The sequence below is a fragment of the Flavobacterium coralii genome (assembly GCF_019891545.1).
Lineage (GTDB): Bacteria > Bacteroidota > Bacteroidia > Flavobacteriales > Flavobacteriaceae > Flavobacterium > Flavobacterium coralii.
This window is the reverse complement of the sequence record NZ_JAHDIU010000002.1, coordinates 288,358-506,270: the sequence shown is the minus strand read 5'-3', so window position 1 is coordinate 506,270 and position 217,913 is coordinate 288,358. Positions and strand designations below refer to the sequence as shown.

The 217,913-nt window shown below is 39.9% G+C and carries 212 protein-coding genes and 2 tRNA genes (1 of these 214 running past the window's edge); 101 read left to right on the top strand and 113 right to left on the bottom strand.

Translation table 11 applies throughout. From position 1 onward, the window contains the following. Positions 1–166 precede the first annotated feature (166 nt). Complete coding sequence (locus tag KJK34_RS05120; RefSeq protein WP_223052778.1) at positions 167–1,681, bottom strand: T9SS type A sorting domain-containing protein; 1,515 nt, start codon at positions 1,679–1,681, stop codon at positions 167–169. 258 nt (positions 1,682–1,939) lie between these two features. Between KJK34_RS05120 and guaB the strand changes: the two genes are divergently transcribed. Further along, on the top strand, positions 1,940–3,412 hold the full coding sequence (guaB, locus tag KJK34_RS05115; RefSeq protein WP_223052777.1) for an IMP dehydrogenase: 1,473 nt from the start codon (positions 1,940–1,942) through the stop codon (positions 3,410–3,412). Between the two features lie 79 nt (positions 3,413–3,491). On the opposite strand, the gene KJK34_RS05110 is transcribed toward guaB, so the two are convergent. The 7 genes from KJK34_RS05110 to KJK34_RS05080 form a co-directional block, all read right to left on the bottom strand. After that, complete coding sequence (locus KJK34_RS05110) at positions 3,492–4,034, bottom strand: hypothetical protein (protein WP_223052776.1); 543 nt, start codon at positions 4,032–4,034, stop codon at positions 3,492–3,494. A 36-nt stretch (positions 4,035–4,070) separates the two neighbouring features. Then, positions 4,071–5,984 carry a monovalent cation:proton antiporter-2 (CPA2) family protein gene (locus tag KJK34_RS05105; protein WP_223052775.1) on the bottom strand — a complete coding sequence of 638 codons (1,914 nt, stop codon included), beginning with the start codon at positions 5,982–5,984 and terminating at the stop codon, positions 4,071–4,073. Between the two features lie 4 nt (positions 5,985–5,988). Further along, the gene (locus tag KJK34_RS05100; protein ID WP_223052774.1) at positions 5,989–6,591 is read right to left on the bottom strand and encodes an NAD(P)H-dependent oxidoreductase; all 603 of its coding nucleotides are present in this window, start codon (positions 6,589–6,591) and stop codon (positions 5,989–5,991) included. Between the two features lie 24 nt (positions 6,592–6,615). Continuing rightward, positions 6,616–7,968, bottom strand: a complete 1,353-nt coding sequence (gene purB, locus KJK34_RS05095; protein ID WP_223052773.1) for an adenylosuccinate lyase — start codon at positions 7,966–7,968, stop codon at positions 6,616–6,618. A 151-nt stretch (positions 7,969–8,119) separates the two neighbouring features. Then, a complete protein-coding gene (locus KJK34_RS05090; RefSeq protein ID WP_223052772.1) occupies positions 8,120–8,623 on the bottom strand; it encodes an outer membrane protein in 504 nt (167 codons plus the stop codon). Positions 8,624–8,721: 98 nt separating this feature from the next. Beyond that, the gene (locus tag KJK34_RS05085) at positions 8,722–9,525 is read right to left on the bottom strand and encodes a hypothetical protein (RefSeq protein WP_223052771.1); all 804 of its coding nucleotides are present in this window, start codon (positions 9,523–9,525) and stop codon (positions 8,722–8,724) included. 36 nt (positions 9,526–9,561) lie between these two features. Further along, positions 9,562–10,407: a UDP-2,3-diacylglucosamine diphosphatase gene (locus tag KJK34_RS05080; protein WP_223052770.1), complete on the bottom strand. Its 846-nt coding sequence runs from the start codon at positions 10,405–10,407 to the stop codon at positions 9,562–9,564. Between the two features lie 134 nt (positions 10,408–10,541). On the opposite strand from KJK34_RS05080, the gene aroC reads away from it, so the two are divergent. Together aroC and KJK34_RS05070 are read left to right on the top strand one after the other, a co-directional pair. After that, on the top strand, positions 10,542–11,609 hold the full coding sequence (gene aroC / locus KJK34_RS05075; RefSeq protein ID WP_223052769.1) for a chorismate synthase: 1,068 nt from the start codon (positions 10,542–10,544) through the stop codon (positions 11,607–11,609). Between the two features lie 178 nt (positions 11,610–11,787). Next, positions 11,788–13,296 (top strand): T9SS-dependent choice-of-anchor J family protein, encoded by a 1,509-nt coding sequence (locus KJK34_RS05070; protein WP_223052768.1) that lies wholly within the window; start codon positions 11,788–11,790, stop codon positions 13,294–13,296. Between the two features lie 71 nt (positions 13,297–13,367). Here KJK34_RS05070 and KJK34_RS05065 read toward each other — a convergent pair whose 3' ends face one another. After that, complete coding sequence (locus KJK34_RS05065) at positions 13,368–13,856, bottom strand: hypothetical protein (protein ID WP_223052767.1); 489 nt, start codon at positions 13,854–13,856, stop codon at positions 13,368–13,370. A gap of 213 nt (positions 13,857–14,069) precedes the next feature. On the opposite strand from KJK34_RS05065, the gene KJK34_RS05060 reads away from it, so the two are divergent. Genes KJK34_RS05060 through KJK34_RS05050 form a run of 3 tightly spaced genes read left to right on the top strand, consistent with a single transcriptional unit; the run spans position 14,070 to position 19,130 of the window. After that, positions 14,070–15,920: a DNA topoisomerase IV subunit B gene (locus KJK34_RS05060; RefSeq protein ID WP_223052766.1), complete on the top strand. Its 1,851-nt coding sequence runs from the start codon at positions 14,070–14,072 to the stop codon at positions 15,918–15,920. Next, entirely contained in the window at positions 15,907–16,494 is a 588-nt protein-coding gene (locus tag KJK34_RS05055) for a hypothetical protein (protein WP_223052765.1), read from the top strand. The genes KJK34_RS05060 and KJK34_RS05055 overlap by 14 nt, the downstream gene beginning before the upstream one ends. Positions 16,495–16,496: 2 nt before the next feature. After that, the gene (locus KJK34_RS05050) at positions 16,497–19,130 is read left to right on the top strand and encodes a DNA gyrase/topoisomerase IV subunit A (RefSeq protein WP_223052764.1); all 2,634 of its coding nucleotides are present in this window, start codon (positions 16,497–16,499) and stop codon (positions 19,128–19,130) included. A gap of 100 nt (positions 19,131–19,230) precedes the next feature. On the opposite strand, the gene KJK34_RS05045 is transcribed toward KJK34_RS05050, so the two are convergent. From KJK34_RS05045 to KJK34_RS04990, 12 genes are all read right to left on the bottom strand, one after another. Further along, positions 19,231–20,907, bottom strand: a complete 1,677-nt coding sequence (locus KJK34_RS05045; RefSeq protein ID WP_223052763.1) for a DUF4397 domain-containing protein — start codon at positions 20,905–20,907, stop codon at positions 19,231–19,233. Between the two features lie 245 nt (positions 20,908–21,152). Further along, positions 21,153–21,929 (bottom strand): TerC family protein, encoded by a 777-nt coding sequence (locus KJK34_RS05040; protein WP_223052762.1) that lies wholly within the window; start codon positions 21,927–21,929, stop codon positions 21,153–21,155. Between the two features lie 5 nt (positions 21,930–21,934). Beyond that, a complete protein-coding gene (locus tag KJK34_RS05035; protein ID WP_223052761.1) occupies positions 21,935–22,306 on the bottom strand; it encodes a DNA topoisomerase IV in 372 nt (123 codons plus the stop codon). After that, positions 22,303–22,890, bottom strand: a complete 588-nt coding sequence (locus KJK34_RS05030) for a DUF1572 family protein (RefSeq protein WP_223052760.1) — start codon at positions 22,888–22,890, stop codon at positions 22,303–22,305. The genes KJK34_RS05035 and KJK34_RS05030 overlap by 4 nt, the downstream gene beginning before the upstream one ends. A 5-nt stretch (positions 22,891–22,895) precedes the next feature. Continuing rightward, the gene (locus tag KJK34_RS05025) at positions 22,896–23,111 is read right to left on the bottom strand and encodes a DUF6095 family protein (RefSeq protein WP_223052759.1); all 216 of its coding nucleotides are present in this window, start codon (positions 23,109–23,111) and stop codon (positions 22,896–22,898) included. Next, positions 23,098–23,913 carry an N-acetylmuramic acid 6-phosphate etherase gene (gene murQ / locus KJK34_RS05020; RefSeq protein WP_223052758.1) on the bottom strand — a complete coding sequence of 272 codons (816 nt, stop codon included), beginning with the start codon at positions 23,911–23,913 and terminating at the stop codon, positions 23,098–23,100. Before murQ ends, KJK34_RS05025 begins: the two co-directional genes overlap by 14 nt. 22 nt (positions 23,914–23,935) lie before the next feature. Beyond that, on the bottom strand, positions 23,936–24,661 hold the full coding sequence (locus KJK34_RS05015; protein WP_223052757.1) for a ZIP family metal transporter: 726 nt from the start codon (positions 24,659–24,661) through the stop codon (positions 23,936–23,938). A gap of 1 nt (position 24,662) precedes the next feature. Continuing rightward, positions 24,663–25,394 carry a class I SAM-dependent methyltransferase gene (locus KJK34_RS05010; protein WP_223052756.1) on the bottom strand — a complete coding sequence of 244 codons (732 nt, stop codon included), beginning with the start codon at positions 25,392–25,394 and terminating at the stop codon, positions 24,663–24,665. An 86-nt stretch (positions 25,395–25,480) separates the two neighbouring features. Continuing rightward, positions 25,481–26,941: a Na+/H+ antiporter NhaC gene (gene nhaC, locus KJK34_RS05005; RefSeq protein WP_223052755.1), complete on the bottom strand. Its 1,461-nt coding sequence runs from the start codon at positions 26,939–26,941 to the stop codon at positions 25,481–25,483. Positions 26,942–27,012: 71 nt separating this feature from the next. Further along, complete coding sequence (locus tag KJK34_RS05000; RefSeq protein WP_223052796.1) at positions 27,013–27,777, bottom strand: TIGR02757 family protein; 765 nt, start codon at positions 27,775–27,777, stop codon at positions 27,013–27,015. A gap of 42 nt (positions 27,778–27,819) precedes the next feature. Further along, a complete protein-coding gene (locus KJK34_RS04995; RefSeq protein WP_223052754.1) occupies positions 27,820–29,460 on the bottom strand; it encodes an LIC_10190 family membrane protein in 1,641 nt (546 codons plus the stop codon). Further along, a complete protein-coding gene (locus KJK34_RS04990) occupies positions 29,460–30,125 on the bottom strand; it encodes an ABC transporter ATP-binding protein (protein WP_223052753.1) in 666 nt (221 codons plus the stop codon). The genes KJK34_RS04995 and KJK34_RS04990 overlap by 1 nt, the downstream gene beginning before the upstream one ends. A 250-nt stretch (positions 30,126–30,375) precedes the next feature. On the opposite strand from KJK34_RS04990, the gene msrA reads away from it, so the two are divergent. Next, positions 30,376–30,924: a peptide-methionine (S)-S-oxide reductase MsrA gene (msrA, locus tag KJK34_RS04985; protein ID WP_236937593.1), complete on the top strand. Its 549-nt coding sequence runs from the start codon at positions 30,376–30,378 to the stop codon at positions 30,922–30,924. A 26-nt stretch (positions 30,925–30,950) separates the two neighbouring features. On the opposite strand, the gene KJK34_RS04980 is transcribed toward msrA, so the two are convergent. The 7 genes from KJK34_RS04980 to crcB all read right to left on the bottom strand — a co-directional run bounded on the left by KJK34_RS04980 (position 30,951) and on the right by crcB (position 33,564). Next, positions 30,951–31,256 (bottom strand): DUF6787 family protein, encoded by a 306-nt coding sequence (locus KJK34_RS04980; protein ID WP_223052751.1) that lies wholly within the window; start codon positions 31,254–31,256, stop codon positions 30,951–30,953. Positions 31,257–31,288: 32 nt separating this feature from the next. Continuing rightward, positions 31,289–31,720: a DUF6146 family protein gene (locus KJK34_RS04975; RefSeq protein WP_223052750.1), complete on the bottom strand. Its 432-nt coding sequence runs from the start codon at positions 31,718–31,720 to the stop codon at positions 31,289–31,291. Between the two features lie 87 nt (positions 31,721–31,807). Next, positions 31,808–32,131: a hypothetical protein gene (locus tag KJK34_RS04970; protein ID WP_223052749.1), complete on the bottom strand. Its 324-nt coding sequence runs from the start codon at positions 32,129–32,131 to the stop codon at positions 31,808–31,810. Between the two features lie 39 nt (positions 32,132–32,170). Next, positions 32,171–32,407, bottom strand: coding sequence for a hypothetical protein (locus KJK34_RS04965; protein ID WP_223052748.1), 237 nt, complete (start codon positions 32,405–32,407; stop codon positions 32,171–32,173). Positions 32,408–32,430: 23 nt separating this feature from the next. Then, the gene (locus KJK34_RS04960) at positions 32,431–32,703 is read right to left on the bottom strand and encodes a hypothetical protein (RefSeq protein ID WP_223052747.1); all 273 of its coding nucleotides are present in this window, start codon (positions 32,701–32,703) and stop codon (positions 32,431–32,433) included. 196 nt (positions 32,704–32,899) lie between these two features. Beyond that, positions 32,900–33,043, bottom strand: a complete 144-nt coding sequence (locus tag KJK34_RS04955; protein ID WP_223052746.1) for a hypothetical protein — start codon at positions 33,041–33,043, stop codon at positions 32,900–32,902. A gap of 149 nt (positions 33,044–33,192) precedes the next feature. Further along, positions 33,193–33,564 (bottom strand): fluoride efflux transporter CrcB, encoded by a 372-nt coding sequence (gene crcB / locus KJK34_RS04950; protein WP_223052745.1) that lies wholly within the window; start codon positions 33,562–33,564, stop codon positions 33,193–33,195. A 149-nt stretch (positions 33,565–33,713) separates the two neighbouring features. Here crcB and fabG point away from each other — a divergent pair, with 149 nt between their 5' ends. The 3 genes from fabG (at position 33,714) to KJK34_RS04935 (ending at position 37,015) form a co-directional block, all read left to right on the top strand. Then, positions 33,714–34,460 carry a 3-oxoacyl-[acyl-carrier-protein] reductase gene (fabG, locus tag KJK34_RS04945; RefSeq protein ID WP_223052744.1) on the top strand — a complete coding sequence of 249 codons (747 nt, stop codon included), beginning with the start codon at positions 33,714–33,716 and terminating at the stop codon, positions 34,458–34,460. A gap of 32 nt (positions 34,461–34,492) precedes the next feature. Further along, the gene (locus tag KJK34_RS04940; RefSeq protein WP_223052743.1) at positions 34,493–36,520 is read left to right on the top strand and encodes a hypothetical protein; all 2,028 of its coding nucleotides are present in this window, start codon (positions 34,493–34,495) and stop codon (positions 36,518–36,520) included. A 75-nt stretch (positions 36,521–36,595) separates the two neighbouring features. Next, a complete protein-coding gene (locus KJK34_RS04935) occupies positions 36,596–37,015 on the top strand; it encodes an META domain-containing protein (RefSeq protein WP_223052742.1) in 420 nt (139 codons plus the stop codon). A 27-nt stretch (positions 37,016–37,042) separates the two neighbouring features. On the opposite strand, the gene KJK34_RS04930 is transcribed toward KJK34_RS04935, so the two are convergent. After that, positions 37,043–37,444, bottom strand: coding sequence for a glyoxalase (locus tag KJK34_RS04930; RefSeq protein ID WP_223052741.1), 402 nt, complete (start codon positions 37,442–37,444; stop codon positions 37,043–37,045). A gap of 74 nt (positions 37,445–37,518) precedes the next feature. Then, positions 37,519–38,763, bottom strand: a complete 1,245-nt coding sequence (locus KJK34_RS04925) for an OmpA family protein (RefSeq protein ID WP_223052740.1) — start codon at positions 38,761–38,763, stop codon at positions 37,519–37,521. A 109-nt stretch (positions 38,764–38,872) separates the two neighbouring features. On the opposite strand from KJK34_RS04925, the gene KJK34_RS04920 reads away from it, so the two are divergent. Beyond that, positions 38,873–40,225: an NAD-dependent succinate-semialdehyde dehydrogenase gene (locus KJK34_RS04920; RefSeq protein ID WP_223052739.1), complete on the top strand. Its 1,353-nt coding sequence runs from the start codon at positions 38,873–38,875 to the stop codon at positions 40,223–40,225. Between the two features lie 32 nt (positions 40,226–40,257). On the opposite strand, the gene KJK34_RS04915 is transcribed toward KJK34_RS04920, so the two are convergent. The 6 genes from KJK34_RS04915 to KJK34_RS04890 all read right to left on the bottom strand — a co-directional run bounded on the left by KJK34_RS04915 (position 40,258) and on the right by KJK34_RS04890 (position 51,367). Then, complete coding sequence (locus tag KJK34_RS04915) at positions 40,258–42,660, bottom strand: alpha-ketoacid dehydrogenase subunit alpha/beta (RefSeq protein ID WP_223052738.1); 2,403 nt, start codon at positions 42,658–42,660, stop codon at positions 40,258–40,260. Positions 42,661–42,842: 182 nt separating this feature from the next. Then, the gene (locus KJK34_RS04910) at positions 42,843–45,680 is read right to left on the bottom strand and encodes a gluzincin family metallopeptidase (RefSeq protein ID WP_236937586.1); all 2,838 of its coding nucleotides are present in this window, start codon (positions 45,678–45,680) and stop codon (positions 42,843–42,845) included. A 125-nt stretch (positions 45,681–45,805) separates the two neighbouring features. Then, positions 45,806–46,531 carry an LOG family protein gene (locus KJK34_RS04905; RefSeq protein WP_223052737.1) on the bottom strand — a complete coding sequence of 242 codons (726 nt, stop codon included), beginning with the start codon at positions 46,529–46,531 and terminating at the stop codon, positions 45,806–45,808. Positions 46,532–46,565: 34 nt separating this feature from the next. After that, positions 46,566–49,397, bottom strand: a complete 2,832-nt coding sequence (gene uvrA / locus KJK34_RS04900; protein ID WP_223052736.1) for an excinuclease ABC subunit UvrA — start codon at positions 49,395–49,397, stop codon at positions 46,566–46,568. 357 nt (positions 49,398–49,754) lie between these two features. Then, positions 49,755–50,663, bottom strand: coding sequence for a hypothetical protein (locus KJK34_RS04895; RefSeq protein WP_223052735.1), 909 nt, complete (start codon positions 50,661–50,663; stop codon positions 49,755–49,757). A 41-nt stretch (positions 50,664–50,704) separates the two neighbouring features. Next, positions 50,705–51,367 (bottom strand): spermidine synthase, encoded by a 663-nt coding sequence (locus KJK34_RS04890; protein ID WP_223052734.1) that lies wholly within the window; start codon positions 51,365–51,367, stop codon positions 50,705–50,707. 147 nt (positions 51,368–51,514) lie between these two features. Here KJK34_RS04890 and KJK34_RS04885 point away from each other — a divergent pair, with 147 nt between their 5' ends. Further along, complete coding sequence (locus KJK34_RS04885; protein ID WP_317196867.1) at positions 51,515–51,988, top strand: 1-acyl-sn-glycerol-3-phosphate acyltransferase; 474 nt, start codon at positions 51,515–51,517, stop codon at positions 51,986–51,988. Between the two features lie 196 nt (positions 51,989–52,184). On the opposite strand, the gene KJK34_RS04880 is transcribed toward KJK34_RS04885, so the two are convergent. Beyond that, positions 52,185–52,610, bottom strand: coding sequence for a helix-turn-helix domain-containing protein (locus tag KJK34_RS04880; protein WP_223052732.1), 426 nt, complete (start codon positions 52,608–52,610; stop codon positions 52,185–52,187). Between the two features lie 271 nt (positions 52,611–52,881). Here KJK34_RS04880 and KJK34_RS04875 point away from each other — a divergent pair, with 271 nt between their 5' ends. From KJK34_RS04875 to KJK34_RS04860, 4 genes are all read left to right on the top strand, one after another. Then, complete coding sequence (locus KJK34_RS04875; protein WP_223052731.1) at positions 52,882–54,051, top strand: M14 family metallopeptidase; 1,170 nt, start codon at positions 52,882–52,884, stop codon at positions 54,049–54,051. Between the two features lie 51 nt (positions 54,052–54,102). Further along, positions 54,103–54,582 (top strand): Lrp/AsnC family transcriptional regulator, encoded by a 480-nt coding sequence (locus KJK34_RS04870; protein WP_223052730.1) that lies wholly within the window; start codon positions 54,103–54,105, stop codon positions 54,580–54,582. 76 nt (positions 54,583–54,658) lie between these two features. Further along, positions 54,659–57,238, top strand: a complete 2,580-nt coding sequence (locus tag KJK34_RS04865; RefSeq protein WP_223052729.1) for a phosphoenolpyruvate carboxylase — start codon at positions 54,659–54,661, stop codon at positions 57,236–57,238. Between the two features lie 6 nt (positions 57,239–57,244). Further along, complete coding sequence (locus KJK34_RS04860) at positions 57,245–57,763, top strand: DinB family protein (RefSeq protein WP_223052728.1); 519 nt, start codon at positions 57,245–57,247, stop codon at positions 57,761–57,763. Positions 57,764–57,815: 52 nt separating this feature from the next. Here KJK34_RS04860 and KJK34_RS04855 read toward each other — a convergent pair whose 3' ends face one another. The 3 genes from KJK34_RS04855 to recG all read right to left on the bottom strand — a co-directional run bounded on the left by KJK34_RS04855 (position 57,816) and on the right by recG (position 61,729). Further along, entirely contained in the window at positions 57,816–58,526 is a 711-nt protein-coding gene (locus KJK34_RS04855) for a hypothetical protein (RefSeq protein ID WP_223052727.1), read from the bottom strand. A 96-nt stretch (positions 58,527–58,622) separates the two neighbouring features. Beyond that, positions 58,623–59,534 (bottom strand): mechanosensitive ion channel family protein, encoded by a 912-nt coding sequence (locus KJK34_RS04850; protein ID WP_223052726.1) that lies wholly within the window; start codon positions 59,532–59,534, stop codon positions 58,623–58,625. A gap of 92 nt (positions 59,535–59,626) precedes the next feature. Next, the gene (recG, locus tag KJK34_RS04845) at positions 59,627–61,729 is read right to left on the bottom strand and encodes an ATP-dependent DNA helicase RecG (RefSeq protein ID WP_223052725.1); all 2,103 of its coding nucleotides are present in this window, start codon (positions 61,727–61,729) and stop codon (positions 59,627–59,629) included. 165 nt (positions 61,730–61,894) lie between these two features. Here recG and KJK34_RS04840 point away from each other — a divergent pair, with 165 nt between their 5' ends. Next, positions 61,895–64,012 carry a M1 family metallopeptidase gene (locus tag KJK34_RS04840; RefSeq protein ID WP_223052724.1) on the top strand — a complete coding sequence of 706 codons (2,118 nt, stop codon included), beginning with the start codon at positions 61,895–61,897 and terminating at the stop codon, positions 64,010–64,012. Here KJK34_RS04840 and KJK34_RS04835 read toward each other — a convergent pair whose 3' ends face one another. The 3 genes from KJK34_RS04835 to KJK34_RS04825 form a co-directional block, all read right to left on the bottom strand. Continuing rightward, positions 64,013–64,618 (bottom strand): hypothetical protein, encoded by a 606-nt coding sequence (locus tag KJK34_RS04835; protein WP_223052723.1) that lies wholly within the window; start codon positions 64,616–64,618, stop codon positions 64,013–64,015. A 57-nt stretch (positions 64,619–64,675) separates the two neighbouring features. Continuing rightward, positions 64,676–65,290, bottom strand: a complete 615-nt coding sequence (locus KJK34_RS04830) for a hypothetical protein (RefSeq protein ID WP_223052722.1) — start codon at positions 65,288–65,290, stop codon at positions 64,676–64,678. Positions 65,291–65,390: 100 nt separating this feature from the next. Beyond that, positions 65,391–65,918: a DUF7935 family protein gene (locus KJK34_RS04825; protein WP_223052721.1), complete on the bottom strand. Its 528-nt coding sequence runs from the start codon at positions 65,916–65,918 to the stop codon at positions 65,391–65,393. Positions 65,919–66,051: 133 nt separating this feature from the next. On the opposite strand from KJK34_RS04825, the gene KJK34_RS04820 reads away from it, so the two are divergent. Beyond that, on the top strand, positions 66,052–66,462 hold the full coding sequence (locus KJK34_RS04820; RefSeq protein ID WP_223052720.1) for a ribosomal maturation YjgA family protein: 411 nt from the start codon (positions 66,052–66,054) through the stop codon (positions 66,460–66,462). A 46-nt stretch (positions 66,463–66,508) separates the two neighbouring features. Then, the gene (locus KJK34_RS04815) at positions 66,509–68,842 is read left to right on the top strand and encodes a UvrD-helicase domain-containing protein (RefSeq protein ID WP_223052794.1); all 2,334 of its coding nucleotides are present in this window, start codon (positions 66,509–66,511) and stop codon (positions 68,840–68,842) included. Positions 68,843–69,156: 314 nt separating this feature from the next. Here the strand turns inward: KJK34_RS04815 and KJK34_RS04810 are convergent, their stop codons facing one another. Then, positions 69,157–69,498 (bottom strand): YciI family protein, encoded by a 342-nt coding sequence (locus KJK34_RS04810; protein ID WP_223052719.1) that lies wholly within the window; start codon positions 69,496–69,498, stop codon positions 69,157–69,159. 94 nt (positions 69,499–69,592) lie between these two features. Here KJK34_RS04810 and KJK34_RS04805 point away from each other — a divergent pair, with 94 nt between their 5' ends. Continuing rightward, positions 69,593–69,982, top strand: coding sequence for a winged helix-turn-helix transcriptional regulator (locus KJK34_RS04805; protein ID WP_223052718.1), 390 nt, complete (start codon positions 69,593–69,595; stop codon positions 69,980–69,982). 176 nt (positions 69,983–70,158) lie between these two features. On the opposite strand, the gene KJK34_RS04800 is transcribed toward KJK34_RS04805, so the two are convergent. From KJK34_RS04800 to KJK34_RS04790, 3 genes are all read right to left on the bottom strand, one after another. Then, positions 70,159–70,743, bottom strand: coding sequence for a hypothetical protein (locus KJK34_RS04800; protein WP_223052717.1), 585 nt, complete (start codon positions 70,741–70,743; stop codon positions 70,159–70,161). Between the two features lie 115 nt (positions 70,744–70,858). After that, positions 70,859–71,371 carry a PRC-barrel domain-containing protein gene (locus KJK34_RS04795; RefSeq protein ID WP_223052716.1) on the bottom strand — a complete coding sequence of 171 codons (513 nt, stop codon included), beginning with the start codon at positions 71,369–71,371 and terminating at the stop codon, positions 70,859–70,861. Between the two features lie 16 nt (positions 71,372–71,387). Continuing rightward, positions 71,388–71,999 carry a hypothetical protein gene (locus KJK34_RS04790; RefSeq protein WP_223052715.1) on the bottom strand — a complete coding sequence of 204 codons (612 nt, stop codon included), beginning with the start codon at positions 71,997–71,999 and terminating at the stop codon, positions 71,388–71,390. 178 nt (positions 72,000–72,177) lie between these two features. Between KJK34_RS04790 and KJK34_RS04785 the strand changes: the two genes are divergently transcribed. After that, positions 72,178–72,798, top strand: coding sequence for an L-threonylcarbamoyladenylate synthase (locus tag KJK34_RS04785; RefSeq protein ID WP_223052714.1), 621 nt, complete (start codon positions 72,178–72,180; stop codon positions 72,796–72,798). On the opposite strand, the gene KJK34_RS04780 is transcribed toward KJK34_RS04785, so the two are convergent. After that, the gene (locus tag KJK34_RS04780; RefSeq protein ID WP_223052713.1) at positions 72,799–73,197 is read right to left on the bottom strand and encodes a winged helix-turn-helix transcriptional regulator; all 399 of its coding nucleotides are present in this window, start codon (positions 73,195–73,197) and stop codon (positions 72,799–72,801) included. Between the two features lie 114 nt (positions 73,198–73,311). Between KJK34_RS04780 and KJK34_RS04775 the strand changes: the two genes are divergently transcribed. Beyond that, positions 73,312–74,139: an SDR family oxidoreductase gene (locus KJK34_RS04775; RefSeq protein WP_223052712.1), complete on the top strand. Its 828-nt coding sequence runs from the start codon at positions 73,312–73,314 to the stop codon at positions 74,137–74,139. Positions 74,140–74,188: 49 nt separating this feature from the next. Here KJK34_RS04775 and KJK34_RS04770 read toward each other — a convergent pair whose 3' ends face one another. Both KJK34_RS04770 and KJK34_RS04765 read right to left on the bottom strand, forming a co-directional pair. Then, positions 74,189–74,602, bottom strand: coding sequence for a thiol-disulfide oxidoreductase DCC family protein (locus KJK34_RS04770; RefSeq protein WP_223052711.1), 414 nt, complete (start codon positions 74,600–74,602; stop codon positions 74,189–74,191). A 3-nt stretch (positions 74,603–74,605) separates the two neighbouring features. Further along, positions 74,606–76,774 carry an endonuclease MutS2 gene (locus KJK34_RS04765; RefSeq protein ID WP_223052710.1) on the bottom strand — a complete coding sequence of 723 codons (2,169 nt, stop codon included), beginning with the start codon at positions 76,772–76,774 and terminating at the stop codon, positions 74,606–74,608. A gap of 132 nt (positions 76,775–76,906) precedes the next feature. Between KJK34_RS04765 and KJK34_RS04760 the strand changes: the two genes are divergently transcribed. Then, complete coding sequence (locus KJK34_RS04760) at positions 76,907–77,572, top strand: uracil-DNA glycosylase (RefSeq protein WP_223052709.1); 666 nt, start codon at positions 76,907–76,909, stop codon at positions 77,570–77,572. A gap of 117 nt (positions 77,573–77,689) precedes the next feature. Here KJK34_RS04760 and KJK34_RS04755 read toward each other — a convergent pair whose 3' ends face one another. The 5 genes from KJK34_RS04755 to KJK34_RS04735 all read right to left on the bottom strand — a co-directional run bounded on the left by KJK34_RS04755 (position 77,690) and on the right by KJK34_RS04735 (position 81,782). Next, the gene (locus tag KJK34_RS04755) at positions 77,690–78,622 is read right to left on the bottom strand and encodes a transglutaminase domain-containing protein (protein WP_223052708.1); all 933 of its coding nucleotides are present in this window, start codon (positions 78,620–78,622) and stop codon (positions 77,690–77,692) included. Between the two features lie 28 nt (positions 78,623–78,650). After that, the gene (locus KJK34_RS04750) at positions 78,651–79,496 is read right to left on the bottom strand and encodes a substrate-binding domain-containing protein (RefSeq protein WP_223052707.1); all 846 of its coding nucleotides are present in this window, start codon (positions 79,494–79,496) and stop codon (positions 78,651–78,653) included. A gap of 6 nt (positions 79,497–79,502) precedes the next feature. After that, positions 79,503–80,375, bottom strand: coding sequence for a nucleoside phosphorylase (locus tag KJK34_RS04745; protein WP_223052706.1), 873 nt, complete (start codon positions 80,373–80,375; stop codon positions 79,503–79,505). Between the two features lie 27 nt (positions 80,376–80,402). Further along, positions 80,403–80,756 carry a translation initiation factor gene (locus tag KJK34_RS04740; RefSeq protein ID WP_223052705.1) on the bottom strand — a complete coding sequence of 118 codons (354 nt, stop codon included), beginning with the start codon at positions 80,754–80,756 and terminating at the stop codon, positions 80,403–80,405. 75 nt (positions 80,757–80,831) lie between these two features. Then, complete coding sequence (locus KJK34_RS04735; protein WP_223052704.1) at positions 80,832–81,782, bottom strand: isopenicillin N synthase family dioxygenase; 951 nt, start codon at positions 81,780–81,782, stop codon at positions 80,832–80,834. 212 nt (positions 81,783–81,994) lie between these two features. Here KJK34_RS04735 and KJK34_RS04730 point away from each other — a divergent pair, with 212 nt between their 5' ends. Next, positions 81,995–84,859, top strand: a complete 2,865-nt coding sequence (locus KJK34_RS04730) for a BspA family leucine-rich repeat surface protein (RefSeq protein ID WP_223052703.1) — start codon at positions 81,995–81,997, stop codon at positions 84,857–84,859. Positions 84,860–84,933: 74 nt separating this feature from the next. On the opposite strand, the gene KJK34_RS04725 is transcribed toward KJK34_RS04730, so the two are convergent. Continuing rightward, positions 84,934–85,533, bottom strand: coding sequence for a 3'-5' exonuclease (locus KJK34_RS04725; RefSeq protein ID WP_223052702.1), 600 nt, complete (start codon positions 85,531–85,533; stop codon positions 84,934–84,936). Between the two features lies 1 nt (position 85,534). Beyond that, positions 85,535–87,454 carry a DUF294 nucleotidyltransferase-like domain-containing protein gene (locus KJK34_RS04720; RefSeq protein WP_223052701.1) on the bottom strand — a complete coding sequence of 640 codons (1,920 nt, stop codon included), beginning with the start codon at positions 87,452–87,454 and terminating at the stop codon, positions 85,535–85,537. 147 nt (positions 87,455–87,601) lie between these two features. On the opposite strand from KJK34_RS04720, the gene KJK34_RS04715 reads away from it, so the two are divergent. From KJK34_RS04715 to KJK34_RS04625, 19 genes are all read left to right on the top strand, one after another. Further along, complete coding sequence (locus KJK34_RS04715; RefSeq protein WP_223052700.1) at positions 87,602–88,111, top strand: DUF2911 domain-containing protein; 510 nt, start codon at positions 87,602–87,604, stop codon at positions 88,109–88,111. Between the two features lie 79 nt (positions 88,112–88,190). After that, complete coding sequence (locus KJK34_RS04710) at positions 88,191–89,465, top strand: protein rep (protein ID WP_223052699.1); 1,275 nt, start codon at positions 88,191–88,193, stop codon at positions 89,463–89,465. Beyond that, complete coding sequence (locus KJK34_RS04705; RefSeq protein WP_223052698.1) at positions 89,449–89,802, top strand: hypothetical protein; 354 nt, start codon at positions 89,449–89,451, stop codon at positions 89,800–89,802. The genes KJK34_RS04710 and KJK34_RS04705 overlap by 17 nt, the downstream gene beginning before the upstream one ends. Positions 89,803–90,018: 216 nt before the next feature. Next, complete coding sequence (locus tag KJK34_RS04700; protein WP_223052697.1) at positions 90,019–90,315, top strand: hypothetical protein; 297 nt, start codon at positions 90,019–90,021, stop codon at positions 90,313–90,315. Between the two features lie 157 nt (positions 90,316–90,472). Further along, positions 90,473–90,610 carry a helix-turn-helix transcriptional regulator gene (locus KJK34_RS04695; RefSeq protein ID WP_223052696.1) on the top strand — a complete coding sequence of 46 codons (138 nt, stop codon included), beginning with the start codon at positions 90,473–90,475 and terminating at the stop codon, positions 90,608–90,610. A 285-nt stretch (positions 90,611–90,895) separates the two neighbouring features. After that, on the top strand, positions 90,896–91,453 hold the full coding sequence (locus KJK34_RS04690) for a hypothetical protein (RefSeq protein WP_223052695.1): 558 nt from the start codon (positions 90,896–90,898) through the stop codon (positions 91,451–91,453). 1 nt (position 91,454) lies between these two features. Next, a complete protein-coding gene (locus KJK34_RS04685) occupies positions 91,455–92,117 on the top strand; it encodes a hypothetical protein (RefSeq protein ID WP_223052694.1) in 663 nt (220 codons plus the stop codon). A gap of 98 nt (positions 92,118–92,215) precedes the next feature. Further along, a complete protein-coding gene (locus tag KJK34_RS04680; protein WP_223052693.1) occupies positions 92,216–92,755 on the top strand; it encodes a hypothetical protein in 540 nt (179 codons plus the stop codon). 1 nt (position 92,756) lies between these two features. Further along, positions 92,757–92,930 carry a hypothetical protein gene (locus KJK34_RS04675; RefSeq protein ID WP_223052692.1) on the top strand — a complete coding sequence of 58 codons (174 nt, stop codon included), beginning with the start codon at positions 92,757–92,759 and terminating at the stop codon, positions 92,928–92,930. Next, positions 92,893–93,078: a hypothetical protein gene (locus tag KJK34_RS04670; protein WP_223052691.1), complete on the top strand. Its 186-nt coding sequence runs from the start codon at positions 92,893–92,895 to the stop codon at positions 93,076–93,078. The genes KJK34_RS04675 and KJK34_RS04670 overlap by 38 nt, the downstream gene beginning before the upstream one ends. Then, entirely contained in the window at positions 93,050–93,688 is a 639-nt protein-coding gene (locus KJK34_RS04665) for a hypothetical protein (protein WP_223052690.1), read from the top strand. Before KJK34_RS04670 ends, KJK34_RS04665 begins: the two co-directional genes overlap by 29 nt. Positions 93,689–93,839: 151 nt before the next feature. Continuing rightward, positions 93,840–94,358: a hypothetical protein gene (locus KJK34_RS04660; RefSeq protein ID WP_223052689.1), complete on the top strand. Its 519-nt coding sequence runs from the start codon at positions 93,840–93,842 to the stop codon at positions 94,356–94,358. Positions 94,359–94,793: 435 nt separating this feature from the next. Then, positions 94,794–95,033, top strand: coding sequence for a hypothetical protein (locus KJK34_RS04655; protein WP_223052688.1), 240 nt, complete (start codon positions 94,794–94,796; stop codon positions 95,031–95,033). Between the two features lie 282 nt (positions 95,034–95,315). Then, on the top strand, positions 95,316–95,744 hold the full coding sequence (locus KJK34_RS04650; RefSeq protein WP_223052687.1) for an RrF2 family transcriptional regulator: 429 nt from the start codon (positions 95,316–95,318) through the stop codon (positions 95,742–95,744). Between the two features lie 185 nt (positions 95,745–95,929). Then, positions 95,930–96,565 carry a DUF2490 domain-containing protein gene (locus KJK34_RS04645; protein WP_223052686.1) on the top strand — a complete coding sequence of 212 codons (636 nt, stop codon included), beginning with the start codon at positions 95,930–95,932 and terminating at the stop codon, positions 96,563–96,565. A 3-nt stretch (positions 96,566–96,568) separates the two neighbouring features. After that, entirely contained in the window at positions 96,569–97,588 is a 1,020-nt protein-coding gene (locus KJK34_RS04640) for an inorganic phosphate transporter (RefSeq protein WP_236937584.1), read from the top strand. Positions 97,589–97,675: 87 nt separating this feature from the next. Further along, positions 97,676–98,266 carry a GDP-mannose pyrophosphatase NudK gene (gene nudK, locus KJK34_RS04635; RefSeq protein WP_223052685.1) on the top strand — a complete coding sequence of 197 codons (591 nt, stop codon included), beginning with the start codon at positions 97,676–97,678 and terminating at the stop codon, positions 98,264–98,266. A 66-nt stretch (positions 98,267–98,332) separates the two neighbouring features. Continuing rightward, positions 98,333–100,633, top strand: coding sequence for an acyl-CoA dehydrogenase family protein (locus KJK34_RS04630; RefSeq protein ID WP_223052684.1), 2,301 nt, complete (start codon positions 98,333–98,335; stop codon positions 100,631–100,633). 67 nt (positions 100,634–100,700) lie between these two features. Continuing rightward, the gene (locus KJK34_RS04625; protein WP_223052683.1) at positions 100,701–101,918 is read left to right on the top strand and encodes a DUF763 domain-containing protein; all 1,218 of its coding nucleotides are present in this window, start codon (positions 100,701–100,703) and stop codon (positions 101,916–101,918) included. Here KJK34_RS04625 and KJK34_RS04620 read toward each other — a convergent pair. Next, positions 101,904–103,451: a DEAD/DEAH box helicase gene (locus tag KJK34_RS04620; RefSeq protein WP_223052682.1), complete on the bottom strand. Its 1,548-nt coding sequence runs from the start codon at positions 103,449–103,451 to the stop codon at positions 101,904–101,906. The genes KJK34_RS04625 and KJK34_RS04620 overlap by 15 nt on opposite strands. A 166-nt stretch (positions 103,452–103,617) precedes the next feature. Here KJK34_RS04620 and nfi point away from each other — a divergent pair, with 166 nt between their 5' ends. Then, on the top strand, positions 103,618–104,331 hold the full coding sequence (gene nfi, locus KJK34_RS04615) for a deoxyribonuclease V (RefSeq protein WP_223052681.1): 714 nt from the start codon (positions 103,618–103,620) through the stop codon (positions 104,329–104,331). 7 nt (positions 104,332–104,338) lie between these two features. Here nfi and KJK34_RS04610 read toward each other — a convergent pair whose 3' ends face one another. Further along, positions 104,339–104,851 (bottom strand): DUF6155 family protein, encoded by a 513-nt coding sequence (locus KJK34_RS04610; protein ID WP_223052680.1) that lies wholly within the window; start codon positions 104,849–104,851, stop codon positions 104,339–104,341. A gap of 132 nt (positions 104,852–104,983) precedes the next feature. Here KJK34_RS04610 and KJK34_RS04605 point away from each other — a divergent pair, with 132 nt between their 5' ends. The 3 genes from KJK34_RS04605 (at position 104,984) to KJK34_RS04595 (ending at position 107,004) form a co-directional block, all read left to right on the top strand. Then, positions 104,984–105,355, top strand: coding sequence for a hypothetical protein (locus KJK34_RS04605; RefSeq protein ID WP_223052679.1), 372 nt, complete (start codon positions 104,984–104,986; stop codon positions 105,353–105,355). A 104-nt stretch (positions 105,356–105,459) separates the two neighbouring features. Continuing rightward, positions 105,460–105,744 carry a DUF3817 domain-containing protein gene (locus KJK34_RS04600; RefSeq protein ID WP_223052678.1) on the top strand — a complete coding sequence of 95 codons (285 nt, stop codon included), beginning with the start codon at positions 105,460–105,462 and terminating at the stop codon, positions 105,742–105,744. Positions 105,745–105,747: 3 nt separating this feature from the next. After that, positions 105,748–107,004, top strand: coding sequence for a mechanosensitive ion channel family protein (locus tag KJK34_RS04595; RefSeq protein WP_223052677.1), 1,257 nt, complete (start codon positions 105,748–105,750; stop codon positions 107,002–107,004). Here the strand turns inward: KJK34_RS04595 and KJK34_RS04590 are convergent. The 14 genes from KJK34_RS04590 to KJK34_RS04525 all read right to left on the bottom strand — a co-directional run bounded on the left by KJK34_RS04590 (position 107,001) and on the right by KJK34_RS04525 (position 125,935). After that, positions 107,001–107,393, bottom strand: coding sequence for an acyl-CoA thioesterase (locus tag KJK34_RS04590; protein WP_223052676.1), 393 nt, complete (start codon positions 107,391–107,393; stop codon positions 107,001–107,003). The genes KJK34_RS04595 and KJK34_RS04590 overlap by 4 nt on opposite strands. Before the next feature lie 155 nt (positions 107,394–107,548). Continuing rightward, positions 107,549–109,525, bottom strand: a complete 1,977-nt coding sequence (locus KJK34_RS04585; protein ID WP_223052675.1) for an alpha-ketoacid dehydrogenase subunit alpha/beta — start codon at positions 109,523–109,525, stop codon at positions 107,549–107,551. Between the two features lie 132 nt (positions 109,526–109,657). Further along, positions 109,658–111,292 carry a BspA family leucine-rich repeat surface protein gene (locus KJK34_RS04580; protein ID WP_223052674.1) on the bottom strand — a complete coding sequence of 545 codons (1,635 nt, stop codon included), beginning with the start codon at positions 111,290–111,292 and terminating at the stop codon, positions 109,658–109,660. An 83-nt stretch (positions 111,293–111,375) separates the two neighbouring features. Beyond that, the gene (locus KJK34_RS04575; RefSeq protein WP_223052673.1) at positions 111,376–111,834 is read right to left on the bottom strand and encodes a DinB family protein; all 459 of its coding nucleotides are present in this window, start codon (positions 111,832–111,834) and stop codon (positions 111,376–111,378) included. 3 nt (positions 111,835–111,837) lie between these two features. Beyond that, positions 111,838–114,576, bottom strand: a complete 2,739-nt coding sequence (locus KJK34_RS04570) for a PAS domain-containing sensor histidine kinase (protein WP_223052672.1) — start codon at positions 114,574–114,576, stop codon at positions 111,838–111,840. Between the two features lie 163 nt (positions 114,577–114,739). Continuing rightward, a complete protein-coding gene (gene acs / locus KJK34_RS04565; RefSeq protein ID WP_223052671.1) occupies positions 114,740–116,647 on the bottom strand; it encodes an acetate--CoA ligase in 1,908 nt (635 codons plus the stop codon). Between the two features lie 91 nt (positions 116,648–116,738). Next, positions 116,739–118,637, bottom strand: a complete 1,899-nt coding sequence (locus KJK34_RS04560; RefSeq protein WP_223052670.1) for an acetate--CoA ligase — start codon at positions 118,635–118,637, stop codon at positions 116,739–116,741. 34 nt (positions 118,638–118,671) lie between these two features. After that, positions 118,672–119,034 (bottom strand): response regulator transcription factor, encoded by a 363-nt coding sequence (locus KJK34_RS04555; RefSeq protein ID WP_223052669.1) that lies wholly within the window; start codon positions 119,032–119,034, stop codon positions 118,672–118,674. Positions 119,035–119,042: 8 nt separating this feature from the next. After that, complete coding sequence (locus KJK34_RS04550) at positions 119,043–121,730, bottom strand: ATP-binding protein (RefSeq protein WP_223052668.1); 2,688 nt, start codon at positions 121,728–121,730, stop codon at positions 119,043–119,045. Further along, on the bottom strand, positions 121,723–121,917 hold the full coding sequence (locus tag KJK34_RS04545) for a hypothetical protein (RefSeq protein ID WP_223052667.1): 195 nt from the start codon (positions 121,915–121,917) through the stop codon (positions 121,723–121,725). The genes KJK34_RS04550 and KJK34_RS04545 overlap by 8 nt, the downstream gene beginning before the upstream one ends. A 54-nt stretch (positions 121,918–121,971) precedes the next feature. Beyond that, positions 121,972–123,729 (bottom strand): sodium:solute symporter family protein, encoded by a 1,758-nt coding sequence (locus KJK34_RS04540; RefSeq protein ID WP_223052666.1) that lies wholly within the window; start codon positions 123,727–123,729, stop codon positions 121,972–121,974. 27 nt (positions 123,730–123,756) lie between these two features. Beyond that, a complete protein-coding gene (locus tag KJK34_RS04535; protein ID WP_223052665.1) occupies positions 123,757–124,014 on the bottom strand; it encodes a DUF4212 domain-containing protein in 258 nt (85 codons plus the stop codon). A gap of 19 nt (positions 124,015–124,033) precedes the next feature. Continuing rightward, complete coding sequence (locus KJK34_RS04530; protein WP_223052664.1) at positions 124,034–125,410, bottom strand: porin; 1,377 nt, start codon at positions 125,408–125,410, stop codon at positions 124,034–124,036. Positions 125,411–125,515: 105 nt separating this feature from the next. Next, positions 125,516–125,935: an IS1/IS1595 family N-terminal zinc-binding domain-containing protein gene (locus KJK34_RS04525; RefSeq protein WP_223052663.1), complete on the bottom strand. Its 420-nt coding sequence runs from the start codon at positions 125,933–125,935 to the stop codon at positions 125,516–125,518. 269 nt (positions 125,936–126,204) lie between these two features. Here KJK34_RS04525 and KJK34_RS04520 point away from each other — a divergent pair, with 269 nt between their 5' ends. The 11 genes from KJK34_RS04520 (at position 126,205) to KJK34_RS04470 (ending at position 137,489) form a co-directional block, all read left to right on the top strand. Then, the gene (locus KJK34_RS04520) at positions 126,205–126,813 is read left to right on the top strand and encodes a flavin reductase family protein (RefSeq protein ID WP_223052662.1); all 609 of its coding nucleotides are present in this window, start codon (positions 126,205–126,207) and stop codon (positions 126,811–126,813) included. Next, positions 126,813–129,125: an oxidoreductase gene (locus KJK34_RS04515; RefSeq protein ID WP_223052661.1), complete on the top strand. Its 2,313-nt coding sequence runs from the start codon at positions 126,813–126,815 to the stop codon at positions 129,123–129,125. Before KJK34_RS04520 ends, KJK34_RS04515 begins: the two co-directional genes overlap by 1 nt. Positions 129,126–129,131: 6 nt before the next feature. Beyond that, the gene (locus KJK34_RS04510) at positions 129,132–130,043 is read left to right on the top strand and encodes a tetratricopeptide repeat protein (RefSeq protein ID WP_223052660.1); all 912 of its coding nucleotides are present in this window, start codon (positions 129,132–129,134) and stop codon (positions 130,041–130,043) included. 17 nt (positions 130,044–130,060) lie between these two features. Beyond that, on the top strand, positions 130,061–131,677 hold the full coding sequence (locus KJK34_RS04505) for an AMP-binding protein (RefSeq protein ID WP_223052659.1): 1,617 nt from the start codon (positions 130,061–130,063) through the stop codon (positions 131,675–131,677). Continuing rightward, positions 131,677–132,099, top strand: a complete 423-nt coding sequence (locus KJK34_RS04500; protein WP_223052658.1) for an acyl-CoA thioesterase — start codon at positions 131,677–131,679, stop codon at positions 132,097–132,099. The genes KJK34_RS04505 and KJK34_RS04500 overlap by 1 nt, the downstream gene beginning before the upstream one ends. Before the next feature lie 101 nt (positions 132,100–132,200). After that, positions 132,201–133,184, top strand: coding sequence for a carbon-nitrogen hydrolase family protein (locus tag KJK34_RS04495; protein WP_223052657.1), 984 nt, complete (start codon positions 132,201–132,203; stop codon positions 133,182–133,184). Positions 133,185–133,212: 28 nt separating this feature from the next. Then, a complete protein-coding gene (locus KJK34_RS04490) occupies positions 133,213–133,629 on the top strand; it encodes a hypothetical protein (protein ID WP_223052656.1) in 417 nt (138 codons plus the stop codon). Beyond that, positions 133,610–134,707, top strand: a complete 1,098-nt coding sequence (locus KJK34_RS04485; protein ID WP_223052655.1) for a cupin domain-containing protein — start codon at positions 133,610–133,612, stop codon at positions 134,705–134,707. The genes KJK34_RS04490 and KJK34_RS04485 overlap by 20 nt, the downstream gene beginning before the upstream one ends. Positions 134,708–134,749: 42 nt before the next feature. Then, on the top strand, positions 134,750–135,658 hold the full coding sequence (locus tag KJK34_RS04480) for a leucine-rich repeat domain-containing protein (protein ID WP_223052654.1): 909 nt from the start codon (positions 134,750–134,752) through the stop codon (positions 135,656–135,658). Positions 135,659–135,713: 55 nt separating this feature from the next. Next, positions 135,714–136,634 carry a fumarylacetoacetate hydrolase family protein gene (locus KJK34_RS04475; protein ID WP_223052653.1) on the top strand — a complete coding sequence of 307 codons (921 nt, stop codon included), beginning with the start codon at positions 135,714–135,716 and terminating at the stop codon, positions 136,632–136,634. Between the two features lie 105 nt (positions 136,635–136,739). Further along, positions 136,740–137,489: a maleate cis-trans isomerase family protein gene (locus tag KJK34_RS04470; protein WP_317196863.1), complete on the top strand. Its 750-nt coding sequence runs from the start codon at positions 136,740–136,742 to the stop codon at positions 137,487–137,489. Here KJK34_RS04470 and KJK34_RS04465 read toward each other — a convergent pair. The 4 genes from KJK34_RS04465 to KJK34_RS04450 all read right to left on the bottom strand — a co-directional run bounded on the left by KJK34_RS04465 (position 137,439) and on the right by KJK34_RS04450 (position 140,655). Beyond that, positions 137,439–138,101, bottom strand: coding sequence for a zinc-dependent metalloprotease family protein (locus tag KJK34_RS04465; protein WP_223052652.1), 663 nt, complete (start codon positions 138,099–138,101; stop codon positions 137,439–137,441). The two genes, KJK34_RS04470 and KJK34_RS04465, sit on opposite strands and share 51 nt — an antisense overlap. A 19-nt stretch (positions 138,102–138,120) precedes the next feature. Next, positions 138,121–139,077 (bottom strand): transglutaminase domain-containing protein, encoded by a 957-nt coding sequence (locus KJK34_RS04460; RefSeq protein WP_223052651.1) that lies wholly within the window; start codon positions 139,075–139,077, stop codon positions 138,121–138,123. A gap of 365 nt (positions 139,078–139,442) precedes the next feature. Continuing rightward, positions 139,443–140,132, bottom strand: coding sequence for a TIGR02117 family protein (locus KJK34_RS04455; RefSeq protein WP_223052650.1), 690 nt, complete (start codon positions 140,130–140,132; stop codon positions 139,443–139,445). Next, the gene (locus KJK34_RS04450) at positions 140,113–140,655 is read right to left on the bottom strand and encodes an NADPH-dependent FMN reductase (RefSeq protein ID WP_223052649.1); all 543 of its coding nucleotides are present in this window, start codon (positions 140,653–140,655) and stop codon (positions 140,113–140,115) included. The genes KJK34_RS04455 and KJK34_RS04450 overlap by 20 nt, the downstream gene beginning before the upstream one ends. A 54-nt stretch (positions 140,656–140,709) precedes the next feature. Here KJK34_RS04450 and KJK34_RS04445 point away from each other — a divergent pair, with 54 nt between their 5' ends. Then, positions 140,710–141,276, top strand: coding sequence for a hypothetical protein (locus KJK34_RS04445; RefSeq protein ID WP_223052648.1), 567 nt, complete (start codon positions 140,710–140,712; stop codon positions 141,274–141,276). Between the two features lie 76 nt (positions 141,277–141,352). Here KJK34_RS04445 and KJK34_RS04440 read toward each other — a convergent pair whose 3' ends face one another. Beyond that, positions 141,353–141,988 carry a hypothetical protein gene (locus KJK34_RS04440; RefSeq protein WP_223052647.1) on the bottom strand — a complete coding sequence of 212 codons (636 nt, stop codon included), beginning with the start codon at positions 141,986–141,988 and terminating at the stop codon, positions 141,353–141,355. Between the two features lie 114 nt (positions 141,989–142,102). Then, complete coding sequence (ychF, locus tag KJK34_RS04435; RefSeq protein ID WP_223052646.1) at positions 142,103–143,197, bottom strand: redox-regulated ATPase YchF; 1,095 nt, start codon at positions 143,195–143,197, stop codon at positions 142,103–142,105. 166 nt (positions 143,198–143,363) lie between these two features. Between ychF and KJK34_RS04430 the strand changes: the two genes are divergently transcribed. Continuing rightward, positions 143,364–143,897 (top strand): hypothetical protein, encoded by a 534-nt coding sequence (locus tag KJK34_RS04430; protein WP_223052645.1) that lies wholly within the window; start codon positions 143,364–143,366, stop codon positions 143,895–143,897. A gap of 77 nt (positions 143,898–143,974) precedes the next feature. On the opposite strand, the gene KJK34_RS04425 is transcribed toward KJK34_RS04430, so the two are convergent. Further along, entirely contained in the window at positions 143,975–144,325 is a 351-nt protein-coding gene (locus tag KJK34_RS04425; RefSeq protein WP_223052644.1) for a 4Fe-4S dicluster domain-containing protein, read from the bottom strand. Between the two features lie 64 nt (positions 144,326–144,389). Here KJK34_RS04425 and KJK34_RS04420 point away from each other — a divergent pair, with 64 nt between their 5' ends. The 15 genes from KJK34_RS04420 (at position 144,390) to KJK34_RS04350 (ending at position 157,417) form a co-directional block, all read left to right on the top strand. Beyond that, entirely contained in the window at positions 144,390–145,448 is a 1,059-nt protein-coding gene (locus tag KJK34_RS04420) for an acyl-CoA reductase (RefSeq protein WP_223052643.1), read from the top strand. 82 nt (positions 145,449–145,530) lie between these two features. Next, positions 145,531–146,601: a 3-phosphoserine/phosphohydroxythreonine transaminase gene (gene serC, locus KJK34_RS04415; RefSeq protein WP_223052642.1), complete on the top strand. Its 1,071-nt coding sequence runs from the start codon at positions 145,531–145,533 to the stop codon at positions 146,599–146,601. 59 nt (positions 146,602–146,660) lie between these two features. Continuing rightward, positions 146,661–147,623, top strand: coding sequence for a D-2-hydroxyacid dehydrogenase (locus KJK34_RS04410; RefSeq protein ID WP_223052641.1), 963 nt, complete (start codon positions 146,661–146,663; stop codon positions 147,621–147,623). Positions 147,624–147,735: 112 nt separating this feature from the next. After that, complete coding sequence (xth, locus tag KJK34_RS04405) at positions 147,736–148,509, top strand: exodeoxyribonuclease III (protein WP_223052640.1); 774 nt, start codon at positions 147,736–147,738, stop codon at positions 148,507–148,509. Between the two features lie 154 nt (positions 148,510–148,663). Then, positions 148,664–149,302: a peroxiredoxin gene (locus KJK34_RS04400; protein WP_223052639.1), complete on the top strand. Its 639-nt coding sequence runs from the start codon at positions 148,664–148,666 to the stop codon at positions 149,300–149,302. Between the two features lie 19 nt (positions 149,303–149,321). Then, the gene (locus KJK34_RS04395) at positions 149,322–149,636 is read left to right on the top strand and encodes a thioredoxin family protein (RefSeq protein ID WP_223052638.1); all 315 of its coding nucleotides are present in this window, start codon (positions 149,322–149,324) and stop codon (positions 149,634–149,636) included. Next, positions 149,617–149,877, top strand: a complete 261-nt coding sequence (locus KJK34_RS04390) for a DUF6952 family protein (protein ID WP_223052637.1) — start codon at positions 149,617–149,619, stop codon at positions 149,875–149,877. The genes KJK34_RS04395 and KJK34_RS04390 overlap by 20 nt, the downstream gene beginning before the upstream one ends. A 162-nt stretch (positions 149,878–150,039) precedes the next feature. Continuing rightward, positions 150,040–150,537, top strand: coding sequence for a thiol peroxidase (gene tpx, locus KJK34_RS04385; RefSeq protein ID WP_223052636.1), 498 nt, complete (start codon positions 150,040–150,042; stop codon positions 150,535–150,537). A 4-nt stretch (positions 150,538–150,541) separates the two neighbouring features. Further along, positions 150,542–150,916: a diacylglycerol kinase family protein gene (locus tag KJK34_RS04380; protein WP_223052791.1), complete on the top strand. Its 375-nt coding sequence runs from the start codon at positions 150,542–150,544 to the stop codon at positions 150,914–150,916. A gap of 46 nt (positions 150,917–150,962) precedes the next feature. Beyond that, positions 150,963–153,452 (top strand): DNA translocase FtsK, encoded by a 2,490-nt coding sequence (locus KJK34_RS04375; protein WP_223052635.1) that lies wholly within the window; start codon positions 150,963–150,965, stop codon positions 153,450–153,452. Then, positions 153,442–154,107, top strand: coding sequence for an outer membrane lipoprotein periplasmic chaperone LolA1 (gene lolA1 / locus KJK34_RS04370; protein WP_317196862.1), 666 nt, complete (start codon positions 153,442–153,444; stop codon positions 154,105–154,107). The genes KJK34_RS04375 and lolA1 overlap by 11 nt, the downstream gene beginning before the upstream one ends. A gap of 7 nt (positions 154,108–154,114) precedes the next feature. Further along, complete coding sequence (locus KJK34_RS04365; RefSeq protein ID WP_223052633.1) at positions 154,115–155,608, top strand: LptF/LptG family permease; 1,494 nt, start codon at positions 154,115–154,117, stop codon at positions 155,606–155,608. Between the two features lie 4 nt (positions 155,609–155,612). Then, positions 155,613–156,764 (top strand): 3,4-dihydroxy-2-butanone-4-phosphate synthase, encoded by a 1,152-nt coding sequence (gene ribB, locus KJK34_RS04360; protein WP_223052632.1) that lies wholly within the window; start codon positions 155,613–155,615, stop codon positions 156,762–156,764. Between the two features lie 142 nt (positions 156,765–156,906). Further along, positions 156,907–156,991: transfer RNA gene (locus KJK34_RS04355), tRNA-Ser, on the top strand. A 264-nt stretch (positions 156,992–157,255) separates the two neighbouring features. After that, positions 157,256–157,417: a hypothetical protein gene (locus KJK34_RS04350; protein WP_223052631.1), complete on the top strand. Its 162-nt coding sequence runs from the start codon at positions 157,256–157,258 to the stop codon at positions 157,415–157,417. Positions 157,418–157,449: 32 nt separating this feature from the next. Here the strand turns inward: KJK34_RS04350 and KJK34_RS04345 are convergent. From KJK34_RS04345 to KJK34_RS04335, 3 genes are all read right to left on the bottom strand, one after another. Further along, positions 157,450–157,524, bottom strand: a tRNA-Val gene (locus KJK34_RS04345). A 95-nt stretch (positions 157,525–157,619) separates the two neighbouring features. Then, entirely contained in the window at positions 157,620–157,994 is a 375-nt protein-coding gene (locus KJK34_RS04340) for a DUF4258 domain-containing protein (protein WP_223052630.1), read from the bottom strand. Between the two features lie 8 nt (positions 157,995–158,002). Next, positions 158,003–159,172, bottom strand: coding sequence for a proline dehydrogenase family protein (locus KJK34_RS04335; RefSeq protein ID WP_223052629.1), 1,170 nt, complete (start codon positions 159,170–159,172; stop codon positions 158,003–158,005). A gap of 91 nt (positions 159,173–159,263) precedes the next feature. On the opposite strand from KJK34_RS04335, the gene aroB reads away from it, so the two are divergent. The 5 genes from aroB to KJK34_RS04310 are packed head-to-tail and all read left to right on the top strand — an operon-like array spanning position 159,264 to position 163,337. Further along, positions 159,264–160,331 (top strand): 3-dehydroquinate synthase, encoded by a 1,068-nt coding sequence (gene aroB / locus KJK34_RS04330; RefSeq protein ID WP_223052628.1) that lies wholly within the window; start codon positions 159,264–159,266, stop codon positions 160,329–160,331. 57 nt (positions 160,332–160,388) lie between these two features. Beyond that, positions 160,389–160,565 carry a hypothetical protein gene (locus tag KJK34_RS04325; protein ID WP_223052627.1) on the top strand — a complete coding sequence of 59 codons (177 nt, stop codon included), beginning with the start codon at positions 160,389–160,391 and terminating at the stop codon, positions 160,563–160,565. Positions 160,566–160,623: 58 nt separating this feature from the next. Then, positions 160,624–162,024, top strand: a complete 1,401-nt coding sequence (locus tag KJK34_RS04320; protein WP_223052626.1) for a type III PLP-dependent enzyme domain-containing protein — start codon at positions 160,624–160,626, stop codon at positions 162,022–162,024. Positions 162,025–162,048: 24 nt separating this feature from the next. Continuing rightward, on the top strand, positions 162,049–163,020 hold the full coding sequence (locus KJK34_RS04315; protein ID WP_223052625.1) for a deoxyhypusine synthase family protein: 972 nt from the start codon (positions 162,049–162,051) through the stop codon (positions 163,018–163,020). Between the two features lie 5 nt (positions 163,021–163,025). Next, positions 163,026–163,337, top strand: a complete 312-nt coding sequence (locus tag KJK34_RS04310; protein WP_223052624.1) for a hypothetical protein — start codon at positions 163,026–163,028, stop codon at positions 163,335–163,337. 62 nt (positions 163,338–163,399) lie between these two features. On the opposite strand, the gene KJK34_RS04305 is transcribed toward KJK34_RS04310, so the two are convergent. The 9 genes from KJK34_RS04305 to KJK34_RS04265 form a co-directional block, all read right to left on the bottom strand. Continuing rightward, a complete protein-coding gene (locus KJK34_RS04305) occupies positions 163,400–164,332 on the bottom strand; it encodes a cation diffusion facilitator family transporter (RefSeq protein ID WP_223052623.1) in 933 nt (310 codons plus the stop codon). 69 nt (positions 164,333–164,401) lie between these two features. Further along, positions 164,402–164,839 (bottom strand): hypothetical protein, encoded by a 438-nt coding sequence (locus KJK34_RS04300; RefSeq protein ID WP_223052622.1) that lies wholly within the window; start codon positions 164,837–164,839, stop codon positions 164,402–164,404. A gap of 11 nt (positions 164,840–164,850) precedes the next feature. Beyond that, on the bottom strand, positions 164,851–165,045 hold the full coding sequence (locus tag KJK34_RS04295) for a hypothetical protein (protein ID WP_223052621.1): 195 nt from the start codon (positions 165,043–165,045) through the stop codon (positions 164,851–164,853). Between the two features lie 230 nt (positions 165,046–165,275). After that, positions 165,276–166,316: an o-succinylbenzoate synthase gene (locus tag KJK34_RS04290; protein WP_223052620.1), complete on the bottom strand. Its 1,041-nt coding sequence runs from the start codon at positions 166,314–166,316 to the stop codon at positions 165,276–165,278. Positions 166,317–166,320: 4 nt separating this feature from the next. After that, a complete protein-coding gene (locus tag KJK34_RS04285; protein WP_223052619.1) occupies positions 166,321–166,998 on the bottom strand; it encodes a metal-dependent hydrolase in 678 nt (225 codons plus the stop codon). 24 nt (positions 166,999–167,022) lie between these two features. Continuing rightward, positions 167,023–167,922, bottom strand: coding sequence for a 1,4-dihydroxy-2-naphthoate octaprenyltransferase (menA, locus tag KJK34_RS04280; protein WP_223052618.1), 900 nt, complete (start codon positions 167,920–167,922; stop codon positions 167,023–167,025). Positions 167,923–167,950: 28 nt separating this feature from the next. After that, on the bottom strand, positions 167,951–169,453 hold the full coding sequence (locus KJK34_RS04275) for a PH domain-containing protein (protein ID WP_223052617.1): 1,503 nt from the start codon (positions 169,451–169,453) through the stop codon (positions 167,951–167,953). Next, positions 169,443–169,973, bottom strand: coding sequence for a PH domain-containing protein (locus tag KJK34_RS04270; protein ID WP_223052616.1), 531 nt, complete (start codon positions 169,971–169,973; stop codon positions 169,443–169,445). The genes KJK34_RS04275 and KJK34_RS04270 overlap by 11 nt, the downstream gene beginning before the upstream one ends. Before the next feature lie 19 nt (positions 169,974–169,992). Next, positions 169,993–170,835, bottom strand: a complete 843-nt coding sequence (locus KJK34_RS04265; protein ID WP_223052615.1) for a 1,4-dihydroxy-2-naphthoyl-CoA synthase — start codon at positions 170,833–170,835, stop codon at positions 169,993–169,995. A gap of 215 nt (positions 170,836–171,050) precedes the next feature. Between KJK34_RS04265 and KJK34_RS04260 the strand changes: the two genes are divergently transcribed. Then, positions 171,051–172,247 carry a serine hydrolase domain-containing protein gene (locus KJK34_RS04260; protein ID WP_223052614.1) on the top strand — a complete coding sequence of 399 codons (1,197 nt, stop codon included), beginning with the start codon at positions 171,051–171,053 and terminating at the stop codon, positions 172,245–172,247. Position 172,248: 1 nt separating this feature from the next. On the opposite strand, the gene KJK34_RS04255 is transcribed toward KJK34_RS04260, so the two are convergent. From KJK34_RS04255 to KJK34_RS04240, 4 genes are read right to left on the bottom strand one after another with little or no spacing between them, the layout of a single operon-like run. Further along, complete coding sequence (locus KJK34_RS04255) at positions 172,249–172,470, bottom strand: hypothetical protein (protein WP_223052613.1); 222 nt, start codon at positions 172,468–172,470, stop codon at positions 172,249–172,251. A gap of 12 nt (positions 172,471–172,482) precedes the next feature. Beyond that, the gene (locus tag KJK34_RS04250) at positions 172,483–173,313 is read right to left on the bottom strand and encodes a CvfB family protein (protein WP_223052612.1); all 831 of its coding nucleotides are present in this window, start codon (positions 173,311–173,313) and stop codon (positions 172,483–172,485) included. 23 nt (positions 173,314–173,336) lie between these two features. After that, entirely contained in the window at positions 173,337–174,995 is a 1,659-nt protein-coding gene (gene menD / locus KJK34_RS04245) for a 2-succinyl-5-enolpyruvyl-6-hydroxy-3-cyclohexene-1-carboxylic-acid synthase (RefSeq protein WP_223052611.1), read from the bottom strand. Positions 174,996–175,020: 25 nt separating this feature from the next. After that, positions 175,021–175,617 carry a glutathione peroxidase gene (locus tag KJK34_RS04240; protein WP_223052610.1) on the bottom strand — a complete coding sequence of 199 codons (597 nt, stop codon included), beginning with the start codon at positions 175,615–175,617 and terminating at the stop codon, positions 175,021–175,023. 78 nt (positions 175,618–175,695) lie between these two features. On the opposite strand from KJK34_RS04240, the gene KJK34_RS04235 reads away from it, so the two are divergent. Next, positions 175,696–176,010, top strand: a complete 315-nt coding sequence (locus tag KJK34_RS04235) for a potassium channel family protein (RefSeq protein WP_223052609.1) — start codon at positions 175,696–175,698, stop codon at positions 176,008–176,010. A gap of 30 nt (positions 176,011–176,040) precedes the next feature. Here the strand turns inward: KJK34_RS04235 and KJK34_RS04230 are convergent, their stop codons facing one another. Continuing rightward, the gene (locus tag KJK34_RS04230) at positions 176,041–179,145 is read right to left on the bottom strand and encodes a cytochrome c biogenesis protein (RefSeq protein WP_223052608.1); all 3,105 of its coding nucleotides are present in this window, start codon (positions 179,143–179,145) and stop codon (positions 176,041–176,043) included. Positions 179,146–179,387: 242 nt separating this feature from the next. Here KJK34_RS04230 and KJK34_RS04225 point away from each other — a divergent pair, with 242 nt between their 5' ends. The 9 genes from KJK34_RS04225 to KJK34_RS04185 all read left to right on the top strand — a co-directional run bounded on the left by KJK34_RS04225 (position 179,388) and on the right by KJK34_RS04185 (position 189,709). Next, positions 179,388–179,990: a hypothetical protein gene (locus KJK34_RS04225; protein WP_223052607.1), complete on the top strand. Its 603-nt coding sequence runs from the start codon at positions 179,388–179,390 to the stop codon at positions 179,988–179,990. 1 nt (position 179,991) lies between these two features. Next, complete coding sequence (locus KJK34_RS04220) at positions 179,992–181,926, top strand: M1 family metallopeptidase (protein WP_223052606.1); 1,935 nt, start codon at positions 179,992–179,994, stop codon at positions 181,924–181,926. Positions 181,927–181,985: 59 nt separating this feature from the next. Continuing rightward, the gene (locus KJK34_RS04215; protein ID WP_223052605.1) at positions 181,986–182,750 is read left to right on the top strand and encodes a Rossmann-like and DUF2520 domain-containing protein; all 765 of its coding nucleotides are present in this window, start codon (positions 181,986–181,988) and stop codon (positions 182,748–182,750) included. Next, a complete protein-coding gene (locus tag KJK34_RS04210; RefSeq protein WP_223052604.1) occupies positions 182,734–183,261 on the top strand; it encodes a KdsC family phosphatase in 528 nt (175 codons plus the stop codon). Before KJK34_RS04215 ends, KJK34_RS04210 begins: the two co-directional genes overlap by 17 nt. 32 nt (positions 183,262–183,293) lie before the next feature. Continuing rightward, positions 183,294–184,172, top strand: coding sequence for a UbiA prenyltransferase family protein (locus KJK34_RS04205; RefSeq protein WP_223052603.1), 879 nt, complete (start codon positions 183,294–183,296; stop codon positions 184,170–184,172). Between the two features lie 12 nt (positions 184,173–184,184). Further along, positions 184,185–184,775 carry a Maf-like protein gene (locus KJK34_RS04200; RefSeq protein WP_223052602.1) on the top strand — a complete coding sequence of 197 codons (591 nt, stop codon included), beginning with the start codon at positions 184,185–184,187 and terminating at the stop codon, positions 184,773–184,775. A 2-nt stretch (positions 184,776–184,777) separates the two neighbouring features. Further along, positions 184,778–185,320 (top strand): mechanosensitive ion channel domain-containing protein, encoded by a 543-nt coding sequence (locus KJK34_RS04195; protein WP_223052601.1) that lies wholly within the window; start codon positions 184,778–184,780, stop codon positions 185,318–185,320. A gap of 20 nt (positions 185,321–185,340) precedes the next feature. After that, positions 185,341–187,839, top strand: a complete 2,499-nt coding sequence (locus KJK34_RS04190; RefSeq protein WP_223052600.1) for a PIG-L family deacetylase — start codon at positions 185,341–185,343, stop codon at positions 187,837–187,839. Positions 187,840–187,999: 160 nt separating this feature from the next. Then, complete coding sequence (locus KJK34_RS04185) at positions 188,000–189,709, top strand: sodium:solute symporter family protein (protein WP_223052599.1); 1,710 nt, start codon at positions 188,000–188,002, stop codon at positions 189,707–189,709. A gap of 52 nt (positions 189,710–189,761) precedes the next feature. Here KJK34_RS04185 and KJK34_RS04180 read toward each other — a convergent pair whose 3' ends face one another. Next, positions 189,762–190,616 (bottom strand): DUF2911 domain-containing protein, encoded by an 855-nt coding sequence (locus tag KJK34_RS04180; protein WP_223052598.1) that lies wholly within the window; start codon positions 190,614–190,616, stop codon positions 189,762–189,764. A gap of 148 nt (positions 190,617–190,764) precedes the next feature. On the opposite strand from KJK34_RS04180, the gene KJK34_RS04175 reads away from it, so the two are divergent. Both KJK34_RS04175 and KJK34_RS04170 read left to right on the top strand, forming a co-directional pair. Next, a complete protein-coding gene (locus KJK34_RS04175) occupies positions 190,765–191,226 on the top strand; it encodes an SRPBCC family protein (RefSeq protein WP_223052597.1) in 462 nt (153 codons plus the stop codon). Between the two features lie 8 nt (positions 191,227–191,234). Beyond that, the gene (locus KJK34_RS04170; protein WP_223052596.1) at positions 191,235–192,518 is read left to right on the top strand and encodes a cryptochrome/photolyase family protein; all 1,284 of its coding nucleotides are present in this window, start codon (positions 191,235–191,237) and stop codon (positions 192,516–192,518) included. On the opposite strand, the gene KJK34_RS04165 is transcribed toward KJK34_RS04170, so the two are convergent. The 3 genes from KJK34_RS04165 to KJK34_RS04155 form a co-directional block, all read right to left on the bottom strand. Then, positions 192,515–193,168, bottom strand: a complete 654-nt coding sequence (locus KJK34_RS04165) for an HAD family hydrolase (protein WP_223052595.1) — start codon at positions 193,166–193,168, stop codon at positions 192,515–192,517. The two genes, KJK34_RS04170 and KJK34_RS04165, sit on opposite strands and share 4 nt — an antisense overlap. Next, complete coding sequence (locus KJK34_RS04160) at positions 193,165–193,824, bottom strand: HAD family hydrolase (protein ID WP_223052594.1); 660 nt, start codon at positions 193,822–193,824, stop codon at positions 193,165–193,167. The genes KJK34_RS04165 and KJK34_RS04160 overlap by 4 nt, the downstream gene beginning before the upstream one ends. A 69-nt stretch (positions 193,825–193,893) precedes the next feature. After that, a complete protein-coding gene (locus KJK34_RS04155) occupies positions 193,894–194,211 on the bottom strand; it encodes a four-helix bundle copper-binding protein (RefSeq protein WP_223052593.1) in 318 nt (105 codons plus the stop codon). 158 nt (positions 194,212–194,369) lie between these two features. Here KJK34_RS04155 and KJK34_RS04150 point away from each other — a divergent pair, with 158 nt between their 5' ends. The 3 genes from KJK34_RS04150 to KJK34_RS04140 are packed head-to-tail and all read left to right on the top strand — an operon-like array spanning position 194,370 to position 195,804. Continuing rightward, entirely contained in the window at positions 194,370–194,912 is a 543-nt protein-coding gene (locus KJK34_RS04150) for an RNA polymerase sigma factor (protein ID WP_223052592.1), read from the top strand. Between the two features lie 30 nt (positions 194,913–194,942). Then, positions 194,943–195,356 carry a hypothetical protein gene (locus tag KJK34_RS04145; protein ID WP_223052591.1) on the top strand — a complete coding sequence of 138 codons (414 nt, stop codon included), beginning with the start codon at positions 194,943–194,945 and terminating at the stop codon, positions 195,354–195,356. A gap of 4 nt (positions 195,357–195,360) precedes the next feature. Beyond that, entirely contained in the window at positions 195,361–195,804 is a 444-nt protein-coding gene (locus tag KJK34_RS04140; RefSeq protein ID WP_223052590.1) for a sensor of ECF-type sigma factor, read from the top strand. 40 nt (positions 195,805–195,844) lie between these two features. Here KJK34_RS04140 and KJK34_RS04135 read toward each other — a convergent pair whose 3' ends face one another. The 8 genes from KJK34_RS04135 to pyrR form a co-directional block, all read right to left on the bottom strand. Next, positions 195,845–196,735, bottom strand: coding sequence for a Ppx/GppA phosphatase family protein (locus KJK34_RS04135; RefSeq protein ID WP_223052589.1), 891 nt, complete (start codon positions 196,733–196,735; stop codon positions 195,845–195,847). A 39-nt stretch (positions 196,736–196,774) separates the two neighbouring features. Further along, positions 196,775–198,880 carry a polyphosphate kinase 1 gene (gene ppk1, locus KJK34_RS04130; protein ID WP_223052588.1) on the bottom strand — a complete coding sequence of 702 codons (2,106 nt, stop codon included), beginning with the start codon at positions 198,878–198,880 and terminating at the stop codon, positions 196,775–196,777. Beyond that, on the bottom strand, positions 198,846–199,367 hold the full coding sequence (locus tag KJK34_RS04125) for a SixA phosphatase family protein (protein ID WP_223052587.1): 522 nt from the start codon (positions 199,365–199,367) through the stop codon (positions 198,846–198,848). Before KJK34_RS04125 ends, ppk1 begins: the two co-directional genes overlap by 35 nt. 94 nt (positions 199,368–199,461) lie before the next feature. Beyond that, on the bottom strand, positions 199,462–200,106 hold the full coding sequence (gene pdxH, locus KJK34_RS04120) for a pyridoxamine 5'-phosphate oxidase (protein WP_223052586.1): 645 nt from the start codon (positions 200,104–200,106) through the stop codon (positions 199,462–199,464). A gap of 24 nt (positions 200,107–200,130) precedes the next feature. Beyond that, positions 200,131–201,036 carry a ribonuclease Z gene (locus tag KJK34_RS04115; RefSeq protein WP_223052585.1) on the bottom strand — a complete coding sequence of 302 codons (906 nt, stop codon included), beginning with the start codon at positions 201,034–201,036 and terminating at the stop codon, positions 200,131–200,133. 36 nt (positions 201,037–201,072) lie between these two features. Further along, a complete protein-coding gene (locus KJK34_RS04110) occupies positions 201,073–201,405 on the bottom strand; it encodes a ribonuclease Z (RefSeq protein ID WP_223052584.1) in 333 nt (110 codons plus the stop codon). Positions 201,406–201,482: 77 nt separating this feature from the next. Next, positions 201,483–202,409 (bottom strand): aspartate carbamoyltransferase catalytic subunit, encoded by a 927-nt coding sequence (locus KJK34_RS04105; protein WP_223052583.1) that lies wholly within the window; start codon positions 202,407–202,409, stop codon positions 201,483–201,485. A gap of 25 nt (positions 202,410–202,434) precedes the next feature. Continuing rightward, positions 202,435–202,968 (bottom strand): bifunctional pyr operon transcriptional regulator/uracil phosphoribosyltransferase PyrR, encoded by a 534-nt coding sequence (gene pyrR / locus KJK34_RS04100; RefSeq protein WP_223052582.1) that lies wholly within the window; start codon positions 202,966–202,968, stop codon positions 202,435–202,437. 181 nt (positions 202,969–203,149) lie between these two features. On the opposite strand from pyrR, the gene KJK34_RS04095 reads away from it, so the two are divergent. Next, positions 203,150–203,317, top strand: coding sequence for a hypothetical protein (locus tag KJK34_RS04095; RefSeq protein ID WP_223052581.1), 168 nt, complete (start codon positions 203,150–203,152; stop codon positions 203,315–203,317). A gap of 73 nt (positions 203,318–203,390) precedes the next feature. Here KJK34_RS04095 and dnaK read toward each other — a convergent pair whose 3' ends face one another. Continuing rightward, complete coding sequence (gene dnaK, locus KJK34_RS04090; RefSeq protein ID WP_223052580.1) at positions 203,391–205,301, bottom strand: molecular chaperone DnaK; 1,911 nt, start codon at positions 205,299–205,301, stop codon at positions 203,391–203,393. Positions 205,302–205,510: 209 nt separating this feature from the next. Here dnaK and KJK34_RS04085 point away from each other — a divergent pair, with 209 nt between their 5' ends. Next, complete coding sequence (locus KJK34_RS04085) at positions 205,511–207,424, top strand: sensor histidine kinase (RefSeq protein ID WP_223052579.1); 1,914 nt, start codon at positions 205,511–205,513, stop codon at positions 207,422–207,424. Next, positions 207,411–207,809: a response regulator gene (locus KJK34_RS04080; protein WP_223052578.1), complete on the top strand. Its 399-nt coding sequence runs from the start codon at positions 207,411–207,413 to the stop codon at positions 207,807–207,809. The genes KJK34_RS04085 and KJK34_RS04080 overlap by 14 nt, the downstream gene beginning before the upstream one ends. A 3-nt stretch (positions 207,810–207,812) precedes the next feature. Here the strand turns inward: KJK34_RS04080 and KJK34_RS04075 are convergent, their stop codons facing one another. After that, on the bottom strand, positions 207,813–210,311 hold the full coding sequence (locus KJK34_RS04075) for a M14 family zinc carboxypeptidase (RefSeq protein WP_223052577.1): 2,499 nt from the start codon (positions 210,309–210,311) through the stop codon (positions 207,813–207,815). Between the two features lie 152 nt (positions 210,312–210,463). On the opposite strand from KJK34_RS04075, the gene pheT reads away from it, so the two are divergent. Beyond that, positions 210,464–212,887 (top strand): phenylalanine--tRNA ligase subunit beta, encoded by a 2,424-nt coding sequence (pheT, locus tag KJK34_RS04070; protein WP_223052576.1) that lies wholly within the window; start codon positions 210,464–210,466, stop codon positions 212,885–212,887. 69 nt (positions 212,888–212,956) lie between these two features. Here pheT and KJK34_RS04065 read toward each other — a convergent pair whose 3' ends face one another. Beyond that, a complete protein-coding gene (locus KJK34_RS04065; RefSeq protein ID WP_223052575.1) occupies positions 212,957–214,240 on the bottom strand; it encodes a tetratricopeptide repeat protein in 1,284 nt (427 codons plus the stop codon). Positions 214,241–214,257: 17 nt separating this feature from the next. Further along, positions 214,258–216,813 carry a DNA gyrase subunit A gene (gene gyrA, locus KJK34_RS04060; RefSeq protein ID WP_223052574.1) on the bottom strand — a complete coding sequence of 852 codons (2,556 nt, stop codon included), beginning with the start codon at positions 216,811–216,813 and terminating at the stop codon, positions 214,258–214,260. Between the two features lie 271 nt (positions 216,814–217,084). On the opposite strand from gyrA, the gene KJK34_RS04055 reads away from it, so the two are divergent. Beyond that, positions 217,085–217,913, top strand: the 5' portion of a protein-coding gene (locus KJK34_RS04055; protein ID WP_223052573.1) for an ATP-dependent Clp protease ATP-binding subunit. The gene runs 1,718 nt beyond the window's last position; the window shows 829 of its 2,547 coding nt (coding positions 1–829); the start codon lies at positions 217,085–217,087; its stop codon lies off the right edge, out of view.

The following is a 217,913-nucleotide window of genomic DNA, read 5'->3' as shown; positions in this document are numbered from 1 at the left end:
CCTAATGACAGGGCTCTTTTAGCTTCTTCAAAAATATAGCCTTTTTTTATAGCGAAAATAGTTTGGAAAAAATCCAAAGTATGATAAACATCAACATCCAAAATTATAAAATGAAAAAGGGGCTACCCTTTTGAGACAGCCCCTTTTTTATTACGAGTATTAAGCATTACTCTTTAATAAACTTTAAATTAGTGTCACTATCAGCATTATTCAGTTTTATGAAGTAAACACCATTTTCTAAATTTTGAATATCAATACTGTTAATATCTTCAGTTAATTGTCCCGTTGTAATGGTCCTGCCGTTCGTATCCGCAATCGTATATTTAGTTATACCTGTATTTGCTAAAGCAATATTTATTTTATCATTAGCAGGGTTAGGATATAAAGAGATACGCTCTTTTTCGGTTACTATTTCAGAAGATAGTGGCAAGCTTGGGTTATAACGTGCTAAGGCAATATTGCTGCCTGAAAGGCCTGCTAAAACTATTTTCCCATCAGCCTGCAGCTTCATATCTAGTGCTGCACTAACCGGCTCATTAAAATTGGTTGTTATAAAACCTCCATTTCCAAAACTGGTGTCAGCATCAAGGTTAGACAGTAACCTCCCCACCAGGAATGATATATGTCCGTTTGTATCATTCCTAAGATATCCTGCAACGATAAGTTTACCTGTAGCATCTTTGGCTAAAGCAAAGGTAGTTGCAGTAGTTGTAGACCCAAAATTAAAGTGATTGGTTTGTAAACCACTACCATCGGCATTAATGTAGCCTGTATAAACCTCTGTTTGAGGAGATGTCCAGATATCTCCTGTAAAATAAAAGCTGTCATCATTATTTAAAACTACCGAATACATACTGCCTCCCCATAAATGATTGTATCCATCAGAAGAAAAACTGGTGTCCATAGTACCATTTTCATTTAATCTTCCTAAATAAAACCAATCTGAAGACCATCCTGCAACCGTAATCTTGCCATTTGGCTTAATTGCTAAATCCTCAACAAAAAATAAATAATTCTGGATGGTCTGGCTATTAGGAAGAGAGGTGTATTTTCCGTCATTTGCAAATGAAGTGTCAAGCATTCCGTCTGGAGTATAACGTGCAAGAATTGCTCTTGAACTGTTGCTTGCAGAATATGAAGTACCACCGGCTACAATTTTTCCGGTAAGTGCATGGATTTTTACAACCCAATATTCATCTTGTCTTGTACTTTGGCCGTTTGTGGAATAATTAGTAAATACTTTGCCGTCTGTGCCAAATGCTGAGTCAATGGTACCGTTGGTGTTCAGGCGCATTACAAATGCATCTTTGTTAGAGCCGCTGTCGCTGTACCCGCCAAGTACCAGTTTTCCATCACTTTGAATATCAATAGCCATTGCCTTGTCGTCACTGCCCAGTTGCATATCAAAGGTTGCAATACCATTAGTACCAAAAGTAGTATCCAGTGTACCATCAGTATTATAACGCAGACAGGCAACATCATTTCCGTAAACTGCGCTGTATGTGTAACCAGCTATTACAATTTTTCCGTCTGGCTGTATAATAAGTGCATTTGCCCTTTCATCACTGTTTATCGGGGTAATTACCTTACCTCCATTACCAAAGGTAGGATCTAAAGCACCTGTTTGTGCATAATTGAAAGTAGCAGCCAATAAAGCTGAAAATAGTAAAGTTTTTCTCATAGTAATTTTATCTTCTGATTAATCGACCGCGAAAATAGAATAATTTTTAAAAATTAATTATCTTTTTTATGAAATACGAAAAATATTAAACTATATGGTTTTATAATTCCAGAACTAGTAAGTCATATTATAATATCTTCAGGCAAAAAAATCACTTAACTTTATGATAAGAAAATTCACATTAACTAACAACCAATAACAATTAACTAAACAAAATAATTCACTATATTTGCATGCAATTTAACTACAAATTGCAAGATGAAAGCACACACAACTAAAATCATCGGCGAAGGTTTAACTTACGATGATGTTCTGCTGGTTCCCAACTACTCTGAGGTACTGCCTCGCGAAGTAAGCATAAAAACACGATTTACCCGAAACATTACGTTAAACGTACCTATAGTATCTGCCGCTATGGATACCGTTACCGAAAGTGCTATGGCTATAGCTATGGCCCGCGAAGGCGGTATAGGTGTACTGCACAAGAACATGACTATTGAGCAGCAGGCTACAGAGGTAAGAAAAGTAAAGCGCGCCGAGTCGGGAATGATAATAGACCCGGTTACCCTGCCGCTTACCGCTACTGTGGGTGATGCTAAAAATGCCATGCGCGAGTATGGTATTGGCGGTATTCCTGTGGTAGATGATAACGGAGTGCTTAAAGGCATTGTTACCAACCGCGACTTAAGGTTTGAAAAAGAAAATGCACGCGCCATAACAGAGGTTATGACTTCTGAAAACCTGGTAACGGCAGGCGAGGGCACAACACTTGAAACAGCAGAAATTATATTACAGGAAAATAAAATTGAAAAGTTGCCTGTAGTTAATGGTGATAATAAGCTGATAGGATTAATTACCTTTAGGGATATAACCAAGCTTACCCAAAAGCCGATGGCTAATAAAGACAGGTTTGGGCGTTTGCGCGTTGCAGCTGCCGTAGGTGTTACTGCCGATGCAGTTAAACGTGCCGAAGCACTTGTTAATGCCGGTGTAGATGCCATAATTATAGATACTGCACATGGCCATACAAAAGGTGTTGTAACTGTCCTTAAAGATGTTAAGGCACAATTTCCCGACTTAGATGTTGTAGTGGGTAATATTGCAACCCCGGAAGCTGCATTGTACCTTGCCGAAAACGGTGCAGATGCTGTTAAGGTAGGTATAGGCCCCGGCTCTATATGCACAACAAGGGTTGTGGCAGGTGTAGGTTTCCCTCAGTTTTCGGCGGTGTTAGAGGTCGCTGCGGCGTTAAAAGGTTCAGGTGTACCTGTAATTGCAGACGGTGGAATCCGTTATACAGGTGATATACCTAAAGCTTTGGCAGCGGGCGCCGACTGTGTTATGCTTGGCTCATTACTGGCAGGTACTAAAGAATCTCCCGGCGAGACCATCATATTTGAAGGCAGGAAGTTTAAGTCATACAGGGGGATGGGCTCTGTTGAAGCTATGAAAGAAGGCTCTAAAGACCGTTATTTCCAGGATGTGGAAGACGATGTTAAAAAGCTGGTACCGGAAGGTATTGTGGGGCGTGTGCCATATAAAGGCGAACTGTTTGAAAGTATGTTGCAGTTTATTGGCGGCTTACGTGCAGGTATGGGCTACTGTGGCGCGAAAGATATACCGACATTACAGGAAAACGGCAGGTTTGTGCGTATAACCTCAAGCGGTATATCCGAAAGCCATCCTCACAATGTAACCATCACAAAAGAATCTCCTAATTATTCCAGATAAGTAAGTAAAGCAAAAAGGCAATAACAAAAAAACCGAAAGTTTATTTTCGGTTTTTTTGCTTCTATTCTTTTAAAACGCTTTAAGCCTCTGCGTTAAAATATACTTCATAATATTTATTAGTAGTTAAATTCAGCTTAAAAGAAAATAGGCAGGAACCGCCACCATGCCCCTGATCTAGCGTTTTTTTAAAATCATAATGTTTAGCAATTTCATCACAGACCATCGCTACGTAAACTTCTTTTTCTCCTTTAGTATTAGTTACAACAAGATAACGCCTGATATATTTTTCTTTTTTTAAAATAAAATCTTCTTTAATATATTTCTCTTCCGGATACATTTTTGCAATTTCTTCATATCGCTTCATCTGTAAAGGGTGTCGCTTTTCTATTATTTTATCTATTGCTAATTCGATTTTTTTGAGGTCTACATTGTTAAGATTAGCATTGGTAGCATGTTCGAAAATAGACTTGCATTCAGGATTGTCATCTTCATATTTTATAATTGCAACTCGTGAGGTATCTATCAATATGGGAGTATTATTTAAAACAGCATTTTCTTTTTTCGTGCAACTGGTTAATAAAATTATAAAACAAAAAATACAGATATTAAGCTTCATTTTCATTAGTATGTTTTTTTCAGTAACAACATGGTGATAATCTCATTCCTCCTCAGGAATAGGCTTTGATAGAGTAACTTCAGCTATGTGTTCGCGTTTAATATCTTCACTTTCCCAGGCATGATCATTAGCGCCGAGCTGTGCATAGAGGTCACCTTTAATAAGTTGCTCCTGCATTTCAATTTCTTCTAATGATGTTATCAGGAATGCCTTTTTATCGTGCCGCTTGTGTGCCAGCCTGAAGGTGGCCTGCTCATCATATTTGATAAAACGCTGTCCCTGGCGTGTAGCGGTATAGCGCCTGTGCCCAAGCTCTACCAGTGCATCTACGCCTAAATGTACCGCACTGTAAAGGTTCTCCCTATAAAAGTCAGTTAACCCGATATCCACCATTTCAAAAGCATCAGTACGGTTTCGTGCACGCGCCAGTATTTTAAGGTGAGGAAAGTGCTTTTTAATTTTTTCTATAACGCTAAGGTTAACCTGCGGGTTATCAATGGCTGCTATAAAAATTTTAGCGCTTTCACAGCCTGCGGCTGTGAGAAGTTCTAAACGGGTTGCATCTCCGTAATATACTTTAAAACCCATTTTACGCAGCGAATCTACCCGTTCAGAGTTCATATCAAGTACTGTTGCCGGTATGCCGTTAGCCTTGAGTAATCGGCCTATGGTACTGCCAAAATTCCCGAACCCGGCAATGATAACATCATTCTTTTCATCTTCATCAATAGTGTCATAATCTTTTTTGCTCTGCCTTTCCTTCACTCCAAAGTAAGGATCTATCCATCTTTCGTTAATAAGCAGCAAGAATGGCGTACCCACCATACTCAGTGCTATAATAGCCATCATTTGGTTAGATAGTTCAGTAGGCATGAGGTTTAGCTGGTTGGCAAAACCTAATATAACGAAGCCAAATTCTCCTGCCTGGCTAAGCGCAAAGGCAAACAGCAGGTTTTGGTCGGAACTCTTTTTATAAAGCCTGCCGATTCCTGCCAGCACAAAGAATTTAATAATATTAAAAATAGTAGTAAAAACTATGATGAAAGCCGGATCGGCAAAAATAAGTGTAAAGTTAATTGAGGCTCCCACACCAATAAAGAACAGTCCGAGCAGTAAGCCTTTAAAGGGTTCTATGTCGCCTTCAAGCTCATGCCTGAATTCGCTGTTTGCCAATACTACGCCTGCCATAAAAGCACCAAGTGCGGGGCTGAGGCCAACAAGCTGCATTAAATAGGATACTGCCATAACAAGTAATAGGGCAGAAGCCGTAAAAAGTTCCTGTAGCCTTGTTTTAGCAACTATATGAAGTAAGGGGACAATTATGTATCGCCCTGCAAAATAAACGGCTGCAATAGCGCCAAATACTATGGCAGCCTGCAGCCACGGAGAAAAACCGTTTATTAAAGAATGGCCCACATTTTCATTCTGCACATTACCGCCTGCCAGGAATGGCAAGAGCGCCAATATCGGTATAACCGCAATATCCTGAAACAGTAATACGGCAAAGGACGACCTGCCCATAGAGGTCTTAGTAAGGTTCTTTTCTTTAAGCGTCTGCATTACTATGGCAGTAGAGGAAAGCGTAAGCGCCATAGATATTACTAAAGTAGTTTCCCACTGCCAGCGCAATACAAGTGAACAGGCAAGGAAGAGTATAAGCGTTGTAGCAACCACTTGTAACAAGCCCATGCCAAATATAAATTTGCGCATGCGCCAAAACTTGTAAGGATCAAGCTCAAGCCCGATAAGGAAAAGCATCATTACCACCCCAAATTCTGCAAAGTGCATAATGTCTTCACCCTCCTGCCCGATAAGCCCAAGCATATAAGGGCCAATTATTATACCGGCAAATAAGTATCCTAAAATAGAGCTTAACCCCAGCTTTTTTGCAATAGGAACACATATTACAGCCGCTGAAAGGTATATTATCGCCTCAAAGAAAAAGCCGTTTTCCATATCGTTAGCTTATTTTAGTTTGGAACCAGTCGTTAAAATAAGGGTATTTAGAAATTTCAGAAAGGTTTACACCTTTATTTTCCAGATATTCAAGTACTGCGCGGTATTCACTGCCGCACTTTTCATAACCTGCCATATCCATAGAGTGGGTGCCGTGCACAACATAAGGCGGTATGTAGGTCATGTTGCATACCTTGGCTGTCTGGTTAAAAGGCTCCAGCAACTGCATAATGGTAAAACGATCTCGCCCGGTAGGGCTGTAGTTTTCGCGCCTGCCCCCGGTTGTAATTACCTGCATAAGTATTTTATCTTTCAGTGCTTTGCCTTCTCGCCCGTATGCCCAGCCATGTTCCAGTACAATATCTATCCACTGTTTTAAGAGTGGCGGGCAACTGTACCAGTACATTGGATGCTGCCATATAATTATATCGTGCAGCAGCAAAAGCTCCTGCTCGCGCTTCATATCTATGTCAAATTCCGGGTACTGCTGGTAAAGATCATGGAATGTTATATTTGGCGAACCCGGAATGTGCCTTACCAGTGCAGCATGTGCATTCGATTTTTCGAACAGCGGGTGCGCGAAAATGATAAGTATCTTGTTTGGCATAAATACATTTTACTGCTTTTAAAGTTATGGATTTATTCCCAAATAATTAGCAGGAGTAATCTGTAATAATTCATTTTTAACTTCATCAGAAACATTAAGGCTGTTGATGAAGCTGTGTATGGCATTTTTATCTATAACATGGTTGGTGCGTGTTAGGTCTTTAAGCGCCTCATACGGGTTAGGGTAGTTTTCACGGCGTAAAATAGTTTGTATAGCTTCAGCAACAACAGCCCAGTTTTTCTCTAGGTCTTCCTCAAACTTATCAGCGTTAAGCAGCAGCTTGTTAAGCCCTTTAAGGGTAGCTTCAAAAGCGATAAGGGTATGCCCTATTGGTACGCCTATATTGCGCAGAACCGTGCTATCGGTAAGGTCACGTTGCAGTCTTGATATTGGAAGTTTGGCTGATAGATGCTCAAAAACAGCGTTGGCTATGCCCAGGTTGCCTTCAGAGTTTTCAAAATCTATAGGATTTACTTTGTGCGGCATGGCAGATGAGCCTATTTCTCCCGCCTTTATTTTCTGCTTAAAATAATCCATGGATACATATGTCCATATATCTCGGTCAAGGTCTATCAGTATGGTATTTATGCGCTTTAAAGCATCAAAAAAAGCAGCAAAATGGTCGTAATGTTCTATTTGTGTGGTAGGGAAGGAGTGCCTTAACCCAAGAGTGCCTTCTACAAAGTTAAGCCCGAACTGCTTCCAGTCGTTTTTTGGATAGGCAACAAAGTGTGCATTAAAATTACCGGTTGCCCCGCCAAACTTTGCAGCAAACGGAATGTTGTATAGAAGACGTAACTGTTCTTCGAGCCTTTCGGTAAATACTCCAATCTCTTTACCAAGGCGGGTAGGCGATGCAGGCTGCCCGTGTGTGCGTGCCAGCATTGGCACATTAGCCCATTCAACGCTTAGTTCTTTAAGTTTGGATATTACATTTATAAGTGACGGCATGTAAACATTCTCAAACGCATCTTTCGCTGATAGTGGTATTGCCGTATTGTTTATGTCCTGGCTTGTCAGCCCAAAGTGTATGAATTCTTTATAATCCTGAAGCCCTAAATTATCAAATGCTTTTTTAATGAAATATTCAACCGCCTTTACATCGTGATTGGTAGTGTTCTCTATTTCTTTTATCTGTAACGCATCCTCTGTTGTAAAATTCCTGTAAATATTACGCAGGTTATCAAAAAGTTTTTTATCAACCCGTTCCAGTTGCGGTAACGGCAACTCGCAGAGTGCTATAAAATATTCTATTTCTACCAGTACGCGGTAACGGATTAGAGCTTCTTCAGAGAAATAAGGCGATAATGATATAGTTTTACTCCTGTACCTTCCGTCTATGGGAGATATAGCATTAAGTTCTGATAAAATTTGCATTTGTTGTGTGTTTAAAATAGGTATATCCGCAAAGATAATCTATTGGATATAACTAATACAAATTATGGATTGGCTAATTGAATATTTACATATAAAAAGCCTGCCCTCTATTAGGGCAGGCTTGTAGTGGTTATACTTTATATGTACTTACTTAAAACTTATACCTGATACCAAGTGCGATATCCGGACCAAAATCATCATCCCTGAAATCGTCGCCAAAATAAACCTCCGGCCTGAAGTCAAGTGATAACTGCAATGGTATATCAAAATTATACTCTATACCAATATTACCAGCCAGGAATACAAAAGTACCGCTGTCATCATCATCATCAAATCCCGGTGGCACATCATCATCATCAAATTCCCATGTACCAAGACCACCACCTACACCGGCATACCAGTTAAATCCGCCTTCAATATTCCAAACCCACTGGTATAGACCTGTAAGCTTAACGGCATCATAACGTTCTGAATCACGCCATCCTAAGTCAAGTTCAAGCCTGTTTCCTGAGCTAAGGTAGCGCTGGTAAGATACTTCACCGCCAAAGCCGTCATTATCACCTAAACGTAGACCTAATGCATTTCTTTCTTCCTGTGCCTGTGCTGTAAAGGCTACACCCAGTAGCATAACAGCAGCTAAAAGTAGTTTCTTCATAATTATTACTTTGGGTTATTGTTATGAAGCAAAATTATAGCACAGGTATTTGTAAGAAAATATAGTGTTAAATTCTTAACACTTATAATTTTGTTAAATTATTCAGCTACATAAACATCAAGTATTTCTTCCTGATGTACAGCAGCAGATGATGGTAAAGGTAAATCTATAGGTAGTTGAGATACATTTGAAAGCGTATATTCAAAATCTGTCACCACGTGTACAACGCCAACACCTTCGGCATAATATTGTGTAGAAACAATAATATCCTGTTCCGGCATTATATTGACAGGAAAACTGGTGCCCGAAAATCCAACATTTGCAGTAACTTCCATCCTAAGCTTTATTTCTACCGGCTTAACGTTGTTGTACTGGACGCCGCCTGCTGTGTAGCTTGCCAGGTTTTCTTTTGCAGTGCTGGTTAGGGTGTAGTCAAATTCAAGTGTTGTATTCTCGTCATATACTTGAGATAATACGTCTGATACCGAACCAAGTGTTTGGTTATTAGCAGCATTTTCCCTGAATATTGTAAGGTCTGTAACATCTAAAGAGAAAGGCAGTTCTTCAGAAAAGTTAACAGCAGCACTTCCGCTTAGCACCAGCCTGTCTTCAACCTTTCTTACACCATTGTTTGCAAGTGCGCTTGAATAGAAGCCCCACGGCATATTAAGTGTTTTAAATTTTTTGTAGGTGTTGCCGTTAATAACAGTATCATTAGCCACATATAAAGAGTCTCTGCCGGAGCCGCCAGCAGCATCGCTCTCCACATCATATACCCAGTAGTTGCCTGCATTTAGCGGAAGAAAATCTGTAGTGGAAATTACATTATCATTTCCGGAATCGTCACTTGAGCACGAAAGCATAAACAGGCTGAAGCCCAATAATAATAGTTTGTTTTTCATTTTTAAAATCAGTTAAGTTAGTTGGTGCTAATATAACTAATTTTTAAGAGGTTTCAGTTTTTTATCAAATATCAGTGATGCTATTAATCTGTTACCCAGCTCGGTCTCCATTTCAAAATATTCTTCTTCCTTAACCTTTATCTCATTTGCATACTGGTACAGCTTCCATCTTTTTTTGTTATATTCAAGAGCCGTAAGGTTTTCAATCCAGTCGCCACTATTCAGGTAAATAACACTACCTTTTTTATTTTCCTTCTTCTCTATCTTGGGCTCGTGTATATGGCCGCATACAACAAAATCATATTGGTTTTCTATAGCAAGCTCTGCAGCAGTTTCTTCAAAGTCAGAAATAAATTTCAGAGCTTTTTTTACACCCGATTTTATCTTTTTTGATAGTGAATACTGTTCACGCCCCATTTTAACCAAAACCCAGTTTATAAACCTGTTAAGTAATATAAGGTAATCGTAACCAATACCGCCCAGTTTGGCTACCCATTTTGCATGGTTAACAGAACTGTCAAAAACATCGCCATGAAAAAACCATGCTTTTTTTCCATCAAGCTCTAACACAACCTTATCAACCAGGCAAAAATTGCCCATGCTGGTATCGCTGAATTTACGCAACATTTCATCGTGGTTACCGGTTATGTAATAAACCTTGGTGCCTTTAGATGCCATGTCTATTATTTTCTTTACCACTTTAAGGTGTGACTTGGGAAAGTATGATTTCCTGAATTGCCATATATCTATAATATCACCGTTAAGTATCAGTGTCTTTGGCTTAATTGTAGAAAGGTAATTAAGCAGTTCTTTGGCGTGGCAGCCATACGTTCCTAAATGAACATCAGAGAGAACAACAAGGTCAACTATCCTTTTTTTCATGGGGTGTTTTATGCAAAATACACCTATGTGTTTTAATTACAGCTTATGGTAAGGTTATAAAATAGTTGTTTTTAAAAATAAAGCAGGTACTGTTTTAATCAGGAAAAAGTAAATTTGTAAAAACTTACAACATAATGGCAGGAAATACTTTTGGTACTATATTTAAGCTGACAACTTTCGGCGAATCTCACGGCGCAGCAATTGGTGGTATTATTGACGGTTGCCCGGCAGGGATTACTCTTGATATGGATGTTGTACAGAAAGAAATGGACAGGCGACGCCCGGGGCAGTCTGCAATCGTTACGCAGCGAAAGGAAACGGATAGGGTAGAGTTTTTGTCAGGAATATTTGAGGGAGTAACAACAGGTACACCCATTGGTTTTATGATAAAAAACGAAGACCATAAAAGTAAAGACTACTCTCATATAAAAGATATATACAGGCCGTCTCACGCCGATTACACCTACCAGCAAAAATATGGTATAAGAGATTACAGGGGTGGGGGCAGAAGCTCTGCACGCGAAACTGCCTGCCGCGTTGCGGCAGGGGCAATTGCCAGGAAGCTGATACCCGATATAAAGATTAATGCTTTTGTATCATCCGTTGGAGAAATATTTATAGACAAGCCCTATCAGGCACTTGATTTCAGCCTTATAGATACCAATGATGTGCGCTGCCCTGATACGGAAACTGCTGCTAAAATGGAAAATTATATTAAAGAGGTAAGGAAAGAAGGCGACACTATTGGCGGAACGATAACCTGTGTATTACAAAATGTACCTGCCGGCCTGGGTGAACCAGTGTTTGATAAGCTGCATGCCGAATTAGGTAAAGCTATGTTGTCTATAAATGCCGTTAAAGGTTTTGAATATGGCAGTGGTTTTTGTGGCGCCCGAATGAAAGGGAGTGAGCATAATGACATATTTAATACCGACGGAACTACTAAGACCAATCTTTCCGGTGGTATACAGGGTGGCATAAGTAACGGAATGGACATATATTTCAGGGTCGCTTTTAAGCCTGTGGCAACACTTATGCAAAGCCAGGAATCTATAGATATACATAATAATGTAACAGAAGTAAAAGGTAAGGGGAGGCACGATGCCTGCGTAGTACCAAGGGCAGTACCTATTGTAGAAGCCATGGCAGCTTTAGTGCTGGCAGACTTTTACCTGATTAGCAAAACCAGCAAAATATTTTAATTGTAAGACTTGATATACAATTAAGTACAGCATTACTTTAAATACTTATTTAATTAGTTAATTCAGAAAGTCGTAAAAAATATTTAATTAAAGCTTGTTTTTTTATTGATATTAACATAATAAAAATTGTATCAGATTTTTTTTTTACTACTTTTGGAAAAAATTAAAAACTATTACCATGAAAAAACAATTACTATTAGGGGCACTACTAGTAGGCTCCTTTTTAACTGCAAATGCACAAAACAATTGTGGCGGTGCAGTTGCGGTGACACCGGGTACTTACACGGTTGGAACAATTGACGGTACTTACCAGGCGGGATGCTGGCAAGCAGCAGCTGCAACTCCGGCAGGAGAATGGTATTCATTTACAGCGACTGAAAACGCGCTTGTAAGGGTTAATACTAACATTGCTGCAAATACAAACCCAAACCTTGATACAAGGGTTTCTGTATTTACAGGAACTTGCAGTAACTTAACCTGCTACGCAATTAATGACGATGTTGATGCGGCTAATGAAGAATACCTTTCTGATCTTGAATTCCCTGCAGCAGCCGGTGTAACATATTATATTATGTTTGATAACCGTTGGTCAGCTTTAGGTTTCGATTTCGAACTTTCAGTTACACCTACATCATGTTTTACTCCTGCTGGTTTCCAATATGTTGAAGCGCCTACAACTACAACTGTTTCAATAAGCTGGACAGCTCCTGCAGTTGGTGCTCCTGAAGGCTACCAATTTGAGTACGGCCCGCTTGATTATGAGCAGGGTAACGGTGCTATCAATACTATTGATGTAATGGATGGCACAGAAGTTAACCTAACTGATTTAACTGCAAGTACAGATTACTCATTTTACATCCGTTCTTTTTGCGGCGGTACAGATTACAGTGAGTGGATAGGCCCTATCTCTTTCAGTACTGAATTTACTGCTGCTGATCTTGCTTATACTTATGGTTTCGAAACTCCAAGCCTTGGCGGATGGTCTATCCTAAATGCAGCTACAGGTTCTACCTGGGAAACAATGCCTGCAGCAGGAACTGCTTTTACCCCTCAGGAAGGTGAATTAGCTATGAGCGCAGGTGCTTTCGGTGCAATTTCTGATGCATGGCTTTTCTCTAGGCCTCTTAACCTTACAGGTGGTGAGGTAGTAACTGTTACATATTATGTAAGAGAGCGTGCTGGTGCAGGTAACGGTGGTGTAAACAACCTTAGGGTAACTGTAGGTGATGATAATACTGTAGCTGCTCAAACTACAACTATTAAGCCTTTAGCTGAAATTGTAAACAACGAATGGATACAAGAAACAGCTACATTTACAGCTCCTTCAACAGGTGTTTACTATATAGGTTTCAACTATACAGCTCCTGCTCAGGCACAAGCTAACTTCGGATGGGTAACTCTTGATAACGTACAAGTATCTTCAGTTGCCGGTGTAGAAGAAAATGCTGTCTCTCAACTTGCTGTATTCCCGAACCCTGCTACAAACGTAATCAACATTGCAAACGCTTCTTCAAGCCTTGTAAATGGTGTATCAGTAGTAGATATCAATGGCCGTACAGTTAAAACTGTTAAGTTTGATGGTGTTGCTGAAGCTCAGATAAATGTATCTGACCTTGCTTCTGGAATGTACATCATGAACATCTCTACAGAAAAAGGTACAGTAACTAAGAAAGTTGTTAAAAACTAATTAGTAACTTACACTATATTAAAAAAGCTGCCTCTTATGAGGCAGCTTTTTGTTTTTAATAAATTTTTCAGTTAGTTACAGTCAACCTTCTCCAATACCTGTTCAGATGTTTTGCTTTCATCTTCATACCTCCATATTCCCTCTTTATCCTGCTGCATAGCGCCATAGGTTATTTTTGCAGAATTGTCCTCCACAGTAAAATGAAGCTCTTCTGTATAATCCATGCCTTCAGCCATAGTTTCTGCTATAGCAGTGCCTTTGCCATCTTTCAAGACACCCCTGAACGTACTGCGTTTTGTATCTTTTTCATAAGGCAGCCAGCTTAAAATGCCATACACGCTGTCGCCTTTCTTCTCATACTCAAAAACGATACTGTCTGCAACAACCCTGTCTTTATTGTATTCAGGCGAATAAGGAGAAACCTGTAAAAAACAATGTTTTTCGGTTACATTCTCTGATGTCACAGAATTATTCGAACTATCACTTATAGTTTCATTTTGTTCTTTGTCTTTACAGGCTACCAGTGATAGTGCCGAAAGACAGATGATTATTTTTTTCATGGTTTTAGGTTTTTCATAAATTTAAAGAATATACAGCAAGCGTAAAAAGTTTTTACATAATAATAACGGATTGGAAGGAGGTACTAATTATCACATTTGTACATTATTTGATGTATAATTGTCGAATCTGACAACTCATCGTAAAAGTTTCTAGAATTAGGCTTTCATTTTTTTGCCATATATAGTACATTAGCACAAAATCCCTTTTTTTATATGCTGGAGCAGAATCAGTACACTGAAGATAACATCCGTTCACTCGACTGGAAGGAGCACATCCGTATGCGTCCCGGTATGTATATCGGAAAGCTTGGTGACGGTTCATCGCCTGATGACGGTATTTATATCCTTTTAAAAGAAGTGCTTGATAACTCTATAGATGAGTTTGTTATGGGCACGGGTAAAACCATAGAAGTTACAGTTCGTGATAAAACGGTTACCGTTCGCGACTACGGCCGTGGCATTCCGTTAGGAAAGGTGGTAGATGTAGTTTCTAAAATGAATACCGGTGGTAAGTATGACTCTCGCGCATTTAAAAAATCGGTTGGTTTAAATGGTGTGGGTACCAAGGCAGTTAATGCGCTTTCTACTTATTTCAGGGTAGAGTCCGTAAGGAACAACCAGCAAAAGGCGGCTGAATTTTCTGCCGGAGAGCTTACACTGGAAGAAGACATAATAGAAACTACGAAGCGAAAAGGGACAAAAGTCTCCTTTATTGCTGATGATACTATTTTTAAGAATTACAAATACCGCAATGAGTATATAGTAATGATGCTCAAAAATTATTGTTACCTGAACACGGGGCTGACAATAATTTATAACGGTGAAAAATACCAGTCAGAAGAAGGGCTTAAAGATCTTTTGAGCGAAAATATTAATGAAGACGACAGGATATACCCGATAATACATCTTAAAGATGAAGATATCGAGATAGCCATGACGCATAGCAAAACCCAATACAGCGAAGAGTATTATTCGTTTGTAAACGGGCAAAACACTACGCAGGGCGGTACGCACCTTGCAGCCTTTCGCGAGGCTTTGGTAAGAACCATAAAAGAATTTTACAATAAAAATTTTGAGGCGGCAGATATTCGTAAGTCAATCGTTAGTGCCATCAGCGTTAAGGTTGAGGAACCTGTATTCGAATCGCAGACCAAAACAAAGCTTGGCTCTACCGATATGGGGCCGAACCTGCCAACGGTGCGTACTTTTGTAAATGATTTTATAAAGACAAAACTCGACAATTTTTTACACCGTAACCCGGAAACAGCTGACGCTTTGCTAAAAAAGATATTGCAGGCAGAGCGCGAGCGTAAAGAACTTTCGGGCATACGCAAGCTGGCACGCGACAGGGCTAAAAAAGCCAGCCTGCATAATAAAAAACTGCGTGACTGCCGTGTACACCTTACCGATGCCAAAAACCCGCGAAGCCTTGAAAGCACACTTTTTATTACAGAGGGTGATTCGGCTTCAGGCTCCATAACAAAGTCGAGGGATGTAAACACACAGGCGGTTTTCAGCCTTCGCGGTAAGCCGCTTAACTCTTATGGCATGAGCAAGAAAATTGTTTATGAGAATGAAGAGTTTAACCTGTTACAGGCAGCACTTAATATTGAAGAGGAAATGGAAAACCTGCGCTATAACAATATTGTTATAGCTACCGATGCCGATGTTGACGGTATGCACATACGCCTCCTGCTAATAACGTTCTTCCTGCAGTTTTTCCCGGAGCTGATAAAAGAGCGGCATTTATACATATTACAAACCCCACTTTTCAGGGTACGGAATAAAAAAGAAACCATTTATTGTTACAGCGAAGAAGAACGCAAAGCAGCAATTGAAAAACTAAAAGGTAAACCTGAGATAACGCGATTTAAGGGATTGGGTGAAATATCGCCGGATGAGTTTAAGCATTTTATAGGACAGGATATACGCCTTGACCCGGTAATGCTGGATAGTGCTACCTCCATACAAAATATGCTCGAGTTTTACATGGGCAAGAACACACCCGACAGGCAGGATTTTATTATCAATAACCTAAAAGTAGAGCTTGATGTGGTGGATTAGATTATTTTTATTTTCCGGATTGCTATTGTCTGTTCATAGTTGTCAAAAGAAATTAAATACTTCTAAGAAAGATAACGCAATTACAGTTGATACTATTAGTAATGTATTGGAGGTTGAGTCGGAGCAAAATTATGTGTCTACTTTTTCTTTACCTGATGTAGAAAAAATTGAGATAATTTCTTATCCGGACAGGCAGTGGTGGGATACAATAGCAACGTCACGTTCAGGCTACGTGACGGTATCTGAATCTGTGGTTGATGGTAAGCTAATGGTAAAAGCTTCGGGTATTAAAGATAGGGTAGTGCTGGATGAGGATAGTAAAATATTATTATACAAAACATTAGATAGCCATAACTGTCCTGAAATTTTGGGTGAAACACTGTGTTTCAATCCACGGCATAATATACTTTTTTACAATTCAAAAGGTAAGATTATCTCGTACATAGAGATTTGTTTTCAATGTTCAAAGATTAGAGTTTCAGAAAGCTTAGAAAATAAAGTTTGTGAAAATAGAGTTGATGAGCTAAAAACATTTTTTAAAGAGGTAGGTGTAAAATATTTTGGAGTAGATTAAAAATGAGCGAAGATAATTTTGAACCCATAGAAGGAGAGCAATACGAAGGTGATGCTCCGGAGCAGCAGGAAACCATAACCAAGGTTACCGGTATGTATAAAGACTGGTTTCTGGATTATGCTTCTTATGTTATCCTTGAGCGTGCCGTACCCGCCATAGAAGACGGTTTTAAGCCGGTACAGCGCCGTATTATGCACTCTCTTAAAGAGCTTGACGACGGCCGGTATAATAAAGTGGCCAACGTTGTGGGGCATACTATGCAGTACCACCCGCACGGCGATGCCAGTATTGGCGATGCAATGGTACAGATAGGCCAGAAAGACCTGCTTATAGACACACAGGGTAACTGGGGAAACATCCTTACAGGTGATGGCGCTGCGGCGCCCCGTTATATAGAAGCACGCCTTTCTAAATTTGCGCTTGAGGTGCTTTACAGCCCTAAAGTCACCACATGGCAGCTATCATATGACGGGCGGAAGAATGAGCCTGTAAACCTGCCTGTAAAGTTCCCGTTACTGTTAGCACAGGGAGCAGAGGGCATCGCTGTTGGTTTATCTACTAAAGTGCTTCCTCATAATTTTAATGAGCTGATTGATGCTTCAATTAAAGTACTTAAAAATAAGCCTTTTACCATTTACCCTGACTTTCCTACAGGGGGAGTAGCTGACATATCAAACTATAACGACGGTATGCGCGGCGGGCGTGTGCGTGTGCGTGCCAAAGTATCACAATTGGATAAAAGCACACTTGTAATTACACAAATACCTTTTTCAACTAATACTTCAAGTCTTATAGACAGTATACTGAAAGCCAACGAAAAAGGAAAGATAAAAGTCAAAAAAATTGAAGATAATACGGCTGCTGATGTTGAGATATTAATACACCTGCCGCCGGGAGTTTCACCTGATAAGACGATAGATGCACTCTTTGCTTTTACAGCCTGCGAAACCTCTTTAGCGCCTCTTGGATGCGTAATTGACGGGCATAAGCCTTATTTTGTGGGCGTAAGTGAAATGCTGCGTATCTCAACCAGGCGTACTGTTGACCTGCTGAAGCGTGAACTTGAAATTCAGCTTGATGAATTTGAAGAGCAATGGCATTTCCTGTCATTAGAGCGTATTTTTATTGAGAACAGGATTTACCGCCTTATTGAAGAGGAGGAAACCTGGGAAGGTGTTATACGTGCCATAGATGAAGGCCTGAAGCCTTTTACCACACATCTTAAGCGTGCTGTTACCGAAGAGGATATAGTACGCCTGACAGAAATAAGAATTAAGAGGATTTCTAAATTTGATATTGACAAGGCTCAGGAAAAAATTGAAGCCCTTGAAGGCGAAATAGAGCAGGTAAAATATAACCTTGAGCATATTATAGATTTTGCCATAAAGTACTTCCAGAATCTTAAAGAGAAGTATGGCAAAGGCAGGGAGCGCAAAACAGAATTAAGGAGCTTTGATAATATAGAAGCTACAAAAGTGGTATTACGCAATACCAAACTGTATATGAACAGGGAGGAAGGTTTTATTGGTACCGGCCTTAAAAAAGATGAATATGTAGCCGATTGCAGTGATATTGATGATGTTATCGTTTTCCTGCGCGATGGTAACATGATGGTAACCAAAGTGGATGTAAAAACCTTTGTGGGTAAAGACATAATTCACGCCGCCGTGTTTGATAAGAATGATAAGCGCACGATTTATAACATGATATACCGCGATGGCAAGTCGGGGCCAAGCTATGTTAAACGCTTTAATGTATCTGGTGTAACCCGCGATAAGCTATATGACCTTACACAAGGCACAAAGGGTTCTCAGGTATTGTATTTTTCGGCTAACCCGAATGGAGAGGCAGAGGTTGTAAACATATTGCTACGACAGGTAGGCAGCATTAAAAAGCTGAAGCTTGACCTTGATTTTGCCACTATAAGTATAAAAGGGCGTGCCTCGCGGGGTAATACTGTTACCAAATATCCTATAAAGCGTATAGAGCTTAAGGAAAAAGGCATATCAACATTAAAGCCACGCCGCATTTGGTTCGACGATACTGTACAGCGCTTGAATGTTGACGGCAGGGGAGAACTGCTTGGTGAATTCCGTCCTAACGACAGGCTTTTAATTATTAATCAGTCGGGCAAAGTAAAAACTATTGTACCGGAAATTACAACTCATTTTGATGAAGGCATGATAATGCTTGAAAAATGGGTACCTAAAAAGCCTGTATCTGCTATTTATTTTGATGGTGAAAAAGAGCGCTACTATGTAAAACGCTTCCTTATAGAAAATGAAAATAAGGAGGAAGTTTTCATAACTGAGCATGAGAAATCGCAACTGGAAATTGTTTCTACCGATTACAGGCCCGTTGCAGAGATAGTCTTCTCCAAAGTAAAAGGAGTTCAAAAAGAAAATCTTGTGGTAGATCTTGAAAACTTTATTGCTGTTAAGGGTATTAAAGCGCTTGGTAACCAGCTTACCGCTGATAAGGTAAAACAGATTAACCTGTTAGAGCCGCTACCTTATGAAGCTCCGGAAGAAGAAGTGCCTGAAGAAATGGAAGTTAAAGATGAAACTGACCTGACGGATGAAAACACTACCATAACACTTGATGAAGACGGACAGATTACCCTTTCTTTAGATTAGATTATCATTATACAGTGAATAGAAAAAGGCAGCCATCGGCTGCCTTTCTGACTGTTTTACATTACGGTAAAACAGTACAAACCCACACATTACAAAACTATTACTTTTTAACAGCAACTTTATGTTGAGAGATTGCTCCGCTAACATTCAATTGTAGGATATATACACCTTCCTGAAGTGATGATACATCTATAGTGTTACCGTTTGACTGCGGTACTACCTGCCTTCCTGAAAGGTCGAACATATTGTATTGTACATCCTGTGCGGCAGCGCTAACATTAATAACTGATGCAGCAGGGTTAGGATATAATGTAATATTGTTATTTTTAAACTGCTCTGAGCTTAAAGCTGCAGGCAGCTCTACAAGTTCTCCGCCATTTGCTGATGCAACCCATAATCCAAAAGCAGGCCCGTCACTATTTGACGCCGGGTTAAGGAAACCACTTGCAAGTACAGTTATTGCAGCACCATCTAACGATAGCGTTGAAAGAGGTGCCTGGTAAGCCGCAACCACAGTATTTCCATCAGATGTAGTTACGTTTAGTGTATAATCGTCTGTGGCAAGTTCAAGGTAACCGTCAAAATCACCATACATTATATCATCTACAATTGTTCCTGCGCCAACTGCCACTACATCTACAGTAGGAGCATCGGTAGCACCGTGAAATACAAGTACATCAGTATTTCCCATTTCCATAGCCATTTCTCTCGCCATCGGGTAAACATACAGGTCAAAAGGCTGGTTTGGCTCATAACCTGTGGTGCTTACTATACCATTAGCTATAACAACGTATGTTTCACCAGATGTAAGTGTTGTAGTAAGGTTGTAAATGCTTTCGCTTGCAGATGTACTTGTAGCGGGAGCAATGTCAATTGAAATTTCTTCATCTGCAGGAGCATCTATAAACGGTGTCGCAGTCCTGAAAGCAAAATCATTCTGAAGTAATTCACCATTTAAATAAACATCAACCAGTTGTGCTGCAATATCTGCAGAGTTATGAATGATCTGAACTCGTGCCGTAGCATTTGCCAATGGCAGTGGTATTAGCGCGCCGCCTTCAGCTGTGGCAACCCATACACCAAAGGCAGGGCCATCACTATTCATTGAAGGGTCTAAAAACCCGCTGGCAAGTACTGTTATGGCCGAACCCTCAAGTCCTAAAGTTTCAAGCGGAGCCTGATATGAAGCTACCACAGTAGCACCTGTCTCATCTGTTATGTCAATGATGTAATCATCCGTTAAAAGCTCAAGGTAATCATCTCCGAATGAAGGGAAAGAAATGTTATTTACTACTGTACCTGCGGGTACGCTTGTTTCAACCACATCTACAGTAGGCGCATCGGGAGAACCATGGCTTACAAGCATATCTACAGCAGTAGGTGATGTGGCAACTTCTCTTGCTCCTGCAAATACAGACAGCTCAAAAGGTTGTAGCGGAGAATAGCCTGTAGTACTTACCAAGCCGTTGGCTACAATAATATACGTTTCATTTTCTGCAAGTGAAGTTGTAAGGGTATAAATACCATCAGCAGCTGATGTACTGTTACCCGGTGCAACAACAATTGTTAGTGGTGTGTTTGCCGGAGCGTCAATAAACGGTGTAGCAGTCCTGAAAGCAAAATCATCTTCCAGCATGTTACCATTAAGGTATACATCAACTTCGGCTGCTGCAGCATCGGGAGAGTTATGAATAACCTGCACCCTTGCTGTTTGCGCTGTTAGAGACATAGCGGATATGCCTAAGATTGTTGTGAATAAGAGTGTAATTTTTTTCATCGCATTATTGTTTTTTGTTGTTTAACATATATCAAAATTACTTAAACAAAAATCTAAAAATAATACTGTTAAAGAAATTATAAGAAAAAATTAACTCGTGTTTAATTATTGTAAGTATTTAACATTGTGAGTATTAATGGTGTTTATATACGCATTATGCAATTTTCACATATAACCACAGAATAAAAAGTTAAACAAAAAAGGCTATCGATAAGATAGCCTTTTTTGTTTATTGGAATGATGCTTTAAGCACCCTGTTTCTTCCTCATTTTCATATTGATGAATTCTACAGCTAATGAAAATGCGATGGCAAAGTAGAGATATCCTTTAGGAATAGCCCCGACATGCTGCCCGCCAAGCTGTGCGTGCGACAGGTGCATGCTCTCTGTAATAAGCATAAAGCCTATCAGAATAAGGAACGCAAGCCCAAGAATTTGTATGGACGGGTTAGCGTTTACAAAATTACCTACCGGTACGGCAAACAGCATCATAACCCCAACAGATATAACAACAGCCGTAATCATTATATAAAGAGCTCCCTCAAGCCCGTTTGTCATACCAACGGCAGTTAATATAGAATCTACAGAGAAAATAAGGTCTATAAGCAATATCTGCATAATAACATTAGAGAAAGATTTGCGAGCAGCGCTGCCAAGATCTTTTTCTTCTTCACCTTTATGATCTACCTTATGGTTAATTTCTTTTGTGCTTTTATAAATCAGGAATAGTCCCCCCAGGAATAGTATTACAGCCTGCCCTGTAAAATCAGCACTGAACCAGCCCCAGTTTATACTAAATAGCGCCGCCTTCATTGCAATAAGCAATGATATACCAAAAAGCAGACCTATACGCATAAACATTGCAAGGAATAAACCTATTCTTGTGGCTTTCTTTCTGTCTTCAACAGGAAGCTTACCTGTAACAATAGAAATGAAGATAATGTTGTCTATCCCCAGTACGATTTCGAGGAATGTTAGTGTTAAGAGGGAGATCCAGGTGTCCGGGTTCGATAAGAATTCCATATAAATTAATTTAGTTTGGTAACGGTTCCTTTTTGTTTGTTTGTATTGCCCACAACAGAAAATTCGAATGTGTAAGAATCTTTTTCTGTAGTAAGTATCTTCATGTGTATGGCTTTTTCTTCCTGCATATTTTTAGGCTTCATTTTCTGTAATATATACTCGCAGTCATTAACCCACCTTACACGTGCAGTATCTGTTTTACCTTCAAAGGTTTCTATTTCAAGCGAATCAGTACGTTCAAAATATGTAACTTTTTTTTCGCCATCAATTTCATATTCAAACTTAAACTTACCAGTTTTAAAATCGTTGCAGTTACGCTCTTTATTGTAACAGGATATCAAACATAAAACAGGAAAAATTAATAATAGCTTTTTCATACACCGCGTTTTCTTAGTTTGTTTAGTGCTTCATCTATAAAATTACGCTGCTGCTTTTCTGCAGCAAACTTTTCGGCATTATATACAGCCGACTTATTTTTAGGTATGGAAAGGCTTTCCCAGTCAGCATTCTTCAGTTGCTTTGCAGCATAAACAATCTGGCCTATGTGATAGGGGTAATGTGCAAGTTGCCTGTTAATGGCTTCTGTAACTGTATGCCCCTCATTACGGATATAAATAATCGAAGTTAAATTGTCCGGGGTAACCTCTTCCAACGCATTAAAAAGGCATGCCCAGCCCGCTTCCCAGCGCAACATTAGTTCTTTCTTATTTGCAGGAGGATTCTCGAATTCCGTATCGCGGTTACGCCATTCTTTCTCACCGTCGGTATTTAAGAAATCTGTCCAGCGTGAAAGCATATTGCCATATAGATGATTTATAATAACCGCTATGCTGTTATTTTCATTTGCCAATTCAGTGAATAGCTGGCTTTCTTCAAGCTGGTCTATGGCTTTTTCAGCTATGGTTTTGTAATACCAGAACTGTTTTTTTATACTTTCTATGTAAGCCGATGCTATATCCATAACTATTAGTCGAGGCTTTTCATTATAGTTTTAAGTCCTAAAGCCATAAGCATTATTGCCAGGAAACAAAATATTACCCCAAGCCCGAATACAGGTATAAACAGCGGGTGGTTTTTATTCATGCAGGCATTATAGATAACTACAGGCCCCAAAAAAAACTGTGGTACAGCCCAGGCCATATAACCTATGCCTTTCATTAGTAATTTTCTATCTGTTGCCATAACTTTCTATCGCCTTCCTTACGTTTTTATGTTTTTCCAGTAGCGCGGCAGCTTCCCCTTCGGTTATATTCAGTTCGTCCATTATCATTTTTGTACCGCGCTCTACCAGTTTATGGTTGCTTAGCTGCATATCAACCATTTTATTACCCTTAACACGCCCAAGCTGTATCATGGTAGCGGTAGATATCATGTTAAGTACCAATTTTTGTGCTGTTCCTGCCTTCATGCGCGAACTGCCGGTAACAAACTCAGGGCCGGTAACCACCTCTACAGGATATTGTGCAGTTTGTGCTAAGGGGCTGCCTGTGTTACAGGTAATACAGCCTGTAACTACACCATTTTTGTTACACATTGCGAGCCCGCCAATTACATAAGGTGTAGTACCCGAAGCGGCTATCCCGATAACAATATCTTTATTATGTATAGCATACTCCTCTAAATCTTTCCATGCCTGTTCGCGGTCATCTTCTGCAAACTCAACTGCTTTGCGTATGGCAGTATCGCCACCTGCAATTAACCCCACAACAAGGTCAAACGGTACGCCAAAGGTAGGAGGGCATTCCGATGCATCAACAATACCGAGCCTTCCGCTTGTTCCTGCACCTATATAGAAAAGCCTTCCGCCTTTTTTCATCCTTTCGACAACCTGGTTTGTAAGGGCTTCAATCTGAGGCAGCGCTTTCTCTACCGCAAGCGGAACAGTTTTGTCTTCGGCGTTGATACCCTTAAGCAATTCTGCAACCGGCATCTGCTCCAGGTTATCATAATTTGAGCTTTGTTCTGTTGTGCGTGTAAAGGACATACAAATGTTTATTTCATCAAAATTATAGAAAATATGCCATAATAATACCTAATATTATCACAAGGAGCTTTGCCATATTGAATTTATGCCCCTCGCTGCTTTCAAATATAATGGTAGATGAGATGTGGAATAATATACCCACAACAACGGCGGAAATTTCTGTGTAGTAATGGCTGATGAATTCAAGGTTACCCGAAACAAGTGTGCCAAGCGGTGTCATTACCGCAAAAGCAAGCATAAACAGGAAAATAGCTGTTTTGCTCAACCCTGAATTGATAAAGAAGGCGGTTAAAATTATAGCAATAGGGAAGTGGTGTATGGCAATTCCCCATGCAAGGTCATGATGGTGTGTAACCGGCATCCCCTCTAAAAGCGCATGGGTGCAAAGGCTTATAAATAACAGCCAGGGCATACTGCTACTATGATTGTGGTCGTGCCCGCTGCCGTGCACATGGCCATGCTCAGCTCCTTTGGAAAAATACTCGAGTATTATCTGGAAAATAATACCTCCCATTATAAAAATCCCAATAGGGCTGTTGTGGTTGTGCCCATGTTCATGCCCGTGGCCGTCATGCGCGTGTGCTACACCTTCATATACTTCAGGAAGTAAATGCATAACCGTGAGCGACAGAAGGAAAGAGCCACTGAACGCAAGTAACAGTTTAAGGTTTTTGCGGTTTGTAGGCTTTAATATAAGTGCAGCAAGATAACCCAGTATAACCGAGAGTAAAGGCAGGCTGTATATCATGTTACTTAAAAATCATTATTAAACGTTCTGATTCGTTTTTGTAGAACTTGCGCAGCTTATAATCGCCAAAAACATCCAGCAGGTAAATGCCTGCCTCTTCCATCATGGCTTCAAAATCTTCAAGTGTGAGGGCTTTTACTTTCTCTTTAAAGCAGAATTGTTTGCCTTTATCTTCAAAAGCAATTTCTTTTATTATATGATTGTCCTCAACATATCGTTTTATGTTGAATGCTATGCCGTCAACAGTTTTTACCTCTTCAGGAACGAGGTTGTCAATCACATGATGTACATTCATAAAGTCGATTACCGCCAAGCCATATTCATTAAGGCTTTTGCATATTGCCTTTAATGTAGTTAGGTTATCTTCATCATTTTCAAAATAACCGAAGCTGGTAAAAAGGTTAAAAATGGCGTCAAACTTTTCATCGAGCGGCTCCCGCATATCATGAACCTTAAAATGTAGCTTTTCGTTACTGAATTTAGAAGCTTCTTTTATGCTGTTTTCTGAAAGGTCGGCCCCTGTAACATCATACCCCAGCTGGTTAAGATAGATTGAATGCCTGCCTTTACCGCACGCTAAATCGAGTATTTTGGCATCTTCAGGCAGGTTAAGGTAATTGGTAAGGTTATCCATAAACAACCGTGCTTCAGTATAGTCACGGTCTTTATATAATATGTGGTAATAAGGCGTGTCGAACCACGAGGCAAACCAGTTACAGTTTTCGTTGTGCATGGAAATTATTTGTAGCTGCAAATTTATTAATTAATATTAAAGCGATGCTTAATATTTTTATAATAGATTGTATTTACAGGGCATGTTTATACTTTAAACAGCCTTCTTATCTTAATATTGAATGCAGCAAAAAGAAGCGTCATAAACGGGCTTATTATATTAAAGAACGCATACGGCAGGTATTCTAGTGTTGCTACCCCAAGCACACCCGACTGGTAAGCGCCGCAGGTATTCCATGGTATGAGGACAGATGTTACTGTACCGGCATCTTCTAACGTACGGCTAAGGTTTTCAGGTGCTAGCCCTTTATCCTTGTAGGCTTCAGAAAACATTTTACCCGGAACCACTATGGCAAGATACTGGTCAGACGCCGTTACATTCAGTATAACGCAGCTTGTAACGGTACTGGCAAACAGCCCGAAGATACCTTTGGCAACCTTCAGCAGTGCGTTGCTAATAGTTTTTAGGGCGCCTATAGCTTCCATTACACCGCCAAAAACCATTGCACATATTATCAGCCATATTGTGCCCATCATTTTTTGCATGCCTCCTGATGTAAAAAGCCCTTTCAGGGTTTCGTTAGTTGTTTCTATAGTGGTTTCTACCGTTATGGCATTCATTACACCTTTATAGGCAGATTCAAATGTAAGTACTTCGCTTCCACCTAATTTAGCAACAAGCTCCGGCTGGAAAAAGATGGCAAAAAAGCCACCCAAAAGCGTACCCAATAACAAGGCAATAAGAGGTTCTGTTTTTTTTACGATAAGCCCTATTACTACAAGCGGCACTATAAACAGCCAGCCGTTAATGGTAAAACTCTCCGTGATGGCACTAAGTGTACCCGGTGTATCGGCAGGGCCTGATGTTTCCTGTGTAAGCCCCAGTATTACGAACAAAATTAATGTTAAGGCATAGGTTGGCACTGTTGTAAATGCCATGTAGCGTATGTGTGTAAACAAATCTGTGCCTGCCATTGCAGGCGCAAGATTGGTAGTATCTGACAAAGGCGACATCTTATCGCCAAAATAAGCCCCTGAAATTACAGCTCCGGCCACCATACCCAGATTCATCCCCATAGCGTCACCTATACCTATAAGCGCAATACCTACGGTTGCAGAAGTTGTCCATGAGCTGCCCGTGGCAATAGATATTACTGAGCATATAAGCACACATGCCGGAAGGAAGAAATCAGGGTTAAGTATCTGCAAACCATAATATATCATTGCCGGGATAATACCGCTGATGAGCCATGTGCCCGAAAGTGCCCCCACAAGTAATAAAATTAATATAGCCCCTGCTGTAGATTTTATGTTCTTGCTTACCTTTTCCATCATTTTAGAATAAGGTATTTTATGCGCAAACCCAACTATTGCGGCTATAGCGCCGCCTATAAGTAGAACAAACTGATTAGAGCCGCCCAGTGCATTGTCACCAAAAACCCGTACATTATAGTATAAAATAATGATAAGGGCTATAACGGGTATAAGTGCGGCAGCAAGGCCTATTTCTTTCTTCTTATTAGGAGTAGTTACAGGAGTATTTTCCATTTAGTGTTGCAGAGGTTAAAGCCTGCAATTTAAGAAAATTATGTTAATGCGCTAAAACAGGGCAGCGAGCATTAAAACTTTTCAAAAACCCCAAGCCCGAAAAGTGCAAAATCATACTTAACAGGGTCGGCAGCATCCATAAGCCTTAATTGTGTATCAAGTTCTGATAATGCCTTTGCATCGTTTTGTTTGCGGGTGAGTATCCCTAGCTTTCGGGCCACGTTACCCGAATGTACATCAAGCGGGCAGGAAAGGGCAGAGGCAGGTATGCTTTTCCAGATACCGAAATCAACGCCTGTTTTATCCTGGCGCACCATCCAGCGCAAATACATATTAATTCGCTTTGCTGCTGAACCGGAGAGTGGGTCCGATACGTGCTTTTGTGTGCGGCTTTGGTGTTCTACTTCAAAGAAAACCTTTTTAAACTCACTAATACTTTTTTGCAGACTGTTGTCATTTAAGTTTTTCCTGAAAACAGCTTCAAGTCCGCCATGATTAGTGTATATATTGCGAAGTGCGGCTATAAATGTGCATAAGTCAGCACCATTAAACGTTCGGTGCACAAAACCATTAAGCGATTCTAAGTGGTGGCTGCTGTGCCCCATAACAAAATCGTATGGGCTGTTACCCATCAAATCCATCATCCTGCGGGCGTTGCTGATAATCATCTTGCGGTTGCCCCACGCAATAGTTGCAGCTAAAAAGCCTGCTATTTCTATATCTTCTTTTTGGGTAAAGCTATGCGGAATTTGTATCGGGTCAGAGTCTATAAAATCAGGCTTGTTGTATAGTAACACCTTTTCATCAAGAAAAGCTTTAAGTTCGGCAGCATCCATTTTCATATTCATAATGCAAAGATACCAACCTCAAAATAATTATTATCTTAAAGTTTTTACCGACTTAAACCCTTCTTCAAGAGTATTATCATCCCTAAGTTGCGGTATGTAACCTGTTTTCCTTTCAAAATAGCGTAATTGTGCACTGTTTACGCACGGTAAGGGACCGTTGGCGGTTCCGTACAGAAAGAAATTCTGTGAAGGTGAGTAATACTCCATATTACCTGATTTCAGTTTGTCATATTGCATATCAGAATATCGTGTTATGGGCTTAGGCATATACAGTTGAGAGAATTGAAAACCTACAGATGCCTGATGGAAACGGTTGTTGGTAACCCCGCCATAGTTAATGTTTGTGATAAGCAATGCAGCAGCTAAAGCCCCGCCTGAAACAGCTACTTTATAAAATAGAGGTTTTTTAATTGCTTTATATAGCTGGTGGGCGATTATGAGCAATAAGAACACAACTACAGGTAAAAAGAATCTGAACTGTGGCGATATCAATAACAATATTACAAACTGTGCAAGAATGGCACCATAGGCAAGCCTGTATGTGGGGTATAGCCTGATGGTTTTGAAAAAAGGCATAATGACCAGCAACAGTACTGTAGCTTTATTCAGCAGTCCTTTTAATCCGGGCAGGGTTAACCAACCTACAAGTTTTTCTCCTATACCGGTGCTGGCAGCGGTACCATAAACATTCTTATCGGCAGTAGTATTTATGGTGTTAAGTATTTCCGAAGGTACTTTCCAGTCTGTATCTACGGGTAAAATTGTTAACGGATATAATGGATAACCTGAAACAATTATATTTTTAATTATCCAGAGTATAAACACGCTCATCCCAACTACTGAAAAAAATACAAATTGCTTTTTCCTGATAAGTTGCGGCAAAAAAAGTAAGGCAAATGGCGCTACTGTTACTTTAATAAATGCTGCAAAGGCAAACAGTAAAACGGCTGCCTTATAGTTATCCTCTTTATTTTGGATGTAAAGCCAAAGTACAACAGGGAGTAAACATAACAAAGGCAGGTCGGGTGAGGGGGCATCTAAAAACAGAAAGTAAAAAACGGAAAATAGCGGCAGGAAACTAAGCCAACTTTTAAGAGCTTCCTGCTGTGTTATAGCATACGTGACCGTGACAAGAAATATAAAACCGTTGATGTCATTAAAAGGCAACCCGGTAAAATTCAGGTTAAGACCCGCATGCAGAATGTGCCAGGGCGAAGCCTGAGCCAAAAAGATATGCAGATTGGCAAGGCCTTTCACCAGCCCATATTCATTTGCCCATTTAATGGTTTGTATGTAGTAGCTTTCATTATCTATCACAAAAGGTACCTGAGCACTTTTTAGTGCTGCGGCAAACATAAAGAACAGCAATAGGTATTTCTGAAAAGGTTTCAGCGTATTTACTGTCAGTGTGCAGTTTTTAATGATTACTTTAATATCCTCACGATATATGTAATATAAGCTAATAGCAATTAGTATTACTATCGCTAAAGCATAGAAATTAAGAGCAGTAAACAATGATACTGTTGTAAAGCCAAAGCAAAGGAAAAATAAACCGAATACTATTATAAGGCATATATTGGCTGATTTAATACCACAAAGCTTCTGCAACAATACGCCATACGGCATTGTTATCAGTAGCAGAAACAGCCAGTATGCCAGTATCAGCAGCATTATGGGTTAATTATACGCCCGTCACTCATTACCAGTTTACGGTCGGCCATATTTGCCAGTTCTTCGTTGTGGGTAACAATAACAAATGTCTGTCCCATTTCGTCGCGCAGCTTAAAGAAAAGCTTATGAAGATTCTCGGCAGATGCAGTATCAAGATTGCCCGAAGGCTCATCCGCAAAAATTACAGCAGGGTTATTAATAAGTGAACGTGCCACAGCCACACGTTGCTGTTCTCCGCCCGAAAGTTCTCCAGGCTTATGGCCCACACGGTGCGAAAGCCCGAGGTAATCAAGCAGTTTTTTAGCTTCGGCTTCTGTTTCTTTTTTGGGCTTACCGGCAATAAAGCCAGGAATACATACATTTTCTAATGCGGAAAACTCAGGTAACAACTGGTGGAACTGAAAAATAAAGCCAAGTTGAAGGTTACGGAAACGCGACAGTGCTTTATCTTTCATGGCAAGTATATCTTCATTATTTATCGATAATGAGGTACTGCTGTCTTTTGCAGGTTTATCTAACGTACCAAGTATTTGCAGAAGCGTTGTTTTACCGGCACCTGAAGCGCCTACAATAGAAACAATCTCACTTTTTTTTATGTGGAGGCTAACCCCTTTAAGCACATGAAGGTCGCCATAATGTTTATGTATATTTTGTGCCTGTATCATTTACGCAGTTTTCACAAAGAAACAAACATTTTAAATAAGGATAAAATCTTTTTTGGCACAATATTTCGTATATAATTGTAAAGTTTAGTTAACCGGACTATTCTTAATTGTCTAATCATTAATTTTGAAAAACATGAGTAAAGCATTGGCGCTATTCTTAGCAATAGTTTCATTTTCCTGCCAGGCAAAGCCCGAAAAGGATAACCACGAGAATGTTGCTGACAATAAAACTGAAGAAAACCTAAATACTATGGAAAATAAAAATACAGAAACAGCCATTTTTGCAGGTGGATGTTTTTGGTGTACTGAAGCATTTTTTACGGATGTAAAGGGAGTAGAGAAGGTAGTTTCCGGCTATATTGGAGGTAAAACTGAAAATCCTACCTATAAAGAGGTTTGTGGCGGTTACACAGGCCACGCCGAAGCCATAAAAATAACTTTTAATCCTGAAGAGGTAGCGTATGAAGATTTACTTGAAATTTTCTTTGCTACACATGACCCTACTACATTAAACAGGCAGGGAGCTGATGTAGGCACACAATACAGGAGCGAAGTATTTTATACTACTGAAGCACAAAAAATTGCAGCTGAAAAATTTATTAAAGAACTTGGTGAACAGAATATTTTCGATAAAAAAATTGTTACCAAAGTTACGGCAGCTACCAAATTTTATCCTGCGGAAGATTACCACCAGGATTATTATGCACAAAACCCGAACCAGCCCTACTGCCAGGCAGTAATATCACCAAAGCTGGAAAAGCTTAAAAAGCATTATAAATCTAAGCTAAAGAATCAGTAACTACAAAAGCCCTGCTGTGCGGGGCTTTAGTTTTTAAAGAGGAAACCGAGGCCCACCATCTTGAGCATCTTTTTCTCGAAATTCCAGAAAAAGCGGAATTGCCCAAAAATAAAGCCGAAGAATACCAGTAAAACCTGATAGATAGGAAAAATCAGAATTAAGTAGAGAGGAATATAAAAGTACAGGGGCATAGTTTCTTTTGTTACACCCATCCATGCCAGTACAGGTTTAGACAAATATGCTGAAGATGAACCTGTAACGGCAAAGACTATAAATATCATTACCAGTTGAAAGTTACTTGTAATTCCCCAACGTTTTTTAAGTTTTTCCATAGTTGCAAGAGGTGTCAGCAAATATACCTGTTTTAGTATTGCGGTACAACACCGCCAAGTCTTTGGTTGTTGGTGTGCTGAAAATACACAAGGTAGTTATATAACAGGTAGTTTACCTCATATCCGTAATTAATTGTCGGGTCATAATCTATCCGCATCTGGTAAAGTTCTCCATATTGCTGCGGGTTAAATACCCTCGAATTCCACGTTGTTACCCACATCTGGTTTTTATTTTCGAGGTAAGGCAGCCCATAATAGCCTCTTGGCCTTGCCCTTGAAGCAAGCCATGAATTAAAGCCCGGGTCTATAATGATAACTTCATATTCAAGTGAGTCGTTGGCTATGCGAAGCGTGTCATTTGCTTTAGTGTTGTCGGCTACTTTTTCGCCTGAAAAATTATTTTGTGTTTTGCAACTGTAAACAGCTATTATGGCAAACAACAGTATCCCAATATATTTTTTCATAGCAGTGGTATTTTCATTTATAAAGATAACAAAAAAGGTGCCTTCTGAAATAAAGACACCTTTTATCTGTAAAAGCCGTTAAGCTAATTAGGCTGTTGCAGGGTTCATAGTCCCTTTAGAGCCTGTAGCACCGGAGTTTGAAGTACTGCCTGTGCTTGTTGCGGCAGTAGTTTTACCCTGTTGGCTTTGTTTGATATTATCGGCAATGTCTCCGCCTTTGGTAACTACTTCATCAAATTTATGCTTGGCAGATTCTTTAATGTTATTGAACCTGTCTTTCATGTCGTTGCCAAATCTCGAAGCTTTATCAGATAATCCATCTAATTTGCCTTTTCTTTTTAAAATAATTCCTGTTACTGCAAGGGCTGCAACACCTGCTGCAATGCCCAGTATTAATTTCTTGTTACTCATAATGAATTTATTTAGTTATTAAATGTGGTTAATGATTAACTACCTGTCGCCGCTGTTACTGTCAGGGTTCAGGTTATTGCCTGTGCGTTTTTCACGATCGGGGTTCAGGTTGCTACGCTCAAACTCAGGCCTGTTCTTCTCAATATTGCGACTCATGTAATCGCTTTTATCCCAATTATCTACTCCGCTCGCATCCGGGTTAACTCCTCTTGATTGCTCAGGGCTATTGTTCCTGTCAGGATCAGTAATATTGTTTTTTTCTTTATCTGTGCTCATAGCATTTATTTTTAGTTAAACAATCATTCACCCCTGTCAGGGTTTATCATCCGTTCTTCGGGGGTGGTGTGGTTTTTCGGCTTTTTATCATAATCGTCCTCATGCAGGTCATCTTTCGCTTCGCTTACGTCAGATTCAATATATTTATACCTGTCGGGGTCAGTTCCTGCAGGCGTTTCTTTAGAGCAGAAATCTTCATTGCTTTCATTTTCACAATTTCCTGACGCTGCATTTATACCATTATCTGGTAAACGGTTTTTGTTTTCGCCGTCATTATTTTTTGCTTCCGTATCCATAATAATCTCCTTTCATTATTAAACTGATACTAAGTTACAGAGAGGTATATTTATACTATATTAATGATGTCTTAAAGTTTGATAATCAGCCTGTATTTAACTTTTTGTTACATTGATATATTAAAATCAGGGGCGGGGATGTTAAAAATAAAAGCCGGCTAATGGCCGGCTTCAGTCTAATCTGTAAATATATTTGTTATACGAACAGGGGATATTCTTCCTCGTTGTGTATGTCCCATTCCTCTTCTTCATTCCATTCGGCTTCGGTAGCAAAACGTAAAACGCTTACAACGCCAAATCCGGCAAGCAGGGCAACTAAAAATTTAAAAATTGTTTTCATTTCACAGCAGTTTTAGTGGTTAATCTTCTTCATTCATTTATTTGATTACAAAGCTAATACGCAGCTGCTTATATTGAAAATCTTTTAATAAAACTTTAGTACAAAGGCAGAATATTTAATAATGGTTTAAAATTTAACTGATATAAAATTCATCTTGCAATAAAAAGCCCAAGCCATACTGCCGCAAGCCCTGCAATAATGCTTGCTGCCATATAGGCAAATGCAACAAGGCTGTTTTGCCCCTGCAAAAGGCTGAGATTCTCTATAGAAAATGCAGAGAACGTGGTATAACCACCGCAAAAACCTGTTATTAATAGCAGCCGGATGTTCTGATTTGCTACTTGTTGTTTATCAAGCAAGCCGAATAACAGTCCGATTAAAAAGCATCCTAATACATTTACAGCAAAGGTTGCCCACGGAAAGTGGCTATTAGCATACCTGTTTACCAGCAAAGCTGTAAGGTAACGCAGCATGCTTCCGGCAGCACCGCCGACACCTACTAATAGTATTGATTTAAGCATATGAGTTACTTCTTTATATTCTTGGTTACCTGCAAATTTAACACCTTTGCGCGGGTATATTGCCAAATCTATAAAACATCGCTTAATATTACCTTAAACATTTTACTATATTTGTCACTTATTATAAGCGAACAAACTAAACAATACCTATGAAATTATTAGAAGGAAAAACGGCTATAATTACCGGTGCGAGCAGGGGTATAGGCCGTGGGATTGCGCAGGTTTTTGCAAAACACGGCGCTAATGTAGCTTTTACATACAGTGCATCTGCCGAAGCTGCCAAAGCTCTTGAAGATGAACTTAACAGTATGGGCATTAGGGCAAAAGGTTACCAAAGCAACGCCGCAGATTTTAATGAGGCACAAAAGCTTGCCGATGATGTTGTTGCAGAATTCGGGGGTATAGATATACTTATAAATAATGCAGGTATAACCAAAGATAACCTGCTTATGCGTATCTCTGAAGAAGATTTTGACAAGGTTATAGAAGTAAACCTTAAGTCGGTTTTTAACATGACTAAAGCCGTACAGCGCACCATGCTTAAGCAACGTAAGGGTTCTATTATCAATATGAGCTCTGTGGTTGGTGTTAAAGGTAACGCAGGTCAGACCAATTATGCAGCCTCTAAGGCTGGTGTTATAGGCTTTACTAAGTCGGTTGCGTTAGAACTTGGCTCAAGGAATATCCGTTGCAATGCAATAGCACCTGGATTTATTGAAACTGAAATGACAGAAAAGCTGGGTGAAGACGTTATAAAAGGTTGGACAGAGAACATCCCATTAAAAAGAGGAGGTACACCTGAGGATGTGGCCAACGCATGTGTTTTCCTTGCGTCTGATATGTCGGCATACGTTACAGGGCAAACCCTTAATGTAGATGGCGGTATGCTAACATAAAATGAAAATTTAAATTATACAGATAATACAAAATGACTACATCTACGGTTTTATTACTTATAGTAGCTGCACTTGTAGCATTTGCATTATCATTTTTACAATACTTCTTTAAAGCCAGGAAGAAAGGCAGGTTGCAGTTCTTCCTGGCTTTTTTACGTTTCTGTACGTGGTTTGCAATTTTTGTTTTACTGATAAACCCTGTAATAACCCGTACCTCATTCGAAACAATAAAGACACCGTTACCTGTTTTAGTTGATAATTCACAGTCAATACAGGAACTCGGGCAGGATAGCATAACAAAAGAGTTATACAAAAAAATAATCGGGAATGAAAAGCTGAATGAGAAATTTGATGTTCAGCCTTTTACTTTTGATGAAAATTTCAATTCAGGTAATGAGCCCGATTTTAAAGGAAAGCAAACTCATATAGACCAGGCAGCTCAGGATCTTAAGCAATTGTACCGCAACAGTAATTATCCCGTTGTACTGCTGACAGACGGTAACCAGACGCTCGGTAATGATTATGTGTACAGCTTTAATGAAAATACGGCTGTATATCCTGTGGTTTTAGGAGACACTACGCTCTATCCTGACTTAAAGGTGAATCAGGTAAATGTAAATAAATATGCATTGCTTAAAAATAAATTTCCGGTAGAGGTTTTTGTACAATACAGCGGAAACAAAAATGTGAATGCGGTATTTAGCATAATGCAAGGGAATAAAGTATTGCACAAACAAGCTATTACTTTTACTACAGATAAAAAGGCAGAGGCTGTTACTGTACTATTAAATGCCGAAAGGGTAGGAGTACAAGCTTATAAAGCGGTAATAACTTCATCATTACAGGAAAAGAATACCTATAATAACACTAAAAATTTTGCAGTAGAAGTTATAGACCAGCGCTCGGAAGTTGCACTTGTTTCATCTGTTAACCATCCTGACTTGGGTGCGCTAAAACGGGCTATTGAAACCAATAAGCAACGCAATGTTGTTATCTTAAAACCTTCGGAAGTTAAATCGCTTCGCGATTATAACGTCTTGCTTTTGTACCAGCCTGACGCTTCTTTCAGGGGGTTATTAGAACAAAATAAAACAGCAGGCTTAAATACACTAACAGTTACAGGATTAAGTACAGATTTTAACCTGCTTAACCAATACCAGGATTTACTTGGCTTCAGGATGACAGGGCAGAAGGAAGATTATACCGCTAAGTATAACCCAATGTTTAACCTTTTTTCTGTTGAAGATATTGGTTTCGGGCAGTTTCCGCCATTGCAGCATCCTTTTGGTACTATAACTGTTAAAGGCAATGCTTCTGTTTTATTAGGAGCGAATGTGAGAAATACAGAAACAGAAAACCCGATGTTTGTTTTTTCTGAAAAAGGTGCTTTAAGAAATGCTTTCTTACTTGGTGAAAACATTTGGAAATGGCGAATGGAATCTCATCTTGATGACAAGTCATTCGAGAAATTCGATATTTTCATTGATAAAACCATACAATTTCTTGCATCTAATTCTAAAAGAAAGTCTTTGGTAGTTAATCATGAAAATTTTTATAATTCAGGAGAATTTATCAGTATTACGGCACAGTACTTTAATAAGAATTATGAATTTGATGAAAATGCACGTATCACCCTTCAGCTGAAAAATAAAACTACCGGAAAAACGAAAACGTATGATTTCCTCAAAGGGAATAACGAATATAAAGTAAACCTTGACGGGCTGGAGGCCGGGCAATATCAAATTATTGCTAAAGAGGCAGGCTCAAATACATCTTATTCCGGCAACTTTGAAGTACTTGATTTTGAAATTGAAAAACAATTTGTAAATCCTGACCTGACGAGATTACAGCAAACAGCGAATAACACCGGAGGTACTGTTTTTTATCCTGATAATGCTGAAGCCCTAATTGAAAAGCTTATTGCTGATGAAAACTATAAAGCAGTACAGAAAGAAGTTATTAAAAGGTCTCCGTTGATAGACTGGGTATGGCTTTTGGTAATAACGGCAATAACACTGGCTGCCGAGTGGTTTACACGAAAGTATAATGGCTTGCTGTAACAAGTGCTAATATTTCAATAAAATTAAGTTTAAGTACGTATTATCTCCTTAAATTTGGCATAAACGATTTTTAAGATGAATAAGATATTAGGTATTATTGCGGTTGCAGCCTTTGTTACAGGCTGTGGCAGCACAAAAGGAGATACGCTTCAGCAAATGCTTACAACTTCTACCTGGGAGTTACAATCTATACAAGGCAAAAGAGCTACTATGGAGGACTTTGCGAACGGCATGCCTTATGTAAACTTTACTGCCGATTATAAAATTAACGGTAAAGGCGGCTGTAATAACTTTAGCGGTTCGTATAACCTTAATGAAGAAGGTGGCATAAACATAAGCAGACTGGTATCAACTAAAATGTATTGTGAGGGTGTCAGGGAAAATGATTTCCTGGAATTGCTGGAAACTTCTGATGCTGTAAATGTGGATAAAAATAAAATCACACTGCTCAAAGAAACAAAAGAGGTACTTGTACTTGTACCAAAAAAACAATAAAAAAGAGGAACTTTAAGTTCCTCTTTTTTATACCGCTTTTTCTTCGAGTAACTGAACCTGATCCTTTAACCTTTCAATTAGCAGATTCATCATTCTCTTATTCAGGTTTGATGAGTTCTTTATATATTCCTCGAACTCCTCTATCGTAAACATAGCTATAACCATTCCCTTTAATGCATTACGAAACTTTATATCTTTCTGTATAGCATTCTCAATAAACAACAGCTTCTTTTCAATGCTAAGGCTGTAAAAATCGGTTTTATGTTTATTCACGTAGTTTCGGAATGATGCTACAAAAATGTCATTTTGAAATTTAAGGATAGGGCGGATGGTTTTATTCTGGAAAATTTCTTCTGCAGAAGACTGTGGGTGTATGCTGCCCAGTAATTCTTCCCTAATACTGCTTATGGCAATGTCTCGCGGGCTCATGGTTTTTATTTTAAAGATATAAAAAAACCTCTGCATTAAACAGAGGTTTTTGGTATAGTTATTAACCTTACGGCTTATTTCAGGATAAATGTTACCCTTCTAACCACCTGGCGTGCATATTTAGAGTCTTTACTAACAGAGGTATCTTCTCCGTTACCCATAATGTTTAGCCTTGAACCGTTAATTCCTGCATCAACAAGTATCTGCTTAACGTTTTCAGCCCTTCTTGCAGATAAAGCCTGGTTATATTCGGTATTACCAATTTCATCAGCATAACCAATAACATCAGCATTTACGCTAGGGTTATCTTTCAGGTACTTGATAAGGAAGTTTATACCGTTAACTGATTGTGCATTTGGCATATCCTTGTTAAAGTCAAAATACACATTTACGTATCCACCGTTGATAAGGTCTTTAATGTCAGATGCTACACTGCTTTTCACTTCAGTGTTTTTAGCTTCTATATAAGATTCAAGCTCATCCGGCACACCGTTATTGTTCCTGTCAATGGTACGTCCTTTGCTGTCAACAGCAACACCTGTAATAGTGTTAGGCTCTGCATCAAGGTAGTCAGGCACACCATCTTTATCAGTATCATTCATTAGTGTTTCCATTTCACCAAGCCTGCTTTCAATATCTTCAAGCTCATCAGATTTTTCATCTACATACCAGTCAGCATGCTTTTCATGCTTGCCCAGGTAAAAAGATAAACCTATTGTAGCATGGTAAAGTGTACTGTCAAATCCCTGCTCACCCATTGGGTTATATTCAGCTCCATCCCATGTTCTGTGCTGAGAGAAGTTGTTTATCATAGTAAAATCCGCATTAATGGCAATTCTGTTAGATATTCTGTATTGGGCCCCCAAACCAATAAGAAAGTTACCAAGCCTGTCGCCGCCGTCAAACTGATCATTCGAAAGCTGTGAAACACCTACACCAAGGTGTCCTAATACGTTTATTCTGTCGGTCCAGGTTTCAAATTCCATAATACGGCCAAGATTGGCATATCCCTGTAAAGCTATACCAATTACTTCACTTTTAAATTCCCTGTCCGGGTTATCTCCATCATCGTTTAAAACATCGTAACTTCCGTGTAGCTTAAGTCCGAATTTTGTATTAAACATATAACGAAAACCAAGGTCTGCATGAAAAAGGTTATTTGCATTCATATGATATCCCTGAGACATAGGGTTGGCAGCTTTGTTTACACCGCCGTTTACATCTACAGACCACTTGTTAAAATCATTAGCGCCGCCTTCCTGTGCACTGACTGCACCTGTAAGACTAACTAATAATAAGGGGAGAAAGATTTTCTTCATAATAATTGTTTAATGTTATCGGTAGGTTTGAAATTTCGTGTAAATGTAATAATTTTATATTTAAGTAAATACGTGTTATAATTATAACTTAACGCGACAAAATTAAAAAATGTTTTCAATTACAAATCCTTTTGATCTAACTATTTTATCTGACTATCAATATATTACTGATATTCAGGCTATTCAAATAATAGATATTAATCAGAAAACCTTTATTCAGTGGAAAGGGCAAACTGTTGCAGAACGGCTCAAATTTATCAAAAATTTAATATTTGCATTAACAAACAATAAAGAAACGCTGGCGCGCCAATGTACTGCAGAAATGGGGAAGCCCTACAAACAGTCGGTTGCTGAAGTTGAAAAATGCCGTTTATTATGCGAATATTATATTGATAATGCAGAGCAATTTTTAGCTCCTAAAACTATTAAAACAGACGCCTCTGAAAGTTATGTTACCTATGAGCCATTAGGGGTAATATTAGGTGTCATGCCGTGGAATTTCCCGTACTGGCAGGTATTTCGTTTTGCAATACTCAGTATAATTGCAGGTAATACGGTTGCGGTTAAGCATGCAAGCAACGTTGCCGGTTGTGCGATAATGATTGAAAAACTTTTTAAAGAAGCCGCTTTTCCGGATGGTGTATATAAAAACCTGCTTATTTCCGGCAAACAAGTTGAAAAAATTATAGAGAATCCTATCGTAAAAGCCGTTTCACTTACCGGAAGCGAAAAAGCAGGTGCATCAGTAGCGGCAACGGCTGCAAAAGGCATTAAAAAATCAGTACTTGAACTGGGTGGCAGCAATGCATTCATTATTTTGGAAGATGCCGATATAGATAAAGCTGCGGAAACGGCTGTAACAGCACGTATGCAAAACACAGGGCAAAGCTGCATAGCCGCCAAGCGCTTTTTAGTGCATGAAAGCCTATTTGATGCTTTTACTACAAAATTTAAAGAAAGGGTAGAGGCATTAAAAAGCGGAGACCCGATGGATGAAGATACCTATATAGGGCCATTGGCACGGGTTGACCTTGCTGAAGAAGTAGAAAAACAGGTTGAAGAATCTGTAAAAATGGGAGCTAAGATTATAACAGGTGGTAATCGCAATAACGCTTTTTATGAACCGACAATACTAACTGATGTAACAACAGATATGCCTGTTTTTAAAGAGGAAGTGTTTGGGCCTGTTGCTCCTGTTATACCTTTCAGCACTTTTGAAGAAGCGGTAGAATTAAGCAATGCAACTGAGTTTGGGCTTGGTGTAACTGTGTTTACAGAAAACGTTGAATCCATTAAAGAGAAATTACACTTTTTCAATGAGGGGGCAGTATTTGTAAATGCACTTGTAAAATCGGATCCTGCACTGCCGTTTGGCGGAGTAAAAAAGTCTGGTTTTGGCAGGGAGCTGGCAGAAAACGGCATTAAGGAATTTGTGAATGTAAAAACAGTTTATATAAAGTAAAACAAAGCCCGCTTTAAAAGCGGGCTTTGTTTTTAATATAGTGAAGGAAATTTTGCCGGATTGGCTTCGTGCATAATTGCATATACCTTTTCATATATATCTTCTGCAGATGGTTTGCTGAAGTAGTCGCCATCCGTGCCGTAAGCCGGCCTGTGTGCTTTTGCGCTCATAGCCTCAGGCTTGCTGTCAAGGTAGCGGTAAGCGTCCTGCTCATCCACAATTTTTTGCAGTATATATGCAGATGCCCCGCCGGGAACATCTTCATCTATAACCAGCAGCCTGTTTGTTTTGGCAACACTCTTAACAATATCATGGTTAATATCAAACGGTAGCAGTGACTGAATATCTATAATTTCAGCTTCTATGCCTGCTTCCGCCAGTTCTTTTGCAGCTTGCTCTACAAGGCGCAGGGTAGAACCATAAGAAACAAGTGTAATATCATTACCCTCCCTTATAGTTTCTACAACGCCAACAGGTGTTTTAAACTCACCCAGATTTGCAGGCATCTTTTCTTTAAGCCTGTAACCGTTAAGGCATTCTACTATAAGTGCAGGCTCATCTGTTTCAAGCAGCGTGTTATAAAAACCTGCAGCTTTGGTCATGTTGCGCGGTACAAGCACGTGTATGCCCCTTAGCGCATTTATAATCATACCCATAGGAGAACCCGAATGCCATATGCCTTCAAGCCTGTGTCCGCGTGTCCTTATAATAAGTGGTGCTTTTTGTTTTCCGGCAGTCCTGTATTGCAGGGTTGCAAGGTCATCGCTCATGATTTGTACAGCATATAACAGATAATCCAAATATTGTATTTCTGCAATCGGCCTCAAGCCACGCATTGCCATACCAATACCCTGGCCAAGTATAGTTGCCTCGCGGATACCCGCATCACAAACCCTGAAGTCGCCATACTTTTCCTGCATGCCTTCAAGCCCTTGGTTCACATCACCAATGTTACCGCAATCTTCACCAAAAACAAGTGCTTCAGGATATCTGCTGAATACTGCATCAAAATTATCGCGTATAATTACCCTTCCGTCAACTTCCTCAGCATTATCACCATATTCTGCAGCTACAGGCTTAACATTGTAAACGCTTTTGTCTGATTCAGAGAAAAGGTGTGAACTATATTTAGGCTGTATTTTTTCTGTATAATTTTTTATCCAGCCTGCAAGTTGCATCCTGCTGTCTTCATTAACAATAATGCGCAATACTTTACGCGCAGTAGTCAGTACTTCTTTGCGGATAGGCTCTTTAATTGAAGCAAGATCATTTGCATGCTTCTCTATGAATACCTTATTAGGGCTTTTGGAAGCTATATTTGTAAGCAAAGCTACAAGTTCCTGTTGTTCAGCTTTCATTGGTGCGGTATAAGCTGACCATGCTGCTTTTTTACCTTCAAGAACATCTTTCTTAGCATCTTTTTCTATAGCTTCAAGGTCCTCTTCTAGAGCAATGTTATTGTCAAGCATCCATTTCCTCATCTGGGCAATACAGTCATACTCACCTTCCCAGCTCAGGCGGTCAGTGTTTTTATATCGTTCGTGCGAGCCAGATGTAGAGTGTCCCTGCGGCTGTGTAAGCTCATGTACGTGTATTAGCACAGGCACATGCTCTTCACGGGCTATAGCAGAAGCTTTTTCATAGGCGGCAACCAGTTCAGGATAATCCCAGCCTTTAACCTTTATGATTTCGTAGCCTTTGTTGTCTTCATCACGCTGAAATCCTTTAAGTATTTCAGAGATATTTTCTTTTGTAGTCTGGTGCCTTGCGTGTACTGATATACCATATTCATCATCCCAAACGCTTATTACCATCGGTACCTGTAGTACTCCGGCAGCATTTATGGTTTCAAAAAATAAACCTTCAGATGTACTGGCATTACCTATTGTACCCCATGCTATTTCATTCCCGTTTACGGAAAATTTTTCGGCATCAATACCTGGTACATTCCTGTATATTTTAGAGGCCTGTGCAAGCCCTAAAAGCCTCGGCATTTGTCCGGCAGTAGGGGATATATCGGCACTGGAGTTTTTTTGTTGTGTAAGGTTTTTCCAGTTTCCGTTTTCATCCAGGCTGTGAGTGGCAAAGTGGCCACCCATTTGGCGCCCGCCCGACATTGGGTCGTGCTCTATATCGCTGTGGCCGTATAAGCCCGCAAAAAACTGTTGTACGGTTAGCTGGCCTATAGCCATCATAAATGTCTGGTCGCGGTAATAACCCGAGCGGAAATCGCCATTTTTAAATGCTTTTGCCATTGCAAGCTGTGGTACTTCCTTACCATCTCCGAATATACCGAATTTGGCTTTACCTGTAAGTACTTCCCTGCGGCCCAAAAGGCTGCATTCCCTGCTTAAAACGGCAAGTTTGTAATCATTCAGCACTTCTGCCTTAAAATCGTCAAATGAAATTGATTTCTTTGTCTGTGTCTCTGTCATATAACAACGGGTTGTATGCCTACAAATTTAAATAAAAGATTTAAACTTTAACAGCAGCTCAGGAAAATTACTTTAATTATTTTTAATAAAAAAGTAACAATTAGCTGTTTTGATGGATTATAATTATTAAAACCACCTAAAAAATATGTTTTATATATTTTTTACGAACTCTGGTTATTCCGTCAGAACCATTTACGTGTAAACAGGTTTATGAGCGTGCCTGGGCTTATAGTTACCACAAAACGTATTTTTTCGCTATAGTTACCATCCTGAAGTTCAAATCCGTTACTTGAATATACCGGGAAGTATAGCTCAAAATAATCAGGCAGCAGGTTAAGGCGGATGCCGCTGTCATATACAAATTTTGCACTGTCATACTTATTTTTAAATGTCCCGGCATCACCATATACTTCTATCCAGTTCCAGATATTAAAGCTTCCGTTAACCGTTACCATCCACTGATTGGCAAAACGTGTACCGAATATTGATTTAAAGCCTCCCTCGGCCATTATGTATTGCTGGCTGAAAAGCCCAGTAGTTTCAGAACGCCCGTAAAAATTATAGTCAAACATGTAGTCGCTTGGCCTGTCGAGACCGAAGCTGAAAAATTCTGAATTAGTGCTGCGATACACAAAAGCACCTGCAAACATACGCAGGTTAATTTGCCTGTTATCATTAAACAGCCTCCTGAATTGTACTTCGCCTGCAAGCTTGCCAAATGATTTTGAAAGCTGCACATCGGTATAAAAATTATAATGCTTTGTAATCTCTGAGTCGAACTTACTGTAACGTGCGTTAAAAACAGAATAACTTTCGTTCTGCTCTTCCGTACCGGCATATACAGACCTCTCGCGGTCAACTAAAACCTGGCGTAATGTTATAAACTGCCTGCGGTTTTCCCTGAAGTCTTCCTCACGGATACGGAACTGCACGGCAGGCGTAAACTTTGTATAGCGTGCATCTGGCGCGTAGTGATAGGTTGATGCCCCCACAGAATAACGCACATTAAACAAGTCGCCTTCCCGAATATAATTGTTTACAGCGAAAGAAAATGATCCTATGAGTTGTCCTGTTTTAAGGGAATAGGTAGGATTCAGCTCAAATATAATCGGTTTTTCAAGTAATGACTTGTTATGCAGGCGCAGCCCGGGCGAAAATCCGTCATATATATTGAATATAAAGCTTGGCACATAAAAGACCTGGTTATAGTGCGGATTTTCAAGATCCTGAAAAAAAGTGAATTTAAAAGGCTTTTGGTTGGGCGACCATGTGTTTAGCGTGCGCCAGTTATTACGCAGGTTATATTCGGGCACTGTATTTTCATAGTTAAGTGCAAGCCTTTCCGCTCCGAAAGATGCTATGGTTAAGGTAGTATCTGTAACTACATTTTCCAACCATTGCTTAAAAACAACTGTATCATTTTTAAGCCCGTAAACAGGTATAGGAACATTTGCGCCTGTACGGTTCTTAACGGTAATATGTAATGAATCGCCAATGGTTTTTGCCTTCCCGAATTTATAATCTATGATCTCCCTGCTGTGTACCATTGTCTCGAAAAACCAATCGATATTTTTCTGTGACTTGCTTTTTAGCAATTCTTCAAAATCACTGGCACTTGCCTGGCTTGTTGTGTTAAGCCTGTAAAATTCTTTTATAGACTGTGGTACGGCATCTGTAGCAAGATAATCATTCAGGTATTTAAAACTTAATCCGGCTTTATATTTACCTGCAAGTTGCTCATTGAATTTTATGAGCTTATTTTTAGGATAACCTATAGGCTGGTCAAGGTTTTTGCGCGCCATGAGCAGGTACAGGTAATTGTACTTATCATTATAGGCTATATTAAACAGATGATGCCCCTGTAAAATACCCCAGTCGGACAGTTGTCCCATCATTTTTTTATCGGGGTAAAAATCTTCCATGTACTGCATCATCAGGTATATCTGTATGCCATCATATACCCACGCTTCTTTTCTCGGGTCGAGCTTCAGAGTATTTCTGAGGTTGGCATGCAGGTAGGTTTTCAGGAACCGTATTTCGTAGGTAAATGCATCAGGGAAAGGGTTTAGGAAGGAGGGGAGCTGGTTTAACCCATAAACCGGGTTACGCTCATAATCGTTTTGTGAGACTATTATTTTTCCATTAGGATAACGCCCTAAAACGCTGTCGACATATCGCGTTACCTGGTCTATAATCAGTGATTTCTGTATTTCTGTAATACGGTCGTCTTTAAGGTTGGTGCTTACTTCAGCTACACTGTTTCTGTAAACTTTAAATGTTTTCTTTTTTTCGAATACAAGGTTAAAGTTGTTGGATTGTTTACCTACCAGAAAATATTCTTTTTTGTTGCCTTCTATACGTTTCTCACTGCCAATATACAGGTCAGATGTTACGGCAATATCCTCCGGCACCCTCAGTAAAACTTCATAATCGCTTATGGCATTGGCAATATCGTCAAGGTTTTCGTTACTGTAACGCACAAACTTTCCTTCGGTATAACGGGCAGGCACAAGGTACCAGTCCTTTAAAATGAAATTCCCGTCTTTATCATAGCCAAAACGGGTAAACCTATCGTTTGGTATTTTAACGGTATAGCGTATCGTTATACTAAACTTATGGTTTGGGTAAATCGGGTTTTTAAGTTGTATATCAACAATGTCAGGATGTTTTGGTGTTCTCTCCCAGCTAAGCGGCCTGCCATTCTGGTCGGTAACAGTAGCTATGGTTGTGCTACCGCGGTCCTCATCTTTTGCAAGGTGAAAAGCACGGACAAATTCGTCTGAAAAACGTTTAGCAAGAGGAGTGTCTTTACCGGAATATGCATTGTTCCAGTCGTTCAGCACAAGGCTGTTAATTGTGTCTGATGTCTGGTTAAAATAGGTTATTTCCTGCCTTACGTTAAGCACCTTTGCATCATGGTCAACATCAACAAAAAGTTTATTGAGATGCTGTGCCTGTACAGGTACATTTATAAGCAGGAAAAATATAAAAGCTTTTAAACTATTTAAATGTGCTGACAATTCGTGTAAATTATTTTGCAGATATACTATAAACAGCTGTTTTTACTGTTAAGTATATTACAGATGCAATTTTGTTTAGTTGGTTGCTGTAAAAAATGTTAAAGCTGCCAAAAGGCAGCTTTATATTAAAAGTTCGGGCTAAGGTTGTATTTCTTGTAGAAGTTGTCAATTACTTCAAGTACTTCGTCTTCTGTGTCCACAATCCTGATTAGCTTCATATCTTCAGGACTGGCATTAAAATATTTGCCAATCATAACATCTTTAATCCAATCGATTAGGCCCGTCCAGAATTCGCTGCCCACAAGTATGATTGGGAATTTGGCTATCTTTTTGGTCTGTATAAGGGTTATTGCCTCAAACATTTCATCAAGGGTGCCAAAGCCTCCGGGCATTACGACAAATCCCTGGGAATATTTTACAAACATAACCTTACGTACAAAAAAGTAGTCAAAGTTCAGGTTCTTGTCTTTATCAATAAAAGGGTTAAAATGCTGCTCGAAAGGCAGTTCGATATTCAGTCCTACAGATGGGCCTCCGCCGGCATGGGCACCTTTGTTACCGGCCTCCATAATACCGGGGCCACCACCTGTAATAACACCATAACCTGCTTTGGCTATTTTAGCGGCAATTTTTTCTGCAAGTAAATAATATTTATCCTCGGGTTTTGTACGTGCGGAACCAAATATAGATACACATGGGCCTATACGCGCCATTGATTCAAAACCATTTACGAATTCTGACATTATTTTGAATATTGCCCAGGAATCGTTACTCCTTATCTCATTCCAGTTTTTTTGCTTTAGCCCATCGTGGATGCGCTCATCGTCATTTTCAAAATTTTCTATAGACATGCAATCTCTGATTTTTTTCTATTGAACAAACGTGCTAAGATAACTCTTTTTTCAGGAACTTGGCGGTATAGCTTTTTTTGTTTTTGGCAACTTCTTCCGGTGTACCTTTGGCTACAACCATTCCGCCGCCTTTACCGCCTTCATATCCAATATCAATAATATAATCTGCCAGTTTAATCACATCAAGGTTGTGCTCTATAATAAGCACTGTGTTGCCCTTTTTAAGCAGCTTGTTTATAACTTCCATCAACACCCTTATATCTTCAAAATGAAGCCCTGTAGTTGGCTCATCCAGTATATAAAACGTATTACCTGTGTCTTTTTTAGAAAGCTCTGAAGCCAATTTAATGCGCTGTGCCTCGCCACCCGAAAGCGTAGTGCTTTGCTGCCCTAATGTTATGTAACCCAGACCAACATCCTGTATGGTTTTTATCTTGCGATATATTTTAGGGATATTCTCAAAAAACGGTACAGCTTCATCTACCGTCATTTCCAGTATATCCGAAATAGATTTACCCTTGTAACGTATTTCGAGTGTTTCGCGGTTAAAGCGCTTGCCCTGGCAGGTTTCGCACTCAACATAAACATCGGGCAAAAAGTTCATTTCAATCACACGCAGGCCCGAACCTTCGCAGGTTTCGCAGCGCCCGCCTTTTACATTAAAACTGAACCTTCCGGGCTTATAACCACGTATCATGGCTTCAGGTGTCTGGGTAAACAGCCTCCTGATTTCACTGAAAACATCAGTGTAGGTAGCAGGGTTAGAGCGCGGTGTGCGCCCAATTGGTGACTGGTCTATATCTATAACTTTATCCACATGTTCCAGCCCTTCAATTTTTTTATAGGGTTGCGGTTTTTTTACAGCGTTGTAAAAGTGTGTATTAAGAATAGGGTATAGGGTTTCATTTATCAGTGTACTTTTGCCACTGCCGGACACACCTGTAACGCATATCAGCTTACCTAAAGGAAACTCAACACTCACATTTTTAAGGTTATTGCCGGTAGCACCTGTAAGTTTTATAGTTTTACCGTTGCCCTCACGTCTCTTTTTGGGTACTGCTATTTCTTTTTCACCGTTTAGGTAAGCTGCTGTAAGGGTATGCTCTTTAAGTAATTCGGCAGGAGTTCCTTTACTTACTATCTGTCCTCCGAAGCGTCCTGCAGCAGGCCCTATATCTATAACATAATCGGCACGCTCTATCATGTCTTTATCATGCTCTACCACGAGGACGGAGTTACCAATATCCCGTAGTTGCTCGAGTGAACGTATCAGTTTTTCGTTATCGCGCTGGTGCAGCCCTATACTTGGCTCATCCAGTATATATAAAACACCAACAAGCTGCGAGCCTATTTGTGTGGCCAGCCTTATACGCTGTGCCTCACCACCCGAAAGTGATCCCGAACTGCGGTGTAATGAAAGATAAGTAAGCCCTACATCTACCAGGAAACCCAGCCTTGCCTTTATTTCCTTAATAATTTCATGTGCTATGGCTTTCTGTTTATCCGAAAGAAAATCTTCAAGCACATTGAACCATTCGGCTAGGTCGGCAATATCCATTTGTGAAAGCTCCGCTATGTTAAGCCCGTTTACTTTAAAGTAAAGCGATTCTTTTTTAAGTCGGGAGCCGTGGCAGACAGGACATTCTATTTCGTCCATAAAATCTTTCGCCCATCGTTTTATGGAAGATGAACCGCTTTCGTCATACTGATTCTTTATAAAAGCCGAAATGCCTTCGAAGTCAATTTTATATTCGCGGTTTATACCCAGCGTTTTAGATGATACAGAGAATTTTTCCTTACCGCCGTTCAGTATCATATCCATAGCTTCGGCAGGAATTTTTTCTATGGCATCTGTCAGCTTAAAGCCATATTTTTCGCCGATAGTCTCTATCTGCTTAAATATCCATGAATTCTTGTATTCTCCCAAAGGAGCAAACCCTCCTTTTTTTATGGAAATTTTCAGGTCAGGTATTATTTTATGGATGTTGATTTCATTTACAACACCAAGACCGTTGCAATGGTCGCAAGCACCTTTAGGGCTGTTAAATGAAAAATTATTAGGTTCGGGGTTAGGGTAAGATATACCCGAAGATGGGCACATAAGGTTACGGCTGTAGTAACGAACCTCCCGGCTTTCCTGTTCAATAACCATAAGCACATCCTCACCGTGGTACATGGCCGTTTTAATGCTGTCGGAAAGGCGTTTTTGAGTGTCTTCGGTATCGTCTATGGCAAGGCGGTCTATAACTGTTTCTATGTCGTGTACCTTATAGCGGTCCAGCTTCATTCCGCTTTCTATATCGCGTATCTCGCCATCAACACGCACTTTCAGGAACCCCTGCTTGGATATTTGCTCAAATAGCTCGCGGTAATGCCCTTTCCGGGAACGGATAATCGGGGCAAGTATATTAATGCGCTTACCAGTGAATTTTTCTATTATCAGGTCGCGTATCTGGTCGTCGCTGTAACTCACCATTTTTTCGCCCGTTTCGTAGCTGTAGGCATCAGAAGCCCGTGCGTACAAAAGACGGAGAAAATCGTAAATCTCAGTAATGGTACCTACGGTTGAGCGCGGGCTTTTGCTTGTGGTTTTCTGCTCAATAGCAATAACAGGAGAGAGGCCTTCTATCTTATCTACATCGGGCCTTTCCAGCCCGCCCAGGAACTGGCGTGCATAAGCAGAAAAAGTTTCTATATACCTGCGTTGCCCTTCGGCGTAAATAGTATCAAAAGCCAGCGATGATTTGCCCGATCCTGAAAGCCCTGTTATAACAACAAGCTTTTCGCGAGGTATGGTAACATCTATATTTTTAAGGTTGTGGGCGCGTGCGCCAAGCACTTCAATCGTTTCGTCGTTTTTCAGCATAGCAGTTTTTGTGCAAAACGCAAAGGTACTGATTTTTAAGGAAAATTGCTTTTAAAGCTATTGTATAGCTACGTTAATTTATGTCAAATAAAATGATTAAAACTATTTATTGTTAGAAGTAGTTTTTATGTACTTACATATTATATTGATAATGGCTGTGAGAGGTAGAACTTTGATTATAGAAACTATTTGTTTAACAACTAATTTGGACTTTTTACTAGGAATTATCCATAAAAGTATAGTGTATATAATAAAAAATAGTAGTATAGACTGAACTGTTTCCATATTGAATTTATTACTACAGCAAATAAAAGAAACAATTGAAGAATATGTAGTTCCGAGATGTTCCGGAACTTATTAATTTATTGATTTAGAATGTGGTATAAATAAGCCTTCTTTATCAAATACTTTTTTTGCTTCATTAAATTTATCATCTGAAGGATTCAAGTATTTCCGTAATGTATCATCGGAAATATTGATTTCGAAATTTTGTTTAATAAGTTTAGCAAAAGCGGTATAATTAACTTCCCCATTTTTGTTTTTTGGAGCATCCAGATATCCATTTTGTTCTAAAGTACTTATTAAAAATCCTATATGAGTTTTTGTTCCAATCCATTTTATTTTAGACTCTTTAAATTTATTATCTTTAATTAACTCGATCTTTGATTGGATTTTTTGTAATTCATAATAAAATTGATTACCTATTGTATATAGTGCTAGAGGCAAAAAGCTTATTGCACTAAATCTCTTATAAAAATAATCTAAAAGATATGGTATTTCATTTTTATCTAGATTAATATCTTTTATAGTATTTAAGATTTCATCGTTGATTTCAATTGTAAGGTCTTTTGAATATCTATAGATGTAAAGAGATAGAATTTTTAAAATCTTATTATTGGTATCAATTTCTGTATAATATCTAGATAAGTTATTATCAATATAAAAATCATTTTTTAATGTTTTGATTTTTAATTTCACAGCTTCTAAATTGAAATGTAAAAAAGAGTCCAAATATTCAAACTCTCTAGTTGAAATATTAATATAAATTTCTGAAAGTGCTTTTTGATATTTATCACGAACATTATTTAAAATTTCACGTCTCTTTAAATGAATTTCATCTAGATTCAATTCATAATAATAGTTGTTATTATAAAAAACTTTTAAATCGTAACGTGTAAAGTCTACTACTTCTGCATCACTTTGAATAATGAAAAAGCTATAATAATTGTCGCCTAAAGAATTAATAAAATTAGTTACGCTTTTCATTAGATTGAGTATTATTAAAATGCTAAAATATTAATATATTTTTACATTAATTTTTTAATGGTAAAAAGCTCATTATGGTCTTCTACCTTTGGGTACATCCGTACTGAATAATCGCTGTTAAACTTTAGCCTGTACTTTAAGTTGCGTTCTTTATGCTCATTGGTTAATGTCATGGTATTAAATAAAATAAAACCATTTACATTAAGCAAAAAATTAATCCGGTTGATAAAGAAGTCCCTGAATAAAAATGTTGGCATTTCTGTATCCTGAAAAATATCTATTATTATCAGGTCATATTTTTCTTTCGTTTTGAGAACAAACTCAAACGCATCATCTATTATTAATGTAAGGTTTGGCGCATTACCTAAACCGAAATAGGTATTCGCAATCTCTGCAACAGCAGGATCTATCTCTACACCTGTAATTTTGCCTTTGTAGTTTATTTCTTCGGTAAGGGTTTTTATAACACTACCCCCGGCAACTCCAAGCACCAGTATATTATTAAATCCGCGTATGCGCTCAAACCCTATATAATTGAGTCCTTTGCGTAATATGCGTTGCAGGCTGCCATAAGAATAATTGGTGTTTTTAGAGTCTAACACCAGGCTCCCGTTATTGAGTGTAACTTCCAGCCGGTTGCTGTACCTGGAATTTTTTTTATGTATTGTTACAGGTATAAAGTAACTGAGTAATTTCTTAAGCATCAGGTTTATTTTCCTAATCGTAAATATATACTATTTTTACCGCTACTTTTTTCTTACAAGATGAAAAAAATATACCGATTTATATTTTTCAGGCTAATGGGCTGGCGCATAAAACGTTTTATAAACCCTGATCTAAAAAAATGTGTCATGATTGTGGTACCGCACACAAGCTGGGTTGATTTTTTTATAGGTGTGTTTGCACGCGGCGCTATTGGGCTGGAAATGCATTTTGTGGCCAAGAAAGAACTGTTTGCATTTCCGTTGGGCGGTTACTTCCGGTGGATGGGCGGTGCGCCCTTAAACAGGCAAAAACAGGAAAACAAAGTAGATGCCATAGCCGCAATATTTGAAGAACGTGAAGTATTCAGGCTCGCAATTGCACCGGAAGGCACCCGAAAGAAAGTAGAAAAGTGGAAGACAGGTTTTTATTACATAGCGTTAAAAGCTGATGTACCTGTAGTCGCCGTAGCTTTTGATTACGGAAAAAAAGAAGTAAAGATTGCAGAACCCTATTACCTTACAGGAGATATAGTGAGCGACTTAAGATTTCTTGAAGAATATTATACAGGAGTTACAGGTTTTGTAAAAGAGAACAGCTATAATCCTTTAGGAAGAGTTTAACGCTTTGTTGGGAAGGTTTTCAGGATTTTGATTGTAATTTTATACTACAGGTTAAGATTAATTGGTAACCAATAAAATCTACTGAATTTTATTTTAAATTACATTCTGCCGTTAAGGCTGAATTCAAGATAATTTGTGTTTGTTTTATTGGTTAATGAGCCCCGAGGATATCTTTTATAAGATATTCCGGGGTTTTTTAATTTTTATGCGTGTAACTTTTAAATGTGCCATTGGTGTAAAACACAACGATACGCTCTATATTCTCTTCTATATAATTTCCAAAGCTACTTTCTGACTGCTTTCCTGTAGATGTTTCCTGTTCCTCATGGCTAAATAAATCTGCAACGGTTTTTTGAGGAGCAGGAGGGGCGGTAATTGTACTTTTGGAATTATCGTCTTTAGGAAAGCTGCCCTTTCCATTCAGCAGCCAGTAGATGTCAACTTCCGGAAAAGTTTCTATGATCTTGAGTATAAAATCAAGGCTTGGCTTATTTCTGCCGGACAATAAATGCGAAAGTCCTGAACGTTGAATCCCGAGTTTATCTGCAAAAGCGGAAGCAGAAACATTGTAGTATTCTAACAAGAATTCAAGACGCTTGATAAAATCCTCCGTGTTTACCATTGTAAATTATTTGATACTTTACAAATGTAAACAATTCTTCGTTCTCAAACAAATACTGCTATAAATTGCCGTAAAAACCCCATAGTATAACTTCATATGATTACATATAAACGTCTGTTTGTTATTTGATTAAGATTAAATCTAATTATAAACTCCTTCATGTAAGACTATTGATAATAAAGTAGTTTACTGTTGTAAATAAAATAGCAAAATCAAATGTTTACAATTGTAAAAATATACTTGTTTACTTTTGTAAACTAATAGAATAAACATGGAATTCGAGCAATTGTTTACAAATAGCAAAGAGCAAACACTTTACGGCCGCTATATTACAAACGAATATATAGAACCATTGCTCAATAAGTATAAAGAGAAGTTTAAGGTTACGGTAATTGGTAATTCTGTATTAGGTAAACCTGTATATAATGTCATTGCAGGAAGCGGCAGTACACGAATATTTATCTGGTCGCAAATGCACGGTAACGAATCTACCACAACCAAAGCGGTTATAGATTTGCTCAACTGGCTTGCATGTGGTGATACTACAGCAAATAGGTTCCTTACCTCTTTTACCTTTTATATAATACCAATTGCTAATCCTGATGGTGCAGAACTTTACACACGTGAAAATGCAAATGGTATAGACCTGAACCGTGACGCTTTAAACCTTACGCAACCGGAAAGTAAGATATTACGCAAAGCCTTTGAAGACTTTAAACCGCATTACTGTTACAACATGCACGACCAGCGAACTATTTTTGGCCTTGAAACCGAAGATGGTGCAAAACCTGCTACAGTATCGTTCCTGGCTCCGGCCTATAATGAGGAACGGGAGATAAACGACACGCGGCAGCAGGCAATAAATCTTATTGTTGCAATGAACACTACCTTACAAAAATATATCCCCGGGCAGGTAGGCAGGTTTGATGATTCGTTTAATATCAACTGCATAGGTGACAGCTTTCAGGCAGCAGGCGTGCCGACTGTATTATTTGAAGCAGGACATTACCCAGGAGATTATGAGCGTGAGGAGACTCGCAAATTTATATTTTTTGCATTATTATCAGGATTTAATTCAATTTACGAAAACGTTTTAGTAAAGCAGGAAAACAGTCAATATTTTAATATTCCTCAAAATAAAAAGATATTTTATGATATCGTGTATAAAAATGTCAAAATAAATTATGAAAATAAAGAAAAAATAGCGATTTTTGCATCACAATATAAAGAAGTTCTGATTGATAAATCTGTAATATTTCAAGCGTTTATTAGTGAAATAGATAATTTGGAAGATTATCACGGACACGAAGAATATGACGGAAAAGAAGGGCTGTTTGTAGGAAAAGACAACAGGAATTTTCCGGTAAAAGATGAAGAAGCAGATTTTTTTATAGCGCCTGACAGAAGGTTTATTAACGGAAGAGAAATAAAACAACAATAAACAGACGTTTCTTTTAACTAAAAATAGATTACACAAATTAAACACACATTTATGAGCAAGTTTCGTTTAGATGAAGTTGATCACCAGATATTAGATATGCTGATTGACAACACAAGGGTGCCGTTTACAGATATAGCAAAGAAATTGCTTATTTCTGCTGGTACTGTACACGTAAGGGTTAAGAAGATGGAAGATGCAGGCATCATTATGGGCTCATCACTAACGCTTGACTACGAAAAACTGGGATATTCTTTTATTGCTTATGTGGGCGTTTTTCTTCATAACACCTCTCAAACAAAATTTGTACTGGAAAGGATAAACGACATACCTTTTGTTACGGTTGCTCATGTTACCACAGGTAAATTCAACATTTTCTGTAAGATCAGGGCAAGAGACACCAAGCACGCAAAAGAAGTAATCTTTATGATTGACGATATTGAAGGTGTGTACAGGACAGAAACAATGATTTCTCTTGAAGAAAGCATTAATGACAAAAAACGCCTTATGCATACTATCTTTAAAGACCTGTAAGCGTTTTTAATAAAATTTTAATTACCCTCATGTTAAAAGCATGAGGGTTTTTTATTAACTTCAGCAAAAAATATGTATGTATCCCGCTACAAAAATTGAACGCTTTAATGAAAATGTACAGCTTAAATACCAGCTGTTCAACAGCATTTTCATGACACTGCCTTTTGATGCCATAGATAATACAGGTGCATTGCTGCCTCTTTTTAGCGAAACCTGTGATGAAGGCTATAAAAACAATAAAAGCCCGCAGCAGATTTTTGATGCCTTTGCAGAAAAGTACCTTCAGGATTATACCGAAAGCCAAAAAATAGACCTCATGTTCCGCTTTATACAGTATGTAGAGCGGCAGGTTGTGCTTTTTGACGCTATAGAAGATGCCGCTTTTGATGTACTCAATAATCTGGAAGGCAGTGGTTCTTTACGTGAAAGCCGCGAAAGGGCCGAGGGTAACGGTCTTAGTGAAGAATTGCAGGAATTTTTAAACGAATTTCAGATAAGGGCAGTGCTTACAGCACACCCTACACAGTTTTACCCGGGGGCGGTATTGGGCATTATAACAGATTTAACTACAGCCATCCGTAACAACAGCTTATCAGAAATAAAAACATTACTGGCGCAATTAGGGAAAACGCCATTTATAAAAAAAGAAAAACCGACCCCATTTGACGAGGCTATGAGCCTGCTTTGGTATCTTGAAAATGTATTTTATAAAACAGCTGGAGAAATGTCCTCTTATATTCAGGATACTGTTTTTAAAGGTAGGCAGTTAGAACACCCTGTAGTGTCTTTTGGTTTTTGGCCTGGTGGCGACCGTGATGGCAACCCGTTTGTAACTACAGAAATTACACTTAAAGTAGCCGCAAGGCTTCGCACATCTATATTAAAATGCTACTATGGCGACATCAGGAAACTAAAGCGCAAGCTCACATTTTCGGGTGTAGATGGAATTGTGGCTGATATAGAGCACAGGCTGTACCGTTCCGTTTTTTATTCAGATGGTGAAATTTATATTTCGCTTGATGAACTGAAAACATCATTAAACCAGATACGCGAAATACTGGTAGAACGCCATCAGTCATTATATCTTGATGAACTGGATTCGCTTATCAATAAAGTGCATGTTTTCGGTTTTTACTTTGCCTCGCTTGATATCAGGCAAAACAGCCGGATACATGATGAAGTATTTAAAGATATTGTTTCGGCATTGGCAGAACGGAGCAATACTTCTTTAAATAACTACTTTGAACTTACAGAAGAAGATAAACTTACAGCGCTGCAAAATATAAAAACAATTATAGAGCCCGGATGGTTTAAAAATGAAGACACGCGGTTAACGTTAGAGTCGGTACTTGCTATAAAAACTATTCAGCAAAATAATGGCGAGCGTGCCTGCAACCGATATATCATAAGCAATAACGAAAGTGCACACAATGTACTGGAAGTACTTTCGCTGTTTGGCCTGCTAGGCTGGGAGAATCCTCCTGTAGATATAGTACCGCTTTTTGAAACGGTTGACGACTTAAAGGATGCCCACACCATAATGCAGACCCTGTATGAAAACCCAAAATACGCAAAGCATTTAAAAAGCAGGGGCAACAAACAAACCATAATGCTGGGCTTTAGCGATGGTACTAAAGATGGAGGTTACCTTATGGCTAACTGGAGTATTTTTAAGGCAAAAGAAAACCTTACACTCATGGCGCGCGAGTATGGCATTAAAGTAGTGTTTTTTGATGGCAGGGGAGGCCCACCCGCGCGTGGTGGCGGTAAAACACATAAGTTTTATGCTTCGCAGGGGCCAACTATAGAAAATAATGAAATACAGATAACCATACAGGGGCAAACCATAAGTTCTAATTTTGGTACGCTTGACTCATGCCGTTATAATTTAGAAAACCTGTTAAGTGCCGGTATTACTAATGGAGTGTTTAATAAAGATAAAAAACAGCTTACTACCGAACAGCGCAGGCTTTTTGATGAATTGGCAAGCCTTAGTTATAAAAAGTACTCTGACTTTAAGGCACATCCAAAGTTCTTACCTTATCTGGAGCATATGAGTACGCTTAATTATTATGCGAAAACCAATATAGGCAGCCGCCCGTCTAAAAGAAGCAAATCGAAAGAGCTTGATTTTAATGATTTAAGGGCAATACCTTTTGTGGGTTCCTGGAGCCAGTTAAAACAGAATGTACCGGGCTTTTTCGGGCTTGGGTATGCCTTGGGGCAGTTTGAAGAAAAAGGGGAATGGGAAAAGGTACATCAGCTTTATGAAGATTCTTTATTCTTCCGCACGCTCATAGAAAACAGCATGATGTCGTTAACCAAATCATTCTTTCCGCTAACGGCATACATGAGTGAAGACGAGGAATTTGGACATTTTTGGCAGATTATATACAACGAATTTATGGAGACTAAGCGCCTCCTCCTGAAACTATCGGGCTATAAGCAGCTCATGGAAAATTACCCTGATGGCCGTGCCTCCGTTAAAATGAGGGAACAAATTGTAAGGCCATTGCTTACCATACAGCAATATGCACTGCATAAAATAAGGCTAATGAAAAAGGGTAAAGAGAGCGACAGCCTTTTAGAAACGTATGAAAAAATTGTTACACGTTCCCTTTTCGGGAATATTAATGCCAGCAGGAACTCTGCTTAGTAATGTATGAAAGTAACCGATTTACAACCCGGAGAATATGCTCCGTATTATGAACTTTACCTGCCAAATGTTGATGATACCTGGTCGTTAAATGAAGAGCTGGAAATAAGCCTGCATAATTTTATAAGGTTTGTGCAGGATATACCAATGGGCAAGCATGACTATCGGTATGCAGAAGGCAAATGGACTATTAAAGATATTATTCAGCATATAATTGATGCTGAAAGGGTATTCAGCTACAGGGCCATGCGAATAGCGCGCGGCGACACTACAGAATTACCCGGTTTTGATGAAAACTTTTATGTAGAAAATGCAAACGCCAACAGCAGGGGTTTGCAGCCTTTACTTACAGAGCTTTCTGCTGTGCGGCACGCAACGCTGTTGCTGTTTAAAACCTTTGGGAATGAGGAGCTACTGAAAAGGGGAATGGCATCCGGGCATCCGGTAACGGTACGCGCTTTAGGATTTTTGATAATAGCGCACCAAAATCACCACATCAAAATTTTTAAAGAACGTTATTTATAGCAACATATAAATTAAAAGAGGCTGTTTCCACTTAGAAACAGTCTCTTTAGTATTACAGCTTCTTAGCGCTCTTTTCTATTATTTTGGCAATCCTCTTGTCAAGGTCTTCCATAAGTTCGTTTAATGCACTTTCGCACATTGGTAAAACTTTATCAGGATCCATAACGGGAACTCCGCCAACCATCATACCTTTTTTTTTAGAGTTGGCATTCTCATTGATGCTGAAAACTTTTTTACCTTCTTTGTTATAAAGAGTGATATTGGTATAAGCCTGCATTTTTGTAGTGGCAGTACCACCTACACCAAAGCCTTTATTCATCCTGAACGTAATAAAAACAAACATTACACCGTCTGCTTCCTTAAACAGTTTAAGCATATCCTGCTCGTTTTTGCGCCCGTAATTATGGTTTATGGCAATGTAACCATCGGCTGTTACATATCTTGCAGCAGTAACTCCGGGAGCAAACTCAGGTTTAAAATTTTGGTATTCAGGGTTACCTGTAACCTGTGTTTCATGCAATAATTCAAACGGAAACTTCTTGGCATATTCATTAAAGAACCTGTCATGAAATTTATCTACAAGAGGTTTCAGGTTAAAGGTTGGTTCGTCAGCGAGGTCTGCTGCAAGTGTAGCGGCATCCATATTAACGTCTGACATATCTACCTGTTTATCGGCAAAAAATGTTACAACCGCAATTTTCTTCTGGGCATTAACAGTAGCTGCAATAAGCACAACTGCCAGGAGAGATAATAATTTTTTCATAAGCATCTATCAGATTAAGATTATTTTGATAAATGCAAATAAATGAAATTCAAACTATTATAGCATTATGTTTGTAATAATAATTTTTCTATCTAACTAATCCAGGCTTTTACCGCTGATCACATTTACATCCATTTCGCTAAGCTTTTCTCCGCCTTTAATACCAAAATCGAGTGTACGTATCGGGAATGGTATCATGATATCATTTGCGTCATAAGCCTTCTTAATACGAATTATAGCCTCGCTGCCTACTTTTTTATAAACAAGCTGCTCGGCTGTATCAATCCACATACGTATCGTAAAGTTTATAGAGCTGTCGCCAAACTCCTCATAGAAAAAAGTAGTTTCGAGCGTAGAAGATATCTCGGGTATGTCTTTAACGGCCTCCATAGTGATTGCCCGCACCCTTTCAAGGTCTTCGCCATATGAAACGCCGACAGTAAGATCGAAGCGTCTTTTTTGCAGGTAAGAGTAATTTTCAATCGGGTTCTGGAAAACATCCTTATTGGGGATAATAACGGTTTGACCGCCAAATGTACTTATAACGGTATCACGAAGGTTAACCTCTACCACCTTGCCCATATAATCTTTAATAGTAACAATATCGCCTACACGTATCGGTTTTCTGAAAGAAATAAATATACCCGACATAAAGTTGGCAGCGATATCCTGAAAGGCAAAGGCCAGCGCCAGACCTAATATACCGGCTCCGGCAAGGGCGGTAGTTACAGCTTTATCCAGTTTTAAAACGCTGAGTGCGGTAAAAATTACTATACCTAAAAATATGATGTAAATAATAGAACCAAAAAGGTTATTGAGTGTAATATTATTAGACATTTTTGTAATAAACTTCATAGATAGGTTTCTTATCCATTTGGCTATAAAGAAGCCTATTACAAGTATGATGGCTGCAATTACAATATTCGGTAATATCCGAACAAGTTCTTCGGCCCAAAAAGTAAGTTTGTCAGTAATAAGGTCAGAGAATGAGCTAATATCCATTTGCATGATGATGATTTTCTAAAAAAAACTTCACACAAGATACTAAATAGTACGGAAAAGGCTACAGCTTTATAAAACTTTTAACCCGTGTGTAAGCGCTAACTGATATAATTCCAGATGTTCTTTTTCTTACCAAGTTCTGTAAAAGCATGTTTTAAAGCAGCATGTTCAGGCTTTGATAAAGACGGGTCTTCTTTCAGGAGTTTAAGGGCATGGTGGCGTGCAAGGCTTAAAATGTCACGGTCTTTAACCAAATCTGCAATCTGTAAATTTAGTACACCGCTTTGCTGCGTACCCATAATATCACCGGGGCCGCGCAGTCTAAGGTCAACTTCGGCTATCTCAAAACCGTCATTGGTGCTGCACATGGTTTCCATGCGTATTTTACTGTCGTTGCTAAGCTTGTGGCCTGTCATCATAATACAGTAGCTCTGCTCAGCTCCGCGGCCCACACGCCCGCGCAACTGGTGTAATTGCGAAAGGCCGAAACGCTCGGCACTCTCAATTATCATTACACTTGCATTAGGCACGTTAACACCGACTTCAATTACCGTGGTTGCTACCATAATATTAGTCTTGCCTTTCGCGAACCGCTCCATTTCCATATCCTTATCCGCTGGTTTCATGCGGCCGTGCACAATACTTACGCTGTATTGCGGCAGCGGAAAGTCGCGTGAAATACTCTCGTAACCATCCATAAGGTCTTTATAGTCCATTTTGTCACTTTCCTCAATAAGCGGGTAAACAATATAAACCTGCCTGCCTTTGGCTATTTCTTCCCGTAAAAACGCCCATACTTTCAAACGGTTACTATCATAGCGGTGCACCGTTTTAATGGGCTTCCTGCCAGGTGGCAGCTCATCTATAACCGATATATCAAGGTCGCCATAAAGGCTCATCGCAAGCGTGCGCGGTATTGGTGTTGCCGTCATAACCAGTATGTGAGGCGGTACATCATTCTTGCGCCACAACTTGCTGCGCTGTTCTACACCAAAACGGTGTTGCTCATCTATTATGGCAAGCCCCAGGTTATGAAACTGCACTTTGTCTTCCAGCAAAGCATGAGTACCTATCAGTATATGAAGGTTGCCATTCTGCAGTTCTTCATGGATAATTTTTCGTTCTGAAGTTTTGGTTGAACCTGTAAGTATTTTAATATTTATTCCCAATGGTTTAGCCAATTCGCTTAATCCTGAAAAATGCTGGTTGGCTAGTATCTCTGTAGGAGCCATAAGGCACGCCTGAAAACCGTTATCCAAAGCTATAAGCATACTCATTAAAGCCACTATGGTTTTACCCGAGCCTACATCGCCCTGCAATAATCTGTTCATTTGTACAGGCTGCCCCATATCATTACGGATTTCTTTTATTACCCTTTTCTGGGCATTGGTCAGTTCAAACGGCAGATGGTTTTGATAAAAGTTATTAAAGTAGTTACCCACTACCTCAAATGCGTGGCCCTTAATTTTATGCTTGCGGATAAAGTTTTTGGTAATAAGTTGTAATTGTATAAAAAACAACTCTTCAAACTTTAGCCTGTATTGCGCCCTCGCGAGCAGTTCCTGGCTTTTAGGGAAATGAATATTAAATAAAGCTGCTTTTTTAGGTATAAGGTTAAGCTCCTGCATAAGTGCATGCGGCAGTGTTTCGGCAAAAGCAGCCTGAGTTTCAATAAAAAGCTGCTGCATTATTTTATTGACGACCTTATTGGTTACACCACGCTGTGTGAGCTTTTCGGTACTTGGGTATATAGGCTGCATGGCACTGCGAAGGCTTTGCTCATGCTCCGTTAGCAGTTCCATTTCAGGGTGGGGCATACTGAACAGCCCGTTAAAACTGTTGCATTTACCAAAAACTACATAAGGCACATTTATTTTAATATTCTCCCTTATCCATTTTTGCCCCTGAAACCAAACCAGTTCCATTTCGCCGGTACCATCTGTAAAAGTAGCAACCAGCCGCTTGCCACGCTTTTGCTCTACAGTTTTAAGGTGTATTACTTTACCCACAACCTGAACTTCTGCACCACTGTTTTGCAGTTCGTTTATTTTATAATAGCGGGTACGGTCAATATAACGGTTGGGGTACAGGTTAATAAGGTCTGCATATTTATGGATGCCCAACTCCTTGCGCAGCAGTTCCCCACGTGCGGGGCCTACGCCTTTAAGATATTCTATTGGTGTATCGAGCGGGTTGTGCATATATTTTATGACCTCGACAGGATTCAAACCTGTAACCTTCGGTTTTTTGTGTTGTTTGTGCTGAGTGAATAAGAATACGAAATTAAAAAATCCTTTACTACCGTCAAACCATTAGTTTTATTCATTGGTACTAACTTTGCTATATTTGCCTAAAAACCGGCTTTAATGAAAAAGTTCTTCTATATATTCTTATTTCCGCTATTCATATTTGCCCAGCAATCTCCAAAAGTAGATTTTAAAACCTGTGATGCAGCTATCCGTTTTGATGTACCCCAGCGTACGGTAAAGGGAAGTGTAACCTATACTTTTGAACTTACCGATAAAAAAGTTGATACTATATACATTGATGCCCGCAACATGAGTTTTACTGATGTAAAGATAAATGGTAAAAAGGCGGGATGGGTTAGCTCTGCTACTGCATTAAAGCTTTTTAAAGGCTACAAAAAAGGTAAGAACAGGGTAGAGTTCAGTTATGAGGCAAAGCCACGCCAGGCGCTTTATTTTGTTGAATTTCTGGTAACATCAAAAGACTTGAGTGCAGGAAATGAACAGGAAGAAAAAGAATTGCAGATATGGACGCAGGGGCAGGGCAAATACACCAGCCACTGGCTGCCCAGTTTCGATGATATGAATGAAAAAGTAGTATTTAATCTTGATGTTACTTTTGATAAAGGATATACCATACTCGCTAACGGTAAAAACACGGCTAACCGCTTTCACACTAACGATACACAAAGAATGGCGAGTTACCAGATGGAGAAGCCCATGAGCAGTTATCTTGTAATGCTTGCTATTGGTAAGTTTGATAATACATATATTCAATCAGGCAGCGGAACACCACTACAACTATTTTACAGGCCTGAAGATAAACACAAGCATGAACCAACTTATCGCTACAGTAAGCAGATATTCGATTTCTTTGAGTCAGAAATAGGTGTTCCTTATCCTTGGGGAGTCTATCGCCAAGTGCCGGTGCTTGACTTTTTATATGCAGGAATGGAAAACACCACTTCAACAATATTTTCGCAGGACTTTGTTGTAGATTCTACAGGGTTTAATGACAGGGCATATGTAAATGTAAATGCGCATGAGTTAGCGCACCAGTGGTTTGGCGACCTTGTTACGGCTAAATCGGGTAAGCACCACTGGCTACAGGAGGGCTTTGCAACCTATTATGCTCTGCTGGCTGAAAAAGAGCTTTTTGGCGAGGATTACTTTTACCACGAACTTTATGAAATGGCAGAACGCCTGCAAATGGCATCTCAAACCGACACAATACCCATATTAAACGAAAAGGCAAGCTCACTTACCTTTTACCAGAAAGGGGCATGGGCGCTGCACGTGCTTAGAGAAGGAGTGGGACATGAGGCATTTAGGAAAGCAGTAAAAAACTACGTGGAAAAGTATGCCTATAAAAATGTTGATACGGAAGATTTTTTAGCTGAAATCAGTAACGTATCTGATTATGATACCGCTTCTTTTAAACAACGATGGCTGGAAAAAGGCAGCTTCGAGATAGAAGAGGTTGTTGAACTGCTGAGTAAGAACCAGTTTATGCAATTGTACTTTAAACTGGGTGAACTGGCAGATAAGCGTTTTGAAGATAAAAAACCTATTTTCAAGCAGATTCTGCAATCGGATATGTATTATGCCGTGAAAGAAGAAGTGCTGCTGCAAACCGCTGAAGTTCCTTTTGAAGACAAGTATGAGCTTGTACAGCTCGCCCTGCAAAGCGGCGACATTAAAATAAGGCAGGCAGTTGCGCGCACAGTGACTAAATTCCCTGATAGTTTTTATGATGATTATAAGTCCTTACTTAATGATAATTCTTATATAACAAAAGAAATTGCCCTGAATGTATTGTACAGCCGTTTTCCTGAAAAGCGCGCAGAACTGCTTAACCTTAGCGACGGCTGGATAGGTTTTAATGATAAAAACCTGCGCATATTGTGGCTAACGCTTGCTTACTCAACACCCGGATACAGGGAAGAGCAAAAACCGGAATTGTATGCCGAGTTGCAGTTGTATGCCTCACCGCGTTATGAGAGTACCGTAAGGCAAAATGCACTTGCCAACCTGCTGTATATTGGTAAGCCTGACCCGGTTGTATGGGTTAACCTTGTTAATGCAACCCTGCACCACAAATGGCAGTTTGCAAAGTTTGGCCGCGATAATATCAGGAAATTACTTAAAAAGGAAGGATATAAAGATCTAATTTCAGGGCTATTACCTGACTTACCGGAAGCAGAAAGAAAAAAACTGGAGCAGCTGCTGGCGGAATAATTATTTGCGGTCTATTTTAATACTCTTTATCAGCTTCAGGTATTCTAAACTGCAATCTTCTCCCATAAGGTCATCTGTCATATTTATCTGGAAGTAGTAGTGCTTCCACGGTATTACATATATCCTGCTGCGCACCCTGTACTGCTGCCCATTATCGGTATTCATGGTAAACTTTGTAGTGAATGCAATACTCTTTATGTGCGAAACTTTTAGTTCATACGGTTCTTCAATAAATTCAAAATCGTCATATAAACCGTGGAAGCTGCGTGCACTCCTTATAACATCAGACTTGAAGGTGTCAAAATCTTCATTCTTTCGCTCACGAACATTTATCTGTATGGCAGGCACGAGCCCTTTATAGGTTTGCGGGTCATATTTAAATAAAGAGAGTATGAGTATAGAGCCTTTATGATCCTCAACAATTTTCTTTAGCTTTTCCTCATCAATATCCAGCTTTTCAAGATTATGTGCAAGGTCAATGTTGTTGCCCCAAACCCAGCCTTCCGGCTCCTGCATGCTAAACCCAAACGTTTTATTTTCAAAACGCCTTTGTGCATAAAGGCTTGTAAACAGGATTATAAACAATAATGCAAATGAGCTTCTCATGTATAAAGTGCAGTCTTCAAAAGAAATATTATAAAGTAAAGTGGGATGTATAATAATTTATATGCCGCCGCCCCTTTTTTCAAAAACATCTTCAAGGTAAAGCTTGGTAACAAGATACCCTACAAAAAAACCAAATATAGTTCCGAAACAAATAAACGAGACAGCAAATGTTACTCCGCCGGTTACCTTAAAGTCAGCATTTAATTTTTCGGCAATCTGCAAAATAAACTCCGGGATTTTACCGATTTGTGTCAATCCGACACCCACAATAATTTTGGTAAGCCAGTCTGAAATTTCTTCAAGATTAGAGTTGGCCAGGTATTTCTCGCTATTGGATAAAGGTTTGTTTGGTATAACATTATTTTGATTATCATCGGCTACATCGCTTTTCCGGTCTTTGTTTATTCTTGGTAAACCAAAAAGAAAGCCTACAAAAGCACCGCCTGTACACGTTGCAATTAAAATGATAAGGCCAAATGCTGTCGCCTTTAATTGCATATCAGCATTTTCCTGAAAACCTCCAAACAAGCCTATGGCAACCAGCGCAATAACAAAAACCCAGATAAGCGTTTTTTTAGAACGTGTTTTTAGCTTATCACGTTTGCCTTGTTGTTCAGCATTTTTATCGCCGTATAGGAAACGATTAAATTTTGGTATTAATCCTGTAACCATAAGATGGATGTGTTAAAACAGGATAAATATATAAAATTAAATGATTTGTTAAAGAAATCTTATAAAATGCTTTCTATTAAATGATTATATAATGATTTAATTATTCCTGCCAAAGCCCCGAAACTTCATTTTTAAGATACGCAACGGCAATACTGCTCGGGCTTTGTTTATCAAAAAGATCGGTAAGCATAACTTCGCGCAGCTTGTTAGCAGAATCTACCTTATCACTCATGTTAGATTTGCGGATAAGCTGTATTGTGGCGTTTTTGGCTGTTGTAATAATATCCCAGCACTCTGCCGATATATAAATCTGTTGCGTAAGGTTGTGTTCATATTCCTGCTCTATCTGTGCAATAAGGTATTCTTCATAATCATGCTTGTTAGATGATTGCGGTGTTATCCTTATCAGTAATTTGGCTGGGTTAATGCGCTCTAAAAATAAAACCATCCTTTCATAAGCCTGCAGCCTTAGCGGCATGGCGTTTTTTTGTGCTTCTTTGTGTATAAGGTAACGGCGGCGGCCTTCTTCATTAGCGGTATGCATCTTAAAAAAATAGTAGGCAACAAGGCCTATAATAACCGATGGCAGTATGCTGAAGAAAATATTCATGAATTGTTCAAATTCCATAAAAAGTTTGCGTTTAGGTGATTATACGAATAGATAACGTGGCTTTTTAATAAAAAATTGCTGAGGGCTAAAATAGCAATAAGTTTTGTTGCAGCAGCAGCGTTGTAAAAATAAATAACAATTACATTTGGGCATGCGCTACAACATCATAATACGCAACAAAAAGCTTTTATATATAACAATTGCCGTTATAACAATAGGCATCGGGCTCTTTATACGGATGAAGAAGGACTGGTTTCCTGAAACTTTTAATATATATGCCGGAGATGCTTTATATGCTTTTATGATGTATTTTTTAATAAGCATCATAGCAAACAAACGCCCTGTATTTAAAGCTATTGCTGCCCTCACAGTTTGCTATGCTATTGAATTAAGCCAGTTGTATAAAGCAGCATGGATAGAGGGTGTAAGGCAAACCTTGCCCGGCAGGCTCATATTAGGCTCAGGGTTTTTGTATAGCGATTTACTGGCGTATGCCATAGGTGCGGTACTTGCTTTTTTTGTTGATTATTTACTGATTGATAAAGGGCGGGGAGCAAGGTAATTTCAGCCAAAATAATTACTTTTGCATTACTACAGTTATGAAGCAGATACACGATTATATAAGCCAGTTAAATGAGGCACAGCAGGCACCGGTTTTGCAGAAAGACGGGCCAATGATAGTGATAGCGGGCGCAGGCTCTGGTAAAACAAGGGTGCTTACCATGCGTATAGCTTACCTGATGAGCCAGGGCGTAGATGCCTTTAATATACTTGCACTTACTTTTACCAATAAGGCCGCACGCGAAATGAAAAGCCGTATTGCGGCTATTGTGGGCGCATCTGAGGCTAAGAACTTATGGATGGGCACATTCCACTCCATATTCGCTAAAATATTGCGTTTTGAGGCTGATAAACTGGGCTTCCCATCCAATTTTACGATATATGACACACAGGACAGCGTAAGGCTTATTAGTGCCATAATAAAAGAGATGCAACTTGATAAAGATATTTATAAGCCAAAGCAGGTATTAAGCCGCATATCTACTTATAAAAACAGCCTCATAACCGTAAAAGCATATTATAATGACCCTGATTTACAGGAAGCTGATGCCATGTCTAAAAAACCGAGACTTGGCGAAATATATGAAAAATATGTAGAGCGTTGCTTTAAGGCGGGTGCTATGGATTTTGATGACCTGTTGCTACGCACCAACGAATTGCTGAACCGTTTCCCAGAAGTACTTGCCAAATATCAGGACCGCTTTAAATATATACTGGTGGATGAGTACCAGGATACTAACCATTCGCAGTATCTTATAGTGCGCGCGTTAAGCGACCGTTTTCAGAATATTTGTGTTGTGGGGGATGATGCGCAGAGTATTTATGCTTTTAGGGGCGCTAACATTAATAACATCCTTAACTTTCAGAAGGATTATGATAACGTGCAGATGTATCGCCTGGAGCAGAATTATCGTTCCACAAAAAATATAGTAGAAGCGGCTAACTCTATTATAGATAAGAACAAGGTAAAGCTGGATAAGATAGTATGGACGGCAAATGATGAAGGCCCTCGCATTAAAGTGCACCGCAGCCTTACCGATGCAGAAGAGGGGCGCTTTGTAGCCAGTACCATTTTTGAGCAAAAAATGCAGAACCAGCTCAAGAACGGAAGCTTTGCTATATTATACCGCACCAATGCCCAATCGAGGGCTATGGAAGATGCGTTGCGTAAGCGTGATATACCATACCGCATATACGGAGGGTTGTCTTTCTACCAGCGTAAAGAAATAAAAGACGTACTGGCATACCTTAGGCTGATTATAAACCCGAAGGATGAAGAGGCGCTTATGCGCGTTATTAACTATCCGGCAAGGGGAATAGGGGATACCACCATAGAAAAGCTAACGGTTGCTGCAAACCATTACGGCAGGAGTATTTTTGAGGTTATGGATAACCTCGACAAAATAGACCTGAAGCTAAACAGCGGCACCAAGAATAAGCTACAGGATTTTGTAACGATGATAAAAAGCTTTCAGGTAATAAATGAAAACCAGGATGCTTTTTACCTTGCAGAGCACGTTACCAAAAAAACGGGACTGGTACAGGAACTTAAGAAAGACGCTACACCCGAAGGTATTGCCCGTATAGAAAATATTGAGGAATTGCTTAACGGTATTAAAGACTTTACCGAAGGCCAACGCGAAGTTGACGGTGCGCGCGGCGCATTATCTGAATTTTTGGAGGATGTGGCACTGGCTACTGACCTTGATAAAGACACAGGTGATGATGACAGGGTTGCGCTTATGACTATTCACCTTGCTAAAGGGCTTGAGTTCCCTTATGTGTTTATAGTGGGTATGGAAGAAGACCTTTTCCCCAGTGCCATGAGCATGAACACCCGCAGCGAACTGGAAGAGGAGCGCAGGCTGTTTTATGTAGCGCTTACACGCGCAGAGCACCAGGCCTACCTTACTTATGCGCAGTCGCGATACCGTTGGGGTAAGCTGGTAGATAGCGAGCCATCGCGATTTATAGAGGAAATAACCGATAGTTATTTAGAATACCTTACACCAACAGAAACCAACTACCGCTACAAGCCAATGATCAATACCGATATTTTTGGTGATGTAGATAAATCTAAACTAAGACAGATAAAACCGGTAAGCGGTACGCCTCCAAAATGGATTACGGATAATGACCCAAAACCGGATGCTAATATCAGGAGGTTAAAGCCTGTTTCAAGGCCTGCTGCACAAAATAGCAGTACTCTGCCTGATACCAAATTAGCTATTGGCAACGTAGTGATGCACGAACGTTTCGGCAAGGGAGAAGTACTTAATTTAGAAGGTGTTGGCGCGGATAAAAAAGCCGAAATACGTTTTGAAGTAGGCGGTATAAAAAAATTACTGTTACGCTTTGCCAGGCTTGATATTATTGGGTAATTTTTGTCCTCCTGATGAAGATATAATACTAATTAGATGCTTCAATTTGTTTCGCCGCTTCGCGTATATTGCGAACGTCGTAAGCGAATTTTTTTTGCAATGTAAACTATCTTGAGAAAGATAAACGCCGGGCTTGCATAAATTTTGCATTAGAACAAAACGGTTGTTATAGATTGTTTTTCTTTGTCTATAAATATTTCACGGCAAATCCTAATATTTGCATTAAAATAATAACCATCTTTCCCGCCTCATTGCGAAAAAGATGATCAATTTTTTTGATGTCCTGATATTTTGAAGTATCCTAAATTTTACATTTATCTTTTTTGAATTGGGCGAACTTCTACGCTACCGTCTTCATTTAAAATCGGACACCCTTTTGAAATTTCCACTGCATCATTAATATCCTGGGCATTTACGATTAAGTAGCCGCCAACCATTTCATTTCCTGTGGCATACGGACCATCTGAAACTACTTTTTTTGAACCAGTTACATGCTTTCCTAATACATTAAGCGCATCGCCACCAGCAAGAATTCCTTTTTCAGCAAGTCCTTGCATCCAATTATCCCACGTTTGAATGATGTCCATTTCGGCTTGTGAATTAGCAGTAGAAATATGAGTATTACCACCTCTGAAAATAAGAATGAATTTTTCCATGTTGTTATTATTTAAATTGTTTTATTTAATTTTGTACTACAAATATCTAATGTTAAAATTAAATGTACAAGTAGGATAATAAAACAAAGTAAGTATGAAAAACAATACTAATATTGATAATGAAGTTTTTATAGATAAAAAAACTTTCATTTTTGATGAAAGTACTTGCCCCGTAACTGCTACAATGAAAGTTTTGGGGGGCAAATGGAAGCCAATTCTTATCAATGCAATATACCATACGGCACCAGCAAGGTTTGGCGAATTGAAACGTAGTGTAATAGGTATCACGCAATCTATGCTTACACAACAGTTAAGAGAATTAGAAAACGATGGTATTATTAGCAGAAAAATTTATGCGGAGATACCTCCAAAGGTAGAATATACGCTAACCGAATTTGGGCTTACATTATCGCCAGTTATACAGACTATGGCAAATTGGGGTATAGAATATAAATTGAATAAACAAAAAGTGCGGAGCAAATAGAAATTTCTTGGTAAATGTTTTTGTCTTTATAGGAAAGGTGGTCTTTCGGTGTGGTTGGACAAAAATATTATAAAGAATACACTACTAAGTAAAACCATGAAATGTAGTCTGGAAGTATTCCTTTCGGGAGGGATTTTAAACACAGTAATATAATATAAAAAGTTCCTGCTTTATAACTATCGTGTAGATTGTGTTGAAAATTCACCAAAACCTTTATACTCACCATTCTCAAAGTAGTGCATCCTGCTGTAATTATCTTTAGCTGCTTTTATGGCTAAATCTTCTGAAAATAGGCGTGTATAACGGTCTGTAAAGTTTGTTTTATAGTATTCTGTATCAATCCCGAAAATCGGGTGTTTTGTATCATAAAACTGGCTCAGTTCATTACCATCATAATATTCGGCTACTACAAAAAGTTCAGTATCTTGTTCATTGCAATATTGTTGTAGTAAAGTAGGGGAGACACATTGCTCTGAAGCACAATGCGGATCCCAGATATAAACTATGGCTTTTTTGTAATCTGCAAGGCAGTCTTTTAATTGTGAACCATTAATTATATACACCTTCGGAGTTTCAGCAATAGGAAAGTTACAAACAGGCTCATTAGGGTTTGTTTTCACCAGCAACCCCGGATATTCTTTATCTGTCTTTTTATATTTGCTCACAAAGCCTACTATTTCAGGAGCTTTAACGCTTATACATGAAACGGTAGAAAACAGTAGGCATATTACTATAAATGCCAGTAGAGAATTTTTTTTCATAGTTGGGCAGTTAATAAAACATGCATACAATTTATAAATAAATTTTCATCTGCTGATAAAATAAAAAAAGCCAAAACATAAAATGCTTTGGCTTTTAATTTCCGTAAATAATCTTTTAACTCCTGTTGTTATTAAAGTATCTTCTGTTGTAAAAGTCTTCTTCTTCAGGGTTAATTTCATCTTCAGGATAATAAACCGCTAAAAGCTTAACTTCATATTCCCTGTCAATTTCAGCGCCTTTATTATACCTGTTTGTTTGAGCAAAAGTGTCGAAGCTAATGGTATTGCAAACCACATTGCCTGCGTCTTCATCAATTGCTACAGCTCCTATAGGCACAACAAGATGATCTTCGCCTTCTTTATTAAGATATTCATGTATGCCTTCACTTGCCGGTGTCCTGAATACTTCATGTCCTTTTTTAATGAGTTCTTCATTTACTTCTACATCAAGATAAACTACCCGCTCTTCAAATTTATTTACAAGCAAATTATCTATTTTACCTATTCTCCTGCCTTCGGCGTCTAACAATTCCCAGCCCCTTACATCGGGATAATCAGAAGCTACTTTATAGTCTGAAAGCTCATCAAGCCTGTATAATCTTTTATTGGTTTTATCGTTGGTACTCATAATTTGTAATTTTTTATTATTGATTAATTTTTTCGAGCAGTACTGATGCTTCATCAAAAAATGATTTCACTTCATTTTTCTGATCTAATGTAAGTTCTGCAGGGTTTATGGAAGCTGCCGCATCTTTAACAGCAGATGCTTCCGCAGAAAGTTCCGGATTTGCGTTTTGCTGTATATTCTGTAAAACAACAGCTATATTATCTGCTGCTTTCCTGATGTTATCAGCATGGCTGGTTTCATAAGGATCGTTTGTTATTCTTTCAGAATACGCCCTGATTTGTTCCATATCCTTATTAATATCATATCCTGTTTCATCTGCCGCTGCATTAGTTGCTGCAATAAGCTTACTAAAGGCTTCATTAGTATATTCATGATCAAGCCCCATTTCATTTCTGTTTGAGTCTATGTAATCTACATAGGCTGCAATTTCGGCGTTGCCAGATAATGCATCATTTCCTTCGTTTCCGTTTGCATCAGTTTCGGCAGCAACAGGGGTTTCCTCAATAACTGTTGTATTGGTTTCTTCATCTCGGAAAACAAGGAAGTACACAATAACACCTACAATAACAAGCAGCAGAAGTATCCACGGCCATACCGGTTTCTTCTTTTCAATCTTAATTTCAGCCATAATTTTAAAGTTTTGTTTTATAATCAGTTTAAGGTTCACTACAAGGTATTTAAATTAAAGCAGATGCTCAGGCTGATTAACAGTATTTAGCTAATTTTTAGAACTTAATTAAGCTTTTGGCTTTTGAATGTTTTAAATAAAAAGCCTTAACTTTAAACTTTGGAATTAACTAAACCTCATGGCACAATTTATTAAGATATACCCGGAAAACCCTAATGAACGTGAGATAGCAAAAATCATAAAGATTTTACGTGACGGCGGGGTTATTATTTATCCTACCGATACCGTGTACGGATTAGGTTGTGATATAACCAATACAAAAGCACTGGAACGTATTGCGAGGATAAAAGGGATAAAGCTTGATAAGGCTAACTTTTCTTTTGTGTGTTATGACCTTAGTAACCTTTCTGATTATGTAAAGCAGATAGATACCAGTACGTTCAAAATTTTAAAACGTTCTTTACCGGGTCCCTATACATTTATATTGCCGGGTAACAACAACCTGCCAAAAGAATTTAAAAAGAAGAACACCGTTGGTATAAGGGTGCCTGATAACAACATTGCGCGTGAAATTGTAAGGCAACTGGGCAACCCCATAGTATCGACTTCAATACACGATGATGACGAGGTACTGGAATATTCTACCGACCCGGAGCTTATTTTTGAGAAATGGCAAAACCTTGTAGATGCAGTTATAGATGGTGGTTATGGCGATAACACCCCGTCAACTATTATAGACCTTTCGGGCGAGGAACCGGTTCTGGTAAGGGAAGGTAAAGGCGACCCTGATATAATTTAATTACTGCGCCTTTCTGTTCTTTATAATAGCGGCACTGTTTTGCTCTGCCCAGCCGCCAAGCTGTACCAGTTGCTCCAGCAGGCTAAACCCAAGAGGGGTAAGGTTATATTCTACCCGGGGCGGTACTTCAGGAAACACCTTTCGCTCTACCAGCCCGTCGGTTTCAAGGTTACGCAGTGTAACTGTCAGCATCCGTTGCGATACATCTCCAATAAGTCTCTTAATTTCATTAAACCGCAACGTTCCATAGCCGCCAAGTGCGTAAATGGTTAGCATACTCCACTTATCACTTATGCGTGCAATAATATCCCTTACCGGGCATATACCATTACGGGTTTCATTAGCTTTCCAAAAAATATCCTGAAATTTTTTTTGCTCTTTAAAGGCAGTATTTTCCATAATAGTTACTTTGGTGTTACTATGTTATGCTGCTGTGCCTTCTTGCACAGGCAACAGTTACTTTTTAATTTTGAGTTACCAAAAGTAACTATTAATATTAAAAAGTAATACAGTATGGCTAAAATTTTAGTAACCGGCGCTACCGGTACAATAGGCAAATTAGTGGTAAAACACCTCGAAAATCTTGGTGCAGATTACCTTTCGGGAACACGAAACCCAAAAGGAGGGAAAGATGTGTACTTTGATTATAATGACCCGTCGTCATTTAAAAACGCTACTGAAGGAGTAGATACCGCTTTTGTACTTGGGCCACCGTTAGTACTGGGGCTTGATGCGGTATTAACGCCTTTTTTAGATTTTCTTAAAGAAAAAGGTATTTTAAGGGTGGTATATTTCTCTGCCTATAAAGGAGACAAAATGCAGGGGCTGGATTTTCATCCTAAGCTTGAGCAAAAGCTGAAAGATGATGGTTTTGATTATACCATACTGCGCCCTACATTCTTTGCTCAGAATTTTAAAAACTATGAAGGAGATAATATAACTCAGCGCGATATTATTTTTATGCCTGCCGGCGACGGAAAAGCGTCATTTATTGATGCTGATAATATTGCCGAAGTCGCTGCCATTGCTTTAACACAGCCAGGACATTCGGGAAAAGTGTATGAGCTTACAGGGCCTGAAAGCGTTTCGTATCATGATGTTGCCAAACTGCTGACAGAAATTACAGGACGCACCATCAGCTATCCTAATCCTTCGCCTGAACAGTTTAAATCGGTGCTTACAGAATCAGGTGCACCGGAATTTATTGCTGATTATCTTATCAGTGTTTACGGTACTATAGCAGCAAATAATGTTGACAGTATCACTGATGATTATAAAAAGATAACAGGTAAAGAACCTACACCTATCAAAAAGGTATTAGAGCAGGATTTTGCCCAATAAGCAATTTCCTAAACTAAAAGCGCAGGAAAATATCCTGCGCTTTTATATATTATAAAAACTTAGCACGCATTTCAGGTGTGGGTATCATGCATTCGTCTTTTTTTCCATACCACTTATAGCGGTTGCGGGCAACATAGTCATAAACAACATTTGTGAGCGACGAAGGCAAAACAGAGAAAGCACTTAAAAATGAATATATACCGCCCAGCTCTTTGGCAATCTTCATGGCGGCTTCTGCTTTATAGTAATAAGCTTTACCGGGTTCGTATAAAACTATAGAATCTGTTTTAGAAGTGTCTAAACCTATATAATCCGTTATTTCTTTACCCAGATCTGACTGCAATGGCACAAAGCGGAAAACATCCTTTTTGTCGTGTTTTATAACAAACTGAACAGTGCTGTCGCACAGGTTGCAGACACCATCAAACAGTATGATCTTTTTGTCTTTAGGCAGCTTTTCCATAACTTACTTTTTTACAGCTTCAACAAGCTCAAGTGATTCAAGGTCAACTTTAGAGGTAAAAATACCATAGTTTACAGTAGCTTTGTTTTTCTCTATAGCATCGAGTGTACCTACGGCTTTACCATCGGTCATACGCACCCTGTCGCCAATTTTTAGTATTGCCTTTGGCTTCTCAACAGGCTTTTCCTTTAGCTTTTTTTCCTTCTTTTCTTTGCGGATAGCTTCAACCTTTTCCTGCACTTCAGCCACTATCTGCTTTTGCTGGGTTTCTTTGATTTTCTTCTCTTTCGGGGCTAATTTTTTCCGCTTAGAGTTTTCTATCTCAACCATTTTCAGGAATTCACCTATAAGTTCCTTTTTATTCTTATTATTAAAGTATTTTTCGCTTATATCATCCAGTTTTTGCCCGATATAGATAAGCCTTTGGTTAGCATCATACAGTTCCTGATAGCTTTCAAGCTTTTGCTGTATCCTGCTGTTTATGCCTTCCATCTTTTTACTTTCTTCACGTGCCTTAGTTTCCTCTTCTTTTAATATCTGGGATGTTTTTTCCAGCTTAGAGCGTTCTTTTTGCAGGGTGGCAATGGTTTTATCAAAACGCACTTTGCCTTTTTCTATTTTCTTTTTAGCCCTGTTTATCAAGCCATAAGGAATGCCATTCTTTTGTGCTACTTCAAATGTAAACGAGCTTCCCGCCTGGCCGAGTATCAGCTTATACATAGGCTCTAACGACTTTTCATCAAAAAGCATATTGGCATTGGTGGCAAACGGTAATTCGTTAGCCAGCATTTTAAGGTTAGTATAGTGCGTAGTGATAATGCCAAATGCCTCACGGTGGTAAAACTCTTCCAGGAAAGTCTCTGCAAGGGCGCCTCCAAGTTCTGGGTCAGAACCGGTACCGAATTCATCTATCAGGAACAGGGTTTTGTCATTGCACTTCCTTAAAAAGTAATTCATGTTCTTAAGTCTGTAGCTGTAGGTACTCAGGTGGTTCTCTATAGACTGGTTATCACCAATATCCGTTAATATCCTGTCGAACAAAAATGTTTCACTACGTTCATGAACGGGTATCAACAGCCCACACTGAAGCATTAGCTGCAACAAGCCAATTGTTTTCAGTGTGATACTTTTCCCCCCGGCATTAGGGCCTGATATTACTATAATACGGTTTTCCTGTGTCAGCTCTATCGTCTGCGGATAGGTAGTTTCCTGCTTGCGCTTGTTGTTAAGGTACAGGATAGGGTGGTAGGCATCCCTGAAAAACAGCCGCTTTTCATCAGTAATTTTTGGTAAAAGCCCGTTTATCCTGCGGGCATATTTTGCCTTACCTGCCGTTACATCTATATCGGTTAAAAATTGCTGATAGTCCTGTAGCAACGGTACATAAGGGCGAAGAATACTGCTGAGGGTTTTTAGTATATGCTTTATCTCTTCTTTTTCCTCATACTCAAGGTTGTTAAGCTCACGCGAATATTTAAGGGTAGCCTCAGGCTCAATATAAGCAATGCTGCCTGTTTTAGAGCTGCCCAATATAGATCCTTTTACCTTTCGGCGATACATGGCAAGCACTGCCAGTACCCTGCGGTTCTCTACAACCGTTTCTTTAATATCATCAAGATAACCCAAACCGTTGTAGTGGCTTAGTGCAGAAGCAAAACTCTGGTTTATCCTGCCTTTAACCTCGTTCATCTGCCTGCGGATAATTTGCAGGTCGGGCGATGCATCATCTTTTATTTCGCCGTATTTATCAACAACCTTTTCAATACTTTTTACAATTTCTTTGGTATATTCTACCTGTGTCGATCTTTTATACAAGGTAGGGTAGTAGTCGCTGAATTTTTCGAGGAACTTTATAAGTGTATTTGTAGTTTCTGATAACGATGCAATTTTACCGAATGCGGGAGCTTCAAGGTAACTATCCTCTATGGAGAGAAACTTAATTTCGTTATTAACAGGCTCAAACCCGTGGTTGGGCAGCGCATTGTTATTATCGTATGACGAAACGTATTCTGATGTCTGGTACAGCGATTCGAGCAGCGTTTCCCTGTCTTTAAAAGGAGCTATGCTTAATGCCTGCTCTTTTCCGGGCTCGGTTACGCAGGCAGCCGAAACCGCCTCCAGCACCGTGTTGAACTCTAAATCCTGTAATGTTTTTTCTGTGATACTAATCATTCTTTAGCCTAAGCAAATTCTATGCAAAAATACTACATAATAGGGCTTGCTGTACTTTTGGCAGCCAAAGTTTAAGAACTGCCTAACGTTTGGTAATAACCCTAATGGTTATATTTGCACAAACTACCTGTTATGGATGTAAATATTAATGCTTCCTGGAAAAATATACTGGAAGAAGAGTTTAACAAACCTTACTTTAAGCAGCTTATAGATTTTGTAAAAAAAGAATATACAACACATACCTGCTACCCTAAGGGAAGCCGCATTTTTGCTGCTTTTGACCATTGCCCTTTTGACAAGACAGAGGTTGTTATAATCGGGCAGGACCCATACCACGGGCCGGGGCAGGCTAACGGCCTGTGCTTTTCGGTTAATGATGGTGTGCCGATGCCGCCTTCTTTGATTAATATTTTCAGGGAGATACAGGATGACCTGGGCAAGCCTTTTCCGCCGACAGGCAACCTTGAACGCTGGGCCGACCAAGGCGTGCTGCTGCTTAATGCCACACTGACAGTAAGGCAGGGCGAGGCAGGCAGCCATCAGGGCAAAGGGTGGGAAACCTTTACTGATGCAGTAATTCAAAAAATATCAGATAATAAAAAAGATATTGTGTTTATGCTTTGGGGCGGGTATGCCAAGAAAAAGGGTGCACGTGTTGATGCTACAAAACATAAGGTTTTACTTTCCGGACACCCTTCGCCGCTAAGTGCCAATAAAGGGCACTGGTTTGGAAACAGGCATTTCAGCCTTGCTAACGAATTTCTGCATGCAAAAGGTAAAAAGGCGATAGAATGGTAAGGCTTCGGCATTCAATCTTTAAAGTTTAATGTTCAAAGTTTAGGAGTCGGGTTTCAGGTTTCAGGTTCCAAAATGTGCTATTCTGAATTCCATTTCTAAAAATCTGACAGCTAAAAGCTAATTAAGCGTTAGCGCGCCCAATATCTCTTCGCTCATAAAAGGCCCGCCGGGATAAGAGGCTGTATAGTCAAGGTTTAGCCAAACCTGCCCGTGTTCGTCTATATGGTAATGTATTTCTTTACCACGGCTCTCATCAGGAAATAAAACCTCTTTAATCAGGTAGTTAGCCTCTTCAAGGTCAGCCATGTCACCCACAAGCATTTCAGGATACAAATGCCCACCCGTATGGATAATACGTGGCGTGCCTCCAATAGCCCTTATAGAAGCCGCCATCAGGATAGCGTGGTCATCACAGTCGCCTGAAAAGTGTTCTAAAGATTCGCTCGCATAGGCTATGTACTCCCGTCCTTTGGGGTCGTTCACATAATTCCATTTATCGCGAATTTCTTTAAATACCGCAAAACACTGTATCATCTTGCGCTGGTCGTGATGCCCTTTTACCTCTTTAAAAAATTTGGTTGTTGCAGAGAGGGCAAAGTTCCGTACCGCAGGGGTATTGTAATCAACAGCATCCACTATTTCAGATTTATTGGGAAAGGGCAGGAGTTTCGATATAATGATATCCTGAGGATTAGGGTCTTCAGACATGGTATATATCATGGCCTGATAATCCTCAAAAACCGACCTGAAGCCATAATCACCAAATGCTGAACCGTATAGCAATGCCAGCAAGTACAGAACAAGGCAGATTATAATTATGGTTTTCAGCATCCGCAAAACGAGCTGTAAGATAATAAGCAACGACAAAAAAATAAGCACTCTGTCTAAATGCAGCGGCCACTCGGGGTCTATAAGGTTTTGGTGTAATATAATAAAAACAGGGATGGATATAAGTATGTTAAGCGCCAATATGATAATGGAATCCCAAGGCTTCTTAACCTGAAGCTTTTCTTTGATAGCATTATACGTGATTTTTTCCGTTTTTATCATTTGGTTTTAGCGCAAAACCGGGTTTGGTTTATCCTGTTGCTTGTTCGAAATCTGCTTTTACTTCTATAACGCCAAGTGCTGACAGTTCGTTTTGTACTTTATTAAAAGTTTGCCTGTCAAGTTTATCCTGAGACCATTCGGTAAGCTGCAGCCATTCGGCAATATCTTCCTCTTTCTGGTTATAGCGTTTGGCAAGCAGGTTTGTAATGGCAGGACGGCTTTTAAAGTTGGCGGTACATGAATTTATAATATCTAAAACTGTTCCAATAATAGCCGCATCGGCACTTAAAACTTCATTACGCACCGCAATTACAAAGCATGGCCATGGAGTGGGGCAGTCGCCTACACGCCTGAAGATACCTTTATCTACAATGGGCATAGTCATAAAGCGTTCCCACATAAAATAATCGGCTTTGCCTGCTGTAAGTGCTTCAACAGCGCCATCAAGCGTATTAATAACTTCAAATTGCAGGTTATCTGTAGGCCATGCCTGTATCTTAGCATTTACTATGGCCATTAAGTGCGAACCCGAACCGTAGCGGCTTATGGCTACTTTTGTATCTTTCAAATCTGCTATATTCTTGTAAGGTGATCCGGCTGCCACATGGATGCCCCATATTAGCGGAGAAGACACATATACCTGAACAATTTTACTGTCATTTCCTGCTACAATATCTTTAATTATCCCTTCGGTAAGTATAACGGCAATATCTGTTTCGCCATCGCGCAGCATCTGGCAAAGCTTACCTGTACCTTCAGGAACATCAGTCCAGGCGAGGTCTATACCCTGAGCCTTGAAATCTCCATTCTCTATACATAAATGCCAGGGTAGGTTAAAATGCTCCGGAACCCCGGCTATTTTAATTTTTTTCATCTCTGTTTATATTTTGGCAATTCTTTCCAGCGCATATGTAATCAGCCCATTTACAGCTGCATAAGGGTCTGTACTAAATGTTCCTAATGCCCTGTTTGCAATAATGGCATTTAACGATACTGCATTATGCCCCAACAGTGCCGAAAGCCCATATATGGCTGCCGTTTCCATCTCAAGATTGGTAATAGCTATCTCGTCGTAGCTGAAACTGTCCATCTTGTTATTCAGTTCGCTATCGCGGATATCAAGCCTTAAAACACGCCCCTGCGGGCCATAAAAGCCGCCTGCTGTAGCAGTGAAACCTTTCCTCATTATATCGCTCTCAATAGCCTGTAAAAGCTTCTCTCCGGCTTTCACCACATAAGGCCTGCCTTTGCGCATATCCCAACCTGTATGGGCTATAAAGGCATCTTCAATAGCTGTGTCTGTTACTTTATCAACCGTATAGGATTGTATCATATTGTCTAAACCCAATCCGTACTGGCTCATAACAAAACTGTTAACCGGTATATCAGGCTGTAAAGCTCCGGATGTTCCTATTCTTATTATATTTAAAGAAGTTAGTTCCTGTTTTGGCGTGCGTGTGTTCAGGTCAATATTAACAAGTGCATCAAGCTCATTCATAACAATATCTATGTTGTCAGGACCGATACCTGTAGATATTACACTTATTCGCTTACCTTTATAAATTCCGGTTTGGGTTTTAAATTCACGCTTCTGTGTACTGAATTCCACCACATCAAAATGGCGGGTTATTTTTTCGACCCTGTCCTGGTCGCCCACAAAAATTATATTTTCTGCTATATTTTCCGGGCGCAGGTTAAGGTGGTAAACACTGCCGTCAGGATTTAAAATAAGCTCAGATTCTTTTATTTGCATTTGGTTAAGTTCTGGTTTGGTTAATAATCAGCCGCCAACGCGCTTTACTTTGTAGCCTTCTTTTATAAGATAATCCATTACCTTATCCCGAAAATTTCCCTGTATGATGATCTCCCCATCTTTAGCAGAGCCGCCAACACCACAAAGTGTTTTCAGTTTTTTTGCAAGTGCTTTTAAATCATCGTCAGATCCTTCAAAGCCTTTTATAACAGTAGCTATTTTGCCGCCACGGTTCTTTTTATCAAGGTGCGCTTCAAGCCGTTGCTCATTATTTTGCAGGGTTTCCTGCTGCTCTTCATTATTATCAAACTCAAAATCTTTGTTGGTAGAAAATACAAAGCCACCCAAATCTGCAAGGCTGTTGGTTTTATTTTTTGCCATGGTTACATCTGTTTAAACAAAAAAGCATCAGGCTATACATAAACCTGATGCCTATTAACGCTATAAAATTAACGATTATTTTTTGATTAATCCTAAATCTACAAGGCGTTCGTGCAGGAATTCGCCCGCTGTAATATCTTCATATTGCTTAGGATTTTCTGCATCAATACAGTTTTCGAGGCAGTTAAGCTTCATTTCACTAACCGGGTGCATAAAAAACGGTATAGAATAGCGTGAAGTTCCCCAAAGCTCCCTTGGCGGGTTAACCACCTGATGGATGGTACTTTTAAGTTTATTGTTAGTGTGGCGGCTAAGCATATCGCCTACATTTATAACAATCTCATCAGGCTCCGCAATGGCATCTATCCATTCGCCGTTGTGGTTTTGCACCTGCAGTCCACGGCCTTGTGCACCCATAAGCAGGGTTATAAGGTTAATATCACCGTGTGCTGCTGCACGCACTGCATTTTCAGGCTCGTGGGTAATAGGGGGGTAGTGTATTGGGCGTAATATACTGTTGCCTTCGGCTACATATTTATCAAAATAAAACTCGTCAAGACCAAGGTATAATGACAACGCTCTTAGTACGTAAACACCTGTTTTCTCCAGCATTTTATAGGCTTCCTTTCCAACTTCATTAAATTTGGGTAGCTCTTTTACTTCAACATTTTCAGGATATTCACCTGCATATCGTGAGCCTTCTTTAAGATACTGTCCAAAATGCCAAAATTCTTTTAAATCACCCTCTTTACGGCCTTTTGCATGCTCTTTACCGAAAGAAACATAACCCCGTTGCCCGCCAATACCGGGTATTTCATATTGTTCTTTTACCTCAAGCGGCAGGCTAAAGAAGTTTTTGACTTCTTCGTAAAGATCATCAACTAAGCGGTCATCAAGAAAATGCCCTTTTAATGCAACAAAACCTATATCTTCATAGGCCTTTCCGATTTCATTTACAAATTTTTGTTTGCGTTCCGGGTCATCCGAAAGGAAATCACGCAGGTCAACACTTGGAATGTTTTGCATAATTTTAAAAAATGTTAATAACTTATTAAAGCAAAAAGCTTTATAAATACAAACATAACCATATTTTTTGGTTTGAAACATGATTACTTATCAACAAATCAATAATATAGATAATCACGTTAATAACAATTTAATTACCTTAAATTTATTATTTAAATACAGAATACAGTATTAAATACTTATTTTTATAGATTGTATTAAAATCCTTACTTATGAAAAAGAACTACTTATTCTTTATTTTTTGTTTGATCACACATTTTGCCAGCGCACAGGAGCCTTTTATTGGTAAGTGGAATGTTGGCGCAGGCAACCTGAGCCTTACTTTTGGGATAATTGAAGATGACAATATACCGGATAGTTATACAATTGATTTTGGAGATGGCACCGTTCTAACCAATCAATCAGGTACCATTACCCATCTTTATGCCAGTCCCGGTATTTATTATGTGAGTATATCGGGAGAATTTAGCCGTATTAAATTAAATGTGTCAAGTCTTACCGCGGCCAGGTTATATTCTATAGAGCAGTGGGGTGACGTGCAGTGGACAAGCATGCAAAGTGCATTTGAAGGTTGTGATGCATTGAACATCAATGCAACAGACACTCCTGATTTAAGTTTGGTTACAAATATGAGCAGAATGTTTATGAATGCAGCTGCATTAAATGCATCCATAAACGATTGGGATGTATCTAATGTTACCGATATGCAATATATGTTTTACGGAGCTACGGCTTTTAACAAACCATTAAATAACTGGGATGTATCTAACGTTACTAATATGCGTTACATGTTCTATAATGCAGATTCCTTTAATCAACCGATAGGTAATTGGGATGTATCTAATGTCAGTGATATGAGTGGCATGTTTTGTTCTGCAGAATCCTTTAATCAACCGATAGGTGAGTGGAATGTATCTGGCGTTACAAATATGATTAACATATTCTATGATGCATCTGCCTTTAATCAATATATAGGTGATTGGGATGTATCTGGCGTTACTAATATGTTTAGGATGTTTAGTGCTGCCGTATCATTTAATCAATCAATAAATAATTGGAATGTGTCAAGTGTTACAAGTCTTCAAATGACTTTTGCTGGAGCATCTTCTTTTAATCAGCCACTTAATAACTGGGATGTATCTAATGTAGAAAATTTTATTTCGACGTTCGCGGGCGCAAGTTCTTTTAACCAGCCATTGGATGAATGGGATGTATCCGGAGCTACTAATATGAGTAGCATGTTTTTTAATGCATCTGCCTTTAATCAACCGATAGGTAATTGGGATGTCTCAAACGTTACCAATATGGATACTATGCTTGACTCTGCAACTTCATTTAACCAACCTTTAAACAATTGGAATATATCAAATGTAACAAATCTTCAAAGGATTTTTAATGGAGCAACTTCTTTTAATCAGCCGCTGGATAATTGGGATGTATCTAATGTTACTTATATGGTAAGGGCATTTAAAAACGCTTCTTCCTTTAATCAGGACCTTTCAAGCTGGGATTTTCAACAGGGAAATATATTTGGACCTGATGGCCATTTTGCCGGTTACAGCGGTTTAGATACTGCTAATTATGATGCATTATTAACGCGTTTTGCAGTTTTAGGTTTAGAAAATATGACACTTAGGTCAGAAAATTTAGAATATTGTTCTTCACTGCAGTTAAGGAATTATTTGATTAATGAAAAAGGATGGGATATTACTATGGACAGCCTGAGTGAAGACTGCGAGGTTAATACTTTATCAGGCACAATTACTTTTGACAATGATGCAAATGGTTGTGATGAAAACGATATTCCAACAATTAATTTTTTAATTAAGGCTACTAATGAAGATGGTAGTTATGCGGCTATAAGCAATTCTCAGGGCGAATATGTAATGAATGTTTTTGAAGGTTCTTATGATGTTGCTGTTGTTAATATTCCTGATTACTTCGAGGTTAGTCCTATTAGCACAAATGTAAACTTTACAGGTAGTAATAATACTGAAACAGTAAACTTTTGTGTTACTGCAACAGAAAGTATAGAGGACTTAAATATTACTATTTTACCAATTAATGAAGCACGCCCGGGGTTTAATGCCAATTATCAATTGATTATTGAGAATATGGGAACACACACTGTAGCCAATGCGACTGTTACATTATCTTTTGATGAAGCATTACAAACATTTGTTTCGGCAACACCTGCCGCAACTTCAGCAACAGCTAACCAGCTGACTTTTGCTATTGATAATATATTGCCGTTCCAGAGCAGGGCTATAGCATTTACAATGCTAACGTTTACCCCGCCTACTGTTAATGGTGGTGAAATAGCCGAATTTACTGCCACTGTTACACCCGATGCCAATGATAACACACCTGATGATAACACCTTTACTTTAGAGCAGGAGATTGTAAACTCTTATGACCCTAATGATAAGAGAGTAGTGCAGGGCGAGACAATATTTATAGAACAGGCTGATGAATATTTAGATTACATAATCAGGTTCCAGAACACCGGTACGGCAAGTGCTATTTTTGTGAGGATTGAAGACGAACTGCACCCTAACCTTGACTGGACAACCTTCAGGCCGATAAGTGCCAGCCATGATTACCGTGTAGAAATTACCGACGGTAACCTTGTAGAATTTATTTTTGATGATATAAACCTGCCTCATGAAGCTGCCGACGCTCCCGGAAGTAATGGTTTTATAGCGTATAAAATTAAACCGGTTGCGGATATACAGATTGGTGATGTTATGAGTGGCGATGCCAGGATATATTTTGACTATAACCTGCCAATTATTACCAATATAGCATCTACAGAGGTTGTACCGCCTCTTGGTATAGATGCGGTGGATAGTAATAATATTGTTATTTATCCAAACCCGGTTGGCGATGTACTAACAATACAGCCAAACGGGACTGAAGTAACAGGTGCTGTTATTTATAACCTGCAGGGCGGTAAAGTACTTCAGCTTGATAAGGTTGTAAACAGTATAGATACATCCAGCCTCAACTCAGGTGTATATATCTTATCATTAAGTACAGCAAAAGGTACATCTCAATACAGATTGATTAAAAAGTAAAATGTATTGTAATTAACTATAAAAGCCCTGTTTAGCGGGGCTTTTATTTTTTAAGTGGATATTTGATGCGGTTTTTATAGATTAATTCCCAGTTTTTTCTTCAGCTTTAAAAATATCAGAGCATTTCTATATGCATTACCAGAGGCAGTGTGCCTGTCTCCTTTACTTATTTTTAAAGCATCACACATTTCGTCGGTAGTGGCATGATAATCTTCAGGAAGCTCTTTCCATTTTTGATATAGCACATTAATATCCATGAAGCTGTTTTTTAACCTGCCCAGTTCAAGGCGCTTTAATGCCTGGTTAAGCATTTCTATATCAAGGTTACTGTTATGGCTTACTAATATGGCATCGCCGGCAAATTTTAAAAAGCGTATAATGGCTTCCGCCTCTACAACTTTTTCTGCCGAGAGGTGCAACTTTGCATTGTAGCCTTCATTATTTAAATCTGTCTTTATCTGCGTTTCAAAAAAGTCATTTATAGCTATAGCATTACCTGTTATCCCAAGTGCCCCTATAGAATGTATAACATCTTCCTTAACATCAGTACCTGAAGTTTCAAGGTCAAACACCACATAACGTTTTTCTGCTCCTGCCTTTTCTTCGGCATCAAACAGGGCACTATAATTTTTCCAGAATTGCGGAATGTTTCCGCCGGTAATCCAGTCGAGCATTTTATTTTAAATAGGTGAGTGAAAAACGGTTCTTTATTATATCCTGAATATCAGCTATAGGTTGAAAACTGTTTTTAAGTTTTACTTTATCTGATTTTGATAACATGTTTAAATCTAGATACTTACCATCGTTGTTATTAATCAACCCTTCTTCTGTCCTGAAGCGCATGAGCAGGTTGTAAGCCTCTGCACATTCTTCATATAAAGCTGCGTGCTTTTCTTCCGTTTCGGCTAGTTTTTTAAATCTCTGGTAGGTATTTGTTATTTCGGTTATATTATGGCTTAAAGCCAACAGGCGTGCAGCATCTGTTAAAGGTTCTAATGCGCGGTTCTTAATATTAAAATTATCTTTATGCTCACCATCATTTTCAACAAGAAACTGCCTGAAAAAGCCTAAAGGTGGTGGATTTCTTAGTGTATCGGCTGCCAGATAAGCAAAGAACTTCTTGTTGCCTTTTGTGCCTGTCCTTATATTTTCTTTAAGGGCATCTTCTATTTCGGGAACTCCGTATACAAAATCAAAATCAAAAAATATGGCGTTATTTTCAATTTCTTTTTCTGCGGGGTTTTTAATCCATTCATTGTACTGCTTTAGCCAGTCGGTTAACGATTTGCACCATTTAGGGTTAGAAGCTACAATTTTATTGGCAGAATACTGATAACCCACTTTTTCCAGCATATCATTAACAAGTTCTGCCAACTCTGTAAAATAAGTTTTTACCTGTTCATGATTTTCAGGCGCTACATCTTCAAAAATAAGTGCGTTGTTTTGGTCGGTAAGTAATAACTGTTCCCTGCGGCCCTGGCTGCCAACATTCATCCATGAAAAGCGGGCAGGGGGGGTAGTGCCAGTTTTTTCTACTGCCAGTTCTATGGCCCTGCGGATAATGGCAATATTTATTTCGGCAACTATGTTGGTTATATACGATACTGGGATGTTTTTATCGATAGAGTTTTGTATAAGCTCTGTAAGCTTTTCACGTACGTGCTTTAAATCTTTCCCGTTTACAGCCCTGCGTGATTGTTTTAGCAGTACGCCCGGGGTATTAGACTGTGCCGCAACAACATCATGTTCAGAAATAATTCCGCTTACCGGCGCGTTATCTGTACCGTCTCGTGTAACGCAAAGGTGGGTAACATTATGGCGCATCATCATCATTTGTGCTTCTGCAACAGATATATTTTCGGGAACGGTAATAACAGGGGAGGTCATAACCTCTTTTGCGGCAGCGTCTATCGGCAGCAGCCCTGTTGCAATTTTTGTGCGTAAATCCCAGTCGGTAATAATCCCCACAGGCATTTGATCTTCCTGAATGATTACGCTGCCTACAGCGCTGTTAGACATAGTTTTAGCAATAAATTTTACTAAATCGTCAGGGTTTGCAGTAATTGGATTTTTAGTATAACGGATAGGCTGAAAATATTGTATATCGGCAGCCTGCTCGTTATAAATTGTGTTTTCGGCAATTAGCTTACCAGTATTTATTTTATCGTAAGGGTTACGTGTTTGTGAGGCAAAGCTCTGTAACAGGAAGTTTAAAACTGCCTTATTTTCTGAGACAAACGGCTGAAATGCACCTATGGGTACAGCATATACAAGAGCTTCTTCGCGGGCACGGGCCGTTAGCAAATAGTCATTCCTGGCAAAAAAAGGCCTTAAACCTAATATGTCGCCTTCATCACATTTATCTACAAGCATTTCTTCTGCATCAGAAGTAAGTGAAAGCCCGATTGCACCGTCTTTCACCACATAAAAATCGGAATGTGTTGCATCACCGCCCTTAAAAAGTACCTGGTTCTTTTCAAGATATATGATTTTTGACTGTGAGGCAATAGAAGTCAGTTCTCCGTAAGAAAGGCTGCTGAACGGCGGAAAACGCTTTAAAAAATCGGCAACTTGTTCTGCAACAAGGTTTCTCATACTATTTAATTATTGAAATAAAAGTACTATAAAATATGAACCGATAAAAGAAAATGCTTACAGTAAATATTTAAAGGTATGTTAAAATTAGTACGATAAATTATTGCTAACTTTATTTTTACAAAATAACAATCAAATAAACATTTTATGAAAAAACTACTTAAAGTTACCATTGTGGCAGTTATGCTTATCATAGCCGGTAACGTAAATGCCCAGGAAAAAAAGCCTGCAAGCCCCGCTGAGAAGGCTACAGGAACTATAAATGGTTCAACCATCACTATTAACTACAGTAGCCCGTCAGTAAAAGGAAGAGAGATATGGGGAGCGTTAGTACCATACGGAAAAGTATGGCGTGCCGGCGCAAATGATGCTACAACTTTTACAACAACAAAAGATATTATGGTTGAAGGCAAAAAACTGCCTGCCGGTACGTATTCCTTTTTTGTAATTCCGGAAAAAGATGCAGCTACTATAATTTTTAATAAGGAAGCAAAACAATGGGGTGCTTATAAATATGATGAATCTAAAGATAAGATTCGTGTAAAAGTGAAGCCTAAAAAGTCGGCTACCATGAACGAACGCCTTGTTTATAAAGTTAACAACAATAATATAACATTAAGCTGGGAGAACTGGGATATACCAGTTATGATTAAATAATTTAGTAAGCCGTACAGAATAGTGCGGCTTAGATTTTTCACTTTTTATTTTACATAATATAAATTATAGTGCATCTGAAATGGCACAATTTTTTGATAATCAGTACTTTGGCAGTAATCGTTATAAGTTGGCGCAGCCTCTTGATATAGATACGGATTTGGTCGGCGGCAACGGCGACAAACAAAGCCGTATCTATCCCGGTAACGTTATGCATCCGGAGGATTTAAGTTCAGTTTATAAAACACTTATGCACCGGATGAGAAATATTGCCAAGACAAACTATACGTTAAAAGAGGCGTTGGACAAACGCCGTCCCCGTATACAGTTTTGCGGTTATGTCATAAACGGCAATACGAATAACCCAATTTCACTTTGTCGCTCAAAATCGGACAGCCTTTTTTTTAACGGCGTTGCCAACTGTGGCGGATTTTGGCGCTGCCCCGTCTGCGCCTTAAAAATCAGTGAAGCGAAAAAAGAATTATTGTCCGGGCTAATCCAGCAACATCAGGAACGCGGTTACTCAATAGGGTTTTTAACGCTAACTATCCGCCATAGTTTTCGCATTATGCTCAAGGCTTCACTTGATAAGCTATTGCGCAACTATCGGTCATTCATGGACAATAAACCAAATCGAGCCTTTAAGAAATCCCTTTCGTTTATAGGTCAAGTGAAAACCCTTGAAATAACTTACGGTTCAAACGGCTGGCACCCGCATTTGCATTTACTTTTCTTCTATAAATCGGATAGCCTCCCGGCTATTCGCCAATTTCAGAGAAAATTCATATCATCTTGGGCAAAGTATAAAGATAATAACGGCAAAGTTAGCGCACAAAATCAGCAGGTTCTAACGCGCGATATAAGCGATTATGTTGCCAAGTATGATATTACATCAGAAATGACCAAAGGCAGCATTAAAGGCAGTAAGGGCTTAACTCCGTTTACGGCTTTAGCGAAACTGGCACTAAACAATTACGAAACTATAGAGGAACGCAATAAGCTGTACGGCATTTATGCCCATTATGTTGAAGCTACACAAGGCAAGCACTTCGTTAACATCTCCCGGGAACTCCGTAAGGAGTACGCAGAATTCTTGGAAAATCACGACAAAACCGATGATGAGATTGTAAACAATGTTGAAATAGATGAAATCCTGCTTAAAATATCTGTTGAAGTATGGCGTAAAATCGCTAAAAATGATTTACAACCCCTCATCCTGAATAAGTTTAAACACGGCGGATTAGATGCCGTTTACAGCCTCTTAACGTACTTCCGCGACTTCAAAACCCTTGAGGTAGAAATAGACAAAAACGATTATCCATTATTAACATTCTCTGACTATGAACGAACCGTTTGAAATCATTGGCATTATTGAAGATGCTACAAAGGTGTTAAATCCTTACGCCCCGGATGCGCGCCCCCGCGCGCTCCCCTCTTTTCAATGTGAAAGCTGCGGAAATTGTGAACCGGACTTTTATATAGAGGCAGGTAAAAAGCCTGTCGGGTTCTGTCTCCGGTTTAAAGAAACAACCCCGCTTGACCAGTCTAACCCGGCGTGTTGGACTTCTGAACGCTCAACGCATTACAAGGATATCGCTATTAAGGAAAATGACCGCAAACGCGCTGCACATTTCAAAAATAAAAAGAAAGCAGAAGACTTAAAATTAGATTTTGACCAACTAACACTTTTTTAAAATGGCTAATGATGTAAACATTGTATTCAGTCCGAACGTGCCGGAAGATTACAACAACAGAAAACGCTTTTTGGTTTCAAAGAATACTTTAGACAAGTATATAACCAAAGAAAACGCAAATAACGCGCTACAACGCATTAAGTTTATGCAAACGAACAAGATTACCTTAAAGTACAGAAAGTACGGCAAATTGGAAATTTACTTAAAATAACTCTCATGGCTACCAAACAAAAACGTTCTATATGTAAACTATGTGGAGTTAAGACTGTGCAGTCTAAAATGCTTCTTCACTCCGATAGTTGGTATCATGCAAAGTGTCATTCTGAATTGGTTTTAAGTTCCGGGGGTGGTGAGTGTCTTACCGAACTCGTTGATAAATTAAAAAAGTGTCCGTATCATAAATTGGTTGCTGAAAAATTCAGTACTCCATTTTGGATTGAAATCAGAGAAAAATATCCTATTACGTTTGAACATAAAATATTTGTAGAGTATGGGCTTGTACCGTCTGTTTAAAAAAATACTGATAGTTTATGTAATCCTATCAGCCATTACAACAGCTTATTTAATATATCTCTGTTGTAACATTTAAGGCGGGGCGAACTCTGACCCTCTCCCCGCCTATCACTCAACATTAATAATTCACATTATGCAATATTCTCAATATCATGTAATGACTTCAAAAGAAGTATCTGCGCTTATGGGCGTAACTGTAAGGACAGCCCAACGCTATTTAAAAAATATCAAAGATTTAAACGGCATTCCCAAAGTGACTTTCAAACATTATGCCGAATATTTCGGTATAAACTAAAAACGACAAAAAGCGACAAAAAAACCAGCTTACGACAATACCGCCAACCCCGGTTATAGCATGGTATATATTTGTTTCATAGATGTTTAACTAATAATTAAAAACAAAATGAAACTTTATCCAGCCAAAACAGGCGTAACGCAAACCGGGGTTCTGTCCACAGGTAAGGCAGTCTCTACGATTATGATTACAACTGATGTTGCATTCAAGGAATTGAATACGGAAAAAATTAACATTCAGTTGGAGCGTGCGAATGCCAATTCGCATGAATTTACACAGGGTTTTATGTCCCTAAAAGATATTGCTTTGCTCACAAACATTGATGATGAGGCTATACTTTCAGATGATGAGGGTAGCACTGTCATTATGATAGAGCTTGCAAAAATGGGTGCAATTCTTATGATGCCCGGAGATACTTTAAAGGTTGAACTTAGCGGTCTTGTGGTTGGCAATAACTACGCTGTTAATGCCATTGAAGATACTGTTGTCGGTGGTTCTCCTCTTTTAAAGTTTGAAACCAAAACTATGAAGCGTGACGATACCGATGTCGATTTTTTTCTGAACGGTTACACTCATCTTTTGATTGATGATATACCGGAGGTAGAGCAGTACCAGTTGACTGGTGCTAATGGCAATGTCGCAAAATTTGAGCCTGAAGAGTTGCGCGCTATTGTTCGTCAAATGGATGTTTTGCAGATTGTTCAGCCTGATGGAACTGCATATGTTGAGCCTGCTAAAATCAGTCTTCCTATTTCTCCCGGTGGTTTTACAATTTATAACAGGATAAACATCCGTAAGGCGCAATCAGGTATAGTAAATCTTACATTAAGGAGGGAGGTGTAATATGGGCTTTTCATTAGGTAAAATAACAAAAGCAATATCAGGCGCAACGAAAACTGTTGCCGGGCTTGCCGATAAATATGGTGGTATGGTTCCCGGTATGGGCGAACTAATAAAGGAGCAAGCCGGAAATAACAGCAAGTTAGCTGATTTGGTTGGTGGTATCGGAAATGCTGTAAAAACTGTAACTGGTTCAACTCCTTGGGCTGTCTTTCAATACACTGACGGTAAAATCCGACCTTTTCCTCTTTCTATGGCTCAAGGCTTCGTCTCAAAGGGTTTAGGTACGATAATCTTTACAGGCACTCCTGCTGAAATAGCGCAATATAAAACAGGCGGTAATATGCCGAATGCTACACCTGTTAACGCTTCTTATGCTGCAAACGGTATGCCTACAAAGGGTGGAATACAAACCGGGAACGCTACCCTTGACGGTATAATAAACGGTACTCTTGGCGGTGCTGCTATCGGCTTAGGTACTGCCATCGGTGGTACTGCTGTTGGCAATAACGTTGTAAATCAGTCCGGTTGGCAAGCCTTTAAAACCTGGGTAAACAATAACAAGGTGCTTGTAATTGGTGCTGTTGTACTCGTTGGTGGCGCAATATGGGTAATCGTTAAAAAACCATTTTCGCGCGGTGGCAAAGGAAAATTCGCAAACAGATAAAATAGGGTGCTTGCTGTTTGTTGTGGTTGTGCTTGATACTATCACTATCATTTTAAGCAAGTTAACAGAAATCAAACAATTAATAATACAATTAATCTATGGGGTTCAATAACAACTCTCGCGGTAATTTCCGAAGTGGTGGAAATTCGCGCCGTTCTTCCGGCAGAAACAATTACAGCCGAAACAACAATTATAATAATCGTGGTGGCTATCAGCAACAGCAATACCAGCAACAGCAACCTGAAGTAAAGCGCACTTGGGCGGTGTATACCGAACTTAAAAACGGTGGAGGTGCTTATATAGTAAACGCTTTTAAGGTAACGAAGCAGGGACTTATTAAGTTCACGGTAAAACCTTACAAGGCAACTTGGTTGACTCCTCCCGAACTTAAAAAAGATGGTTCTTACTCTGCGGGTGTTCCGGGCGAAATTATCAGCAAAAAAGGCAACAAGTTTCATAAGATGATTTGCATAGTGGAATATCCTATGGGCGCGCCTGAAACCTTGCCGTGTCTTTTATCCCTTGAAACGGGTAAAATAGTGCTTGAAACCAAAGGCTTGGTTATCTCTCCAAATGGCGACGGTTATACTGCCAAAGGTAAACACGTAACGGGTTCTGTAACTACTTTTTACAATTAATATGAAAGAAATAATAAAACTCGTGCTTACCCTTGGCATTCCTGAACTGGGTAAGTACCTCCGCGAACGCCGGGCAAGGCGTAAGGAACGGCGCGCCGAACGTGCTGAATATCAGGAAATGTTAAAACGATTGTCTAATGAAAATACTGAAGCAAATGAAAATGCCAAGTCTTAAAGGTTTTAATATCCTTAAAACCCTGCAAAATGTCCGCTATTGGGGGCAAGTCGTCCAAGCTGCGCTTGATACGCTCGAGTTTGGTCTTGACAGGTTCAGTAAAATAAACAAACCGGGTCATGTCAACAGTACCGAAAATCAGCAGTAAATTCATTGATAAGCTGTCGCACGCTGAAATACAAAAAGTAATTGAAGTCTGCAAAGCTGTCAATATTGACCAACCAAATTGGCTTTTGGCGGTCATGTTCTTTGAAACCGCTCGTACCTTTAGCCCGTCAATCAGGAACGGTATCGGCTCTGTCGGCCTTATCCAGTTCACACGTGATAAAAAGGGTGTTGAATACAAAACCATTGCAGGCCGTAAGTACTATTTAGATGAGTTGGCGCAAATGTCGTTCATAGAACAAATGGATGTGGTTAAAGCCTATCTGAAACAGGCTTTGCGCACAAAACCTAAAAGTTTTGTAGATGTTTACCTTTCGGTGTTCTTCCCGGTTGCCCAGGGCAAAAGTGATGATTATGTTTTCCAAACTTCCGGTTTATCGGCTGAACTGATAGCCAAACAAAACCCAATTTTTGACCGGAATAAGGATAAAAAAATCCTTAAAAAAGAGGTTGAGGATTACTTTAGGGAGGTCTATAACAAATGGGGCTTTGATTTTGATAACGAAATCAAGGGCGGTAGTAAAACCCCTGCATACGCTATAATCGCTGTTTTTTTTTACTCGGTCTTGGCTATGTATTCCGCGATAAGTTAAAACGATTACTAACAAAAAAATAATAATTAAAATCATGAAAGATAAGATTGTAAACTTCGCTACAAAATACGCATTTCCTTTAACGGTTCTTGCTGCAATTGGACTTGTGTCTGTTGTTAAAATGATTATCAACCGTGTAAAGAAGTAAAACATGGCAGCAATTAATCTACAAAACAGCCCTATTAATATAGGGCTTTTGTTTAAGGGCGTTTTACTCCTGTTGGGTATATTGATACTCATCCCGGTTTATAAACTCATTAGAAAGCAGTTATGGAGTGCTGACGAGCAAGCTGAAGAGCATATGAAAGATGAGTGGTTAGAGGGTGCTATGGACCCGCTTGTACGTGATGAGATGTGGACGGCTAAACTTAACGAAATCCCGGCAAATTTAAAGCATCACACTAACGAACAGTTAATGAGTGCTGCACGTGGGATAATCGCCGGGCTTCGTGTTAATGAGTGGGATAGTCGTAAATGGTGGGACTTTTGGACTGGCTCAACTGAAGATGAGAAAATGATATTTGAAATCTTAGTCGAATTTGGCAACGATATTGAGGCTTTGAAACACTTGTATTATATCGGTACACGCATGCGCGACTTATCGCGCGACTTGCATCAATATTGCGCCAGTGAAGTCGTTAAACTGAAAGAGTTAGGATATAACATTTAAACCGGATATTATGCCATATTCACAAGGAATAATTTACTTGAACACAAAACGCAAAATCTGTCACATAGCTACGGACAACAGTCAAATAGTATTCCCGGAGCGCGGTTTTTTGCTTGGCTATTATGAGGGTACAAATAGTGTCCCCTCCGATTGGATACAAGGCTTTTTCACGCCTTTGGAGCAGTTTTTTTGTAGTCATTCAATAACGGATTATTCGTTACTCAATGACAGCGATTTTACCCGGAATGAGGGCGAAATATTACAACTACCGTAAACTCTTTTAAAAAACTAAAAAGTGTCCATGCCCGGTTCTGTCTTTATTCGGTGTCCGGTCTTTGATTAACTTTTTATTAACAAGTGTAAAATATGAAAAATAAAGTATTATATTCGTACCGTTAAGGTAGGTGTTAGCGCACCTTGAATAAAATTCATCATATGGCAACGCACAGAGTTAAACAGGCTGTCGCTAAGGTTGTATATAGCAACCGCATATTCAACAACGGTAAAAATTATATTTGGATAAGAATAAGCCGTGCTTACCTCTCTACACTCGAAAAGTATTGGAGGTCTAAGCATGGCTTTCATTATATGAAAATATATTCTTTTGACCGGAAAAATAGAATTGTAGGGCGGCAAATAGGTTACATAACCTTAAAAGGTTCTGCATTAGAATAGCACTCCCCTACTTTCTAACCCGCGCTCAACCGCGTTAGCGTAATAACGCCTGCGGTAATTTGATACTTGAAATATTGTTTAATAAAAAAATCCGGCTCAAACGGTGTTAGCGCACCTTGCCGGATTGGTTTTTAAAATTCATCATGGCAAATATACAAAAAAATACTAATCATACTATAAATTATAATTCATTTATAATTATTTCCTATTTTACAATATATTTTATTTTTTGTGCCCGGGCTCTAATAATCCTATATTTGTAAAATAAGCGCTTAAACAGTAATGTTATCTAAAAAAACGAAGTACGCCATAAATGCACTGGTATATATTGCAAGGAATACAGATTCATGGCCTGTATCGGTAAGCCGTATTTCTGAAGACCAGAAAATCTCATTAAAATTTTTAGAGTCAATTTTGAGTGAGCTTAAAAACGCCAAGATTCTAAAAAGTAAAAAAGGTAAATATGGCGGCTATATTTTAAACGGTACACCAGAGGAAATTAATATGGCTACAGTCCTGCGTCTATTTGACGGCGCAATTGGCCTACTGCCGTGTGTTACATATGAATATTATGAACGTTGTGAAGAGTGTGTTGATGAGGAAACCTGCGGTATACGACAGGTAGCTATGGAAATAAGGAACGAAACAGTAAAACGTCTTAAAAAAGCCACGTTAGCCAACATAATTGAACGCGAAACCAAAAAAGAATAATTTTTTTAAATTTATATCATACTTATTTGGTAGGAATAATAGGTGTTATATATTTGCATCCTGTTAGAAAACTGTAATAAGTGAAAAAAACTACGCTTCTCAAAGTTGCTTTGCTAGTTATTAGCACATTAAGATTTACTAATGTTACTGCACAAAAAAACATTGAAACGCAAAGCCTATTATGGATGCGCTATCACTTAACACTAAAATTTAACGACAATTACCAGCTACGGCAGGAAATTGAAGAAAGGACATACTGGTTCCCCTGGCGGCAACACCAGTTTGTAGCCCGCACCAATCTTGAAAGAAAATTAGGCAAAGGCTGGAATACAGCATTAGGCTTTACGTATTTTGTACACTCGTTGCCTCATGACCCTAATGTAGAAGATTATACAAACCAGACAGAGTTAAGGCCGCAGTTTGAGTTTGCTTACCTGCAAAAATTAAATGATAAGTTGAACCTGCATCACAGATACCGCGATGAATTCCGCTTTTTTGAGCAGCCGGACGGTTCTTTTAAATATACCAACAACCGCTTTCGTTACAAACTTGAACTCCAGTACTCCCCTTCCGCTAAAATAGCCTTAAAAGCCTTTGATGAAATACACCTTAATATCGGCAACGAAATAGTAAATAATGTATTTGACCAGAACCGTTACGGCGGTGGTATCAGGTATATGCCATTAAAGAATTTTGGTGTTGAACTTGACTATATGAACTGGTTTCAGCAAAGGCAGTCGGGTGTAGATTTTTATAATCGTCACATCGTCAGGTTCACAATCAATCATATAATAGACTTCAGCAAACCAAATAACCAGTAAACTATGTCAGATTTATTCAGCACTCTAACTGTTCCTTTTCTTTTGGCTATGTTTTTAGCGGTTAATATGGGGGGCAGTGGTACCGCCCCATCGTTTTCGGCAGCTTATGGCGCTAATATAATTCGTCGCAATGCAATACCCGGTTTGTTTGGGGTAATGGTGCTTGCAGGTGCACTTATAGCAGGAAAAGAAGTCTCATTAACTTTGGGTAACGGGCTTTTAGAACAGCATTATTTTACGCCGCTAAATACATCTGTTATATTGCTTTCCATCAGCCTTTCAATACTGGTGGCCAATTTAATTGGAGTTCCGCAGTCAACAAGCCAGTCAACGGTTTTGGCAATAGCAGGCGCTGCCACAGCTACAGATGGCTTAAACACTCACAAGCTGTTTTATGAAATTATCCCAACATGGATTATCTTACCTTTAATAGCTTTCTTTATAATGCTGGGGCTTTCCAAATGGTTGTTGCCAACCTTAAAAGATAAAGTATTTACTGATGATTACAGGCACTTAAACCAGCACAAAGGGCTTAAGGCAGTACTGATACTATCGTCGCTGTATGTTGCTTTTTCTATAGGTGCTAACAATGTTGCCAATGCTGCCGCCCCTATAGCATCATTAACAGCTAATGAAATAGGGCAGGAAAACTTAGGCAGCTTCCTCCCTATCATAATATTATCGGTACTCATTGTTGCCCCATGCTTTGCTATAGGCAGCTCATTATTAGGTTATAAGGCCACAAAAAATACAGGTAAAGAAATTGTAAAGGTCTCCCCTTTTAATGGTACTATAATAGCTGTTATAACTGCCAGCCTGCTTTTAATAGCTTCAGTTACAAAGGGTATACCCACATCATTGGTACAGCTAAACGGGGCAGGTTTTATTGCTTTGAGTATAAGTAAGCATGGCGTTAAAAAAACATTCAGTAACAAGACGGTTAAGCGATTTTTTACTGTTTGGGGTGTTGCACCATTATTTGCATATATACTTACTTATGTTCTTATAAAGCTGCTGCAATAACATAAATGTTCAGTTATTTTAAACTTAAATTTTGTGCGGGATGCGTTTAATAATTTACTTTTACAGCCGTATAAAATATAAGGCACAATGAGCCAAAATAACCCAACTGTAAAACTTCATTCTAAAGAATTATTATCTGATAACTGGGGAAAGTTATATAAGGTAAATTATACTTATATACTTAAAGATGGCTCTGAACAAAACCAGACACGTGAGGTTTACGACCGCGGTAACGGTGCAGTTATCTTACTTTACAATAAAGAAAAACAGACTGTTATACTTACAAGGCAATTGCGTATACCTACATGGTTTAACGGCAATACCGATGGGCTTATGATTGAAGCCTGTGCAGGCATGCTTGACGATAATGAGCCTGAAGAATGTATAAGGCGTGAAACAGAAGAAGAAACAGGATATACCCTTACCGATGTAAAAAAAGTAATGGAGGTTTATATGTCACCCGGATCGGTTACCGAGATACTGTACTTTTTTACGGCAGCATACAGCGATGCTATGAAAACCGGAAAAGGCGGTGGTGCAGCAAACGAGCAGGAAAACATTGAAGTTTTAGAAACGCCTTTCACCAAGGCTATGGAAATGATTACTACAGGCGAAATTAAAGATGCCAAAACCATTATGCTGCTTCAGCATGCCAAGATTAATAATTTACTTGGCTAGTCCTGTTTAACAAATTATTACAAATTGTCTTGTAAGTAATTGCTTATTTTTATAGAAAAACAAGCAATGATTACATTTCAGAATAACCCAAAGCTTTCAATATTCGTTCCCTTTTTATATATAGCATGGGAAGACAATATATTGACGCAGCAGGAATACAATAAACTGGACGATTTTATAACTGCTACCGGCTGGATTACAAAAGCTGAAAAGGAATTTCTGCAATCTAAAATAAAAGCAGGCTCCCCTCCTTCCCGCTCTGAGTTGTATAGCTGGAAAGATATGATAAATAGTGTTTTATCATCATCTGACAGGCCTTCCAATTTAACTGAGTTGGGAATTTTAATAGCCAATGCCGAAAGGCTGACTTTTAATAATGAGGATATACAACAAAAGGCTGCTGTGTTTGTTCAGCTTGAAGCTGAATTAGGTATAATCGGTAACGAACTAATATCAGGATTTAGCAACAGCCGCGACACCGTTACGCACTCCCACAACACCAGCAAAAGTTTCGATGTGGCAGAAATGACAGCATTTCTGGAAGGTTCACAATCGGATATCATAAACAAGGTTAAAAGCATTATAAGTTCTCCCGAACTGGAATTAACGGATACGTCGGCAGATGATTTCAGGGAGACCGTTCTGCAGTGGTGTCAAATTCTTGCCGATAATGGCCTCGGTTCTTATGCCTATCCTAAAGAATATGGCGGTAAAGATGATATAGAACGTTATTTTACCATTATGGAAACCCTTAGTTACCACGATTTGAGCCTGGTAATTAAATTCGGGGTGCAATTCGGGCTTTGGGGCATGAGCATACTTTCGTTAGGTACAGAAAAGCATTATAAAAAATACCTGAAGGATGTGGGCAGCCTTGCCCTGCCCGGTTGTTTTGCAATGACCGAAACACATCACGGCTCAAACGTAAAGGGTATAGAGACAACTGCCACTTATAACCATGCTGACAAAACCTTTATAATAAATACTCCTGATAGATATGCCCGTAAAGAATACATAGGGAATGCGGCTAATCATGGTGAAATGGCTACCGTATTTGCCAAACTGATAATTGACGGAAACGATTATGGTGTAAATACTTTTATAGTACACATACGCGATAAAAACAAGAACGTATTGCCTGGAGTAACTATAGAAGATTGCGGTAAAAAAATGGGGCTTAACGGAGTTGATAACGGCATACTGTATTTTGATAATGTGGTTATCCCCAAAGAAAACATGCTGGACAGGTTTGCCTCTGTAAATGATGATGGTGAGTTCACCAGCCCGATACCGAGCGACAACCGGAGGTTCTTTACCATGTTAGGGACTTTAGTTGGCGGACGTATTGGTATTCCCCGTTCTGCGCTTGCAGCCGCACGTACGGGCATTACCATAGCTATACAATATGCCGACCAGCGCAGGCAGTTTGGCCCTGCAGGCGGTAAAGAGGTGCCTATACTCAACTACCGCATGCACCAGCTGAGGCTTATGCCCTATCTTGCCAACGCTTATGCACTGCATTTTGCGCTGCAATATGTAACGCAGCGCTTTATAAACATGAAACCTGAAGAAATGCAGGAGATAGAAGCGCTTGCTGCAGGTATGAAAGCTTATTCAACCTGGAATACCCGCGACACTCTTCAGGAATGCAGGGAAGCCTGTGGCGGCAAGGGTTACATATCTGAAAACAGGATTGACGATTTAAAGAACGACACCGAAATATATACCACTTTTGAAGGCGATAATACCGTGTTGATGCAGCTTGTTGCCAAAAACAGGCTCAGTGAGTTTAGGAAGGAATTCGGTGAACTGAATGTAGGCACACTGTTTAATTATGTATTACAACAGGCTAAAACATCTATAACTGAAAAAAATCCGTTTGCTATACGCAATACCGATGAAAAGCACCTTGCCGACCCCGATTTTCACCTGCACGCATTCCGGTACAGGGAAAGGGAATTGGTAAGCTCTGCCGCAAGGCGTTTTAAAAAGCTGGTTGATGACGGGCTTGACACATTTGATGCCGCCAATATAATGCACCCGCACATGCTTAACCTTGCCGAAGCCTACCTTGACAGGGTTATACTCGAACAATTTAATGTGAATGTAGAAAACTGTAAAAGTGAACCTTTAAAAGAAGTGCTTCAGCGCCTGTACACTCTTTTTGCACTTAATAAGCTGCATGAACATAAAGCATGGTATTTAGAACAAGGTTATATGGAAGGCGTTAAAACAAAAGCCATACGTAAAATGGTTAGCCAGTTGTGCTGGGAAATACGCAGGGATGCTGTCCCGCTTACAGATGCATTTAATATTCCTGAAAGCTGCCTCGCTCCTATTGTTACATTCAGGAAAGGGGAAGCGTAACACTAAAAATCAGCAGGTTTCGTTATCTTTGCAGCACAACCTCCCTCCATAAAAAAATCTGCTGAGTATGAAAAGATCAGGCTCTGCCGACCTGCCGCTGCATAACGGCCACGTTCCGCTCTGGCTATCTGAACGGATGGCAAAGCTTGGGCTGGCTATTGTAGAAACCATTGCTATGGAATTTTCTACATCAGAGGTAATAAGCAAGCTTGCAAACCCTTTTTGGTTTCAGAGTTTTGGGGCTGTTATGGGTATGGACTGGCACTCTTCCGGCATTACAACTTCGGTACTGGGGGCATTGAAGCGTTCGGTTAATCCGCATGCTAAAGAACTGGGTATATACATTTGCGGCGGCAAAGGAAAGCACTCCATGAAAACGCCTGAAGAGCTTATTGCCGTTGGCAACAGTTCAGGGCTTAATGGTATAGAGCTGGCCGGTTTAAGCAGGCTAACAGCCAAGATAGATAATACCGCTATACAGGACGGCTTTCAGCTATACCAGCATAATTTTATAGTAGATGCTACGGGTAACTGGTGTGTAATACAACAGGGGCTTAATAACGCTACCAGCACAGCAAGGCGGTATCATTGGCACTCTAAAGACCTCCAGTCTTTTGTAAATGAGCCACACACTTTTATTTATGGCGAGAACCAGGGAAGTATTTTAAACCTGACTGCCGGTGCAGCTGCGCCTACACGAGAAAAATCGTTACTGATTGCAAATGAACACCCTGAAAGGATAATAAAAGAGCTTAACCACCTAACAATGCCGGGCCATCATGATGTAAAAATGAAGGATGTAAACATGAAACGCCTTGGCGCTATGCTCTGGATGGCACACGAGAACAAGCCTGAAGATTTTGAAGGTCTGCTTATGCTTAAAGGTATGGGGCCAAGAACCATACAATCACTTGCGTTGGTAAGTGAAGTTATTTACGGTACCCCTACCCGCTTTGAAGACCCTGCCCGCTTTTCGTTTGCACATGGTGGTAAAGACGGTAATCCTTTCCCTGTGCCGATAAAGGTTTTTGATGAGACTATAAACACGCTGCAAACAGCAATTAACAGGGCTAAAATTGGTAATTCTGATAAAATGGCAGCCATACAAAAACTGTCTGAAATATCGCTAAATGCAGAAAAAGACTTTACACCTAATACTAATTTTGAGGCATTAATTCAAAAAGAGCGGGATGAATCCTATAAATATGGCGGCCGCACCATTTTCGGTGATGCCAAACCACCTAAAAAGCAAAGTGGTGACGGCGGGCAATTAAAGCTTTTTTAATTCAATCTCTTCCGCCTCACCTTCTTTATAACGTTCAAACACCCTCCCGATAAATACGCTAAGGCGGTGCTTATAGTCCTCTATAAGCCACTCCCTGTAATTCTTTGTAGTCTTGCTGAGTAACTTTGTATATTGCTTTACCCTGTACTCTATGTCCGGATCAAGCTCTTTTGCCAGTTTGCGTGCCTCAGGTATGGTGTCGGTATTTTCTATGCACATAAATGCATGCTGGCGTATCGATTTTTCTATTACCGTTTTAGGTTTCAGTTTTTCGTCCATAGCTATCTGGAACTCCTCCTCCACATCAAAAGCAACCTCTGCCGTATTTTCAAACTTCGCCCGAAGCTCCTCAGGCATCCTGTAAATGTGGTGGCTTTCTATATCGGCATCAGTACGTATGTTATCTAAAAACTCCTCAGGATGCTTAAAGATGTACTGCCAGTCTATAGGGTCGCTCCAAAGCCCGAAACGCTGCGCGTTATTCCCTAAATCAATAACCGTAAAAATATCCTTTTCAGGCAGCTTTCTGGAGCCGCGGCCTATCATTTGGAAATACAGGGTTAACGAACGTGTGGCCCTGTTCAGAATAATGGTTTCTACAGTAGGTTCGTCAAAGCCTGTAGTGAGTATAGATACCGATGTTACTATGGCATCGGGTGTTTTTTTAAACCAGCTTAATATTTTACGCCTTTCTTCTTCGGGTGTGCGGTTATCCAAATGCCTGATGGGGTAACCTGCCGCCCTGAATGTTTCATATACATAAAGCGAGGTATTAATACCATTATTAAAAATAAGGGTTTTCTTGCCTTTGCTCCTGCTCTCGTAGCATTGCAGCAACAAATCCTGCATAGCGGAACGTGAATAAAGCTCATCAGACGAGCTAACGGTATAATCGCCGTTAATACCCAGCTTTAATGAAGTAAGCTCTACATCATAACCATACATTTCCGCTTTGGCAAGGTAACCGTTATTAATAAGCGATTGTATTGGTTCTCCTACTATAAGCTCGTCATAGGTTTCATACATCGGCAGATCGATGTTAGAGCTTAACGGCGTGGCTGTTACACCCAGGAAAAAAGAGTTTTTGAAATAACTGAACAATTTCCTGAATGAATTATAATGTGCTTCGTCAACAATAACAAGCCCTATATAATCCATTCTGAACTTCTTGTCTTTAAGCCTGTTGTTAAGTGTTTCCACCATAGCAACATAGCATGTAAACTCTTTATGATCAGGAAGCTCTTTTATATTGCTGTCTATAACTTTATTATCTACACCAAAGGTTTTAAGCATATTAGAAGTCTGCTTGCACAACTCTATCCTGTGTGTGAGCACCAGCACCTTGCGGTTATATTTTTCGATATATCGCCTTGCTATTTCTGAAAATATTACCGTTTTACCGCCGCCTGTGGGCAACTGGTACAGCAGGTGGTAGTTATCGGGCCTGCCCTCAAACTTTTCAAAAATAGTATCAATGTCTTTTTCCTGATAATGATAAAGCTCTTTTCTGTCCTCGTGTTCTTCTGTATGCATAAAGAGATATGATAATTTTCAAAAATATACATTTACCTACATATATATGTTTATAAAATCATAATTATAAGGTAGTGATACTAATTTAATGGTGAGTTGTTTTGGCTAAACCTTTACAAAACATGCCGATATTATTTAGTAACTTCCCTCATTAAAAGAAGCACAAATGCTTAATTATGATACTATAACCATTAATGAGGCAACCGCTATTCAGAATGAAATGCGGCATAATATATCTTTAATAAGTGAACCCGGTAAAATAACTACCATCGGCGGTGCAGATATATCCCATAACAAAGACTCTGATATAGTGTATGCCGGCATTGTTGTGCTGAGTTATCCGCAGATGGTAGTGCAGTCTTATTCCTTAATTGAGGCTGTTACAAAATTCCCTTATGTGCCGGGCTATCTTGGTTTCAGGGAAGTACCTGCCTTGCTGCAGGCATACAACCAGTTACCGCAAAAGCCGGATGTTATGGTTTTAGACGGACAGGGCATTACGCACCCACGTCAAATGGGAATTGCATCTCATTTCGGGCTGTTGTCGGGCTGCCCGTCAATTGGTTGTGCCAAAAACATGCTTTTCGGAAAGTACGACCCGCTAAAGTTAGAAAAAGGCAGCTACAGCCCCATTTACAATAATGGCGACCTGTTAGGCTATGCCCTTCGCACAAAAACTGGAGTTAAGCCGGTTTATATCTCGCCGGGACACAAAATATCGGTACAAACCAGCCTTGAAATTATGCAGAATTGTACCTTAAGGCACCGTATACCCGAACCAACCCGACAGGCACATGAAAAAGTGAACCTTTTTCGTGTAGGCAGGCTTAAGCAGGGGCATCACTTTGAAGATATACAAGGCAGCATGTTTGATTTATAGTTACAGGCTATTCGAAATTATCGTATATTCTTTCAAATTCTTTACCGTTATCCCATTGATGCCTCATAGCTTCGAGATAAATTTTTTCAACCCTTTCCTTAAAGTCGGCAGCCATTCCGTTTGCCGTTATATAATCAACTGCTTGTTTATAGGAGTTATACATACTTTTATAGAAGGTCGTATATCTAATTTCACGTCTTGCGGTATAACGTTGTGCAGTTTCTATATTATAAAGCATTATATCGGCAGTAATGTAGGCATCTACCCCAAGCGTTAAAAAATGTTTTATATACTTTTGCGCAGTAGAACGGCGCAGCTTTGCCCGTTTACCCTTAAGCGGAAAATATTCGTGGAGTATTTTTAGCTTTGCTTCCTGCTCCAGCTTGTCTTCTTTGGGGTTAAATATAAAGTTATAATATGTTTTTACTTCAGGAAATTTATCATAAAGTGCCATAAGCTGCTCTTCAAGCTCTTCTTTAGGCAGTGTGGCAAGATATTTTTTAAGGTCGCGTTTGCTCATATACAGGTTTGTACTTCAAATGTACCTGTAAAATGGTGTTTGTGCAATAAATTCAGTAAAATGATAACATTTAATTGTATAAAGTAGTATTTTTGCATTCCTTAAAAGTTCAAAAAACAAAAACCTTATACTGTGGAAAATCCGAGTGCACAAAAACTGATAAAAAAGATGCAGGTAGATCTTTTTAAAGACGGCTTTAATGCAGAACGACTTATTGCTGACCTGAAGAAATTACGTGAATATTCGATGGACGAGCAAAATCCGGTATTAACAAAAGCACTCCGCCTTACTTATGAGCACCTTGAGGAAAACGGCGCTTTCCTTATCCCGATACCTGACGATGAGCCAATGGAAGAAGGTGTTGAGGTAGTGAATGACAATGAAAACACAGGCGAAAACAATATGGAAAGCCTTGAATATCTTTTATCGCTTTTTAGTGATTTAAGTAATAAAAACAACATGCTCGATCTTAGGGAATACAACAAGGCGTTCATGGAGTTTTAATAATTGCAATCTTCGGTTATATAATTAGGGGCTGTTTGGAAACAAACAGCTTTTTTTATGGCTATAATATCATTGATTATTACCTTTGCATAAATTTATAATTTATGACACGTTTTTTTAAAATTATAGCTACACTTGAAGGTGTTTCGCTTCTTGCACTATTGTTTATTGCAATGCCCCTAAAGTACATTTGGGAAATGCCCGAAGCTGTACGTATAGTGGGCATGGCGCACGGTTTACTGTTTGTAGGCTATATACTTTTGGCAATAATGCTTAAGGTTGAGCAGGACTGGCCGTGGAAAAAATTCCTTATTATATGTGCAGCTTCTGTTGTACCGTTTGGGACATTTTATATTGAGAATAAATACTTTAAAGCCAAAGCAGAATAAAGGATGGATATATTCAACTGGGCTTATAAAATTTTCAGGGATATAGATTTTAGCCACATTTCAGCTTTATATGCCAACCTTGCTGTTAATATTACTGTTATTTGCATTGTTGCTTATCTCCTTGATTTTTTATCAAAAAAGATATTAGTAGTTGCGTTTGGCGCTTTTGCCAAACGCACTAAAACCTCTTTTGATGATTTCCTGGTTGAAAATAAAGTATCAAAATACTTGGCACACCTTGTACCCCTACTCTTTGTTTATCATACCACGCCGATAGTACTGGAACGCTTTAAGTATTGGGAAGCCATTTTTGAAAAATGTATCACCATATTTATCATATTCCTGATACTATGGATTGTAAGGAGTACCCTGAATGCTATTAAAGATTATCTTAAGCAACAGCCTTCTTATAATGATAAGCCCATAGACAGCTACATACAGGTTATAATGATCGTGCTGTGGACGTTTGCCGTTACAGGTATGGTGATGGTACTGTTTAATGTAGAATTCCTTAAGATAGTTGGTACATTTGGTGCGGTTTCGGCAGTTGTAATACTTATCTTTAAGGATACCATACTTGGTTTTGTTGCCAGTATTCAGGTAAGTGTAAACGACATGGTTCGCATAGGCGACTGGATAACCATGGAAAAATATGGAGCCGATGGTGATGTTATTGAGATTAACCTTGCCACTGTAAAAGTCAGGAATTTTGATAATACCACAACCACTGTGCCTACCTACAGCCTTATCTCTGATTCATTCCGCAACTGGAGGGGTATGGTAAACTCCGGCGGCAGGCGCATTAAAAGGCATATACTGATAAAAGCAAACAGTGTAAGGTTTGTGAGTAAAGAAGAACTTGATTCATTCAGGAAAATACAATTGCTTTCATCGTATATTGAGCACCGCCAAAGTGATATTGACAAATACAATCTGCAAAACAGCATTGACAAGTCGGAAGCCATAAACGGTCGAAACCTTACCAACCTGGGGCTTTTCAGGAAGTATATAAGCCAGTATGTAGAAAATCACCCTGCAATCAATAAAGATTTAACGATGATGTGCCGCCACCTGCAGCCTACCGAAAAAGGCATCCCGGTAGAAATTTATGCTTTTACATCAGACAAGCGGTGGGTAAATTATGAATATATCATGGCGGATATATTTGACCACGTTATTGCCGCGGTACGGTATTTTGACCTTGAAATTTTTGAGTTGCCAAGCAACGACAACAAAACAAACTATGTATCTGTAGATTAAGCTTTCTTAAGCCTGTCCTCTACATATTCTATTTTGGTTTTACCATGAGCCGAAGGCCTGCCCAGGCTGTCAAGGTTAACCATAGTAATATTATCTACGGTAATGATTTTTTCCTGGGTCATTTTATTGCGTACTTCAGAACGTAACGTGATAGATGTAGTACCGAATTTTACCACATCTATACCGATTTCTACAATATCGCCCTGCTTTGCTGAACTCATAAAATTGATCTCTGACATATATTTGGTTACTACGTGCGGGTTTTCTAATTGTATAATAGAATATAATGCTGCTTCCTCATCAATCCAGGCAAGCAGTTTACCGCCAAACAGCGTTCCGTTGGGGTTAAGGTCTTCGGGTTTAACCCATTTTCTGGTATGAAATCTCATAAGCTTCTCTGATAAATTTAACTTCTTTTTTTCTACTGCAAAGATACATATCAAAACAACTGTGATAAAAAGATTACAAATGGTTTTATCTATAATGGTATAAACAGCAAAAGCCCTGCAAATGCAGGGCTTTTATATTATAATTATCTGTAAAGTTAATAAGCTATGAGTTCCTGCAAAGCTGCTTCAAAACGTTGTTTTGGCAAATACTGGTCTTCCAGCGCTTTGGTAAACGGTATGGCGCTTTCAAGGCTGCCTACACGTTTTACAGGGCCATCAAGGTATTCAAAGCATTCTTCCATTATCATGGCAGAAATATCGCTGGCTACGCCGCCAAACAGTGTGTCTTCCTGCAATACAATAGCCTTGCCTGTTTTCTTTACCGATTTAAATATCGTTTCAGTGTCAAGCGGCTGTAACGTGCGCAGGTCGATAAGGTCGGCTTTTATATGCGGATTCTTTTCCAGCGTTTCTAATGCCCAGTGAACTCCCGCCCCAAAAGATATGATAGTAACATCCTCACCTTCTTTAAGCAAAGCAGCCTGCCCGAAAGGTAACGTATAATAATCTTTAGGTACATCCTGATACACACTGCGGTACAGTGCCTTGTGTTCAAAGAACATTACAGGGTTAGGGTCGTTTATTGCTGTGGCAAGCAAACCTTTGGCGTCATACGGGAAAGCCGGGTAAACCACCTTTAACCCCGGGGTTTTGGTAAACCATGCCTCATTGGTTTGCGAATGGAAAGGACCCGCCTGTACCCCTGCCCCGCAAGGCATGCGCACCACCACATCGGCGTGTTCCTGCCAACGGTAATGCACTTTGGCTAAATAGTTTACAATCGGGTTAAAGCCTGTAGAAACAAAATCGGCAAACTGCATTTCGATAACCGACTTATAGCCGTTAATGGAAAGCCCCATACCCGCAGATACAATAGCCGATTCGCAAATTGGGGTATTGCGCACGCGCTCTTTGCCAAACTCGGCAACAAAGCCTTCTGTTATTTTAAATGCCCCGCCATATTCGGCTATGTCCTGCCCCATTATTACAAGGTTTTCATGGCGCTGCATGCTTTGCCTTAACCCTTGCGAAATAGCATCAATCATCCTGACATTTTCCGCTTCTCCATCAGATTTAACTTCCTCATATTGATACGGTTTGTAAACATCATTTAACTCTTCGGTTAAGCTTGCTTCAATAGGCGGCTCGGCAGAAGCCTGCTGGTAGTTTTCATCTATTTCCTTTTTCAGCTCTGCGCGCATTTCCTTATCCATATCTTCGGTAAGCACGCCTTCCTGCATCAGGTAGCTGCGATAATTATCTACAGGGTCTTTGGCAGCCCACATATCCATAAGCTCCTGCGGAACGTATTTTGTGCCGCTTGCCTCTTCGTGCCCGCGCATCCTGAAAGTTTTAAACTCAAGCAGCACCGGGCGCGGATTTTCGCGCATAGAAGCCACTATGTCGGTTAGTTGGGTATATACCTCTAAAATGTTGTTACCGTCTATAATATAGCTCTCCATACCGTAGCCTTTGCCCTTGTCGGCAAGGTTCTCGCAGCGGTACTGTTCATTGGTTGGTGTACTAAGCCCGTAGCCATTATTTTCTATGATGAAAAGCACCGGTAAGTCCCACACGGCGGCAATGTTTAATGCTTCGTGAAAATCGCCCTCACTTGTTGCGCCCTCGCCTGTAAATACGGCGGTTACCTTACCGTTTTTGCGTAGCCTGTTAGCCAGTGCAATACCATCGGCAACGCCAAGCTGTGGACCCAGGTGCGATATCATACCTATTATTTTATACTCCTGCGTACCGAAGTGGAACGAGCGGTCGCGGCCCTTGGTAAAGCCGTTTGCCTTGCCCTGCCATTGCGAGAACAGGCGGTACAGCGGAATGTCGCGCCCTGTGAAAACGCCCAGGTTGCGGTGCATTGGCAGTATATATTCGTCTTTATCCAGCACGGCGGTAACACCTACAGATATGGCCTCCTGCCCTATCCCGCTGAACCATTTGGAAACTTTGCCCTGGCGTATGAGGATGAGCATTTTCTCCTCTATCATACGGGGCTTTAGCAGTTTCTTATAAAGATTGAGTAATTGTTGATTGGTTAATTGTTTGCGGTTGAATTGCATAACGTTTTTTGAAAGATTCTCTTATTTGTGCCATCAAAAGTAAGAAAATAACAGAATTGACAGTAATGTGTTAGGAAAAATTATTGAACAAAAAAACACCTGCCAAATGGCAGGTGTTTTATATACTTTGACTTAATTTTTGATAAGCTTATATTCTGATGAACCTCTATCTGTTATTAAATTTACTATATATACTCCTATACTTAAATTATCAACTTTGATAGTACTCAAATTCTCATCTATGTTTATTAGTTCACGCCCTTGCAGGTTATATATGATAACTTTTTCAACAACAACATCTGATTTATTTTCTATATACAGAAAATCATTTACAGGATTAGGATATATAGATATTTGATTCTCATCAAACAAGGGAATATCTGCTGTACAATCTTCTGCTAAATTATCACCTTCAATAATCCATCCTAATTCGTTAATTAAATGATTTCTGGTTTCTTGGTCACAATACATTAGCGTTTCGGCCCCTATACTTTTATTTGACAATCCCAATTCCTTAAATTTGTTTAATAAACTATCATAATTATTAATACTTAAGTTCGAATTACCAAAAGCCGTATAATCAAAAGCTTGGTAATAAACGTTATTGAATGTAATGCCCTGATTAAAATCCCATGAAGAAATGTCTTGGTCAAAAGAAGTTGCATAATAAAAAATACCACCCATTATTGTAACATTTGATACATCCCAATTATTTAAGGGATAATCAAAAGAATTTGCATTCAAAAACATAGCCTCCATATCAGTCACATTTGATACATTCCAGTTATTTAAAGGTTGGTTAAAAGCTATACAATTATAAAACATACTAGACATATCAGATACATTAGAAACGTCCCAATTATCGAGAGGTTGATTAAAGTATTGGCATGACCAAAACATATTCTCCATATTAGTAACACTTGAAACATTCCAGTTATTTATTGTATGATTAAATGGTGTTACTTCAAACATACCTCTCATATTAATAACGCTTGATACATTCCAGTTACTCAACGGCTGATCAAAAGACATTGCTCTACCGAACATGAGTTCCATATTAGTAACATTGGAAACATCCCAGTTATCTAACGGCTGATTAAATTGTTGGCAACCTTGAAACATTCTTTTCATACCAGTAACATTTGAAACATCCCAGTTATTTAAAGGCTGGTTAAAATATAAATTACTTTGGAACATTCCATTCATATTCGTTACGTTTGACACATCCCAATTATTTAATGGTTGATTGTAACTACTATTCCAAAAGGCGCCTTCCATATTTGTTACATTAGAAACGTCCCAGCCATCTATGGATTGATTCATAGTTGTATTTGCGAAGATATATGACATGTTTGTTACATTGCTTAAGTCAGGAATATCATCTGCATTCACAACTAGATTACTACAATAGTTAAATGCCCTTTCCATACTTGTCCACTGTATATCTCCCCATTGCTCTATTGTTAACAATTTAAGGCAGGTATTTGTACTTTCAACCTGAAATTTTATTCTAGTAAAGTTTCCTGACATTGTTACAGTATATATACCTCCGTTTGCGTATGTATGAGAAACCTCCCCTGATTGATTGGTAAGAATTGTACCATCTCCAAAATCAATAGTATAACTATCAGGTATGGCATCATCTTCAACAACAGGAATAATTACAGTATCGCCGCTCAAAATATTCCAGGTTGTAATAAATGGTGCCTGTGCATTTGCTAAGTATGTTGCTAATAAAGCAATAAATAATAAGTAATTCTTTTTCATTGATTAAAGGTTGAATTGGTAATAATAATTTGACAAAAATACCTTTTAAGATAAATTGTACAAATTATACAACCACTTATTTTTCACACCTCCAAATCCCTCTTGTAAAAAATATAATCGCTTACCAATGGCATAATGCCATTTTCTTTACAATTGGTAGCTATTTGCCCCCTGTGGTAAGTGCTGTGGTTAATTACATGAAAAAGTATATCCTTTACCGTGTTGGTAAACGGCTGCCCCTTGCTGTTGGTGTAACTGATAACCGTTTCAAGGTCGGCAGTTTCAAGTATAGCAAGTGTATCATTATAGTTTTGCGCGTTAATTGCCTTTAGCTTGTCTATGGGGCGCATTTCCCAAACCTGCGTGTGGCACTCGCTGCCGTTAATACGTGCATTCCATATTTCGTGGGCATTAATAGTGTGGTTAAGCAGCATAAGGGCTTTTTCGTGTATGGGCACAATACTGCCGGCAATTAGCGCATCGGTTACCTTATCATTAAAATGAAATGTGTACTGAAACAGTTCGGCAAAAAAAGGTTTCATATGTTATTGCTTTTGTTTTTCAGGAAGTAATATATGAAATGACGTGCCCACACCAGGCTCTGATTCTATAAATATGGCACCGTTGTGGTTGTTAGCAATGCGCCTGCATATTGCCAGCCCTATACCCGACCCGGAGTATTCCTCCCGCCCGTGCAGTCTTTTAAATACTTCAAAAACCTGCTTGGCATATTGCCCACTTATACCAATGCCGTTATCTTTAACCGTGAAAATATAGTAGGTAACACCGGGTTCTGCATGGCTAATGTGGTCTTTTATAGTGTCCGGGTCAGCTATTTTACAGCTAATGCTAATAAGCGGCTGTCTTTCTTTTGGTACAAATTTAAGGGCATTGCTTATCAGGTTATAAAAAAGCTGGTTCATTTGTAGTGGTACAGCCTCAATTTCAACGAGGTTTTCATAACTAACCTTAGCCGACTTTTCCTCTATAAGCAGCTCAAAGTCACCAATAACCGCTTTTACTATCTCCGTAAGGTTTACCTGTGCAAAACGCACATCCGGGTTTAAAAGCCTCGAAAACTCCAGTAGATCCTTAATAAGCAACGACATCCTTTCGGACGACTTTATTATTTTATTTACCACAGAGGCATGCCTGCCTTCGGTATCCTTATCTTTAAGAAGATTAGAAAATATACTGATTTTTCGCAATGGCTCCTGCAGGTCATGGCTCGCCACATAAGCATATTGCGCCAGCTCCTCATTAGAATGTACAAGCCTCAGGTTGGCTTCCTCAAGCTCTATATTGGCACGTTGCAGCTCTTCTGTCCGCTCTTTAACCTGGTTCTCCAGTTCCAGTTGCAGTTTCTTTTGTGCTGTTATATCCTGTGCAGTACCTGTCAGCAAATAGGGTTTGCCATCCTCTTTAAAATAGGCCCTCCCTTGTGCGTGCAGTATACGCTCTCTACCGTTTAAACGGTTTACAACGGTATATTCTTCATCATAATGCCTGTCAGAACCCGGCTGAAGCGCTTTTTCTACAGCGGCAGCAATCCGTTCACGGTCTTTTGCATGTATTACTTCCAATACCTGTTCTAAATTTACCGTTTTGCCATCAAAACCAAACCATTGCAACATCCTTTCAGAATAGGTAACCATACTGCTTTCCGGATAAAAACTCCATGTACCCAGTTCGGCAAGCTCTATTGCCCCGCGAAGTGAAGCTTCGGCTTCCTCTATGGCCTGGCGTACTTTCATGGCTTCGGTAACATCAATGGCAACATCAAGAACGGCAGTAACATTACCGTCAGCATCAAAAAGTGGCGTGTAACTCACATTATAATAGTTATGCGTCATTACCCCATGCTTAACTATATCTACCTGGCGGGCATAGTTGTGAACTTTTTCGCCTGTTTTAAGAACATGATGCATAAGGTCTATTGACTTTTGGCCTGTCATCTCGGGCATGGCTTCAAGCAGCGGCATACCTGTTATGTCTTCCTTGCGGCCAACAATATCCTGAAATGCTTTATTGGTAACATCTATTATAAGGTCTTTACCCCTGAAAACCGCCATAGCTGCCGGTGCAGAGTTTACAATTGCCCTTATCTGTGATTCGCTTTCCTGTAATTTCCTGATATTATTAAGTCTTTGTGTAACATCCATGGCAAGTATTAAAACACCATTAATGTTTCCTGCTTCATCACGCAGTGCAGAATAGGTAAAATCGAAATAAAAATCTTTCAGCTCGCCGCCATGCATAAGCTTTGCAGGGTAATCATAACCATAAAATGTTTCGCCTGTGGTATAAACATTTTCCAAAAGGTCTATAAAGCCCTGGTCTTTCACTTCCGGCAATGCTTCTGCTAAAGCCATACCGGTAACGCCACTACCCTTGCCCCAAAGTTCGAATATCCTGTCATTCCCAACCTCAATTATCATTTCTTTTCCGCTTAAAAAAGCAATGGCAACAGGGCTCTGTTCTATTATTGCCCTGATCTTTAACTCCGATTCCTGCCTTTTACGCTTGGCTATAACCCTGTCGGTAACATTTACCGCAGTATTAAGGATGGCATATATTTCACCTCTCTCATCATACATAGGTTTGTAGGTAAAGTCGAAATAATACACATCCAGTACGCCGTTAAGAGCCAGCTTTGCAGGTGCTTCAGATACCTGGTAAATAGTACCAGTTGTAAAAACATTATCAAGTATCTGAAGGAAAGGCTGACCTTCGAGTTCAGGGACGGCTTCTTCGAGCGTTGTGCCAATAACAGAGCGGTCTTTACCCCAATAACTGAGCATTACATCATTTGCAATACCAATTATCAGTTCCCTGCCTACATATAAAGCTACTGCCAGAGGGGCTTCGGCTATAATAGCCTTAAGATCGTATTGCCCAACCTGTGGCTCAAAGAAGTTACTGTTACGGATTTGCTGAACGGTACCAGAGGCAATTATGTTTTCACCTTCTCTATAGAATTTTCCCCTTATGAGCAGTCTTTTACCTTCTAACTGCTGCGAAAGGCGGTATTTAAATTCTATGTCGCCATGGGCAAGTGCTATAAACGATTCCCATGTTGCGAGTGCTTCGCCGGCATCCCTCGGATGGGTATGCCTGAGTATATCGGTATAATGTACCTCACTTTCTCCTGATAGCCCGAAAAGCGTTGCGGCTACTGCATTAATATGCATTTTACCTGATGAAACCGATAACTGCCATATACCAATACCGGAGGCCTCTAGGGCCATTGTTATTCCTGAATCTGAAAAGTGAGATGATGACATATTGCAGTGAAGATACTAATAGACAAATATATCAATATAAAAACAATATCCTTCCTATTTTAAGATTAGGTTTAAAGAATATAATTATATGCTTAAACAAAATCAAATCCATAAAAAAACAGCCCTGTAATGGGCTGTTTCAGAAAATAGTTAGTGTTTGTTATTATAGTTTTCCTTCTTTTATTTCCTCTACAATTTCAGGATTCAGTAATGTGGTCGTATCACCGAAGTTTGAAAAATCGCCTTCAGCTATTTTCCTGAGGATACGCCTCATGATTTTACCTGAACGTGTTTTCGGCAACCCTGATACAAATTGTATTTTATCAAGTTTGGCGATAGGCCCAATATGGCTTGAGATATGTTCATTAATTTCTTTCTTCAGGTTTTCCCTGTCTCTGCCTTCGCCTGATTCTTTTAAGATAATAAAGCCGTACAGCGCATTACCTTTTACATCGTGCGGGAAGCCAACTATAGCTGATTCTGCCACAGCCGGATGCTCATTAATAGCATCTTCTATAGGAGCTGTGCCCAGGTTGTGGCCCGATACTATAACCACATCATCTACGCGTCCTGTAATACGGTAATAGCCTACCTCATCACGGAGCGCCCCGTCACCGGTAAAATATTTACCCGGGAAGGTAGAAAAGTAGGTTTCTTTAAACCTTTGGTGGTCGCCCCAGATGCTGCGCGCCATTCCCGGCCACGGGAATTTTATACAAAGGCTGCCCACTACCTGGTTACCTTCAATCTCGTTACGCTTTTCATCCATAAGTACAGGTTGCACACCCGGTAACGGCAAAGTTGCATAAGTAGGTTTGGTTGGTGTTACAAATGGTAGTGGCGATATCATGATACCTCCCGTTTCGGTTTGCCACCAAGTATCTACTATTGGTGATTTTTTCTTGCCAACATGGTCGTTATACCAGTGCCATGCTTCTTCGTTAATTGGTTCGCCTACAGAACCTATTACTTTTAGTGTAGACAGGTCGTATTTATCTACCCATTCCCAGTTTTCTTTTGCCAGGGAACGTATTGCAGTTGGTGCGGTATAGAACTGAGTAACTTTATGCTTGTCTATCACTTCCCAGAAACGCCCGAAATCAGGATATGACGGAATGCCTTCAAAAATAACGGTTGTAGCTCCGTTAAGCAACGGGCCGTAAACGATATAAGAATGTCCGGTAATCCAGCCTATGTCGGCAGTACACCAGTACACATCATTTTCTTCATAGGCAAATATGTTTTTGAAAGTGTATGCCGAATATACCATATAACCGGCTGTAGTATGCAGCATACCTTTAGGTTTGCCTGTAGAGCCGGATGTATATAATATAAACAGCGGGTCTTCGGCATCCATAATCTCGGCAACGTTATTAGCCATTGCTTCGTCAAGTAGTGGTTGTAACCATATATCACGACCTTCTTTCATCTTAACTTCAGAGCCTGTACGCTTAACAACAAGTACTTTTTCTACTGTTTCGCACTTTTGCAGTGCTTCGTCAATAATACTTTTAAGCTCTATCGTCTTATTACCGCGGAAGCCTCCGTCAGATGTTATAACCATTTTACAGCCGCTGTCGTTTATCCTTGAAGTTACAGCTGAAGCCGAAAAACCTGCAAATACAACGGAGTGGATTGCACCTATACGGGCACAGGCCAATACTGCAACTGCAAGTTCGGGTATCATGGGCAGGTATATACACACCCTGTCTCCCTTCTTTATGCCCTGATCGCGCAGCACGTTTGCCATTTTGCACACCCTGTCATACAGTTCGTTATATGTTATGTGTTGTGCTTCTTCGGCAGGGTTGTTCGGTTCAAATATAATGGCTGTTTTGTCGCCACGTTTTGCCAAATGCCTGTCTATGCAGTTTTTGGTAATATTTACTTTGGCATTTAAAAACCATTTGATATTTGCCTCCTGCATATCAAACTCTACAACCTTGTCCCATTTTTGGTACCATGTAAAGTTTTCATCGGCAATGCGTTCCCAAAATTTTCTGGGTTCGCGTATGGATTTATTATAATGTTTAAAATATTGTTCGAGATTTTTGACCTGATAATAACTCATCTTATAAAATATTTAGATAATTTCTACGAATTGTAAATATATCAATGTATTAAATTATATCCTATATATTTATGCTAAAATACTATACACACTATACTTCATGCTTAGACGACCTGTATCGGCTTACATCCGTAAGTATTTCATCAATAATAGATTCATCATCTATTGTTGACGGTACCTGGTATGCTGCACCATCTAAGAGGCTGCGCAGCAGCTTGCGCAGTATTTTGCCTGAGCGTGTTTTAGGCATCCGTTTCACATCAATAACATTTTTCATAGAGGCAACAGCTCCTATCTGCCCTCTTACAAGCTGCACTATTTCATACTCAAGCTGAAAATGCTCATACTCAACACCCGACTTAACCACCACCAGTGCCATAGGCACCTGCCCTTTCAGCTCATCGGTAACGCCAATTACGGCACATTCAGCAACCGCAGGGTGAGATGCTACAACTTCTTCCATTTCTGCGGTAGAGAGCCTGTGCCCTGCCACATTTATAACATCATCTATACGCCCTGTAATATATACATATCCGTCCTCATCACGATAGCCCCCGTCACCCGCAAGGTAATATCCCGGAAATTTGGTAAAATATCCCGCTTTAAAACGCGCCTCATCTTCCCAAAGGCCAAGCATATTGCCTGGCGGCAATGGCAGCTTTACCACTACATAACCTTCTTCATTTGCGCCAAGCTCTTCTCCGTTTTCATTAAATATTTTCAGGTTATATCCACATACCGGAACGGTTGCAGACCCCGGTTTTACCGACATTTTCTCTACACCAAGCATGTTGGCAACCATAGGCCAGCCGGACTCTGTTTGCCACCAGTGGTCTATCACAGGTATGGGTATATGCTGCCTGTACCAATCCAGTGTAGAAACATCACACCGTTCACCTGCAAGAAACTGGTTTTTAAGGCTGCGAAGGTTATATTGTTTTATCAGCTTCCCTTCCGGGTCTTCTTTTTTAATTGCCCTTATCGCAGTTGGTGCGGTAAACATGGTTTGCACCTTATGCTGCTCTATTACCCGCCAAAAAGTACCTGCATCGGGTGTGCGGATAGGTTTACCCTCAAAAAGTACTGTAGGGTTTCGGTTTATCATTGGGCCATACAATATGTAGCTGTGCCCTACAGCCCAGCCCATGTCTGATGCTGCCCAATATACCTCGCCTTCCGCAACATCATAAACATATTTCATCGAAAATTTAAGTGCCGTGGCATAACCGCCTGTATCTCTTACAATTCCTTTTGGTTTTCCTGTAGTTCCTGAGGTGTATAAAATATAAAGCGGATGGTTGGAATTCAGAATTTCATATCCTGCTTCGGCAGAGGAATTAACCAGTGTTTCATAGTCTACATCATACTCCCTGAAAGGAATTTTAGCACCCAGCTTCCTGTTGAAAATTATTACTTTTTCGGGTTTATGTTCGGCAAGGTCTATTGCTTCATCAACAAGTGGTTTATAGGCAATCAGCTTATCTACTTCTATTCCTGATGAAGCCGTAAGGATAAGTTTTGGCCTGCAATCGTCTATACGTATTGCAAGCTCGTGCGGTGCAAAACCACCAAATACTACTGAATGTGTTATGCCAAGCCTTGCACATGCCAGCATGGCGAAAGCAGTTTGTGGTATCATGGGCATATATATTATTGCCGTATCACCCTTACTAAAACCAAGTGAGAGTATAGCTCCGGCAAGTTTTGCTACTTCTGCCTTCACCTGATTATAGGTGTAGTAGGTTATTGTTTGTGTTACAGGCGAGTCGTATATAAGGGCGGTTTCGTCTCCATACCCATCTTCTATATGTTTGTCTACAGCAAGGTAACACATGTTCAGCTCGCCGTCTTTAAACCACAGCGGGTAACCTGAATCATCTTCAGAAAGTATTTCTGTTGGTTTTTTAAACCATGCTATTGCATTAGCCTGTTCCTGCCAAAAACCGGCAGGGTCAGCTATGCTGTTGTTATAAAATTCATTATAGTTCATTTGTGTTGGTTTTGTTGTTGTTGTTTGTACTGGTTCAGGTAATCAGTTCGTTTACCTGTTCAATCAGCTTTTTGATAGAAAAGGGTTTAGTCATGTAAAGATCTGCACCAAGTGCAAGGCCTTTTTCTATATCATTTTCCTTATTTTTTGCAGAAAGGAAAATTACCCTGCAACCACTAAGCCTTTCCTCTTTTTTTATCTGTTCCAGTGTTGCGTAGCCATCCACATGCGGCATCATAACATCCAGTATTATTACATCAGGTAGGTGGCTTTTTAAAATATCAAGCGCCTCCTGCCCGTCGCGTGCAATGAATACCTCAAAATTGTTTTTCTTGAAAGTATATTCTAAAGACATTACAATGTTTGGCTCGTCATCTACTATCAATATTTTTTTCATAACAGCTTTTATAAATTTTTAGGTAATGTAAATATAAGCCTTGCACCGCTGCCTTCTGCATTTTCTGCCCATATTTTACCGTTGTGCCGCTCTATAATCTGCCTGCTTATGGCCAAGCCGAGACCGCTGCCGACAGGCTTTTTTATATTTTGGTTATTAGACTGATAAAACTTATCAAAAATCAGCTCGGTATCAGCAGGCGCTATCCCTTTACCATTATCTTCTACGGTAGTTGTCAGTATATCTTTGTTACCTTTTATTGCTATCTTGATAACCCCGTTTTGCTCAGGGCAGAACTTTATAGCATTTGCCAGCAGGTTGGTTACTACCTGTACTATCCTGTCCTCATCATAACACGCCTCTGTGCTTCCTGAAGTATTAAGAACTACATGAATGTTCTTATTGGCAATAAGCTGCTGCAACGGTTCTAATGCTTTATTTACCGTATGTTCTAAATCATTTTGTGATAGATTTATATCCTGCCTGCCTGTTTCAAATTTTTCAAGGTCTAATATCAGGCTAATAAGCCTGTTAAGCCTGTCTGACTCTGTTATTATATTCTGAAGGAACTGCTTTTTAAGCTCTTCCGGAATTTCGTCGTCATCATGTAAAATTTCGCTTGCCGCCCTTATAGCTGTTATAGGGGTTCTCAGCTCGTGGGTTACCGTATCGAGGAACTCATCCTTCTGCCTGTCTTTCCACAACAGTTTTTCATTGGCTTCCTTTAGCTGTGCTGTTATTTTCTGCAACTCATTAGACGTTTCTGTAAGCTTTTTGTTAATAATGATATTTTCCTTACTCTCTTCCAGTATTTTTAAAACTTCGGGCAGGGTTATTTTCTCTTCCTTAACAACACTGGCTATCAGTATTTTTGCAGATGCGGTACCAATATGCCCCGTCAGCAGGTTCTCGGCAAACTTTACAAGGCGGGCATCGGCAAGCTCCTGGTCTTTGTCAACATTATACTTCAGGTTAAAAATATTCATTGCCCTTTTGGTACGCTCCTCCCCTAAAAACCTTTTCAGCACCTTCTCTATATCACTTGTATAGGCAGTACCTTTCCAGATAAAAGCCTTTTCGTGCATATTGATGTAGCGATCTATATCCACAAACATTTCTGCATAGTTCCTTTCCCTGTAGTTGCCTTTAAAGCTCACAGAAACAGCCATGTAAAGGAAAATATTTACAAGCAGGCTCCAAAACAGCGCGTGCGGAACGGGCGTTAAATAATCCAGCCCGAACAATGAAAACGGCTTTAGCAGGGTAACACCAAGAGGGCCTTCGGTAATGATGCTGCCTCCCATTTTTGCAACGCCCGTAGCATAAGGTACCAGTAGCGTATAGGTACATACCAGAAACCCGCCAGTGATACCTGCAACAGCACCGTTGCGCGAACCGCGCCTCCATAGTATGGCACCAAAAAAAGAAGGTGCAAGCTGCGCTATTACCACAAAAGCAACCAGGCCTATCGATACAAGGTTATAATCGAGTACAAGCCCTTTATAAATTATATAAGAAGCTATTACAAGGCTGAAAATACCTATTTTACGAATGTTTACAATCCGTTTACTGTTCGTTTCCTCATCGCTGCTTTGCAATGCTCCTAAAAAACCGTAAGGTATCAGAATGTTGTTACTCAACATGGTAGAAAGGCTTATTGATGATACCACTATCATAGATATAGCCGCAGAAAAGCCCCCTAAGAATACTAATACTGTTACAACAGGGTTACCCATAATCCTCGGAATCATCAATGAATAAGTATCAGGGTTTACCCCCTGCCCTTCAAAAAGTATATTGCCTCCCCATGCTATAGGATACACAAACAGGTTAAACAGCAACAGGTAAAGCGGAAATAGCCATATAGCCGTCTTTAAGTGGTGCTCCCTGTTGTTTTCTATAACACTCATCTGGAACTGTCTCGGCAGCAGGAAAATAGCAAACAGCGAAAGCAGGCATAAAAAGAACCAGTTTATTGCTTCGGGTATCCCACCGACTGTATTTTTTTGGGCATAACCTTCAAGCTGTGCAGCTTTTTGGGTAATGTCATCAAAGCCATCAAAAACATAAAATGTTACATAAAGCCCCAGCAGCAGGAAAAAGAACAGCTTTAATACCGACTCCATTGCTACCGCTGTAACAATTCCTTTTCTTTTTTGGGATGCATCTACATAGCGTGTGCCGTAATAGGATGCAAAAAGAGCAAGCGCTATGGCTACATAAGTAGTTGTGTCATAAATAAAATTGGTGCTTTCTGTGGTGTTGGTAACAACATGAAATGTTTCTGATATTGCCTTTAACTGAAGGGCTATATATGGTAATACTCCAAAAAGTACAATCAGCGTTACCAATGCACCTAAAAAGCGGCTGTTACCGTAACGCAGTGAAATAAAGTCGGCAATGCTTGATATTTTATTAATACGCGAAATACGGATAACCTTCCGTAACAGGATTATCCATGCGGGTATTATAATAACCGGCCCAACATATACCGGCAGGTAGCCCAGCCCGCTGTTGGCGGCAAGCCCTATACTGCCATAGTACGTCCATGCGCTGCAATATACAGCAAGTGACAGCGAGTACACATACGGGTTGTTCGTCCACCTTATATTGCCTTTTTTTTCTGCCCAGTGTGCCACAAAAAAAAGCAGTGCAAGGTAGCCGCTTAAAATAATAAGTAATACCGCACTACTCATAGTACCTCATGAAAACAAAAAGTGATACCAATATCGATAAAAGCCACACTGAAAAGATGTATACATAAATAAGCGGCAACCCCAGAATCGCCTTGCTGCTGTCAAAAAGCAACAGCAACGGCATATTGAAGGCGAGCAGCAGCCCAACGGAGAGTATAATTAGCTTTTGCTGATGGCGTTTTTTCATCTGTTGTAGTAATAATTCCCTGCCTGAATCTTAAACAGGCAGGGAATACTTTTATTAATGATCTACTGCTTCTCCGGCACCCGAAGGTATCCTTATGTTTTCTACAATTTCCTGTACATCCTGCGGTGGCGGTGGCGTAAACTGGTTTATTATTATAGCTACGGCAAAGTTTACTATCATGGCTATAGTACCAAACCCTTCGGGAGATATACCAAACCACCAGTCTGGTTTCAGGCTTTCTACAGCCTCCTGGCCTCCATCAAATATACCAAATTTAAACTTAAGCATGTAAAAAAGCATTAGTGCAAGCCCAACTACCATACCGCCAACTGCGCCTTCTTTATTCATTCGTTTATAAAAGATACCCAGTATGATAGCCGGGAAGAACGAAGCGGCTGCAAGCCCGAATGCAAGCGCTACAACGGCAGCAACAAAGCCCGGAGGGTTAATACCAAAGTATCCGGCAATGCAAACCGCTACAACTGCCGAAAGGCGTGCAGCTATAAGCTCTCCTTTTTCAGAAATATCCGGTTTTACCATTTTTTTGATAAGGTCGTGCGATACTGAAGATGATATTACCAACAGTAAGCCGGCAGCAGTAGAAAGTGCAGCGGCAAGCCCACCGGCAGCCACAAGCGCAATAACCCAGTTTGGCAGCTGTGCAATCTCGGGGTTAGCAAGCACCATGATATCATTATCAATAGTCAGTTCATTCCCCTTTAGTCCTTTCTCTTCCGCGGCAGCTAAAAATTCCTCATTTTTAGACTTTTCATTGTAGTACTGAATTTTTCCGTCCTGGTTCTTGTCTTCATATTTTAGAAGCCCTGTCTTTTCCCAGTTCTTAAACCATGCAGGCATGGTGGCATATTCTTTATCGCTAACTGTTTCAATTAAGTTTGTACGTGCAAATACAGCAACAGCAGGTGCGGTAGTATAAAGTATGGCAATGAAAAGCAACGCTAAACCAGCCGATTTACGGGCATCTTTTACTTTCTTCACTGTAAAGAAACGCACAATTACGTGCGGTAAACCTGCCGTGCCCACCATAAGGGCAAGGGTTATGGCAAATACATCTGTAAGCGATTTAGAACCATCGGTATATTCGCTGAAACCAAGTTCTGTAGATAGACCGTTCAGTTTATCCAGAAGATAGGTTCCTGAACCATCAGCCACTGTACCACCCATACCTAGCTGTGGCACTGGGTTGCCTGTCATTTGAATTGATATGAATATAGCTGGTACCATAAAAGCAAATATCAGCACGCAGTATTGGGCCACCTGGGTATAGGTAATTCCTTTCATGCCTCCTAATACGGCATAAAACAATACTATGATCATACCGATGATTACACCTGTATTAATATCAACTTCCAAAAATCTTGAAAACACCACTCCTACTCCCCTCATTTGCCCCGCTACATAGGTAAATGATACAATAAGTGCACATATGACCGCAACCGAACGTGCTGTTTTAGAGTAATAACGGTCGCCTATAAAATCAGGCACCGTAAATTTTCCGAACTTCCTTAAGTAAGGTGCCAAAAGCAATGCCAGCAGTACATAGCCCCCTGTCCATCCCATTAAGTAAGTAGCACCGTCATATCCGGCAAATGAAATAATCCCCGCCATTGATATAAAAGATGCGGCGCTCATCCAGTCGGCTGCTGTAGCCATACCATTTGCAAGGGGCGATACACCGCCGCCTGCAACATAAAATTCTTTAGTAGAACCGGCACGAGACCATATGGCGATTCCAATGTAGAGTGCAAAAGATGCCCCTACAATTATATAAGTCCAGGTTTGAACATCCATTTTGTAAATCTTTAAATGTTAGTAGAATTAATCGTTGTATCCATATTTTTTGTCGAGCTTATTCATAAGCCTTACATATACAAAAATCAGGATAACAAACACGTAGATAGAACCCTGCTGCGCAAACCAGAACCCCAGAGGGAAACCGCCCAGCTTAATACTGTTTAGTGCATCTTTAAACAATATGCCTGCACCATATGATACTATAAACCATATCAGCAGCAGTATAAACAGGTACTTAAGGTTTTCCCGCCAGTACGCCGTTGCTTTTTGTTGTTTTTCCATAACCGAAAGTATTTGTGTTTTATAAATAGATTTGTAGCTGCATAATAAACTCGCCTTTAGATGAAACATCATCTAATGCGGTATAAACCGGCCTTGTAGAGTATTGTGTGGTAATTTTAGCATGGTGGCCGTTTATAAAGAAGTTAGCGCCCACATCAAACTGTGTGCTCGATTTTTCGAGAGCCTCAAAGTTTTTGTAAGTAAAGGCACCAAAAGGCTGTATGCGCACCATTGGCTTTTCGGCTGCAGACGGCAGCAGGAAGCCTGCCTGTGTGTACCAGATATTACCTGTACCAATAAGCGGCTGGTTACTTCCTGCACCAGCAATTGCTGTTGCTCCTGCAAAGTCAGGGTTTGGTACACCAACATTCATAATACCGATGTTCCTGATGTAATTAGGGCCAAAATCGTAGTTGTAGAAAACGCTGTATGCTGTTAAAGCCATTTTCTTTTCGGGGCTGCCCACAGGAAGGTCGGCAAAAACATCGGCTGCAAAAAGGTTCATATCATGCTTTTCTATTTCGCCGCCTACAGATGTTTTTGTGCTTTCGGGAGCATTATAAAAACCCGCACCAATATTAAATACTTTTTTAGTGCCGAGGTAAGTACCCACTTTATAAGGCAAAAAGTTAGATTCCTGGTCTAAAAACTGGTATTCTACATAACCGGCTTTGCTCCATTTGGTATTGCCGTTATTATCTACCGCAACCGCTGCATCTGCCGTAGGCACATCAACCGGGGCAACATTGGTAGCAAAAGGTTTGTTGTAAGATAACCTGTATTCAAACTTGCCTGCCTTGCCTTTAGCAAAAAAGCCCATCTGCCTTGCAAACTGGTCTGAGTTCTCAATTAAAGGCCAGTTAAAAATCGGGGCATCAAGCGTAAGAAAATTAAGTGTGGAAGCCATTGTCATACGCGAAAGCCCCATGTAATAATGAAGTCCGCCACCAAGCGTAAGGCTGAACTTTTTATCGGCCTGCGGGAGCACTAGAGCATACTCGTTCCAGGCATCATGAAAAAACAGCCCGGGCTTTTTGCCTGCACCATAGCCGCCCGTACCTGTAGAGCTTACCGCTCCGCCATTAGTGAAAGTCTGGTTATTAATACCAAAATGGGTTAAGATTAAATAGCGGGGGCTAACCTGTGCATAAAGCAAAAAGCGAAGCCTCCTGTTACCAATATCGGTACTGCTGGTGGCTTCTTCGCCGTTAACCATGGTTCCGGGGTTAAACTCTGTGCTCTTAAACCATATCTGGTTCCATGCAATTACCCGCATGTACTTTGTGCCGGTAGTGTCAAGGTTAAACTTGAGGCCACCTCCATACTCCGGCGAGCCTTGCGAGTAACCTGCAACTGAAGCAAGCACCAAACCGGCAATAAGGTAAAGTCGTTTCATAATCTGGTTGTTTTTGTGGTTAAAAAAACGTTTTCGGTACAGCCAAATTCTAAAAATGAAACGACCTGTTGCTAATGTGGTATATATATTTGTAAAGAGATATAGTTAATCTTTAAAGCGCTCCCATTTTATAAGCATAAACTTATCTCCCAGCTCAGTAATAATCATGCCTGCACCGCTAAGCTGGTTTTTATTTTTAAGATATTCTATCAGTTCGGGGTGGTTAAAAATCTTATACGTAGGATGATAATCGCCATGTGAAGGCTTTTTAACCCTGAACTCCTTAACCCAATTGCTCACCGTTACATGGCTAACACCAATGATGCGTTCAATTTCGCGGTAACTCAAGCCCTCAAGATAAAGCTGTAAAGCCTTAGTTACATAGTAGTTATCTATTTTTTTACCAATTTTATTTACCGTAAAATAGTAATTGCATTTCTTGCACAGGTAACGCTGTTTCTGGTTTACAATTCCACTCTTAACAATATGGTTATTATGGCATTTAGGGCATGATAAAAGTTCCATATATAGTTTTTTTGCATAAATATAATTATTTAGCAAATATATAAAAACACATTATTCAAAAAATTAAAAAATAAATTACACAGTAAACAATATTAATCATTTATAATTAAATTTTTATCATATATGAAACAATTAAAGGAATTGCTGTTTTAAAATTGATATTAAATACTACAAGGTTTTAGTATTGATGTATTCCTAACTTTATCACAAAAAAATTAAGATAATGGTTATAAAATTTCTTTTATTTGTAAGCATTAAATGATGTTTACATGCAGATAGACCCATTACATACAAGCCAGAAAGATATATACAAGATTTTAACGGGAACTGTAATACCACGCCCTATCGGCTGGGTTTCTACAACAGATGCAGAAGGTAACTATAATCTTGCCCCTTTTTCTTTTTTTAATGCCGTTGGTGAAGACCCGCCTCACGTGATGTTCTCTACTGTACGCACGGGAAATGTAAATAAAGACACACTGAATAATGTACTGCAAACAGGGGAATTTGTAGTTAATATGGCTACTGAAGATTTAGTGGAAAAAATGAATACTACATCGGCCAATCTTAAGCCGGACGAAAGCGAATTTGAGCTTGCCGGACTTACCCCTGCCCCTTCCCTGTTTGTAAAAGCGCCGCGCGTGTTGGAAAGCCCTGTAAATATGGAATGTAAGCTGGTACACAATTACAGCCTTGAAGACCACAAAAATGGCGGTGCCACGATAATGATAGGCCGTGTGGTGATGTTTCATGTTGACGACAGCATATTGCTTGATAACTATAAAATAAACCAGGATGCATACCGCCCGGTGGCAAGGCTTGCCGGATGGAACTACTCTAAACTTGGTGAAATATTCTCAATAAAAAGGCCTGAATAATGAAGATTACAGTAATTGGCGGCGGCCCGGGGGGGTTGTATTTTTCCATCCTTGTAAAAAAGGCCATGCCTGCCACTGAGATAAATGTGTACGAACGCAACCGCGCTGATGACTCTTTCGGATTTGGCGTAGTATTTTCTGATGAAACCCTTAGCGAATTCCTTACACGCGATCCGCAGTCGTATGAACTGATACGCAGCCGTTTTGCTTATTGGGATGAACTTGATGTTGCCCGAGATGGCGAGAAAGTACGCATAACAGGCAACGGCTTTTGCGGCTGTTCGCGCAAAACACTATTACAGCTACTGCAGCAACGCTGCCGCGAAGAAGGTGTAAAGCTGCATTTCGAGGCCAATGTAGATGATCTTTCGCAGTTTGCAGATTCTGATATCATAGTAGCATCGGACGGTATCAACAGCGGCATCCGCGACAAATTTGCAGCACAATTCGGCACTGAAGTAAAAATGCAAAGCAACCGCTTTGTATGGATGGGTTCTACACGCCCGCTGGATGCTTTTACCTATTTCTTCAGGAGTACGCCACACGGTGCTATGGTGGCGCATACGTACCAGTATGAAGAAGGAATGAGCACCTGGATATTTGAAATGACAGATGAAACCTGGCAAAAAGCAGGTTTTTCTATAACAGATGAAGAGGATACAATAGATAAAATATCCGGTTTCTTTAAAGAAGAGCTTGACGGTCACCCATTAATTACCAACCGCTCGCACTGGAGGCAATTCCCCGCGGTAACCAATAAAAACTGGTATCACAACAATATAGTGCTCTTGGGTGATGCAAAGGCCACTGCCCACTACTCTATCGGTTCGGGCACCAAGCTGGCAATGGAATGCGCTATTTCGCTGGCTGATTCGGTTATACAGTATAAGACTGATATAAAGGCAGTTTTTGAAAATTACGAAAAGCTGCGCCGCAACCGCGTGGAAATGATACAACATGCGGCTAATGTTTCGCTGGACTGGTTTGAGCACATGGACAGACATATGCAGCACGATTTTATGCAGTTTGCCTTTAGCGTAATGACGCGCTCTAAAAAAGTGACTTTTGAAAACCTCGGGCTGCGTGATACCTCTTTCCCTAAAAAAGTACTCGCAGAATTCAATGAGCGCGAAGGCAATGAAGACAAATCCACTCCGGCTGCTTTTACACCGTTTACGCTTCGCGGCATGACAGTAGACAATCGTATTGTAATGAGCCCGATGGAACAGTATTCTGCTAAAGATGGTGTGGTTTCTGACTGGCATTTAATGCACTACGGGTCGCGTGCTACAGGTGGTTTAGGATTAATATTAACCGAAGCAACTGCTGTGTCTCCTGAAGGAAGAATTACTTTAGGTTGTCCCGGTATATATACTCAGGAACAGACAGATGCATGGAAACGAATTACAGATTTTGTCCATACAAACAGCACCTCAAAAATAGGGATGCAGATTGGGCACTCCGGCAGAAAAGGTGCCGTAAAACGCCCGTGGGAAGAAAGGAACGAGCCTATAGAAAACGCATGGGAATTGCTATCAGCCTCCCCTATCCCATTCAATGATAAAATGGCAGTGCCGCGTGAAATGAACATTGGGGATATCGATGTAGTTACTGAACAATTTGTCAACGCTGCCAAAAATGCCGATGCTGCCGGGTTTGATATGATAGAGCTACAGGCACATCATGGCTTCCTGTTGGCTTCATTCCTGTCGCCATTAACTAATATCCGCACAGATGAATTTGGTGGCAGTATTGAAAACAGGCTCAAATTCCCGCTAAGGGTATTTAAAGCCATGCGCGAGGCATTCCCGCAGGATAAACCAATGTCCGTACGCATTTCCGCATCTGACTGGGCAGAGAATGGCATTACTGAAGAAGAGGTGATTGCCATTGCACAGGCATTTAAACAAGCGGGCGCTGATATTATAAATGTTTCTACAGGCTTAACGGTTGAAAATCAAAAACTGGCTGTAGGCAGAATGTGGCAAACGCCTTTCAGCGATATGGTACGCAATGAAGTACACATCCCTACCATCACGGCGGGATACATACAGGATATTGACCAAATCAATACCATATTACTCAACGGCCGTGCTGACTTGGTAGCATTAGGTAAAACATTGTTACTCGACCCGTTCTTCGTGCGCAACGCACAGGCGTATGAGTTATATAAGGCCAACGACCTGCACGCTGTGGGGATACCGAAGCAGTATATGTCGGCCGCGCCGCATATGTACCCGTACCGCTCCGGGGAGCGCAGGACTATAGAGAATATGAAGAAAGCATCAAAACCACTAACGCATAAGAAATAAGAAATCATGCGATATCTAATCTTAATCTATATAGTATTTGTTTTGCAATCTTGTAAAGCTCAAGACAATGATGAAGACATTGCGCTTTTTAGCAAAGGAATAGCTCTATATGAACTTCAGAGTGATGGTTTTGACTTAAATATTGACAATGATTCAACTTTTAAACAAATAATAAAGTTAAGAAAAAATGTCTTGAACAAATCTCACGGGTACTTCTCGGAACTTATCAAAAAATACCCTAAGTCCAAATTATATTTTTATGCCCTCAACAATAAGGCTCAAATTGAATATGAGTTAGAGGAATATGACAGTGCCAGAGACACTTACATTGAAATTATAAATAGTAAAGCCAATGATAAGGAATCTTATAGTAGTGGTGGTTTTATGGGTGAATCCTATACCAATTATAAGAACAGGGCTTGTATACAATTGGCAAATATTGAACATGAAAATAAAAATTTTAAAGAAGCCATAAAATATCTTGACCTTACAAACAAATATCCCTATCAGCATTTTTGTGGTAACGCATATGCGTCAAGGGATATATACATGGCGCAGCAGTATGCTAAAAATTATTCAGCTTTAGGAGATACCGAAAAAACATTGAATTATCTTTTACCTTATGTTTTCCCTGATGGATTAGCTGACAACACAGAACTTGTAAATTTTACTGTAGAATTTCTTAAAAAAATATACGGAACAGAAAATATAAAAAGGATGTTTGCTGCCGCAAAACAAACTTTAAAATATAAAGAACCTAAAAATAAAAAGTCTTACGGCCAATATGCAATTACTTTTTTAGACAAAGAGATAATAGTTCCAGTACCTTATAGCGTATATGCAGAGGATTTAAATAATGAAATGAAAGAAATGTCTAAAGCAATCGATAACTCTTTAATAAGCCAACAACTTGAATAAAATAATTTCGTAAAATCATGAAACATTACGAAGATAATTTTGCGCACGACCACCTGCCACACCCTTCACTGATGGCAGAATGCTTTACCGGGCATGCCGACTTTGAATTCCCGGAAGACCTGAACTGTGTTGAGCGTTTGCTGGACAGACATATTACCGAAGGTAATGGCGATAAAATAGCAATACGCACTTTTGATACCTCGTGGACTTTTAATGATTTGTATAAAAAAGCAAACCAGATAGCCCATGTGCTGCGTGAAAATGTTGGTTTTGTCCCGGGTAACCGTGTGTTGATACGCTCTGCCAACAACCCGATGTATGTAGCCTGCTGGTTTGGGATACTTAAAGCGGGCGGTATTGTGGTGGCAACCATGCCGCTCTTGCGGGAAAAAGAATTAACGGTAATGGCAGATAGCGCACAGATATCTCACGCGTTGTGCGATTACAGGCTTATAGATGATTTAAAGTCAGTTACATCAGATTACTTAAATAAAATAATTGCTTTTGACGGCACAGGGCAAACCGAACAGGAACTGGAAAAACTAATGACAGGCAAGCCTGAAACCGTTACCAATTATCCATCAAAAGCAGATTCAGTTGCTATCATCGGCTTTACCAGTGGCACTACAGGTAAGCCAAAAATGACATCGCATTACCATAAAGATATATTGCTGATATGCGAAGCATTCCCTAAATACTCGCTTAACCCAACACCGGATGATATATTTACTGGAAGCCCGCCGCTTGGGTTTACCTTTGGGCTTGGCGGTTTGGTGCTGTTCCCGTTTTATTTCGGGGCATCAACCTTTTTAATAGAAAAACCTACACCTGACCTGCTTTTACAGGCAATTCAGGATTACAAAATAACCATTTGCTTTACTGCCCCAACCGCATGGCGGGTACTGACTACTAAAGTTGCGGATTACGATATTTCGTCGCTGCGTAAATGTGTATCGGCGGGAGAAACACTCCCTGAAAAAGTATGGGACGATTGGTATGAAGCCACAGGGCTAAAAATAATTGACGGCATAGGCTCTACCGAGATATTGCATATCTTTATCTCCAGCAACGAAGAAAACATGCGCAAAGGCGCTACAGGCAAGCCAATCCGCGGCTATGAGGCCAAGATAGTAGATGAAAATGGCAATGACGTTGCCAATGGTACAGAAGGCCGTTTGGCGGTTCGTGGCATCACAGGCTGTAAATACCTTGTGAGTGCTGAAAAACAAAAGGAATATGTGCAAAATGGCTGGAATATAACAGGCGATATCTTCCGAAAGGATGATGACGGTTATTTCTGGTTTGTGGCACGAGGCGATGATATGATTATTTCGGCAGGTTATAATATTTCAGCTATAGAAGTAGAAAGTGTGCTGCTTACACATGATGATATTGCAGAATGCGCCGTAGTAGGGCTTCCGGATGAGAACCGTGGCATGCTGGTTTGCGCATATATTGTGCTCAAAGAAAAAGACAAGGCACACGAAACCACCACCAAAGCCATACAGGACTGGTTTAAGGAAATGGCGGCGCCGTACAAATACCCGCGCGAGATACGCTATCTTGACAGCCTCCCAAAAACCGAAACGGGTAAAATACAAAGATTTAAATTAAAAAATATAGTACAGGCGTAATGAAAAACGCATTTATAAAAAAAGAAACCGTACGCTTTCAGCATGTAGATTATGCGGGGATTGTGTTTTACCCGCGCTTTTTGGAAATGCTGAATAATTTAGTGGAAGATTTTTATGCTGAGGCACTGAACCTGCCTTTTAAAAACCTGCACGAAACAGGCGGCATCCCTACTGTTGACCTTAAAGCGCAATTTAAAAAAGCGGCACGATTGGGTGATGAGCTTACCAAATACCTTTGGATAAAGAACCTGGGGGGTGCTTCTATGCATTGCGGGTTTAAGTTTGAGCACGAGGATGGCTCCGTTTGTCTGGAGGGTGATGTAACGCTGGTACGTGTGGATTTTTCAGACGACCGAAAGAGCATTAAAGCCAGCGCTTTTCCTGATGATATGCGTGCCAAGCTGGAAAAATATTTACTATAGCCTTCCATTCCGGGCGTAGCAGAGTAATCTTAGATCTCTCCATAAAGTAGAAATGGAAAAAATTTTAAAATTTAGAATTCAAAATTTAGAATTGTTTATAAATGGAATTACCAAAATTTAAAGCCGCAGCAGTACAGGCAGCACCTGTTTTCCTTAACGCGGATGCCACTACAGCTAAAGCCTGTTCTATAATAGCAGAGGCAGCCGGTAATGGCGCTTCTCTGGTAGCTTTCCCCGAAGTGTTTGTGGCAGGTTACCCTTACTGGAACTGGATCATGACTCCGGTGCAGGGCAGCGCATGGTATGAAAAACTCTATAAAAACTCAATAAATGTTCCCGGCCCTGAAACCGAAAGGCTCTGCGAAGCGGCAAGAGAGCACAACTGCCACATAGTTATTGGCGTTAACGAGCGTGGGCAAAGTTTTGGAGAAATATATAATACCAACCTCATAATCAACAATAAAGGCCAAATTATCGGTAAGCACCGTAAGCTGGTGCCTACTTGGGCTGAAAAACTCACGTGGACAGGAGGTGACGGTTCTTCATTAAAGGTATATAATACCGAGATAGGCCCTATTGGTACGCTGGCTTGCGGCGAAAACACCAACACGCTGGCACGTTACACACTGCTTACACAGGGCGAACTCATCCACATTGCGAATTATATTTCGCTGCCAGTTGCCCCGCCCGATTACAATATGGCAGAAGCTATTAAGATACGTGCAGCGGCACACTCATTTGAAGGTAAATTGTTTACTATCGTTTCGTGCTCTACTATCAGCAAAGAGATCATTGATATCATGAAGGAAGACGTGCCAAATGCGGAAGAGTTGCTTACGCGGAAAGATAGTGCGTTTTCAGGGTTTATTGGTCCTAACGGGGCCGTTATCGGCGAGCCGCTGATAGATGAAGAAGGCATTGTATATGCGGATATTGACCTTAGCAAATGCATACAGCCAAAGCAGATGCACGATATATTAGGGCACTATAACCGCTTTGATATCTTCGACCTGCGTGTAAATACAGCTCCGAAGAAAAACATTACCTTTACGGGTACTGGCGAGAATGATGAAAATAAGGCTTAAAGGCTTAACGATTGTAAGCCTGTTGATAATGGCAGGCGCACTTTGGCTGGTCAAGATAGAATTTGATTATGTAGAAATAAGAGATAATGGAACGCCTGTACAGGTTAATATAGTAGATGTCCCTGTAAAGTGTGGCAGCAGTTCCAGGAGTAGGTTCGATAAACCATATTTCCGATTTGACTATAAAGGAAAAACGTATGAAAAAAAGTTTTACGGACAGCACTGCGAAGATGTAAAACACGGAGGTAAATTGATGTTAAGAACAGATAATGAATTGTCAGTTTTTCTTTTTGAAGATGAACACATAGAATATAGCATAGCTTCTTTATTAGGTGTAGCATTAGTCTTATTTAGCTGTGCCATAGGATTCCAACTCCGAAAGAAGGATAGTAATATTAACCATAACAACTTGAAAATAAGAAAGTATGGAGGAAACGAAATATGACGACACGGTTTACGGACGTGCAAGGGTGCAAACCACGCCGGAACTGGAAGCCTATTACAAAGAACTTGAGAGCCTTGGTGCAGGTGCCTTATGGACTGTTGCCAACGATATAGAGCCCTGGGAGCCTAAACCTTCATCAGTACCAATGCTTTGGAAGTATGAAGACCTGCGCCATCTGGTATTGAAATCATCGGAACTGGTTACACCGGAACAGGCGGGCCGCCGTGTGGTATATCTTGTTAATGACAAACGCCGCGATGTAAGTGCTGCGGTGGGCTGGTTGTACACCGGCATACAAGTCACCCGCCCGGGAGAAAGTACTTCGGCACACAGGCACAAAGCCTCTGCCCTGCGTTTTATTATGGAAGGCGAAGGCGGTTACACCGTGGTTGATGGTAACAAAATAATGCTGGAAGTCAACGACTTTGTGATAACACCAAACAGCACCTGGCACGAGCATGGCGTGGAGGAAGGCGGCAAAACCTGCATTTGGCAGGATGGGTTGGATATTCCGCTTGTAAATGCGCTCGAAGCCAATGACTATGCTGTGTTTGATGGTAAGCAGCCGTTAGAAAAGCCGCTGAATTTCTCGCCTATGAGCTATAGTGGCGCGGGGTTAATACCCGCCGACCATGTTTGGGACAAGCCCTACTCTCCCCTTTTTAAGTATTCATGGAAACAGGTGTACCCCGCCCTGCAGCAAGCCGCAAAGGTTAATGAGGGTTCGCCTTATGATGGTATATTGATGCATTATACCAACCCCCTTACAGGCGGGCATGTAATGCAAACTATGGGTGCCAGCATGCAGATGCTCCGCCCAAGCGAGCATACCCTTGCACACAAGCATACAGGCTCATTCGTGTACCAGTGTGCAAAAGGTAAGGGCTACTCTATCATCGGCGGCAAGCGCTACGACTGGAAGGAACGCGATATTTTCTGTGTGCCATCGTGGGTGTACCATGAGCACGTAAATCTATCTGATACAGAAGATGCCTGCCTGTTCTCGTTTCACGACCTGCCGGTGATTACGTCACTGGGGTTGTACCAAGAGATGGAGCATCCTAATAAGTACCAATAAGTTCGGAGTTCACAGTGCAAATAGAAATAGTAAGCTCATACTATGAAGTTTAGATTTACGATTATAATTATATTTATTACAGTCATTACCGCTTTCGGGCAGGCGAAGAAGTGTTGTGACACTTTTGTATATGAAGGCTTTATTGAATCTGGTAAGAATTTAAAAAAAGAAATAAACCTTAATTTTTTAGTACTACTTGACTCAACTATGGTTGGCTCCTATTACTCTGATCCAAATTTGGGTTCGAAGAAATTAGTTGGCAAATTAAATAATGATTATACTTTTCACATAGTTGAACGTGAAAGCACAGACAGTATAACTGGATTTTTTGAAGGAACTTTAAATCCTGATTTTAAATTTGCTTCGGGAAAATGGATAGATGCTAAAAATGAAAAAAAATATGGTTTTGAGATAAGGCAAGTAATTGGAAAATCTTATTGGGACTATATTAAGAAAAACCGAGCACTGTTCGAATATACTGACATTGAAAAAGCTATTAGCGAAAAAGATAGCGTGCTAAGCATAGATTTAGCAAGTAAAGGCTTTGACAAACTACCTAAAAATCTATCAAAACTTAAAAATATAGTATCTATAAATCTTTTAGGGAATAAATTTGAAACTTTCCCAAGTGTTTTAAGCAAGCTTCATTCGCTTGATGAAATATCTTTGAGCTCAAATCAATTAAAAAATATAGGCTCGGAAATTGGAAAACTGAAGAATCTGAGGATACTAATTATGAATAATAATCAGTTAAAACAGCTGCCAAAAGAGATTGGAGAATTAACCAATTTACTTTACTTAGAAATTGGAAATAACCAGTTGACGAGTTTACCGGAAGAAATAAAGTATTTGACAAGTCTGCAAGAGCTTCACATTGAACGAAATAAATTGAGCGAATCTGAACGTGAAAAAATTAAAAAATTACTACCAAACTGCATTATACACTTCTAATAAATAAGTAATTACAATACAGAATAATATAACAACAAACAACATAACATTATAAATGAAATTAGTTACCTACCGAATAAACCATACCCCCGCACGCCTCGGATTTGTAGAAGGCGAAATGATTGTTGACGCAGAAAAGCTGGGACACATAAAGCAAAGCCCGCTTCCTGATAATATGATGGACTTTATCGATTTAGGCATAGAAGGTATAAACCATGCCATACAATTACTCAATACAGCTACTAAAGAAGAACTACTTGATTGCTCTATCCCTATGGGCAATGCCACATTGATGGCACCAATACCCAAACCACGTAAAAACATTTTTGGTATCGGGCTAAATTATACCGAGCACGTTGCCGAATCGGCACGTACACTTGATACTTCAAAAGAACTACCGCAGGAACCTGTGGTATTCTCTAAGCCAACATCTGCTGTAATTGGCCCGGAAGAGGATATCATCCATAACCAAAAAATCACTAAGCAACTGGACTATGAAGTAGAACTTGCTGTTATTATTGGCAAACGTGGTAAAAATGTGCCTAAAGAAGAAGCAATGGACTATGTGTATGGTTATACCATCATTAACGACATCAGCGCGCGCGACTGCCGCCGTGCCGGACAATGGATTGTTTCTAAAGGGCAGGATACTTTTGCGCCTATGGGGCCAGTATTGGTTACTAAGGCTGACATTGAAGATCCGCACAACCTGAACCTTTCGTTAAAACTTAATGGTGAACAAAGGCAGAGTTCCAACACAAAATATATGCTGTTTAATATCAATGACCTGATACACGACCTGAGTACGGTATTTACACTTGAACCGGGTGATATTATTGCAACAGGTACACCGGCAGGTGTAGGTGCAGGTATGACACCACAGTCGTTTATGTGGCCGGGAGATGTAGTAGAAGCTACTGTAGAAGGTATCGGTACGCTTAGAAACTATGTAGTGGACAGCGAGGCAGCTAATTAATTTGAAAATTAGTTGATTTGAAAATTTGAAAATGGATTTTTGAGACTGTAAGTAATAGGAATGGACTTTCCAACCTTAAACCTTAAACTTTAAACACCAAGATTAATGAAAAAATACCGCATAGGGCAAATTGTGCCAAGCTCCAATATAACTATGGAAACTGAAATACCTGCGCTTTTCAGGGCAAGGGAAACGGTTTCTCCTGAACGATTTACATTCCATTCCAGCCGAATGCGTATGAAGAAAGTGACCAAGGAAGAGCTGGAAGCAATGGATGCCCAAAGCCTTAAATGCGCACAGGAACTAAGCGATGCCCAAGTAGATGTTATGGGTTATGCCTGCCTTGTAGCGATTATGAGTATGGGGCGCGGCTACCATTGCGTGAGTGAAACTAACCTGCATGAAGAAACGGTAAAGAATGGTGCCCCTGCCCCTATTGTTACCAGTGCCGGGGCTCTGATTAATGGGTTAAAAGTACTCGGGGCAAAAAAGGTTGCGGTAATAACGCCCTACATGAAGCCTCTTACACAGCTTGTGGTAGATTATATTGAACACCAAGGGTTTGAGGTAGTAGATTCTATCGCGCTTGAAATACCGGATAACTTAGAGGTAGCGGCACAGGACCCTATGAACCTGCTTGAGATATACAAACGCCTCAATCTTGATGGGGTTGATGTGCTGGTTGCTTCTGCCTGCGTACAGATGCCTTCGCTTGAAGCTATTGATGCTATCGAAAAAGAGATTGGCATACCGGTAACCTCGGCTGCGGTTTGTACCACTTATGAAATGCTTAAAAAACTGGGCTTAGATACTAAAATACCTATGGGTGGCGCACTGCTCAGCGGGAAATATTAAGTTACTTTTACACGCTATACATAATTCCGGCTTCGCATTGTCTATTGTACTGATTTGCTCTACAGCGTCTGTCATTACGCATGATTTATCAGGGCAATGCGGAAGTCCGAAGTTATGGCCTAACTCATGTATAGCGACTTTTTTAAATCTGCCAAACTGTACCTCTTTATTTTTATGCTTTAACCGGAAATCGGAAACAATGCAACTGTTGCCGGGACGATAGGCCAGCCCCATGACACCAAAGTCATTATATTCCCATTCAGGAGATTTGATATTTCCGTTCTCATCCCGCTTGGTTACCGAAATATCTTTATCAGTAAGCCCCAAGATATAATCAACATCCGGCTGCATGTTACGCTCCTGTATAGCTATAAGGCTATCTGCCCTGTAACGAGGTGATTTTATGTTTACAAATGCTGACGAGGGAAATTCTGAATGAGGCAACACTTTTACCTTTACACCATAATAATCGGTAATAGCTTTGCTTACTAATGCAACTTTGCTGTCATCTATATTTTTATAAGGTATTATACCTATAACAGTTTCTTTTGTAACGGTTGTATTGTTACATGCAATTACAGTAAAAAATAATATAAACAACAGATATCTCATAAAATTACAGCTACTAAAACTATTTCACACTATACGCCACTACAGATTGTTTGTTCACAAATATAGTGAGTATTCCGCGTGTGGTACGGTCAAACAGTACATCAAACTCTCCTGTATCGGCAAATATTTTTGGCTCAACTTTTTTAGAGAACGGCGCCGAACTAAACTGATAAGCCACTTCATCAGTAGCTTTTAGCCCTTTTATCTTAAAAGTAAGTACTCCTTCATTTTTTGCTTTAAGCAAACCTTCATTGGGCTGTACTATATGGTAGCCCAAATCATAATATAATGGCTGCACTGCATAATCGCGCTCATTTTTAGTTGTTAGTAACCACTTTTTATCTTCAGGAAAGTGATTGATGAAAAACAGCTCCGGTTCGGTAAAAAAGTATTTGTCATCAAACCTGAAATCGAATTTTTTACTGCGTCCGGTAAAACCGCCTGCTCCCCAGGTAACATCAAGCAGCTTCCACTCCCCGTTTATCTTGACAGCGTTCCAGGCGTGGTTGCTTGGTGATGCAGGTTTACCAATATCTGAAGGGATTGATTTTGCGTTACCGCGCACAACCTCACATTCCATCCCCAATTTGCGGGCGGTGAGCGCATAAACCATACTGTAGCCGTGGCACACACCTTTCTTTCTCCTTAGCGTTTCTTCGGCAAGGTCGTTCTCTATTTCGGCAACCTTGGCAAGCCTTTCCGCTTCGGTGGTATAAGAATACCTTACCGGTTTGCGCCCAAGTGCGGCAGGCGACTCGTCAAAACTGATGTTATAGGCAATCCATGTAAAAAGGGCACGCGCACGTTCATCCTCACGCTGAAAGTCGGCAGCAATGCGCTCTGCAAGTTGTGCAGGGGTTTTATAAGAGGTGGGATAACTCTTTACCAGATTATCCACTTTAGTATAATCCTGTGCAGTTGCAGTATAGCAGGCAAACAAGAGCAGTATTTTGATTTTTAAGAATGTTGTTTTCATTCTTTATATAAAACCAAAATCCTGCCAAAATATGTTAATGGGATAAACACACATTTATAATAATCCTTGTTATGATATATAATACAGGTGAAAGTGCAATTATTAGGAGTAGATAGTCATATTTTTTTCTTTGTTTAACCATATCCACTATCAGAAGTATTGATGTAATAATGCTAAGTAATATTGAGGATAAAAGAAATAGCCAACCAACTAAAGCGAAAAAAATATAAATACTATTCCATGAAACAGAATATCTAAACTCATTACGTATACTAAAACAAATTAAAGTAATCCCATAAGTAAATGCAGGAATGAAAGTATTTCTGCGTATCTCGCTAAAAAAGTCACCGAGATGGTTAAAGAACCTATCTACCATAATGCCAAAGTATTCCTTTATCCGAAGTTGTCCATAAGGCAGCTTTTTGGTTGGCAGCTTTAAGGGCGTTGTTGGCCCAGGTGTTACAGGTATAAAACAGGTTATACTTTCTGTTGGCCTCATAAAAAGCATCATAGTCGCCATAGCAGTGCTGCCCTATTCGGCACACCTGGCGCTCTGCATTAAGGGCGAAACTTGACTCTATATAAGCCACCAAAGCGTCGTAATCATCTTTACTGATGCCAATCTTGACACAGTCCTTATCTTCCTGCATACTGCGATAAAACTTGGTGTGCATTGCCGATGTACCCAAATTAAAGGCAGCCTTAAATGCCGTGCTCGCCTTTAAATCGCTCCACTGCGGGGTGTGCAGGTAAAAGCCTTTGTCGCCCCAGCCGAACGCCACATATTTTACCAGCGTATCATTAGCGCGGGTATGGCTGAACAATATATCTTTGCTCCAGTCTTTTACTTCGTTTTTTATGGGAACCACAATATCGGTGTGCACACCGTTAGAATTAATGTAAATGGGAATTTCGCCCTGTGCCGTGGCATGGGTGTTGACAGGTATGGCAGAACAAACAAACACTGCCAATATGTAAAGCAATATGAAAGCAAACAGCCCAAGTAATAAGCGGGCTGTTATGCGTAGTATCTTTTTAAGAAGGCTCTTTGCCATAATCAAAGTTGCGGATAATATCCTTTAACGCTTCGTCGTGCTCTTTATTGGATATTTTACCCGCTTCCTTATCAAAATTCTCCTCGAACTGCGGTAGTGAGAATGTAACCCTGTAATTTCCGCCGTAGTGCTTAAGGCTTATCTTGGCAGCTTCGAGCGCATTCTTGCCTGCATATTTGCCGGGAGAGGTACTCATGAGCAGCATGGGGATGTTGTGCCATACCAGCTTGTGCTGGCGCGAGGCCCAGTCGTAAATGTTTTTGAAGGCTACCGTAAGCCCCGCGTTGTGTTCGGCGACAGAAAGCACTATAACATCGGCAGAAGCTATTTTATCAAGAAAGGCGCGGGCTATGGCGGGCTGCCCCAGTTCTTTTTCTTTATCTACGCTAAACAGCGGCAGCTCATAGTCGTTAAGGTCCAGCACCTCTACCTCCCCGCCTTCAAAAAGGCCTGCGGCATAGGTTGCCAAACGCTTGTTTATAGATTGCTTGCTGCTGCTTCCTGCTAATGCTATTATTTTCATAGTTAGTTTTTATGTGGTTGTTTTATAAAGATAGGGAATTTTGAAGAGGATGAAATGTTAAAGAAATTTAAAAAATTAATTACATTTGAAAAAAATAGTATGGATTTAAATTTAGCTGTATATAGTAATTGTATATTATCAACAATTAGTATTTACAAAGATTCAAAAATTATCCGAGAACGAAAGATAGATGATTTACATAGCTCTTTAGAAAGTAAATCAGAATGGACTGATGAGGAATTTAATTGGTTTACTCATTACGAATATCATTTTGAATGGCTTTTACTTCACTCACTTTTTATTACAAGTTTTTCTTATTTAGAGGGCTTTTTAAAATCTACATCAGAGGAACTTGAGAAAAATAATAGTATTAAATTAAAAGATATTAGAGAAGGAAAGGGGTATCTTGATAAGTATAGAATTTATTTAAATATTTTAGGATTGGAAAGTGCAGCTATTGACAATAAAAATTGGAGTAGTATTTTGAGTTTTAAAGATATTAGAAACTCCTTAATTCATGAATTTGGAAAAATTAAATATGATTCATCAAAAGTTATAGAGCATAACTTATATTTTGGTCCAAGTAAGAGAAGAATTAGAATTTTTGACGAAAATTTTTAGATGATTTCGCAAAAGTTGCCATTGAGTTTATGACAGATATAAGCAATGAAAAACTTCAAAAGTTTTAATTCTAAGATTAACCCCTAACCTTTTTATATTTCTGCTGCCAACTCATATTCATATCAAGTAATTGTTTAAACTCGTTTTTAGTTGGCTTTACCAGTACCCGGGTAGTGTCTTTACTAACAGCAACATCTTTAATAAATACTGATATATTTTTATAATCTTCAAGGCTTAAATGTTTCCAGCATAGCGAGTCCTTGCCCACAGCAAGTATATTCACTTTCCAAAATGTAGAATCCCTGTGGCTTAATATGAGCCTGCCTTTATAAAATTTGGCAATATGGGTGTCGGACAGGTTAAAAATAGAATCGCGCGTGAAGCCTGAAAGATATACCGAATCTTTTACCGTAACATCAAACCGTGAATACGGGTTATAGTACGTAATCTTACCATCTTTATAATGTGGGCTCTTAAATACAGAGTCTTTTTCAGATAATGGTAATGCAATATTTTGCTGATAATCAAGATAAATAGCGTTATCTGTTATGTTCAGTACTTCATCTTTACTTTGGCTGTAGCTGCCCCTGAACTGGGCTGGTATCGTTTTTAATGACCTGTCATTTACCGGCTGTGGCTCGTCAAAATAATAATCAACAGAAGCATATTCGCCTGCTGCATTTTCTTTGCATGAAATAAATAAAAATGCCATGAAGAGAACAACATACCTAAATATCATATGCACGATTTTCTCCAAATATAAAAACAAATCCCGCCAATCGGCGGGATTCTATCTTAATACTTAATAACAGCTTCTTAATACTAATTATACATTAAAGCGGAAATGCATTACATCGCCGTCTTTCACAATGTACTCCTTACCTTCTACTTTTAGCTTTCCGGCTTCTTTTACCTTAGCTTCAGAGCCAAACTGAACGTAATCATTATATGCAATTACTTCGGCGCGTATAAAGCCTTTCTCAAAGTCGGTGTGGATAACGCCTGCTGCCTGTGGTGCGGTATCACCTATGTGTATCGTCCAGGCACGAACCTCTTTAACACCTGCGGTAAAATAGGTTTGCAGGTTAAGCAGCTTGTATGCCGAACGTATCAGCGCCGAAACACCCGGTTCTTTAAGCCCTAAATCTTCAAGGAACATCTGGCGCTCTTCATAGGTTTCAAGCTCGGTAATGTCGGCCTCGGTTGCAACAGCAAGCACCAGTACTTCGGCATTTTCGTCTTTTACCAGTTCGCGCACCTGGTCAACATATTGGTTTCCGGTAGCGGCAGCGCCTTCATCTACATTACAAACATACAGCACAGGCTTGGTAGTTATCAGCTGAAAACTCTGCATCAGTTCTTCCTCTTCCTCATTGGCAGGTACAACAGTACGTGCGCTCTTGGCCTGCAGCAATGCCTCGCGGATGCGCTCTAAAAGTGCAGTTTCGGCAAGGGCTTCCTTGTTACCTGTCTTGCCTGCTTTCTTCGACTTCTCAAGGCGTTTTTCTACCGTATCAAGGTCTTTAAGCTGAAGCTCTATATCAATGGTTTCTTTGTCGCGTATCGGGTTAACACTGCCCTCTACGTGCACTATATTATCATTATCAAAGCAGCGCAGCACGTGGATGATGGCGTTACACTCCCTTATGTTGCCCAAAAACTGGTTGCCAAGCCCCTCGCCCCTGCTCGCGCCTTTAACAAGGCCCGCAATATCTACAATCTCTACAGTTGCGGGTACTACACGCTCGGGGTTTACAAGCTCTTCCAGCTTTTCAAGCCTCGGGTCGGGCACGTTAACCACGCCCACGTTTGGCTCTATAGTACAAAAAGGGAAGTTTGCGCTTTGTGCCTTGGCATTAGACAAACAATTAAAAAGTGTCGATTTACCCACGTTAGGCAATCCTACAATACCTGCTTTCATTTAGTTTGTTTATTTTAAGGCTGCAAATATAAGTTTTTGAAATGAATTATCCTGAACGGATGCATGCTTTACCTTTTTGATTTTATAAATACTTTATAGTTTCATTATCAGGTATTTTAACATAGCGCGGGTAACTTTGCAGTATAACCTAAAAACGAAAGTAATTATGAAAACAATATTTGTAACAGCCTTACTGGCATTCGGGCTTAGCATGAATGCACAGGTAAACAAAAATGTTACCGAAGAAACCACAACCACTAAAGTAACGGTTGATAACGGCGAGGAGAAAAAGCAGATCGTTAAAACCGACCGTACACAAAGTACCCAGGATATAGAACTGAAAGATGCCGAGAGCAAAAAACTTAACAAGGATGTTAAGGAAACACCTGTAAAGGTTACCAAAAGCTCAACCATTTCGGGTGATGGCATAGCCACACAAAAGCTGGGCGAAACCACCTACTACTCTATGAACGGCAGGAACTATATGTTTGTAAGCGATAAGTCGGGTTACAAAATTTCCACCCCGGAAAACCTTGACTACGGTGTGCTAAGGAAAACTTCTAACAACAATTATATCTATAAGACAGACGAGCGTACATCTTTTGGCTACTTTGACGGAAACGGCAACTTTGTTGTCGAAACCTATAACAACGACACAGATGGTGTAACGGTTGAAACCTATAAGCTGATCAAGAAATAATAAGTTTAAAACCTGAATAAAACAAAACCCGGAGTTAACGCTCCGGGTTTTATTTTTATATCATAATCTGATATTGCTTATTCGTTGTGAAGGAATGCCTGCCTGTTCAGTAATGTTTCATCACTCTCTACGTGGTCTTCATCCGGTACGCAGCAGTCAACCGGGCATACGGCAGCACATTGCGGCTCATCATGAAAGCCCTTACACTCGGTACACTTACCGGGAACTATGTAATATATATCATCACTTAACGGGGTGTGCGGCTCTTCGGCATCTACTTCCTCACCGCTTGGCAGCACTACCCTGCCCTTAAGTTTTGTGCCGTCTTTATACCTCCAGTCGTCAGCACCTTCATATATCGCTGTGTTCGGGCATTCGGGTTCGCATGCACCGCAGTTGATGCATTCGTCGGTTATCTTGATAGCCATAGCTTTATTTTATTTGTCGTAAATTTGTACAAAATTACGTCCAAATCCGTACATAAACAAAAAAATGACGTTAACAGAAACCAAAAAAGCATTTGCTGAATTAGGAAAATTCTTAAAACAGTTTTCTCAGGATATATCTGCTAAAAACAGTGAAGTACAATATAACGATATTTTCTTTGATGATTTTATAAACCTGATACAATTGTCGCAGTCTCACAACCGCTGGTTCACCCCTGAACAGGTTTATTTCGCGGTACAGTCATGGGCACAGGCATTAACCCCTGAAAACCTTGACAAATGGCTTGATAATTATAGTATCAATTATTCTGAGCCTAAAACTGTAGCACTTGTCTTGGCGGGCAATATACCGCTTGTTGGTTTCCATGATTTTCTTTCGGTGCTGGTAACGGGGCACAAAGCGCTGGTAAAGCTATCATCTAACGACCAAAAGCTGTTGCCATTCCTTGCTAAATACCTCATTACCATTGAACCAAACCTTAAAAACCGCATTGAGTTTATAGAGGGCAAGCTTGAGAATTTTGATGCTGTAATTGCTACAGGCAGCAACAACACTTCACGCTATTTTGAATACTATTTTAAAGATAAGCCGTCAATCATACGTAAAAACCGTAATTCGGTAGCGGTACTTACAGGCAATGAAACAAAAGAAGAACTTACTGCATTAGGTGAGGATATTTTCAGGTATTTCGGACTGGGTTGCCGTAATGTATCTAAGCTTTTTGTACCACAGGGTTATGACTTTACTGCCTTTTTTGAGGCGGTTTTTGCATACGGAGACGTAATACATTATGAGAAGTATGCCAATAATTATGATTATAACAAGGCGGTTTACCTGATGAGCAATTTTAAAATACTGGATAATGGTTTCCTTACCCTGAAAGAAGATGCGGGTAACTCCTCGCCTATTTCATCAGTGTTTTATGAATATTATAATTCACCTGAAGAACTTAAAGCAAAACTGGAAGCTGAACAGGATCAGTTGCAGTGTGTTGTAGGCCATTTAAGTGGTAGTAACACTGTCGGCTTTGGGCAAACCCAAAAACCGCAGTTATGGGATTATGCAGATAATGTAGATACAATTTCATTTTTGACAAAAATATAAGCTAAGAATTGCATTATTTGCTTGATGTGTTTCGGGCAATAATTCAGAAATTTGTAACTTATTTTTTGCAATACACATATAAATGAAAAAGCATAATTTCAGCGCAGGCCCATCTATCCTGCCGCAGGAAGTTTTTAAAGAAGCCGCTCAGGCCGTATTGGATTTTAATAATTCAGGTTTATCAATACTTGAAATATCACACCGCAGCAAAGACTTTGTTGCAGTGATGGAAGAAGCCCGCTCTCTTGCCCTGGAGCTTTTAGGATTACACGGCAAAGGTTACCAGGCACTGTTTTTATCGGGCGGGGCAAGCATGGAGTTTGTTCGTGTTCCGTACAACCTGCTGAAACAGGGTGGCAAAGCGGCTTATTTAGATACCGGTACATGGGCTGCGGGTGCTATTAAAGAAGCCAAGGCATTTGGTGAAACTATTGTAGTGGCATCTTCTAAACAGGATAATTACACATATATACCAAAAGATTACACCATACCTGCCGATGCAGATTACTTTCACTGTACTAGCAACAATACCATTTTTGGTACGCAAATGCAAAGTTTCCCGGAAACAGGTTTGCCTTTGGTTTGCGATATGAGCTCTGATATTTTTTCAAGGCAGCTTGATTTTTCTAAATTCGGGCTTATATATGCCGGGGCACAAAAAAACATGGGGCCTGCGGGTACAACCCTGATTGTTGTTAAAGAAGAACTGCTTGGCAAAACAGGCAGGCAAATACCCGGAATTTTAGATTATGCGGCACACATAGAAAAAGAAAGCATGTATAACACGCCGTCTGTATTTGCAGTATATACCTCTCTGCTAACGCTGAAATGGCTGAAAGCAAAAGGCGGAATTGCAGAAATTGAAAAAGCCAATATCGAAAAAGCAGGGATTTTATACGAAGAGATAGACCGAAATCCTTTATTCAGGGGTACTGCCAATACAGAAGACCGTTCTGCTATGAATGTCACCTTTTTACTTAATGATGATTCTCATACGGAGCAGTTTGACAGCCTGTGGAAAGCAGCAGGAATAAGTGGGCTAAACGGACACCGTTCTGTGGGCGGGTACCGTGCCTCCATCTACAATGCAATGGCGTTAGAGAGCGTTAAGGTACTTGTAGAGGTTATGCAGCAGTTAGAAAAAAACATCTGAAAACATTGATTTCTTTATTTAAATTAAGGAATCATGTAAATACATTTAATTATATAAAAATGAAAATATTAGCAAATGACGGCATTTCTTTAAGCGGAAAACAAAAACTTGAAGAAAACGGCTTTGAAGTTATAACTACTAAAGTAGCACAGGAACAGGTTGCCAATTACATCAACAAAAATGATATAGGCGTTCTGCTGGTGCGCAGTGCTACAAAAGTAAGGAAAGATATTATAGATGCCTGCCCCGGTTTAAAAATCATTGGGCGCGGTGGTGTAGGCATGGACAATATAGATGTTGAGTATGCAAGGCAGAAAGATATTCACGTAATAAGCACACCGGCATCATCATCAGACTCTGTTGCAGAGCTTGTATTTGCCCATTTGTTTACAGGTGTACGGTTTTTACATGATGCCAACCGCCTTATGCCTCTGGAGGGAGAAACCAGTTTTGAGAGCCTTAAAAAGGCTTATGCCAACGGTATAGAACTACGTGGTAAAACAATGGGTATTATCGGCTTTGGGCGCATAGGCCGCTCTGTGGCGCGTATTGCACTTGGACTTGGCATGCGGGTTATAGCCTCTGACAAGTTTGTTGGCAATTCAGAAATAAGGGTAGATTTTTATAACGGCCAGTTCATAAATGTAGAAATTACTACAGAACCTATTGAGGATATCTTTAAACATGCCAACTTTATATCACTTCACGTTCCCGCACAGGATGGCTACCTTATCGGGGAGAAAGAGTTCAGTATGATGAAAGATGGTGTAGGCATTATTAATGCTGCACGCGGCGGAATACTGGATGAAGTTGCCCTTGTGGATGCGCTTGATTCCGGGAAGGTTGCTTTTGCAGGGCTTGATGTTTTTGAAGAAGAACCCAAGCCTGCCATACAGGTACTTATGCACCCAAAGATTTCATTAACACCACACATTGGTGCTGCCACACTGGAGGCACAGGACAGGATTGGTACAGAACTGGCAGAGCAGATAATTAGCCTGTTGAAAACAGAAAAAAATTGATTTTAAATGAGCCTTCGGGCTCATTTTTTATTACTATAAGTTTTATAGAATTATTAAGACTATATACCGCTGATAGTTCTAACTTTAAATGCTTTACATATTTGTTACTTAAATGAAGATAGCTACCTATAATGTAAACGGTATAAACGGTCGGCTGCCGGTTTTGCTGCGCTGGCTTAAAGAAACGGGCCCTGATATTGTATGCCTGCAGGAACTGAAAGCACCTGATGAAAAATTTCCGCTGGCTGAAATAGAAGCAGCAGGATATACTGCCCTGTGGCACGGACAAAAACAATGGAATGGTGTTGCCATACTTTCTAAAAGCGGCGATATTAAGGAAATTGGAAAGGGACTTCCGGGAGATGCCGAAGATGTACAAAGCAGGTATATAGAGGCTCTGGCAGACGGTTTAATAATAGCCTGCCTTTACCTCCCTAACGGCAACCCTTCGCCCGGGCCTAAGTTTGATTATAAGCTGAAATGGTTTAAAAGGCTTCAACAGCGTGCACAGCAACTGCTGGAGTTTAATGCTCCTGTTGTATTGGCAGGCGACTTTAATGTAATACCTACAGAAAATGATGTTTATAAACCCGAACGCTGGCTGAAAGACGCACTATTTTTACCTGAAACGCGAAATGCTTTTACTGAATTGAAAGCACAGGGATGGACAGATGCAATACGACAACTATATCCTGAAGAGACGATTTATACCTTTTGGGATTATTTCAGGAATGCCTATCAACGGGATGCGGGGTTGCGAATAGATCATTTTCTGCTAAATCCGCAGCTAAAAGACAAGCTCGTGTCGGGAGGAGTAGATAAAATAGTCCGCGGATGGGAAAAAACCAGTGATCATGCCCCGGTATGGATAGAAATTAAACTATAAAATTTGCTTATACAGATTATATTCTTTAATTTAAATAGTATAGGAATTTTCTATACAGATATAGATAAATATGATAAAAGTCATTGATAAATAAAACTTATCATTTTTAAATTTGTCATGTAAAAATTTAATAACCATAAAAAATTAATAACATATGTCATTAGTAGGAAAAAAATTCCCGAACATTACTGTAGATGCAATGTCAGAAATGGGCGATAACCTTAAAATAAACGTTTATGAGGAAGCAGTAAACAACAAAAAGAAAGTGTTGCTTTTCTGGTATCCGAAAGACTTTACTTTTGTTTGCCCTACAGAGCTGCATGCATTTCAGGCTGCTTTGGGCGAATTTGAAAAAAGGAACACCATGGTAATTGGTGCTTCATGCGATACTAACGAAGTACATTTTGCATGGCTTAATACATCAAAAGATAATGGCGGTATAGAAGGTGTTACCTACCCTATCCTTGCTGACACTAACAGGAACCTTGCTAATATTCTTGGCATTCTTGATATAGAATCTTCTGAGTATAACGAAGAAACCGACTCTGTAATACTTGAAGGCTCTAACGTTACTTACCGTGCTACTTACCTTGTAGATGAAGACGGTAAAATCTTCCACGAAAGTGTAAACGATATGCCTCTTGGCCGTAATGTAAACGAGTACCTGAGGCTTATTGATGCTTATACTCACGTTCAGGTTAAAGGCGAAGTTTGCCCTGCTAACTGGGAAGAAGGAAAAGATGCCATGACAGCCGACAGAAAAGGTGTTGCTTCATACCTAAGCGCACACTAATAAACAAAAAAAAGAAATTATGTTACAGGAACTTGAAAAAGACAACCTTGCAGAAATAGTGTCACAGGAACCGCTGGTGGTAGTACAGTACTCAGCCGGATGGTGCGGCAATTGCAGGATAATGAAGCCAAAATTCAAAAAAATGGCGGGTGAGCATGAAAATGTAACATTTGTAATTGCCGATGCCGAGAATTTCCCAGAATCGAGAAAACTTGCAAAGGTTGATAACCTGCCTACCTTCGCTGCATTTAAAAACGGCAGCCTTGTAAACCAGGTACAAACAAATAAAGTAGATATCTTAACCGATCTTATCAATGAAGTTACCAGTAATTAAACACCTGACAGAGTTTATAGAGCAAAACGACCAGGACTACGTAGTAGAAGCCTTGGAAGTGCTCGAAGCACTCACCGAAGTACCTTCATTAAAAGATGAAGAGCTTGATGTGGTTGGAGAACTAATCTCTAACATGTATGGTGCTATAGAGGTAAACAAGATGATAAAAGACGGTATGACAAAAAAAGAAGCGCTAAACAGTTTTATGATGCGCGTTCTTGGTGCAATAGATAAAAATTAGATTTTTTTAATTGGGCGAAAAGGCGCTTCCGGAAACGGGGGCGCTTTTTTTATTCATTAAATTAAAGTCAAATACTTATAATAACAGCTAAAAGTAGCGGCAAAGCGCTACTGCTTACAAGATAAATTTGCTACTTTTGCTTACTTAAAAACATACGCAATTATGGCTAAAATAACTTTAGGGGGCAACCCTGTAAATACATCAGGCGAACTGCCTGCAAAAGGTACAAAAGCACCAGATTTTACTCTTGTTAAAGGAGATCTATCCACAGTATCACTATCTGATTTTAAAGGCAGTAAGCTTGTGCTTAACATCTTCCCGAGCGTAGATACCGGTACTTGTGCCGCATCGGTAAGGAAATTTAACGAGAAAGCTGCAGGGCTCAAAAATACAAAAGTGCTGTGCATATCGCGCGACCTGCCTTTTGCCCAAAACCGTTTTTGCGGTGCAGAGGGCATAGAAAATGTAATATCACTCTCTGATTTTAAAGATGGTAAGTTTGGTGCCGATTATGGCCTTACCATTACAGATGGCCCGCTCGCAGGGCTGCACTCAAGGGTTGTTGTGGTTATTAATGAAAATGGCGAGGTAGTATATACCGAGCAGGTTGCTGATATTAAAGACGAGCCTGATTATGAAAGTGCCTTAGCGGCATTATAATCAAATACTGCTAATGAAAGATAACAGGTTTATAAGCGGCCGGCTGAAAAGCTTTGTATATGCATTTAGGGGTGCTTATAAACTGGTGGCTACAGAGCACAGCATAATGGTACAATTTATTATAGCTGTGCTAGTAACTATCGCTGGCTTTATCTTTAAAATTTCGGCTACCGAGTGGATGCTGCAAACACTTGCCATAGGGTTAGTATTAGGTGTTGAAGGCGTAAATACAGCAATCGAAAAAATAGCAGACTTTATCCACCCGCAGTATAATGAGCGTATAGGCTTTATAAAAGATATTGCTGCAGGCGCGGTAACTTTTGCCGCACTGGCGGCATTGTGCGTTGGGCTAATAATTTACATCCCTAAAATTTTCTGAAGTTTTTCAGGTAATTTGATATTTTTACAACAATTATAATTGTTTCATGGCTAAAGGCAAAAAAGAAAAATCAGCAAAAGAGGCAAAACCCGCAACAGAAAAAAGAAAATGGAAACTGTCGCGCAGGTATAAAGTATTGGTTGGAATTTTATTTTTCCTGTTTGCAGTTGCCATGCTGCTGTCTTTTGTATCGTACTTTCTATACGGCGAGTATGACCAAAGTGAGCTTGATGCCTTTACTAACCGCGAAGAACCTGTTTACAACTGGCTCGGTAAATTTGGGGCATGGCTTGCCAACCTTTTTTTATACCACGGTTTTGGTGCCGCATCATTTATACTTATCCGTTTTTTCTTTTTGTTCGGGGCTTACCTCGTGTTAGACCTTCCTGCCGGTAAACTTAAAAAAACACTTTTCTGGGATTTGTTCCTGGTAATAATTGTATCGGTACTGTTCGGCTTTTTTAACCCTTACCTGCCCGAACTGGGTGGCGTTATAGGCTACGAAGTCAACCTTTTCATGCAGGATTATCTTGGTAAAACAGGCACTATGCTTGTGCTTATCTTCGGGCTGTTCACATTCCTGTTGCTTAGGGTAAAAATTTCACCTGATGCTATAAAATCACTATTCGAGAAAAAGCATCGCGAACCTGAAGAAGATCCTGTTACAGATGCTGCTGCAAAACCGATACCCGAACCTATGCAGGCTGTTGAAGATGATATTCGGCCAACAGCACTTCAGGAAGAAGAAACAGATGAAGATGACGAAGCGCTTACTAACTTTGAACTTAAAACAAAGCCTTCTCAATTTGAAATAAACAGGGAAAGCCTTAAGCCTACTATAACGCACACTTCAGAAATCAGCCTTAGTCCCAAGACAACATTACGCGAGCCTGAGCCTGAAGATACTGATAATGATTTTACAGGCAACGCTGGCAATGAAGCCGAAAACTTTGTTATAGAGCAGGCGGTTGAAGAAGACGTTGTGGAGGAAAACCTTTCAGCAAAACTGGTAAAGGATTTCGGCGAGTTTGACCCGACACTGGAATTGTCAAACTATCAGTTTCCTTCTATAGAACTGCTTAAAGATTATGCTTCCGGTGGAATAACTATTAACCAGGAAGAGCTTGAAGAAAACAAGAACCGTATTGTTGAAACACTTCGCAACTATAAAATTGATATAGCCCAGATAAAGGCAACTGTGGGACCTACTGTTACACTTTATGAAATTGTTCCGGAAGCAGGCATACGCATATCGAAAATCAAGAGCCTTGAAGATGATATAGCCCTATCGCTTTCCGCTTTGGGTATCCGTATTATTGCGCCCATACCGGGTAAAGGTACCATAGGTATAGAAGTGCCGAATAAAAACCCTACAATGGTGGCAATGAAAACGGTTATTGCTTCGCCTAAATTTCAGTCTGCCGAAATGGAGCTGCCGGTAGCGTTGGGTAAAACTATTTCTAATGAAACCTTTGTGGTAGACCTTGCCAAGATGCCTCACCTGCTTATGGCGGGTGCCACCGGTCAGGGTAAGTCGGTGGGGTTAAATGCGGTATTAACATCATTACTTTATAAAAAACATCCTGCTGAAGTAAAGTTTGTACTGGTAGACCCTAAAAAGGTAGAACTCACACTGTTCAATAAAATTGAAAGGCATTACCTTGCCAAGTTGCCCGACTCTGAAGATGCAATTATTACCGACAATACTAAGGTAATAAACACGCTAAACTCGCTTTGTGTTGAAATGGATAACCGTTACAACCTGCTTAAGGAAGCAATGGTGCGTAACATTAAAGAGTATAATGATAAGTTTAAGCAAAGGAAGCTGAACCCTGAAAACGGGCACCGTTTCCTGCCTTATATTGTTTTGGTTGTTGACGAGTTTGCCGACCTGATAATGACAGCTGGCAAAGAGGTGGAAACTCCAATTGCAAGGCTGGCACAGTTAGCGCGCGCAATAGGTATTCACCTTATTATTGCTACACAAAGGCCATCGGTAAACGTAATTACAGGTATTATAAAAGCCAACTTCCCGGCACGTATAGCGTTCAGGGTAACATCTAAAATAGATTCACGAACTATTCTTGACAGCCAGGGTGCCGACCAGCTTATTGGCCGTGGTGACCTGCTGTACACTCAGGGTAACGACCTTACAAGGGTTCAGTGTGCATTTGTAGATACGCCTGAGGTTGAAAAAGTAACTGAATTTATCGGTGCGCAAAAAGCCTATCCGGATGCCTACCTGCTTCCTGAATACTTCGGTGAGGAAACTGGCACTAATCTTGATATAGATATTTCCGAAAGAGATTCAATGTTCAGAGAGGCTGCAGAGGTTATAGTTACCGCGCAGCAGGGTTCGGCATCATTGCTGCAACGCAAGCTGAAACTGGGTTACAACCGTGCAGGCAGGCTTATTGACCAGCTTGAAGCTGCAGGTATTGTTGGCCCGTTTGAAGGCAGTAAAGCCCGCAATGTACTTATACCCGACCTAACCTCTCTTGAGCAGTTTTTTAAAAATGAAGAAAATGACTTTTAAAATGTACAGGAGTATAAAACTTGCATTACTTTTTATCTTTACTTTCGGTTTATCATCAGCAGGCGCACAAAACTCTCAAAAGGCAAAAGACCTTTTAGACCAGGTTTCAACAAAAATAAGAAGCTACGATAATATTGTTATCGACTTTAAATACACCATATTTAATGCTTCTGATAATATAAACCAGGAAAGTAAAGGCAATGTAGCCCTTAAAGGCGATAAGTATGTGCTTAATATTATGGGTATCACCCGAATATATGATGGCAGCAAGGTTTATAACATAGTGCCGGAAGATGAGGAGATATCTATTTCTACTTTTGATAACCAAAACTCTGATGAGCTTACGCCTGCAAAAATGTTTACTTTCTTTAATTCGGGATATAAATATTACTGGGATATAACCCAAAACATAAAAGGGCGTAAAATACAGTACATCAAGCTAAAGCCAACCGAAGCATCTAACCCAACTAAAGAAGTGCTTATTGGTATAGACCTGCAGACAAAGCACATATACAACCTGATAAAGATGGATAAGAATGGTACTAAAACTACCTTCACCATAAATTCTTTTAAAACAAACCAGCCTTTGTCAAAAAATCATTTTACCTTTACAGAGAGTAAATACCCTAATTACTACATTAATAGATTAGACTGATTTTACGGTGAAAATATTAGACCGCTACATCCTTACCTCCTTTCTTAAAACATTCGGATCAGTTTTTATAATCCTGTTCTTTATTTTTATCCTGCAGGGTATATGGCTCTTTATTGCCGAACTTGCCGGTAAAGACCTTGATGCCTGGCTGGTAACAAAATTTCTTTTGTTCTACTCCCCTACTATTGTACCGCTAGTATTGCCCTTATCAATATTACTGGCATCTATAATGACATTCGGTAATTTTGCCGAGAATTATGAGTTTGCAGCAATGAAATCATCGGGCATATCATTAGGCAGGGCTATGCGTGCGCTTATGATATTTATTTTCGGGCTTAGTATTGTAGCATTCCTATTTGCCAATAATGTTATCCCCAGAGCACAGTATAAGTTTATCAACCTTCGTAAAAGCATCGTTCAGCGCAAGCCTGCCATGGCTATTGCCGAAGGCCAGTTTAACGCCATAGGTGACTTTAATATTAAGGTGGATAAGAAAAGCGGAGAGAACGGCGAAAAACTAAAAGGGGTTACTATACACCAGCGTAAGCCTGCATCATCTAATGCAAAAATTATACGGTCTAAAAACGGGGTACTGCACAGTAGCGAAGACTCCAACCTCTTGCAATTAGAGCTTTTTGACGGTTATTACTATGAAGAAGTAACCTCTAAAGACCCTGCCGAAAGGCAAAGGCTACCTTTTGCAAAAAGCAGCTTTTCGCGACAGGTAATGAATATCGACCTTACTAAATTTAATGAGAGTAACGGTGATAAAGAACAGGTATCACACACCAATAATATGCTCAATATCAGTGAACTTAATTATACACTGGACTCTTTACAGGCAAATTATCAAAAAGAAAAAGCCAGTATAACTGAAAATGTAACCAACCGTGCTAATATTGTGCTTGCAAAACCTGCTTCGCGCACTATATTGCGTGAACGGGATAGCATTGGTATAGAAAAAAAGCCTTTACCTAAAGCAGTAAAAGACAGTGTTCCTGCAAATCTTTTATCTCTTATTGATAAAGCAGAAGACAAAAAGAAAGTTCTTGACCTGGCTTCTAACAGCCTCAGCAGCTCGAACTTTATAATAATGGCGGGGCAGAATGAACTTAAGGAAAAAATTAAGAACATCAACGGGCACTGGCATGCACTCTATGAAAAGTTTGTAATCGGCTTTGCCTGCATCCTTATGTTTTTTATCGGTGCCCCGCTGGGTGCCATTATCCGTAAAGGCGGGCTGGGATTGCCCATTGTTTTTGCAGTACTGATTTTTATTATTTTCCACTTTATAAATACATTTGGTAAAAAGCTGGCGCAGGAAGACGGCATCCCTCCTTTTGCAGGCGCATGGATGTCATCTTTTGTATTAGCACCGCTTGCCGTGCTGCTAACCTACAGGGCAACCAATGATATAGGGCTGATAAATATGGATAACCTTTTGCTGCCCTTGCAAAAACTGGTGCAGAAAATTTTTAAGCTAAAACCTAAAGAACAATAACAAAATGCTGACTACTACCGAACAAAAAATACAACTCAACACAATAGAAGAAGCCATAGAAGACATCCGCCAGGGTAAAGTCATTATTGTGGTGGATGATGAAGACCGCGAAAATGAAGGTGATTTTCTTGCCGCTGCCGATAAGGTTACACCTGAAATGATAAACTTTATGGCTACGCACGGGAGAGGGCTTATATGCACTCCCCTTACCGAGAAAAGGTGTAAAGAACTTGAGTTAAATGTAATGGTTTCCAATAATACCGATGCAATGCAAACCGCTTTTACAGTGTCGGTAGATTTGCGGGGTAATGGCGTTACAACAGGTATATCGGCACAGGACAGGGCAAAAACTGTTGAAGCACTTGTAAACCCAGATACAAAACCATTCGAACTTGGCAGGCCCGGGCACATATTTCCGCTTATAGCTAAAGAAGGCGGTGTGCTAAGGAGAACTGGCCATACAGAGGCTGCTATAGACTTTGCAAGGCTTGCAGGTTTCAGGCCGGCAGGTGTTATATGCGAAATAATGAACGATAACGGAACTATGGCGAGGCTTCCTGAACTGTATGAAGTAGCTAAGCGATTTGACCTAAAGCTGGTATCTATAGAAGACCTTGTTGCCTACCGAATGCAGCATGACAGCCTCATCCAGAAGAAAGAAGATTTTGAAGTGAATACCCGCTTTGGTACTTTCCGCTTAAGGGCCTATCTGCAAACAACAAACAAGCAGGTTCACATTGCGCTTACAAAAGGAAGCTGGAATACCGGTGAGCCTGTACTCACGAGGATTAACTCAACACAGGTAAATAATGACATATTAGGCACATTAACCAATAATGCAGACAAGAAGCTGGAAAGCATTTTTAAACGCATTAATAAGGAGGAAAAGGCCGCTATACTTTTTATAAATCAGGAAATCCAGCCGGGTGAATTACTGCAGCGCATTAAAGAACTTAAAAACCTGCAATCGCAGGGAATAAACAAAGCGCCGCAAATAAAAATGGATGTTAAAGATTTTGGTATCGGTGCGCAAATATTACACGATATTGATGTATCTAAAATGAAGCTGTTAACTAATTCCGCGCAAACAAAACGCGTAGGAATGATAGGCTACGGACTTGAAATAACAGAATATATATCTTTTGATGAAAATTAATTCAAATTTAATTTTCAGTAAATGAAAGGATTAAAAATAAGGTAAACATTTTTTCTTTTTTTTTGAAAAAATGTGTTTGGAAAACTGTAAAAGGTTACTATATTTGCAACCGCAATCAGGGAACAAAGATTGTTAACATACTGGAGAAATGGCAGAGCGGTCGAATGCGGCGGTCTTGAAAACCGTTGACTGTAACAGGTCCGGGGGTTCGAATCCCTCTTTCTCCGCAAAAAACCCCCGTAATCGCTTGATTTACGGGGTTTTATTTTTTTAGTTGACAAGTATTATTGATAGTTTTAAATATTTTATTCTACCTTCAGCATAACAATTAATAAGGTTAAAAACGTTCTAAAATCTCAAAAATCAGTAATTTGTTGCAGTTTACAGATTATATTACCAAAAACTTGCTGCTAGCATAATTCAATATTTTCAATATTAATAAATTTAGAATTATAGCGTCATCAAATTAAGATATTAAACGGGTTTACTGGATGAAAATCAAAGTATTACATCATATTTTTTGGCACATTTTTAAAAATTTCTCTATTGCCACAAAAAGTGCCACAAAAATGGGCATTTTTGAAAATTTTGATGGTGCAGGGATAAAAATAAAAAACCTGCAACTCTTAGAGTGCAGGTTTTCTGTGATTTAACTTACTTTATAAACAATAAAGTTAGATTTTAGTGGGCGATGAGGGGTTCGAACCCCCGACCCCCTCGGTGTAAACGAGGTGCTCTGAACCAGCTGAGCTAATCGCCCTAAATGTTTGCAATACCTTTACCGTGAGCAGTTCCGTATTGCGAGTGCAAATATAACCCGGTTTTTAGTAATTACAAGTTTTAGAAGGGAAATTTTTATTGCTTTTTTACTTCTTTGAGTAGCACCTTGTTTTCATAATTAACCATTACAACTTCAATGGGCTCTGCTTTAGCAGTTTTGCTTTCTATTACATAAATAGTTCCGCCTTTGTATTTTTCTTTACTTTTAGAAAAATCAACATCTCCATCCTGAACAGAGTTCCTAATATCATCAAGCGTCACCCATTTTTCATCAAGCGCTTTTTGTGCCTCAGGAGAAATTATCATATTCTTACTGCGTATATTTTTAAGCACGCGGCAATTGGGCAGGTAGCAAAATTCAGCTTTTTTGTTAGCTAAAAAAAACATGAGGAACATCACTCCTATCAGCAATCCGAAAAGGTAATATGCAAGCCTGAATTTAAATTTCATCTTATTATCTAATTTAGTTTCCTTCGCTTTCTCTCAGCGCTTATAAGGTTAAGTTCCCTGCTGGTTTGCCCCGCTACAGATGTGTTCTCTTCCGCACGCCTTATGAGGTAAGGCATTACATCCCTTACAGGGCCAAAGGGCAGGTATTTTGCAACATTATAGGTGTTAGCTGCCAGGTTAAAGCTAATATTGTCGCTCATTCCGTACAACTGCCCAAACCAAATGCGGCTGTCTGTTGCTGCCATGTCATTCTCTTTCATTAAATGCATTAGCTTATATGAGCTTTCTTCATTATGTGTTCCGGCAAAAATAGCCATTGTATCTATATGCTCAATCATGTAGGCTATGCATGCATCATAATTCTCATCTGTAGCCTGTTTAGAGACACAGATAGGCGATTTATATCCCTTTTCTTCTGCACGCTTGTTTTCTTTTTCCATATAGGCGCCACGAACTACTTTCATACCTATATAAAACCCTTCCTGCTTCGCCTGCTCATGGAGTTTTTTAAGATAGTCCAGCCTGTCCCAACGGTACATCTGTAGTGTGTTAAAAACTATAGCTTTTTCTTTATTATACTTTTGCATCATTTGGGTTACAAGCGCATCGGCAGCATCCTGCATCCAGCTTTCCTCGGCATCAATAAGCAAGGCTACATCATTATCATGAGCCGATTTGCAAACCTGCTCAAAACGTTCCACTACCCTGCTCCATTCAGCCTGTTCGGCTTCATTGAGTTGCTTACCCTCACCTAGTTTTTCATAAAGCTCAAACCTTCCAAAGCCGGTTGGCTTAAATACTGCAAAAGGGATAGCATTCTTTTCTTTTGCAAAAACAATGGTTTTAAGCGTTTTCTGCAATGCCATATCAAATTCCACCTCGTCTTCTTTCGCTTCTACAGAATAATCCAGTACAGATGATACGCCTTTTGTGTACATTTTATCAACCACCGGCAGGCAGTCTTCTTCTGTTGTACCCCCACAAAAATGATCAAATACTGTAGCCCTTATAAGCCCCTCTACCGGAAGGTGTGCCTTTAATGCAAAATTGGTAACTGCAGTACCTATACGAACAAGCGGCTGCGAGGCAATCATTTTAAATAAAAAATAGGCCCTGTCCAGTTCGGTATCGCTTTTAAGGGAAAATGCAACTTCGGTATTATTAAATATTTTTTCCATTGCTTTTAAAGAAATTTGTGCAAATATAAATACTGCACAAGAATTAATAATATAATTTGCCTTATTTTGCGGATATTTAAATTCATTAAACATGGAAGCTGTAAAAACAGCAGATTATACAATTTTCTTTAACGACGACTGTTATCTGTGGCTGTACGAAAATGTAAGGCTTAACCGCTACTCTATGGCAGTTATAATTACCGACAGTAATACACAGCAGTACTGCCTTCCTTTATTTTTACAACGTTTCGAAACTGATTTGCCCATAGAGATTATTGAGCTGGAACCGGGAGAAGAAAACAAAACCATCGAAACGTGCACACAGGTTTGGCAGGCACTGGCAGATATAGGCGCCGACAGGAAAAGCATTATTATTAATCTGGGCGGTGGCGTAGTGACAGACCTTGGCGGATTTGTAGCAGCTACATTTAAGCGGGGGGTTGACTTTATAAACATCCCGACGACCCTGCTTGGTATGGTAGATGCAGCCATTGGCGGTAAAACCGGGGTAGATTTAGGTAGCCTTAAAAATCAGGTGGGTGTTATCAAAAACCCTGTTGCTGTTTTGGCTGACACTTCATACCTGGCAACCCTGCCTGCAGAAGAAATACGTTCCGGCTTTGCAGAAATGCTTAAGCACGGGCTAATATATGATAAAAACTATTGGGAAAGCGTAGTAAGCCTTACTAACTTAACCAATGACGATTTAGATTCAGCCATTAAACGCTCGGTTGAAATAAAGATGGCTGTTGTTGAGCAGGATCCTCATGAAAAAGATCTTCGCAAAATTTTAAATTTCGGGCACACACTTGGGCATGCAATCGAATCCTATTTTCTTGATAGTAAGGACAAAAAAACGCTTTTGCACGGAGAAGCCATAGCTGCCGGAATGATACTGGAAGCTCATTTATCTATGCAAAAAAAGATGCTCTCTGAAAATGAATATAATTACATTAAAGAGGTGCTTAGAGGTGTATTCGGGAAGCTTGAAATTACCGAAAATGAGCAAGCAGAGATTATAAAATTGCTGCTGCACGACAAAAAAAATGAATTTGGTACGGTAAAGTTTGTACTGTTGCAGGAAACAGGAAAAGCCATTATCAATCAGGAAGCAGATAACTCCTTAATTAACAATGCGTTTCGCGACTACCAAAACTAACAATTTTTTAAGAGAATAGTTTTTAAATACGTTGTATATTTTTTTACATTTGTCGCAATGAAAAAAGTAAACAGCATCTTTTCCCATTGCGGGACTATCAGTAAATACAGGGCATTAGCAGATGTAAAGCCGCTGGTTAAACTGATTGTCAACATTGTGGCAGCCGATGTTTTTTGCGTAAAGGCAAACCAGCACGAAAAACTGCAAATTGTTTATGCTAACCTGAGAGTTTGAAATAGTTTATATTTTGGAATCATTTAAAATATAAACACTTCAAATTTTTAGCTGTAAAATGAACACAAAGTATTCAGACCTTATAAACCAAACTTACTATTTCCCACAAGAGGAGTTTACATTAAACAAAGACAACCTGCTTTTCCACAACATAGATTTAATGAAGCTTGTGGAGAAATATGGTACGCCTTTAAAATTTACATACCTGCCCCAGATTTCCAATAACATCCGTAAAGCCAAAGAATGGTTCAGGGTTGCCATGGAAAAAAACAAATATGAGGGCAAATATTATTATTGCTACTGTACTAAAAGTTCTCATTTCGAATATGTAATGAATGAGGCTTTTAAAAATAATATTCATATAGAAACCTCTGCCGCTTATGATATAAATATTGTTGAGAAACTGCTTGAAAACGGCAAAATCAACAAAAACACTTATATTATTTGTAATGGCTTTAAAAGAGATGAATATGTAAGCAATATTGCGAGGCTTATAAACAACGGCCATAACAAAACAATACCTATCATAGACAACTATGAAGAACTTGACCTTTTGCAGGAGCAGATAAAAGGCAAGTTTAAAATAGGTATCCGTATTGCTGCCGAAGAAGAGCCTAAATTTGAGTTTTATACCTCAAGGCTTGGTATAGGTTACCGCAACATCGTTCCGTTTTACAGGAAGCAAATACACGAAAACAAGAATGTAGAACTTAAAATGCTGCATTTCTTTATCAACACCGGTATCCGCGACACTGCCTATTACTGGAATGAGTTACTTAAGTGCCTTAAGGTATACATTAACCTTAAAAAAGAGTGCCCGTCGTTAGACAGCCTTAATATTGGTGGCGGTTTCCCAATCAAGAATTCACTGGCATTTGAATATGACTACCAGTACATGATTGATGAAATTGTTAACCAGATTAAAATTGCCTGCGAAGAAGCTGAGGTAGATGTACCAAACATTTTTACTGAGTTCGGTTCGTTTACTGTAGGTGAAAGCGGAGGTGCCATATATCAGGTACTTTATCAGAAACAACAAAACGACAGGGAAAAATGGAATATGATAGACTCATCTTTCATAACCACCCTGCCTGATACATGGGCTATCAACAAGCGTTTTATTATGCTTGCTGTTAACCGCTGGAACGAAAGTTATGAGCGCGTACTTTTAGGGGGGTTAACCTGCGACAGCGACGATTATTATAACTCCGAGCAGAATATGAACGCCATATACCTGCCAAAGTATAATAAAGAAAAACCACTGTATATTGGCTTCTTTAACACAGGCGCGTATCAGGAAACAATAGGCGGATATGGCGGGTTACACCACTGCCTGATACCGCAGCCAAAGCATATACTGATTGACAGGGATGAAAATGGTATTTTAGCCACCGAAGTATTCTCTGAAATGCAGAAAGCCGAAGAAGTATTAAAAATTCTTGGTTACAATAAAGAATAAAACTGAATATAAAAAACACCCGAAATGAGTAAAGGACCTATAAGCCAGTTTATAGAAAAACACTATCTGCATTTTAATGCCGCGGCACTTGTAGATGCTGCAAAAGGCTACGAAAAACAGCTTGCCGACGGCGCTAAAATGATGGTAACGCTTGCCGGTGCCATGAGTACCGCAGAACTTGGCAAAAGCTTTGCCGAAATGATTCGCCGCGATAAAGTACAGATTATTTCGTGCACAGGGGCAAACCTTGAAGAAGATATTATGAACCTTGTGGCGCACAGCCACTACGAGCGCGTACCTAATTACAGAGACCTTACACCTGAGCAGGAATGGGATCTTTTAGAAAGAGGCCTTAACCGTGTTACCGATACCTGTATTCCGGAGCATGAGGCTTTCCGCCGCCTGCAAAAGCACATCCATAAAATATGGAAGGATGCTGAAGACAAAGGCGAACGCTACTTTCCGCATGAGTTTATGTACAAAATGCTTTTAAGCGGTGTGCTGGAAGAATATTATGAAATAGACCTTAAGGATAGCTGGATGTATGCCGCTGCCGAAAAGAACCTGCCAATTGTAGTACCGGGATGGGAAGACAGTACTATGGGTAACATATTTGCGTCTTATGTTATTAAAGGTGAACTGAAAGCTTCTACCATGAAATCCGGTATAGAATATATGGCTTTCCTTGCCGACTGGTATACTAAAAACTGCAGCAGCGGTATTGGTTTCTTCCAGATTGGTGGTGGTATAGCAGGAGATTTCCCTATATGTGTAGTGCCTATGCTTTACCAGGATATGGAAATGCATGACGTTCCTTTCTGGAGTTATTTCTGCCAGATATCTGATTCTACAACCAGTTACGGTTCTTATTCAGGGGCTGTTCCTAATGAAAAAATTACCTGGGGAAAACTTGATATAAAAACACCAAAATTTATCATTGAATCTGATGCAACTATCGTTGCACCTCTTATATTTGCCTATATATTAGATTTATAATACTGATGAAACGAGTAATTGTTGACTACGCTAAACTGACAAACGAGATTTTGACCTTATTGGTCGAAAAATTTCCGGAAGGCTATGATGATTCTAACATTATACGCTTTAAAAATGCCAAAAATGAAACAATAGAGGCTGTAGAGGTTCGCACAGAAGATACCATATACCTTGTTAAAGTAAGTACTAAACTTGCAGACAGGATTGAGAATTTTGAAGATGACGATATGGTAGATGAGCCATCTGATGACATGGATGCACTTAAAGACCTTGAAATAGCCGATGAAGGCGGCGAAGAAGAAGAGGAAGACGAATAGTCCTGATACTTTAATTTATAAAAAAAGAACCCTTTACGGGTTCTTTTTTGTTTGTAAGAATATTATAGATCTTCCCAAGGCTTCTCTTTGCCTTCAAAGTTTTTTGCTTCAATATAAATTTTCTTTACCGATGGGTATTCTTTTTTTATCTGGTCTTCAAGATGTTTTATAGTGCCGAAAAGTTCCTTAACAGTCATGTCGCCTTTAAATTCAACATCAAGCGCAAGTAATATTTCATTAGGTGCTAAATGCATGGTTAGCGGATAGTATAAAGTATGCACCTTGGGCTCACTGTTTACAAGATTATAGATACCTTTTACTATTGGTTTGCCTGCACTCTCCCCTACTAACAGCCCTTTACTTTCCCTCACCATAGTAATTGCTACAAATACCAGCACCAAACCTATAAGTATAGATGCAGCAGCATCAAACACCGGATTCTGGAAATAATGGCCCAGCCAAACTCCCACAAGTGCTATAACAAGACCTGCAATGGCAGCGCTCTCTTCATAAATAACGGCAAACAACCCCGGGTCTTTGCTCATGCTCAATTCTTTCCAGAAACCAAGCTTGCCCCTGCTCTTATTAAACTGCCTGATAGTGTATACTAATGATGCTCCTTCAAACACCATTGCCGAAAGCAGTACAATATAATTCCACATAGGGTCAGACAGTTCAACCGGATGCTGCAAATGGCTTATCCCCTCATAAACAGACATACCACCGCCAAGCGAAAAAACAAGTATTGCCACTATAAGCGACCAAAAGTAAATTTCTTTGCCATGTCCAAAAGGGTGCCCTGCATCAGCAGGCCTGCGGCTTCTTTTCATACCCAGCAAGAGCAGTAAAGAGTTACCACTGTCAACCGTGCTGTGTATTCCTTCCGATATCATTGCACTACTGCCTGTTATAGAAGCCGCAACAAACTTTACGGCTGCTATACATAAATTGGCAGCGAGTGCACCATATATTGCAAATTTTGAGTTTCCTGTCATATGTATTATTAATAAAAATCCCCAATACTCTTTGTACCGGGGAAGGTTTTTTATCAGGATAGTAAAAGTTTAATATCTCTCGTTCGTTTCTTCAAAATCATCATCTTCACTTGATATTGACTGATTTTGGTCTTCATCAAGGTCAACATTGTCCTGCAATATGTAATCATCCTGATTAAAAGCATCAGAATATTCGCTGTTACCGCCCTCTTCATTCCATTTATCAGATGCATTTTGGTTACTGTAACCATCTTCATCAGATAAATGCACAGATCCGCTTTCTTTAGTGTACTGCACTCCGGGCTGCTCCATGGCAAGATACTTATCTGTATCATCTATGTCTTCAGGTGCACGGTCATTACCTGTCGCACGCCTGTCATCATTCAGGTTATCGCTGCCGCTGTTATCATTACGATGAAATTCATTTCGCCCGGTAGTATCGCCATTACCTTTGCTTTGATCGCGCAGGTTTTCGTTTTCCGTATTATTTTTTGGTTCGTTTTCCATAGCATTTTTTTTTAGAATAGCAGGATACTGCTTATCTCGTTAAGCTTAAGCAGTTTCACGTTTGTTTTTAAAAGGTTTTTAATTAACTGGTTGCAGCTAAGTACTTCCGGCTTTTCAGCTTCTTTCTCCAACTGTGCAGCAGCGCTTTCATAAGATACTGCATTTACCGCATTGGTGCTGCTTTCGTGGTTTACTAGTCGTTCCATAGCAATGAGTGGTTTAGTTACTGTTTTTATGCACTTCTAAATTACAAACTCAAAATGGTTTACAATGCTAATTATTCTATAACAGATTATTAAATAATAGCCAAATAAAAATAAGGTTTGGAAAGTTGGTTGCATCCGTTAAGTCAGCCGGATGTTTTACACCATTAAATGTAGTGAATTTCAGCTTTCAGGTCAAGTAGCATTATCAGGAAAATAAACAAAAAAAAGAGCTAAAAAAGCTCCTTTATATTCCATTCGTTTTCAGGTAAATAATGCAGCTTACCCTGCTTTACGGCAAGCGGTGAATCGAAATTATTGGTATAGAGCGCGCCGGTGCCCAAACCCTGTGGCATCGGGTTAGCTTTGGTATATGTCCATTGTGCAATGGCATTAAGGCCGATATTACTTTCCAGTGCCGATGTTATCCACCAGCCAATGCCAAGTTCTTCAGCTAAACTTACCCACTCTTCAGAACCGCGAATACCACCCACAAGGCTTGGTTTTAAAATAATGTATTGGGGGTTGATTTTTTTAAGCAGCTCTTTTTTATCCTGCATATTAAAAACACCTATAAGCTCTTCATCCAAAGCAATAGGTACAGGGCTTGTTCTACAGAGATTGGCCATCTGTGTAAACTGCCCCTGTTTTATGGGTTGTTCTATACTGTGCAGATTGTATTCCGATAATCGTTGCAGTTTTTCAGGAGCTTCTTTGGGAGTAAATGCTCCGTTGGCATCAACCCTTATTTCTATCGTTTCAGGGCCAAAATACTGCCTTATAAAGCTTAATAACGCAAGTTCCCTATCAAAGTCAATTGCACCTATCTTAAGTTTTATGCAGTTAAAACCCTGAGCGAGCTTCTCCTCTATCTGTTCTTTCATAAACTGCTCCTCTCCCATCCATACAAGCCCGTTTATGCCAATAGTATCTTTTCCTTCTGTAAATAACGATGGAAATAAAATATAAGGCGATGAGCCTTTTACTGACAGAAAAGCCGTTTCCAGGCCAAATTGTATTGAGGGGAATTCGGTTAATTCTTTCAACAGCGTTTCTTCGCCTAAATGTATATTTTCACAAACCCACTTTATCTTATCTTCATAATCAGTACGGTCATCTATGCTGAGCCCTCTTAAAATGCCACATTCGCCTATGCCCAGCTTACCATCTTCTTCAAGGATAATAAACCAGGTTTCTTTTTGGGTAAGAACGCCCCGGGAAGTTCCGCTGGGGCGTTTAAAATTAAGTACATATTTTTTATAAGAAGCTTTCAAAATATTATAATTCTAAAGATGAGCCTATCTCTAAAAGCATAAGGTCTTTATTCTTATCATAGAATTTTCGTTTGGCTTCCTCATGGTTTATCTTAATATAACCAAAGGTATCGTAGTGGTAGCCAAGTATCTTGTCGCACTCTAAAAAGTCAGAAGCTATAATGGCATCCTCCACATCCATAGTAAAGTTGCTGCCTATTGGCAAAATGGCAAGATCAAGTTTTGTTCTTAATGGTATAAGCTTCATATCATAGGTAAGTGCGGTATCTCCTGCAATGTAAATGTTTTTGTGCTCTCCTTCAATCACAAAACCTCCCTGGTTACCGCCATAGGTACCATCAGGAAACGAGCTTGAATGTATGGCATTTACATACTTTACTTTACCAAAGTCAAAGTTCCAGCTTCCGCCGTGGTTCATGGGGTGAGCCTTAAAGCCTTTCTTTTCATAATAACCTGCAATCTCGGCATTAGAAACAATTACAGCACCTGTATTTTTAGCAATAGCATCCACGTCATGTATATGGTCGCCGTGCGCATGGGTAATCAGGATGTAATCTGCCTCAAGTTCATTTATATCAATGTCCTTGGCAAGTTCATTTGCAGTAATATAAGGATCAACAATAATTTTTTTGCCTCCCACTTCAATCCCGAGGCTGGCGTGTCCGTAGTATGTTATTTTCATAATATTATTTTGGGTTTTTGGTTTTTACAGTTGTAATACAATACATAATAATACCGAAAGTAAAAAGGTGCTTAATGCTACTTTTTTAAGTTCGGGGTCAAGTGCTTTGGGTACACTATTGTCAGCGACAGTTTTTATGTGCAGCAAAAATGGCACATATGCCGCCAAAAAGAGGTACTGTACCGGCTTAAAGCTACACAATATAGCAAATATAAGTGTTAATACTAATGCGGTAACAATGATAAAATAATGATAAAGTTTTGCCTTTACAGGCCCCATTTTTACTACCATCGTATTTTTACCTGACATGGCATCTGAGACCTGGTCGCGCATATTATTAAGGTTTAGTACTGCCACACTAAGGAGCCCGATGGCAATGGCAGGTAGCACAATTAAGGTGTCTATTTGTTTGGCAAACAAAAAATAGCAGCCCAACACGCTAACCAGCCCGAAAAAAATAAACACAAATACATCTCCCAGCCCCCTGTAACCATAGGCGCTGCTGCCCACTGTATATTTGATAGCCGAAGCTATTGCTGCAAGCCCTAAAAAGAAAAAGAAGAGTGAAGTTGCAAAGTCATCTTTACCAAAAGCTAAATATATAAGTGTTATTGCCGAAGCAAGTGTGAGCAAAGAGGTTATAATAATACCTTTTTTCATGGCTGCTACCGTTATGGCACCACTTTGTATGGCACGTTGCGGACCTATGCGGTGCTCATTGTCGGTGCCTTTAATGCCATCGCCATAATCATTTGCAAAGTTAGAGAGTACCTGTAGTCCCAGTGTGGTAATAAGGGCAAATGACAATATCCACCAGTTAATAAATCCCTGAGAAAAAGCATAGAAACTGCCAACAAATATACCCGAAACCGATAGTGGCAGTGTTCTTAAACGCGCGGCTTCAAGCCATGCTTTTATATTCATTGTTGTATATTATTAAATTTAATACTCATTACATCCAGTTCTTATCTGTTGTCTCTACATTATACAGCCAATAGTTAGCAAGTTCTTTCAGCCTGCTGTAATCAGCTACATTAAAAGTAAGATTGCCCCCTGCAGTATATAATTTTATAGCTCCAAGATTGGCCTTTTTTTGCCAAAAGTATTGTGTTAGACGTACTGCCTGTATTTTGTGCGGGGCAAGAAATTCATTATCCACATCCCACGCTCCGCTCTGTTTAATGATAAAATCTTTAGTACTGTAAAGCCTGCTGTTCCTGTACCCGAAATATATCATGCTGATAATAAAAGCAAGGTACAACGGCAGGAATATGATGTATTCAAATAATTCATTGTAAAACCATATTGCAAAAACAAAATATAGTGCCAACGGTATAATAATAAACCTGACAGTGTTTAATATAATTTTACGGATATTCGGTTTTAGCCCCTCTCCTTTTTCCGGCACCTGCCCCAGTAAAAACGTCAGCAGCTCATTTTTCTCAACTTCACTGCAACCGGGTATTTCAATTGCTTCCTTTTGCTGTTCTTTTGCATCATCGTTATTAGATGCCTGGCTTATCCTGACATCCTGTATGTCCATTTTTTTCTGGAAATAATTGCGCCCTACAGCCACTATCTGCACTTTTTCTGGCCTTATTATCGTGTTCTTTGTGTTGAGCAATCCGTATGACAACAGAAGCGATTTGTTTTGCAGCGTAATGGTATAGCCAAAATACTTTAAAATTGTCCTCGAAAGATTTACCAAAAGCGTAAGCACTATAATGGCAATTGCAATAAATGCGGCAAACTTAAAAAGTACTTCTCCGTTTACATATTCATCAAGCGGGTCGTTTTCATAACCTTCGCCTTCAAAATAATCTTCTATGTTTTGGTAAACCGTAATTACAAATGCAAACAACAGCGCAAAGCTGCGGGCATAGTTAGAGGTTATACCTGTTTTAAGCAGGCTTGCAAAGCTTATGCTGATAAACGGATAGGCTTTATTTGTATTTCGGCTAGCTGCAACCTCATCATTTTCACTATTTTTTTTCTCAGAATCTAAAAGGCGTTCCTTTAGCGAGAGTGCCAAATCATGCGTTATGGCTTTAATAGTTACTTCCTTTTTGCTGCTCCCTGCCGTATCTACCTCAAGCGAGTGGACTCCTATAAATTTTTGTATTAAAGACTGGTTGATGTTTACCTGCTGTATCTTATCGAGCGGTATGGCAATGCGGCTTTTGTTTAAAATCCCTTTTCGGATAACAAACTCCTCATTTTCTTCATCAAGAAAAAAAGTAAAATTGTAAAATTTTAAATAAGCAATTACAGCCGTTAAAATAAGGGCAGCCCCTATAACAGTTACTACATACAGGCGGTTCATCTGGTTAATGCGAAATGCCCATACCAGCAAAAACGGCCATAATGACCTTAAGGTACTTTGCAGGGTGTCGCCAAACATTACAACAACACCAACAAGCGATTGCCGCTGCGGGCTGCTGAAATCACTCTTCATGCTGCTCTTGTATATTTAAGACTTTGCCCATTAAAAGCTGCTTAATACTCTCTGCATGCTCTTTATCAAGTCCCGGTATCTTAACATCGCTGCTGTCTCCGCCGGCAGTAAATATTTCTACCCTTGCCAGGCCAAGCCTGCGTGACAGCCACCCTTCATGCAACGCAACGTGCTGAACGCGGTTGTATGGCACAATAACAGTGCTTATGGCTATGGCACCGCTCCTGTATATCACATCATGTGTGCGGAATACATACCCCTTGTTCTTAAAGCTGATGCGCGATATAAATAAAGTAAATACTAATGCTATTACAAATAATAGTAAGGCAATGTACCAATACCTTGTAATATCTTCAATAAAATAGAACGCACAGCCTCCCGCAATGCCGATAATAAGGTAGCGCACTGCAATATTAAACAGCATTACCTTGTAATAAGCAGGCTTAAGCGGATTGAGCTTTACCTCCTCAAAACGGGGTAAGGATGAAGTATCTATAGGTTCATTTATAAAGTTATCCATATAGTGCTGTTACAAATGGTTATGGTATCCATTTGATATCCCTGAAGTTAGGCTTCCTTTTTTCAAGAAAAGCATCACGCCCTTCCTTAGCCTCTTCTGTCATGTAGGTAAGCCTTGTGGCTTCGCCGGCAAAAACCTGTTGCCCAACCATACCATCATCGGTAAGGTTAAAGGCAAACTTAAGCATCTTTATTGCCGTTGGCGATTTACCTAATATTTCCTGTGCCCATTCATAAGCAGTACTTTCAAGTTCGGCGTGTGGTATTACAGCGTTAACCATACCCATTTCATAAGCTTCCTGTGCCGAATAGTTCCTTCCTAAAAAGAATATTTCGCGGGCGCGCTTCTGCCCTACCATCTTGGCAAGGTATGCAGAGCCGTAGCCACCGTCAAAGCTGGTTACATCGGCATCAGTCTGCTTAAAAATAGCATGTTCTTTACTGGCAAGGGTAAGGTCGCAAACCACGTGAAGGCTGTGCCCCCCACCTACAGCCCAGCCCGGAACAACTGCAATAACTACCTTCGGCATGAAACGTATAAGGCGCTGCACCTCAAGTATGTTGAGCCTGTGCATACCGTCATCGCCCACATACCCCTGATGCCCGCGGGCTTTCTGGTCGCCGCCACTGCAAAACGAATAAACACCGTCTTTAGAAGAAGGCCCTTCAGCAGATAGTAGCACTACACCTATAGAGGTATCTTCGCGTGCATCTAAAAATGCTTCAAAAAGTTCACTTGTGGTTTTCGGCCTGAAGGCATTGCGCACATCCGGCCTGTTAAAGGCTATACGGGCAACGCCATCGCACTTTTTATAGGTAATATCTTCAAATTCCTTTACGGTTTTCCAGTTTATTTCGCTCATCAGTGTGTATTATTTTACTGTAAAAATACGCCATTTTTCGCATTTGCCCAATCAAAATAAATGCAGTGGGGCTGCTATGGTAATAAAACGCTTTTAGTCAAAAACTTAAGCGCTTTAAGTTACAAAATGCGGGAGTATTTAAATGTTAACGCTTATTTTTTTATACAAAAAATATTTTCGGATGTTTATATTTGCTTTTTATGCATATTTGAAAGATGAAGTTTCCGAAACTCCCTATATATATATTCCTACTTTTATTCATTGCTTCCTGTAAGCATGACAAAAATCTGCTTGCAGAGCATAAACCTGAAGTAAAAGTAAAAGATACCGCGCTGGTCATACACCCGCTTGATATTAAGCTGAACAAGCTGACGCCCGGCTATAAAAGCCTGAAAGCCCTGCACATTGATGATTTTTACAAAAAGAATTGGACTAAAAACGACCTTAGCGGTGGTTTTTTAGTGGCAAAGAACGGACAGGTTATTTATGAAAAATACGGAGGGCTTGCCAACAGGGCAAATAAAGAAAAGGTAACAGCGCATACCCCGCTGCATATTGCCTCTGTAAGCAAAGTATTAACGGCTGCGGTTGTACTTAAACTTGTTGACTTCGGCAAGCTGGAACTCGACCAGAAGGTTAATACTGTACTGCCTGAATTTCCGTATGAAGATATTACGATAAAAATGCTGCTTAACCATCGAAGCGGCTTGCCAAATTATGCCTATTTTTGCGATGACAGGGCTATCTGGGACCGCAGTATGCTCACCAATCAGGATATACTCGATTTACTGGTTCAGCACAAACTGGGGCTGTATTTTAAACCGGATAAAAAGTTCGGCTACTGCAATACCAACTATGCCATGCTGGCGATTGTAATAGAAAAGCTTACGCACATGAGCTATGCCGATGCCATGCAAAAAATACTGTTTGAACCGCTTGGCATGAAAGACACCTATGTGTTTGACTATAAAAAGCATAAAGACACCGCCAGCCTTTCTTACAAAGGCAATAATGTATTATACGGTTTTGATTTTCTTGATAACGTATATGGCGACAAAAACATATACTCTACTCCTCGTGACCTGCTTAAGTTTGACCTTGCCACCTACTCTGATACTTTTTTGAATCCTGACCTGGTAAAACAGGTATTTAAAGGCTACAGCTATGAAAGCAAAGGCATAAAAAACTACGGACTCGGCATACGGCTTAATGAATGGAAAACCGGGGAAAAAATGTTTTACCACAACGGGTGGTGGCACGGCAATACATCATCTTATGTAACGCTGAAGAAGGATACGGTAGCACTTATTGCGCTTAGCAACAAATTTTCATACAAGCCTTACCGCATTTATAAACTGGCTACGGAGTTTGGTAATTACCCTATTAAAGGCGATAAGGAGGAATCAGAATAATTTATTCATTTTCTTTTTTACTATCTGCTTTTAGCATTTTGATAATATCGGAAGCAACATAAATAAAAACCAATAGTGCTAAAAAAGTAAATAGGGGTAATTTCTTTTCACTGGGAGGTATTACATCAAATGTTTCTTCCAGGAAATAAGCTACAAAAAAACATATACTGGAAAATATACCACGGAAAAACTTGTTTTTATACAGCGCCCTGAACTTTTCCATCCTGCTTAAATGTTAATCTATCAAATAAATACCATCTTCCATAATATCAATAAGCCTTTGCTTATATAAGCTACCGATTGCTTTTTTAAAAGCTTTTTTGCTCATTTGCAGTACGGTCTTAATATCTTCCGGGTGGCTGTCATCGTTAAGCCTTAAAAAGCCACGGCTGGCATTAAGCTCGGCAAGTATTCTTTCGGCATTAGGTTCAATCCCTTCTACACCTGATTTTTGCATTCTTACATCTATCTTATTATCAGGCCTTATGGTTTTAATAAAGCCCTTCATTTTTTCGCCGGGCCTCAGGTCATGATATACTTCATCTTTATAAACCAGCCCTTTGTGCCTGCCGTTTATAATTACATTAATACCCATATCGGTAATGTGGGAAATGGTAAGATTTACCTCTTCGCCTTCTGTTACAGTCAGTTCTTCGTTATCAAGAAAACGACCTATCTTGCTGCTTCCGGCAAGCCTGCCGCTTTGCTCATCATAATACATATGTACCATGTAGCGCTTGCCCTGCTCCATTGGTTTTGCCTGTTCCCTGAAAGGGACGAACAAATCTTTTTCTAAACCCATGTCTAAAAACGCACCAAATTTATTGGTATAGCTAACCCTTAAAAAAGCAAAGTCATTGAGTATAATATAAGGCTCCAGGGTGGTTGCCACAGGCCTTTCTTCCTGGTCTAGATATACAAAAACAGTAAGTATATCGCCTATCTTATAATTTTTCGGCACATATTTTTTAGGCAGTAGTATATCGGTACTGCCATCTGTTAAAAATAACCCAACCGAAGTTTCCCTTGCTATGGTAAGGGCATTGTATTTTCCTGTTTCTATCATTTTGCAAAGGTAGCAAAGAAACGCTACACCAACTCTTTAAAATAGGCTTTCAGTATTTTATCGTTATCTTTTGTAGAAGTAAATACCTCCAGCAACTGTGGCTGTGCAGATTCCTGAAAGAAATCCTGCATAGCCGATGCAAGTTCCTCTTCGCCTTTTGCAGAAGCATAACCAAAACCATACATCCTGGCAAGGTGCTCTGCCGTAAGGGTGTGCTCGGTTTCAAAATAGGTATTGAAGACAGCATTTTCTGAATGGCCAGGCAATATCCTGAAGATACCCCCGCCCCCATTGTTTATGAGTATTATCCTGAAGTTCTTAGGTATATAGTTATTCCACAAAGCATTGCTGTCATAAAAAAAGCTGATATCGCCTGTTATCAGCGTGGTAGGGATTCCGCTTGCCACAGCCGCGCCAACGGCTGTAGAAGTACTGCCATCTATACCACTGGTGCCACGGTTACAAAATACCGCAACCGAAGGCTTAATACTGAATAGTTGTGCATAGCGTATGGCGGCACTGTTGCTTATCTGGAGATGCGAATTTTCGGGCAGTTGTGGAATGATTATTTGGAATGCCTTGAAATCTGAAAAAGGTATTTTTGCAAGGTATTCATCATGTTTTTTTTGCCTTAAAGCCCTAATCTGCTGGAATGTATTGCTATAATCACTCTGAACAGGGTGTGTGTTTTGAAGCAGTTCCGATAAAAATACCGCAGGTTCAGCTTCTATGTGCTGTGTTAAAGCGCCATAGGTGTCATAAGCCCTTAGCGGGTCGGCATGCCAATGCTCTGCAGGTGCATAATTGCGCAGCCATGCCTTAATCCTTTTAGATACTACCATCCCTCCGAAAGTAAGCAGTATTTCAGGCTTCAGCTCATCAAAATCGCTTTCGGTAAACGGGGTAATTATAGTATCGATATTATCAATAAAACTTTCGTGGTGAAGGTTGCTTGTAGTTTCGGTCATAACCACTACAGAAGGGTCTGCCGCCAGCTTTTCAATTACAGAAGCAGGCAGTGTGTCAGGGTCATCTACACCAACTAAAACCAGCTTTTTTTGTGCCGCGTTCCATTTTACAGCAAATGGGGTTATATCAGCAGTTAAGGCATCTTCAATAACCGGAATTTCCTGCACTACCGGGCTAACTGTTGCTGCTTCTACCGTTTCATACAGCGGCTCTTCAAAAGGCGCATTAATATGTACCGGGCCTTTTTGGGTTATCGCTTTAATCAGCGCTTCATTTATCTTTTTATCATTTTCTTCGCCAGCTTCCTCTGTAAGGTTTGCACTATACAGTATATGGTTGGCATACACATTTTCCTGCCTTATGGTTTGCCCGTCGCCAATATCTATTTTATCATGCGGCCTGTCGGCAGAAATTACTATAAGCGGTATCTGGCTGTAAAAAGCCTCTGCAACAGCCGGATAATAATTCAGCAGAGCTGAACCTGAAGTGCATACCAATGCCACGGGTTCCTTTAGCTGTTGCGCCATACCCAGTGCAAAAAACCCTGCACAGCGCTCGTCGGCAATGCTGTAACACTTAAAACTTGGGTTATTTGCAAAACCAATAGTAAGCGGTGCATTGCGTGAGCCGGGCGATATTACAATATGCTTAACCCCCTGTACAAGGCATATTTGTATAATGCTTTGCGCCAGGGGTATTTTAGGATAAATCATTTCAGGTACATAATGGTAAAGACAATTAAGCCTTTACCCAGTTTACAATTTCAGGATCGGTTGGCAGGGTGCGTGGGCTAACCACTTTTTCAAGCTCGCCGTTTTTGTTTATAAGGTACTTCTGGAAGTTCCATTCCACTTCGCTGTCCTGAAGCCCGTTCTGGCTTTTCTGGGTAAGGAATTTATATATCGGTGCCATATCATTACCCTTTACCGATATCTTATCCATCATAGGGAAGGTTACACCATAGTTCTGCTCGCAAAAAGCAGCAATTTCCTCATTGGTTCCCGGCTCCTGCCCTGCAAAGTTATTGGCAGGGAAACCTACAATAACAAGCCCTTTGTCTTTATACTCTTTATAAAGCGCTTCAAGATCTTTGTATTGTGGAGTAAGTCCGCATTTAGAAGCTGTGTTAACTATAATAACCTTTTTGCCTTTAAGCGATGCAAAATCAAATTCTTTGCCGTACAGGTCTTTTACCTTAAACTGGTATATAGTTGCTTTTGCCATTGGTTGTGATGTTTCAGATGATGCTAATGTTTGCTGCGTAGTGTCTTTAGCCGTGTCCTTGCAGCCTGCTAAAAGTATTATGCTGCAAGCGAGTAATAGTATGTTTTTCATCTTTTTATTTTTGGATAAATTTACGTATAATTTCAATAAAACCGATATATTTAACCATTGTTAACCTACAGCCCGGCCATGTATTTTTTCAGGACTATTTTTACATTTTTAAAAAATCCCGAATACAGGGAACTGCTCTATACTACTGCGGTTATACTGGCTATAGGCACTGTTGCCTATCATTTTATAGAAGGATGGGGTATTATAGATTCGCTCTACTTCTCGGTTGTTACACTTACCACAATAGGTTTTGGCGACCTTTCCCCGAAAACAGATGCAGGCAAACTGTTTACCATTGCTTATATCATTATGGGCATAGGCGTAATACTTCATTTTATAAACACCCTGCAAAACCATTATAAAGAATCGCAGCAGGATAAGCGCAAAAAATAAGGCTGCCAAATCTGACAGCCTTAGCTTTATTTATTTCCTTAGATATTTCCTGTACTTAAAGAAAGAAAATATTCCTAATATAATTACTCCGAGTGCCATCCAGAAAAAATACATTGGCGTTCGTACCTCTCCGCTTGCATAACTGTGCAACCCTGTAAGGTAGAAATTTACGCCAAAGTAGGTCATTAATATTGAGGCAAACGCCAGAACGCTGAAGAAATTGAATATCCACGAGCCGCGCAGTGCAGGTACAAAACGCATGTGTATAACAAAGGCATATACCATAATACTTACCAGCGCCCAGGTTTCTTTAGGATCCCAGCCCCAGTAGCGGCCCCAGCTTTCGTTAGCCCACTGCCCACCGAGGAAGTTACCTATCGTAAGCATAACAAGCCCTACGGTAAGCGCCATTTCATTGATATAGGTAATCTCTTTTATGTTTAAATCTACTTTAGCCTTGTTCTTGTCGTTAACAGAAAGCATGAGCAACATTGATACAAGACCGAGTATCATACCGAGTGTAAATGGCCCGTAGCTTGCCACTATTACTGCCACGTGTATCATTAGCCAGTAAGAGTTAAGTACCGGTACCAAGTTGCCAATTTCAGGGTCTGTCCAGTTCCAGTGGGCAACCATAAGCACGATAGAGGTTACAAAGGCAGCCGCAGCAACCGTGAGCTTAGACCTGTTGCCAAAGGCAAGGCCAAAAAACATAGTAGCCCATCCCACATAAATAACCGACTCATAAGCGTTACTCCACGGGGCATGGCCTGATATGTACCAACGTACAATTAAACCTGCGGTATGTAAGGCAAAAAGTAACCCTACAATTATGTGGAATGATTTAATGCCGATTTTTACCCACTTACTGTTATTAAAAATATTTACAATAACAAAGAATAACATCAGCAGCCCGGCATACATATACCACGAAAACAGTTTTTTAAAGATATCATATTTGTTATACAATATCTCTGCCTCTACTTTGTCGTCTTCCGGCATTACCTCAGCACCATATTTATGCTGGTATTTTTTCAGCCCTTCCAAAAGGCTTTCTGATAACTTGTAATCATTTGTTACGGTAGCATTGGCAAGTGAGGTCAAATAATACGGCAACACGTTTTTAACCGTATCAAGTGCAGTGCCTGTAGGCTCACTGATTTCAAGGTATGAAACCCATTTATTATTTTTATCTCCGGGTACAGGGAAAACTTTTAATATCTGGCCGCTAAGGGCTGAATATAAAAGGTTGATGCGCTTATCAATTTCCATAAAATCTTTTTGGAACTTGTTAGGAACAGGTTCTCTATACGCTTCATCCAGCAAAGAAGAAAGTTTATAATTACCTTTTGCATCAAAAAAGTCGGCAAGAGCGGCATATTTGGCATCTTTTTTTATACCTGCAACACTGCGCAGGCTGTCATTACCGCGACTAAGGTAGATAACAGGCATATTGTACCAAGCCTGATCAAGCATAGCCATAGAGAGCAGCACCTGGTCGGCATTCATGCCCTTGTAAGTATCGCTTTTACTTACTTTTCTTAATAACTCTGATGAAAAGGTGTTTACCGGCTTCATCCTTCCGCCTGCATCCTGAATAATGACACGCCCAAATTTGGCGGCATGCTCTTCGCTTACCTTATATTTCTGGATAAGTGAGTCAAGCTGTTGCTGTGAGAACTCCTCATGTATATGATCCTGAGCAGAAACACCCAAAGTGAAAAACAATAAGAGTACAGACAGATAGGCTGCTTTTTTCTCTTTTACTTTTTCGAGTTTACGCTTCAGGTCGCCAAAACGCGTGTTTTTGTCAAACAGTATTGCCATGAGCCCGATGTAAAGTAAAAAATAACCTATATAGGATATCCAAGTACCCCAAAAATCATGGTTTACAGAAAGGATTGTCCCTTTTTCGTCCTGATCGTATGACGCCTGAAAGAAGCGGTACCCTCTGTAGTCAAGCACATGGTTCATGTAAATACGGGCATCAAAATTATTATTTTGTTCAGTATCCAGTACAGTAACCTTGCTTTCAAACGATTCGTAGCTCGATTCAGTTCCCGGATATTTAGTGGCGATAAAGTCGTTCAGCTTTACGGCAAACGGAAGCTCGTGCACTTTACTGCCAAAAAGCAGCGTAAACTCAAGGTCGCCTATTTTAAATGCCTGTGGTATGCCCATTTTTTTGCTGCCACCTAAAAGGGTAACTTCTTTTTCCTGCCCCTGCGTGCGTACTACTACCGTAAGCGCTGCGTTTTCTTTCGATTTAAAATCATTATCCGATTCATAGGTTATAGCACCTTTAACAGCAGGCTCAGGGAATACAAACTGCGCGCCACCCACATTATACAGCGAACGCAACATTAAAGGCTGCACAGAGTCTTTTGCCACCATACCCTGAAACTGGTCGGCCATGCGCATAAAGCTGCCTTCAAAAGGGGTGCTTATAGTGTAGTTCTCGCCATCGGTTGTTATATTGATAGCGCCGGGAGTAGGTTTATTTAAAGCATAAAGCAGGTTGTGTATGTTCTGCACTTCGCCTTCCTTAATGTAATGCTCGTGCCTGCCGCCGTCTCCAGCTTCCACCATTTTAATATAAAATACACCATTAGGGTCTTCCTTTATAACTTCCTTGGCACCCGTCATGTACTCTTTATACTCTATTTCAAAAGGAATGCTGTTAAACTCATCCGAAACAGAAAAATCATTACTGGCAAGTAAAGGTATCTCTTTAGAGGTCATTATAAGCGGCTCTTCATAAGTACGGCGGCGCATTTCGCCCTCATACTCCCCATCCACAAAAACGGTAAGGTAAGCCTTGTCGCTGTAAAACTGGCTTTCGGCAGCACCTTCCCTAATGGGCATCATGCCCTCAAAGCTTATATAGCGTGTTATGGCTGCCCCGAATATGATAAGTATAAAAGAAAGGTGTAACAGCAGTGTAGCCCACTTCTCGCGTTTATGAAGCTGGTAGCGTTTTATATTGCCAATAAAATTGAGCATGAAAAGCAACATTATCAGCTCGAACCACTTAGCGTTGTATATAATTTTACGTGCAGTATCGGTATTATAGGCATCTTCTATAAATGTACCGATGGCCATTGCAGCGGCAAAAATTATAAAAAGGAAAGCCATTAAACGTGTGGAGGAAAAAAATGAAATTATCTTAGGCATGAGTAAAAAATCGATGATTATAAATTCCTGCAAAATTACTCAAAACTTCACTTTTTAAGGCTATTTTAAGAATTAAAAATTGATAAAAATGCAGTACTGCAAGGTTATGTTTAACAAAGCTTAAAAAAAGTAATGCTTTTAACCATTGTATTTTTTGTTCTGTTTAATTGTAGTGTATATTTGGGTTTCAATTTGCTATGTAAATGAGGTTTTCACTTAAAATGTTTGTCCTGTTCTTATATGTGCCTTTTGCGCAGGCACAAACGGTTGCCGAAACCAAAGACGGTCGGAATGTTATATTAAATAATAACGGTACATGGATTTATGCCGACAGCCTGTGCAATTATTTTACCCACACTAAAACCTATGCCGACGGCAAAAGCGTTACCTATGCCAATAATTCGATAAAAATTAATGGTGAACAGGGTAAGTCCGGGCTTGAGGTTACGTTGCTTAAAACATCACAGTCGGTTGTACTTAATATTGCTATTGTATCTCCTGAAATATGGTGTACTGATGAGAACACCAAGGCCATAATCGTTTTTACCGATGGTAAGAAAATTGAACTCACAAACATGGGCGGAAAAAACTGCAAAGGGCTTTTTTCTTGTTTTTTAAGCCCGGTTATGGGTAACAAAAAAGAACTTGAAAGACTAATTGAGAAAAGCATTAAAACCATTGCTATATCATATGCGATTAACAACAGTGAAACCACTGAAACCAATACTGTAGAAACCCTTTTAACCAAAGGCGAGGCTTTCCGTATTAAAACCATTATGGAGTGCCTCTCTCAACAAAAACCATAATATGAAACTGAAAACTATTAAATTATTATTTGCTTTTGCCTTTATAGGGCACACGGCTTTTGCGCAGGAAGCAGAGCCCAACAACCAGCCTAAATTTGATGATGTAATGTACCGCCGCGGCAATGTATACCGTTCGGCATCGGGTGTGCCCGGCCCGCAGTACTGGCAAAACAGCGCCGACTATGTAATTGAGGCCGAACTGGATGATAAGGCCAATATACTGAAGGGCAAACTAACCATGACCTACCAGAACAACAGCCCTGAAGACCTGAACTTTATATGGATGTATGTAGAGCAGAACCGCTTTAAAAGCGATTCGCGCGGTACACTTACTACACCCATGCAATATAGCCGCTATGCAGGCGATACCGATGGCGGTATGGCTATTACGGGCTTAAGCGCTAAAACCACAGGTAATCCTTCTGCTAAATACCTCATTTCAGATACGCGTATGCAGGTATTTTTTAATGAGCCGCTAAAGGCAAAAGGCGGTAAGGCTACCATATCTATGAATTTTGAATTTAAAATACCCGAAGAAGGTATGGACAGGATGGGCCAGCTCGAAACTAAAGACGGCATTATCTACTCTATGGCACAATGGTATCCGCGTGTTGCAGTGTTTGACGATGTTACCGGCTGGAATACTGAACCTTATCTTGGCGCAGGCGAATTTTATCTTGAATATGGAAATTTTGATTATAAGATAACCGTGCCTTACGATCATATAGTTGTTGGTTCGGGTGAGTTGGTAAATGCAAAAGAAGTATTATCTAAAGAACTGCTCAACCGTTGGGAAAAGGCAGCTGGCAGCTACAAAGCTACTTACTTAATTTCCCCTGAAGAAGTAGGCAATACCAAACTGACAAGGCCGGTGCAAAATGGCAAGGTAACCTGGCATTTTAAAATGAACAACAGCCGCGATATTGCCTTTGCAACCTCTAAAGCTTTTGTTTGGGATGCTGCAAAAATTAACCTGCCCAGTGGTAAAAAGGCAGTTGCGCAGTCGGTTTACCCGGTATCAGTTGCGAGCAAGTCGGCATGGGGACGCTCTACAGAATACACCAAAGCCTCTATAGAACATTACTCTCAAAAATGGTTTGAGTATCCTTACCCAAGCGCGGTAAATGTGGCATCTAATGTAGGCGGTATGGAATATCCGGGTGTGTCTTTTTGCAGCGTGAGAAGTTTTGGTGCCGATCTTTGGGACGTTACCGACCATGAATTCGGGCACAACTGGTTCCCGATGATAGTGGGCTCTAACGAACGCCGCTATGCCTGGATGGATGAAGGATTTAATACCTTTATCAATTATTACAGCACCGTAAACTTTAATAACGGAGAATATACATCTGACGTGGCTAAAAGCCTTAACCGCGTGCAGTGGTTTAAATGGAAAAACCGTGAAGGTATTGACACCTACCCCGATGTTGCAAAAAGCATGAACCTTGCCTTTACAGCTTATTATAAGCCTGCAACAGGCATGATACTGCTAAGGGAATACATCCTGGGGCATGAGCGTTTTGACAATGCTTTTAAAGCTTATATAAAGGCGTGGGCATACAAGCACCCGCAGCCCACAGATTTCTTTAACTGTATGGAAAATGTGGCAGGAGAAAACCTTAACTGGTTCTGGAGAGGCTGGTTTAAAGGTACAGGCAACATCAACCTTGGTATTACCAACGTTGCCGACAACGCAGGCTACACTACCATTACTTTTGCTGATAAAGGAGATGTACCGATGCCGGTGCGCTTTAAAGTTGTTTTTGAAGACAATACATCAGAAACAATTATGCTGCCCGTAGAGATATGGCACAGGCAAAATGAGTGGGATTATATTTTAAGCTCACCTAAAAAAGTAAAATCTATTGACATAGACCCTGAAAGATTTTTGCCGGATATTGACATGAAAGATAATTCCTGGATAAGGGAAAACTAAATAACAAATGAAACCCGGCACTGTTTTTTAAGCCGGGTTTATTTTTTAATTTAGCCACCATGATAAAAGTAGCGGTTATAGGCTCGGGCAATGTGGCACAACACCTGATAAAAGTGTTTGATGCCTCCTCCGATATTTTGCTTGTGCAGGCATTTGCAAGGCAAAAAGAAAGCCTTTTTCATTTACTCCCTGAAAGTAAAATAACCGACAGTTATACTGGTTTACAGGAAGCTGATGTATATATTATATCCGTTTCAGACGACGCTATTGCACAGGTGGCCTCTCTCCTGCCCTTTGCGGGGAGGCTTGTAGTGCATACATCAGGCAGTGTGGCTATGCAGGAGCTTAACCCTGCCAACAGGCGCGGGGTGTTTTACCCGTTACAGACATTTTCTAAAAACAAGGAAGTCAATTTTAAAGAAGTGCCTCTTTGCCTGGAAAGTGAAGACCCAAACGATTTTGAGCTGCTGCAAAAGCTGGCAGCATCTGTTTCAGATAATGTTTATGCCATAAATTCAGGGCAGCGGCAATCGTTGCATGTGGCGGCAGTGTTTGTCAGTAATTTTGTAAACCATATGTACACCATTGGCAGTACTATATGCAATGAGCATAATGTGCCTTTTGATATACTGAAGCCCCTAATTAAAGAAACCGCCGAAAAGGTGCAGCAACTGCCACCTGTACAGGCACAAACAGGCCCTGCAAAAAGGGGCGATAACACAACCATGCAAAAGCATCTAAACTTTTTACAGGCTAATAACCTTAAAGAAATTTATAAACTGTTATCTCAATCGATACAACATTATAATGAGCAAAAGCTATAAAGAACTGATGAATAACATTACCACATTTATATTTGATGTGGATGGCGTTCTTACCGACGGCAGCATACACGTTACCCCTACCGGGGAAATGCTTCGCAATATGAACATACGCGACGGTTATGCCATGAAGGCTGCCGTAGAGAACGGATATACCGTATGCATAATATCAGGCGGGAAAAACGAGGGGGTGCGCATAAGGTTACGTAACCTCGGTATTACCGATATATATCTGGGCGTACCTAATAAGGTGGAAACCTTTAATGAATTTACCGATATTTATAATATAAAACACGAAGAGGTGTTATATATGGGTGATGATATACCCGATTACTGGGTAATGCAAATGGTTGGCCTGCCAACCTGCCCGCAGGATGCAGCCCCCGAAATTAAAGAAATAAGCAAATATGTGTCGCATAGAACCGGGGGAACCGGCTGTGTGCGCGACGTGATAGAACAGGTAATGAAAGTGCAGGGCAAATGGATGGAACATTTTAATGCCCGATACGACTAAACAAGATAATTTAACAACCTTACTTAACTCTGATGAAATTTTTAAAACAGATTGGTATCAATTACCTGCTTCTTATAGCCTTCTTACAGCTGACACTGCGTTATGGCCTGCTTGAGCAAAATGCTCCTATACTTGCACTTAACGACTGGCAGTATGCGCTTCTGGTTCTGGCAACAGTGTTGGTTGCCGCAGGTGGCTTTTTTGCAAATAATGCCCTTAGCGAAGAGCCGCGAATGAATGAAGGGAAGTTATATAACATTTACGGCGGGTTAACCCTTGCCGGATTTGGTATTGCTTATTATCTCGGTAATGTTGTTGATAAACCATTGTTGGTAGCAGTATTTATTATAGGGGCAGCCTTGATGTATTTATATGCTTCGAGTCTTAAACAGGTAATAGTGGTAAGCAATATCATGGTAGCCATAACAGCGGTAATACCTGTGTTTATTGTTGCGCTTTATAACATGTACCCAATACTGGTTCCTCAAACAAAAGAGACGTTTGCAACCATGCTGAGCCTGATGTTGGATTACAGCCTGTTTTTCTTTATGCTCGTTTTTATTATAACACTGCTTTATAATTTAAGGGACACCGATAAAGATTATAACGCCGGAAACAGCACGCTGCCGATAGCATTAGGTAAAGAGAGGGCTACCCGCATTACCTTCTTTTTAGTATTGGTACCAATGGCTATGCTTTTTTATTATGCCGATAAGTACCTGCTAAACCTTACCATTACATTGATTTACGGATTACTGTTAATAGCAGGCCCTTTAATTTATTGCATGATAAAACTGTGGGGTGCCAAATCAGTGAAAGAATACCATCATCTTATTCAGGTGGTGAAGATTGTAATTTTCTTTACCATAATTTCTATAATAGTAATTACCTATAATATAGGTATAGCATAAAGGATGTATAATATGCTACAGGAAAAATTATCGCCATATAAAGTAGTGCTTGCCTCGGGTTCACCCCGCAGGCAGCAATTTTTGCGTGAACTTAATATTGAATTTGAAATTAGGCTCAAGGAAGTTGAAGAGGTTTACCCTGATCATCTTAAAGGCGAAGAAATAACAGATTACCTTGCCGAACTAAAAGCGGCGGCACTACAGGAAACGCTTTCAGAAAACGAAATACTGATTACAAGTGATACGATTGTATGGCATAATGACAAAGCGTTGGGAAAGCCCAAAGACTATGATGATGCTTTTGCAATGCTGCAGTCGCTTTCGGGCAATACTCATAAAGTAATAACATCTGTGAGCATTAAAAGTTTTGAAAAGTCGGTTACATTTAATGAAACTACTGAAGTTACTTTTAACCGCCTTACTGACGAAGAAATAAAATACTATTTAGATAACTATAAGCCGTTTGACAAGGCAGGCGCTTATGGCATACAGGAATGGATAGGGCTTGTAGCCATTACAGTTATTAAAGGATCTTATGCTAATGTGGTGGGCATGCCGGTAGATAAGGTTTACCAGCACCTGCTTACCTTTACTGAAAGATAATTATGCAAAACAATGACTTCTTTTATTATACCCATTTCGACAGGTTTATAATTACGCTGGTTACGCTTGCTGTATTTTTACTGCTGCGTTTCATTATCAATAAGATAACAAAAAAATATGCCGAAAAGGCACATTTAAGCGAGCACCGCGCGCACCTGGTAAGCAAGTACATTGATATTTTCATGTTTATCCTGCTTACGGTAATTATGTTTGCCATTTGGGGCGTAAATACAAAAGACCTGTTTGTGGTTATGTCATCTGTTTTTGCGGTTATAGGTGTTGCGCTTTTTGCACAATGGTCTATACTCAGTAACATTACTTCGGGGATAATACTGTTTTTTTCATTCCCGTTCCGTATAGGCGATTTTATCAAGATTCACGATAAAGATTTCCCGATAGAAGCACAGATTGAAGATATAAAAGCATTCCATACGCTGCTGCGTACAAAAGAAGGAGAACTTATTACCTACCCTAATAACCTTTTGCTGCAAAAGGGAATTACCGTTGTGACAGAAGAAAACGAACAAAAAGAATTTTACGATTAAAGCCGAAAAGCTGGATTATCATGCGTTTAAAATATTCATTACTGTTTTTATTTATTGCAATATATGGCTTTGCACAGCCCAACCTGCCCGATAAGCCAACATCGGCGGAGATATATGCCAAATTAGAAAAACTGAACTTTTTAGGTTCGGCACTTTATATAGCGGCACATCCTGATGATGAGAACACAAGACTAATTTCCTTTCTTGCCAACAATGTAAAAGCGCGTACAGGCTACCTTTCATTAACACGTGGCGATGGCGGCCAAAACCTAATCGGTTTAGAGCTTCGCGAGCTGCTTGGTGTAATCCGCACACAGGAACTTATAGAAGCACGTAAGGTTGATGGCGGCGAGCAGTTCTTCAGCAGGGCAAATGATTTCGGCTACTCAAAAGTACCGGATGAAACATTGCAGATATGGAATAAAGAGCAGGTGTTGCAGGACATGGTTTGGGTAATCCGTAAGTTCAGGCCTGATGTTATTATCAACAGGTTCGACCATCGCTCACCGGGTTCAACACATGGGCATCATACCTCATCGGCCATGCTTACTCAGGAAGCCTATATACTGGCAAACAACCCAAATTATGAACCGGGACAGCTTAAATTCACAAAAGTATGGCAGCCCAAAAGGGTGCTATTCAATACCTCATGGTGGTTCTTTGGCGGCAGGGAAAACTTTGAAAAAGCTGATAAGTCAAAATACATAAACCTCTCTACAGGAATATATTACCCGCTTTTAGGTAAATCAAATCAGGAAATAGCAGCATTAAGCCGCAGCAAGCATAAATCTCAGGGATTTGGCACAACAGGAGCCCGCGGTGAGGATATGGAATACCTTGAACTTATAAAAGGCACTGAGCCTAAAAACAAGCAAAACCTTTTTGAAGGTATTGACACTTCTTGGAACCGTGTTAATGGTGGAAAACCCATAGGCGAAGCAGTGGCAACAATCATCAAAAACTATGACTTTAAAAATCCTGCCGCATCTGTACCTGCTTTGGTTAAGGTTTACGGCATGGTTAACCAACTGGATGATGAATACTGGAAGAACGTTAAACTGAAGGAACTTAAAGACATTATAGCTGCCTGTTCAGGTTTATATCTTGAAGCATACGCCGAGGCACAGTCGGCTACTACCGGCGACAGCATAAAACTGCACTGGGAAGCCATTAACAGGAGCAGCAACAATATCTTGCTAAAGAATATTAAGCTGCAACCCGAAAACACCGACTTAATAACAAATGAAATTAAGCTTGCTAACAACATGAACCAGGAAGCTACTACAGATGTACAGATACCTGAAAATGCCACTTACACCTCTCCATACTGGCTTGCAGAAAAAGGCACAGCAGGTATGTATCAGGTAAATGACCTGCAGAAAATTGGGCAACCGGATATATTGCGTGAACTTACAGCTACTTTTACAGTAGAAATTGATGGTACAGCCATACCTTTTGAAAGGCAGATAGTACATAAATTCAATGATCCGGTTAAAGGTGAGGTGTACCAACCTTTTGATGTTGTGCCGGCTGTAACAACGCAAATACTGAACAAAGTCCAGTTGTTTAAAGACAACCGCAGGCAAACTGCCATGGTTAAAATAAAAGCAGGTAAAGATAACTGCAAAGGTGTCCTTAATTTCATATTGCCTGATGGCTGGCAGGTTTCACCCGCTTTTATACCTTTTGAGCTGCAAACCAAAGGCAGCGAAACAGTAGTATCTTTTGAGGTTACTCCCCCATCCTACCCTACAGAAGCAACGGCTAAAAGCATAGCTGTAATTGATAATAAAGAGTATAACTGCGAACAGATTATTATAGATTATCCACATATAGCGACACAGCAGGTGTTACTGCCATCGGTAGCAAGGTTTACCAAAGCCGACCTTAAAATAAAAGGGGAAAGAATCGCCTATATTATGGGAGCAGGCGATAATGTACCGGAAAGCCTTAAGCAAATGGGTTATGAAGTAGCATTACTTACGCCTGAAGCAATTTCTGAAGAAAGCCTGAAAGGGTTTGATGCCGTAGTTTTAGGCATAAGGGCATATAACGTAGTGGAAAGCCTTGCGTTAAAGCAGGATTCGCTATTCAATTTTGTGAAGAATGGCGGAAATATGGTTGTACAATATAACACAACCGGTCACCTCGCTATCAGGGATTTTGCACCCTATCACCTGCGTATATCGCGCGACAGGGTAACCGAGGAAGATGCAGAAGTTACCTTTCTTGACGCAACCCATCCGGTTTTAAATTATCCTAATAAAATAACGGCTAATGATTTTAAAGGCTGGGTACAGGAACAGGGACTTTATTATCCTGATGAGTGGGCAAAAGAGTTTACCCCTGTGCTATCGGCGCATGACATGGGTGAAACACCTAAAAAAGGTGCGCTGCTTATAGCGAAGTACGGTAAAGGTTATTATATTTATACCGGACTGAGTTTTTTCCGTGAGTTGCCCGAAGGTGTATCGGGTGCTTACAGGCTCATGGCAAACATAATAGCACTGGGCAAATAATGTAACAAACACGGGCTGCAACAGTCTTATAGCAATAAAACAAACACATTTTGTATGAAAGAAAATCCTGCTTCATGGAAAAAAAGCTATACGCTTGTACTGCTGCTTAATGTGGTTTATATAATAGTATTTTACTTTTTAATGCAAATTTATTCCTGATATGCAGTTAATCGACTGGGTTATCCTTTGCGTAACGCTGCTGTTTATAGTGGCCTATGGCGCTATTAAAACCCGAGGCAGTAAAAACGTAGAGGAATTTATCCTTGGCGGAAATAACACCCCCTGGTGGACAGTTGGTCTATCGGTAATGGCAACACAGGCCAGCGCTATAACATTTTTATCTACACCCGGGCAGGCTTACCATGACGGAATGGGGTTTGTACAGTTTTACTTCGGGCTGCCATTAGCCATGGTAGTTATCTGTATTACCTTTATTCCCATCTACCACAGGTTAAAGGTTTTTACAGCTTATGAATACCTTGAGCAACGTTTTGATGTAAAAACCCGGACGCTTGCATCGCTCCTGTTCCTTATTCAACGTGGGCTTGGTACAGGGCTTACCATATACGCACCTGCCATTATCATGTCATCACTACTGGGCTGGAACCTCAACCTGATGAATTTTATGATAGGCCTGTTAGTAATTATCTATACGGTTTCGGGTGGGACAAGGGCGGTAAATGTTACCCACAAACAACAAATGTTCGTTATCATGACGGGTATGTTCATTACCTTTTTTATAATATTAAGCTATCTGCCCGAAGAGCTTAGCTTTAACAATTTACTGCATATTGCAGGGGCAAACGACAAAATGAATATTGTTGATTTTTCTTTTGACCCTGAAAAGCGTTATACAATATGGAGCGGTATAGCAGGAGGCTTTTTCCTCGCACTTTCTTATTTTGGTACCGACCAATCCCAGGTGCAGCGTTACCTTTCCGGTAAATCTGTAAAAGAAAGCCAGATGGGGCTTATTATGAACGGCCTACTAAAGGTACCTATGCAATTCTTTATACTGCTAATTGGTGTAATGGTATTTATTTTCTTCCAGTTTCATGAGGCACCATTGCATTTTAACCCTAATAATGTAGAGTTAGTACAAAACTCATCTTATAAAGATGAATACAAAAATCTTGAAGGCAAATTAAAAAGCGTTGCGGAAGAGAAGAAAGAAATCAGTATGCTGTATGCAGGGCAACTGCACCAGGATTATGACAACAAAGAATTGCATAACAGGCTGATTGCACTGAACAGCCAGGAAAAAGACCTTCGGGATGATGCCAAGCAACTAATCAGTAAAATAAATAACAACGCCGAAACTAATGATAAAGATTATGTTTTCCTGTACTTTATCCTGAACTTTTTGCCAAAAGGGCTTATTGGCTTATTACTGGCGGTGATATTCTCGGCTGCAATGTCGTCCTCTGCATCCGGGCTTAATGCGCTTGCCTCTACAACAGCAATAGACCTTTATAAACGAAATGTTACCTCAGTAAAGTCAGATAAGCACTTTGTAGATGCCACTAAACTATTCACGCTGATATGGGGTGTTATTGCCATACTCTTTGCATGCCTTGGCACCTTGTTCGAAAATCTTATACAGCTTGTAAATATTATCGGCTCTATCTTCTATGGTACGGTATTAGGAATTTTTCTTGTGGCTTTTTACATAAAGTATGTAAAAGGACAGGCAATCTTCTGGGGTGCAGTAATAAGCCAGTGTGCTATCTTTTACATTTATTACATTGATGTGGTTAGTTTCCTTTGGCTCAACATTATAGGGGCTGTGCTTACAATTGTACTGTCATCTGTCATACAAATGTTTATGAACAACAGCACTCCGCCACCACTTACAGAAAATGAGATATAAAAAATAAGGCTGCCCTTTGGGCAGCCTTATTTTTTATTAGCTTGTACAGGGATTATTTCCTACTCCACTCCTGTATAGAATCTTTATTCATTTTAACATAGTCCTGGTTGTTGGCTTTTTCAGCAGCAGCTAAAGATTGCTTTGCAGTTTCTATGGCACCTTTCTTATCGCCCATTTTAGCCTGAATAAGTGCTTTTTGCCTTAGATAGTAAAACGGTACATCCTGTCCTTTAGGTGTCTTTTCTATCGCCTGGTTCATCCATGCCAATGCCTGCTCCAGTTGTGAGTTGCTTTGGTAGTAGTACTGCGCAGCTGCAAAATAATCGCTGGCTGAAGGCCCTGCCATAGCCATTTGTATGCTCTTCATGGCTGTTTCCTGTGTAGGTACTTCTACCTTAACGGCAACCATTGTTTTTTCCCATGCTATTTCTAAGAAGCCGAAGTTATTGTCAAGGTTGTTCATCCCTATTGTCAAAGTCTCAACATTACGGTTTAAGAACTCAGGCTTTACGCTAACACGAAGTGCTTCTTTGCTGTCGTCCCACTTTTCAGGAAGGCCCCAGTTATTCGTGTCAGTATAAAAAATAACATCCCAGCTATCTGCTTTAGGCTGTGTGAAAAGTGCATATTTACCTGCGGCAAGTGGTTTGCCACCAATAACCACATCATCAGAAAAAGTTATTATGGTGTTGGCATTTGCACCGGTTCTCCAAAGGCGGCCAAAAGGTACCAACTCTCCATATACAGCCCTGCCGCGTGCGCTTGGGCGAGAATATTCAATTTTAACATTTGTAAGCCCCACCACCTGCTCAATTTTTGCCATCGGGCTGGCCTGAGGCGTGCGAACCTGTGCTGTTCCTGCCGTTAAAGCCAGTAAAAGAGCGCCTGTAATTAGTATTTTTTTCATATCAGTAAATTTATATTTTTTGTATTGCAAAGTTAATGTGCGAAATTAAGAATTTACCGCTACACGATTGTTAAATGTATTAAAAAAACTTACAATTTAATTTTAAGATAATGGTGTGTTTTCTAACTTCACAAAATATTAGAAAAATATGAAGCTGTACACACTGCACCGCAAACAAAACCTCCCTATATCTTTACAGGAGGCCTGGGATTTTATTTCTGACCCTAAAAACCTTGCCGTTATAACACCCGACTCTATGGGTTTTAACACAATATCTGGCGATGACCGCAAAATGTTTGCGGGGCAGATTATTCACTATAATGTAACGCCGCTTATGGGCATAAAATTACAATGGGTAACAGAAATTACTCACGTAAGGGAACTGGAGTTTTTTGTGGACGAACAACGTTACGGCCCTTATAAGTTTTGGCACCACAAGCATTTTGTTAAAGAAATACCCGGTGGTGTAGAAATGGAAGACATTGTGCACTACAAGCTGCCTATGGGCTTTTTGGGCGACCTTATGCACCCTGTAATGGTAAAGCCCAAACTTGAGGAAATTTTTAAATACCGCGAGAAAAAGCTTGAAGAGCTTTTTGGTAAAATGTAACAACAAATATGAATATATTCTGGTTTAGGCGCGATTTAAGGATTGATGATAATACAGGGCTTTATGAAGCACTCACTTCAGGTGAATCTGTACTCCCCATTTTTATATTTGATAAGAACATACTCGGCGAGCTTCCTGAAGATGACCACAGGGTTACTTTTATATATAAACTGATACAGGACATTAATACCGAAATGCACAAGCACAAACGTTCTTTAGCCGTTTTTTATGACACTCCCGAAAATGTTTTTAAGAAACTGATAAAAGAGCATGACATAAAAGCGGTTTATACCAACCATGATTATGAGCCTTATGCACGCAAAAGGGATGAAAATATAAAAGAGCTACTTGAGAAAGAAGATGTAGCCTTTCATACATTTAAAGACCAGGTAATTTTTGAGAAAGATGAAGTAGTAAAGGATGACGGTGATCCTTATGTAGTATATACACCCTACATGAAAAAGTGGAAGCAGGAGTTTAAAAAGATAAACATACGCCTGCACCATCCTAAAGACAAACTGGCAGAAATTACCACTCACTCCTACCCTTTCCTTAGCCTCAGCGACATCGGTTTTAAAGAATCAGAGCTAAAGCCTGCTCCATTTGATGTGGATAAAGATATTATAGAAAATTATGAGGATACCCGTAACTTCCCTGCAATAAAAGGTACGTCTAAGCTTAGCCCATACCTCAGATTTGGAGCTGTAAGCATAAGGGAAATTGTAAAAAAAGCCTCCGACAGTAAAAACGAAACTTTCCTGAATGAACTGATATGGCGTGAACTTTTCATGCAGATTTTGTGGCATTATCCTGAAACGGTTACCAAAAGCTTCAGGGCAAAGTATGATGATATTAAATGGCGTAACGACGATGCCGAGTTTAAAGCTTGGTGTGATGGTAAAACCGGTTACCCAATGGTTGATGCAGGCATGCGTGAGCTTAATGAAACCGGCTACATGCACAACCGCGTAAGGCTGGTGGTATCAAGCTTTTTGTGTAAACACCTTTTGATTGACTGGCGACGAGGTGAAGCCTACTTTGCTAAAAAACTGTTTGATTATGAGCAAAGCAGTAATGTGGGCAACTGGCAGTGGGCCGCAGGGAGCGGTGTAGATGCCGCACCTTACTTCAGGATTTTTAATCCTGCCGAACAAATAAAAAAGTTTGACAAAGACCTGAAGTATGTTAAAAAATGGGTGCCTGAATTTCAGGAAATTGACTACAAGCCTATTGTAGAGCACAAAGAAGCCCGTGAACGCGCCCTTAAAGTATATAAAGAGGCTGTAGCTTAAAGATTCCTTATAAAGCTGCTGTTTATGTCAGAGAAATCAGTAATAACCATATCGGCTTCGCTTGTGTCCTGCAAAATCGTGTGACCGCTATTATAGGCAATGCAGTATAGGCCTGCTGCTTTAGCTGCTTTTATGCCATTGGTGCTGTCTTCTATAACGATACATTCCTTAAACGCATAACCCGATTTTTCGGCAGCTTCAATAAAAATAGCGGGGTGCGGTTTAGAGAATTCAAAATCTTCTCCGCTAATTTTAGCATCAAAATAAGGATGCAGCCCAAACCTGCTGAATACTTTCTCTATCTTTCGTTTAGACGCTGATGAAGCCAGTATAAGCCTGAAGTCGTTATTATGTAAATCTTCAATCAGGTTACGCACACCCGGCATCAGGTCAAGGTCTGCCACGTTATCAAAAGCATCAAAATAGTATTTATATTTTTCCTCCAGCAATTCTTGGTGGGTATGCTCCAGCTTATATAATTCTTTAAGCTTTTGTATGATATTCTTATCAGAATTGCCCATAAAAGTGGCATAAACCTCATCGGGTACAGTAATGCCTAACGCTTTATACATCTGTTGGTTCGCCCTGTAACCGATTGGCTCGGTATTTACTACAACGCCATCCATGTCAAAAATTACACACTTTTTCATGCCTTCAGGTTTTTAATTTTATCCGCGTTAAGCTCATCAAAGCGTGTTATTATCATGTCAGCTAATGCAAGATCCTGCATTTTAGAATTTTCGCTCCTGTAACCAATGCAATACAACCCGGCAGCTTTTGCTGCCTGTATTCCGTTAGTGCTGTCTTCTATCACTATACACTCTTCTTTTTGCATACCCGAAAGCTCGGCTGCCTTCTCAAAAATAGCGGGGTGCGGTTTCGATTTCGGGAAATCTTCGCCACTGACAATGTGGCTGAAATATTTATGAAGCCCGAATCGCCTGAAAACCCTCTCAATGGTAACTTTAGAAGCAGAAGAGGCTAATATCAGCAGAATGCCGTTGTTGTATAAATCCTGTATAAGGTCGTGCACACCCATTAAAAGCTCAAGGTCTTTCTTTTCATCAAAAGCATCGTTAAAAAGACTGCGTTTTGCCTGCACAAGTGCTTCCACATCCTCTATAAGAAAAAATGCATCTTTCAGTTTCTGATAAACATTTTTGGTAGAATTACCTGTAAAAGTAGCATATATTTCGGGCGTCACTTCAATTTTAAGCTGCTCAAAATGCCTGTGATAAGCAAAATGATGAACGGGCTCTGTATCAACAATAACCCCGTCCATATCAAATATTACGGTCTTTATCATAGTTGTGTTTAAGCAGCAAAAATACAACTTACAACCCTATACAAAAAGTATCCGTTTATTAAGTTGCTGTTAATATGCCATACACTCCTCTGCACACTTCCTGCAGGCTTCTGCACATTCGCGGCAGTGGTCGTGGTCGTCTGCGAATTTTTCACATTCATCGGCACAGGCGTTACATATATCCGCACAAAGCTGCATTACCTGCTTTGCGAAGTCAGAATCCCTCTTTTCGAAAGTAACACACTGCAGGCATATATCCGCACAATCCCTGCAAAGCGCTATACACTTCAGGTGGTCTTCATTAACCATATTGATACACTCGGTTGCGCATTCTTCACAGGCTGCAAAACAAGTAAGGCACGCATCTATCATTGACTGATTTTTCATAACATATTGATTTTAAGGTTTAACATACTACAAAGTTAAGTTTAGCATAAGCGAATGACTGGTAAAGCCCTGTTAAACGTTTTTAAATAAATACTAAATGTGCTGCTATTAAACCTTTTGCCGTAACTTTAGTCTTATAAGCTGAATACCGGATAACTTTGGATGACGAAAAGGTTTTTATTGCAGAACTGCTAAACCCAAAAACACGGGAAACAGCTTTCAGGCAGCTCGTAGCGAGATACGGCAAGCCGCTGTATAACCATATCCGTACTATAGTCCTTAACCATGATGATGCGGATGATGTGCTGCAGAATACCTTTATAAAGATTTTCAGGAACCTGGAGAACTTTAAAGGCGAGAGTAAACTTTTTTCGTGGATGTACAGGATTGCAACTAACGAAGCTATAACATTCATAAGCCAGCGTGCTAAAAAGCTGGGGTTAAGTACCGAAGAAGCACAGCAAAAGGCAATACTGAACCTGAAAGCTGATGATTATTTTGAAGGTGATGCATTGCAATTAAAGCTGCAACAGGCCATTGCAATACTTCCGGAAAAACAACAGCTTGTTTTTAAAATGAAATATTTTGAAGACATTAAATATGAGGAGATTTCCGAGATATTGGGCACATCAGTTGGTGCTTTAAAAGCATCTTATCACCATGCCGTAAAAAAAATTGAAGAATATATAGTTAATAATTAAACTTTTATAAAATACATAAGTCTTACTGACATGAATGATTTTAAACTTGATAATGAACCCAAAATCCGTACAGGTTTTAAAGTACCCGATGGCTACTTTGAATCTTTAACGAATAAGGTAATGCAGCAGATACCGGAACCTGAAGTTAAAACCATACCGCTGTACCGAAGGTTCACCACCTGGTATGCATCTGCGGCGGCCATTTTATTACTTGCTTTTGGTACAGGTTTATACTTTAAATTGGGAGTACAGGAAGCACAGCCGGATAACCTGGCTATAGAAAATTACCTGGTATATCAGGCTAACATCAGTAACTATGACCTGTATCAGAACCTTGATGAAAATGATATAAAAGACCTTGAGCAATCTGTTGTAATCAGCGATGATGCAATAGAAGAATATATTTCCGGACAGGGTAATTATGAATATTATTTAAATGAATAACATTATGAAAACTAAATATTTACTGCCGATATTATTACTTTTTTCTTTAAGTATTTTTGCACAGGGCGGCAAGGAAAAAAGGGAACGTATTAAAGCGCTGAAGGTTTCTTTTTTAACCACCGAATTGAACCTTACCAGCGAAGAAGCCGCTAAATTCTGGCCGGTATATAATGCCTTCGAAGAAAAAGAGTTTGATTTACGCCACAGGAAAATGAGGGGACTGGTTCGCAAACTTGATGAAGGCGGGCTTGACTCCATGACTGACAAAGAAGCACTTTCTTATTTAAATCAGTTGGAAGCAGCAGATGAAGAACTTTTTAAATTAAGGCAGAAGCTTATAGCCGACCTTAAAACTATTATAGGGCCTGTGAAAATACTGCGGCTAAAAAAAGCGGAAGATGAGTTTAACAAGCGCCTCCTTGCTAAGTATAAAGAACGTAAAGGATAATTTGTAAAAGTAAAAGAGCGGCAATGCCGCTCTTAATTTATTATATCTTTCCGTAATACATAGCTTTAACTATACCATCCGAAAGCCCGATTTTAGGCACGTAAATGTTACGTGCACCACTCCATTTCATGGCATTAAGATAAATGCGTGTAGCATATATGATTACATCGGCACGATCGGGGTTAAGCCCAAGTTCTGATATGCGCTGCTCATAAGTAAGGCTGTTCAGGAACTGGTACTGCGAATTAATGTAAAAATAGGAAAGCGGTAATTCCTGCTTTTTACCTGAAAGCTTGAACAGCTTGTTTATATTTCCGCCCGAGCCTATAAGGGTTACATTATCATAAGGCTCTGTAACTGTTTTAATCCACTTTTCTATTTCCTGCCACACAATATCATTAACCATATTGTTAAGCAGCCTTACAGTGCCGTTTTTAAACGATTTAGATGCTACAATCTTACCGTTTGCAAATAACGAAAACTCTGTACTGCCGCCGCCAACATCTACAAACAGGTAAGTATGCTCCGGTTTTATAAAGCTATGCAAATCGGTGGAGGCTATAATGGCAGCCTCTTTTTTGCCATCTATAATATCGATTTTTATATCGGCTTCCTGCTCTATCAAATCAGCAACTTCCCTACCGTTAAAAGCCTCACGCATAGCAGAAGTAGCACACGCCATATAACGCTCTACTTTATGTACTTTCATTAGCAGCTTATAGGCTTTCATGGCATCAACCATACGCTCTATATTCTCATCAGATATCTCACCAACGGTAAAAGCATCCTGCCCAAGGCGAATCGGCACGCGTACTAAAGAGCTTTTCGAAAACTGTGTTTCTTTCCCATCCTGCTCAACAATATTGGCAACTAAAAGCCTCATGGCGTTAGAGCCAATATCTATGGCAGCATATTTCTTTATATTAATCATTCCTGCACTGTAAGGCACAAAGGTAAAACTGTGCCTTTCTTATAATTGTTCGTAAATAACCTCAAGCTTGTTCCTGTAGTAAATATAGGTCTCCAGTTGCGCCCTGAATATCTTGTTATTATGCCTTTTGCGGTATTTGTTGTCAAGCTCCTCGCTGTGCAGCCTTGCTTTTACATTACCTTTCCAGCCAATCTCAAAAGTATCTATAAGCTCCTGCTTTATCTCATCATCATATACCGGGCAGGTAACCTCTACCCTCGCGTCAAGGTTACGTGTCATAAAATCAGCCGAAGATATAAATACATCCGGGTTGCCACCGTTTGCAAAGATATATATCCTAGAATGCTCAAGGTAATTATCCACAATACTGATAGCCTCTATATTCTCGCTCATACCTTCCACACCCGGTATAAGGCAGCATATACCTCTTATTATTAACTGAATGCGCACTCCCTCACGGCTTGCTTCATACAGTTTGTCTATCATCCTGAAGTCGGTCAGGCTGTTCATTTTAAGCTTAATGTAAGCTTCTTTACCGGCTATTGCATTAAGTATTTCCCTGTCAATCAGCTTATTGAATTTACTACGGGTATATTGCGGCGACACCAACAGGTGCTTGTAGCGGTGCACGCGGTAGTTCACCTCAAAAAAATCAAATACTTTATTTACCTCTTTCATTATTGGCTGATGGCTCGTAAACAGTGTAACATCAGTATAAATGCGGGCGGTAGATTCGTTGAAATTACCGGTAGAGATAAAACCGTAACGTTTAACTTTTCTATCTTCCACCCTTTCAATTACACATATCTTGCTGTGCACTTTTAAGCCTTTTACACCGAATATCAGGTTGATGCCTTCACTCTGCATCATTTCTGAGTAAGAAATGTTACTGGCCTCATCAAAACGCGCCTGAAGCTCTATCTGTACCGTAACCTTCTTGCCATTTCTTGCCGCATTAATAAGAGAGCTTATTATCTGCGAGTTTTTGGCAAGCCTGTATAATGTTATTTTTATAGATATAACCTTCGGGTCAAGAGCTGCCTCACGCAAAAACTTAATTACATATGCAAAAGACTGGTACGGGGCATACAGCAGGTAATCTTTTTTCTTGATTTTCTGAAGGATACTGCCTTCAAGGCTAAGGCCGTTAACCGGTAACGGCACATTTTGCTTGTACAGCAAATCCTCACGCCCAAGTGTAGGGAAATCCATATAGTCCCTGCGGTTGTGGTACCTGCCTCCCGGAATGATACTATCGGTAGAGTCTATCCCCATACGTTTAAGGAAAAATGCAAGGGTATCATCTTCTATAGACTGGTCATAAACAAAGCGTACCACCTCACCTATTTTCCTTTCAAGAACTCCCTTGGATATTTTTTCCATAAGGCTCTTGCTCTGGTCACTGTCTATTTCCAACTCGGCATCACGGGTAATTTTTACCATGTGTGCCGAAATAGTTTCATATTTAAATATATTGAAGATGTGGTGCAGGTTGTAGCGAATTACATCATCCAGCAGTATTACATATTTACTGTTGTTAACATCCGGCAATACCACAAAGCGATTGATGTTCTTCGGCATTTCTATTATGGCATAGCGCACCTGTTCTTCAGCCTTGCCATTGTCCTGGTGGCCGGGTTTCATAACGAGCTTTACCGCAAGATAACCTGAAGAATCCCTTAGTAGCGGGAATTCGTCAAGGTCGTTAAGGATAATGGTAACAAGCTCGGGCCCTACCTTTTGTATAAAAAAGTCTTTAATAAAGATGCCCTGCTCTTTGGTTACTTCTTTTTCGTTAACGATGTGTATGTTTTCTTTTTCGAGCTCTTTTTCTATAACGCTGAGTATGCGGAGGCTTTCAGACTGCTGCTCTATAACAATATCGGTAATTTCCTTAAGCAGCCTTTGGGCAGTAATGCCGCCAAGTATTTTCTCGCCTGTCTCACCTTCCAGGCTAAGGCGGCGTATGGCAGCATAGCGCACCCTGAAAAACTCATCTAAATTGTTTGAAAAAATCCCTAAAAAACGAAGTCTGTCTAAAAGTGGAACATTTTCGTCAGCAGCTTCCTGTAGTACTCTGGCATTAAATGCGAGCCAGCTTTTTTCTCTGTCAATATATCGGTTTACCGGTGAGTGGTGGATCATATTTCTTTAAGTCTCTTGGAAACAATAGCTTTTCTGTTTTCCCTTTGCCTATCTCTTTCCATGCATTTTCTTCAAACGAAAGAGATACAAAACCCGCTGTAGGAACATTCTCTACAATATGGTTCCCAAAGGTATTAACAAAATTAGTAATAGCATCGTTATGACCAAAAAGAATTAAGTTATCAAATTGGTTGTCGCAGCTTTTAATAGTGCGCTCCAGGCTCTTTTCATCAAAAGTATAAAGGTCGTCTTTAAACACTATGGTTTCTAAAGGTATAGATAAATTAGCGGCAAATATATAGGCTGTGTTTTTTGCCCTTTGCGCAGTACTGCTCCACACTACATAAGAGTCGGGTAAGTAATCGTGAACGTTTGCAGCCATAAGGTGCGCATCATTAATACCGCGTTTAGAGAGCGGCCTGTCTTTATCTATAAGGGGTGCATCCCAGCTTGATTTGGCATGGCGTATCAATATCAGGTTTTTCATCACATTCAGGTTTAAACATTAGAAATCAAAAACTTAAATATCATAAAAAAACCGATTGAAAAAACATTATTTGCTGTTAATTTGGTATTAAAGTTTATGGGGCAAGCCTCTCCTTTATCCAGTTCAGGTCTTCGGTAAGTGTAAAGAGGATTCGGTCGTGCATGCGGTTGGGCCTGCCCTGCCAGAATTCTATGCTTACAGGCTTAACAATATAACCGCCCCAGTGTAATGGCCTTTGTACTTCTTTACCCTGATACTCCTTTTCAAGCTGTTGCAGTTTTTCATCGAGATATTCGCGTGACGGTACCACCTCACTTTGCGGGGAAGCTGCGGCACCAAGACGGCTACCTAACGGGCGGCTTTCAAAATATCCGTCAGAAAGGTTTTCGGCTATTTTCTCTGCTTTCCCTTTTATGATTACCTGCCGCTCCATTTCATGCCAGAAAAAAGAAAGGCAGACATTTGGATTAGCAGCTATTGCACGCCCTTTTTCTGAATTGTAGTTCGTAAAGAATATAAACCCTTCATATGTAAACTGTTTTAGCAGCACCACCCTTGCTTTTGGGAAACCGTCTAAACCAATTGTTGATACCGTCATCGCATTAACCTCTGCGGTACCACCAAATTCTTCCATCTGTATAAACCAGTCCCTGAAAAGCACGATAGGGTCATCCGGCACTACACCTTCTGTAAGGGCGCTTTTTTCATACGATTTGCGGTAGTTACTAAGGTCTTTCATAAAAATTACAGATTTAAACTGAATTTATATTTCAAAAATTTTTCCGTCATCGGCAACCTCAACATTTTCAAAAACTGTGGCAGCCTCGTGCTTAAAATTATCAATATCATCATACCGGGTGGAAAAATGCCCAAGTATAAGCTGCTTTGCATTAGCCGCTTTGGCTATGACTGCTGCCTGTTTTGCGGTACTGTGCATAGTTGGCTCGCATAAATGCTTTTCTGACTCTAAAAAAGTACTTTCATGATACAATGCATCTACGTTTTGCATTAAAGGCACTAAATCTTCATTATACATGGTGTCCGAACAAAAAGCATAGCTTTTTGGTGCGGGCGGGTCAAAGCTCAGCTCAGTATTAGGTATAACTCTCCCGTTTTCAAGCGTAATATCTCCACCGTTTTTTATTTTTTGGTAATAGCAAACATCAATGCCGTATCTTTCAGCAGCAGCTACATTAAGTTTTCTCTCAAAAGGCTTTTCTTCAAACAAAAAGCCGTTGGTATAAACCCTGTGCTTTAGGGGCAGTGTGGTTACCTTCACCTTATCATCTTCAAAAACAAGTTGTGGCACCGCCGAATTTAACTCGTGAAAATAAAGGTTATAACCTGTCCATGAGTTTGATAGCTTTAACTGTAACAGTATGATTTCCTTCACTCCTTTCGGGCCATAAACATGCAAATCGGTTTTACGGTTCAGTAGTGAGAATGTAGAAATTAACCCAATCAGCCCGTAAAAATGGTCACCGTGCAGGTGAGATATAAAAATATGATTGATTTTAGAAAATCGCAATTTGTTTTTGCGTAGCTGCACCTGCGTACCTTCACCGCAATCTATAAGGAACATCCTGTTTCGTATTTCCAATACCTGCGATGTAGGGTTGGTCATAGACCGGGGTGTGGCAGCATAACAGCCTAATATGGTTAACTTCATCTGTTTCCTTTACTCCTGCCTTACGGGCAGGCTTATTTAAAACCCCAGGTCGCGCTCAATCTCTTCCATCTGTATAATATCATGCGCTTCAAGCTGAGTGGGTACAACTACCATCTCTTCGGGGGCATCGTTATAATTAAAATCACCTGTAACCAGTACAAACGATTTTTTTGCCTGCCTGTGTTTGTTAGAAAGCTCGAGAAAAGACAATACCTGCTGCAGCGTGAGCTTACCGTCAGCCGAAAGGTCAAGTACAATGTTTTTGTCTTTAAAGCTCTTATATTCTGAAGTTACCTTTTCATTAAAAGCTGCAAAATCGCCTTTTGTATCTTTTATTACAACGGTATGTCCTTTTTCTTCTACTTTCATTGTTATGGTGTTAGCAGTACTAAATTAATAATATAGTATATAAAGATAAAGCCTTTAACCTGTTTTTAATAACCCTGTTATTTAATTTTACTTGCCAGCAGGTAAATTACAGCCATACGAACCGCAACACCGTTTTCTACCTGGTCTAATATTACAGATTGCTGCGAATCGGCTACATCACTGGTTATCTCTACTCCCCTGTTTATAGGGCCGGGGTGCATTATCACAATTTCTTTATTTAAAGAATCAAGCAATGCTTTATCTACTCCGTACTGTTGGCTGTACTCTCTTGTTGAAGGGAAGTAGTTTACATCCAGCCTTTCGTTCTGTACCCTTAACATATTAGCTACATCACACCACTCTAATGCTTTACGGAGATTTGGTTCGACAGTAACCCCTAATGATTCTATATATTTCGGGATAAGTGTTTTAGGGCCGCATACTTTCACTTCGGCACCCTGCATCTGCAAAGCAAAAATATTAGAGAGCGCAACGCGGGAATGCAGTATATCACCCACAATAACTACTTTTTTGCCACCTACGCTACCCAAACGCTCGCGGATGGTATAAGAGTCAAGCAGTGCCTGTGTTGGGTGCTCGTGTGCGCCATCGCCAGCATTTACTATGCTTGCCTTTACGTTTTGCGATAAAAAGTAAGCTGCACCGGGGCGCTCATGGCGCATAACAACCATATCTACCTTCATAGACAGGATATTGTTTACCGTGTCTATAAGTGTTTCTCCTTTTTTAACGGATGACTGCGCCGCCGAAAAGCTGATAACGTCGGCTGATAGCCTTTTCTGTGCCAGCTCAAAAGAAAGTTTTGTGCGGGTACTGTTCTCAAAAAATATGTTGGCTATGGTAATATCCCGTAGCGAAGGTACTTTTTTAATAGGGCGGTTAATTACTTCTTTAAACTGGTCGGCAGTTTCAAATATAAGATCAATATCCTGCGGGGTTATATATTTTATGCCTAACAGGTGATTAACGCTTAATTCTTTCATTGTAGTTGTTGTGTTGCGGTAAGCATTAAATTAAATAAACACTGTCTTCGCCATCATTTTCTTTCCACGAAACCTTAACTTTTTCGTCATTTATGGCATCTACCTGCCTGCCCCTGTAATCGGGCTGGATGGGCAGGTGGCGGCTAAAGCGTCGGTCTATAAGCACCAGCAGCTCTATCTGAGATGGCCTGCCAAACGACTGAATTGCCGTAAGGGCTGCCCTTATGCTGCGCCCCGTGTATAATACATCATCTATAAAGACTACTTTTTTGCCTTCTACCAAAAAATCTATTTGTGTTTTGTTGGCTTCCAACGGCTTTTCTGAGCGGCGAAAATCGTCTCTGAAGAAAGTAATATCTAAAAAGCCAAGCTTTATATCCTGCACACTGTACTGCTGTTCCAGTATCTGCTTTATCCTTTCGGCAACAAAACGTCCGCGTGGCTGAAGCCCTATAAGGATCGTATCTTTAAAATCGAGATGGTTTTCAAGTAACTGGCAGGCCAAACGGTGTAGGATGATATTGACTTCGCGTGAAGTAAGCAATATTTTATGGCTCATAATACAGAATTGTGTTTGGTTTGTAAAAGTAAAGAAAAATACATTCTTTTAAAAATTAGCATTCACTAATTACTTTGCACAGTTACACATTACTTCTTAAAGAAGATACAATTAATTTATTTTTAACGGAATACACTTTTACAACTGCTACCTTTATTGTATAACCTAAAAACAAAAGTTTATGCAAAACAGGATAATAAAACTCGGTATGTTTGCTATGCTGCTATCATTGGTAACAGGCTGCGAACTTGTAGGCGACATTTTTGAAGCCGGTATGGCCGTTGGTATATTTATAGTTATAGCCGTTATTGTGCTTATAGTATGGCTCATCAGCAAGTTCAGGAGATGATATTTACCTTAACTTTATAAAAAACAAATGCCCGCTGTTCTCACAACGGGCATTTTTATTTGCTCTGTAAAAATTATTTTACTTCTTCAAAGTCAACGTCCTGAACTTCGTCATCGCCGCCGCCTTGTTGCTGTCCGCCCTGTGGCTCTCCCTGCTGGGCACCACCCTGCGCACCGCCTTCGGCCTGTGCTTTATAAATTTCTTCCGAAGCATTTTTCCACGCTTCGTTTATTTTATCAAGCGCCGGCTGTATGGTATCAACATCTTTGGTTTCATAAGCTTTTTTAAGCTCTTCAAGTGCTGATTCCAATGATTGTTTATTGCCTGCCGAAAGTTTATCGCCATAATCTTTAAGCTGCTTTTCAGTCTGGAAAATCATACCGTCAGCTTCGTTAAGCTTATCAACTTTTTCTTTCGCTTTTTTATCAGCCTCTGCATTAGCTTCGGCTTCGCGGCGCATCCTGTCTATTTCTTCCTGGGTTAACCCTGAAGATGCCTCTATACGAATGTCATGCGATTTACCAGTACCTTTATCTGTAGCTGATACTTTAATGATACCGTTGGCATCTATATCAAACGTTACTTCAATCTGAGGCACACCTCTTGGTGCAGGCGGAATTCCGTCAAGGTGGAAACGACCGATAGTCTTGTTATCGGCAGCCATAGGCCTTTCACCCTGCAACACGTGTATTTCTACACTTGGCTGGTTATCTGCCGCTGTAGAGAATACCTGCGATTTTTTTGTAGGTATGGTAGTGTTGGCTTCTATCAGCTTTGTCATTACGCTACCCATTGTTTCTATACCTAATGATAACGGAGTAACATCTAATAAAAGTACGTCTTTTACGTCTCCTGTAAGTACACCGCCCTGTATAGCTGCACCAATGGCAACAACCTCATCAGGGTTTACACCTTTAGAAGGTTTTTTACCGAAGAATTTCTCAACTTCTTCCTGTATTTTAGGGATACGTGTAGAACCACCCACAAGTATTACCTCGTCAATTTCCGATGTTTTAAGTCCTGCATCTTTAAGCGCTTTTTCGCATGGCAGCATAGAGCGCCTAACAAGGTCATCTGACAGCTGCTCGAATTTAGCCCTTGACAGCGACTTAACTAAGTGCTTAGGCCCTGAAGCTGTAGCTGTAATGTATGGCAGGTTAATTTCTGTTTGTGTAGAAGATGAAAGTTCTATTTTAGCTTTTTCGGCAGCTTCTTTTAAACGCTGTAATGCCATGGCATCTTTACGAAGGTCAACACCCTCTTCAGAGTTAAATTCATTTGCCAGCCAGTCTATAATTACCTGGTCAAAGTCATCACCACCAAGATGGGTATCTCCGTTTGTAGAAAGCACTTCAAAAACACCGTCGCCAAGCTCCAGTATAGAAATATCAAAAGTACCGCCACCAAGGTCATACACTGCTATCTTCTGGTCTTTGCCCGATTTGTCAAGTCCATAAGCCAAAGCTGCGGCAGTAGGCTCGTTAATAATCCTCCTTACTTTAAGGCCAGCAATCTCACCTGCTTCTTTAGTAGCCTGGCGCTGTGCATCGTTAAAGTAAGCCGGTACAGTAATAACAGCTTCTGTAACGGTTTGCCCAAGGTAATCCTCAGCAGTCTTCTTCATTTTCTGAAGTGTCATGGCCGATAGTTCCTGTGGTGTATATAAACGCCCGTCTATATCTACACGCGGCGTGTCATTATCTCCTTTTACAACCTTATACGGTACGTTTTGTGCTTCTTTTGTACTCTCTGAGTATTTGTTACCCATAAAGCGCTTTACCGAAGATATGGTTTTGGTTGGGTTGGTTACCGCCTGGCGTTTTGCAGGGTCGCCCACTTTAATTTCGCCACCTTCCACAAAAGCAATTACCGATGGTGTAGTCCTTTTCCCTTCAGCATTAGCAATAACCACCGGCTCTCCACCTTCCATTACGGCTACGCACGAATTGGTTGTTCCTAAGTCAATTCCGATTATTTTACTCATTTTGCTTATTAGTTTTTATTTTCTGAATTTGTTTTCTTTCCTCAAATAGTTGTTTTGAAATTGTCAATCATTGTGCCAATAGAAAAATCTGGAAAATTAATGACAGTTTTATGACAACATGACACGTTCTACAAGTGTTAATAAATTATTATGTAAACAATCAAAAAAATACTAATTTTATAAATCCTGCACGATAAAAAATTATTAAAATGAAAAACGCCGAGAGGATGTATTTAAAGCTGGCGCGGTTTTCGGCAGTGATGGTGATATTGCTGGGGCTTTATGTACTTTTCTTTAAACATATTAAGAAGCTTCTCTTTGATTTAGGAAGACTTCCTATGGCATATGATTCCGGTGTATGTTTTTTAATAATAGGCATTGTTCTTTTACTACAACTTTCCAATAAAAAATCGCTAAAAGCACTTTCTGCAATATTAGCTTTCACAGTATTTGGCTATAGTGCCATGTTGCTTCCGGATATGCTGTTGCAACAGCCGTTATTATATAAAATTCACTCCGGTATGGCACCGCAAACGGCTTTGTGTTTTCTGTTAATCTCATCTGCCTTGATGTTGAGGTTATCACATAAGTTATACTTTAAAAAGGCCTCTGCATACGCTTTTAATATTGTTACAATTGTTGCTGTTGTGGTAGCTATAGGGTACATAATAAGTGTCCCTGAACTCTATTCCTTTTCATTTGTGCCCATGTCTGCCTATGCTGCATTTGGCTTTATTCTATTTTCTACATCTGCGTCATTACTTAATCCTACAGTGGGTTTAACTTCGGTTTTTACAGGGCGGAAAATAGGTAATATCATGGCCCGCAGGATTTTTATGCAGCTGATTATAAGCATAATTGTTTTAGGATACCTCCATGTTTTAGACCACAGGTACCATTGGTTTAGCCACGAGTTTAGTGCTGCTCTGCAAACAATTATCTTAATTTTTGTGGGGTTGTTTATTATATGGGAAACTTCCGAGAAATTAAATAAAGCACAGGCTGATAAGGACATGGCACAGGAAAATTTTAAAATTGCCGTTGACTCTGCCCCATACGCTCTGGTTATTTCTAATGCCGATGGCAAAATTATACTTGCTAATCATCAAACCGAACTTTTATATGGTTATAAAAAGAGGGAGTTAATAGGCCGGTCAGTAAAATTACTGCTGCCCAAAATAATGCATGATGATTATGAAGCCAGAAAAATAAGTTTTTTCAGGAAGCAGGTTACAGTACATTTTACAGGCACAGATGATGATGAAATGCTTATTACCGCGGATAAAGACGGAAGGGAATTTCCTGTAGAAATGGTTTTTATACCCATTAAAACAGAGAGTGAAGTGTTATGCTTAACATCTATTATTGATATTACTGACAGGAAACAGTATGAAGATATAATTAAGCAGCAGGTTACAGAGCTACAATTTAAGAACCAGGAACTGGAGCAATTCAATTATATAGCCTCGCACGACTTGCAGGAACCACTCCGCACTGTTTCAAATTATATTCAACTGCTTGAAGAAGATTATCCTGAACAGGTTACTGATGAAATAAAAGTACATCTTTGTGCTATGGATGCTGCCATTATAAGGATGAGTACGCTGGTTAAATCATTACTTATATTTGGTAAGCTGGGGCGTAATAAAAAGATGACGCTGATTGATTGCTCTGTATTAGTAGAAAATGTACTTTCTGATCTTAGCAGCCTTATCTCCTCAAAAAATGCAGTGATAAAAGTTGAAGGAAAGTTGCCTATGCTTTACGGTTACGAAACAGAGTTACGCCTGTTGTTCCAAAACCTTATAAACAACGCTATAAAATTTACTGCACCCGGCACAACACCTTTTGTAAAAATATGGTGTAGTGAAGAAAAAGGGTACTACAGCTTTAATATTGCCGATAATGGTATTGGCATAGAACATGAGCATTGTGATAAAATTTTTCATATATTTCAGCGGCTTAATAAAGCTGAAGATTATGAGGGACATGGTATTGGCCTTGCCCATTGCAAAAAAATTACAGAAATGCATGGAGGCAGGATATGGGCCGAACCACGCCCGTGCGGAGGTACAGTTTTTACATTCACCATATTGAATTTAAAAAGTTATGAAACAGCTTAATTGCATAATGCTTATTGACGACAATAAGATTGACAATTTTTTTCATGAGAGGGTAATCCGCAAAAACAATGCGGCCAATCACATAGTTATTAAAGAATCTGGCAGGGAAGCTCTTGATTACCTTACAGATACCGATTCATTATTACCTGACCTAATTTTTCTGGACATTAATATGCCCGGAATGAATGGTTGGGAGTTTATAGAGCATTATAAGCAACTTGACCATGAACTGCAAAATAGTATGATAGTGGTTATGCTTAGTACATCTGACAATCCGGATGACAGGACAATGGCACTGACACAAGGTATTCTTGCCGATTTTAAAACCAAGCCTTTAACAAAGGAAATGCTTGATGAAGTATTTAACAGGCTTTACTCTGAATAAACATTAGTTTATAAGAAAAAGCGCATTACTGAAAAGCAGGTTGCCATTTTCCCAAAATCCCCTGAATAAAGGGTTATCTACCATATACACTATTTTACCTTTGCCTTTCTGCTCTACGGCAAAGGTTACAGTGTTTTGTAATTCTTTTTTCAGGTTACTGCCTATAAAACCAAAGCTTTTGTAGCCTTTTGGTACATATATCACATTTTGTGCCCCGGAAAGTAACTGATAATACTCATCTGAAGTTTTAAGGCTGAAATATGTACTGCCAAGCCCATAAGCAAGAGGGTGGCTTACATCTGCTACATTCTCTACAATGGCTCCGGGTACAGAATTTGATATGGAACGCCGCTCACTTCCTTCATAATCAGTAAAGCGCTCTGCAAGCAAATCAGCTGCCTCACCTTCCTCTCCTGTAGCTTTATCTGTAGCAAACGCTGTAAGGCTATATCCGGGCGCATCTTCAAAAAGTTTAAGCGCACCGCTAATGGCAATAATTTTACCTCCGTTGGTTATAAAGCTGCCCAATTTTTCTTTTTGTGCATCTGTAAAGTTATACCAGCCATCTGCAAGCACAAGTGTATTAAACTCCGAAAAATCAACACGATTAAATTGCTGTATATCTATTATGCTAAGCGGGTAATTGATAACATTATCCATAAAATGCCAAACCTGCCCAAAGTCGGTAGCACTTACACCCTCGCCTGCCAGTAATAGTACTTTAGGCGCTTCAAGTAGCGGGTAGTATTCGCCTCCAAGGTCTGCACCGCTTACAGAAAACCCACTGTCTATTACTTCATAATCAGGCTTATCAGCTACTAAAACACCTATAGTTTGTTCAAAATCAGCTATATTCCTGTTGTCACTTTTCATTACAATAAGGTCGCCACGGTTTATTTTTATTCCTCTTAGTGCCGATTCTTTGGCAGCATGGCGCACCTGCACACCGTTCTTATGCAGCAATGAAAGTACCTTCACAGACTCCCTGCCATTCCAGGGTATGTAATAGGCATACACATTGTCATACTCCAGCTTTCCTTTATAAGATACTGTGCTTTTTGTCTTTACACCGGGTATTGCTTTAAGTGCGTAGCTTTCCACTCCGTAAGCATGTGGCAGCGCCCATGCGGTAATATCATAAGACAGGCTGTCAGAAAGCCGTTGCTGCGGTTCGAACAGCACCTGCGTTAGTAAAGCCTTTGGTTGGTTAGTAGTTACAATCAGGTCGTTAGGCTCTAACGTAAACTCCTTTTCCCTGTCAGACTGGTAATGATAACCTGTCAGCTTGCGGGTTTCGTCAGCGTAGGCATAAGCTATATTATTACGCTTTAGCAACTCCGAAAGCTGTATATTCTTACCGTTATTTTTAACTACATAAGCCCTGTATTTCCCTTTTGGGTTTTCCCGACTGTCCTTAAAATAGCTCCTGAAGTTTTTAATGAGTTTTTCTTTTTGAAGGAAGGCGGTTTCAACAGCAGTAAGTACTGCCGCTGTGTGGTGGTTTATCCTGTCCTGAAGGGTTAATACAGTTCCGTTGCGCATTTTTACGGCACGCCCGGCATTAATGCCCCCTTGCTCATAGGTCATGCCTATTGCGCCGTTAAAGCACGGATAGGTATCGCCATAACTTGGGTAAAAAAGGTCGAACCGCTCGCGGGTATAATAGCCCCAACCTTCTTTATCAAATTTTTTAGAGGTGTTCTGTCCTATTGACTCATGGAAATCTTTTTGGTACTGCGTTATAAAATCATGTATCGGTTCGGCTGCAGGCGGAAAAAAGTAGGGTTCGTTGTACCCCATCTCGTGTACATCTACATGAACCATCGGCATCCACTCATTATATAGAGCAATGCGCTGGCGGGTTTCAGGTTGTGTTTGCCATGCCCAGTCACGGTTAAGGTCATAGGCATAATGGTTTTGCCTGCCGCCCGGCCATGGCTCCATGTGCTCCCTGTCCTGTGTGCCAGGGTGCGTGTTGAAGCCTGTAACCGAGCGCAGCCAGTTACCATAATGTGCATAACCATCCGGGTTAAGGCACGGGTCAAGTATTACAATTGTATTTTTAAGCCATTCGGCTGCATCCTTGTTTTCAGGGTTAACAAGCTCATAAGCTACCTGCATGGCACTCTCGGCAGCAGCAGGCTCATTACCATGGACATTAAAGCTTAACCATACAATGGCTTTATCGGCTACTGTAGTTGTTTTAGCCGTTGCCATTCCTATTGCATTAAGGTGATTTTGCCTTATATCCTGTAATGCCTTCAGGTTTTCGGGAGCAGAAATAAAATAAACATTCAACGCCCTCTCTTCAGGGGTTTCACCATATTGCTGTTGCATTATTCTGTCTGACTGCTGCACAAGTTGTGCAAAATAACTTTCAAGCTGGTGGTAGTAGGTTACATGCTCACCATAATTGGGTAAATATTGTTTAGGGCTTTTAACCTGCGCCTGTATTGTAAATGTTGCAGCAACAAACAAGATTGCTGTATATAGTTTTTTCATGTGCCTGTTTTAGAAATCCAAATGTAAGGATTTTACAACATACCTTTAAACATCGCCTCATAGTACGACATATAATTTCTCTAAATAACAATAAGGGCAAAGCTATTTAAGGGGTAATTATTATCTTTGCTTGCTTTAAAAAGAATCACCAAATGCGTATATCCTATAACTGGTTAAAACAATTCATTAAATTAGACTGGACTTCTGAAGAAACTGCAGCACTGCTTACCGACCTTGGACTTGAGGTTGAGGGTGTTGATAAATATGAATCGGTAAAAGGCGGTTTACAGGGCGTTGTTGTGGGCCATGTGCTTACCTGCGTACCTCACCCGAATGCCGACAGGCTTCGTATTACAACTGTTGACCTGGGCGACGGTACACCCGTTCAGATTGTTTGCGGTGCGCCAAACGTTGCGGCAGGGCAAAAAGTACCTGTAGCCACAGTTGGCACTGATTTATATGATAAAGAAGGAAACCATATACACATAAAGAAAGGAAAAATCCGCGGGGAAGACAGCTTCGGGATGATTTGTGCCGAAGATGAGCTTGGGCTTGGTGAAAGTCACGACGGTATCATGATACTTGAAGAAGACCTGAAACCCGGCACACCTGCCTCTAAGCTGTTTAATATAGAAAACGACGAAGTATTTGAAATAGGGCTTACACCCAACCGTGCCGATGCCATAAGCCATTGGGGTGTGGCACGCGACCTGCGTGCAGGGCTTACCCAGAAAAATGTGCATACAGAGCTTATCACGCCATCTGTAAGCAACTTCAGGGTAGATAAGCGCACGCTTAAAATGGATGTTAAGGTTGATGACAATAAACTGATACCAAGATACTGCGGGGTAACTATTTCCGGGATAACGGTTAAGCCGTCTCCGGCGTGGCTGCAAAACAGGCTGAAAGCTATAGGCATCACTCCGAAAAATAATATTGTAGATGTAACCAACTACGTGCTGCACGAACTTGGGCAGCCGCTTCATGCTTTTGATGCCGCAAAAATAAGGGGCAATAAGGTTATAGTCAAGACAGCCGAAGCCGGTACAAAATTCGTTACACTTGATGATGTAGAAAGGACACTTCACGAAGAAGATATCGTTATTTGCGACGAAAACGGACCAATGTGCATTGCAGGTGTACTGGGCGGAAAAAATTCAGGTGTAACAGAGAACACCTCTTCTGTTTTTCTTGAGAGTGCTTACTTTAATCCGGTATCAATTCGTAAAACAGCAAAAAGGCATGGCATAAGCTCTGATGCGTCTTTCCGCTTTGAGAGAGGCATAGACCCAACCATAACGCAATATGCGCTCAAAAGGGCTGCATTGCTTATACAAGAAACGGCAGGTGGCGAAATAACATCTGATATTATTGATATCCACCCGAAAAAAATAGAAGACCACACGGTTTTCCTTAATTTTAATAATGTAAAACGCATTATTGGGCAGGAAATTCCGGTTGAAACTATAAAGAAAATATTAGTATCGCTGGATATAAAAATAAGCACGATGTCAGAAATCGGCCTTGGGCTTACCATACCTTCTTATAGGGTGGATGTTGAAAGAGAAATAGATGTTATCGAAGAAGTGCTTAGGGTTTACGGGTACAACAACATCAACTTTACCCAAAAGCTTAATGCATCTATATCCAACTCTTCAAGAACAGAAGATTATAAGCTGCAAAACATTATAGCAAACCAGCTTACCGCGCTTGGATTTAACGAAATGATGGCTAACTCACTAACAAGGCCGGAGTATACAAAGCTCAGCGAAAACCTTAAAGAGGAATTTAATGTTGTAATGCTTAACCCGCTAAGCAGCGACCTTTCTGCCATGAGGCAGTCATTGTTATTTAGTGCACTTGAGGCAGTTTCATTCAATATAAACAGGAGGCGTGCCGACCTTAAGCTGTTTGAGTTTGGCAAAACGTACCACAAGCTACCGTCGGGTTATGATGAGAACAAGCACTTATCATTAACTGTTACAGGTAACCGAATAGCCGAAACATGGGCACAACAGCAAAAAGGTTCAGATTTCTTTATGTTTAAAGGCTTGGTTACTATGGTACTGGAAAGGCTTGGCATTGCCAAGTATAAAACAGAACCTGTTACTAATGATGTTTTTGCGGAAGGCCTTGCCTTTACGGTAGGCCAGGATATTATTGCCGAAATGGGTACTATCAAAAAGCAGGTTTTAAAGGAATTCGATATAAAGCAGGAAGTATTTTATGCCGATTTTAACTGGGGTGCTATAATCAAACTGGTATCGGTTAAGATGAAGTTTACCGAAATATCAAAGTTCCCCGAAGTGCGCAGGGACCTCGCTTTGCTTGTTGACTCAGCAACTTCTTTTGAGCAGTTATATAGCATAGCAAGGCAAACAGAAAAATCGCTCCTTAAAGAAATTAGCCTTTTTGACGTTTATGAGGGCAAGAACCTGCCCGAAGGTAAAAAATCTTATGCAGTAGGCTTTACATTGCAGGACAGCAACAAAACGCTTACAGATGAGCAGATTGATAAGATTATGAATAAAATCAGGCAGAACCTTGAAACACAGGCAGGAGCCCAGTTGAGATAATTTCATGTACAGATAAATAAAAATGCCCGCATAAGCGGGCATTTTTATTTATAATATAATAAGAGATTATTATTGCTGTGCTTTAAGCGCTTTGTACTTATCTGTCATTTCAAGTCCCTGATACATAGTAAGCAAAAGGCTCCTGATATCTTCATTCTTAGGCTCAATCTTGTTTGCCTTTTCAAGGTAAACAACTGCCTTTTTATACATATCATCCCTTTGCTTCTTTAGCTCATCATAGCGGGCCATGTCTTTTTTAGAAGTACCCAGCTTGTTCATTTCATCTACAACTTTCTGTTCTCCGTCAAGCTGAAGTATCGCAAGGTTTTGGTAAGCAGCCACAAAATCAGGCTTAAGCTCTATTGCTTTTTCATAATATTGCTTTGCTTCTGCTGCATTTCCTGATTTAGATGTAGTTACACCCAAATTAAAATATAAATTAGGATCTTTAGAGCCTTTGTTAAGTATTTCTGTTACCGCTTTCTTGTAGTTCTCTAAATCATTCGCCTCAAGGAAGATCTGTGCTTCTGCGGTAAGGAGTGTTATATCATCAGGGTTTGCTTTCTTAGCAGCGGCAATAGCTTGTTTTGCCTTATCTGTCTGGCCCTGTTGTATGTAAAGTAAAGCAAGGTTCTTGATGATATCTCCCCTCTTAGATTCTTCTCTGAAGATGCCGGGTTCTGTGTAACCATTTTTAGCTACATACAGGTCACGTATTTTTTTATCTCCAAAATATTCTACTTCACCTTTAGAATTCTTGGCAGTATAGTTTACAGATTTACCTGTAAAGCCTAAGTCCCTTAGCTCTGTGTAATATTCAATTGCCTTGTCATAATCCTGTCCGTTAACAGCATAAGCAGCGGCATTATAAAGGTATAGCGTATCTGTCGGGCTTATTCTGTAAACCTTTTCATATAACGGGTATGCAGCCTTAAAATTATTGGCTTTACCCATAGCATTAGCCTGAGTTACAATACCCGCCTTTAGCTGAGGAAAAATTTCTTTTTGTATTTCCTCTGTATGCTCTTTCTTTTTCATGCCTTTCTCCAGCTCAATAACCTTGTTATGGTCTGCAACAGCATTGTCAAGATATTTCATACCGGCAGCAGGGTTTGTAGCCATCTGTATAAAACCGTAAGCACCTTTGTAGTAATAATAATCTGCCTTTTGCTCATTATCGGCATTTGCCATTTTAGGCTCAACTTCTTTAAGCAGCCTTTCAACTTCTTTCAGGTCTTCAGCAGTAGGCACATCTTTATTTGAAATCTTTTTCAGCGCCTTAAGCTCATCCTTTTGGGCAAAAGCTCCTGCAGATAACAACAGTGCCGCAGCCACAATTACATATTTTTTCATTATCGTTTCTGTTTAAGTTATTCCTGGTTTTCGTTTTCGTCTGTAGCTTCAGTATCCGGCTCAATAAAACCTGTTACGCCATTTTCAGCATCCATGTTTTCAAGCACTTCATCTATCGCTTCGTCAACCGCTTCATCCTCACGCATTACTTTTGCCACCGCAGCAATAGAGTCATTACCTTTTATGTTGATTAACCTCACACCTTGTGTGGCACGCCCCATTACCCTTAAATCGGAAACCTTCATACGGATGGTTAAGCCCGACTTGTTAATGATCATCAGGTCATCAGCATCCGTAACGTTGTTTATAGACACCAATGATCCTGTTTTATCAGTAATATTAAGGGTTTTAACACCTTTACCACCACGGTTGGTTATCCTGTAATCTTCAAGGCTGGAACGCTTACCAAAGCCTTTTTCTGAAACTACAAGTATTTCACTCTCCATATCATTTACAGAAACCATGCCGATTACTTCATCGTTATCATCTGCAAGCGTAATTCCGCGTACTCCAGAGGCACTACGGCCCATCGGCCTTGTCTTGCCTTCTTCAAAACGTACCAGCTTACCGCTCTTAACAGCTATAAGCACCTGGCTCTCGCCTGTTGTTAATTTAGCCTCAAGCAGTTCATCATCTTCACGTATGGTTATTGCATTGATACCGTTAAGCCTTGGGCGGCTGTATTGCTCAAGCAGTGTCTTTTTAACCACACCTTTTTTTGTAGCCATAATTACATAATGGCTGTTGATGTATTCCTCATCTTTTAAGTCCTGCGTGCAAATAAAGGCTTTTACTTTATCTTCGCTCTCTATATTGATAAGGTTCTGTATTGCGCGTCCCTTGCTTGTTTTGGTACCTTCAGGAATTTCATAAACACGCATCCAGAAACATTTTCCTTTCTGTGTAAAGAAAAGCATGTACTGGTGGTTGGTTGCCACGAACAGGTGCTCAAGGAAATCTTGGTCGCGCGTGGTAACACCTTTCTGTCCCACGCCGCCCCTGTTCTGGGTTTTATATTCGCTAAGCGGAGTACGCTTAATATAACCCGCGTGTGATATGGTGATAACCACATTCTCATCAGCAATAAGGTCTTCTATGCTAACATCACCTCCGGCATATTCTATTTGCGAACGGCGCTCATCACCATACTTATCCCTTACTTCAATCAGCTCTTCTTTAATAAGGTTCATTCGCAGTTCCTTACTTTCCAATAACGCTTTTAATTCAGCAATAAGTTTCATTATGTCTTCATACTCTGCCCTTAGCTTGTCCTGCTCAAGGCCTGTAAGCTGCCTTAAACGCATTTCTACAATGGCACGTGCCTGAATTTCGGTCAGGTTAAACCTTTCCATTAATTTGCCCCTTGCCTCTTCACCGTCTTTAGAGCCACGGATAATCTGGATAACCTCGTCAATATTATCAGAAGCAATAATAAGGCCTTCCAATATATGTGCCCTTTCTTCGGCTTTCCTTAAGTCATATTGTGTACGCCTTACAACAACATCATGCCTGTGCTCTACAAAGTAGTGTATCAGGTCTTTAAGATTAAGCATCTGAGGCCTTCCTTTAACAAGCGCAATATTATTTACACTGAAAGATGCCTGTAGCTGGGTATATTTGTAAAGTGTATTAAGCACCACATTTGGCACGGCATCCTTTTTAAGGATATACACAATGCGCATACCTTTCCTGTCCGATTCATCACGGATGTTGGATATGCCCTCTATTCGTTTTTCATTAACAAGGTCGGCAGTTTTTTTAATCATTTCCGCCTTGTTAACCTGATATGGTATTTCAGTAACAATGATGCACTCGCGGCCGTCAACCTCCTCAAACTGAACTTTACCGCGCAGTACAATCCTGCCCCGGCCTGTTTTAAAGGCTTCCCTCACGCCGTCATAGCCATACACTACACCACCTGTAGGGAAATCAGGAGCCTTAACATGCTCCATCAGTTCATCAATTTCTATATCTGTGTTGTCAATATAGGCAAGAGTACCGTTCACAACTTCTGTAAGGTTGTGTGGCGGCATGTTGGTAGCCATACCTACTGCAATACCCGAAGCGCCGTTTACCAGCAGGTTGGGTATCCTTGTAGGCATTACGGTAGGTTCATGCAGGGTGTCGTCAAAGTTTAACTGAAAATCTACAGTTTCCTTTTCGATATCAGCCATTATCTCTTCAGATACCTTTCGCATCCTTGCCTCGGTATAACGCATTGCCGCGGGGCTGTCGCCGTCTATAGAACCAAAGTTACCCTGGCCGTCTACAAGCATATAGCGCATACTCCATTCCTGCGCCATACGCACCATTGCATCATAAACAGAACTGTCGCCGTGCGGGTGGTATTTACCCAATACCTCCCCTACTATCCTTGCAGATTTTTTATAAGGGCGGTTAGACAGTACGCCTAATTCATTCATTCCGTAAAGTACTCTTCTGTGTACGGGTTTCAAGCCATCTCTAACATCAGGAAGCGCCCTTGAAACAATTACCGACATTGAATAATCAATGTAGGCTGACTTCATTTCGTCTTCAATGTTAATCGGGATTAACTTTTCTCCTTCAGCCATAAGTATTTATATTATATTTTTATATTGTTATAAAACGCGCCAATATACATAATTTAATTAGCATTTATGGGCAATTGCCGCATATTTTTTTATGTTTTATTAACATAAAAGCTACATCAAACGGTTAATAAAGTAATGCTAAAAGCCTTTTATTATTGTAGTATTTTTTGTCACTTAGCATTACTGTACATAAGTATGTATATTATGGGTATGGTTTTTGTAAAATCTTACCTAAATACTTAAATTTACACTAAAGGAAAGGATGTATATTATGGATGATAATTTTTCACCAAGGGTCAAGGATGTAATCACCTACAGTAAAGAAGAAGCTTTACGGTTAGGCCATGACTTTATTGGTACTGAACATTTAATGCTGGGTATCCTGAGAGACGGCAACGGCAAGGCTATCTCCATCTTAAACAGCATATCTGTTGATCTGGACCATCTGAGAAGAAAAGTGGAAATACTTAGCCCCGCTAACCCAAATGCGGACCGTAATGATAAAAAGAACCTTCATTTAACCCGCCAGGCCGAAAGGGCGCTAAGGACTACATTCCTGGAAGCCAAAGTTTTCCAGAGCACCTCTATCAGCACTGCGCACCTGCTGCTTTGCATTTTGCGCAATGAGAACGACCCTACAACAAAATTGCTGAATAAACTGAAAATAGATTACGAAACAGTAAAAGAACAATTCATTAACATGACATCAAACGAAGAAGATTACCTTGAAAACCTGCCAAGAGCAGAGTCTTATAATGACGATGCAGGACAGGATGACAGTATGCGCGAAAGCTCATTCAATAATCCTTCTTCCGGCAATAAAACCAATAAAAAGTCTAAAACACCCGTGCTTGACAATTTTGGCCGCGACCTGACCGAACTTGCCGAAGACGGTAAACTTGACCCGGTAGTAGGCCGTGAAAAAGAAATTGAACGTGTTTCGCAAATACTTAGCCGAAGGAAAAAGAACAACCCGCTGCTAATTGGTGAGCCGGGTGTGGGTAAATCGGCAATAGCCGAAGGCCTTGCCCTGCGTATTATACAGAAAAAAGTATCGCGCATACTATTTAACAAACGTGTGGTAACGCTCGATCTTGCCA

Bases quoted from the DNA above. Each gene is read 5' to 3' on its own strand.
- KJK34_RS05120 (WP_223052778.1), bottom strand. From the start codon at position 1,681: ATGAGAAAAACTTTACTATTTTCAGCTTTATTGGCTGCTACTTTCAAT.
- guaB (WP_223052777.1), top strand. From the start codon at position 1,940: ATGAAAGCACACACAACTAAAATCATCGGCGAAGGTTTAACTTACGAT.
- KJK34_RS05110 (WP_223052776.1), bottom strand. From the start codon at position 4,034: ATGAAAATGAAGCTTAATATCTGTATTTTTTGTTTTATAATTTTATTA.
- KJK34_RS05105 (WP_223052775.1), bottom strand. From the start codon at position 5,984: ATGGAAAACGGCTTTTTCTTTGAGGCGATAATATACCTTTCAGCGGCT.
- KJK34_RS05100 (WP_223052774.1), bottom strand. From the start codon at position 6,591: ATGCCAAACAAGATACTTATCATTTTCGCGCACCCGCTGTTCGAAAAA.
- purB (WP_223052773.1), bottom strand. From the start codon at position 7,968: ATGCAAATTTTATCAGAACTTAATGCTATATCTCCCATAGACGGAAGG.
- KJK34_RS05090 (WP_223052772.1), bottom strand. From the start codon at position 8,623: ATGAAGAAACTACTTTTAGCTGCTGTTATGCTACTGGGTGTAGCCTTT.
- KJK34_RS05085 (WP_223052771.1), bottom strand. From the start codon at position 9,525: ATGAAAAACAAACTATTATTATTGGGCTTCAGCCTGTTTATGCTTTCG.
- KJK34_RS05080 (WP_223052770.1), bottom strand. From the start codon at position 10,407: ATGAAAAAAAGGATAGTTGACCTTGTTGTTCTCTCTGATGTTCATTTA.
- aroC (WP_223052769.1), top strand. From the start codon at position 10,542: ATGGCAGGAAATACTTTTGGTACTATATTTAAGCTGACAACTTTCGGC.
- KJK34_RS05070 (WP_223052768.1), top strand. From the start codon at position 11,788: ATGAAAAAACAATTACTATTAGGGGCACTACTAGTAGGCTCCTTTTTA.
- KJK34_RS05065 (WP_223052767.1), bottom strand. From the start codon at position 13,856: ATGAAAAAAATAATCATCTGTCTTTCGGCACTATCACTGGTAGCCTGT.
- KJK34_RS05060 (WP_223052766.1), top strand. From the start codon at position 14,070: ATGCTGGAGCAGAATCAGTACACTGAAGATAACATCCGTTCACTCGAC.
- KJK34_RS05055 (WP_223052765.1), top strand. From the start codon at position 15,907: ATGTGGTGGATTAGATTATTTTTATTTTCCGGATTGCTATTGTCTGTT.
- KJK34_RS05050 (WP_223052764.1), top strand. From the start codon at position 16,497: ATGAGCGAAGATAATTTTGAACCCATAGAAGGAGAGCAATACGAAGGT.
- KJK34_RS05045 (WP_223052763.1), bottom strand. From the start codon at position 20,907: ATGAAAAAAATTACACTCTTATTCACAACAATCTTAGGCATATCCGCT.
- KJK34_RS05040 (WP_223052762.1), bottom strand. From the start codon at position 21,929: ATGGAATTCTTATCGAACCCGGACACCTGGATCTCCCTCTTAACACTA.
- KJK34_RS05035 (WP_223052761.1), bottom strand. From the start codon at position 22,306: ATGAAAAAGCTATTATTAATTTTTCCTGTTTTATGTTTGATATCCTGT.
- KJK34_RS05030 (WP_223052760.1), bottom strand. From the start codon at position 22,890: ATGGATATAGCATCGGCTTACATAGAAAGTATAAAAAAACAGTTCTGG.
- KJK34_RS05025 (WP_223052759.1), bottom strand. From the start codon at position 23,111: ATGGCAACAGATAGAAAATTACTAATGAAAGGCATAGGTTATATGGCC.
- murQ (WP_223052758.1), bottom strand. From the start codon at position 23,913: ATGTCCTTTACACGCACAACAGAACAAAGCTCAAATTATGATAACCTG.
- KJK34_RS05015 (WP_223052757.1), bottom strand. From the start codon at position 24,661: ATGATATACAGCCTGCCTTTACTCTCGGTTATACTGGGTTATCTTGCT.
- KJK34_RS05010 (WP_223052756.1), bottom strand. From the start codon at position 25,394: ATGCACAACGAAAACTGTAACTGGTTTGCCTCGTGGTTCGACACGCCT.
- nhaC (WP_223052755.1), bottom strand. From the start codon at position 26,941: ATGGAAAATACTCCTGTAACTACTCCTAATAAGAAGAAAGAAATAGGC.
- KJK34_RS05000 (WP_223052796.1), bottom strand. From the start codon at position 27,777: ATGGATGCTGCCGAACTTAAAGCTTTTCTTGATGAAAAGGTGTTACTA.
- KJK34_RS04995 (WP_223052754.1), bottom strand. From the start codon at position 29,460: ATGCTGCTGATACTGGCATACTGGCTGTTTCTGCTACTGATAACAATG.
- KJK34_RS04990 (WP_223052753.1), bottom strand. From the start codon at position 30,125: ATGATACAGGCACAAAATATACATAAACATTATGGCGACCTTCATGTG.
- msrA (WP_236937593.1), top strand. From the start codon at position 30,376: ATGGAAAATAAAAATACAGAAACAGCCATTTTTGCAGGTGGATGTTTT.
- KJK34_RS04980 (WP_223052751.1), bottom strand. From the start codon at position 31,256: ATGGAAAAACTTAAAAAACGTTGGGGAATTACAAGTAACTTTCAACTG.
- KJK34_RS04975 (WP_223052750.1), bottom strand. From the start codon at position 31,720: ATGAAAAAATATATTGGGATACTGTTGTTTGCCATAATAGCTGTTTAC.
- KJK34_RS04970 (WP_223052749.1), bottom strand. From the start codon at position 32,131: ATGAGTAACAAGAAATTAATACTGGGCATTGCAGCAGGTGTTGCAGCC.
- KJK34_RS04965 (WP_223052748.1), bottom strand. From the start codon at position 32,407: ATGAGCACAGATAAAGAAAAAAACAATATTACTGATCCTGACAGGAAC.
- KJK34_RS04960 (WP_223052747.1), bottom strand. From the start codon at position 32,703: ATGGATACGGAAGCAAAAAATAATGACGGCGAAAACAAAAACCGTTTA.
- KJK34_RS04955 (WP_223052746.1), bottom strand. From the start codon at position 33,043: ATGAAAACAATTTTTAAATTTTTAGTTGCCCTGCTTGCCGGATTTGGC.
- crcB (WP_223052745.1), bottom strand. From the start codon at position 33,564: ATGCTTAAATCAATACTATTAGTAGGTGTCGGCGGTGCTGCCGGAAGC.
- fabG (WP_223052744.1), top strand. From the start codon at position 33,714: ATGAAATTATTAGAAGGAAAAACGGCTATAATTACCGGTGCGAGCAGG.
- KJK34_RS04940 (WP_223052743.1), top strand. From the start codon at position 34,493: ATGACTACATCTACGGTTTTATTACTTATAGTAGCTGCACTTGTAGCA.
- KJK34_RS04935 (WP_223052742.1), top strand. From the start codon at position 36,596: ATGAATAAGATATTAGGTATTATTGCGGTTGCAGCCTTTGTTACAGGC.
- KJK34_RS04930 (WP_223052741.1), bottom strand. From the start codon at position 37,444: ATGAGCCCGCGAGACATTGCCATAAGCAGTATTAGGGAAGAATTACTG.
- KJK34_RS04925 (WP_223052740.1), bottom strand. From the start codon at position 38,763: ATGAAGAAAATCTTTCTCCCCTTATTATTAGTTAGTCTTACAGGTGCA.
- KJK34_RS04920 (WP_223052739.1), top strand. From the start codon at position 38,873: ATGTTTTCAATTACAAATCCTTTTGATCTAACTATTTTATCTGACTAT.
- KJK34_RS04915 (WP_223052738.1), bottom strand. From the start codon at position 42,660: ATGACAGAGACACAGACAAAGAAATCAATTTCATTTGACGATTTTAAG.
- KJK34_RS04905 (WP_223052737.1), bottom strand. From the start codon at position 46,531: ATGTCTATAGAAAATTTTGAAAATGACGATGAGCGCATCCACGATGGG.
- uvrA (WP_223052736.1), bottom strand. From the start codon at position 49,397: ATGCTGAAAAACGACGAAACGATTGAAGTGCTTGGCGCACGCGCCCAC.
- KJK34_RS04895 (WP_223052735.1), bottom strand. From the start codon at position 50,663: ATGAAAAGCGTAACTAATTTTATTAATTCTTTAGGCGACAATTATTAT.
- KJK34_RS04890 (WP_223052734.1), bottom strand. From the start codon at position 51,367: ATGCTTAAGAAATTACTCAGTTACTTTATACCTGTAACAATACATAAA.
- KJK34_RS04885 (WP_317196867.1), top strand. From the start codon at position 51,515: ATGATTGTGGTACCGCACACAAGCTGGGTTGATTTTTTTATAGGTGTG.
- KJK34_RS04880 (WP_223052732.1), bottom strand. From the start codon at position 52,610: ATGGTAAACACGGAGGATTTTATCAAGCGTCTTGAATTCTTGTTAGAA.
- KJK34_RS04875 (WP_223052731.1), top strand. From the start codon at position 52,882: ATGGAATTCGAGCAATTGTTTACAAATAGCAAAGAGCAAACACTTTAC.
- KJK34_RS04870 (WP_223052730.1), top strand. From the start codon at position 54,103: ATGAGCAAGTTTCGTTTAGATGAAGTTGATCACCAGATATTAGATATG.
- KJK34_RS04865 (WP_223052729.1), top strand. From the start codon at position 54,659: ATGTATCCCGCTACAAAAATTGAACGCTTTAATGAAAATGTACAGCTT.
- KJK34_RS04860 (WP_223052728.1), top strand. From the start codon at position 57,245: ATGAAAGTAACCGATTTACAACCCGGAGAATATGCTCCGTATTATGAA.
- KJK34_RS04855 (WP_223052727.1), bottom strand. From the start codon at position 58,526: ATGAAAAAATTATTATCTCTCCTGGCAGTTGTGCTTATTGCAGCTACT.
- KJK34_RS04850 (WP_223052726.1), bottom strand. From the start codon at position 59,534: ATGCAAATGGATATTAGCTCATTCTCTGACCTTATTACTGACAAACTT.
- recG (WP_223052725.1), bottom strand. From the start codon at position 61,729: ATGCACAACCCGCTCGATACACCAATAGAATATCTTAAAGGCGTAGGC.
- KJK34_RS04840 (WP_223052724.1), top strand. From the start codon at position 61,895: ATGAAAAAGTTCTTCTATATATTCTTATTTCCGCTATTCATATTTGCC.
- KJK34_RS04835 (WP_223052723.1), bottom strand. From the start codon at position 64,618: ATGAGAAGCTCATTTGCATTATTGTTTATAATCCTGTTTACAAGCCTT.
- KJK34_RS04830 (WP_223052722.1), bottom strand. From the start codon at position 65,290: ATGGTTACAGGATTAATACCAAAATTTAATCGTTTCCTATACGGCGAT.
- KJK34_RS04825 (WP_223052721.1), bottom strand. From the start codon at position 65,918: ATGGAATTTGAACAATTCATGAATATTTTCTTCAGCATACTGCCATCG.
- KJK34_RS04820 (WP_223052720.1), top strand. From the start codon at position 66,052: ATGCGCTACAACATCATAATACGCAACAAAAAGCTTTTATATATAACA.
- KJK34_RS04810 (WP_223052719.1), bottom strand. From the start codon at position 69,498: ATGGAAAAATTCATTCTTATTTTCAGAGGTGGTAATACTCATATTTCT.
- KJK34_RS04805 (WP_223052718.1), top strand. From the start codon at position 69,593: ATGAAAAACAATACTAATATTGATAATGAAGTTTTTATAGATAAAAAA.
- KJK34_RS04800 (WP_223052717.1), bottom strand. From the start codon at position 70,743: ATGAAAAAAAATTCTCTACTGGCATTTATAGTAATATGCCTACTGTTT.
- KJK34_RS04795 (WP_223052716.1), bottom strand. From the start codon at position 71,371: ATGAGTACCAACGATAAAACCAATAAAAGATTATACAGGCTTGATGAG.
- KJK34_RS04790 (WP_223052715.1), bottom strand. From the start codon at position 71,999: ATGGCTGAAATTAAGATTGAAAAGAAGAAACCGGTATGGCCGTGGATA.
- KJK34_RS04785 (WP_223052714.1), top strand. From the start codon at position 72,178: ATGGCACAATTTATTAAGATATACCCGGAAAACCCTAATGAACGTGAG.
- KJK34_RS04780 (WP_223052713.1), bottom strand. From the start codon at position 73,197: ATGGAAAATACTGCCTTTAAAGAGCAAAAAAAATTTCAGGATATTTTT.
- KJK34_RS04775 (WP_223052712.1), top strand. From the start codon at position 73,312: ATGGCTAAAATTTTAGTAACCGGCGCTACCGGTACAATAGGCAAATTA.
- KJK34_RS04770 (WP_223052711.1), bottom strand. From the start codon at position 74,602: ATGGAAAAGCTGCCTAAAGACAAAAAGATCATACTGTTTGATGGTGTC.
- KJK34_RS04765 (WP_223052710.1), bottom strand. From the start codon at position 76,774: ATGATTAGTATCACAGAAAAAACATTACAGGATTTAGAGTTCAACACG.
- KJK34_RS04760 (WP_223052709.1), top strand. From the start codon at position 76,907: ATGGATGTAAATATTAATGCTTCCTGGAAAAATATACTGGAAGAAGAG.
- KJK34_RS04755 (WP_223052708.1), bottom strand. From the start codon at position 78,622: ATGATAAAAACGGAAAAAATCACGTATAATGCTATCAAAGAAAAGCTT.
- KJK34_RS04750 (WP_223052707.1), bottom strand. From the start codon at position 79,496: ATGAAAAAAATTAAAATAGCCGGGGTTCCGGAGCATTTTAACCTACCC.
- KJK34_RS04745 (WP_223052706.1), bottom strand. From the start codon at position 80,375: ATGCAAATAAAAGAATCTGAGCTTATTTTAAATCCTGACGGCAGTGTT.
- KJK34_RS04740 (WP_223052705.1), bottom strand. From the start codon at position 80,756: ATGGCAAAAAATAAAACCAACAGCCTTGCAGATTTGGGTGGCTTTGTA.
- KJK34_RS04735 (WP_223052704.1), bottom strand. From the start codon at position 81,782: ATGCAAAACATTCCAAGTGTTGACCTGCGTGATTTCCTTTCGGATGAC.
- KJK34_RS04730 (WP_223052703.1), top strand. From the start codon at position 81,995: ATGAAAAAGAACTACTTATTCTTTATTTTTTGTTTGATCACACATTTT.
- KJK34_RS04725 (WP_223052702.1), bottom strand. From the start codon at position 85,533: ATGCTCGACTGGATTACCGGCGGAAACATTCCGCAATTCTGGAAAAAT.
- KJK34_RS04720 (WP_223052701.1), bottom strand. From the start codon at position 87,454: ATGAGAAACCTTGTTGCAGAACAAGTTGCCGATTTTTTAAAGCGTTTT.
- KJK34_RS04715 (WP_223052700.1), top strand. From the start codon at position 87,602: ATGAAAAAACTACTTAAAGTTACCATTGTGGCAGTTATGCTTATCATA.
- KJK34_RS04710 (WP_223052699.1), top strand. From the start codon at position 88,191: ATGGCACAATTTTTTGATAATCAGTACTTTGGCAGTAATCGTTATAAG.
- KJK34_RS04705 (WP_223052698.1), top strand. From the start codon at position 89,449: ATGAACGAACCGTTTGAAATCATTGGCATTATTGAAGATGCTACAAAG.
- KJK34_RS04700 (WP_223052697.1), top strand. From the start codon at position 90,019: ATGGCTACCAAACAAAAACGTTCTATATGTAAACTATGTGGAGTTAAG.
- KJK34_RS04695 (WP_223052696.1), top strand. From the start codon at position 90,473: ATGACTTCAAAAGAAGTATCTGCGCTTATGGGCGTAACTGTAAGGACA.
- KJK34_RS04690 (WP_223052695.1), top strand. From the start codon at position 90,896: ATGTCCCTAAAAGATATTGCTTTGCTCACAAACATTGATGATGAGGCT.
- KJK34_RS04685 (WP_223052694.1), top strand. From the start codon at position 91,455: ATGGGCTTTTCATTAGGTAAAATAACAAAAGCAATATCAGGCGCAACG.
- KJK34_RS04680 (WP_223052693.1), top strand. From the start codon at position 92,216: ATGGGGTTCAATAACAACTCTCGCGGTAATTTCCGAAGTGGTGGAAAT.
- KJK34_RS04675 (WP_223052692.1), top strand. From the start codon at position 92,757: ATGAAAGAAATAATAAAACTCGTGCTTACCCTTGGCATTCCTGAACTG.
- KJK34_RS04670 (WP_223052691.1), top strand. From the start codon at position 92,893: ATGAAAATACTGAAGCAAATGAAAATGCCAAGTCTTAAAGGTTTTAAT.
- KJK34_RS04665 (WP_223052690.1), top strand. From the start codon at position 93,050: ATGTCAACAGTACCGAAAATCAGCAGTAAATTCATTGATAAGCTGTCG.
- KJK34_RS04660 (WP_223052689.1), top strand. From the start codon at position 93,840: ATGGCAGCAATTAATCTACAAAACAGCCCTATTAATATAGGGCTTTTG.
- KJK34_RS04655 (WP_223052688.1), top strand. From the start codon at position 94,794: ATGGCAACGCACAGAGTTAAACAGGCTGTCGCTAAGGTTGTATATAGC.
- KJK34_RS04650 (WP_223052687.1), top strand. From the start codon at position 95,316: ATGTTATCTAAAAAAACGAAGTACGCCATAAATGCACTGGTATATATT.
- KJK34_RS04645 (WP_223052686.1), top strand. From the start codon at position 95,930: ATGCGCTATCACTTAACACTAAAATTTAACGACAATTACCAGCTACGG.
- KJK34_RS04640 (WP_236937584.1), top strand. From the start codon at position 96,569: ATGTCAGATTTATTCAGCACTCTAACTGTTCCTTTTCTTTTGGCTATG.
- nudK (WP_223052685.1), top strand. From the start codon at position 97,676: ATGAGCCAAAATAACCCAACTGTAAAACTTCATTCTAAAGAATTATTA.
- KJK34_RS04630 (WP_223052684.1), top strand. From the start codon at position 98,333: ATGATTACATTTCAGAATAACCCAAAGCTTTCAATATTCGTTCCCTTT.
- KJK34_RS04625 (WP_223052683.1), top strand. From the start codon at position 100,701: ATGAAAAGATCAGGCTCTGCCGACCTGCCGCTGCATAACGGCCACGTT.
- KJK34_RS04620 (WP_223052682.1), bottom strand. From the start codon at position 103,451: ATGCATACAGAAGAACACGAGGACAGAAAAGAGCTTTATCATTATCAG.
- nfi (WP_223052681.1), top strand. From the start codon at position 103,618: ATGCTTAATTATGATACTATAACCATTAATGAGGCAACCGCTATTCAG.
- KJK34_RS04610 (WP_223052680.1), bottom strand. From the start codon at position 104,851: ATGAGCAAACGCGACCTTAAAAAATATCTTGCCACACTGCCTAAAGAA.
- KJK34_RS04600 (WP_223052678.1), top strand. From the start codon at position 105,460: ATGACACGTTTTTTTAAAATTATAGCTACACTTGAAGGTGTTTCGCTT.
- KJK34_RS04595 (WP_223052677.1), top strand. From the start codon at position 105,748: ATGGATATATTCAACTGGGCTTATAAAATTTTCAGGGATATAGATTTT.
- KJK34_RS04590 (WP_223052676.1), bottom strand. From the start codon at position 107,393: ATGAGATTTCATACCAGAAAATGGGTTAAACCCGAAGACCTTAACCCC.
- KJK34_RS04585 (WP_223052675.1), bottom strand. From the start codon at position 109,525: ATGCAATTCAACCGCAAACAATTAACCAATCAACAATTACTCAATCTT.
- KJK34_RS04580 (WP_223052674.1), bottom strand. From the start codon at position 111,292: ATGAAAAAGAATTACTTATTATTTATTGCTTTATTAGCAACATACTTA.
- KJK34_RS04575 (WP_223052673.1), bottom strand. From the start codon at position 111,834: ATGAAACCTTTTTTTGCCGAACTGTTTCAGTACACATTTCATTTTAAT.
- KJK34_RS04570 (WP_223052672.1), bottom strand. From the start codon at position 114,576: ATGTCATCATCTCACTTTTCAGATTCAGGAATAACAATGGCCCTAGAG.
- acs (WP_223052671.1), bottom strand. From the start codon at position 116,647: ATGAGTTATTATCAGGTCAAAAATCTCGAACAATATTTTAAACATTAT.
- KJK34_RS04560 (WP_223052670.1), bottom strand. From the start codon at position 118,637: ATGAACTATAATGAATTTTATAACAACAGCATAGCTGACCCTGCCGGT.
- KJK34_RS04555 (WP_223052669.1), bottom strand. From the start codon at position 119,034: ATGAAAAAAATATTGATAGTAGATGACGAGCCAAACATTGTAATGTCT.
- KJK34_RS04550 (WP_223052668.1), bottom strand. From the start codon at position 121,730: ATGAGTAGTGCGGTATTACTTATTATTTTAAGCGGCTACCTTGCACTG.
- KJK34_RS04545 (WP_223052667.1), bottom strand. From the start codon at position 121,917: ATGAAAAAACGCCATCAGCAAAAGCTAATTATACTCTCCGTTGGGCTG.
- KJK34_RS04540 (WP_223052666.1), bottom strand. From the start codon at position 123,729: ATGGATGTTCAAACCTGGACTTATATAATTGTAGGGGCATCTTTTGCA.
- KJK34_RS04535 (WP_223052665.1), bottom strand. From the start codon at position 124,014: ATGGAAAAACAACAAAAAGCAACGGCGTACTGGCGGGAAAACCTTAAG.
- KJK34_RS04530 (WP_223052664.1), bottom strand. From the start codon at position 125,410: ATGAAACGACTTTACCTTATTGCCGGTTTGGTGCTTGCTTCAGTTGCA.
- KJK34_RS04525 (WP_223052663.1), bottom strand. From the start codon at position 125,935: ATGGAACTTTTATCATGCCCTAAATGCCATAATAACCATATTGTTAAG.
- KJK34_RS04520 (WP_223052662.1), top strand. From the start codon at position 126,205: ATGCAGATAGACCCATTACATACAAGCCAGAAAGATATATACAAGATT.
- KJK34_RS04515 (WP_223052661.1), top strand. From the start codon at position 126,813: ATGAAGATTACAGTAATTGGCGGCGGCCCGGGGGGGTTGTATTTTTCC.
- KJK34_RS04510 (WP_223052660.1), top strand. From the start codon at position 129,132: ATGCGATATCTAATCTTAATCTATATAGTATTTGTTTTGCAATCTTGT.
- KJK34_RS04505 (WP_223052659.1), top strand. From the start codon at position 130,061: ATGAAACATTACGAAGATAATTTTGCGCACGACCACCTGCCACACCCT.
- KJK34_RS04500 (WP_223052658.1), top strand. From the start codon at position 131,677: ATGAAAAACGCATTTATAAAAAAAGAAACCGTACGCTTTCAGCATGTA.
- KJK34_RS04495 (WP_223052657.1), top strand. From the start codon at position 132,201: ATGGAATTACCAAAATTTAAAGCCGCAGCAGTACAGGCAGCACCTGTT.
- KJK34_RS04490 (WP_223052656.1), top strand. From the start codon at position 133,213: ATGGCAGGCGCACTTTGGCTGGTCAAGATAGAATTTGATTATGTAGAA.
- KJK34_RS04485 (WP_223052655.1), top strand. From the start codon at position 133,610: ATGGAGGAAACGAAATATGACGACACGGTTTACGGACGTGCAAGGGTG.
- KJK34_RS04480 (WP_223052654.1), top strand. From the start codon at position 134,750: ATGAAGTTTAGATTTACGATTATAATTATATTTATTACAGTCATTACC.
- KJK34_RS04475 (WP_223052653.1), top strand. From the start codon at position 135,714: ATGAAATTAGTTACCTACCGAATAAACCATACCCCCGCACGCCTCGGA.
- KJK34_RS04470 (WP_317196863.1), top strand. From the start codon at position 136,740: ATGAAAAAATACCGCATAGGGCAAATTGTGCCAAGCTCCAATATAACT.
- KJK34_RS04465 (WP_223052652.1), bottom strand. From the start codon at position 138,101: ATGAGATATCTGTTGTTTATATTATTTTTTACTGTAATTGCATGTAAC.
- KJK34_RS04460 (WP_223052651.1), bottom strand. From the start codon at position 139,077: ATGAAAACAACATTCTTAAAAATCAAAATACTGCTCTTGTTTGCCTGC.
- KJK34_RS04455 (WP_223052650.1), bottom strand. From the start codon at position 140,132: ATGGCAAAGAGCCTTCTTAAAAAGATACTACGCATAACAGCCCGCTTA.
- KJK34_RS04450 (WP_223052649.1), bottom strand. From the start codon at position 140,655: ATGAAAATAATAGCATTAGCAGGAAGCAGCAGCAAGCAATCTATAAAC.
- KJK34_RS04445 (WP_223052648.1), top strand. From the start codon at position 140,710: ATGTTAAAGAAATTTAAAAAATTAATTACATTTGAAAAAAATAGTATG.
- KJK34_RS04440 (WP_223052647.1), bottom strand. From the start codon at position 141,988: ATGGCATTTTTATTTATTTCATGCAAAGAAAATGCAGCAGGCGAATAT.
- ychF (WP_223052646.1), bottom strand. From the start codon at position 143,197: ATGAAAGCAGGTATTGTAGGATTGCCTAACGTGGGTAAATCGACACTT.
- KJK34_RS04430 (WP_223052645.1), top strand. From the start codon at position 143,364: ATGAAAACAATATTTGTAACAGCCTTACTGGCATTCGGGCTTAGCATG.
- KJK34_RS04425 (WP_223052644.1), bottom strand. From the start codon at position 144,325: ATGGCTATCAAGATAACCGACGAATGCATCAACTGCGGTGCATGCGAA.
- KJK34_RS04420 (WP_223052643.1), top strand. From the start codon at position 144,390: ATGACGTTAACAGAAACCAAAAAAGCATTTGCTGAATTAGGAAAATTC.
- serC (WP_223052642.1), top strand. From the start codon at position 145,531: ATGAAAAAGCATAATTTCAGCGCAGGCCCATCTATCCTGCCGCAGGAA.
- KJK34_RS04410 (WP_223052641.1), top strand. From the start codon at position 146,661: ATGAAAATATTAGCAAATGACGGCATTTCTTTAAGCGGAAAACAAAAA.
- xth (WP_223052640.1), top strand. From the start codon at position 147,736: ATGAAGATAGCTACCTATAATGTAAACGGTATAAACGGTCGGCTGCCG.
- KJK34_RS04400 (WP_223052639.1), top strand. From the start codon at position 148,664: ATGTCATTAGTAGGAAAAAAATTCCCGAACATTACTGTAGATGCAATG.
- KJK34_RS04395 (WP_223052638.1), top strand. From the start codon at position 149,322: ATGTTACAGGAACTTGAAAAAGACAACCTTGCAGAAATAGTGTCACAG.
- KJK34_RS04390 (WP_223052637.1), top strand. From the start codon at position 149,617: ATGAAGTTACCAGTAATTAAACACCTGACAGAGTTTATAGAGCAAAAC.
- tpx (WP_223052636.1), top strand. From the start codon at position 150,040: ATGGCTAAAATAACTTTAGGGGGCAACCCTGTAAATACATCAGGCGAA.
- KJK34_RS04375 (WP_223052635.1), top strand. From the start codon at position 150,963: ATGGCTAAAGGCAAAAAAGAAAAATCAGCAAAAGAGGCAAAACCCGCA.
- lolA1 (WP_317196862.1), top strand. From the start codon at position 153,442: ATGACTTTTAAAATGTACAGGAGTATAAAACTTGCATTACTTTTTATC.
- ribB (WP_223052632.1), top strand. From the start codon at position 155,613: ATGCTGACTACTACCGAACAAAAAATACAACTCAACACAATAGAAGAA.
- KJK34_RS04350 (WP_223052631.1), top strand. From the start codon at position 157,256: ATGAAAATCAAAGTATTACATCATATTTTTTGGCACATTTTTAAAAAT.
- KJK34_RS04340 (WP_223052630.1), bottom strand. From the start codon at position 157,994: ATGAAATTTAAATTCAGGCTTGCATATTACCTTTTCGGATTGCTGATA.
- KJK34_RS04335 (WP_223052629.1), bottom strand. From the start codon at position 159,172: ATGGAAAAAATATTTAATAATACCGAAGTTGCATTTTCCCTTAAAAGC.
- aroB (WP_223052628.1), top strand. From the start codon at position 159,264: ATGGAAGCTGTAAAAACAGCAGATTATACAATTTTCTTTAACGACGAC.
- KJK34_RS04325 (WP_223052627.1), top strand. From the start codon at position 160,389: ATGAAAAAAGTAAACAGCATCTTTTCCCATTGCGGGACTATCAGTAAA.
- KJK34_RS04320 (WP_223052626.1), top strand. From the start codon at position 160,624: ATGAACACAAAGTATTCAGACCTTATAAACCAAACTTACTATTTCCCA.
- KJK34_RS04315 (WP_223052625.1), top strand. From the start codon at position 162,049: ATGAGTAAAGGACCTATAAGCCAGTTTATAGAAAAACACTATCTGCAT.
- KJK34_RS04310 (WP_223052624.1), top strand. From the start codon at position 163,026: ATGAAACGAGTAATTGTTGACTACGCTAAACTGACAAACGAGATTTTG.
- KJK34_RS04305 (WP_223052623.1), bottom strand. From the start codon at position 164,332: ATGACAGGAAACTCAAAATTTGCAATATATGGTGCACTCGCTGCCAAT.
- KJK34_RS04300 (WP_223052622.1), bottom strand. From the start codon at position 164,839: ATGGAAAACGAACCAAAAAATAATACGGAAAACGAAAACCTGCGCGAT.
- KJK34_RS04295 (WP_223052621.1), bottom strand. From the start codon at position 165,045: ATGGAACGACTAGTAAACCACGAAAGCAGCACCAATGCGGTAAATGCA.
- KJK34_RS04285 (WP_223052619.1), bottom strand. From the start codon at position 166,998: ATGAAAATAACATACTACGGACACGCCAGCCTCGGGATTGAAGTGGGA.
- menA (WP_223052618.1), bottom strand. From the start codon at position 167,922: ATGAATATAAAAGCATGGCTTGAAGCCGCGCGTTTAAGAACACTGCCA.
- KJK34_RS04275 (WP_223052617.1), bottom strand. From the start codon at position 169,453: ATGAAGAGTGATTTCAGCAGCCCGCAGCGGCAATCGCTTGTTGGTGTT.
- KJK34_RS04270 (WP_223052616.1), bottom strand. From the start codon at position 169,973: ATGGATAACTTTATAAATGAACCTATAGATACTTCATCCTTACCCCGT.
- KJK34_RS04265 (WP_223052615.1), bottom strand. From the start codon at position 170,835: ATGAGCGAAATAAACTGGAAAACCGTAAAGGAATTTGAAGATATTACC.
- KJK34_RS04260 (WP_223052614.1), top strand. From the start codon at position 171,051: ATGAAGTTTCCGAAACTCCCTATATATATATTCCTACTTTTATTCATT.
- KJK34_RS04255 (WP_223052613.1), bottom strand. From the start codon at position 172,470: ATGGAAAAGTTCAGGGCGCTGTATAAAAACAAGTTTTTCCGTGGTATA.
- KJK34_RS04250 (WP_223052612.1), bottom strand. From the start codon at position 173,313: ATGATAGAAACAGGAAAATACAATGCCCTTACCATAGCAAGGGAAACT.
- menD (WP_223052611.1), bottom strand. From the start codon at position 174,995: ATGATTTATCCTAAAATACCCCTGGCGCAAAGCATTATACAAATATGC.
- KJK34_RS04240 (WP_223052610.1), bottom strand. From the start codon at position 175,617: ATGAAAAACATACTATTACTCGCTTGCAGCATAATACTTTTAGCAGGC.
- KJK34_RS04235 (WP_223052609.1), top strand. From the start codon at position 175,696: ATGTATTTTTTCAGGACTATTTTTACATTTTTAAAAAATCCCGAATAC.
- KJK34_RS04230 (WP_223052608.1), bottom strand. From the start codon at position 179,145: ATGGCTTTCCTTTTTATAATTTTTGCCGCTGCAATGGCCATCGGTACA.
- KJK34_RS04225 (WP_223052607.1), top strand. From the start codon at position 179,388: ATGAGGTTTTCACTTAAAATGTTTGTCCTGTTCTTATATGTGCCTTTT.
- KJK34_RS04220 (WP_223052606.1), top strand. From the start codon at position 179,992: ATGAAACTGAAAACTATTAAATTATTATTTGCTTTTGCCTTTATAGGG.
- KJK34_RS04215 (WP_223052605.1), top strand. From the start codon at position 181,986: ATGATAAAAGTAGCGGTTATAGGCTCGGGCAATGTGGCACAACACCTG.
- KJK34_RS04210 (WP_223052604.1), top strand. From the start codon at position 182,734: ATGAGCAAAAGCTATAAAGAACTGATGAATAACATTACCACATTTATA.
- KJK34_RS04205 (WP_223052603.1), top strand. From the start codon at position 183,294: ATGAAATTTTTAAAACAGATTGGTATCAATTACCTGCTTCTTATAGCC.
- KJK34_RS04200 (WP_223052602.1), top strand. From the start codon at position 184,185: ATGCTACAGGAAAAATTATCGCCATATAAAGTAGTGCTTGCCTCGGGT.
- KJK34_RS04195 (WP_223052601.1), top strand. From the start codon at position 184,778: ATGCAAAACAATGACTTCTTTTATTATACCCATTTCGACAGGTTTATA.
- KJK34_RS04190 (WP_223052600.1), top strand. From the start codon at position 185,341: ATGCGTTTAAAATATTCATTACTGTTTTTATTTATTGCAATATATGGC.
- KJK34_RS04185 (WP_223052599.1), top strand. From the start codon at position 188,000: ATGCAGTTAATCGACTGGGTTATCCTTTGCGTAACGCTGCTGTTTATA.
- KJK34_RS04180 (WP_223052598.1), bottom strand. From the start codon at position 190,616: ATGAAAAAAATACTAATTACAGGCGCTCTTTTACTGGCTTTAACGGCA.
- KJK34_RS04175 (WP_223052597.1), top strand. From the start codon at position 190,765: ATGAAGCTGTACACACTGCACCGCAAACAAAACCTCCCTATATCTTTA.
- KJK34_RS04170 (WP_223052596.1), top strand. From the start codon at position 191,235: ATGAATATATTCTGGTTTAGGCGCGATTTAAGGATTGATGATAATACA.
- KJK34_RS04165 (WP_223052595.1), bottom strand. From the start codon at position 193,168: ATGAAAAAGTGTGTAATTTTTGACATGGATGGCGTTGTAGTAAATACC.
- KJK34_RS04160 (WP_223052594.1), bottom strand. From the start codon at position 193,824: ATGATAAAGACCGTAATATTTGATATGGACGGGGTTATTGTTGATACA.
- KJK34_RS04155 (WP_223052593.1), bottom strand. From the start codon at position 194,211: ATGAAAAATCAGTCAATGATAGATGCGTGCCTTACTTGTTTTGCAGCC.
- KJK34_RS04145 (WP_223052591.1), top strand. From the start codon at position 194,943: ATGAATGATTTTAAACTTGATAATGAACCCAAAATCCGTACAGGTTTT.
- KJK34_RS04140 (WP_223052590.1), top strand. From the start codon at position 195,361: ATGAAAACTAAATATTTACTGCCGATATTATTACTTTTTTCTTTAAGT.
- KJK34_RS04135 (WP_223052589.1), bottom strand. From the start codon at position 196,735: ATGATTAATATAAAGAAATATGCTGCCATAGATATTGGCTCTAACGCC.
- ppk1 (WP_223052588.1), bottom strand. From the start codon at position 198,880: ATGATCCACCACTCACCGGTAAACCGATATATTGACAGAGAAAAAAGC.
- KJK34_RS04125 (WP_223052587.1), bottom strand. From the start codon at position 199,367: ATGAAAAACCTGATATTGATACGCCATGCCAAATCAAGCTGGGATGCA.
- pdxH (WP_223052586.1), bottom strand. From the start codon at position 200,106: ATGAAAGACCTTAGTAACTACCGCAAATCGTATGAAAAAAGCGCCCTT.
- KJK34_RS04115 (WP_223052585.1), bottom strand. From the start codon at position 201,036: ATGAAGTTAACCATATTAGGCTGTTATGCTGCCACACCCCGGTCTATG.
- KJK34_RS04110 (WP_223052584.1), bottom strand. From the start codon at position 201,405: ATGAAAGTAGAAGAAAAAGGACATACCGTTGTAATAAAAGATACAAAA.
- KJK34_RS04105 (WP_223052583.1), bottom strand. From the start codon at position 202,409: ATGAAAGAATTAAGCGTTAATCACCTGTTAGGCATAAAATATATAACC.
- pyrR (WP_223052582.1), bottom strand. From the start codon at position 202,968: ATGAGCCATAAAATATTGCTTACTTCACGCGAAGTCAATATCATCCTA.
- KJK34_RS04095 (WP_223052581.1), top strand. From the start codon at position 203,150: ATGCAAAACAGGATAATAAAACTCGGTATGTTTGCTATGCTGCTATCA.
- dnaK (WP_223052580.1), bottom strand. From the start codon at position 205,301: ATGAGTAAAATAATCGGAATTGACTTAGGAACAACCAATTCGTGCGTA.
- KJK34_RS04085 (WP_223052579.1), top strand. From the start codon at position 205,511: ATGAAAAACGCCGAGAGGATGTATTTAAAGCTGGCGCGGTTTTCGGCA.
- KJK34_RS04080 (WP_223052578.1), top strand. From the start codon at position 207,411: ATGAAACAGCTTAATTGCATAATGCTTATTGACGACAATAAGATTGAC.
- KJK34_RS04075 (WP_223052577.1), bottom strand. From the start codon at position 210,311: ATGAAAAAACTATATACAGCAATCTTGTTTGTTGCTGCAACATTTACA.
- pheT (WP_223052576.1), top strand. From the start codon at position 210,464: ATGCGTATATCCTATAACTGGTTAAAACAATTCATTAAATTAGACTGG.
- KJK34_RS04065 (WP_223052575.1), bottom strand. From the start codon at position 214,240: ATGAAAAAATATGTAATTGTGGCTGCGGCACTGTTGTTATCTGCAGGA.
- gyrA (WP_223052574.1), bottom strand. From the start codon at position 216,813: ATGGCTGAAGGAGAAAAGTTAATCCCGATTAACATTGAAGACGAAATG.